The sequence below is a fragment of the Halosimplex yunnanense genome (assembly GCF_054504345.1).
The window spans coordinates 113297-333192 of sequence record NZ_JBTJEL010000032.1; the positions used below are offsets into that span (position 1 = coordinate 113297).

Sequence of the window (219896 nt, forward strand, 5' to 3'; positions counted from 1 at the left end):
CCCGAGGATGCGAGCGTTGAGTCCTTCCTCGTAGTCGCCGTCCTCGTGGTGGTGGTTCGCGTTCCACCCAACCTGTACGAGCCCGAGCGGGACCGTGAATTCGTCCGTTGGCCCAAGTTCGGATCCGTCAGCGGCGATCGTCGTCACGCCTTCCAGGACGTCCTTCGCGTATTCGTTCACCGCTTCGTGGTTGTCCCAGGCGGCGGACTCGTCGAAGTGGACAACGGGGGACTCGGTTTCGTCCCACTCGTCAGTCGGTAGGGCGCCCGGATATCGATCCGGCCCGAGTTCTGTCCGGAGCGGGTTCGCACTGTACTCGTTGAGTGCGTCACGTAACGCTTCCCTGTAGCGCTCGACGGTCTCCTCCTCGTCCTCGGCGAACTCCCGGATTTCCGTCGCGTGATTGCGGAGGCCGTCGAGAACTGCTTCGGGGTGGAACGGCATTACTCCGACACCACCCGCGTCACCTCCCGGTCTTCGTCCTTTTCGAGTTCGATCGTCCGCTCAGTCATCGACTCGAACGTCCGGTCGTGACTGACGACCATAAGCTGGTTGAGCTGATCGAGATCGTCCAGCTGGTTCACGAGATTCTGCTTCTTCTGCTGGTCGAGGTTGGCGGTGGGCTCGTCGAGGAACGCTACACCGACAGAGGCTAACTGTTCGAGGATGGCGAGCCGGACGGACAGGGCCGCAGCCATCTTCTCTCCACCGGAGAGTGTGTCGAAGGGCTTGTTCTGGCCGCGGACGCGAACACGCAGGTTGTACGTCTTGTCCCAGACGAGCGTCTCCGTCGGGTTCCCGCGGAGCTGCTGGAAGATGGCGTTCGCGCGGTCACCGATCTCGCTGGTGATGAGGTCGCGCAGGTCTTCGGCACCCTGCTGGAGGCTGTTCCGCGCCCAGCGAGCGAACTCCTGATCGCGCTCTAACTCGGTGACTCCGTCTTCGAGGTCCTGCTTGCGCTCCTGCTTTTCCTCGAGTTCATGGATCTCTTCCCGAGCCTCTTCGAGGTCGTCCCTCGCGTCGTCGAGTTTCTGCTCTGTCTTGGCGTGTTGCGTGTTCAGCTCACCAAGCTCTTCCTGAACCTCGTTGAGCCGTTCAGCGTCGAACTCGTCCTGAAGCGACTCAACGCGATCCTCGACGTCGTCGCGTTCCGATTTCAGCCCCTCCAACTCCTCCTGTTCGTCTTCGACTTCCTGCCGTCGGTCGGGGAGCTTCGCTGCTTCGTCCTCGTTTTTGACGTACTTCGTGTGGGCGTCCTCTGTCTCGTCTATAACGTCCTTTAGGCGGTCGATTTCGTCATCGAGCCCCTCGTACTCCGCGAGTTCTTCCTGAAGCTCGCGGTACTCGACGCGTTTCTCACCCAGTTCGTTCCGAGTGTCACGGAGTTCCTCTGAGACGTCGTCCGCGCTTTCGACCGTGGCCTTCGCCGTATGGTAGTCATCGACGACGCCTTCGAGGTCATCCAGTTCTGCTTGCTTCTCCGGCAGTGCTGCGACTTCATCTTCAAGTTCTTCCTGCTCGTCTCGGAGCTGTTGTTTCTCCTCACGGAGATCATCAATCGCTCCTTCGACATCGTCGAGTTTGTCTTCCAACCGCGGGATTTGTTCGACCACATCCTTGGCGACCTGTGCGGACTCGATTTTGTCCTCTATCTGCTCGATTTCGTCCTCTAGGTCGGGGAGTTCTTCCTCGGTGATTTCCTCGATACGCCCCTCGTTTCGCTCGATTACCTTCTCGCGGTGATCAGGAGTGACCGGCCGGTCACACGTCGGGCAGGACACTTCCGACTCCACCTCCAAGTCGAGTTCCCGGAGTTCCTGGTTCTGATCGCGGAGATCGTTCTTTTCGTTCTTCAGTGTCTGCTTTCGAGCGAGGAGCTCTTGCCGTTCCTCCTGAAGGTCAGACAGTTGTTCGGCTTCCTCGCGCTGCGCCTCCGCGTCTTCTATCTCCGCTTCGATCCCGTCGGCTTCCTCGTCTAGTTCCTCTATCTCGTCGTCGATTTCCTCGACCCGCTCTTCGATCTCCTCGATACGCTCCTCGTCGTCTTCGAGGTCGCTGATCCGCTCCTCAAGCGATTCGTGCCGCTCTTTCTTGGGTTCCAATTCCTTGACCGTCTCCCGTGCCTCCCGTGCTTCTCGTAAGTCCCCCTTGTGGCGACTGATCTGGTCTTTCAGACGGTCGATTTGGCCCCCGACATCGGAACGCTGATCATTTAGCTGGTTGCGCTCGTCACGTTCCTCCTCGAGTTCGTCGATTCGGTCCTGTGCGTTCTCGTGGCGCTGGTAGTCCCCCTCGACATCCTCAATGATCTCCTTCGCTTCTTTCGCGTCCTCACGTCGTTCCTTCGCCTTTTCGAGAGCATCCCCCTGCGCGGGGATTTTTGTCTCTTCGAGGGACTTCAGGTCCCTCTTGACGTCCCGGAGCCTATCCTTCAGATCTTCCAACTCCTCTTCTTCCTCGTCGAGTTCTTCGATCTCTTCGTTGAGCGACTGGAGTTCCTGCCCCAGTTCTTCGACGGCCTCCTCTTGTTCCTCTACATCGGCCTGCACTTCGGGGAGGTCTTCCAGCTTTGCCTCGAGTCGCGTTATCTTCTCTTCGAGTTCGTCGATTTCGTCCTCGAACTCCTCTTCCAACCCACTCAGCGACTTGTATGCCTCTCGGTACCGTTCGATGTCGAAGAGAGGGTCGAACGTATCGATCCGTTCGGTCTCCGTCTTCGTGAAGTCTGAGAGGAAGTCCGTCTGCGGCACGCCCACGCTTCGCTCCCACGCTTCGGACAGGTCGTCTGGATTGTCGATCCCCAGCTGGTTGCAGATCCAGTCCTTGACGTCGCTGTTGGTATCTAGCCCCAGATTGTCGCCGTTCTCGTCCAGTACGTCGTACTTCGACCGACCTGCCCAGCGTCGGACCGTATACGTCTCCCCAGTGACCCGGTTGGTGAACGTGACTTCAACGTGTCCGGAACTCTCGCCGTCGCGGATCAACCGCTCCTGATTTCGGAAGGGGTGAGTATCGAAGAGTGCGTAGCCAACTGCCTCCTGAATGGTACTTTTCCCCGAGCCATTATCGCCGAGAATAGCCGTCACTCCGTTCCCCAACTCTATCGTCGTCTCCTCGCCGTAGCTCTTGAATTTCTCCAGCGTGACCTGGTCGATACCGATGCTCATTCAGAGTTCACCTCGTTCGTCGCTCCGTCTGCTTCCCCCTGCTCGTCTCTCGCTCCTGGTCCTTCTGGGAAGAGTTCCCGACGCCGCTGCCGGAGGTAGTCCGCAACCTCCCCGACGCTCTGTTCGTCCTCGTTGACTAACCCCTCCACCTGATCTAACGTTTCTGCGACAGACTCTGCCTCGCTGCTGTATCTGGACTCCCCGGCGATAGTCGTGAACACGCGCTCCTGGAGAGCGTCCGTGTTGACGGTCCCGTCCGGATTGAACGCCTCGTCGCGTTCGAGGTCGCCGAGCAGTTCCTGAACCGCCTTCCGCTCCGTGTGATTCGTCGGTTGAACGTACAGTGCGTCGAGTTCCTCTTCGGCGAGGCCAGTGAGGACCTCAACGTCGAATGTGGTGTGGTCGAGTAGGAGCGTGCCTTCGAAGCGAACATTGACTATCGGCTCCCGGCGGTTCCCCCGACCGTCGAGGTGGATGTCGCGTTTACCGACCTCCTCAACTTCCGGCCGTGCGTTTTCCAGTTCGGTCTCGAAGTCAGCACGGAGATCTTCGAACGTGCGATACCCCGAAACGTCGAAGTTTAGCGTGTGGTAGGGGCGGCGCTTGGAGAGGTGATGTTCGGCGACGCCAGAATCCGTCTCATAAATGTAGTACCCGTGGCTGTCGTCCCAGCGTCCTTCTTGAATGTTGAAGGCTTCGAGGCTGCCCGGGTTACGAGCCATCCGCCCGCTCTCGAATTGTTTGTGGATGTGGCCGAGAGCGATGTAATCGACGGGCTCCTCAATGTCCGTAAGGACCGCGCGCGCGACGTTCGCGCCTAAGTCGGGGACTGCGTCGTCAACGCCGAAGTGAGCGAGGAGAATCGTCTGGTCCGGCTCTCCTTCACTATGGTTCACGGCCTGGATGCCCTCCGCGACGTTGGGAAGGTCTCGTTCGATGTACGCGCCCCGATACTGAAGCCCGAAACAGCGGATAACCTTGTCGTCGCGTTCGAGGTCCACGTATCCACCTCCGCCCTGCCGCGGATCGGTCGCGTCGGTCGGCGCGAAGGTCGCTAGTTCGCCGGATAGCTCCGCCGACAGAAGCGTCAGCAGGCCCTTGTTGTTCAGGTACTCCAGCCACGTTAGATCTCGCCTGCGGCTCATGTTTTCGTCGTGATTCCCTGGCGAGACGATAACGGGCTGTTCAACGCCCTCCAACAGTTCTTCGGTCTCCTGAAGCGTCTGCGGACGAATATCCCGAGAGTCAAACAGGTCGCCAGGGATGAGTATCGCGTCGGTGTCCTGCTCGCGGGCCTGCGAGAGGAAATGCTGGAAGCTGAGGCTGGCGTCTGTTTCCCGCTGCTTGAGTCCGTACTGTCGGCGACCGAGGTGGATGTCAGCTGCGTGTGCTAAACGCATTATTTCAGAACTCCTCGGTGGTTGCCGCCACGACGCTCAAACACAGATCTACTACTGACTTAGTCTGCCGCATGTATGCGATAATTATGTCGTATTCTACAGGAGTGTTAAAGGTAGTCACGGCGGAGTGAAAGTAATGTACCGATCGAGTGGTTGCTAGAGAATCCCAACCGTTATGCCCGTTCGCTGCCATCTAAATCTTAGCGAATCGCGTGATGGCGGCGACCCCCTTTCGAAATTCGAACGAAATCAAATTCGCATTCGGCGTCTTCTTTAAGAGGGACGCTGCGCTGTCGGGCGAATGTTAACCGTTCGGAAAACGAATGGGCGCTGCAGGTCTTCGGTGACCCAATATTCGGCACCACTCTGGATCCAAGTTGGGTGTTACTCATCGTTGATGAACTCCCATCGGCGGTCTGCTTTCTCGCGTTCGTTCGCTCGGTCGTAGTGCTTGTCGAGGATCTCTTCAGAACAGTCGAGGCGGTCCGCGACCACCCCACGCGGCACGCCGTCGTTCCGGTACTTCGTCACCCGGCCCTTCCGCACGTCGTGGGTCGAGCGAGCGGACGGGCAGGAACTCATCCCGGTGTGACGGGCGTACTCGCAGGTGTCCGGGTCCTCGTCGTGTGGGCAACCCTCGCCGACCTTACACGGTCGAGTCCACCGGTAGAACGCGTTCCGGATACACGTGGGTGAGAGACGCCCGTGCTCCGTCGTCACGAGCGGGGTCCGGCCGTGGTCGTCGGTGACTTCCACACGTGGGCCGTCGATGTAGTCTTCCAGGACTCGCGCGACGCGCCGGCTGATGCGGTTGTACCGCTCCCCCTGTTCGTTGTTCTTGAGCGGGGTTTCGGTCTCCGGCCGGTGCCGGTACTTCAGCCCGGGCTCGTCGCTGTCGAGATCCACGTCGCCCAGGTCGAGCGCACGGACCGCGCCGAGTCGAGCGCCGGTGTGCCACACCAGGACCCAGATAACGTGGTCCCGACTCGCGTACTCGTAGCTACTCAGATAGTCGAGGATCGGCGGGACGCGTTCGGGCGGGAGCCACGAGTCGGAAACCTGTTCGTTCCGACTCAGGGTCGGTAGCTGGACCTTCTCGAACAGGTCTTCGGGGACAGCCTCGATAGACGCGCACGTCCGCAAGAAGGCCCGGAGAGTCGAGAGGGCCGTGTGGATAGTCCGGGCCGCTATCTCGTCCTCACCACGGGAGTAGCCGCCGTTTCGGCGCCACCGCCGGAACTCGTAGATGTCCCGGCCGGTTACCTCGTCCATCGAGTCGATACCACCCTCTTCTCGGCACCACTCCACCCACGCCCGGAGGTGGCTCCGGTGGCTCGTCTCTGTCCAGTCCGCAGCCGCTTCCTCCAGACTATCCAGATGGAGGTCCACAGCCTCTTCAGGCGGGATCGAAATCAGATCGTCGTCGCTCATGCTTTGTTCTCCCGGTAGTCGAGATCTCGGTCGTAGGGTCCGACGGGCGTCAGCAGCTGCACTTCGTCGCGTGCGTAGAGTTCGTCGGTCCGCTGGTCGAGTAGTTCGTGAAACACTCCATCCACACCCTCAGCGCGGGCGCAGGTCGCACACCAGAAGTGGTGATTGGTGGGCTCCCAGTCGCGGTGGCCGCGGGGACAGGTGAATCGCCAACGATCGTTCTCGTCTTCAATCCGGACGGTCTTCTTCTCGTCAGCCAACATAGCCGAGCGAGACTGAAATTCCGGGAGGCAAAAGGGGTAATCCACGGACGCACAGTGAAAGTGAAAGTAGCGTGATTCGAGCCCCGTCCCGGCAAAATCGGCGATTTCGCCGGTGAAAGTGAAACGGGGTTTCGGGCGGTCCGTCGTGCCACCTGTCTTACGGCGGCGTGCATCTCTGATGGTCATGTGTTCGCTCGAAAGAGCGGCACCCCGGCCGACGGGTAGGGTCGTCGGCCACCGACTCATTCTCGCGGGAACTACGCCCGGCAGCCCGGTGTGACGCTCTTGCTCCGACTGTTGAACCCACCTCACTTAAAGACTAACGTTCGTTAAGCTACAGAGTATTGAATGTCATTCAGCCCGGAGACCTCCGGAGGAACTATGGAATCAACGTGTAACCACCTGCTATGCGACGGCCGAGGGTTTCGTGGATGACTCAAGCTGATGACCGTCTCCTCGAAACCCTCGAAGATTCGGATTTGATGTTATCGCCCCGTATTCTTGCTGTCAACACGGATTATTCTCGTCACTATGTTAGTGAGCGGCTTTCAATACTTTTGCAGGCAGAACTCGTGAAAAGAGTAGACGACGGCCTCTATACCATCACAACTAAAGGAGAACAATATCTTGGGGGAGACCTTACCGCCGAAGAATTGGAAGAACTCGATATCTAATTTCCGTTTTATTTCTGTCTGACGATAGAGAATCCAATTGAAATAATATCGGTTGTATTTCCACTTTCACTCCGCTCTCCTGATATTGAAGTGTTTTCAGAACGTAAATTAGTTCAATAAGAGCACTGACTCTAATATGAGTCCATCTATGTCATCGAACGCAAATACTGAAAGTGGGATTCTCACAGACGAAGATCAGTACAGCGGAAAGATATATTGGTTGAACTTACCTACTGGATACACCTTAGATATTGAAAATTTACGGGACCACCTTGATGGTCGGATTTTTAAGAAAGACATTTCGGAACAATTTGGAGAAGATAGCGGAGTCTTTGTTCCCGATGTATTCAAACAAGACAACGAGATCGTGAGTGTGACTAATATTGAGCGAGCAGAACTAGTTCAGTCAAACGGTTTTGAATTGCTTCTTGGACATATTAGCATTGACAGTAGTAAAACTGTCACCTATCGTGGTGAAGAGATTCTAATGCTTGATAATATAGAGGCAAAGCTATTGATCTTCGAGTTTGATGGGATATTCTATCTGATTATCATGGGTAGTCGCTCTTCGGCCGAATCTGCTGCAGCTGTCTTGAAATCTGAATATGATGAGATCGGCTCAGCAATCAACGGAACGCGAATTATGCCGAATGATCTGCAGGACATCCGTGAAGAGCTAAATGCAGAACTGATGGACACGATCATTTCAGACTACCCAGAGAATACGTTTAGCACCGTTGAGATGCGAGGCGAAGGATTTGAAAATGAGGAAGACTACAAGCGACACCGCAGAAGAGGGCAGCTTAAAAACCACATGTTCCAAACACAAGATCTTGCTTCCGATGATGAGTTAACAATTGGTATGTCTCGTGACTCCTTGGTACGTATCTATTCAAATTCTACAATATCTGTTTACGTCCGCTTATTGACTAATCACGTACTCCCGCGGGTTCACTTGGATGACGAATCTTATCCGTCGCTAACTGCGTATGAGGAAAGCGAATCTGACCACCAGATCTATACGGAGATAGATCAGGACTAACTATGGGTGTATTTCAGTGGGTACTAAGTGCACAAACCTTCGCTGGCTTCCTGATAGCCATCGGTTTGTGGATTGTCGGAAAAATAATTGACCGGATTTTGGATGCCGCCCTCGGCAAGAAACTAATACAGCCGTTTCTGCAGCGGCTGAAATTCCGTGCACAATCTTTCCTAACCCGTATTGACCCTATTGATGCGAGTTTCTATCTTAGCTATAGTCCCAGGGATGAGTATACTGCAATCGAGATCAAAGAGAAACTGAAAGACGTATTAGATGAAGTGCGTGAATCCAGTGGTGAAAGGCTTGATACGGCGAAGATTAAGTGGAATGGGGTAGATGGAGAGACCTCTGTAAAGCATATCGGGTCGTCGTATGAGTATCAAGTAGATATACACTTAGTCACAGAAAAAGACGATGAGATTGAAGATCCTGGGATAGCTCAGGAATCACGGATCGTGAAAAATATAGAGTTCAATATTGGATTCAAATTCTCTTTCCCTGAGTTAGAGTCAGAACTTCCTAATCTGGGGATATTCGCGTCAAGGCTAAAATCCAGTTTAGAGAATGAATTGTTTGGGATTCCTAGCCAGGGCAAGATTATTCTCCATCCTATCGAGAGTGAACTTTCTGTTGATGAGTGGATCAACGAGAAGGGCTTTGAGATTAGTCTTCTATTAGCTGATGGTGACGAAGAGGGGGCCGACAAAACGGAGGTTGAATTCTTCCCAGATCATGTTGAACTCCACCCGCCGTACTACGAAGTTGACTCTGAAGTGATGGAGTATGTCCGATTACTCGTTAGAAACTACTACTTCAGAAAAAGGAGTGCTTCTAATCTCTTGAAACTCAAAGATATCAGGGGTAAATAAGTACACTAAGGTCTAACAGAATAGCAAGTAATCATGTTTGATGTAACTATCAACGCTGGAGACCTCGACCGAGCACTCAGTCCGCTTTCTCACTTAGCGGACTACTGTATTGTTGAAGTGACCGATAGCGGGGTCACAATGCCACTTGCTGATGAACCAAAAGTAGCGTCAACCGTCGTCGAGATCGAGGAATCCGCCTTTGAATCATTCGACGTATCTGATACCGAATTTGGCCTCGATCTGGAGGAAATGGTGAAGATTTTAGATAATACTGATCCGGACGCTAATATTCATTTGCGGTTAGATTTCGAAATCAATGCTCTATACGCATACACAGGAATACAGGAATTCCGAATTGGACTAATCGATAGAGAGCGCATTGACAAAGGACCCCATTCTTTAGAACTTGACTATAGCACTACCGTCGAGATCGGTAAATCAGAGTTTAATGCTGCCGTTTCCGCCGCAGATATGTTTTCAAACCATATCCGTTTCACATCCGAATCTGAAGGCGAGAAACTGGTGATCAAAGCAACAGGTGATACAAATATGACCAGGCGCGTTATTTCAAATGAAGAAGCAGAAAACCTCTCTATTGAGACATTAGATTCGACTTTCGATCTGGAGTATCTGACTTATCTGAATGATTCTCTTCCTCCAGATGAAACGCTTACGTTAAAATTGGAAGAGGACCGCCCGCTCAAAGCGGACTTTGATTTCGCTGACGGAGATGGTCACGTAACATTTACCGTTGCTCCGAGAATCAAGAACGACTGATCCTGTCGATATAGGATGGTGAATAGAAACAGACGATGCCATCCCGAAACCCAGTACATTATCTCTAATTCACCTCTAATCCTCCAGATCGACCGATATCCTTTCTTCAACTGATATCTGGTAAATCCCAGGAATCGAGAGAATTGTTGCGATCTCTTGTTTCTGTTCAATTGTGAGGTCATCCTTCTTCAACAGCTTCTGTATCCGTTTGTCTATCCGCTTGGAGAAATCGGCGGATCTTAAGAGCGCAGTTGTCTTATTACACTCCCAAAACTCGGCGGCCTGCTCGATCGTGTCGGTCCTGTGCCCGTGCTTGCCGTCTTCACGGATTCGCATACCAACCGCTCGTGAACACGAGGCCAAAAAGCAGGTCTGAGCGAGTCACTGGAAGCCCGATTACTGATAAAGCCCGTACTGGCCCACGGCCCACCGCACCCCAGCTCAACCTTTGATGCCCGGGGAGGGCTCCGAATATGCACACGGCCAGATTTCCCTCGTGTGCATATCGCGTCGAGCGTTCTTCTCGACGTGCGACCGGTGGGGGCTTTGTCAATATGGTTGATTCTCGTCAGAAATTCCGGGGGAGATCACTTTCGAGGTCTTCATCCACACCACTGAGTACACCAAGCTGTCTACAAAGTTCTCCTACACCAGGTAGGTGATTGTATTCGTCCTCCTGTACTTCTTCAATTGCCCACTTTACTAACCGGTCGACCTCCTCCTCATACCCGTGGTCGCGAGCCGTCCGGAAAACAGCATTATAGTCACGGATTTTGTTCGGTCCTGGTAACCCATCGAGTGGAATATTCGTCAATATTTCATCAACTGCAGGATCGTTCTCACTCATGATTTGATCATGTCCTTGGCTGTTTTTCAGTCTTCGTACTATCATCTTACAAACTACCTGTCTTTTACTAGACCCTCGCCGAGCGTCGGTCATCCGTCCGTGCGGACGGATGACTGACTCATGTTCGGACAAATCGATATGGAAGACGCTATCGCAGGCACCGTTTTCGCGCTGTCGGCCGCAGTGACGGCTGGCATCGCGACTATCAGCATCATGGGCCACGCGCTCTCCGGGAGCGTCTGGACGCTCGACGGCACTCAGATCACCATCGCGTTCGTCCTCTCGCTGCTGTCGCTGCTGGCCGCCTACGGGACCAACCGCATGGACGACAACAGCCACGAGTTCGACGTCGACACGGACCTGGCGAACCTCGCGACCGGCGAGGCGACCGTCGAGAGCTACGTCATGATCGCGACGGTCATCCTCGTCGTCGGCACCGGCCTGAACATCCTCGGGCTGCGCGACGCCGTCCAGGCCGAACCCATCGTCGGCATCGTTTCGCTGGCCGTCCAGGCAGCTGGCTACTACGTCATTTCGTACCTAGGGTGACAGAGATGGAGCGAACCTTGGGCTATGGGCTCGTCGGGACGATCGGCGTCTCCGGGAGTACCATCGCCTCCGCTATCGTCGGTGACCCGTTCCCCGTCGTCGTCCCCGCCGTGGTCGCGTTCGCGGTCATCGCGCTACACCATCTGCGCCAGCGACAGGCCGACGCCGACGACGTCGAGCAGCCCGACGAGGACGACGACCCGCTCGGGATGCACAGCGAGGGCCGCGCATGATGGGTGGCCGCTCGCGCATCGCGCCGGCCGCGCTCATCGCGCTGCTGCTCGTCTCCTCGGTGGCTGCACCGTTCGCGACCGGGCTCGCAGCGGCCGGGAACGTCTCGAAGACCGTCGACGCATCGAGCGCGGAGTACGTCGCGATGGACGTTTCGGACGTGACTGGCGAGTTTACCGTTCGAATCACCGTCGACCCCGCTCCCGGAGGCGGCGAGCGGCTAGTCCACGAGGACACCTACAACGCGGCGAACCTCGGGACAGACACACCCGCTTATCGGAACTCGAAGGCCTATGACAACGTGACCGTCGAGATCTCGGGAAGCGGCGTCCCGTCGAACGTCACCATCGGCACGGGCGAGGCGTTCCAGCGCGCCGACTGGCGCAACAAGGACGTTCTCACGTCGTCCGGCGGGGACCGCGATTACAGCTGTGGTCATCTCGAACGACTGTCGCAGGCGGCGAACCCTGCGATTGAGATCACCGACTGTAACGCGCTCCCCGGTTCGACCGACGTGGGCAACACGACGAAACTCGACGCGAACGAGGCGAAAATCGAGATTTACCAGTCTGCACAGAACGCGAAAGCGTCGTTCGAGACGGTCGATTCGGTCGTCTCGAACCGTCTCGAAGACAGTGCAACTGTCGCATCAATCAAGGGACGGAACGCCTTCATCAAGGCCCGCAACAACGGAGAGTCGAAGGCGGCCGCGAAGACGGCTGCAAAGGCCGCTGTCGATGATTTCTACTCCACCATGCAACTCAACGTGCGGAGTGCATGGGTCACGCAGGTCAACAACTACCAGTATCTCGATAATCTGGCCGACTCGACTGACGGTGTGTCCGGAGATTTCGTCAGCCAGCCAAACCCCGGATCTACCTCTACCAGCGGCACATGGGGCTCAGAAGTCAGGGGCTACGGGTCCGGCACTGTCGCGTTAGCGAATGAATCGACGGTGAGTATCCCGACTGTCAACATCAAGAGTGGTGAGTACGGCGGCGACATCAGCGAGGGCGCGGACGGGAGCGCGTCGGTCGGCATCACCCACGGCGTGTACATGCCGAATGATGACCAGTACCGTGTTGAAACGCTGAATGTCCAGAGCTACGACGGTGACGCCCCTGATTTGGAAGCGATCAACTTCACTGTCTACGCCTCGATGTGGTCGGCTATCGACCAACAGTCGACCAACGTGAAAGCGGAGATGGGGACGATCGTCGACAACACGTGGTCCGAGCTCGAGGCCGGCGAAATCAACGAGAGCGACCTCGTTGATCCGTACGTGCTGAGTCAGGAGCGCAGCCCCGGCGACGACTTCCAGGGACACGCCGCCGCGACGCTCGCATCTCTCGGCGTCAACAGTCCCGAAGCGCTGGACACGACCGGCCACGTGAACCTCACCCTCGAAGACGGAAGTGAGCTTCAAGGCGTTCTCTATAGCGAAGAGAACCCTGAGAGCGGACAGTTCCAGTCGGGGACGACCTACAATCCGGATAACCTCGCTGGCTCACAATGGCTCGTCACCGAAGACAGCCTGAGAGAGGTGAAATCGAACTTCACGCTCGGCAACGTCACGACGACGGACGGCCAGCAGCGGACCAACTACTCCATCGAGGAGAAACAGTATGAAACGGCGAACGTCCAAGAGTTGCGGTCTCTGTACCAAGACCTGCAAAAAGAACGTGCGGAGATCGAAGCCCGCGAGCAGAACGTCGGTGGTGGCGTCGGCGGCGGCGGCGGACTGCTCGGCGGCGGGAATAGCACGCTCGCGCTCGTCGCCGTAGCGGGTGCGGCAGCGCTCATCCTCGTCAGCCAGAACGGCAACAGGAGGTAACCCGCGAAATGAGATTTTTTGTGCTCTCAGCGCTGGTAGTGCTCGCTCTCGCGACCGGCGCAGTCGCCGCGAGCCCACAGCCCACGGCCCACAACGGTACCGCGACGCCGAACGAAACCGCGACAGTCGCGCCGACGATCTCCGCGACGACCACGCCGACGGCCTCGACGTCGACGCCCACCAAGAGGAGCTCGTCGACGCCGGCGCCGACCCCCACGGCGACGCCGACCGCGACCGGGACGCCCCGGCCGACCGCCGACGACGTCCTCGACGACGTCGACCCGCAGAACGCGACCGTCGACGACGTCCGGACCGTCGCCGAGTGGGTCCGCTCCGAGGGTGCCGAACGCGGCGGCAAGCAGACCGAGCGGGCGCGCGATTGGCTCGCGAACGCGACCGACGACGGGAACATCTCGCTCCCGAACGTCTCGCTCGGCCCGAACGGGACCGTGACACCGACGCCAGAGCCGACCGAACCACCGGCGCCCGACTCCGATGGGAACGCGACTCGCGTCGACGGCGCGACGGAGATCGTCGCCAGCGAGTTCGTCGAGAGCGAGGGCGTCGCCCGCGTCACCGTCCGGTCGGAAATCACGCAGAACATCGTGTTCTCTGACGGCGGATTCCTCGCGAATGGCGGCGGGAAGGGCACCTCTCGCGTCGAGTCGTTCGGTGCCGGCGAGACCTCCACGGTGGAGATTCCGGTCACGAAGGTCAACGGTCGCGCGGCAGTCGTCCTCTCGACGGAGAACACGGCCCTCTACGGCGAGATAGTCAAAGAGGGCGGCGGCGGCCTCGACGTTATCCGCGAACTGTCCGGCCTTCAGGGCGTGATCATCGGCGTCGTCGTCGCGTTCGTCTGGATGGTCATCGCCGGATGGAACGAGCTACGCGGCGAGCGCGGGCGTCCGGAGGTGGCCTGAGATGGCTGACGGACCGGCGCCGACGTTCGACTCGCGCGCGGACCACATCGTCTACCTCATCGGCGAGTTCAAATACCTCGTCACAGGCATGGTACTGGGCGCTATCGGCCTGTTCGCCTACTACCAGCCCGAGATTCCAACGCCGCCGACGTGGGTCGGCGCCGCGCTCATCGCGTGGCTCGTCCTCGGCATCCCGTGCTACCTCGGTGGCGTCGCGATCGCTCGTTGGCTCCGCCGGCGCAACTGGGTCGAAGTCCATCACGTCAACGCCCGCGGGACGAGCGAGAAAGACGTCGAGAAACACTACGTCCCGCCGCAGACGTGGCGCGAGAAAACAGTCGATGGGCCGGACCCGTACCCCATCAACGGCGGCAGCGCGTGGGCCGTCCAAGAATACGAGTATCTCGACGACATCGACGAATTGCGGGTCAAGGGCGTCTGGCTGTCGGGGTTAGAGGATACGCAACTGTTCACCGCGAAGTCGATGATGGTCGATATGCACGGGTGGATGCTCGACCAGATTGAGAAGCTCGCAAACACTCGCGCGACGTGGTCCCGCGGCGTCACCCAGTACGAGCAGCAGACGGTCAACGACTTCGCCGAAGCCCGCGAGCGCGGCGTCACGCTGGAGCAGACCGCCGCTCGCGACGTCTTCGAGGACATGACCGGCGACGAAGACATCCCCAGTCTCGACGCCGATGAGATGCCGAGCATCGACGACTATGCCGGCGCCGGCTCGAAGACAGAGGACGGACTGGACGAGAGAATCGAGAAGGCGAAAAACGACAGACAGCGGATGAACGCCGATGACTGACGACAACGACGTCTATACGCCCGCACAGTACCGCGAGCACGTCGATGGGCATGGGCACAAAGACCCGGTCGCCGACCCCCACACCGGCCACGTCCGCGACCCGCAGCTCTCCCGCTACCTCTCGATTATTCGGATGCATTACGACCCGACCGCAGCCGACCGGCCGGGAGAGATGCCCGGCCAAGCGCAGGACCTCCAGGAACACCGGGACATCGTCAGCATCGAGGCGACCGACGCCGGCCGAAAGGCCCTTCAGAACGGCGATATGCAGACGCTCAAACATCAGACCGGCGACCAGGGCCAGCAGGCCGACATCTCCGGCATCAAGGCCATCGGGAAAATCGACGATCTCGTCTCCGGCCCGGCGCCAGTCATCATCGTCTTGGGCGAGATGGGCGCCGGAAAGACCAACTTCGCTGGACTGCTCGCGCAGCGCCGCGACTCGCTCGTCGACGGCAACCATCTCGTCGCGACGAACATCGCGACTCTCCGCGAGAAAGACCCGTGGATCGACGACTACGGAGAAGCGCGAGACGGCTTCATTCCCAACTATCCGACACTAAAAGAGTGGGTCGAGCACGAGGGCGACCCGCTCAAGAACGAACAGTCCCCGAAGACGTTCATCGGCGACGAGTTTAGCGTCTCCGCCGGCGGGCAGGGCGAACAGGGCTTCGAGGTAGCACAGAAAATGGCGCCGTTAGTCTATCTCATCCGCAAATACGGCGGGGCGCTCATCTACATCGCTCACGGCGAAAAATCGATTCACCCGCTGCTGTGGCGTGTCGGGACCATCGTCAAGAAAGTCTCGAAGAAGAAAGCCATCGTGGCGGATAGCATCAAAGGCGGCCAACTCGCGGATATCCAGTACGAGATCGAGGGCGTCCCGCCGACCGACTGGCGGTACAACGACGACGAAGCGAGCGAGTGGAGTTGGGACCGACCGGGCAGTGACGAAGATGCCGGGATGGACGAAGACAGGGTCAAAACCGTCTCGATGTGGACCATCCGCGAGTGTATGGAAAACCGGGATATGAGCGCTCGCGAAACCGCCCAATTCGTACCGTACAGCCACACTACCTGCTCAAACTGGTTCGACGATTACCAGAAAGGCGGCGAGAAGGCAGAATGGGTTTCACAGGTAGAGGAGGTAATCGCATGACTGCAGCCGAATGTAAACCTGTAAAGCGCAACCGTCCCCCCTATAGTAGTGGCCCACAGCCGGCTCTCGTCCCTGCGGGAGCGAGAGCAACCGATGGGCCGGGCGCGGGGTGGGGGCGGCCCGGTGCATATATAAGACGCGCGACGAGCGCGGGGAGCGCGTGAGATGCCGAGCCATCGAGCGAACCACTATGGGACAATCTGTGAGAAAAAGGCTGTTGATCGCTATGGGTTGGAACTTGACCGTAGCAGCTGGCATGACGCCAGACGATCAGACGGAACTCCGGTTGAAATTAAATCCACTATGAGGACGCATGCAGACGGCCAACCAGGAAACTTCAAATTATATGAGAGGTATCACAGACAACTTCGGAAAGCCAACGGCTGGTATGTATTCGTTGTTTATCGATCTCGGGGCCAAGGCATCACTGTGCTGAAAATGAAGATGCGACATTCGTCGCGGCTTCCACTACTCACATGGCATGGTGGAGGAGGTCATAGAAACACAAAGCAAGCTAAACTAGATATCTGCAAAACATTTTCTTCAACGGGTTAATAATCTAATGATTGGAATACTCAATCAGTTTCTGGTTCATCGATCTCAAGAGCCTCCACGACATCTTGATCTATGTCATCAAAACTCAAATCTGTTTCAACTCTACTGTCCCCATTGAGTGAAATACTATATATAGTACGTTCAGTTTTTGAATCAATAAATTTCACTTGGTAGGTTGCATCACCAATCTCCTGTGGTTCTCCCCCGAATCTTAACACAAATGGGACTTTCTTTAGATCTCCGTCACAATGGATTACTTCATTGTTGAATGAGACTGGATCAGGCAACTCCCATGCAGCGATAGTAAAAGGACCATCATGTTGGATCTCCACTGAAAAACTGTCTAACCAATGGGGTATGTTTAAATATACATCAAACTCTGCATACCCATCTGGTATTGGGTAGCTCCTCATATAGTGATTCTTAGCGGATGAAGAAGGATCTGTTTGCAAGCAGACCATCCCTATCCCACTAAGATAATAATTCGCAGCAAGAAAGGCAGAAAAAATCACAATACCGAAGATTATCAGAACGATCTGAGAGATTCCCTTTATTGAAGTAACCACGGAACCTGTAATAATCCCTAAAGAAGTTATAAATGAGAGAGCTCCCCACTCTGGGCTTCTTAACCAAGTGATTACTGTTGATCGCGATAGGCCCGCCATTGGGATAGTTATGCTCGTCCCTCTTTTGATTGGTTAATTTCCACCAACCTCTTCAAGAAGGCCAACATCACAAAAAGTTTCTCTCCTTTTCCTATATTTCTGTCTGGATGGTCCAAAGATCGAATATGTATTCGGTCCTCAGATATGTCTGACAATATATTATATGCGTAGAACTCAAAGTATCCCATTAAATACGATATCTTCCCATGTTCTGATATATATCTGTCGTATTCGTTTGATTTATCTCTACCAAAAATCCGGACTTCGGAAACATCTTCAGCCCCCTTTATTGCCAGACTACGCGTTTCCTTCAAATCTAGTTGCATCGCATATTTCACAGGGAAATTTTCTAATCTCCGGAATATTCCTGGAGTAAGATTTACTGTCGTTAACCGTAGTTCTTCTAACAACTTATTCTCTAACCTACTCTTTGCCGAGTGTACTTCTTCCATTGAGCCGCGAAAAAGGACGATCTGATCTAAAAAATATATCTCTACTACACTCAAATTTCTCTTACGTACAGTACGTAACTCATCATCAACGTATGCATCCATCTCCTGGTACTCCTCTCGCTGGTATTTAGTACGAATGACTTGGTCGATCTCAGACTGAGGCAAATCAACAACAATATTGTCGTGTTTGATGGATTCAAAATCTGTAAACCCTTCACCTGGATCAGATGGAGAACCATTTTCGAAATGAGTCAATTGTTCGATAATCCAGTGTAAGAATGCATCCTCCCCGATTTCTTCAACTCCCTCCCCAAATTCTGCAATCGCAGGAACAAATGTGTCTTGTTTTACCGAGTTCCCACTCTCGAAGCTCATTAACTCATCCTGCACATACTGAGAGTATAGTAGTTGGGATTAATCGAGGTACCTGTCCTATCATCATACGTGTCTCTGTATTGCTCTATTTATTTCAGAGAACTCTCTGTCAACGGTGGATTTCAGTACTGTGGTATAGAAGATTGCGCGCGGTGTATTTTGGGTCAGTGGCCTTAGCCACACCCCTAAGCCGGAACCAAACCACCCGGGTTGGGTTCTGTTGCGGCGGCGACGCCCAGCTGGCGCTCGCGATATCCATCGAGTACAACCGAGGTTGCGGATTCACAGCTGTGGAGCGCAAATTCAGTTGGGTAGTACCCGAAAAACAAGTGTGAACGACAGTGATGCCTCTACTCGGGCGGGCTGCTACCCGGTGTTCAGGAACCGCCAGGCGTCGCTGATCGAGCCGTCACCGAACCGGACTCGCGCCTCGCGGTATCGTTGCTCGGGCATCCCCGCGTCCTTCCAGACGCGGAACCCCTCGCGGATGGACTCGCCCACGTTGCTCGCGACCGTTCCCTCGAACCGAAGCGTCATCCGAGCCTCGCGGGCGTCATCGACGTCGACACCGTGGCGGGCGGCCCACGCGATGAACGCGCTCATCGTCTCGTTCAGCCCACGCTCGGCCGCTTCCATCGCCTTCGCCGTCGCGTCCACTGCACGTTCGAGACTGTCGCGCGCCTCGTCGACGGCGGCGTGAACCATCTCGGCGACGTACTCCGAGCGCAACGACACCGACGCATACTCGCGTTCGACGAGATCGTCCATCTCCCGGAGCGCCCGCCGGACGGATTCGACGTGCCGGCCGTGAGCGTCCGCGATGTCCGCCGGGGCCACCTGCCCGCCGTCGGTTACCAACGTCTCCATCGCTTCCCACTGCACCGGCGAGAGGCCGTCTGCGAGGTGGCGCACGACCACGCTCTCCTGGGACTGCTCGACCCGCGTTAGGTCAAGCCCGATGGGGTCCGGCCCGCTCTCGTCGACGGCGGGCTCGAAGTACGCATCCGCGACGAATGGCCCATGCCCATCGTTCGGCGCAACGTCCAGTCCGGCGTCGGCCAGCACCGACAGCACGGTCTGGTCAAGCTCTCGCCGCAGCCGGTCGAGATCTCGCCAGCGGACCGTCTCGTCGTTCTCCAGCAGCGACGCTTGGAGCGACGCGCCGACCTTCGGATGAGACAGCGGGTGGTCGTCGGGCATCGACGCCGCTTCGCGGGCGTAGTAGTGTTTCACCTCTTTCGGCAGGGCGTGGTCGGGGAACGCTTCGCGCACCCGGCTGGCGTCGAGCGTCGCTGTGTGGTAGTAGCCGGGTAGGTTCCGGCCACGCTCATCGTCGTCGTTCTGAACGACCTTGCGGTAGCCTGAACGGTCGCTCTCTAAGAGGTGACCCATCGCCGCCAGCGGACCATCGCGAGCGTGTACGGGGCCACTGGCATCCTTGTGAACCCGCGCGTATCGTTCGGCGTCCTGAATGTTCGAGTAGGGGTGGGGGTCCTCGAAGTACCGCGCCGCGATGCCGAGCACGCCGGCTGCGCGGCGGAGAAGCTTCGGGTAGCGCTCGAACGCGATGTTTGACCCCTTCACCCGAACGTTCACACCCTCGCCGAACCCATCGGGGACGGGGATCTCGACGCGCGCCCCGTCGTCTTTCTCGCCTTTCATCCCCGGCCAGCGTGGTGCGACGTGGGCCGTGAAATCCTGCTGTCCGACAGCGTCTTCGGACGGGTGACGGAGAATCCGGATACGGTACTCGCGGATCGTCTCGATGCGGAAGTCCGTCCCCTGCGGCGTCTGACTACCGGGGTGGACGATGTTGCTCTCCTGGTAGGACAGCCGAGCGACCCACCGCTCTCCGTCGGCGTGGAACTCCTCGCGGCGGGACCCGCCGGCCTGCTTGACGGCACTATCCAGCCCGAAGAACGGCGCGAGGCCGTTATCGTTAAACAACAGGTTTGCGTTGAACTCGTGTGGGGCGAGTTCGACTGTTCGCATTTCCCTCACCCCTCGTAACTGGATTCAGCGACGGCGCGCTGGACCCGCGCCTCGCTTTCTGCGACCGATTGCTGACCGCTCCAGTCCCAGCGGATGCGCTCGCCCGCCTCTACGTCGTAGAGGCGAGAGGCAGCGACGAACTCGGTCACGCAAACCCCTCCAGTGAGGACTGGCCGCGATCTCGGTTCTCCCGCGACTGGAACTCGGCGCCACCGACCGCGTTGTCCCAGGCCGCCCGGTGGTCCAGGTAGAGCTTGAAGATGTACTCCCAGCGGGTCCACCCGGCAGGCCGTTGGTAGCGGTAGCAGTACGCCAACGAGTCCGTCGAAGTGATCTCATCGATAATGAACTCGCTGTCGTAACACCGCTTGTCCAGCCCGAACGCGTGCAACTCTACATCGGGGAGTACCTCACGGACGGCGGCGACGATTTCCTCGCAAACTCCGGTGTCGTCACGGCCGCACATCGTGCCGATACCGAGTCGTTCGGTCACCAGCCCGTGGTCACGGAGTTGTTGGGCGTGTCGCCGGTAGTCTGCCGGCTTCCAGCCCTGGACGACGGCCACCGGTTCGGCGGTGATTCCTAGGTCCTCGTGGAGGTTCGCACACTCGATATGCCGGTCGAGCGTCCGCTCTTGCTGTTTCTCGACAGTCCAGTCGTGGAACTCCCGAACGTCGTCCTCGCAGACGTAATCACGCCAGGCGTAGCGGGTGGGCTGTATCTGCCCGATATCGTACAGGTAGGACTCGGTCGACTCGGGATACTCCGCGAGGCCCTGGCCGCCCTTCTCGGGCGGGGCGAACATCGAGTAGGCGCCAGGGTCGATGAACAGGTTGTAGTCTCTCCACCGGGAATCCCGCCCGTTCAGCATGGTCTGGTAGTTGACCATGATCCGCGAGGGTCGCGGCCCTTCCAGCCACCTCTGGGCACGCGCCAGCATCTTCCGCGACGAACCGCTTGCCGCGCCGGCCCAGAACTCTTGGGAGGTAGCCGCCCGGTCTCGGTCGGCGTTCACGCGCTCTCACCTCCGTCGAGACGGCGCCGAGCCCGGCGCAGGAGGTTCCCGACAGTCCCAGGTGACCGACCGGTCTTCCGGGCATACTCGCGCATCCCGTAGCCGTCCTGCTCAACCGCCTCGTACACCTCCCGCTGAGCGTCCGACAGCACCGACAGGTCTTCCTCGTAGTGGAAGAGGGACGACTGGAACGTCACCACCACTCACTCCCGAAACACTCCGGGTTCCCGCACAGGCTGTAGTGGGGGTACGCCGCGACAGGAACGTCCGTGAACTCAGCATCGTCTCGATACTCTGCTTCGACGCACGCCGGCTCGGGCTCGTCGGCGTCGGGGTCCAGCCGGTGCAGGGTGTCGGCGTACTGCGACCGGTTCCGCACGGCCGTCTCGGGGATCTCTTCCCCCTGGTCGACGGCCTGACTCATGCCGCCACCCCTCCCGTCGGAGACGGGGCTTTGCGTCGGGGAATCGCAGGACGGCGGTGGGCCGCAGTTTGTCCCGACCTTGTGTCAGTCTCAGGGGCCGATTCCGAAACGCCAGTATCGGCTAATTCCCGTAATAACAGCGGCGCTACCGGATGAACAGAATTGTATCCGAGTCGGGCGGCAAAGGAATGGGCGCTGCAGGATTTTCCCACCTACAGACTCCGCTCAGCACCACTGAGTGCCAGCCAAGGGGTGCTACCTGTTCGACCATGACACTGGCTGTTAGAACTCCTCCTGATTCCAGGAAAGATACTATGGAATCACTACAACCCAAGCGAGCCGTTGAAATGTACCTTCAGGAGCGTAGTAACGAAGTATCGGAGTGGACGTACTACTCACACCAGAGTAGACTCGGCCACTTTCTGGATTGGTGTGAGCAGAAAGGAGTAGACAACCTGAACGAACTAACAGGGCGGGACATGCATGAATACAAGCTGTGGCGTCGTGAAAGCGGTATCTCGAAGGTTACCGAAAAGACGCAGATGGACACCCTTCGAGTGTTTATTCGCTACTGTGAAAGAATCGAGGCGGTCCAAGAGAACTTGAGTGAAGCTGTCCAGAGTCCAGACCTCGATAAAAATGAGAACGTACGAGACGAGATCTTGGAGGGAGAGCGAGCAATCCGGATATTGGAGCATCTGGAGAAATACGAGTATGCCAGCTTTCGCCACGCTCTCTTTTTGCTCATGTTCAAGTGTGGGATGAGGTTGGGCGGACTCCATTCCCTAGACCTTTCTGACTACGACGAATCGAATATGAGTCTCCACATTAAACACCGACCTGAAACCGAGACTCCGCTGAAGAATAAAGAAGATGGAAGTCGGTTTATCGCTCTCTCAAGCTCTCAGTGTAGGGTTTTATCGGACTATATCGATGAAAACCGGCACGATGTAGAGGATGACTTCGGAAGGAAACCTTTGTTAACTCGTTCTTCAGGACGACCTCACAAGAATACCATCAGGAACTACGTCTACCAGATAACACGCCCGTGCATGATTGGCGACTGCCCGCACGGTCGGGGCGTGGACACCTGCGACGACAATAGCTGGTCAGGAGCGAGTAGCTGTCCCAGCACTGTCTCACCGCACTCTGTTCGGCGTGGCTCAATCACGTATCACCTGTTAGAGGATGTTCCCGATGGAGTGGTGAGTGACCGCATGAATGTGGGACAAGATACTCTCAACAAGCACTACGACAAGCGAAGTCTGGAAGAAAAGATGGAACAGAGGCGAGACCACTTGCAAGGAATTTAGCCGTCATAGGGGCTGGTATACAGCGGTTCACATCAAGGTGCCATAGAACATTTCTCAAGGAAGTTGATTTCAGGACAGGTGAGACCCAATCGCCTGCTCAGTACATTTGCTTATTGATCGACGAGCGTTCTATCAGATTTGAGTGGAGTTCGTAGCATCTTGCTGCATACAGGGTCCGTATCTCGTACGAGGGAATAGTAGCTGTTTCATTGAGAGAGCGGAGGTACCAGTTAGTATCGAGTGAATATTTCTTTCTGTTGCTCGGAAACTGGGTTCACATGGGACCGGTTCGTTAGAGATATCAAAGCCTGCTAGATCTTGGATATCAAGTCCATATGTGACCGGACATGACTATTTACCAATAATTTGATTTATTGTCGTACAAGATTTCAATGTAGTAAGTGTTGGACGATCACACCGCCAACTGGGAATACTCAAAACTCCCAATAGATAGTGATTATCACCTCTCGGTAACTAACGCATTCTTTCTGAAATGGATCGAGAATCTTGGAAACCAATCCAAAGAACTAGCTACAGACATCAAAACAGAGATACAGTCCAGAGATGATTTTAATTGGAAATTTGCCTTTGGGCCAACAGGGATGGACTTATATCAACTTTGTACCTTGACGATCTCCTACTTCGAAATTTGTAGTTATATCATCGTTTCAGATGAACTCAGGTGCTCTCCCCCCTCTGACGATACTAAACGATTGGTTAGGGCAATTTATTCCAGAAAGGGACATGTGCTTGATGACTCGGATGTATACGGTCAGAGACAGCGGAATGCCTACAAGAGATTACAGTCGGATCGAAATCTGAATGCAGGGTTCTATAAATTCGTACTGAGTGAATCTGATATTATTGACAGTAACGAGACAGAAATTCTAAATCGAGTAAACAGCATCCGGGGAGACTTCGTACACAATATCTTCCAAATTTTGGAAATAGAAAATAAAGAAGAAGTTCTTGATTTGGTGGAGGACTGTGAAGTTCTGTTAGAACTCGTAGGTGATCTCCTTCACGAACACGTTGAGTACGACTCCGAGGTTTACGATATCATTGTGAAGGACGACATCAATTTGAGCTAAAAATTGTAACGGTACTGCGTAGTTGAGCACCTCTTCAGCAGGCGTGCAAACATATCTCGGACCAGTGCGAAGCCAACTCTTGGTCAGGAGCTAGTAGCTGTCCTTCTACAGTTATTCCGCATTCGTCCGCCGAGGAGCATTATCTACCACCTGCTCGAAGACGTTCCGAATAATATTGTGAGTGACCGCATGAATGTTGGTACAGAACCGCTCGACCAAACACTACGTTAAACGGAGCTTGGAAGTGAAAATGGAGCAGAGACGAGACCATCTCCAAGGAATATAGGCTACATTTTTTTTAGAACCTCTTCAAACGCAGGAGGGATTGGAAGCTCGTCTTTGTCTTCGGTCTGGATTACTCCTTCCTCAAACTGATGCAGAACGACACGAGTGGCTTGCTTTATATGGCGACAAACGAGATCTTCTCTCAAATCTTCCCCAACATCTGGTTTAGTAAAATCTCCACACCCACATCGAGCATCAACGACAGTCCCTCCGTCCACATACAGTATCGTGAGATAAGTGCCATCAGACCGGAAAAATATAACATCGTCATGTGGCCGGAGAGTCCCCCAGAAATCGAACTGCTCTAACTCTTCTGGGGAAAGGTCTTCCTCAGGAACGAATTCATCGTCAGAACCTGAATTAAATAGTCCTAACATCAGTTTATCCTCCGGACTTCGCTTTCAACTTCAGTCGAAAACTCACTGTAGAAAGTTATGACCGCCTCAGCCGTATGACGACAGAATTGCTCCCTCTCTAGTCCTCTATCGTACACGTCTTCGATGAATTCTGTTTCCGAAGAATCACACTCACATTCGACCTCAGTAACATAGCCAGATCTAGTTCGAAGTACAACAGTGAACACATCGACCTCGAAGATGTGTGTCTGAGTCATTCCCGACCCGCTCCTGGGAAGTCCCAGCGACCACACGACGGACACTTGACCCAATTCTGGACGTTCTGTGGACGGTTATTCCTACAATCTAAGCACAGTTCTGTGTAGCAGTGGTAGCATGAAGCAACAGTCGCTGTACTCTGGCACTTATCACACATCGTAGTAGAAAATACGGCTTGTATTATTGATGAAGCTAATATCATTCTAGCAACACTTTTAGACTGGAAGTTATATTATTTAAATATGCAAGAGAAAACCAATCCAGATAATTGGATTACTTGTCCAAGTTGCAACGAACGAATCTACCTCAGTGAAGAGAACAAGATGGATGCGTATCGCCATGACCAACGTTGTTCCCACTCTATTCTAGACGATTGCCCAGTCACTCAATCTTAGGACAGTGACGACCTTCTCAACCACCTTTCCACTCTATTGAAGAGAGTTCAAGATCGCTTCGCTCCCATCTACTTCATTCGCTCGCTTCGCTCACTCAATAAGGATTGGTGCAACCACCCTCAGAAATATTTTTTTGGAGCTATTCCGATTGTAGTGAGAGGCGCTGTTTATTTGTGTAGATTGGCCCGACCACCTATATCCCGTTATGTTGGACGTTGAGAGGTTTACAAGCCGCTTTTTGAAGAGTGTCCCTAACCTTCCGCAACCCGACCGCACCCTCCTCCGTACCGCCACAGCAACGCATACATACATACATACTATTTCTAGTTAGGTTCATTGCATATTTTAATATGCATATTACGGTATATCTATATGACCGCCAATTTACTAATGGTGGCACAATCTTCGTAATCGGATTGAATGTAATCTGGAGTAGTCCTCTGTTTAGAATCAGCTATTTCAGACGTTTTCCTCATTATTCAGATTTCTACTATTTGCTGCTCCTCATCTCACTCCGATCTTTCTAAAAAATAATTTTCAGAGGTAGTTCTGAATTGGTCAGTCAACATCGTCACTTTCTGTGATTCGTAGATGTTTGTTCTTTCTTTTCCAAAATGGCACAACATATTTATATAAGTATTTATATAGTATATAATATGAGTCAATTAACTGACTTAACTCTCAATCGAGGTAGTACAAAGGATAAGAATGTCAAGATGGACGCTAGCGTGCTTGAGTCTATAGATGCCTGGAAAGATGAGGTGGACAATATGCACGCAAGCAAGCTGGTTGGGGAAGCTCTCTCAGAGATTCTTCTAAACGACCCAATCGCAGAGATGGAGAAGCAGGTCGAGCAAGAACTTGCTGATGAGATTAGTACTGTCCCTGTAGTAAGTTCGAAAGGCCATCTCCCAAATTCTGCTGAGGAGCGAGTATACGATGACCAGTATCTGTCTAGTGGTGAATTCCAGTCCTTAGAAACGCAGGACGACACAGAGTACGATGATGTAGATGCGATTCGTACTAGTTACACAGTTCGTGAAGAGGATGCTGAGGAACTCAGGAAAGTTGTAAACACTCGTCAGCAGTCATACCAAATAAATCGAGCCATCGTCCGGTTGTTGAACATGCCTTTCCGATCCAGACTTCATCGACTCCAGTCTAAACAGCAGCTTCTGAGCCACGTACGTGGGCACGATATAGTTTCGCCTACGGAGTGGATTTACTCACAAATGGAAGCAGATGAAGGTATGTTTGCAGATGTCCTGAGAGGAGCTGAAGCTGAGATAGATGTGAGTGAGATGGAGCCGAAGGAATTTGATAATTTAGACGGTCTCGACCCGTCCAAGCACAACCTCACTCAGGTCAGAAATGGGGAAAAGAAAAAGCATGCTCTGTGGGCTGTGGCTCGTTATAAAGAACTGTCTGACCCTCAGGATATTCGGGATTGTGCTGAGGATGTCTACCCCGGTATGGTCGATGCGACCTATGATTCATATACAGAATACGTTCTCGACAAAATCTATAGTTCGGGCGAAGGCGAGATGGATAACTTCGTTGAGCAAGTTGAGGACGAAATCCGTTCTCGGACGAATCTTAAAAGTGAGACAGGAAATGTTGATGGAGCAAATGCTCTCCAAAACGTCTTAGAACGGGACCGTCCGGGATCTGCCATGGGTATCCTTGCTGAAACCCAGCAAGTCATAGAATGTCTTCATCGGATGGCTGAATATTACAAGACAACTCCAGGCAATACATCTAAGGAACGAAAGCAACTTCGTGACGATATTGCGTTCCTTGCACTGAATCACTTCCACGACGGAGATTGTATGGAAGTTAATGAGATTCCTATTTTCGAGCGTCTTAATGACAATCCTTGGTTTGTAACTCAAATCGCAAAGGAATACAAGAATTTGTTTGAATCCAATGAGAAGTCAGTCGATGGACTACTGATTGAACCGGCTGAAGTGAACCACGAAGAGGCTCAATTGGAGAAAGAGGCTGAGGAAGACTTCGAGGATGAGCTAGCGGAGTATAAAAAAGGAATTGACTCGTCTATCTTGGCCGAATAAAATTAACACTGTATTCCACACCATTTCGTAGCTTTTGTTCAAGAAATCTATTATAATTTTATTCATCTGAAGAATATGCGATTAGATTTATAAATACTCTTCTAAAACATCTTGTTGCTGATGAAGTATGAAATTCAAATAACGGACGAGATCTGGAATCGAGCAGTTCAACGAGCAGCTTCGAGAGAGTTGGGAGAATATGGAGGGAAAGATGTTGGACGGTCTACCACAGAACAAACGAAAGATACAGTAATTGGTTACGTAGCTGAAGAACTTGTTTTTGAACTTCTCTCGGAATTTCCCAAGATTCGTAGAATTGAGATAGTGGATGAAGAAGAAAACACTGAATCAGACATTCGAGTGTATCTTGAAGACGTTGACGAGCCTTTCCTCATTGACGTTAAAGCGAGGAAAATGTGGGAGCAGAAAACACCGTCAGACCCTGATATTCTACATCGAGTAAAGGAAATCAAGCCATTCCTCGGGTCCGATGTTTTCGTACAGGTCCAGTTGTTTCAGGACCAGAATAGCAACATAGAACGGGGCGTCGTCATTGGGTTTGTATCTGCTTCTGACTTCAGGAATGCTGACGAATTTTGGTATGGTTCCGGCTTTAAACTCATCTCGGAATTTTCTGAGCTACGCCCGATGAGAAATCTACTCCAATCCGGTTATGAAGAAATGAGGTACAGAGCTAAGAATGGAAAACGCTGTATGATGGCACAGATGTTGACTTCTGATTTTGCCAATATAGATGTGAGATATATCGATGAACATCATGACCCCTCTCTCTGTGATTGTGATTTAACTGAAGACGAGTACAGAGAATAAAGTGGATTACTCTTCGTCGTACCGTTCCTCTTTGTATTTCTGAAATGAAGGTGGGAGGTCGTCATGCTCCATTATCTCTTCTTCGACTTCCTCCATTTTGTCGAGTACAGCAAATTCGTCGGACAGTAAGTTGTAGCATGCTTCATACCATATTTGGAGCAGTCCAACTGCCTTCAATACGTGACTTTGGTTTTGCTCAAGCTCTCGGATTCGCTCCTGTTGTGCTTGGTTAGCTTGTTCCAACTTCTCGATCCGTTCTTGAAATTCACCAAACTCAGATTGTGAGAGCGTGATTTCATCTACTCCGGTGTCTTCCTTCTCAAGAAGGTCTCGTCCAAATTCTCCTTTCTCGATCTCGGTTCTTCCTTTCTCGGTGAGAACAGCTACCCGCCTTTCTTGGTCGTCGTACTGCTTCTTGACTAGCCCATCATCTACGAGTTTGGGAAACCAATAGTCAATCTGATTTCGGCTATAACCTGTCTCGCTTCGAATCTGGGTGACGTTTGCTACTCCACTATTTACTACGATTGATTGCAGGAATTCTTTCTTTCTTTGCTTATTCACACTCATACTTAAAAATATAAAATATGACACTAAAGGAGTTTCCACCGGGTCCAGTGGGTGCAAGTGGTGCTGGTTTTCAGTGGTAAACCAGTGGATGGAAGTGGGGCTTGGAACTGCTACCGACAATCTTCTTTTGGAAGTACCCGTTCTATTGTGTTTTAGCAGAGCCACAAGTCTACATATGGGTGTTCTTCGTTTGAGCTCAGAACGTGATCTCCAGTAGAGGGCAAAATTCTGATTTCCCGAAACGGCTAACCAGTATTGAGGATTTTCAATGTTCTATCTAATTTTAGCTACATCCTCGACATTATTTCACTTTCACCTTGGTAAATTCCGAGGATTTAATACAAGTGACTATTGAATATTATATGGAAGTTGACTGGTAGGCGCCTTGATGAAGCGGATCAAGGCTGAGAGACCGGATGGCAGAAAACCATGTGGAAATGAAAATATGAGTAGACACATCTCAAGGACTGGAATGTCCATCGAAGAGAGTACAGCAAATCAAATAATCGATGAGCTTGATGAGGAGCGAGTAACCACAATTGAATTCCTGGGTAACAAGTCCAACTGCAACAAAGCAATATCAAGAATTGGCGCACTCAATGATGACTACGCCGTATTGCACTCGACTGTAGAAGGACCTGAGGCCGGTTTGAAACCGGTTTCTGTGATTGCGCCTCCAGAAATTTGTTTCGAAGCCGTTGCTACCTCAATAATTGAAACCGGAGAGACTGCAGGGTTACATAGCGAGGAGGTAACTATCATAATTCAGGATGGGCCACTCGCTGACAATTTCCGACGTGTCATAAAACACGCCCCGTCGGTTAACGTAGAGGGGTAACACCTCAAAGTATCAAATTCACGCACGCACCTGCCTGCCTGCAATTCCGGTAAGTGGTAGAGGGTTGGCAGGTCATAATATTTGATGGAACTGGAATTGGTACTGTCGTATATCTAATTTATGATTTGGAACAAAATTCCTACGCAACTGGGACTGTTCTAGTACTTTCTTTGGGCATAATTCTTAGGTCGAATAAGCTCCTTTGTATATAGCGCCTATTTTCAGGGTATCTCACTAACCACAGCTTTATGTGTTAGGCCTTGAAGAGCTGTTTTATCATCATAATGGCCCGTCACGACACCGATCTCCCATTTGGAGATGCGTTTTCTCCAGCGCAACTCCGCTCGGACGATAACCGGCCAGAGCTTGCTGTCGTTCTGGAGATGGCGAAGGAGTACGAAGGTCAAGAAGACGCATTCGACGAAGCCGTCCGAGAGACATTCTTCCCCGACGATGACGATACGACTCGTGCGAAAAACGTCCGACTAGGAATGAAAGATAGAGGGTACAAAATCACTGATGACGAGTTTTACTTTACTGAACTGGGCGACGAACTCTATGATCTCCGTGACGACCCAGATGCCCTCTATGATCGATTCGCTCAGTACATCTTACGTAACCTCCATGGGCTGAAGGGAATTGAGATCGTCGAGGACCTGGAGGCAGAAGGACGAAAGACAGTCAACGATAACGTCAAAGAGGAATTCAAGAAGCAGTACGACTTCCACATTGATGAAACGAGCAACCATTGGAGTCAGATGCGGGCGTGGATGTCCGAAGCGGGCGTTGTAAATAAAGGAACGCACCGCTACGATATTGACCGCACTCGAATTGAGGAGCTAATCGGGGTCGGTTCGGAGGATATCGTAGATCTTGATGGACACAACGAGCAACAACAGGCATTCCTCCGTGCATTAGCCTTGATTGATCCACCAGGAGAGGTTAAGAGCCGGACAGTCAAACAAATCGCTGAACATGCCTATGGAGTTGACATCAGACAATCTAATATCAGTCGGAGGACGCTTGACCCGTTGGAAGAAGCAGGGTATATCCAATGGGAACACGTCTCAGGGAAGCCAAATTTAATCGAGACAACCGACAAGTTCGACGCAGAGGTTCTGAAGCCCGTTCTTGACGATCTCTCAGAGCGTGTTGGTGTTCCTCGCCATGTCCTCAGGCTTTCGTTCGAAGAAGTAATGGAGGAACTGGATTCGGATTCCACCCACGAAAAAGGTGTTGCACTTGAAACTCTCGCTGTGAAAACAGGGAGGTTGCTGGGGCTCGACTTCGTTGGTTGGAGGGTTCGGGGTCGGAAGACAGGCGGTTCCGAAGTGGACGTAGTGATGGACGAGATCGATACCACGTTCAACCGCTGGCAAATCCAGTGTAAAAACACTAAGAGTCAGTTGGGGTCGAAACAAGTCTCTCGTGAGGTCGGAATTGCCCGAATCATACAGACAAATACTATCCTCATGATCGCCCGAGGAGGCGTCTCGCAGGACGCTAGGCAGTACGCTAATCAAGTAATGCGACACGAGAACCTTGCCATCATGTTTCTCGAAGGCGACGATATCGAGGAGCTTGACGAGAACACCGACCATCTACTCACTGTCTTGAGAGGCGAAGCCCGTAGAATTCACAATATCAAACGACTTGATAGACGAGAAGTGGAACAGGAAGACGAAATGGACCTTATCGACCGAGAAGATGAGGCCTTAGAAGAGTTCCAGGATGAGTTTGATTTCGACCAAGATCAACCGTCACTGGACGACTACACCTCTGATGATGATTCAGAGAATTAGTCGCTGACCGAAGCGAAGTCGCCAAAGTCGGACTGGGAATCGTCTAGACGCTTTCGAATCTCTTCTTCCGTCAGGAACCGGAACTGCGAGGTTTCGAGGTATTTTTGTTCTCTTTCGAACGCCATCCAGTAGCGTCCCTTCTGCTGAGCAATACTACCTGTTAAATTCGATCCGCCGAAGATATCGAGAACCACAGGTTTGTCGAGGTAGCCGTTGTCCCAATCGTCGTAGGGCGGGTTGGGAGTCAGGAAATCGATGAAGAATTCAGGAATCTGGCGAGGGAACCGAGCAGGATGCGATTCAAAGTCGAACTCACGGCACATATTAAGGTAGTGTGTGTTGCTGGCCGTGTTACTGGCTTCGATAAGATTGTCTGGAATCGACCCTTCGTTTTCGTTTGCAAACGCCTCCTCGTCTATGTTGTGCCCTGAACCACGTTCTCCGTCGTTGAATTCGCCCGTCTCGATCAAATCTTTCTGAGAGTCAGAGTATTCCTGAAGGACACGCTGATTATTCGCTTCAGGATGGGGCTGCTCTCCCTCCTCAACAGCTGAGTCTTTGTTGATTTCCGGAGTCAACCACCAAATGTGGGTCATAGCGTCAGTGACCCGAATCTTCCGAACGTTTACCCACTCAATGGGAGATGGAAGTTTGGCAGGATTGTACCAGTAGAAGTCCTGAGCGAGATGCATCTGACCCTCATCTTCATCTACGAGCCGGGTCATTAATTCAAACTGGTAAGTAGAGCGTTCAGGGTATCCTCGTTTGAACGCTCCGCCTATCTCCACGACGAAGCTCCCATGAGGCTGGAGAACCCGACGAACCTCAGGGATAAACTCCATGAACCAATCGTTGTATCCCTCCTGATCCTCGTTTCCGTATTCCTTCTGGTGTTGAAGGGCGAACGGAGGCGAAGTAACGATTAAGTCAATCGAATTATCTGGCAGTTCTTCGAGCAGTTCTCGACTGTCCCCGTGGAATGCCGACCCTCCTTCTGCACTATAGTATGGGTCAGATTCCATAAGTTCCGTAACGGCAGAGTCCTCAGTCATTCTATCACGTGTGGGTGCGCTGGTTGTGAGTTTCATTGGTGGGGGTGTTGATTACTCTGTTGCTCTCTCGGCCCCGGGCTGCTAATCGGCTGACTATATCCATCCTACATCACGTAGTATGGGTACTAAATATTTGCTATCTGAGCTGTTTTTATCGGTCTCGGCCGTGCATTATATTGTATCAGAGGGTGAAATCGAGAATAGTGCCCCGAAGACGGAACGACGAATCGGGACGATATCAGAAAGTCTACTCGGATGATGAGATCCTATCCCTTCTGGAAGGTACTCGACTTTCCACAAGTGAGGTTGCTGAGCAGTTAGAATGTCACCGGACGACGGCTCACGACCGTCTAACTGAACTGAAGGAAGAAGGCAATATCACGTCGAAACAGGTGGGTAATACGCTTATCTGGGAACCTGAAAACGAGAGTTAAGTGGCTGTATTTCTCGGGTATCACTATCTACCCATAAAGACAAGTAAGGGCAAACCACACTGAATTATATGACGGATGAACTGGTCAGTTCTGTCTCAGAATCAAACATCAGCGGAGTCTTAGACCAGAAGGTACTATTTTCAGTTCCAGACTATCAACGGCTGTACTCATGGGGCGAGGACCAGTGGGACGAATTCTGGAGAGATCTCATTGCATTGGATGCGGGAGAGAGTCATTTTCTCGGTTCAATTGTCGTTATAGAACGGGACGGTGGATTCGGGAAATTGGATGAATATGAGTTGGTGGACGGCCAACAGAGGTTAACGACGATTTCTCTGCTTCTGAAAGCTATACAAAATTATTTTGAAAATAACAATGACCCGAATGACATCAGTGGGATGATTCGTTCTGACTACCTCTACGAATCCGATCCAGACAACATAGAACACGTCAAATTGAGTCTGAGCCAGTTCGAGAATAATGACTACAAGAACATCATCGAAGATAATCTCTCCAGTGTTAATGAAGACAGTCAACTACTAACGGCCTACAGATACTTTCAAGACTTCTTAGAGGACCTTGATAGCAACGAGATCAATGATATACGGAAACGGTTAGTCCTGTCAATGAACATGGTAGTAATCCAATGTAGTGGGACTGCATCTGCATTCCGTCTTTTTGAAACGTTGAATGATCGTGGACTAGAACTCTCTGCTGTCGATTTGATGAAAAACTCGCTCCTACAGGTTGCATCGACTAAATTCGGAACTCAACAGTACGAGTCAATCCGTAGCAAGTGGGAAACAGTGCTTGAGAAAGTCGTTTATGAAATCGACAATCCAGACCGATTCTTCAGGCACTACATCATGTCCCGACCTGAACCAGATATCTCAGGAAGTGTCACCTCTCGTCGTCTCTATGAAGAGTTCAACGATATAATCAAGAATAAGCTCCCATCGAATGGAGTTGATCTGATTGACTACGTGGATGGGATGGTAGAAGAAGCCGATCTCTACGTCGGTCTCACCCAGGCGAAGGTGGATGAATTCCAGGGTAGACAACAGCAGAAAATCAATAACCGTCTACAGAATCTAAACGATATCGGGTCATCTCACTCTCGAACACTGCTGCTGAGAGCCTTTGACGAGTTCGATGAGTACGATGACATCTATCAGACCCTAAAGTACATAGAGGTGTTCATGATCCGCTGGAAACTTGCTAACTATCAGAGCGGAACTGGACTTGACAAGATTTTCTCCAATCTTTGTTCTAATGCATTCAGTACTGGTAAACCGCTGCCTCAAGACCCGCTCGATGCAATCAAAGAAAAACTAAGCGAGGAAGCACCGAGCGACGAGGAAGTATATGCTGGTCTCGCTAACGACGACTTCAGCCGAACTGCCCAGACGAAATATATTCTCGATATGATCGAAAGGCACCACTATATGCCAGCAGAAGGCAGTGGTGCGAAATCCTATAACCGGGCCACTGTCGATATCGAACACATTGCTCCCAGAGCGACATTCTCCGCTAAGAAATACAGCCCATGGAGAGATGTACTGGGCGTTGATGAAGACGGGTTCAGCCAATACAAGAACCGGCTAGGAAATCTGACTCTTCTCGAAGATCGTTTAAATGAGACTGCATCAGATAATCCATTCCAGCAGAAAAAGGATCAGTATAAACTCTCAGACTTCGAGATGACCCAAGAGATCCGAGAGAGATACGACATCTGGACTCACAATGAGATAGATGAGCGGTCGAAGGACTTAGCAGAAATCGGAGTCGGTATCTGGGACTTCGAGACGTTTTGACAGTCAAATAAGGTTATTTGAAGAATTGTAGACGGGCAGCTTGTGATGATTGCTGGCTCTGTGGCTGGAGCCTTAGTAATCAGTGTGACTCTTCTGGGCAGGGTTTACGGAGTGTTTCTTGACAGACTGGGAGCGACGGGTGCGATAGTTATATCGACCATGGCCTTGGTTCTCTACGCTCTGATCGTCCTGTCCATCGATATTGGGTAAGAAATACTGAAAGTGGCACTAGTCATCAATGAAACAACCACAATTACGAATTTGGAATGCCTGTCATCGAATTCATCTCATGGGTAGTCGTATGTCGCTATGAATCTGGGACGGGTCGGAGGTCTCTCCATCGAAGAGATTCGATTGTACTGTCATCAATCTCAACGCTAAACAGATACGAGTCACGAGGGTCTTCTGTTACTTGGCCAGCATCATCTTCAAATATGTCCACGATTGTACCGTGTCTTCGATGAAGTCGATCATGATCGGGATCGTCCTTATCCGGAATATCGATTCGAACCCGATCTCCGACTTTAAATCGCTTCATTGGTTGGTTTTATTATTGCTCTACCCATTTAGTTTCGACTCGTCTTGCTCAAAGATGAATCGACCAGATTAATCGACGTTCGAAATAGACTTCGCCACCGTTCTACTCAAACAACAGAACGAGTTTATGAGCACTTCCAGCGACGGTAGAATTTTACAGTATTCATTTTTCGCTTTTTAAGGAAAGATGTAATTGTATGCTATCTACAGTCATTTCTGAAAATAACGGCAGAAAGTACATCAATCAATCGCCTATTTGTCCAGTCGTCGATGTTCGATACAACAGGTGGAGAAGAAGAAACGCATCAGGAAGTGAAAGAATTCATTCGAGAACTCAAGAACGACGCTATTCCCTGGGTTCTTGGACCAACTAAATTCGAGAACTGGGAACAAGTACTCCGAACAAAAGATTATGCGAGTTTCCAACACGATTCTACAATCTGGGTACTCTTCCTGACCTTCGAGTCACACAGATACGTGGTAGAAGTACGAGAGATTCCACCTGAAGAGACTTCTCCGAGGACGGTCTTCGAGGGAGAGTACCAGTCACAGACTGACATTGAACAGAAAGTTCGAGACGTTATGAACGAAATGGAGGCGAAGCTAGAATGAGTGAAAAGATAGCTTCACTCTTCGACTTCTCGGTGAAAATTGCGGATGTAAACCGAGAGATGAGCGAGGTGTGTAGGATCGCCGTAGAATCGTATCATCGTGGAAGTGGAAAATTCATAGAGGAATATAGATACCCACTGTACAGAGCAGCTATAGATGCGTACGAAATGGGGTACAACGACCACGCCGATGATATCTATTCAATCGTAATGGAAGAGACAAGTCTCGACCCAGAACTCCCGCACCCTCGAAATCTGAAATCCTATTGAATCATGACTGAACCACTGAAACCCGACCCAGTACAAGTTGCAAATACGGAACGACAACGACATGCGCTCGCTAAAGCTGAAACTCTCTTAGAAAGCAGTGAGCTAGCACACGAGCGAGAGATAGCACTGTGTTGCCACGAAGTCTATCTTGAAGTTGTGGCACGTAATGGACTGACCGGCATGCTCCAGAAATACAGAGAGGATATATACAAAGCCTCTATTCTTCTTGCAGAGGATGGAGAGAGAATCTACGCTCACTGTTTGTACAAGCTCGTCACGAATCACACAGACCTAACTAGTGATGGTCTCCCACACCCGATCAATTTCGTAGAACGAACTCCATCAGAATGTACCTGACAAAACTCCACAGAAATTAAAGCTAGAAATGGCACAGCTTATTTACACTATATAAATATATTAAATAATATGGAAGAAGTAGAATTCATGTCATGGTACAAATGCATAGGTTGCAAAGAAGATTTCCGACGTTTCCCAGGAGAAAGTTGTCCAGAGTGTGGTGACCCAGTGGAGTACCGTTCAGAAAATCTCCTCTAACACTTGTAACTAGAATAATACTAGTGTTAAACCTTGTTCACTCGTTGGCTTTAGTGAATCAGGAGATGGCGGACGAATCAGTCGTTACATCACAGGTAGCATGTTGGGATGCACTTGCTCTCAGCCACGAATGGAGTATAATACCCATGACTGGAGGGCTAAAACGTCCAGATTCCCTGTATCGGGAACCAATGGAAAGGAAGTGGGCGCTGCAGGATTTGAACCCGCGACAGCTTGGTCCGAAGCCAAGCACTCTGTCCAAACTGAGCTAAGCGCCCTACACACAACCCTACACGAGCGTTCGTGTTTAAACGTCCCGATCCGTCGCGGCGCCGTCCCGCGTCATTTATGGGGCCGTCGGCGAACGGGGGAGACATGCAACGGGCCAGGGGGTTCGTCGAACTGACGCGGCCGGCCAACGCCGTCGCCTCGGGCGCGCTGACGGCGATCGGGGCGTTCGTCGCGAACGCGTCACCCGACCAGCTCCCCGCCGTCGCGGCCGCCGTCGCCGCGACGGTCTTCGCCGTCGCCGGCGGCAACGCGATCAACGATTACTTCGACCGCGACATCGACCAGATCAACGACCCCGAGCGACCGATCCCGAGCGGCAGAGTTTCGGCCCGCGGTGCGCTCGCCGCCAGCGGCGTCCTGTTCGCGCTGGCGACCGGTTGCGCGCTCGTCCTGCCGACGGTTGCGATCGCGATCGCCGCCATCAACCTGCTCCTGTTGATCGCTTATACGGAACTCTTCAAGGGGACGCCCGGGGCCGGTAACGCGCTGGTCGCCTACCTCGGCGGCAGTACCTTCCTGTTCGGAGGGACCGTCGGTAACGTCGAACAGACGGTCGTGCTCGCCCTTCTCGCGGCCGTCGCGACGTTCTCCCGTGAGATCATCAAGGACGTGGAGGACGTGGATGGCGACCGCGAAGAGGGACTGCGCACGCTCCCTGTCGTTGTCGGTGAGCGTCGCGCACTGGCTCTCGCGCTGGCACTCCTAGTCGTCGCCGCCGTAGCAAGCCCGGTCCCGTACCTGCTCGAAACGCTCGGTGTCGCCTATCTCGTGATCGTGGCGCCGGCGGTCGGAGTCATGCTCTACGCAGGCTACGAGGGATTCGGCGACCCCGCGGCCGCGCAGGGACATCTCAAATACGGGATGTTTCTGGCGATACTCTCGTTCGTGGTCGGACGTGCGACGGTCGTGATATCGGTCTGACGGAACCGCTTTCCGACGGCCGCATTATAAAAAAGATTTTAAGAACTGCAGGGACTAATCGATACGTACTGCGGGAACCGGCGGCGGTTCGTCTGTCAACGGTGGTGACTTTCGAAGAAATGTACGACCTCGGATCGACGTTCGGGAACGCGACGCTGGCGCCCGGTTCGAACCTTCTGGTCTCGGGCCCGCCGCTCTCCGGAAAGCGTCGCATGGCGCTCGAAATCCTCGCCCACGGATCCGAGCGCGGCGAGGCCGTCATCGTCGTCACCACTCGCGACAGCGCGAGTCGCATCCTCAACGACTACGAAGCGCTCGTCTCGGACCCCGAATCCGTCGATATCGGCATCGTCGACTGCGTCACCAAACATCAGGGGCGAAGCGCGCGGGACACCGACATCGTCAAGTACGCGTCGTCGCCCGAGGACATGACCGGGATCGGGATCAAGTTCTCGGAGTTCATCGAGGAGTTCCGGACCGAGCGCGGCATCGAGAACGTCCGCGTGCTGGTCGACTCGCTGTCGACGCTGCTCATGTACTCGGACGTCCAGACGGTGTTCCGGTTCATGCACGTCTTTACGAGCCGCATCGACAACGCCGATGCGCTGGGCGTCCACACCATCGAATCGACGGCTCACGAGGAGGAGACGCTGAACACGCTCCGGCAGCTGTTCGACCACGCCGTCACCGTCGACGCCGACGGGGCGCTGTCGACGACCATCCCCGACGCGACGGTCGGCCAGCTCGACGGCTGACGGTCGGCACTCTTTTGATCGTCTCGCTCTAACTGCCGGTCATGCCAGTCGACTCCGACAGCCGACTCCGCGAGATCCTCGCAGCCGATACCATCGCCGTCGTCGGCCTGTCGAGCACGCCCGGCAAGGCCGCGCACGACATCCCGGCGTACATGCGCGAACAGGGGTACGACGTGATCCCGGTCAACCCCTACGCCGACGAGATATTCGGCCGCGAACCGTACGACGCGCTGGCGGACGTCGAGGAGTCGGTCGACCTCGTCGACGTGTTCCGCCCGAGCAACGAGGTGCCCGACATCGTCGACGAGGCGCTCGACCGAGACGACGTCGAGACGGTCTGGCTCCAGCTCGGGATCACGAACGACGAGGCGGGCGAGCGCGTCGAGGCCGCCGGCAAGAACTTCGTCCAGGACCGCTGTCTCAAGGTCGAACACGAGCGACTGCTCGATTGAAACTGGACGGCCGAAATCGCACACGCAAGCAGTCACTACCGCTGTCGTACTCGCGCCCGTCAGGAAAGACGACACCGCAGGATCGATCGCACCTCGATCGATTCTCGAGTCCGCGTCAGGCGCCCGTCTGGGTCACGTCGTCTCCGGTGTCCCCGGAAGCGCCGTCCGAGTCATCCCCGTCGGCGTCGTCGCGCTGGGCGGTCCCCTCACTCTCGGCCTGACTCTCGCTGTCAGTTTCGGGGTCGGCCTCGGGGTCCGGAAGTTGTTCGTCGATGAGTTCGTCGACGTCGATGTCCTGTTGGTCGGCCAGCGCCTCGACGATCACGCGCTGCTCGGCGAGTTCGCGGTCGATCGATTCGATCTGGTCGCTGGTCTTCTCGACCCGTTCCCGGACGTCCTGAACCTGTTCGATGACCTGGTTCAGGCGCTCGTAGAGTTTCTCCGCGATGTCCGCGACGCGGCTGATCTTCTTGGCGGTGTCGCCGAATGGCATGGTCCGCCCTTCGACGCCCCGCGTTGTCGGTTTTTCGACTCGACGGTCGGATGGGCCGGGGAGTCATTTCGAGATCGGCGCGGCGGAACCACCGTCGTTAAAACCGGAGCGGCCGCAGACACGGCCATGAAGCAGACGCGGCTCGCGCCGCTGGTCGGCGTCGTCGGATGCGTGCTCGTGCTCGTGTCGCTGGCCGTCCCGTACGGGCTGGTGCGGACCGCCCCGGCGTCGGCCATCGGGACCTACTACGGGGAGGGCGCGCTGAACCCGCTCGTCGCCGGGATCTTCGCGCTCGTGACGGCCATCGTGCTCGCCGCGGGCCGCGACGAGCGTACCGACCCGCCGCTGGCCGCCGGCGTCGGCATCGCGCTCGGTGGGTTCGTCGTCGTCGTGACCGCGGTCTGGGCCCTGACAGTTCCCCAGCAGGTGGTCTTCGACATGGACGCGCCGGCGTACATCACCTACCACCGCTGGGCGAGCATCGCTGTGTCACTGATCATTCCGGTGGCGAGCGTCTGGTGGTCGCGGACGCTCGGCCTGCTCTGAGGAGGCCGCGATCCCATCTCCACGGCGGACCGCGTGACGGCGCCGACCCGAAAGGCCCTTATGATGGACGGGGGTACGTCTGAGTGGACTAGGCCGGGCAGCTAGGCCCTGCTCGTCACCCGCGATATGGCCTTTAGCGGGGGCCGAACACCGGGCGCGTCCGGTCCGCCGGGCGTGGGCCCCGTGAGCCAACATAGAAGCCTCGTCCTGCGGGGACGGCGGTCCGTGGCTTCGCGTCTGCAGGGACGCGCGGCCGCGGTTGATCGAGGGCACTCCGTGAGGCGCGGAAGCGAGCAGCGGACCCTCGGACACCCGTCGCTCGCAGGGTCGCGGGGTGGAGGAGGCAAACGGGATTCCCCGCGTGCGAACGACCGGGCAATCCCGGGCGTCCGTCCATTCATACGCGACCATCTTTTTCGACGAGGGGTATCCTCGTGCTCTGCGAGCGCTGCGGGTACCCCTCGCCCAAAAACATGGGTGAAAAAGCCGGAATCTCGCTTCGCTCGATTCCGGTGAACCGGCGCCTGCGGCGCCGGATGCGCGACTCTGCAGCCCACACGGTACCGCAACCACTGACGACGTTATCTCCGCCGAGCGCGTAGCTCGTCGTATGCCCACTGTCCGGACCAACGACGTCGAGACGTACTACGAGCGCCGCGGGTCGGGACCGACCATCGTATTTGTCCACGGCGCGATCGTCGACCACTCCCAGTGGGACCCGCAACTCGACGCGCTCGCCGACGACTACGAGACCATCGCCTACGACGTGCGCGGCCACGGTCGGACCGGCGGTTCGCCACGCGGACGCTACTCCGTCGACCTGCTCGCCGACGACCTCGGTGCGTTGCTCGACGCGCTCGATATCGAGCGAGCGGTGCTCTGCGGGCTCTCGATGGGCGGCTGTATCGCGCAGGTCTACGCCGCGCGCCACCCCGACCGGGTGGCCGGGCTGGTGCTGGCCGACACGTTCGGGCCGGAACTGCTCTCCCGGAGCGAGTGGCTCCAGCGCTCGGTGCTGCTCCGGGCGACCGTCCCGCCCGTGCGCCTCTTCGGCTACGAGCGCGTCGAGAAGGCGATGGTCTGGCTGCAGGAGAAGCTCTCCGGAGAGGGCGTCAGCGGCGACTACAAGAACATCGAGCGCATCCGCGCAACCGGCCCGAAGATGGCGACTGACGAGTTCGCGAAGGTCATCGGCGCCGTCGCCGCGTTCCACCGCTCCGAGGTCGACTTCTCTGCGATCACCGTGCCGACGCTCGTCCTCTACGGTGAGCACGAGGCGCCGTTCATGCGCCGGCAGGCGCTGAAACTGGCCGCCGAGATCGACGGGTCGACGCTCGAAGCCGTCCCCGGCGGCGGCCACGCCTCGAACCTCGACAACCCGGAGTTCTTCACGGGTGCAGTTCGGGAATTGCTGGAGCGAGCATATCCAGCGGAAGCGCCCGATCTGACTGGTGGAACCGGAGAGTAGGCGGTCGCGGTGCGGTGGTGGTAGCGGTGGCCGCGAGGCCGTTTCATCGGCCGACCCGGGGAAAGGCTGGTCTGCACCCGGCATCCGGCGCGCAAGCGCCGGTTCACCGGACGCGAGGGAGCGGAGCGACCGAGTCGTCCGGCCCTTTTTCCCCCAAGTTTTTGCGGCGGAGGATTCCCGCAGCGCGCCTCCGGCGCGCGAGGAACTCTCCGCCGGAAAAAGTGGCTAGTCGTCCCCGGTAGTCGGTTCGGCGATGCCCTCGACGTTGTCGAGGTCGATGCCCCCGGAGATGTCCCGCTGGGGGTAGGGGATGTTGATGCCGGCCTCGTCGAAGCGTTCCTTGACGGCGGTGACGTACTCGCCCTGGATGCGGACGAAGTCGGAGCGACTCGGGTTGTCGATCCAGAACCGGGACTGGAGACCGACGTAGGAGTCGGCGAGTTCGGTGAGGCGGACCGAGGGCTCGGGGTCGGCGAGGATACCCTCGTGGTTGTCGGCCTCGTCGAGAATGATCTCGGTGGCCTCGTCGATGTCGTCCTCGTAGCCGATGCCGAAGACGAACTTCATCCGGAGTTGCTCGTTAGCGACCGGGTTCTTGATGACGTCGTCGGTGAGGTTCGAGTTCGGGACCGTCAGCAGTTCGTTGTCGAAGGTGCGGACGCGGGTGACGCGGAGGCTGATGTCCTCGACGACGCCGGCGTAGTCGTCCCACTCGATCCAGTCGCCGATGCGGAACGGCTTGTCGGTGAAAATGAAGACGCCGGAGACGAAGTTCTTGAGCACGTCCTGCATGGCGAACCCGATGGCGAGCGTCGCCGCGGCGCCGATGGTCGCCAGTGCGGTGAGGATATTGCCGTAGCCGGCGAAAGCGAACGCCGCGCCGATGGCGACGAAGACGAGGAGGATGCCGGCGAGCTTCTGCAGCGGCCGGCGAGCGTGCGTGTCGAGGTCGCGGGCGCTGAGCACGCGGTTGATCACGGGCATGACGAGAATCCGGCCCAGCAGATAGATCGCGACGAACGCGACGACGAACGTGATCGCGGAGCCGACGGCGTTGGCCAGCTGGGCGTCGAGGCCGAGCGAGTCCGCGAGGAAGTTCGCGACCGCGCCGGACGGCTCGGCGGGCGACGCCTGCAGGACCGGCCCGACGCCGAGTGCGCCCCTGGTCATCGCTCGAAGACCGCGGTGTGACCGCGGGTGCGCACCACCTCGGCGTTCACCCTATCGGCCAGTTCCGCGGCGAGGTCCTCGGTGGTGGTTCCGCCCCGGGACGCCCGGAGGAACTTCGCCTTGACGAACTCGCTGTTTTGTAGCTGGTCGTTGAGTTCGTCCTCGACGGGGTCGATCCCGTTCTTGCCGACCCAGATGGTCACGTCGAGTTCGTGGAGCCGCTGTGCGCGCGTCGAGTCGCTCATGTCTCTGTACCTTGGAGCGAAGCCGTTCAAAGGTTACGGGTGCTGACGGCGCGATTTCGACGGTGACTCGCGGTCGAGGGGCGGTCAGTCGTAGGGGTACCGGGCCTGTGCGCCGCAGTCGCAGGTGACGACGACGTGGCCGTCCTGCAGGCGGACGCGGGCGTTCCGGCCGGGGCGGAGGTACGCGTCGCAGCGGTCGCATGTGAAGCGGGTGAACTCGCGGGGGAGGCCGAGGCGGTTCCGCTCGGCGATGCGGCGCGCGCGGCGGACGTACTGGCGGGCGCGGTCGTCCCTGCCGGCGCACACGGCCTCCTCGGCGAGTTCTCGCAGGCGGTCGATCCGCTCGCGAGCGACGGTCTCGGTGTCCATCCGAACGTGGATACGTCCCGCCGACCGGCAGGTATACTTTGCGTTCGCCGGCGGCGTCCACGCCGGGAACGAGCCGGCTTCGGGTCGTGCAGTCGAGATGGCAACGCATTAAGCCCCGGTTAGCATACGATGGCTCCATGGAGCTGCCGAGGGTGGCTGCGTTCACGGACACCTACCTGCCGACGCACAACGGCGTCACCTACACCGTCCAGACGTGGCGGGACCGCTGGCACCGTCGCGGCGGCCGCATGGACGTCGTCTACCCCGACGGCGACCACGTGGCCGGCGACGGCGAGTACCCCGTCAGCAGCCTCCCCTTCCCCTTCTACGAGGGCTTTCGAGTCGGCGTCCCCGGCGTCCCGGAGGCCGTCGATAGCGCCGAGGTCGTCCACGCCCACTCGCCGTTCAGTCTCGGCCTCGCCGGGATGCGACTCGCGCGGAAGCACGACCTGCCGATGGTCGCCTCCTATCACACGCCGACCAGCGAGTACGCCGAGTACCTGGCCTTTACCCGCCCGATCGAACGCGCAGTCGAGCGAAGTGCAGAGGAGTACGAGCGCCGCTTCCTCGACCGGACGGACGTGGTCGTCGCGCCCAGCGACCGCACCGCAGAGCACGTCCGCGACACCGTCCGCACCAGGACGACCGTCGAAGTCGTCTCCAACGGCGTGGATACCGACTTCTTCCGCCCGGTCGAGACCGAGCGCTTCCGCGAGCGCCACGACCTCCCGGAGGGTCCGCTCGTCGGGTACACCGGCCGTCACGGCTACGAGAAGAACCTCGAAGCCATCGTCGAGGCCGCAGCGCATCTCGACGTGACGCTCGTGTTCAGCGGCGACGGGCCGGCCCGCGCCGATCTGGAGCGAGCAGCGGCCGAGGCCGACCTCGACGCGCACTTCCTGGGCTGGGTCGACCGCGAGGAACTCCCCTCGTTTTACTCGGCCCTCGACGTGTTCGCGTTCCCTAGTCCCGTCGAGACGCAAGGGATCGCCGCGCTGGAGGCCAACGCCTGTGGCACCCCCGTCGCCGGCGTCGCGAGCGCGGCCCTCGCGGACACAATCGACCAGGGGAAAACCGGATACAAGGCACCGCCGGACGACGTGCCAGCGTTCCGCGACGTGATCGAGCGGACGCTCGCCGAGCGCGACCGGCTCGGCGAGGAGTGTCTCGCCCGCCGCGAGTCGATCAGCGTCGAGCGCTCCGTCGATCGGCTCATCGACGTCTACGAACAGGTGCTGTAGCCGTCACTCCTCCTCTGAGTTCGTCTGGCTCATTCCAGCACCGATAGCGACGCCGATAGCGATCCCCATTCCCATGCCGAGCGCCAGATTGTCGAAGGCCGTGCCGAGTGCGACACCGAGCGCGATCCCGATTGCGATCCCCGCGCCCATGTTCTCCGCGTCGACGTCAGTGCCGTCGGTACTGTCGCCGTCGCTGTCCCCGTCGGTCACATCGGTCCCGGTGTCGTCCGCTGGCCCACCACTCATGGGCGAGTTGACGGTTGCCCGTGGGATAATTGTCGCTGTTCGTCGTGATCAGTCGGGACGAAAAGCGTCGTCCGATCAGGTCGTGTCGGCTTCGGGGTTGTTCTCTCGGCGGTAACTGCCGACCATCTTCCACAGCGTCTTGTCGACGTCGCCGTCCGAACACTCTGTCTCGATCTGTCGGTAGAGCTCTTCCGAGACGGTGATCTGCGGCATCACTCCGCTATTGGAGGCAGATGGTGAAAAGCCTCCTGTGAGTCGGGAACGAGTAAATTTTCGAAGCGAGCGGCTCCTCACCCCTCCGGACGGGGGAACGCCGTGAACACCTTCGACACCACGTCGAAGGGATCGTAGATCGACTGGTGGCACTGGCAGTAGACCGCGTTCTCCGCGCCGTCGACCGTCGCCGACTGCTTGAACCCCGTGGGGACACAGCAGAGGTGAGTGCACTTGTTGAGCCAGGCGATGAACCCATCTTCGGTGCTGGCAGCGAGCCACTCGTCGTCCTCCGCGAGCCGCTCGATCACGGGGCTGCGGATGACCTGAACCGGGAGGGACGCGTCGGTCTCGACCGACCGCCACGTCGCCGCCGCGGGCTTGCCGAGGCCGTCGTCGCCGACGCCGTTGCCCCACTCCCCGTAGTCGGCGAAGTCCTCGACGGCGAGTTTCGTCCCCGCTTCGAGCGAGGACTGCCAGTCGTAGTTCCCCTTCTCGCTCACCCGGAGGTAGTTGTCCGCCTCGCTGTCCGGGGCAACCTTCGGATGGGTCTGGATCCCGCAGTACTGGAACCACTTGCTGGAGTACTCCACGCCGCCGAGGGTCGTTACCGCGGCATCTTCGGCGACCTCCCCCTCGGAGGTCGCTGCGGGCCAGACGCCTTTCAGGTAGCCGTCCTCGACGGTCACCGGGATCTGCGACATCCCCCGGTTGGCAGGGCCGTCCGTGTTCTTGATTACTTTCGCCGTGACGCTCCCGCCGCCGCTCCCGCTCCGGTTCGTCGGGAGTTCCGTCAGTCCGGCGCCCGAGACGCCCAGCGACCCCATCGCGGCGCTCCCGACGATACCCTTGACGAACCGGCGACGGTTCGACGCCGGCGGATACTTGTCTTCGTCCATGTCGTCGGATCCGCCCGCCCCATCCATAAAATATAACATATATTATATGTGATCGCGGACCGCTGCTGGAGAGTTCCACGCCTCGTGGAACGTCACACGACGCGTGAGCGCCGCAGAATCGGACGCGCTGGTGCCGATCGGTGTCCCGAACTGTCATCGGGACCGGACCAATTAAAGGCGCGGCCCCCGAAGTTGTCGGGTATGAAAGGTGATTCCCTGGTCACCTACGTCGCGCGGTCGGAGCTGCGCTCGACCCTGCTCCGGGAAGTCGAGCGGGATCCGCGCCCGACCACCGCCCTCCGCGCGGACCTCGACGTGAGCCAGTCCGGGGTGTACAAGACGCTGGACGAACTCGCCGACCGGGGGCTCGTCCGCCAGTCCGAACGATGGGAGTTGACCGCCCGCGGGCGGCTGGTCGCGGACGAACTCGGGCGCCAGCGCTCCGTCGAGGACCTCCTCGACGACGCGTTCTGGGACGACCACGACGTGTCGGTACTCCCCCGCCGGTTCAGACAGCGCCTCGCCGGACCGGGCGAGTGGGAACTCTACCACAATCCCGCCCGAAACCCCCAGTACCTCGAACGGCTGGCCGTCGAGCTGTTCCGCGAAGCCGACTGGCTCCGCGTCGGCGCGCAGGTGTACTACCCCCGCTTCGCACAGATGGTCGACGAACTCGCCGACAGGGGCGCCCTCGACGCGCAGGTCATCGTCGACGACCGCCTCGTCGACGAGGCCATCGAGCGATACACCGACGGCGAAACCCCGTCCTGCGTCGACGAGCGCGTGGCCGACCTGCCCTTCTCCTTCACGGTCACCGCCGACCTCGTGGTGCTCTCGCTGCCCGGCCGCGACGGTATCTCCGACCTCGACGCCGTCCTCGTCGGATCCGGCGAGGGCGCCGTCGAACTCGGGCGCGATGTCCACGGCTACTACTGGGACCGGGCCGTGCCCGTCGAGGACTACCTCGCCACCGTCTAAGCGGTCTAAAACGTCGTATCAGGCGGTTTCGTCTGTCACGCGCCGGCGTTCGTACTCTCCGACGCGATCCCTGAAGATAGGCGTCGCTGAACGCGGTCAGGCTAGCGCGGAGCCCGCGCGGATTATCGCTTTCTCGCCGAACGCCGGTCCGACGAACTGCAGCCCGACCGGGAGGCCGTCGTCCGTCTCGCCGGCGGGGACGGAGATGGCGGGGACGTTCGCCAGGTTCGCCGGCGTCGTGTTGGCGTCGGCGAGATACATCGTCAGCGGGTCCTCGAGACTCTCGCCCAGTTCCATCGGCGGGACGGGCATTGTCGGCGAGGCCAGCACGTCGGCGCCTTCCAGCGCGTCGTTGATGTCCCGCTTGATCCAGGCGCGAGCGTCCTGGGCCTTCTTGTAGTACTTGTCGTGATACCCCGCCGAGAGGGCGTACGTACCGAGGAGGACGCGCGATTTGACCTCCTCGCCGAAGCCCTCCTCGCGGGCCTTCGCGAACGTCTCGTTCCAGTTGCCGTCGTAACCGCCCGACTGACCGTAGCGGACGCCGTCGAAGCGCGCGAGGTTCGACGAGGCCTCGCTCATCGCGGTGACGTAGTAGGCCTCGACCGCGTAGCGCAGGCACTCCAGATCCACGTCGTGGTAGCTCGCGCCCCGGGATTCCAGTTCATCGATGGCGTCCCAGAAGACCTCCGTGACGCGCTCGTCGGCGCCGTCGAGCAGTTCCATCGGGATGCCGATGTCGAGACCGTCGACGTCGCCGTCCGCGGCGTCGACGTAGTCGTAGGCGCCCTCGCCGCGTTCTTCGGTGGCGTCCCGGGTCGTCGCGTCACGGGGGTCCGGGCCGGCGATGACCTCCAGCAGTTCGGCGGCCTCCTCGACCGTCGGCGCGACGGGGCCGACCTGTTCGAGGGAGTTTGCGTAGGCGACGATCCCGTACCGCGAGACCAGCCCGTAGGTGGGCTTGATGCCGACGACGCCGCAGAACGCGGCGGGCGCGCGGACCGAGCCGCCGGTGTCCGTCCCGAGCGCCATGTCGGCGTCCCCCGCGGCGACCACTGCGGCCGATCCGCCCGAGGAGCCGCCGGGGACGTGTCCCTCGGCGACCGGGTTCTCCGTCGGGCCGAACGCCGACGTCTCGGTGGTCGTCCCCATGCCGAACTCGTCCATGTTGGTCTTGCCGGGGATGGTGGCGCCGGCCGCTTTGATCCGCTCGACGACCGTCGCGTCGAACGGCGGGACGTAGTCGTCGAGCATGGCCGACCCGCAGGTCGTGCGGACGCCCTCGGTGGAGATGTTGTCCTTGACCGCGACGGTCGTCCCGGCGAGCGGGCCGTCGTCGGCGCCGTCGATGCGCTCCGTCGTGATGTAGCCGTTGTAGTCCGTGCTCATGCGTGTCGTCTCCGCGTCGCTCCGCTGTTCTCGCTCGCTCCCGCGCCGTCAGCCGTCACGAGACGTTCGGTCCCTTGAAGTAGCCGTCTTCGGATTCGGGGGCGTTCTGCAGCGCCTCCTCCTGGGAGAGGCACTCGCGGGCCTCGTCGGGACGCATCACGTTCGCGAGTTCCTCCTCTTCGTCGACCTCGGGCACCTCGTCCAGCGTCTCGAAGTACTCGAGGATGTCCGCGAACTTCTCCGTGAAGCGGTCGACCTCCTCGTCGTCGAGGTCGATGCGCGCGAGGTCGGCGACGTGGCGCACCTCCTCGGGGTCGACGACGCTCTCCGTGTCGCTCATGGCCGAGGCGAAGCGTGGCCCGGCGGTAAGGGTTTCGATGCCCCCTGGCGCCGCTTCCACTGCGTCGGTCGCCGCCGACCGAACTCCGTCAAATTTTGCCACCACGTGTCCCCGCTTATCCCCGTTTCATACCATCGATAGATGTGGATAGAGACGGCCTGATGTGGGTATTATTCGCGGTTTCATCCCTCTGTTTTCGGACGCGTTAGCGGGATTGAACCGATAGATTAACTATGGTCGAGAATAGAATTTGGAAGTTAGGGTATTTTTGGAAAAGATTTAAGTCGTTTGGACCGCAACAAATAATCCGGTGAGGCGGTTTTGGCGGGGACACCCCCGCGTAGTTTGCAACCAATGACCGACACCTCAATCAGACGATACACGAGCGAGCGTGAAGAGGAACGCGAGCGAGAGGACGACGAGGAGGAGACGCTCGTCTGTCCGGAATGCGGGGGGAACCTCGCGTCCGACGCGGAGCACGGCGAGACGGTCTGCGAGGAGTGCGGTCTCGTGGTCGAAGAGGATGAGATCGACCCCGGTCCGGAGTGGCGCGCGTTCGACGCCGCCGAGAAAGACGAGAAGTCCCGGGTCGGCGCGCCCACGACGAACATGATGCACGACAAGGGCCTCTCGACGAACATCGGCTGGCAGGACAAGGACGCCTACGGCAACTCCCTGTCCTCCCGTCAGCGCGAGAAGATGCAGCGCCTCCGCACCTGGAACGAGCGCTTCCGCACACGGGACTCCAAGGAGCGCAACCTCAAGCAGGCGCTCGGCGAGATCGACCGCATGGCCTCGGCGCTCGGCCTGCCGGAGAACGTCCGCGAGACCGCCTCGGTGATCTATCGCCGGGCGCTCGACGAGGACCTCCTCCCGGGTCGCTCCATCGAGGGCGTCGCCACGTCGGCGCTGTACGCCGCCGCGCGACAGGCCGGCACGCCGCGCAGCCTCGACGAGATCGCCGCCGTCTCCCGCGTCGGCAAGGACGAGATCGCCCGGACGTACCGCTACGTGGTCCGCGAGCTGAGCCTCGAGATCCAGCCCGCCGACCCCGAGAGCTACGTGCCCCGGTTCGTCTCGGATCTGGACCTCCCCGAGGAGGTCGAGCGCCGCGCCAGACAGCTCCTGAACACGGCCAAAGAGCAGGGCGTCCACTCGGGCAAGTCGCCGGTCGGCCTCGCGGCCGCCGCCGTCTACGCCGCCTCCCTGCTCGCCAACGAGAAGGTCACTCAGAGCGAGGTCAGCGAGGTGGCCAACATCTCCGAGGTCACCATCCGCAACCGGTACCACGAACTCCTCGAAGCCGAAGAGGAGTTCACGGCCCCCTGAGGCCCGTTTTCCGAGTCGCTTTCGCAAGCCCGAAGCCACCGGTGGCCCACCCGCAGGTATGGAGACGACCCGACACTACACCGCGACGGTCTACGTCGTCTGCGACGGCGCCGTCGCGCTCCACGTCCACGACGGCCTCGACAGGTGGCTCCCGCCGGGCGGCCACGTCGACCGCGACGAACTCCCCCACGAGGCCGGCCTCCGCGAGGCCCGCGAGGAGACCGGGCTCGACCCCGAACTGGTCGCCGACGCCGACGACATCGAGTCGCCGACGATCGACCCGCTCCCCAAGCCGGCGCACTTCCAGCTCGCCGACGTGAACGTCCACGGCGACTTCGTCGGCCACCAGCACGTCGACATGGTCTACTATGCCCGCGCCGACAGCCGCGAGATCGACCCCGCCGAGGGCGAACAGCCGGCCGAGGACTGGGAGTGGTTCGAGCCGGCCGACCTCGACGCGTCGGTCGACGGGCTGGACGACGACGTCGCCGAAATCGGGAAACTCGCTATCGACGCGGTAAGCGACTAGAATCGAGCGCGGTCGGCCCGCTTGTGCTGCGCTTTAGCCGGTGACTGTGATTCGCTCCTCGGAGAGCACCGTCTCCGACTCGGTGTGGCGGAGCGTCACTTCGACGGTCTGGCCGGACCGGAGGTCGACCCGGCGCTGTTCGATCCGGACGGCGATCTCGCCGCCGGCGTCGAACTGCGCGCCGCTGCCGTTCGGCGCGGCCGCGACCCCGTCGATACCCGGGCGACCGCGGGTGAAGATGTGGTTCCCGGAGTAATCGTCCTGCGTGAGCCGCTGGGTCGGCAGGCCGTGCAGCCGGGCGCGCTTGTTGTGGTCCGGCAGGTTCACGATCAGGTCGATTTCGGCGAGGGCCACGGTGTCGCCGCTCTCGTGGGCGATCCGGATCCACTGGGCGTCGTCCCCACTCGCGTGGATCGGGTCCGCGCTGGTCGAGAGGATCGGTCCTCCCTCGGACAGCGAATCGCTCGTCTGCATCAACAGGCCGCCAGTGATCGCCATCATCAGGACGGTGAGGCCGAATCCGAGCGCGGCCATCCCCTCTTTGGAGACGGCGCGGTCGGCGGCGCGATGCGTGGGTCCTCTCATCTCCCGGAGTGCTCTCCCTGCCGGTACCGCATCGATCGTCTTAGCTCCTGTTATAAACCAGTCTACAGGATCCCGATGACGGCAACGGGATTTCGACCGTCAGTTCGCCAGCGGATGGCAACCGAGCGAGGCTCGGCGCCGCTCAGATCAGCGATTCGATATACTTCTCGACGTGGTCGTCCATCCGCCGTTTGTACCCTGCCTGCCGGGCCAGCCGGTCGAGTTCCCGCGAGACGAGGCTGCCGTACTGGACCGCCTTCTTCTCCCGGAAGGCGACGGGGTCGGGAACCCACTCGCGGACCGCGAGCCGCAGCGCCCACTTGCGCTCGCCGCGGTCGGTCACGAGCAGCCGACCCGGCAAGGCGAGCGCCGCGGCGACGACCCGGTCGTCCAGTATCGGCGCAACCGGCTCGGTGCCGGCGCCGCGGAGCGTCAGCACGTCGCGTTCGAGCTGGTCGGGGAGTGTGCCGACGACTTCGCGGCGGGCACCCCGGACCGTGTCGGCGGCGACGCGCTCGTCCTCGGGCGCCCGGGCCACCTTCGCGTAGCCGCCGAACAGTTCGTCGGCGCCCTGTCCCACGGCGAGTCGGTCGAACCCGTCCGCGGCCGCCCGTTCGGCCACGAGATAGAGCGGGAGCGCGATGCTCACGTCCATCGCGTTCGTCCGGCCCGTGGCGGCGACGATCTCTGGGATCGCTCGTTCGATGTCCCCGTGGTCGAGTTCGACGACCCGGAGGTCCCGCCCGAGCTTCGCGGCGGCGGTCCGGGCCGCCTCGACGTCGTGGCTCTCCGGGAACCCGGCCACGTACAGCGGCGCGTCGAGCCGGGCGGCCAGCGCGGCCGAGTCGACGCCGCCGGAGAACGCGACCGCGAGGTCCTCCTTGGCGGTATCGTCGATCGCCGACCGCACGGCATCACGGACCTCGCGAACGGCCAGCCGGTCGTCCTCCTCGGGGTCCGCGTCGGGAAGCGACCAGCACCGTTCGTCGCCGGCCGGCGAGCGGGCGTGACCGGCCGGGACTGGGTCGGGGGCCGCGAGATCGGCGGGGTCGAAGCTCCACGCAGTCGGGTCCGCCGACTCGGTGAACACCGGCTGGCGGCCGAGCACGTCCCGGACGACTCGGTCGTCCACCGCGCCCGCGAACCCGCAGGTGCCGGGTAACGGATCGCCGTCCGTCAGCGCGTCGCGGACGGTTTCGAGTTGTACGCCGCGGATGCGGTCGCTCGCTGCGTCGAGCGCTCGCCCGGTAGATCCGGCCGTTCCGGTCATCGGAACAGTCCGTCCAGGGCGAGGCGGACGCGCCGGCGGGTGTTGCCGACGGCCTGTCGGAGGCTCACCGACCACGGCGTTCGGCGCGTCTGGAGCGTGGTTCGCCCGGCGGCGACCGCCCGACAGATCCCCTCCGGGGTGCGGTCGTCGGTGTCGACTAGCGTCACCGCGCGGCCGACCATATCGCTGACGTGGGCGTCGCTGCCGGCGGTGATCGGCATGTCGTAGCGGTCGGCGAACCGGCGAGCCTGCCGATTGGAGTAGCCGGTCACCAGCCGGGAGTTGTACACCTCGACGGCGTCGGCCTCCCGCAGTTCCGCCCTGGAGATGTTGGCGAGGACGCCGCTGCGAAGCTCCTGGAACGGGTGGGGGACGACGGCGATACCCCCTCGCTCGCGGATCTGAGCGATCGTCTCCGCGAAGGACAGGCCCGCGTCGATCTCCCCGTCCACGTTCAGCCCGAGGACGTGGCCCGCGGCGCTGGAGACCTCGATGCCGGGGATGCCCACGAGGCCGTACTCCGGTGCACGTTCGACGAGCGTCGCGTTCGCCGAGACCTCGTCGTGGTCGGTGACGGCCAGCGCGTCCAGCCCCTCCGCGGCCGCGCGTTCGAGCAGCATTTCCACGGAGTCCCGGCCGTCGTACGAGGCGGCCGAGTGCGCGTGGAGTTCGACCGATAGCACAACCGGGAGTTGCCCCGGTATCGGCAAAAGCGCCCCGGTCCGGGCAACCGCCCGCCGCTGTGCCGGGATTCGGATGCGTGGAGGACGCCGACGGCGACCGGCCGGTCTGACTCAACGCTCGAAGACCGGCTTGTTTTAGATACGTCTAATTTTTGAATTAGGTAGAAAGTGATTTACGTTTAGCCAGCACACATCGAATTGAGATCAATGAGCGGAGTTCCCACGGCGCTCGGATCCAGTCGGACCGAGCGCGCCCGTGCAGCCATCGCAAGTAACTGCGCCCGACTGAGGCGCCGCGACCGGGGGCGGTCGGCCGGCCGTCGGAGGTACCGATCGTGAGACTCGACGAACTGCTCGACGTCTTCGTCTTCTCGGTGCGGGACGGGTTCGTCCAGGTCAGTGCGTTCGTCGCGGTAACGGTCCTCGTCTTCAGTTACGTCCAGTACCGGACCGGCGGGCGCATCGTCGAGTACCTCGAGAACAACGAGCGGATGCAGCCGCTGGCCGGGGCGCTGCTGGGGCTGACGCCCGGCTGCGGCGGGGCCATCATCGCGATGCCGCTGTACGTCCGGGGGACGGTCAGTTTCGGGACGGTAGTGGCCGCTCTCGCCGCGACGGCCGGCGACTCCGCGTTCGTCATCCTTGCGCTCGCCCCCGAGGCGGCCGTCTACGCCTACGGAATGGCCTTCGTCGCCGCGGTCCTCTTCGGCTACGCTATCGATCTCTGGGGGTTGGGCGTTGGCCGGGTCGACCGCGCGGTCGACCGGGTCAGCCGCCCCGTTACGGACGGCGGATTCAACACGAGGAACGTCGCCGACGGCGGTCCGAGTATCCCCGAGTACCGCTTCGAAGGGGACCAGTGCTGCCAGACCGAGGCCGAGAGCGGAGGCGTCATGACGACGGTCAGCCACGCCGTCCACGTCCTCTGGTGGGTGCTCGCCGCGGGCGCGCTGGTCGCGGGCGTCGCCTACCTCTTTCGCGGCGCACCCGAGGTGCCGCTGGAAGCCGGGGCCACCTTCGCCGGACTGTTCACGGTCGCCGGTATCCTCGGCACGACCGCCTCGTTTTACCTGCACTTCGTCGGCCGCCGGTTCATCGGCACGGGCCGACCGGGGCGGATCCGCGACGACTTCGCGAGCGCCTACGAGACGTTCCAGCACGCCGCGACCGAGACGAGCATGGTCACGGTCTGGGTCATCGCCGCCTACCTCGTCTACGAGTATGCGGTCGTGCTCTTCGACATTCGAATCGCCGCCATCGCAGCCGCAGTGGGCGTGCTCGCGCCCGTCGGTGGCGCAGTTCTCGGGCTGATCCCGGGCTGTGGCCCCCAGATCGTCTTCGCGCAGGTCTACGCCCAGGGGGGCATCCCCTTCTCGGCACTGACGGCCAACGCCATCAGCCAGGACGGCGACGCGCTGTTCCCCCTGATGGCCATCGACGCGAAAGCGGCCGTCGTCGCCACCGTCTACACGACGATCCCCGCGCTGATAGTCGGCGTGGCCCTCTATCAGTTCTGGCCGTACGCGGACTACGGCTTCGGCGTCCTCTGAGGGGTCCGATAGGACCCCACTCGTGTCGCCATAGTTCGATTCGATATCGCGGATAGAGATTTATCGGCGGCCGACGGGCCGTCAGTCCGCCGCGCCGGGAGAACGAGCTTCGCCGCCGACGCCGCGCTCTTCGGGCGTCAGGTAGCACTGCGGGTCCGGCCCGAACGGGTCGTCGCCGGTCGCGAGGGCTCGCAACCGCGACCCACCGCGGCAGACGTCCTGATACTGGCAGGTCGAACACCGGCCGGTCAGGTAAGATTCGCGCTCGCGGAGCGCCCGCAGGAGCGGGTTGGACTCGTCGGTCCAGATGTCGCCGAACGGCCGGTCGCGGACGTTCCCCAGCGAGTACCCCTGCCAGAACTGCGTGAGGTGGACGTTGCCCTGGTAATCGACGTCAGCGATGCGTTCGCCGGTGGGATCGCCGCCGTTGGCTCGCAGGTACTGGTACACCCGTTCGGCCTGTTCGGCCCCCAGCTCTCGGCGGGTGTACTCGACGAGGTACGCCGCGTCGGCGTAGTTCCCGACCAGCAGGGTCTCGATCTCGTGGCCGCGGTCGTGGTACTCCCGGGTCAGCTCGCAGACCCGCCGGACCGCATCACGGCGTTCCTCTGGGGTGAGGTCTACGTCCTGGATCTCGGCGCCGCGGCCGCCGTAGTCGAGGTGGTAGAAGCAGAACCGGTCGACGCCGTGGTCGGCCAGCAGGTCCACCACGTCTTCGAGGTCGTCGGCGTTGTGCCGGGTGATCGTATAGCGGAGCCCGGTTTTGAGGCCCGCGGCCTGCGAGGCCTCGATCCCCTCCAGCGCGCGCTGGAACGCGCCCTCTTGACCCCGGAAGGCATCGTTGCGCTCGGGCATCCCGTCGACGGAGACGCCGGCGTATTTGAGGCCCGCTTCCCGCAGGTTCGCCGCGCGCTCCTCGGTCAGCAGCGTCCCGTTGGTCGAGAGCACGGGCCGGAGGCCGGCGTCGGCGGCGTGGCCGACGAGTTCGGTCAGGTCGTCGCGGGCCAGCGGTTCGCCCCCGGAGAACAGGACGACGGGCGCGCCGAACTCGGCGAGTTCGTCGAGGAACTGCTTGCCTTCCGCCGTGGTCATCTCCCCGGGCGCCGGCTCGGTCTCGGCGGCCGCGTAGCAGTGGTCGCAGTAGAGGTTGCACTGCTTCGTGCAGTTCCAGACGACGACCGGGCGGCGCTGCTTGCGCTCGCGGATCTGCTCCTTCGAGGACTCGTCGGCCGCGTCGTAGCGGAGCCCGTCGCCCTCTGCGTCGAGGTCGCAGAGGAGTTTGCTGACCGAAATCACGCTCGCTCACCTCTTGACTCGTCAACTCCATGGTCGGTGCGATCCCCGAGCGTGATATCGTTGGCGCCGAATCGGTGGGTCTCGTCCGCCGGACAGAGCCAGAGCGTCTCGGCCGCCCAGCCGAACAGTTGCGCGGCCTGTTCGCGGGCGATTTCGGCCGAAGGGGCGCTGACGCTGCCGGCGTGTTCGAGCGGCTCGCCGGTGCTCTCGCGGACGAACAGCTCCCACTCCCGCGTCACGTCGCCGCGGGGGGCATCGACCGTCGCGTCGAGGGCGGACGCGTCGGTCCCGTGGGCGGAGTTCGGATCGGGGTCGGACATACGCGGTGAGAGGGGTTACCCCTTCTTACCCGCACCCGGGATTTTCACTCGCTGGGAACGGGGTCGTCCGCTTAGGTGATGCGGGCCGAACTCGACGGACGATGACCGAGACTCGTGCGGGAGCGTCGCTCGACGGCCACGGACCGGCGGACAGTCACCGGACGAGCGTCCTCGGCGGGGATTCGCGGGGGTGGCGCTGATGCGGCCGCCCGTCGACACCGCCGAGCGCCCGATGGTGCTCATCTGGGAGGTGACGCAGGCCTGCGAGCTGTCCTGCGACCACTGCCGGGCGGACGCACAGCCGGCTCGCCACCCCGACGAGCTGACGACCGCCGAGGGCAAGCGACTCCTCGACCAGACCGCGAACTTCGGCGACGGCCAACTCGTCGTCCTCTCGGGCGGCGACCCGATGAAGCGGCCGGATCTCGTCGATCTCGTCGACTACGGGACCGATCAGGGACTCACCATCTCCCTGACGCCCAGCGGGACGGAGGAACTCGACGGCGAGGCCATCGAGGCGCTTTCCGACGCCGGCCTCAAGCGGATGGCGCTGAGCCTCGACGGCGCCGACGCCGCCAGTCACGACGCCTTTCGCGGCGAATCGGGGAGTTTCGACGCCACGATGCGGGCGGCGCGACAGGCGCGGGAAGCCGGGATCCCGTTGCAGATCAACACGACCGTCTGCGCCAGCACGGTCGAGGAACTGCCGGCGATCCGCGACCGCGTCGCCGACCTCGGGGCGGTGCTCTGGAGCGTGTTCTTCCTCGTCCCGATCGGTCGCGGCCGCCTGCTCGACCCGATCCCGCCCGAGCGGGCCGAGCGGGTCATGGAGTGGCTCTCCGAGGTGGCCGACGAGGCGCCGTTCGGCCTGAAGACGACCGAGGCCCCGCACTACCGTCGGGTCCGCCGGCAGGCCGCCGCGGATGCGGCCGCGGACGGCGGCACAGGGCCAAGCAAGGCGGAGAACCGCCGCGCGAGCGTCATCGCTGGCGACGGCTTCGCGTTCGTGAGCCACACGGGCGAGGTCTACCCCTCGGGGTTCCTGCCGGAGTCGGCCGGGACGGTACCCGACGACGACGTCGTCGAAGTGTACCGCGAGTCGGACCTGTTCCGGTCGCTCCGGGACCGGGACTCCCTCCAGGGGAAGTGCGGCGCGTGCCCGTTTCGCAACGTCTGCGGCGGCAGTCGCTCTCGGGCGTACGCCCACACCGGCGACCCGCTGGCGAGCGACCCGCTCTGCGGGTACGTCCCGCCGGAGTACGAGGGCCCGCTCCCGTGGGACGACGCCGACGAAGCGGTGCGTGCGGACGGGCGTCCCTGAAGGGGTTTCGCCGAACATGTCCGAAACGTGTGATTTGGGCGAGGCGTCGAGGGGTGCCGATACGGCCGTCTCGCGGCGGTGCGCGGGCGTCGCGTGTCGGTGCGGTTATAACGTTCCTCGGGTTAGTGACGGATAGGAATGGTCCGTGACCCGTTCGCGGACGACGAGGCGCCGGACCTCCAGGACGTCCTGGACGCGCTGGACGACCCGGACTGTCGGGCGATCGTCACGGCGCTGGACGAGCCCATGACGGCCAGCGAGATCTCCGAGGCGAGCGACATCCCCCTGTCGACGACCTACCGGAAGATCGACCGGCTGGAGGAGGCCCAGCTGCTGTTCGAGGGCACCGAGATCCGCCCCGACGGCCAGCACGCCAGCATCTACGAGGTCGACTTCGAGGAAGTCGTCATCGCTTTGACCGACGAGCGCGAGTTCGAAACAGAGATCGCTCGCCAGCCCCGGACGCCGGACCAGCGTCTGGAATCGCTCTGGTCGGAGGTACGCAAGGAAACATGAGCCCACACACGACGCCCGCCACCGCGGTCCTGGTCGCACTGAAAACGATAACGCTGCTGCTCGGTGGCCTGATCACGTATTTCGCGTACAAGGCCTACTCCCGGAGCGGCGCCAGGCCGCTGTGGTATCTCGCGGTGGGGTTCGCCATCGTGACAGCGGGGACGATGATGGCGGGGTTCGTCGATCAGCTCTTGCGGTTCTCGATGGTCGGACCCGATCTGCTCCCGTTCACCGGGAACCGGGGGAGCGCCATGGCGGTCACTGACGTCGCGCTCGTCCTGGAAAGTTCGCTGACTGCCGCCGGGTTCGCCGTCATCGTCTACTCGCTGTACTCGGAGTGAGCTTCTGTTCGGGACCGTTCCCGCAGTCTGAGAACACCTCTTGGGGTATAACCCCGGGTGTCCGGTAGGACGGGACGAGCGTGAGACTCCCGTGTTCGACACCACCTTCGCCCTCGCACTGACGAAAGCGGTTACCCTCTTGCTCGGCGCGCTGCTGACCGGCCTCGCCTGGCGTGCGTACCGCCGGACCGGCGATCCCGCCCTCCGGGCACTGTCGATCGGTATCGGCCTCGTCACCGTCGGCGCCATCCTCGGTGGGACGCTCCACCGGATCGTCCGCATCCACCTCGCTGTCGCCGCCAGCGTCCAGAGCACTTTTACCGCCGGCGGGTTCGCCGTCTTGACCTACTCGCTGTACGCCGGTAGCGACGCCGAGGACGAGACCCGCGATCTGGACGACTCGGCCGCCTGAATCGATTGATTCCGTCCGACAGTACGGTGGCAGGCCGGCACGCCGTTCTTCGGAGTATATCCTATACCGCTATATCGAACTGATCAGTCCTCGTCCATCCACTTCTCGCCCCACTCGTGGATTTCGTCGAAAGCGGCGTGCAGTTCCGCCCCCTTCTGGGTGAGCGAGTAGTAGACGGCGACGGGACTCGCTTCGTCGACGCGGCGGTCGACGTAGCCGTTCTCTTCCAGGTCGTCGAGCACGCGCGAGAGCGTCTGGGAGTTCGCGCCAGTCGCCCGCTTCAGTTCGTTGAACCGCAGTTCGCCCTCCCGGAGGACGTGGATGACCGTCATCCGCCACTGCGACCCGATCTCTTCGAGCGTCCTGACCACCGGGCAGTTCGAGTATCGCGCCTCCAGATCCTCTGATGACATCGGTGTGACTTACTCACTCGTTCGTTCGCTGGCCTATAAGACATCACGCATCAACAGTAGGTGTGATCGTGTGATCGGCGACGGCGAAGGGCTGTCGCGGTTTCACGAGAGTGATCCACCATGAACGTACTCCTACTCGGTGCGAGCGGCCGAATCGGACAGCGCGTGGCGAACGAACTGCTGGACCGGGACCACTCGGTCACCGGCGTCTCCCGGGGCGGCGAGGTCGAGGGCGTCGACGACCCCGCGTTCACAGCGGTCGCGGGCGACGCGACGGATGCCGGCGCGGTGGCGCGACTCGCGGCGGGTCACGACGCCGTCGCGTCGACGCTGGGTCCCGGTGAGGACGAGGACCCGGCGGTGCTCTCGGAGATGATCGAGGCGACCGTCGAGGGGTTGCGCCGCGCCGAGGTCGACCGCCTGGTCTGGACGGGCGGCGCCGGCGGGCTCTCCGTCGGTCCGGACACGCGGCTAGTCGAGACGGATGAGTTCCCCGACGAGTGGGAGCCGCTCGCGCGCGCGGCCATCGACGCCTACGAGCTCCTCGAAGACGCCGACGACCTCGAGTGGACGTACCTCGCGCCCGCGGCGCTGATCGAACCCGGCGAGCGCACCGGCGAGTACCGGACCGCCGAGGGCGAACTCGTCGCCGACGAAGAGGGCGACAGCTACATCTCGATGGAGGACTTCGCGATCGCGCTCGTCGACCGCCTCGAAGAAGGCGACGCGGTCCACACGTACCTCGGCACGGGCTACTGAAAAACGGCCTCGCAGCGATTTTCCGGCGGTCAAGGGGTCGATAAAGGCCGCTCAGTACTCGTAGACGACGGCCTCGTACGGGCGAAGCGTGGCGCCGACCGGCGCGGCCGGCGGGTCGTCGAAGTTAGCGATCGCGACTTCGGCGTCGTCGACTGTGAGGCCGTCCGGGTCGAACGTCGCGGTCTCGCTCGACCAGTTCAGCACGACCAGGCGGCGCTCGTCGCCGAGTTCGCGGGTGAACGCGTAGACCTGGTCGTCGTCGGGGACGAGCAGTTCGTAGTCGCCGTAGACGAGCGCGTCGTCCTCGCGGCGCAGGTCGATCAGCCGGCGGTAGTAGTGATACACCGATTCGGGGTCGTCGACGGCCGCGGCGGCGTTGATCTCGGTGTAGTTGTCGTTGAGTCCGAGCCACGGGTCGCCGTCGGTGAAGCCGGCCGCGGAGCCGTCGCCCCAGTGCATCGGGGTGCGCGCGTGGTCGCGGCTCCGGTAGTTGACGGCCTCGCTGACCTCCTCGAAGGAGTCGACCTCGCCCGCCTCCAGCAGTTCCTCGACGATGCCGACGGTCATCGCGTCGTCGACCTCGTCGAGGCTCTCGAACTCGGTGTTGGTCATTCCGAGTTCCTGCCCCTGGTAGAGGTACGGGGTGCCCCGCATCGTCATGAGGAAGGTTGCGATCAGCTTCGCGGACCGGCGGCGGTAGTCGGCCTCGCCGAATCGGGTGACGATCCGCGGATGGTCGTGGTTGCCCAGGAACAGCGCCTCCCACGCCTCGCGGGCCACCTCGCGCTGGTTGCGCGTCATCAGGTCCTTGAACTCGACGAGGTCCCACTCGCCCCAGTCGTCGCCGGTCCAGTCGCCGCCCTGGTCGACGCCGAGGTGGTCGAAGTGGAAGACCATGTCGAGGCAGTCGCCCCGCTCGATGTACTCGCGGGCGTCGGTCGCGGAGGCGCCGCCCATCTCGCCGGCGGTCATCGCCTCCGCGGGGATCACCGCACCGAGTTCGTCGAGGTACTCGCCCAGCCGTGGACCGAGGGTGTAGTGTTCCGAGCCCAGCGGTCCCGCCTCCTCGGGGTCGCCGTCGGGGTAGGTCTCTGGCTTGGAGAGGTGGCTGATGGCGTCCATGCGGAAGCCGTCGATGCCGCGGTCGAGCCACCAGGTGACGACATCCTGGACGGCCTCGCGGACCGCGGGGTTGCGCCAGTTGAGGTCGGGCTGGTTTTCGTTGAAGACGTGGAGGTACCACGCCTCCCGTTCGTCGTCCCACGCCCACGCCGAGCCGCCGAACAGCGACTCCCAGTTGTTCGGCGGTTCGTCGGGCTCGCCGTCGACCCAGTGGTAGTAGTCGGCGTACTCACCTTCTTCGCGGCGCGAGCGCTGGAACCACTCGTGTTCGTTGGAGGTGTGGTTGACCACCAGATCCATGATGATCTTCATGTCCCGGTCGTGGAGCGCGTCGCGCAGGCGCTCCCAGTCGGCCATGTCGCCGAACTCGTCCATGATCGCGCGGTAGTCGCGGATGTCGTAGCCGTTGTCGTGGTTCGGGGAGTCGTACACCGGGGAGAGCCACACCACGTCGACGCCCAACTGGTCGAGGTAGTCGACCTTCTCGACGATGCCGGGGATGTCGCCGACGCCGTCGCCGTCGCTGTCGTTGAAGCTCCGCGGGTAGATCTGGTAGACGGTGGCCTCCTTCCACCACTCGCGGTCGATTCGACTCTCTGTCGCGGTGTCTGTCTGTGTCATTGGTCTGTCTGGTCGGTCGTCAGGTAGACGCGCGCCTCCCACGGCCCGAGGTCGAGGGCGCGGCCGGGCACGGGCGGCGCGTCGTCGTTCGCGAGCGCGAGTTCGAGTCCGTCGACGGTCACTCCGTCCGGGACCTCGAACGTCGTCGGCTCGTCGTCGAAGTTGAGGGCGACGAGCGCGCGCTGGGGAGCGTCTGTGGAGTGACTGGTCTGCCTGTCACCGTCGAGCGTCCGGGTGTACGCGAACAGCGACGGATGGTCCGGGCGGAGCAGTTCGAAGTCGCCGTAGACGAGGACGTCGCGGTCGCGGAGCGCGATCAGGTCGCGGTAGTAGTGATACACCGAGTCGGGGTCCTCGCGCGCCCGCTCGACGTTGACCTCCGAGTAGTTGGGGTTCGCGTCGATCCACGGCTCGCCGTCGGTGAAGCCGGCGTGGTCGTCGTCGGCCCACTGCATCGGGGTGCGGGCGTTGTCGCGGCACATCGCTTCGACGGCCTCGCGGACGTCCTCGTAAGCCTCGGCGTCCGTCTCGGGGTCGGCGATGGCCGACTCGACGTAGTTGAGCGCTTCCACGTCGCGCAACTGGTCGCGGGATTCGAACGGCGCGTTCGTCATGCCGATCTCCTCGCCCTGGTAGACGAACGGCGTGCCGCCGAGGGTGTGAGTGAGCGTGCCGAGCAGCTTGGCGGACTTGCGGCGGTACTCGTCGTCGTCCCCGAACCGCGACACCATCCGCGGCTGGTCGTGGTTGTTGAGGTAGAGGCTGTTCCAGCCGTCCTCGTCGAGGCCGCGCTGCCACTTCGAGAGGATTTCCTTGAACTCGACGAGGTCGGGCTCGCCGGCGTCCCACTTCGACTCGCCGTGGTCGAAGGTGACGTGCTCGAACTGGAACACCATCGAGAGCCCGTCGCCGTCCGTGCCGACGAACTGCCGCGCGTCCTCGACAGAGGCGCCGGGCGTCTCGCCGACGGTGAGGAGGTGGTCGTCGTCGAGGACCTCGTCGCACATCTCCCCGACGTACTCGTGGACCCGCGGGCCGTTGATGAAGTGTTCCGCGCCGCCGGAGTCGGGGCCGCCGTCGGGGTACCCCTCGGTCTTCGAGATCAGGTTGATGACGTCCATGCGGAAGCCGTCGATGCCTCGATCCAGCCACCACTGCATCATGTCGTAGACGGCCTCGCGCACGTCCGGGTTGGTCCAGTTGAGGTCCGGCTGCTTCTCGTCGAACAGGTGCAGGTACCACGCTTCCCGTCGTTCGTCGTACGACCACGCGGGACCGCCGAAGACCGACTCCCAGTCGTTGGGCAGTTCGTCGGGCTCGCCGTCGACCCAGTGGTAGTAGTCGGCGTACTCGCCCTCCTCGCGACGGGACTTCTGGAACCAATCGTGCTCGTCGGAGGTGTGGTTCACCACCAGATCCATGATCAGGCGGATGTCCCGCTCGTGGAGTTCCTCGCGCAGGCGCTCCCAATCGGCCATGTCGCCGTACTCGTCGGCGATGGCGCGGTAGTCGCTGATGTCGTAGCCGTTGTCGGCCTGCGGGGACTCGTAGGCGGGGTTGAGCCAGACGGCGTCGACGCCGAGGTCGTCGAGGTAGTCGACCCGGTCGATCAGGCCCGGCAGGTCGCCGACGCCGTCGCCGTCGCTGTCGGCGAAGCTCTTGGGGTACACCTGGTAGACGACCGCTTCCTTCCACCACCGGCGCTCGTCGCCGGTGTCCGTCATCGCCGATCACCGCCGATTCGGGCCGCGGATCGGGGGCGTCGATCGGCGGCAGTGATCGAGCGATCCCGTCGCCGTCTTGCGATAGGTTCATCACCGCGAGTCGGTTTGGTGCTCGTCATAGTCGTTCAGGGAAGTCCATCACTGATTCCGCTCGGTTCGTACCGAGAGGAACGACCCACTTAATTCCTACGAGGATTTTGAAGAACTCGTTCAACCAAAATTTTTATTGCATGGTCCTTCATGATCCTACTCGAGCGATGTCTGATAACCAGCAACACGATACGAACGGGACGCCGCTCACGCGGCGCCGAGTGGTACAGGCGCTGGGTGCGGCGGGCGTCTCGGCGGGACTTGCGGGCTGTGGTGGACAGTCGGCAGTGGAAACGGACACGCCGAGTGACGGCGACAGCGGCGACGGCGGCGACGGCGGCGGCAGTGACGGCGGTGACGGCGGCGACGACACGCCCGCCTCGACCGACACGCCGGCGGGCTTCGAGAGCACTTCCAAGGCGACGATCCAGGAACTGGCGTACGTGACGAACCAGGCGCTGCCGGTCCTGCCGATCATGGAGAAGCTGGCCCAGTCGTTCCAGGCGACCGACGACTGGAACGTGCCGTCGGCCGACAGCGAGAAGATGCAGGTGTACTGGCCGACGAGCTGGCTCCCGCGGACCGGCGACTGGACGCTGAAGGAGGGCGCCGACGACGAGCGGCTCACCCTCGCCCAGTGGGCCGTCCCCCGGGACTCGCAGTACAACGTCTGGAACGGGACGAACGACGGGGAGGCGCGCCGGATGATCTTCGACCGGTTCATGCGGTACAACGTCGCCACCCGCGAGTACCACCCCTACGTCATCAGCGACTGGACGGTCGACGGGAAGACGGTCACGCTCTCGGTCCGCGACGGCCAGACCTGGCACGACGGCGAGCCGGTCACCGGGACCGACGTGGCCAACCACATCAAGCTCGATCTGTACAACAGCGCCGGCGGCGGCGGGATCGGCCCGTACGTCGTCCCGGACGGCGACATGAACGCCGTCCCCGAGCGCGTGCAGGCGACCGGCGACAAGACCGTCGAGATCACGCTGGGGCAGGCGGTCAACGAGGACATCCTCCTGTCGCTGCTGGCGCCGACGCGCCTGCGTGCCTACGACAAAGTCTACGGCGACTACGTCGACAGGCTCGACGAGGCCGGCTCCGAGGAGGACCGCTCCTCGGTGCTGGGCGAGCTGACCGACTTCACCGACTCCGAGCCGATCGGGAACGGCCCTTTCCAGTGGGAGGACGCCGACAGCCAGCGGACGCTGGTCACGAAGTACGAGGACCACCCCGACGCGGGCAACATCAACTTCTCCGAGGCGGAGTACCTCTACAAGCCGGAGAACTCCGGGCGCTGGAGCTCGCTCATCAACGGCGAGACCGACGGGTCGGCGACGCTGTTCATGCCCGAGAACCAGACGCGGCGGCTCCCTGAGTACATGCAGACCGCGCTGATCTCCCGCCACTGGGGCATGGGCGTCGTCTTCAACCACGACAAGGCGCCGGTCGACGACGTGCGCGTCCGGAAGGCCATCGCCAACGTCATCAACCGCGAGGACGCCGCGAAGAACTCCGCGGCCGGAACCGGATCGAAGGTCGCCGTCACCTACCCGAGCGGCCTGACCGGGGAGTTCAACGACCAGATCGAGGGCCACTGGCTCGACGGCGTCGCCGAGGAGTTCGACACCTACGGCCGCGCCGAGAAGCGCACCGAGCGGGCCGCGGAACTGCTCCGCGAGGCCGGCTACGAGAAGAGCGACGGCACCTGGCAGAAGGACGGCGAGCCCCTGTCGCTGCCGATCAAGGGTCCCGCCGGTTTCTCGGACTGGGTGTCGGCCGTCGAGACCATCGTCTCCCATCTCCAGGACTTCGGCATCGAGTCCGAGCCCATCATGCAGGACTCGGCGACCTACTGGGGCGGCGACTACATCGAGGGCGACTTCAAACTCGCACTGCAGGGCTGGGCCTCCTACGACCACACCCACCCGTACTTCCACTTCGACTGGATCTACCGGAGCGGCGACGCGACGGACTACTGGAACGTCCCCACGGAGTACGAGGCACCGATCCTGCACGACCAGCTGCGCGACTCCGAGACGATCGCCCCGGACGAGTACATCTCCGATCTGGCGACGCCGGAGGAATGACCACTACCGATCCGGCGGGGGAGCCCGCCGCGCGCCGGTGGCGGTAAGCGCAGCCACCGTACACAAATCAACCCATGAAATACATCGTCAAACGCCTCGGGCAATCGGTCTTCACGGTCTTCGCGGTGATCTCGTTCAGCTTCGGCCTCATCAGGCTCCTGCCGGGCGGCCCGATGGACTACCTGCGCGCCCAGATCATCGAGCAGGGCGGCAGCGACCTCTCCCAGGCGGCGATAAACAGACGCATCGAGGCCCAGTCGGGTATCAACCCGGACGAACCGGTGTACGTCCAGTACGTCGACTACATGGTCGGCCTCGTCCAGGGCGATTTCGGCCAGTCGGTCTGGTACGGCGACCCCGTGTCGAGCATCATCGGGCCCGCGATCCCGTGGACGGTCTTCCTGACAGCCTCGGCGCTGTTCATCGCGTTCACCGTCGGCGTGTCGCTGGGCGCGGTCATGGCCTACAAGGAAGGCTCGAAGTTCGACGTCGGGAGCACCGGCCTCGGGCTCGTGCTCAACTCGACGCCGAGCTACGTGGTCGCGCTGCTGTTCGTCACCTACCTCGGGTACCGCTACCAGCTGTTCCCGACCGGCGGGCGGTACGACTCGGCGCTGGATCCAGCGCTCACCAATCCCGCGTTCCTCGGGAGCGTGCTCTATCACGGGATACTGCCCATCGTCTCGATGTCGGTCGTCGGCTTCGGCGGCTGGGCGCTGTCGATGCGGGGCAACTCCATCCGCGTCCTCGGCGAGGACTACCTCCGGGTCGCCCGCCTGCGCGGGCTCTCGACGCGACGGATCGCCCTGCGGTACGTCGCCCGCAACGCCATCCTGCCGATGTACACCGGCCTGATGATCGCCATCGGGACCGTCTTCGGCGGCGCGGTCATCATCGAGAACATCTTCGCGTACCCGGGCATCGGGTTCTACCTCGTCCGGGCCATCGAGGCGCGGGACTACCCGCTGATGATGGGCGGGTTCATCCTGATCACGGTCGCGATGGTCATCGGCATCACCATCGCCGACCTGACCTACGGCTGGCTCGACCCGCGCGCCAGGGGAGGTGCTTCCCGTGAGTCCTACTGACGACTCGGACGGCGGTCCCGACGACGGCGGCGATCCGACCTTCGACGCCGTCGCGGGCAACGACGACGCCCTCGACGCGGAGTCGCTGGTCGAGACTGACGACGACGGTCGCGCGTCGCGCGCCGTCACCGGCCACGGGCGGTCGGGGCGGGTCGCCGCGGACGGCGGCCGCGTCTCGGAGTTCGAGCAGATGGCCGAAGTGTCGCTGACGGCCCACGAGCGGCGGCGACAGTGGGTCGACGAGAAGCTACTGGCGCCCGCCCGGATCGTCTGGGACGACTGGCGGGCGCGCTTCGGCGTCGTCGTCGTTGCCTTCTACCTGTTCATGGGCATCGTCGGCCCGCGGCTGGTCCCGGAGCCGTCGCCGAACCAGGGCGAGCGCCTGATAGGCGCGTTCCGGTCGCTGGCACACCCCCTCGGCACGACCGCCTCCGGCGTGGACATCCTCTCGCAGGTCGTCTACGCGACGCCCGATATGCTGATCATGATCACCGCCGGCGCGGTGTTCACGGTCGTTCTCGGGACCGTCACCGGCACGCTCGCCGGGTACAAGGGCGGCCGCACGGACAGCGTCATGATGACGCTGACGGACATCATGATGACCATCCCCGGGCTGCCGCTGACGATCGTGCTGGCGGCGGTGCTGCAGATCGAGGGCAACCCGGCGGTCATCGGCGTCCTCATCACGATCAACGCCTGGGCGGGGCTCGCACGCGCGATCCGGTCGCAGGTGCTGACGCTGCGCGACGCCGAGTACGTCGAGGCCTCGCGCATCATGGGCATCGGGACGCCGAAGATCATCGGGAGCGACATCGTCCCGAACCTGATGCCGTACATCACGATGAACTTCGTCCGGCAGGCCCGCGCGGTCATCTTCGGGGCCGTCGGGCTGTACTTCCTCGGCGTCCTGCCCTACAACAGCAACAACTGGGGCGTCATGATGAACGCGGCCGTCAACCGCGCGGGGGCGACGTCCTCGCCGGCCGCGTTCCACTGGCTGCTCGTGCCGATGCTGACGGTCATCTTCCTCGCGCTCGGGCTCACCCTGCTCGCGCAGGGGGCCGACCGCGTGTTCAACCCGCGGGTCCGCGCCCGCCACGCGAAGACCGTCGAAGGCGGCGACGACGAAGACGACGAGGGCGGCACCGGCGGCGCCGGCGGCGCCACCAGTGCGGCCACGGGAGGTATCTGACATGGCGAGCACACGAGACGACACCACGAGTATCGGCGACGGGAGCCGCGACCGCGGCGAGACCGCGACGGCCACCCACGACCCCATCGTCGAGGTCCGCAACGTCAGCGTCACCTACGACCTGCAGGCCCGGGACGCGATGGTCCTCGACGACGTGAGCCTCGATCTCCGCCGCGAGGAGATCCTCGGCTGCGTCGGGGAGTCGGGCTCGGGCAAGTCCATGCTCGCCAACGCGATGATGGACGCCGTCGAGGAGCCCGGGATCACCACCGGAAGCGTCCGGTACTACCCCGAGAAGGACGCCGAACCGGTCGAAGTGCTCGACCTGGAGGGCGACGAACTGCGCGATTTCCGCTGGGAGGAGATCTCGATGGTCTTCCAGGGGGCGCTGTCGTCGTTCAACCCCACGATGACCATCCGCGGGCACTTCGAGGAGACCCTCGACGCCCACGACTACGACGTCGAGGAGGGGATGGAACGGGCTCGCGACCTGCTCGCGGACCTCTATCTCGACCCCGACCGCGTGCTCGACTCCTACGCGCACGAACTCTCCGGCGGGATGAGCCAGCGGGCGCTGATCGCCCTCTCGCTCGTCCTCGAACCGGACGTGCTCCTGATGGACGAGCCGACCGCCGCGCTCGACCTGCTGATGCAGCGGTCGATCCTGAGCCTGCTCGACGACATCAAGGAGAAATACGAGCTGTCGATCCTGTTCATCACGCACGACCTGCCGCTGGTCGCGGGGCTGGCCGACCGGCTGGCCATCCTCTACGCCTTCGAACTGGCGGAGGTCGGACCGAGCGAGCAGATCGTCCGCGACTCGGAGCACCCCTACACGCGGGCGCTGTTGAAGGCGGTGCCCAACCTGAGCGCGCCGCTCTCGACGATGACTCCCATCGAGGGGACGGCGCCGAACCCGGCGCACGTTCCGACGGGCTGTCACTACGCGCCGCGGTGCCCGCTCGCCGACGAGCGGTGCCACGAGGAGAAACCCGACTGGTACGACGCCGGCCCCGACCAGCGCTCGGCGTGTTTCCACCACGAGCGGGCCGACGAGGCCGTGCCGTTCGACGTCGAGGAAGTCACCGCGGAGGTCGAGCAGACCGCGAGCGCGGCCGAGACCGACGAGTCCGGGTTCGAATCCGGCGAGCGCAACGAGTACGGGTTCGACCGCGACGCGACGGGCGCCGAGGGGACGGCCCTCACCGCGCCCGACGAGGAGACCGTCGTCTCGCTCGACGACGTGTCGGTCCACTTCGAGGAGGAGCAGGGACTCATCGAGGGACTGCTGGACGATCCCGACTCCGTCCGGGCGGTCGACGACGTCTCGATCGACATCCCGGAGAACGACGTGCTCGCGCTCGTCGGCGAGTCCGGCTGTGGGAAGACTACCCTCGGGAAGGCAATCATCGGCGTCCAGCGGCCGACCGAGGGCAGCGTCGAGTACCGCGGTCAGGACGTCTGGGACGCCAAGGACGATGTCGGGAGCCCCGACATCGAGTACGGCGACATCCGGCGGGCGTTGCAGATCATCCACCAGGACCCCGGGGCGTCGCTGAACCCCAACCAGAAGGTGGTCACCTCGCTGGAGGCGCCGCTGAAGCGCTGGAACCCGGAGCTGTCCACCGAGGACCGCCGGGCGCGCATCTACGCGCTCCTCGACCGGGTCGGCATGCAGCCGCCGGAGGACTACGCCAACCGCTTCCCCCACCAGCTGTCGGGCGGCGAGCAACAGCGGATCGCGCTCGTGCGCGCCCTGCTGATGAACCCGGACGTGATCCTCGCCGACGAGGCGGTCTCCGCGCTGGACGTGAGCCTGCGCGTCGAGACGATGGACCTGCTGCTCGAACTGCAGGAGCAGTTCGACACCTCCTTCGTCTTCATCTCGCACACGCTGTCCAACGCGCGGTACCTCGCGGAGAAGGCAGACGGCCGCATCGGGATCATGTACCTCGGCGAGATGGTCGAGATCGGCCCGCCCGACGAGGTGCTCAACGACCCGAAACACCCCTACACGAAGGTGCTGCGGTGGGCGACCGCCGACCTCGACCCGAGTTCCCAGGAGATGCGCGACCCGCCCGTCCGGTCGATCGACATCCCGGACCCGGTGAACCCACCGTCCGGCTGTCGGTTCCACACCCGCTGTCCGGAGGCCCGCGAGGTCTGTACCAGCGAGGCGCCGGACCTGGGCGAGGACGAGACGAACGCCGGGGCGCGCGCCGTCGCGTGTCACCGGGCGGACCCCGACCACGAGTACTGGGACAGCCCCACGCTCGAGGGAGTCGACGAGGCGGAGATGCCGACGTTCGGGAACTGAGTCACCAGTTTCTATGCATGGTCCCCCCTCGGTCCCGCGTTCGCTTGCCACGACTCACCGTCCGCTCGAGTGGGCGCCGAGGTCGGGACCATGAAGTACACCGCCGACGATACACACGCACGGAGGACGACCTCGTGACGAACGTCTGGCGCGCCTTTTTCACCGCGAGCGCCGTACTGATCGGGTTTCTGATCCTCTCGATCCCCTTCATCGAGGTGGGGTCGCCGACGTTCGTCGTCTCGGTGGCGAGCTTCGTGATGCTCGCGATAATCTTCCTCACCTCGGCGGCGTTCATCCGCTACGACTGGGACCCCTTCGAGGACGTGTGGTGAATCGAGCGACAGCTCCCGCCGAGCGGCCCGCGCGAGCGACCACGAGCGATCGCATCGGACCGAAACAGCAATAGGTGTCACTAGACGTGAATCCAGATACCAACGGGAGACGATGACGGAACAGCACGACGACCAGACACTGCGGGACGAACTGAGCGTGTTCGGCTTCTCGGACACGGAGATCGACACGTACCTGGCGGTCCTCGCACAGGGCGAGACGACGGTACGGACGGTCTCTGAGGAGGCGGACGTGACCCAGCGGGCGGTGTACAACATCGCCGAGCGGCTGGAAGACCGGAACCTGGTCCGGGTGAACGACCACGCGTCGCCGACGACGATCCGGGCGCGCCCGCCCCAGGAAGCCATCGACTCGCTGTCCGGTCGGCTGGAGTCGATCGCGCCCTCGCTGGAGGAGCGGTTCAACGAGACCCAGCCGCAGGCGCCGGAGATCCAGATCATCAAGTCCCGAGAGACCGCCGTGAAACGGCTCCGGGAGGGCATCTCCGAGGCCGACCACGAGGTGCTCGTCGCCGTCCCCGAACACGCCTTCGAGGACATCGAGTCTGAACTGCGCGCCGCGGTCGACCGGGACGTGCTCGTCTTCCTGCTCATCGGCGGGATCGAGGATCTGGACGGCGACGAGCGGCGACTGGAGGACACCGCGACCATCGTCCGGGCGTGGTCCGAGAGCCTGCCGTTCATGTACGCGGCCGACGACCGGGCGGCGATGATCGGCCACTCCGGCGTCATCTCCGGGACGCACGTCGACGAGGGCGCCGTCACGGTCAAGCAGGACAACCTCGCCGGATCGATCGTCGGGCTCTACCTCGGGGCGTACTGGCCGGCAGCGACCGAACTGCACGTCTGCGAGCCCGATTCGCTGCCGCGGACGTTCGAGTGGTTCCGCCACTCCGTCCTCGAAGCGGTGCTCCACCAGCGCGACGGGACCGAACTCGAGGCGGTCGTGACGACCGACGCCGGCGAGGAGGTCGCCGGCCGAGTCAGCCAGGTCCGGCAGGCGTTCGTCGAACCGGCCACCAACGACTACACGCTGGAGACCAGCCTCTACCTCGAGACGGAGGACGGCGAGGTGAGCGTCGGCGGCCCCGGTTCGTTCATCGAGGAGTACGAGGGCGAACTGGTGACGCTGCGCCGGACCGACGGCTGACCGCCGGTTCGGAGGGGATGGCCGTCGGTGGGGGCCAGCGATTGCCGGTCCGGCGATCGGACTGCTGGGCGAAGATGTTCGGCAGAAGGCTGTGGATCGTCGGCGTGCTATTCTCTCGTATGTCCACGGGACTGAACGTCGATGCCGTCGTCGAGGAGACCGGCGCGCCGGTCGACGCGCCGCGGGAGACGCTCGACGTGCGGAGCCTCGGGCCGCCTAAGCCGCTCGCGAACACGCTCGAACTGCTGCCCGACCTCGACGACGAGACCGTGCTCGTCCAGCTGAACGACCGCGCCCCCCAGCACCTCTACCCGAAGCTCGACGACCGCGGCTACGAGTACGCCACCGTCGAGCGCGACGACGTCACGGTCACGACCATCTGGCGCGCATGACCGGCGCGCCGACGAGCGACTCGGCGGCCGGGGAACCGTCGATGAGCGACCCGGAAGCCGCCGAATCGGCCGATTCCGAACCCGTCGACCCCGACGCCGCCGCAGCCCACATTCGTGACCGTGCGACGGCGATCCGCGACCGGGAGGTCGAAACGGCGCTGGCGAAACTCGACGCGCACGGCGACCTCTCGGCGGAGGACCGGGAGGCCGTCGCGGCACTCGCCGACCGGCTCGTCGCACGGCTGATCGCGGTGCCGGCGGAGGGACTGCAGGCCGCCGCGGCGGAAGAGGGCGGAGATGGGGACAGAAGCGGCCACGCGGCCGCCGAGACGGCACTGGAGTTGTTCGGGTGAGCGTTCTGTTAGATCTGCACCCCGAGTAGACTCAGAATTCAGGCCACGAGAACCACAGGTAGCAAGCCGCGAATAGTAGCCCGACTGCCGTGACGTATTACTTCGGCGGGTAATTGAAGCGTGACTGTGGCAGTCAGAAAATATTTACCAGTTTACAACAAGGTCCGAGACACCGATGGACCGGCGTCACTTTCTGGCTGCGTTCGCTGCCACTGTCGGTGGGGGCTGTCTGTCTACTGAAACGGCGCCCGGTCACGACTCGGAGAATTCACCTACCGAGACGGCGTCTGGACGGCAACCGGACGATCCGCCGTCTGATTCACCGACTGACCGACCATCCGACGAGTCAACATCCGTAACCGGTCCCGGATTGTGGAAATACGAACTCCCGGACCGGTTCGCCCTCACTGCGACCGACGACGAGTTGTACGTCGCGAAGGAGACGAGCCTGGCTTGCCTCTCGCCAGGCGGGGAGAGCAGATGGGCGACCGACGCCGATGCCGGATCGTACGCCGTCGAGGAACCGCACGATCTCAGTGTCGCTGGATCGACGGTCTACTACACGGCACGTGCGTCGACCGGAACCGGCGAACTCGGGGCGTACGATACGGTATCCGGCCAGCAGCGGTGGACGACGACCCTCGGTGAAGTCCCCGAAACGCTGATCGGGGTGACCGAAGACACCGTGTTCGCCAGCCAGAGCTACGACGACCCGGGCGAAGCGCCGGTGTTCGCCTTCGATGCCGCGACGGGCGACGAACGGTGGCGGACGAGGACGGGGATGGATATGGGGTCGACGGTCACAGACGGCCGCTGTCTGGTCTACTCGGTCGTCGACGGGCTCACCGCCCTCGATACTGCGACTGGCGAGGTGCAGTGGGAACAGGTCCCCGGAGACGAGTACGGCGCCCGGTTGCGTGTGATAGACGACACGGTCTGTCTATTTCTGGCCGGGACAGTACACGGCTACGACCTTCAGGACGGGACGCACCGCTGGGAGCAGTCACTGGGAAGCGAAGCGCGGTTCGTCCGGCGTTCGCCATCGAGTGCTACAGCGGCTGCGGACCTCTACATCGCCGACGATCGGGCGAACCTGACGGCGCTTACTGCTGCGACCGGTGAAAAGCAATGGACCGTCGCGACGAACGAGGGTGACACGGGCTACGAGGGCCTGTGTCTCGGGACCGACTCACTCTTCTACCATTCCGGGACCGCGCTCGCCAGCTACGATCTTGTGGACGGAACCCAGCGTTGGACCCACCCGCTCGGGTCCGAGTACGAGATCTGCGGACCGTTCCTCGCCGATGAGACCGTGTTTCTCCTCACGCAAGAGGCAGATGAGGAACCGTCGGTACGAGCGTTCGACGCCGAGACTGGCCAACTGCACTGGCGCAGGCAGCTCAACACAGGAGAGCCGTTCCCACCACGGGTCAGTGGTGTATTCGACGAGTACGCCGTCTTCAGGACCGATACGGGGCTGATAGGGTTCCCACTAACTCCCCCGGCCCCCTAACCGCACGACCACCAGCGCTGGTGGTGCAAAACTCTATCGCCACGAAAACGCCCCTTCGCCCGTCAGCGCTCGGCGAGGACGAGCAGGGCGACGCTGTCCTCGCGGGCCTCCGGGGAGATGTCCTGATCGCCGGAGAACCGGGCGACATCGCCCGCGACCAGCTCGACGGTGTCGTCGCCGAGTGTCATCGTCAGTTCGCCCTCGAGGACGTGGCAGACGATGTCGCGGTCCGGGTGCTGGTGGGGCGGAACGCGGTCGCCGGCGTCCAGCGCGAGACGGACCGTCTTCGGCTCGCCCTCGAAGAGGACGCCGCGGCCGTCGCCGTCCATGTCGGGCAGGTGAACGTGCTCGGTCATACTTTGGGGAGGTCGGCGACGAACTCGTCGGCGTCCCGTCGCTCGACGGCGTAGTTGGCGGCGTCGAAGTCCTCGACCTCGGCCTGGAACTCGTAGAACAGCGGTTTGGGCTCGTGGTCGTTGACGATCCGCAGCGTCTCGCCACTGTCGAGGTCGGCGAAAGCCTCGTGGATCGTCGGGTGGCGCTCCGGCCGCGGCACGTCGCGGATGTCGAGCGTCGTCGCTGGCATACGTCCGAATATAGACCGCCTGCAGCCCTGTCGATTCGTGCGAACATGTTCGTAACGTCCGGCAGCGGCCAACCACGGGCTCGCGTTCGGCGCCAGATTGAGGGGACACGCGGCCGCAGATACGCGAAATGTCGGCGACGCTGTCGCGGTGGTCGCGGTCGCTCGTCGCTGCGGGTGTCTGCTGGCTGGTCGTCTGGCAGGCGGCCGCGGTCGCGGGCATCACCCGCCGAGCGACGGTGACGCTCGGTCTCTTCGGGTTCGTCTTCCACGTCGTCTTCGGGAAGGCCTACTCGCTGGTCCCCTCCTACTTCGACCGGGAGCTGGCGTGGCCGCACGTGCCCGCAGTCCACCTCCCGCTGGCGGTCGTCGGGACCGCGGGACTCGCCGCCGAGCCGGTCGACGGCATGCCGGAGGTCGTCGGTGCGTTCGGCGCGTGGTCATGGGCGCTGGGCGTCGCCGTCTTCCTCGGGGCGCTCGTCTGGACGCTCCGGGACAACCTCACGGGGGCCGAGACGGGCACCGGCGAGCACAACGCTGACCGGCGGCGGATCGACCGCGCCGCGAACCTGTTCGTCCCGGTCGTGCTCGCGTACCTCGCAGTCGGGTCGTGGGAGACGCTCGCGACCACGACGGTCGTCTCGCCGCTTCTCGACGGCTATCCGCCGCGAGCGACGCACCTGCTCGCCGCCGGCGCCGCCGCGCTTCTGGTATTCGCCGTCGGGTTCCGCCTCCTCCCACGGTTCCTGGTCGCCGGGCTGCCCGACTGGGTGCCGTGGGTCGTCCTGCCCGCGGGTGCGCTCGGTCCTGCCTTACTGGCCGCGGGTCTGCCGGCAGGCTCGATCTTCCGGACGGGAGCCGTCGCCGAAGCCGTCGCGGTCGTCGGCTTCGCCGCCGCGTACGCGTACCTCTACCGGTCGAGCGATCGGGAGCGGGTAGGGTTCTACGGCCCGCTCGTCGGGGCTGGATTCGGCGTACTCGCCGTCGGACTCGGACTGTCCTTCGCGTTCGGCCCTATCGATCCCGCCCTCGTCGCGGCGCACTACCGACTGAATCTGCTCGGCTTCCTCGGGCTGACGATGGTCGGCGTCACCTTCCAGTTCTACCCGCCGACAGTCGGGCGATTCCCCGGCGCGGGCGACGACCTCGCGTTGACCGCACTGGCCGGGCTGTCCGGGGGCCTGCTCGTGGAAGTGATCGGTGCGGTCGCGCAGATACCGATCGCGGTTCGCGGCGGGCGCGCGCTGGCGTTGCTCGGGGCTCTCGCGTACGCGTACCTCGTCCTCGGCGTCTTCGTCCAGCGCGCTCGACAGTGACGCTCGCGTGCGGTGATGACGGATCCTTTCGAGACAGCTGCAACGCTTCGGAAGGAGGCACTGATAAAGGGGGCGAACACGTTCCGGCGAAAATCCACGGGGTGGGGGGCCGAACCACTCGCCACATGGCCGACATCGCGACGCTCACGTTGTCCGGACTGACTGCGCTCTTTCTCCTCGGCGTGTTCGTCTGGGTCGCCAGGGTCGAAGACTGGCGGTCGTACACGCCGACCGTCGGCGACGGCGGCGGGGCCGGCGGCCACGGGACGGGCGCGGGCCACGGACACAAACCGAGTGGTATCGTCCGCTGGCTGACCACCGTCGACCACAAGGACATCGGCATCCTCTACGGCACCTTCGCCGTCCTCTCGTTCGCGTGGGGTGGGATCGCCGTCTTGCTGATGCGCCTCGAACTGGTCACGCCGACCTCGAACATCGTCGGTAACAGCCTCTACAACGGCCTGATGACCAGCCACGGGATCACGATGCTGTTCCTGTTCGGGACGCCCGTCCTCGCGGCGTTCTCGAACTACTTCATCCCGCTGCTGATCGGCGCCGACGACATGGCGTTCCCCCGGATCAACGCCATCGCCTTCTGGCTGCTCCCGCCCGGCGCCGTCCTCATCTGGAGCGGATTCTTCCTGCCGAGTCTGGCACCCGCCCAGACCGCGTGGACGATGTACACGCCGCTGTCCATCGAACAGGCGAATCCCGCGGTCGACCTCATGCTGCTCGGCCTGCACCTCACCGGGGTCTCCGCGACGATGGGCGCGATCAACTTCATCGCGACCATCTTCACGGAACGCGACGACGACGTGACCTGGGCGAACCTCGACATCTTCTCGTGGACCGTGCTCACCCAGTCGGGACAGATCCTCTTCGCGTTCCCGCTGCTCGGCAGCGCGATCGTCATGCTCCTGCTCGACCGCAACCTCGGGACATCGTTCTACGTGGTCGGCGAAGGCGGCGGCCCGCTGCTGTGGCAGCACCTGTTCTGGTTCTTCGGTCACCCCGAAGTGTACATCCTCGTCCTCCCGCCGATGGGACTGGTCAGCTACATCCTCCCGAAGTTCACCGGTCGGAAGCTGTTCGGGTTCAAGTTCGTCGTTTACTCGACGCTGGCGCTCGGGGTGCTGAGCTTCGGCGTCTGGGCTCACCACATGTTCGCGACCGGGATGGACCCGCGCCTGCGAGCCGGGTTCATGGCGGTCACCATCTCCATCGCCATCCCGAGCGCGGTGAAGACGTTCAACTGGATGGCGACGATGTGGAACGGTCGGTTGCGCCTGACCACCCCGTTCCTCTTCTGCGTCGGGTTCATCGCGAACTTCATCATCGGCGGGATGACCGGCGTCTTCGAGGCGTCGATCCCCGTCGACCTGCTCCTGCACGACACCTACCACGTCGTCGCACACTTCCACTACGTCATCATGGGCGCCATCGCCTTCGCGGTCTTCGCCGGCATCTACTACTGGTTCCCAATCTACACGGGGCGGATGTACCAGCGCACGCTCGGGAAGTGGCACTTCTGGCTCACGATGGTCGGAACCAACCTCACGTTCTTCCCGATGATCCTGCTCGGCTACGCGGGCATGCCCCGCCGCTACGCGACCTACGACCTCTCCGTTGGGCCGGAGCTGCTGTTCACGCTCCTGCACCGGTCGGCGACCCTCGGCGCCCTCACGCTCGCTGTCGGCCAGATCATCTTCGTCTGGAACCTCGTCCAGTCGTGGCTCGAAGGCCCCCGCGTCGAGGACGGCGACCCGTGGGACCTCAAGGAGACGAACCAGCACGGCCGCGAGTGGGCATGGTTCGAGCGCCAGCAGGAGACCGCGCTCGCGACCGACGGCGGCGAGGAACGCGACGGCGACTCGACGACGCCAGCCGAGAGCGGTGACTGACGACACCTTCTCTATCTCGGTCTGGGTGTGTCGGTTCGGGTCGTAAACTCGATGATCAAATTCGGTGGCGCGCTGTCGAGCGAGGTCTTCGGGAGCCTGCGACCGAAGGCTTGTCAGAGCTTGCTCTGACAGCGGATGAGCGAGCCAACGGCGAGCGAATCGGCTGGGGAGGCGTGTGGCCGTCTGCGGTGCTGTGCGGGGCGGGGCGGACGCGGTTCCTGGTGGACTGAAAGGGCGAGGCGGGCTCGCGTTTATGTAGTCGTCTGAGCGGGCCACTATCCGAAGCGGCCGCAGGCCGCGAGGATATCCCGCTCAGCGACCGCGAGCGCGTCGAGGGCTTTCATCGCCTGCTGTCCGCTGCGGTCGTTGCGTCAGCTAGCGAGCGCGCCGAGGGCGTTCAACGCCCAGCGATTCCCGCGGTCACGGTACTCTCCCGTTTTCGCACGGTTTCCGACCAGAAACGACCGATCGACGGGCAGGACCGAGTTAGCAGATCGTATAGGTTCCCGAGGCCGAGCCGTCTCGGTCGATGCTCAGAAGGACGGTTCCGTAACAGCTGTTGGTCTCGATGTCTATCGTTCCGCTCTCGTTTCTCGCTTCCCACCGGAAATCGAAGGTTTCGACGCCGTCTGGGTCTGATTCGTTCGTGTTGTAGACCTCCCGACGTTCACCGGGTTCGACCGTGTAACTCCGGTTGTGAACGACCTCGCCAGTTGCGTTCCGCACGACAGTAACGTCGAACGTCGCGCTTTCGTTCCCGTAGTTCTCGATGGAGAGAGCGTGATCTGCGGACGGGCGATTCGAGGCGTGCGTCCCGAGACAGCCAGCCGCGAGGACGAGTGTCCCGACGACACAGCAGAGTCTCAGCGTGCGGTCCCGCATAGTTCTGATCTACTGTGATCTCTTTGAATACTTTCTGTCGGCGACGTATATCAAATCGAACGCGACCACTCGCCCCCCGTGTTGATTGCGCTCGCACCCCAAACCCTCCCCATGACCGAAGACAGCGACCGCGCTCGGATGGTCGGAATCAACCACGTCGCCCTCGACGTCGGCGACGCCAGTGAAGCACGGGAGTTCTACGCGTCGATCTTCGACTGCGCGGTTCGCGGCGAAACCGATACCGCCGTCTTCCTCGACATGGGCGACCAGTTCCTCGCGCTCTCGGAGGCCGACGACGCGGGCGAGTCGACCGACGCGCACCGACACTTCGGACTGGTCGTCGACGACCCGGACCTGGTCGAGCGCCGCCTGTCCGAGGCAGACGCCGAGGTGTTCGACACACGCGGCCTCGACTTCGTCGATCCGTGGGGCAACCGGATCCAGGTCGTCGCCTACGAGGATATCCAGTTTACGAAGGCCGACCACGTGCTGGAGGGGATGGGGCTGTCGGATCTGGAGAAGTCCGACGCGGCTATCGAGGAACTTGCCGAGAAGGGAATGTCGCCGGAGTGAGTGGGCGGCAGAACACTCAAATACCGGTTTGGCACTGAAGAAGACATTTACCGTGTCACGTTCGGTTGCGTTTATGGAACTCTATCGGCCGCTATCTCTCCTGGTCGTGCTCGCAGCGCTCGGGGGCTGTCTCGCGGCACCCGGACCGGCCGGCGAGCCGACGGCCGATACGGCGACGGCGACACCGACGCCGACCGACACCGGGACAGTTCCCCCGGGCGAGACCCCGCTGCCCGACTCGCCGACACCCGGTGAGCCGAACCACGGTGAGACCGTCGACTACGCCGACCTGCCCCCCGAGTCCCGGGCGGCCTTCGACGACACCCTCGACGGCACTGTCTCGTTCGTCCCGGATACCCAGTACGTCGACGGCGAGCACACCGTGGACGCGGCGAAACCGTTCCACGACTACGAGTACGTCCGGAAGAACGGGACTCAGTACGCCATCGACCTCTCGATGGACGGCAAACTCTACGTCTCCTACGGCATCGACAGCGAACCGGTTGGAAAAGACGTGAACGCGACGGCCGTCCGCGTCTCGAGCCTGTCGACCGATGTCCGCGACGAGGTGCGCTGGGCCGTCGAGAATGGGTCGCACACCGTCCCGGCGGGCAAATGGGACTCGCTCCCCGGGGAACTCGGTGACGCCGAGTACGTCCGCTACCGGGGGAAGACTTACGACATGAGCTACATGTACGGCGACTACTGGGCGCTCAGGCTGAGCGTCGAACGAGGAGACTGATCGGGCTAGACGACCGCGAAACGTACTATCAACCACAGTAAACGTACGAAAAAGCTATACGATAGATAGACATTCACACGCGCATGGACGACTATCTGTCGCGACCGTCCCTCCGAGTGGTGGTCGTCGGGTTGGTGGCGATGGCCGCGGTCGCCGTGGGGGCGGCGACCATCGCGTCGGCGGTCGATCCCGGTGCGCCGGCCGTTCAGCCGGGGACCGAGGAGTCGCCGGGGACGGACGGCGGCGGGAACGTGGCGCCGAGCACGCCGAGCGACCCCGGCAAGGGGCCGGTGATGCCGGGCGACCCCAGGCCACCGCGCGACCCGATCGAAGCGGGCTGGTGCGTCCAACCGCTGTCGGCGTGGTACGGCGGCGTCCTCTACTTCGGCGCGTTCGCGGCCGCGCTGGTAGCGATCAAGCGTCGGTACTCGCTGGGCGCGACCTTCTTCGGCCTGTACGCGCTCGCACCGCCGGCATTTCTCACGTACTTCCTGTCGACCGACTGCCCGACCTACGGCGGACCGGGCGTCGGCCCCGGCCCGGTCCTGCCGGGAACCGGCGGCGACGGGGGGCTCACCGAGCCGCTGATCCACGCCGTAAACGTCCCGCCAGAGGCGGTACTGGGCGTGTTCGGCGTCGTGCTCGTCGGGACCGCTGCGGTCCTGCTCCGGGCCTCCGGAGGCGAGACGGTCACCGACGTGTCCCGGGAGACCACCGCGGACGAGGGCGACCCGGTCGACCCCCGTGACCTCGCGATCGCCGCCGGTCACGCCGCAGACCGTCTCGAAGCGCGCAACGCCGACGTGGACAACGAAGTCTACCGCGCGTGGTGGGAGATGACGAGTCTGCTCGACGTTGACAACCCCGACAGCGCGACCCCCGGCGAGTTCGCCGAGGCCGCAATCGCCGCCGGGCTGAGCGAAGCCGACGTGACGGAACTCACGCGGCTGTTCGAGGAAGTCCGCTACGGCGAGCGCGACGCCGAGAGCCGCGAGGAACTTGCCGTCTCCGTGTTCCGGAGCGTCGAGGACTCGTACGGCGACAGCGCGTCCCACGGCGGGGAGTCAGGCGGAGGCGACAGCGGAGTCAGCGGCGGGCAGTAACGGCTTGTTTTCGTGAGTTCGGCGTTTCCACGCCGGGCGAACGGGTTCGGCGGAGCCGGCTTCGGGCGGGGATTCGTTGTCGTTCGTATGGGCGAGAGAGCCGCCGAGCTGTCCGCGCTGGCCGATCGACTCCCCGAGCGCGAGGGCGTCCGCGACGCGTGGACGGCGAAGAGTTTCACCGACCGACTGTTCGTCGTGGAGATACCCGAAGCGGGCTCGCTGTCGGAGGACCTCCGGTGGACGCTCCACGAGCACGACCTGCGCGAGGCGAACGAAGTCTACGAGGTCGATGGGGTCGAGGATGCAGACTACGCCGGCGACCTGTCCGACGGCAGACGCTACCGGTTCGTCGACGTCCAGTCGCGCGGTGAAATGCAGTCCTACGTGGTCGAGTGAGGCTCGGAGCGTCTGCGAGTGATTCAAAAAGCGGGCCGATGTCGAGCGAAAAAGTGAGGACCGCGTGAATCAGGCCCGGAGTCGAGGTCGGGGTCGAGGTCGGGGAGCGTCGTGCTGCTGATTCAGCCCTCGTAGCCGGCGTAGTCCATCAGCTGGCTGAAGATGTCGGTGTCCATGGCCTCCTTGTAGACGATGGCGCCGACCATTCCGCCGGGGTAGGAGTTGCCGTTCATGGCGTGGGCGACCTTGTGGCAGTGCATGAGGTAGATGCCGGGGTCGGCGTCGGCCTGGAACTCGACGGTTTTGCGCTCGGCGGGCGCGATGTTGAGCACGTCCTCCTCGTACCGGGCCGCCTCGGGGATGGGCGAACCGTCCTTCTCGACGACCTCGAAGCGGTGGTTGTGGGTGTGCATCGGGTGCATCATGTACCCGTTGTTGGCGAAGTGGATGCGGACGGTGTCGCCCTGCTCGACGATGACCGGGGAGCCGTCCTCGGGGTGGAGCGTGCGGGGGGCGGACTTGCCGTTGATGGTGAACACGTCGGGGTTGCGCTGGCGCGGGCTGTAGTCGACGTCCATCCCGGCCATCTGCTTGTTGAGATCGGAGTCCCAGTCCTTGAGCGTCATGAACAGCTCCTGGTCGGCGGGCTCGTACCCCTTCGGGTCGACGCGGAAGATGCCGTACATCCCCATGTCGATGTGCCGGTGGGTCTGGTAGTGGCAGTGATAGAGGTGCGTGCCGGGGACGTTGGCTGGGATGTCGTAGGTGTGTTTCTCGCCCGGCGGGATGGTGATGCCCGTCGTCGTCGGGACGCCGTCGTTCTCCCAGGTCTTGCGGACGCCGTGGAAGTGGACGGTGTGGGGCCGCTTGCCGTCGGTGTTGTCGAAGGTCACCTCCATGTCCTCGCCCTCGGTCGTCCGCAGGATCGGACCGGGGACGCTGGGGTCGCCGTCGTCGGCCTTGAACCCCCAGACGGCCGGCAGGTCGACGGGGCCGCCCATGGTCTCGCCGGGGTGGACCTCGTGGTAGGCGGGGACGCTGGAGAGGGTGACCTTCCCGCCCTGCTCGTCGACGTTGACGACTTCCGGCGGGGAGGTCGTGGGGAGGTCGGCGGGGTTCGCGGTCTGCGCGGCGGGAGAACCGGTAGATTCGACTTCGGAGACGGTCACGTCGCCGGGGCTCTGGGCGCTCTGCGTGGAACAGCCGGCGAGCGCGAACAGGCCGGTCGTACCGGCGGCCGCTTTGGCGAACTCGCGACGCGACATGTCCGTTCCGGGCGCACCGATGTTGTCGGTCATACTCACTTCGGAGTAGGCAGTGACACCTTATAGGGTGGCGAGGGGATTCCCACGGAGTGAAAACCACCCGCGCTATTGGGGGTCTTTGTGGTATACGTACGCCCGAACGGGTTCGAAACCGCCGGCGGGGGCCGGTCAGCGGCCGAATTGGTTCGTGTGCGGCCGCGATGGGTCGGCTCGTCGGCCAGCGCTTTTGGGGTTGGCCCGCGGACGTTCGGCCATGTACGAGGAGATCCTCTTCCCGACCGACGGCAGCGACGCGGCCGACGCTGCGCTGGAAGTCGCGGTCGCCGTTGCCGACGCCCACGACGCGACGCTTCACGTGCTCTACGTCGCCGACACGAACCAGCCGAGCCTGGCGCGGATCGAAGGGCAGGTCCGGGACGTGCTAGAGGGCGAGGGCCGCGATATCGTCGAGCGGGCGGGCGCCCGCGCCCGGAACGCGGGCGTCGAGACGGTCGAGGAAGTGATACAGGGCGGCCCCTCGCGGACCATCTGCGAGTACGTCGACGACCGCGGGATCGACCTCGTCGTCATGGGCACGCGCGGCGGGCGCGACATCGAGCGGATCGTCCTCGGGAGCGTCACCGAGCGCGTCGTCCGCAACAGCGCCGCGCCGGTCCTCGTCGTGCCGCCCCAGAGCGATAGCGAGTACCCTCCGGAGCGTGTGCTCGTCGGGACCGATGGCAGCGACGGGTCGGAAGCGGCCATCGACGAGGGGATCGACGTCTGCGCGGCGACGGAGGCGGCCCTGCACGTCGTGTCGGTGCTTGAATCCTCGCCGCTGGGATTCGACGTCCGTTCCGAGCAGCTCACACAGGAGCGCGAGCGACGGGACGAACAGGTCCTCGCGGGGGCGCGCGAGCGGGCGGCGGACGTCGGAGTCACCGTCGAGACGGGCATCGAGGAAGGCGACGTGGTCGACGCCCTCAACGAGTACGTCGCCGACCACGGCATCGACCTCGTCGCCGTCGGGACCCACGGCCGGACCGGCATCGACCGGCGCATCCTCGGCAGCGTCACCGAGAACCTGATGCGCTCGGCGTCCGTACCCGTCCTCTCCGTTCGGGCGAACCAGGGGTGAGTATCCGGTCGTTCGCGGCGTTCGTCCCGGTATCGTCCCCGCAGGGGCCGCCCTGCGGGCGCGCATGGAAAGCGATTTAGCCGGCGCGGGGCGACGGACCGGTAATGAGTCTCTCCGACGCCGACCGCGATCTCGTGGTCGAGGAACTGGGGCGGGAGCCGACGCCGGCCGAGGCCGCGCTCTTCGAGAACCTCTGGAGCGAGCACTGCGCGTACCGCTCCTCGCGCCCGCTGCTTGGCGCGTTCGACAGCGAGGGCGACCAGGTCGTCGTCGGCCCGGGCGACGACGCCGCGGTCGTCTCCCTCGATGATGAGACGTACGTCACGCTCGGCATCGAGAGCCACAACCACCCCTCCTACGTCGACCCGTTCGACGGCGCCGCCACGGGCGTCGGAGGCATCGTCCGCGACACGCTCTCGATGGGCGCCTACCCCATCGCGCTCGCCGACTCGCTGTACTTCGGCGACTTCGACCGCGAGCACTCCCGCTATCTCTTCGAGGGCGTCGTCGAGGGTATCTCCCACTACGGCAACTGCATCGGCGTCCCGACGGTCACCGGCTCGACCGCCTTCCACGACGACTACGAGGGCAACCCGCTGGTCAACGTCGCCTGCGTCGGCCTCATCGACGACCCCGACCGACTTGTCACCGCCGAGGCCCAGGAACCGGGGAACAAGCTGATGCTCGTCGGAAACGCGACCGGTCGCGACGGGCTGGGCGGCGCGTCGTTCGCGAGCGAGGACCTCGCCGAGGACGCCGAGACCGAGGACCGACCGGCGGTGCAGGTCGGCGACCCCTACACCGAGAAACTGCTCATCGAGGCTAACGAGCAGCTCATCGACGAGAGCCTGATCCAGTCCGCGCGGGACCTCGGCGCGGCGGGGCTCGGCGGCGCGTCGTCGGAGCTGGTCGCCAAGGGCGGCCTCGGCGCCGAGATCGAACTCGAGCGCGTCCACCAGCGCGAGCCGAACATGAACGCGCTGGAGATCCTCCTCGCCGAGAGCCAGGAGCGGATGTGCTACGAGGTCCGTCCTGAAGACGTCGAGCGCGTCCACGAGATCGCCGACCGCTACGACCTCGGCTCGTCGGTCATCGGCGAGGTCACCGACGGTAACTACGTCTGCACTTTCGAGGGCGAGACCGTGGTCGACGCCGACGCCGAGTTCCTCGGCGAGGGCGCGCCCTTCAACGACCTGCCCGCCGAGGAGCCGGTCGAGCAGGAGCGGGACTTGCCCGAGGGCGTCGACCTCGCGGAGGCGTTCGAGACGGTCGTCGGGAGTCCGAACACCGCCTCGAAGGAGTGGGTCTACCGCCAGTACGACCACGAGGTGCAGGTCCGCAACGCGACGCCTCCGGGCGACGACGCGGCCCTCCTGGCCGTCCGGGAAGCCGAGGCCGGCCTCGCCTTCTCCTCCGGCGCCGACCCCAACTGGACCGACGCCGCGCCCTACGAGGGCGCCCGCGCCGTCGCGCTGGAGAACGCGACGAACGTCGCCGCGAAGGGCGCACGGCCCCACGCCGCGGTCGACTGCCTCAACGGCGGTAACCCGGAGAAGCCCGACGTCTACGGCGGGTTCAAGGGCATCGTCGACGGCCTCGCCGAGATGTGCGAGACGCTCGACGTGCCCGTCGTCGGCGGGAACGTCTCGCTGTACAACGACTCGGTCTCCGGGCCGATCCCCCCGACGCCGACGCTCGCGCTCGTCGGCGTCAAAGACGGCTACGAGGCCCCACCCGCGGCCCTGCAGGGCGAGGGCGAGTTGCTGCTCGTCGGCGCCCGTGCGCTGGAGGGCGACGCGGAGGCACGTCTCGGCGGGTCGGAGTACCTCGCGCAGTTCGGCGGCACCGACCGCTTCCCGGAGTCGCTGGCCAACCCCGACGCATTCGTCGACACGCTGGTCGAGGTGGCGAACGAGGAGACGACGGTCGCCACTCACGACGTGAGCCACGGCGGGCTCGCGGTGACGCTCGCGGAGATGGTGACCGCGGGAGCCGGCGCGAGCGTCGACCTCGACGCGCCGACGAAGGGCTCGCCCGAGGCGCTGCTGTTCGGCGAGCAGGCCGGTCGCGTCGTGATCGAGACGACCGACCCGCGGAGCGTCCGCGAGGCCTTCGACAGCGTGACGCCCGTCTACGACCTCGGGAGCGCAGACGACTCCGGGACGCTCGACGTGGCACTCGACGACGGCTCGCTGTCCTACGACGCCGCCGAAATCGCTGACCTGCGCGACGTGATCGAACGAGAACTGGAGTGAGCGGAGAGCGGTCTTTTCTCGCGGTCGCCGGCTGACTTAGACGAGTACCGGAACGACGGTTACCGCTCCCTCGCCGGCGCCGCCCGAGAGGACGTAGTAGGAGACCAGTTCGATCGCGACGCCGTGAACAGCGTAGACGACGGCTGGCGCCCACACTGAACGGGTGCGCTCCGTGGCGACCGCGGCGGTGGCGACGGCGACGGCGTAGCTGAGCGTCGACGGGCCCGCACCCCCGCTGACGAACGCCGACGCGACCAGCGGGACGACGACGGCGAGTGTGGCGCCGGCGCCAGCGGCGACGAACAGCGCGCGGTCGTCGTCCGGAAGCGGCGTTCGCGCGTCCCAGAGCCGGCCGTATCCGAGCGCAGCGGCCAACACGGCCACGACGGTGAGGACGAGCGCGACGACGAGCCCGACCCAGCGGAGCGCGCCCGGGAGCGGGGCGAGAATCGGCGAGAACGTGGCGGAAGCGACGGCGATCACCCAGTCGGCGCCGAACGCGAGTAGCGCCACCGCACCCGCCGCGGCAGCCGACGAACGGTGACGACGGAGCGCGGTCTGAATGGCGCCGTTGAACAGCAGCGCCGTGCCGACGGCGGTGAGCACCGCAGGGACGACAGTCGACAGCAGGAACGACGAGACGTCGGGCATCGTCCCGTACCGGAACGCCACGCCCAGACTGTCGGGCCACCCGACGAGCGTCGCGCCGGCAGTCACGACCGCGGTGGCCACGGCGACGACGCCGACGGCACCACCGGTCGCGAGCCAGCCGTCGCGAGTCGGCGGGGTCGTCGGGAGGTCGAGGTCGGCGACGCGAGCGTATCCGACCGCGAGGAGCCCCAGCGCGACCGCGTACCCACCCGGCAGGATCACCGGCTCCGCGGAGACGCCCGAGGCGAACCGATCGAGCGCGAGGTGGACGGCGACGAACACGAACGCGGCCGCGGCCAGCCCCGCCTCTACCAGTTCGAAGCCGTCCAATCGGTCCTCGCGGCCGGCCGCGTAAACGGCGTAGACCGCGCCGAGACCGGCGAGGACGACGAGGCTGTATACGGTGATCACCACCAGCGGAATCCCGAGAATTCCGCCCCGCGGGCGGAACGCCGAGGCACTGACGGTGATACCGAGCCTGACGAGGACCAGCCCTGCCAGCAGGGCGGCGAGCGCGACGTACTCGGCGACCGTCGGGCGACCCGACGGCGACGAGCGGTGGAGGGAGTCGCTCATGTTCGGAAGCAGTCAATAGACCGTAATAAGTCTGGGGACAGGCTGTTCGCTGGCGCGCATCCACCCGCTCGGGACGCATCTGGGGAAGAATAGAGGCAGAGACCGTTCGCGTCGCGAACGACCGGAAGATCAGCGCGTCGCGCCGCGATCGGTTACACCAGCACGATGGGCAGGACGAACGCGATGGCGACGCCGACGAGCATGACGGCGAGTCCGATGCCGACGTCTCGGCCGGTGTACTCGCTCTGGGGAGCCGTCGAGCGCAGCGGCGGTTCGCCGGACGGCAGGTCCTTGTTCGTCGGGTCGTAGTCCGGGCGGTCCTCGTGCCCGTGCGCCGCGTCCTCGTGTTCGTCGACCATGCGTCCGGATTCGACCGGGGGGCACCTTAGCGTGTCGGAACGGTTCGAGACGGCGGTGGTCCGCGATCGGAGCGGCCAGTCGGCGCGTCGCGCGCGCTGGTTGTGTTGCCTGCGTTCCCCGGATTGCGTGCGCGCGCCGCGTCCCCGTCGCCGATGGCGCCGACCCGCTCGCCGAACGCCTCCGGCGGGACGACGCGGACGGTCGCGCGCATCTTCGAGTGGGCGACCCCGCAGAACTCCGCGCAGTAGAGCCGATAGTCGCCGGGATCGTGGAGTCGGGTACGGATCAGATTCTGCTGGCCCGGGAACGCGTCCTGTTTCAGTCCCAGTCCGGGGACGTGGACCGAGTGCAACACGTCTCGGGAGGTGATCTCGAAGTAGACGGGCCGGTCCGTCGGCGCGTAGATCACCTCGGCACCCTGGACGGACGCGTTCGCCGCGGGGTACCGGACGTGATACCCGAACTGCTCGGCGATGATCTGGATCTCGACGGCGTTCGCCGGGCGGTCGCGCTCGGGTTCGGGCGTGGCAGCGACGTACGGCGAGGCGAACACCTGATAGGAGGCGACGGCGACGAACAGGAGCACGGCAGCAGTCGCGAGCGTCCAGCCGATCTCGAGTCGCTTGTTCTCCGGGGTCGGGAGCGGCCGATCGGTACCGTGGAAGCGCCAGACGGCGTAGACGAGGAGGACCTCGATCAGCACTGCGAGCGGGACGGCGACCAGCAACAGCCTGCGGTTGAGCGTCAGTATCAGCGCCTCCGTTGCCGAGTCGAACGACTGAGACGGGAAGACCAGCAGCCCCGCGACGACGAGGACGGCGACCCCGACGAGCGCGGCGACGACCAGCCGGACGGCGCTGGAGCCGCCGATCGCTTCGTCGCGTGGGGATTCTGCGGGCTCGTCGGGCGGGGTTTCGGCAGGTTCGTCTGTGTCGTCGGGGCCACCGTTGGCGACGGTCGGTCGTCCACGTCCGACCCGGTCCGCGAGGATGCCCCACTCGCGGGTCCGCTGGCCGGTCTCGCGGAGGTTCCAGACGTCGCCGTCGGTGACGACTGGACCCACCCGGTAGGACTGGACCATGTTGAACAGCCAGAGGACGACGCCGATCCCGATCAGGTACGCGCCGACGGTCGAGAGCTGCTGGCCGAGCGCGAAGGCGTCGGGGTAGGCGGCGTAGCGGCGGGGGAGCCCGTCCATGCCGTTGACGAGCATCGGCATGAAGGCGAGGACCGACCCGACGGTCACGAGGACGGCCTGTATCCGGGCGAGCGTCCGGTTGTACATCCTGCCCGTTATCAGAGGGAACCAGTAGAAGGAGGCCGCGAACATGCTGAAGGGGATGATCCCCATGATGATGAAGTGGAAGTGGCCGACGACGTAGTAGGTGTCGTGGACGAGCATGTCCACGGGGACGGAGGCGAGGAAGACGCCGGTGATCCCACCGACGACGAACAGCGCGAGGCCGCCGAGGCAGAACAGCATCGGGGCCGTGAGTCGAACGCGCCCGTTCCAGACCGTCGCGAGCCAGTTGAACGTCTTCACCGCGCTCGGGACCGCGATCGCGATGGAGACGGCCATGAAACTCGACCGGACGCGCGGGTCCATCCCCGTCGTAAACATGTGGTGTGCCCAGACGCCGAAGCTCAGCACGCCGATGGCCAGCGTCGAGTAGACGACGAACCGGAAGCCGAACAGCTTCCGACCGGCAAACTTCGGGAGGATGTAGCTGACGAGGCCGAAGGCGGGGAGGACGAGGATGTACACTTCGGGGTGGCCGAAGAACCAGAACAGGTGTTGCCAGAGGATCGGCCCGCCGCCGTCGACGGTGAAGAAGGTCGTCCCGACGGTGCGGTCGAGCAGCAGCATGACGGCGGCGCTCCCGAGCACCGGGAAGGCGAAGAGGACGAGCGCCGACTGGGTGAGGATGCTCCAGGAGAACAGATCGAGGTTCGCCCACGACACGTCGTCGCCGCGCGCCGAGACGATGGTCGCGATGAAGTTGATGGCCCCCAGCGTCGTGGCGACGCCGCTGAGGTGTAGCGCGAGCAGGAGCAGGCTCACCTGCTGGTTGGGGATCTGTATCGACAGCGGCGGGTAGAGCGTCCACCCCGTGGCAGGCGGTTCGAGCAGGAGCAGCGGCTCGCTGTACCGGATGACGCCCGACAGCGCGTCGATCGCGGAGGACGGCAGCAGGCCCGCGACGCCGGCGATGGCCTTGCCGATGAGTTCGGTGATGAGCCCCGCGCGCGCAAGTACGAGCGACGGTGGCAACAGCCAGAAGGCGACGGCGTTGATCCGGGGGAACGCCATGTCGTCGGCGTCGATCAGCAGCGGGATGACGTAGTTGGCGATGCCGGCGAACACCGGCGTCGCGAAGAAAAACAGCATCGTGATCCCGTGGGCGGTGAACAGCGCGTTGTACGTGTCGGCGTCCCAGACGGTGATCGCTGGGGTCAAAAGCTCCGAGCGGAGCATCATCGCGTCCATCCCGCCCCAGAGGCCGGCGACAGTCCCGAAGACGAGATAGAGGATCCCGATGTCCCGGTGGTCGACGGTGGTCAGCCACCGCCTGATACCGAGCGGCTTCGCGCGGACCTGCCCGGACTCACCGTCCGTCGCGTTGGGGCCGTCGCTGTCGGGCGATCCGTTGTTCTCGGCTGACCCGCTGTCCTCGGTCGATCCGCCGTCGGCCAGCGGGCGCTCCCCGTCGGATTCGGGTGCGGCGGAGCGGTGGTCGTCGGCGAACGGGTCGGTCCGGCGCCAGGCGACGACGGCGGGGGCGACACACGCCGCGACGACGGCGAGACTGGGCAGGAGTCCGAGCATCTGCTGAAGCGTGGTCGGTCGTCAGTTGCGATCCGGCGCGGAAAAGTATACGTCGGGCACCGACCGGTGGCGTCGCCTTACTGCGCGAGGCGGCGTCTGTAACCCGGACTTACGCGTATTCGTCGGTCAGGCTCGCGAAGACCGCGCCGAGCGTGAACCCGTAGGCGAGGTGGGCGAGGAGCGTGAACACGAGGTAGAGGATCAAAAGCGGGAGCCCGGTGTCGGCCCGACCGACGACGGCGAAGGCGACCCACAGCGGTATCGCGAACGCCATCCCCGCGACCGCGGGGTCCAGTTCGAGCGGGACGTACGGTTTCAGGGCGAGAAAGAGGAGCGGCCAGACGACCGCTCCGACGACCGCGTAGCCGACGAACCCGAGGAAGAGGTTCCCCGGGACCCGGACGAACCGGGCGATGGCGGCGAAGATGCCGATGGCGTAGCGGGCCTCCACCTCGAAGATCGCGAGCGCGACCGACATGACGGCCGTCGCGACGGCGCCGGCGACGAGCGCGGCGAGAGCGCGGTGCATCCGTCGGGTCGTCGGCCAGCGTGCCGAAAAGTATACTCCGGGTACCGCCGCGGCGTCACCGGTACGCTCACGTTGGCCGTCCGCCGGCCCGTCCCGCGAGAGAGCGGATACCTTTTGCCGTTCGCCGCCCGAGTCCCGGTATAGATGGCTCTGACGAAGCGGATCATCCCCTGTATCGACGTCGACCTCGACGACGAGGGGAACGCGGCGGTCTACACCGGGGTGAACTTCGAGGACCTGGCCTACACCGGTGACCCGGTGGAGATGGCCAGAAAGTACAACGAGGCCGGCGCCGACGAGTTCGTCTTCCTCGACATCACGGCCTCCGCGGAGGGCCGCGAGACGATGCTCGACACCGTCTCGCAGGTCGCCGACGAGGTGTTCATCCCGCTGACGGTGGGCGGCGGGATCCGGACCCGCGAGGACGTCAAGGAAACGCTCCGCGCGGGCGCGGACAAGGTGTCCATCAACTCCGGCGCCATCGCGAACCCCGAACTGATCACCGAGGGCGCCCGTTCGTTCGGCAACCAGTGCATCGTCATCAGCGTCGACGCCAAGCGCCGGTTCGACGAACAGGGCGAACACTACGCGCAGGTCGACGGCGAGTCCTGCTGGTTCGAGTGCACGGTCAAGGGCGGCCGCGAGGGCACCGGCCTCGACGTCGTCGAGTGGGCCGAGGAAGCCGAGGAGCGCGGCGCCGGCGAGCTGTTCGTCAACTCTATCGACGCCGACGGGACGAAAGACGGCTACGACATCCCGCTAACGAAGGCGGTCTGCGACGCCGTCTCGACGCCCGTCATCGCCTCCTCTGGCTGTGGTGGCCCCGAGGACGCCTACGAGGTGTTCACCGACGCCGGCGCCGACGCGGCGCTGGCCGCCTCGATCTTCCACTTCGACGAGCACTCCATCGACGAGGTGAAGCGGTACCTGGACGACCGCGACGTGCCCGTCCGCCTGTGAGCGATGAGTGACGGCGAGGGTTCGGGGGACGGCGGGCCGGGCAGCGACGCACCGGGCGGTGACGGGTCGAACGGTTCGTCCTCCGGGTCGGCGAAGTGGCGCTGCGCGTGGTGCGACAAGCCCCACGACCGGAACGACCCGCCCTGTGACAACTGCGGCCATCACAAGTTCGAGAAGGCGGTCGTGCCGGTCGCTCCGGACGACCCCGACCACGAGCGCGAACCGGTGTGGGTCTGTCCCGAGTGCGGGCGCGTCCACCAGAAGAACTCGCCGCCGTGTAGCCGCTGCGGGAACGCCCAGCTGGAGCGGACGATCCCCGACGAGAGCGACTACGCCGAGGAACTGGGCGGCACGTCGTACGTCGACCTGCTGAGCGCCCGCTACGTGGCCGGGCTCGCGGTCGCCCTCGTCGCCGGGACGGTCCTGGTGCTCGGGCTACTCGGCGTAATTACCCTGCCCGGGATGGGTGACGACGTGCCGGGCAGCGCGGATTCGTTCGCTGGCGTCGACCTGAGCGACACCGAGGCCGCCTTCGTCGACGAACTGAACGACCGGCGGGCGAACGCATCGCTCCGGGCGTACGAGCGCAACGAGAACCTCGACGATGCGGCACGGCTCGCAAATCAGCAGCGGGTGCGCGCCGTCGCCGGCGAGGGGACCGATGCCAGCGACGAGCGAGTCCGCGAGGAACTCGACGGCGCCTGCGACGGCGAGGTCGGCGCGCGCATCCAGTTCTGGCGGTCGTACGAGGAGGGCGCTCCGGCGCTCGATTCCCCGGACGCGCTCGCGGCGTCCCTGGTCGACGGGTACGAGCGCGTCGCTGAGGACTTCTACGAGACGGCGAACGGGCTCGTCGGCGTCGACGTCCACGCCGGACCGGACGACCGGGTGTACGTCGCCGTCGTGGCCTGCTGAACGGACCGCGTTTTACCGCATGCGGCGCGCGATCCGGAGCGCGACGGACGTGAGCGTTCCGAGCCCGGGGATCCGTGAGGACAGCGCCGCCGCGACGACGAGCAGGAGACCGCTCTTGGGCCGACCGCGGGCGAACGCTACGGCCGCGTCCACGAGCGTCGAGACGATGCTGAGTTTGCCGAAGGTCTTCGCGTTTCGCGTCGCCATCTGTACCGGAACGAAGGGTGCGCTGGCAAAGTGTGACTACCTTGCCGTCGCAGGGTCGGTGGAGAGGACGGCCCAACAGGGAGTAACGGACCGAGAGAGACGAAGTGACGGGAGACGCAGCTCAGTCCGAGAGGATGGAGACGTCGTTTGACTGCTCGATAGCCGCCGGTTCACCGCGTTCCAGCCGGTCGAGCCGATCCATGATGGTGTGGACCTCGTCGCCGTCGGTACAGGGGGCGACGTGGCGCAGTTCCTCCCCGTCGTACTCTGCGAGGCCCATCACGGGCAGGACCATCGCGGTGTACGGCTCGTCGGTGACGTCGTTGTCGACGGTCTGGCGCTGGTAGAACGACTCCAGCGAGACGTTGTTCGAGAGGGCCCACTGCTTGAACTCGGCGACGCGATTGAGGATGTACTCGCCCTCCTCGGTGCGGGCGCCCGCGGAGTCGCGGGCGATCTGCTTGCCCCAGACGATGACCGAGAAGTCCTCGATCTCGTCCTCGGCGTCGAGTTCCTGCAGGCGCTCGATGACCGCTTCCTGTCGTTCGTGGGCGCCGTCCGGAAGCAGCGACCGGACGTAGAGTTCGATCCGCGGCGTCTGTGTCCCCGTCATCGTACTCGGAGTGGCGTCCCCATGGATGAAAAAACTTCTGCTGATTTTCCCGTATTATCCATGTTTGTGTTTATCACACCGGCCTAACCCGGGTTCTGGTGAACGTTCGTTAATTTCCATTCCGATCCGCTTTCGACTTTCATCTCAGAAGTTGGGTTCGATTAAAGACGTAATATTATTCGACTACTGTCGAAATATGGCGGTGGACCGAGCCGGGGGAGACGGTCCTTCGATGCCGATCTTGTACTAGACGGTGTATTCCGGACGGTAAGGGCGATATAATGGAAACACCGCGGTGTCGAAGCGGAGCCGGGAGGGAGACGGCAGGTCGAACGACGGTCAAGGGATCGGGCAGCCGAGTTCGATCGAGTCGATCGCGCCCAGACGGAGAGAACGCCGCGCGCGGACCTGACTGCCAGTACGGTCCCAATCGCTGGGAACGTGCGCCAAGATTGATAATCTTCGGCATCAAATCTACCAGAATGGGAGATCCAGATGGATATTGTTGATATCGCCACCAGCGAGTACGTGGCCGTCGACGTCGACGAGCGCCTGGGCAAGGTTCGGTCGCGGTTCGAGCGCGAGAACCCGAAGGGCCTGATCGTCACGGACGACGACGAGTACGCCGGGCTGATCACGCAGAAGCAGCTGGTGCAGTCTCACATCGAGGACAACACCAAGGCGAGCGCGATGATGCAGTCGGCCCCCCGCGTCGAGCGCACGGACGACGTGCGCGAGGTCGCCCGCGTCCTCGTCGAGGGTGGGACCAAGGTCGCCCCCGTGTTCGAAGCGGGCGAGCTGTGGGGCATCGTCACCGAGGACGCGATCCTCCACGCGGTCCTCGAGAACCTCGACGCGCTCACCGTCTCGGACATCTACACCGACGACGTGGTCACGGTCAGGGAGGACACCAACGTCGGGCAGGCCATCAACCTGCTCCGCGAGCACGGCATCTCCCGGCTCCCCGTGCTCGACGACGAGGGGCGGCTCAGCGGGATGGTCACCCGCCACGACATCGTCGACATCGTCGTCCGCGACATGGACAAGGCCACGCGCGGCGAGCGCGCCGGCGACATCGAGCGCGTGCTCGACCTGCCCGTCTACGACGAGATGTCCAGCCCGGTGGCGACCACGAGCCTCGACGAGTCCGTCCGCGACGCCGTCGCCCGCATGCTCGAAAACGACTACGCCGGGCTCGTCGTCACCCCCGAAGACGACGACGACACCGTCGCGGGCATCGTCACCAAGACGGACGTACTGCGCGCGCTGACGTTCACCGAGGAGGAGCACATGGACGTGCAGATCACGAACGTCAAACTCCTCGACGCGATCAGCCGCGAGGACGTCCGCCAGCGCATCGAACGGGTCGCGGACAAGTACCAGAAGATGCAGGTCCAGCACTGCCACGTCCGCTTCCACGAACACAAGGAGAAACTCCGCGGCACGCCCCTGATCCGCTGTCAGATCCGCATGCGCACCAACAAGGGTCAGGCCGCCGGCTCCGGCGAGGGCTACGGCGCCGACTCGGCGTTCGGCGTCGCGCTCGACAAGCTCGAACGGAACGTCCTCGAACTCAAAGACGTGCAGGCCGACGAGGAGTACCGCGGCCAGCTCCTCCGCAAACTCGGCGAGCTGTAGACGGCCTTACCGGTCCCGGATCGGCATCCGCCCGCCCCGTTTTCGGCCAGGCGCAGTCGACGTGCGCGCCGGGGCATTCCCGTTCGCCCCGCCGTTACTCGGAGTAGCCTTCCTGAAGGAACGCGCCCTCGGTCTCGTAGACGTTGACGAGCTCCTCGATGAACTCGGCCATCGTCTCGTCGTCCTCGAGGTGGCCCTCGATGCGCTCGGCGAGGTCGTCGTCGATCTCGATGGTCGTGGACATGTGAACCGTGCCTCTAGATAGCACGCCGAACAGCAAGAAGGTGGTGGGGGACGGTCCGGTCGGGACGGATCGCCCGCGGACCACGGGGACGGCAGCCGGTCACTCGGCGGAGTCGGCCTCGCTCGGTCCCGGGACCTCGGTCGGCTGCCGGTCGCGGAATGCCGGCAGGCTCGGGTCCCTGTGGGGGTCCCGTCCGAAGACCGCGCCGCGGAGGTCCTGCTCGTCGAGTTGCGTCTGGAGCGTCCGGTTAAGCCGGTTGATGCTGGTCACGTCCAGCCCGACCAGATCGAGCAGCGTCCGGTAGGCCGGATCGTCTTTGAGCGAATCGAAGCGTTCGTGGAGGGACTCCAGCGAGTCCGGTGGTTGCTCGGCGATCCACTCGCGGTCGTGCAGGCCGAGGATGCGCTGGCGCTCGTCGTCGACGACGTGCTGGATGACGACCAGCGCGACCTTCTGGATGGCGCGCTGGCTGCCGAACGCCGTCAGGTCCAGATCCGTCATGATGCCCAGCGCCCGGTCGCGCTCCCACGGCGTCAGCCCGAGTTTGTTGCAAAAGGCGTGGGTGATGCGGGCCTTCTCCAGACGGTGCATGCGCTCGCCGTGGCCGGCCATCGCCGGGTGCTGCTCGTCGTGCAGCCGCCGCAGGTTCTCGTCGAGGTCCTCGCCCGGCTGTTCCGGGCGGCCGATGAGCGTCGCGCTCGGCGTGGTCACGTCCCAGCGCCTGAACGCCTCGTCCTTGACGGCGTCGAGTCGTCCGAGCGACCCGTCGCCCGGGCGAGCGCTGACCTCGCGCTCCGCCCGCGGATCGACCGGTTCGCCGCTCGTCTGTAGACCGTGGTCGGCCGCGTCGCGTCCCCCGTTCATCTCGTCGGCATTCGTGCTCGCGGCTTTAGAAAGCACCGGCTGGTCGGTCGAGACGACGAAAGAACGCGACGGGTTCCTCTTACTACAGACCGTTGTGACGAGAACGACTTAAAGGAACGCCGATGAGCCGTCCGTGCGGAAACGGTCGCACGTCGGCCCGCCGAACGAGGGCTGTCGCTGGTCGGCAATGGTCTCCCGCAGAACTTCCTCACTACGAACCCTTGTGACGAGAACGACTTAAAGGAATTCGCGGTGGGAGCGCGGTTGACTCAGAGGAGAGAGCTCGGAAACGCATACGCATCGCTCCGGGGTGAGTGATCGACGGAGAACTCCTTCAATATGAACCCTTGTGACGAGAACGACTTAAAGAGGCGAGGTCACTTCGCGGAGAGAGACCGACATCGACAGACACGCACCGCTGGCAAGCCCGATGTCTCGCAGAACTTCCTCACTACGAACCCTTGCGACGAGAACTACTTAAACGAAGCAACGCTGACGAAGCGACGGCGGATCGAACGGATGGGCACGGCTGCCGGGCAGATGACTCCGTAGAACTTCCTCACTATGAGCCCTTGTGACGAGAATGACTTAAAGGAACGTCGTCAGCGGTCGGGGTTCGTGAGGTGATACAGCGGTTCGAACTCCCCCACGTTCCGATCGTCTTCGAGGACCTCCTGCATGACCCGCTTGTGTTCTCGGTCGATGTCGTGGTTGGAATCCTCGTACTGGTCCCAGACGCGGTCGATGTCCTCGGCTTCCATGTAGTAGACCAGATACGGGCCGTCGTCGGTGCGTTCGAGGAAGGCCGACTCGGTCAGCATCCCCTCGTCGCGAAGGGTCTCCTCGGCCTCGTTTCGGCGGTCGCGGACCTCGGCCATCCACTCCTTCAGCCGGTCGACCTTGTCCTCCTGTACCCGCTGTTTGACCATCACGACGTCGGTCATTCTAACTGAACGATACATCTGACGGTCGCTTATCGGTTGGGTGACCCTGGGAAATTGTACCAACCTTCGCCCGTACCGAGCGGACGCCGAGTGAGCGAAACGGTTACCGGAGGCAGAAAGTCGAGGTAAACGGGAGAATCCCGAAGCGGAGGGGCAAGTCCCTACTGGAAGCCGATGCGACCGCCGGAGCGACGCTGCTGGCCCCGGTTGCCGCCGCTCTTGAACTCTTCCTGCATCTGCTCGTAGTAGTCGCGGATGTCGTCGGTGATCGTCGGACGGACGTTGTCGAGCGCCTGGCGGAAGTGGCGCATCTCGACGACTTCCGCGTCGTCGTCCTCGCGGAGCGCCTCGATGGCGGCCTCGCGGCCGATCGATTCGAGGTCGGAGCCGACGTAGCCGTCGGTGATCTCCGCGAGCTCGCGCAGACTCACGTCGGGACTGAGCGGCTGGTCCTCGGTGTGGATGCGGAGGATCTGCTCGCGGCCCTCGGTGTCGGGCTCGCCGATCATGACGAGGCGGTCGAACCGGCCCGAGCGGATGAGCGCCGGGTCGATCATGTCCGGACGGTTGGTCGCGCCGATGACCATCACGTCCTCCATGTCCTCCAGCCCGTCGAGTTCGGTCAGGAGCTGGTTGACGACGCGCTCGGAGACGTTACTACCGACGTCGCCGCCGCGGCCGGGCGCCAGCGAGTCAAGTTCGTCGAAGAAGATCACCGTCGGGGCGACCTGCTTGGCCTTCCGGAACGTCTGGCGGATGGCCTTCTCGGACTCGCCGACCCACTTCGAGAGGAGTTGTGGGCCACGCACGCTGATGAAGTTGGCGTCGGTCTCGTTGGCGACGGCCTTGGCCATCAGCGTCTTCCCGGTGCCCGGCGGCCCGTACAGCAGCACGCCGGAGGGCGGGTCGATGCCCATCCGCTGGAACTTCTCGGGCTTGTTCAGCGGCCATTCGACGGACTCCTGGACCTTGCCCTTGGCCTCTTCGAGGCCGCCGACGTCGTCCCACGAGACCTTCGGCAACTCGACGAGGACCTCGCGCATGGCCGACGGACTCACCTCGTTGAGCGCGCCGCGGAAGTCCTCCCGCTTGATGATCATCCGGTCGATGAGGCTCGGCGGGATGTCCTCCTCGTCGAGGTCGATCTCGGGGAGGTAGCGCCGCAGGGCCTTCATCGCGGCCTCCTTGGTGAGACTCTCGATGTCGGCGCCGACGAAGCCGTGGGTCTCGTCCGCGAGGCGACCGAGGGCCACGTCGTCGCTCAGCGGCATGCCGCGAGTGTGGATCTGGAGGATCTCTTCCCTCCCGATCTCGTCGGGGACGCCGATCTCGATCTCGCGGTCGAACCGGCCCGGGCGACGCAGGGCGGGGTCGACGGAGTCGACGCGGTTGGTGGCGGCGATAACGATGACCTGCCCCCGTGATTCGAGGCCGTCCATCATCGTCAGTAGCTGCGCGACGACGCGGCGCTCGACTTCGCCGGTGACGTCCTCGCGCTTGGGCGCGATAGAGTCGAGTTCGTCGATGAAGATGATAGAGGGGGCTTCCTCGCTGGCGTCCTCGAATATCTCCCGCAACTGCTGCTCGGACTCCCCGTAGTACTTCGAGATGATCTCCGGACCGGCGATAGAGAAGAAACTCGCGGACGTCTCGTTGGCCACGGCCTTGGCGAGGAGGGTCTTCCCAGTGCCGGGCGGGCCGTGGAGCAGGACCCCCTGGGGCGGCTCGATGCCGAGTTTCTTGAAGATCTGGGGGTGTTTCATCGGCAGCTCGACCATCTCGCGGACGCGCTGGATCTCGTTCTGGAGGCCGCCGATGTCCTCGTAGGTGATCCCGCCGCCGGTCTTCTCGAAGCCGGAGATGGGCTCTTCGCGGAGTTCGACCTCGGTGTCCTCGGTGATGAGGCAGACGCCCTCCGGCTCGGTCTCGACGGCGATCAGCGGGATCGCCTGGCCGGGCGAGCGCATGAACGGGTGGTTCGTCGAGGACATCACCGGGACGATGTCGCGCTCGACGACCGGGCGCTTGAGGATCTGTCGTTTCACCATACCTGCGGCGTCGGAGCCGAACTGGACCGATGCCTCCTCGGGGGGCGCGAGGACGAGCTTGTCGGCCTTCTCGGCCTCGGCCTTGCGGATCTCGACGCGCTCGCCGATCCCCACGTCGGCGTTCTGGCGCGTGAATCCGTCGATGCGCACAGTATCGGTGTTCCAGTCCTGTCGGTCCGCACGCCACACCTTCGCGGCCGTCACCTCGCTGCCCTCGATCTCGATGATGTCGCCGGGTGAGAGCTTGAGGTGAAGGAGCGTGTCGGGGTCCAGCCGGGCGATGCCGCGCCCCGAATCGTTCGGGTACGCTTTCGCCACTTCTAGTTGCACTTCGTTCATAGTCGAGTGGGAGTGTGTCTCACTCGGGTACCACCGCGGATATGCTTTTTGCTCCCGGTGGTTTCACTCGGGAATCTGCCCGACTGGACTGGCAACCGCGGCCAACACATCTTTCTCAGATCTCGCGGTTATAACACGTCGGCCCCGAGGACCGACCGGAGATCCGCGGTGGTTACGTCCCCCCGTCGCAGGAGTTCGGGCTCGCCGGCCAGCGAGAGGATAGCGCTGGCTCGGGTCGTCCCTCGCGCGCTTCCCTCGACGATGTAGTCGACGGCGTCGCCGACGTGCTCGCTGGCGAGCGCCACGTCGACCAGCGTGTCGTCGTCGATCGTCCCCGACCGATTGGCCGAGGTCATCGCCAGCGGGCCGTCGACCAGATCGGCGAGTGCCCGCCAGGTCGGATTCTCCAGACACCCGATCGAGACCGTTCCGTCGCGCCGGAGTCGCGGTTCGTCGACGCGGTCCGTGCTCGGGAGTACGAGGTTCAGCGGCCCCGGCCAGAACTCGTCGACGATCCGGTCGACGAGGGCGGGGTCCTCCGGATCGGCGTAGAGTCGCCAGTCGTCGGGATCGCGAACGAACAGCGTGAGCGGCTTGTGTGCAGGCCGATCCTTGATATCGTAAGCCCGCCCCACCGCGTCGGGGTTCCAGGGGGCGAGCGTGAGCCCGAGATTCGTGTCGGTCGGCGCGACGACCACGCCGCCCTCCCGGATGCACTCGGCCGCACGCTCGAGGTTCTCCGCGGTCGATTCCAGGACCGGCGCAGTCATCTGCGGGGGCCGCCCTCCGTTCCCGTCGTCTGCATGGACGGTCCGAGTGGTCGCCGGTTCCTAAACGTAGCGGGACAGCAGCAGTCGTCGACACGGGTGCGGTTTCTCGGCGGACGAGTCACCGGACCGTTTTTGCCGTCGCCGGGAGCGTGTTGTGACATGCGAACCCTCGCGTTCGACGGTCGGATGGGCGCCAGCGGCGACATGCTCCTCGGCGCGCTCGTGGCCGCTGGTGCGGACCCGGCCGTCCTCCGTCCCGTCGAGGACGCCCTCCCGGTCCGCTACGCGGTCGGATCGGTTACGAAAAACGGCATCGGCGCCACGACCGTCGACGTTCGCCACGCGGACGCGAGCGAGGACGGCGACGGACACAGCCACGAGCACAGCGGCCACACACACAGTCACGACCACGGTGGGGACGGGCACGATCACGAGCACACTGGCGACGGACACGACAACGAGCACGGCCATGCGGAAGGTGCGGGCCCGAATCGGACGTACGCGGAAGTGGTCGAACTCGTCGAATCGATGGGGCTGCCCGGAAGCGTCGAGCGCGACGCGCTGGCGGTCTTCGAACTGCTCGGCGAGGCCGAGGCGAGCGTCCACGGCACCGACCTGTCGGAGACGCACTTCCACGAGGTCGGCGCCGACGACGCCATCGCCGACGTGGTCGGGGTCGCACTACTGCTCGACGACCTGGACGTCGAATGGATCGTAACGACACCCCTGTCGGCCGGCGGGGGCGAGGTGTCTATGAGTCACGGCACCTACCCGGTTCCGGCGCCGGCGGTCGTCGAACTCGCGGAGCGGGCCGACTGGTCGTTGCAGGGTGGACCCGTCGAGATGGAATTGCTCACCCCGACCGGCGCGGCGCTGCTCGCCCACTTCGCCGAGGGCGTCTCCGAACTCCCGAATCTGGACGTCACGGCCTCGGGATACGGCGCGGGCGGGTACGACTTCGACCGGTACCCGAACGTGCTCCGCGCCATCGTCGGCCAGACGCAGGGCGGCCTCTCACGGGACGCCATCACCGTGTTGGAGACGAACCTCGACGACGCGACGCCGGAGGTGCTCGGCGGCTTGCAGGAGACCCTCGCCGACGCCGGCGCGCGGGACGTGTCTATCATTCCGGTGACGATGAAGAAGTCGCGGCCGGGCCATCTCGTGAAGGTCGTGGTCAAGCCCGAAGACGCCCAGCGAGTGGCGCACCGGCTCGCCGAGGAGACCGGGACGCTGGGCGTCCGCGAACACGGTGCCGGGCACCGCTGGATGGCCGACCGCGAGATACGACCCGTCGAGATCGAAGTCGAGGGGAGCACCTACGAGGTCGCCGTGAAGCTCGGGATGGACGACGAAGGGGAGGTCTTCGACGTGAGCGCGGAGTACGACGACGCGGCGGCGGTCGCCCGCGAGACGGGGCTGGCGGTCAGAGAGGTCGTCCGCCGAGCCGAGACGGCCGCGAACGAATGACCGAGACCGTCCTCGTCGTCGGCGCGAGCGGCTACCTCGGCCGGTCCGTGGCCGAGCGCCTGCACGAGACCGGCTACCGCGTCGTCGGGACCTACTGTTCGTCCCCGGCGCCGACGGCGAGCGTGGAGTTCGACTTCTGGACGGATTCCGTGACCGCGATCCTCGAGGAACACGACGTCGACATCGTCGTCTACGCCGCCGCGAACGAGTACGGCGGCGACGTCGACACCGGGGAGTCCGACGTAGCCGACCCCTTCGACGAGCGGGCCGAGCGGTTCGCGGCCGCCTGCGCGGACCGTCGGGTCGTCTACGTCTCCAGCGCGGCGGTCTTCGACGGTACCGACCGCCGGTACGTCGAATCGGACCCCCGGTCCCCGCGGGACCAGTACGGCCAGCGGCTCGTCACCTTCGAGGACGCCTTCGACGAGCACTGCCCGGACTCGATCTTCGTCCGGTCGAGCTACCTGTTCGGGTTCTCGCGCGGGCGGCTCGACCACCGACTCGCGCGGACTCGCGAGCACCTCGAACGCGACGAGCCCATCGCGTACTTCACGGACATGTACAAGAGCCCCATCCTCGTGACCGAACTCGCCGACGCCATCCGGGCGCTCGTCGACGGCGACGCGACGGGCGTGCTCCACGCGCCGGCCCCGCGGGTCAGCGTCTACGAGTTCCACTGCGAGGCGATGCGCGCGCTCGGCTACGAGCCCGATCTGGTCGAGCGAGACGCTATCCCGCCGGAGATGGACGTCGCGCCGGACACTTCGCTCTCGTCCGAGCGCTTCGCGTCGCTGGTCGGGTTCGAACCGTCGGCCGTGCGGCCGGCGCTCCGCTCGCAGGTCGACGAGCGGGAGAGGTAAACTCTTCAGTCCCGGTTCTCGCGGTGTTCGGCCAGCGCCTCGGCGATGGTGAGTTCCCCCAGCGCGACGCGGCGGGCGAGCGTCTCGTCGATGGCGCGGTTGGTCTCGCTCTCCTCGCGCGAGCGGTCCTTGATCCGCTGGAGTTCGCCCGTCGTCGGCTCGATCCTCCGTGACTCGACGCGCTCGCCCTCTAGCCGCGCGATGTTGACCGCGGCGAGCACGTCGCCCATCCCTCGCGCGCCGGTGCCGAGGTAGGGCGTCGTCCCCGTCTCGTCGACCAGCTCGACCGGCACGTCTTCGAGGTCGTCGATGATCTTCGCGCCCTGGAGGCGGGCGCCGTCGCCGATCCGGACCAGCGGGTCGACCGCGTCTTCGACCTCCTCGCGAACGACCTCGGCGGCGTCGGCGACCGGCACGTGGAACGTCGCGACGACCATCTCGCCGGAGAGGACGGCGATCCCGGGCCGCTCTCCGGGATCGATGCCCACGATGGTTCGGCCGCTCCCGCCCCGGAGGATGGCGACCACTTCGTCGACGGCGCGGCGCGGGTCGTCGGGGTCAGCGCGGACGACCGGCACGTCGTCCGGGTTCGGCGGGTCTTCGCCCGCGGCGGTGACGACCACGGTCGTTCGCTCGGGCAGCGCGTCGTCGAGTTCGATGGTCGTGAACGTCACGCCCCGGTCGCGCAGCTCGTTGACTACGCCGTGGTAGACTTCGAAGTCCGCGGTCGCGACGACTATCACAGCCGAACTTGGCGGCCCTCGCACCTAAGTGTTCGACTGTTCGCGCCGCCGGCTGCGGGCGGAGTGCGAGCGTTTTTGTCGGGTGACGACCAACGCTCGGCCGTGAGCGAGCGCATCTCGACCGGTTGCGAGGCCATCGACGACCTGCTCGGCGGGGGGCTCGAACGCGGCGCGGTCACGCAGATCTACGGCCCGCCGGCCGCCGGCAAGTCGAACATCGCCCTTTCCGCGGCCGTCGAACTGGCCGCCGCCGGCGACTCCGCGTTGATCGTCGATACCGAAGGCCTCTCGGTCGACCGGATGGAGCAACTGGCCGGCAGCGGCGGCCGCGACGTCGACGACGTGGCCTCGCGGCTCATCGTCACCGAGGCCTACACCTTCGAGGAACAGGAGGAGGCCGTCCGCGACGTCGAGGAGTTCGTCGACGTGGTCGACTTCATCGCGCTCGACAGCGCGACGGGTTTCTACCGGCTCCAGCGCACCGAACAAGAGGAAGGCGAGGCGTTGCGGGCGGTCGGCCGCCAGCTCGCGCATCTGCTCTCGCTGGCCCGGAAACACGACATCGCCGTCGCGTTCACCAACCAGGTCTACACCGACCCCGATTCCGAGCAGGCCCGCGCGCTCGGCGGTCACACGCTGAATCACTGGTCGGCGACGATCGTCCGACTCGACCGCTTCCGCGGCGGTAACCGCCGGGCGACCCTGGAGAAACACCGCGCCAAGCCCGCCGGCGAGACGGCCCAGTTCAAGATCACCGATACCGGGCTAGAAAGCGGCGAACCGCGCTGATACAGTTCGGGTTCTCGACGTGAGTCGGACGCTCCGGTTCGGCCGTGGGTCCCTCGGAGAATTTCGGGAGTCCCCGACCCCGATCACGGACTGGGAGCAGTGGCCCTCATCGCTCCCGCGAATAGAGCGTCACGCCCCTCCTGAATCGGTAGCTGTCCTGCATTCTGGAGGCCCAGACGACCACGCCCGCGATCACCAGCAGCGTCGGATAGAGGAGGGCCATACCGAGAAGATAGACGCCGAAGGGGGAGAGCACCACTCCGGAGGCGATCGCCACAGCGGTCACGAGCCCCGACGTCAGCCGAAATATCTCGATCTGGTACGGCCTGAGCGGGAGTTTCGCGGCTCCCGACTTCGCACCGAGCCCGAAGACGCTGATCACTAGAAACGTCCCGATCGTTCGCGCGACACTGAGGACGTAGTAGCCGGTGTTGAACGCAGTCCAGCCACCAGTCGCCACGGCGAGGAGACAGATAGTGAACCACTGCCAGCGCTTGTACACACGTCCGTCGTGGCCAGCTTGCCGTTTAGTTATCGACTTGATTCAGGCATCTACGGTCCGTTAGAGACCGAATACCCGCTCGCAACTGGTCGATTTCACCGGTCCGACGGTGACGACGGGAGACCGAGCGAGTCTAGAGCAGGTCGACCCGGATCGCACTGGTGGTGCGTCCACGTCTCCGTATCCGGAATCTCGGGCCACTCCCAGACGGGTGGAACCTCTCGAGAGGCCGGAAAGATAGTCTCAGTAGATGAGCGCGTCGTCGTTCTCGACCATGTAGAGGGTCCGGGCGGCGATGTTGACGGCGTGGTCGCCGACGCGTTCCAGATCACGGATAGTGAGCAGCAGGCGCGATACGTCGGCCATCAGCTGTTCGACCTCCCCTTCGCTGGTCTCGTCGTCGACTTCACGTTCGATGAGGTCGCGAACGACGGCCGTGGAGGCGGTTTCACAACGGGTATCGATCTCGTCGTCCTGATCGGAGATGGCGACGCACGCCTCGGGGTCCTCGCGGTCGTACGCCTCCATCGCGGCTTCGACCATCTCGATGACGAGGGTACCGATCTCCTGGATGTCGACGTCGGGGTAGAGGTCCCGTTCCGCCTCGTGAGTGTAATCGCCGAGGTTGGTCGCGAGGTCGGCGATACGTTCGAGGTCGGTGATGATCTTGAACGATGCGGCGATGAAACGCAGGTCCGAGGCGACGGGTTGCTGGAGCGCCAGTAGGTCGATACACTGCTGTTCGAGGTCGAGGTAGAGCTGGTTGACCTCGTCGTCGCCCTCGATGACTTCCCAGGCGAGGTCGTCGTCTTTGGTTTCGAGGGCGTCGAGACCCATGCGGAGTCGTTCGAGGACGACCTCGCTCATGTAGAGGACGTCCTCCCGCAGGGATTCGAGTTTCTCCTGATATCCTTCGCGTGGCATACCCCCAAAAACCGGTGGTAGCGCAATGTAAGTTGCGCCGGCGGCGGTTGTCGCCGGCCGAGCGCTGCAGGCACCGGCCGGAGATCTACCCTATTCGGCGATGGCGTCGAGTAGATCCGTGAGCGTCTCGAGTTCGTAGGTCGGTTCGTCGTCGAGGACGGTATCGGCCCGGTGGGCCCGGCGGAGGAAGGCGCTGTCGACGCCGGCGCGGTGGGCGACCTCGACGTCTTTGGGGCTGTCCCCGACGTAGAGGGCCTCACGGGTCCCGAGCTCGTCGAGCGCGCTGTCGAGGTAGTGGGTCTCGGGTTTGCGCCGACGGGCGCCCGCGACGGTGTGTTCGCGGCCGACGACGTACTCGAAGTGCTCCTCCAGGCCGTAGTGCTCGACGATGAACTCGACGGTGCCGTGCTGGTTGTTGCTGACGACGGCCAGCTGCTGGGAGAGGTCGGCGAGCGCGGTCACGTCGTCGTAGAGCGTTTTGTCGCCGTTCTCGATGGCCTCACGCTGGTGGCGGACGGCCCGCTCCTCCCTCGTGGCCCAGTACTCGGCGAGCGAGAGACCGAGTTCGGCTTCCACCGCCGCGAGGCCGTCGAGGTCGCCGTCGGCGGCGTACCGGACGAGCTCCTCCGGGGGGTCGTCGATCCCGTGGTCTTCGAACGCCCGGCGGGCGATCCGGCGGAGCAGTTCCGTCTCGGTGAGTTCGACCAGGACGCCGTCGTTGTCGAAGACGACCGCTTCGTACGTCGTCACTGTGGACGGGTGTCGGTGCCGGGAGGAGAAATCAGTACTGGTCGGAGCGGTCGAATGCGATCGGACCGTGACCGAGACAGTGGACCCGACCGGGAGACCGAGAACGATTACCCGAACTTGCCGGTGATGTAGTCCTCGACGCGCTGGCTCTCGGGGTTCTCGAAGATGGTCTCGGTGTCGTCGTACTCGACGAGTTCGCCGCCGGTGAGGAACACGGCGGTCTGGTCGGAGATGCGCGCGGCCTGCTGCATGCTGTGGGTGACGACGACGACCGTGTAGTCCTCGGCCAGGTCTTCGATGAGGTCCTCGATCTTCGAGGTAGCGACGGGGTCGAGCGCGGAGGCGGGCTCGTCCATGAGGATGACTTCGGGGTCGACCGCGAGACAGCGGGCGATACACAGCCGCTGTTGCTGGCCGCCGGACAGCCCGAGCGCGTTGTCGTCCAGCCGGTCTTTCACCTCGTCCCACAGCGCTGCCTGCTTGAGCGACCGCTCGACGAGTTCCTCTTCGGCGTCGCGGTCGTCGCGACCGAGGAGGCGGGCGACCAGTCCGGTGTTCAGGTCGCCGTGTTTTCGGGGGCCGTAGGAGATGTTGTCACGGATGGACTTCGGGAAGGGGTTGGGCGCCTGGAACACCATGCCGACGCGCTTGCGGAGTTCGACGAGGTCGACCCCGTCCTGATAGATTTCCTGCCCGTCGAGTTCGACCGAGCCGTCGATGCGGGCGGCGTTGATCCGGTCGTTCATGCGGTTGAGACACCGGAGGAACGTCGACTTGCCACAGCCCGACGGCCCGATCAGCGCGGTGACGCTCTCTTTGGGGATGTCCATTGAGACGCCCTTCAGCGCGTGGTCGTCGCCGTAGTAGACGTCCAGGTCCTCGACGCTCAGTTTCGCCTCCCCGTCGAAGGAGTACTGCGTCCACTCCTCGCGGGTCCGCTCGGCGGTCTCGCCGGCGGTCGTCTGGGTGGTCGCGGCCGCGTCGGTCGCGGCGGTCGGTTCCTCGGTCTCCGTCTGTGTGTAATCGGTCTCGCTCATTGGTCGAGTTTCCTCCTGAAGTAGACGCGCGATGCGATGCCGACGGCGTAGAAGCTCATCACGACGAGCAGCAAGACGAGGGCCGTGCCCCACGCGAAGTCCATGTTCTCACCGACGCCGGTGCCGATGATCGCGTAGAGCTGGTAGGGCAGCGCGCTCGACGACTGGACGAGGTCCAGGTTGGGGAGGGCCACGAACGGGAACGTCGAGGTGAACCGGAAGCTGCCCTGGACGACGTCCACGACCTGTGCGGGCAGGGGGTCGCTCGTCGTGACGAGCAGGATCGGCGCGGTCTCGCCGGCGATGCGACCGACGCCGAGGATGACGCCCGTGATGACGCCCGGCAGCGAGGCCGGGAGGACGACGCTCTTGATGGTCTCCCACTTGGTGACGCCCAGCGCCGCGCTGGCGTCGCGGTACTCGTCGGGCACGCTCTTGAGCGACTCCCGGCTGGTTATCACCACGAGCGGCAGGAGCATGAACCCGAGGACGAACTGGCCGGCGAGGATGGAGCTCCTGTTTCCGAAACGGGGGACGAGGAAAGCCAGGCCGAACAGGCCGTAGACGATGCTCGGCGTGCTCCAGAGGCCGTTCGTCGAAATCTCGACGAGGGAAGTGAACCGGCCCTGCTCGGCGTACTCCGTGAGGAAGACGGCGGCGCCGACACCCAGCGGGACCGCGAAGAGGATGGCCCCGACGACGAGCCAGACGGTGCCGACGATCGCCGGGAGGATGCCGTCGACGCCCGTCCCCGTCAGGCTGTAGCCCTCCATGACGAACGGCCAGTAGAACCAGACGATCGGTCCCTCCACGACGACCCACGTGTCGACCAACGGGGGGTTGAACCAGGTCCACGGCCCCCAGAAGAGGCCGAACTTCACGCCCTCGGTCATCGGTTCCCAGCCGCGGACGACGATGAACCCGACGATCGAGCCGAGCAGCGCGATCATCCCGGCGGCGTTGGTCCCGATGAGCGCGTAGGCGCCCAGCTGTCGGCCCTGCGGACCGAATCCACCGTACACCCGAGCGGTCGTCCAGGCGCCGACGAGCCCGGCGAACAGCCCGATCACCGGGACGCCGACGACACCGGTGACCGTGATCGAGAACCCCTCGGGACTCCATGTCCAGCCGGGTCCGACCAGCCCCGCGAGGACGACGAGCCCCGAGACGAGAACGAACAGTCCGGTCGAGAAGGTGATACCGAGGTCCTCGCGGGCGACCAGCGCGACGCCGCCGGCGAGGGCGCCGGCTAGGAGTGCAACCACCGGCCACGCAGTCGAGAGTCCGAGCGTCTGGGCGCCGACGAGGCCGCCGACTGCGAACCACAGGAGCCCCACGAAGGCGGCCGAGATGAGCCCGCCGGTGTGACCCGGTTCGGTCTCGAACAGCCCGCCGAACGAGGCGGCGCCGAGCGCGACGACGCCGACACCGACGAGGGTCAGGGAGCCTCCCAGTAGCGTCGCGACGGTGAGGTCCCCGACGCTCGCGTCTGCCGGTACGTACTGCGCGACAGCGAGCACGGCGAGGACGAACGACGCGAACGAGAGGGCGACCAGTCCGCCGCTGACGAGTTCGCGGATCGAGGAGTCGCCGGTGACGAGCGCGTCGCGCGACCCCGCGTCCGTTCGGAGGCTCATTGCTCACCCCCGAGCCGGTCGTGCATCCGGCGCTCGATGAGCTGCGAGGCGACGGAGAAACCCATCACCGTGACGAACAGCACGACGCCGGCCGCGAACAGCCCCGACATCTGGAGGCCGCTCGCGGAGCCGTACTGGCTGGCGATGAGGCTCGTCAGCGTGATGGTGCTGCCGAAGACGTCCAGGATCGGTTCGGGGAGCTGGACGACGTTCGCGAGGATGACCGTCGCGGCCATCGTCTCGCCGACCGCCCGGCCGACGCCGAGGATGACGGCCGCCGAGATGCCGGAGAAGGCCGTCGGGAGCGTGACGCTCGTCGTCGTCTGCCAGTCGGTGGCCCCAAGCGCGTGCGCGCCGTCTTTCATCGGCCCCGGGACGGCCGCGATGGCGTCCTCGGCGACCGAGACGACCGTCGGTAGGGCCATCACCCCGATGACGAAGCCGACGATGAAGAGGTTCCCGAGCTGCGGGACGTTCAGTTCGGTCTGGAAGTACGGGCTGAGGATGGTGAGTCCGATGAAGCCGTAGACGATGGAGGGGATACCGGCGAGCATCTCCACGGCGGGTTTCACGACCTCGCGCGCCCACCCGGGCGCGACCTCGCTGATGAACACGGCGCCGGCGATCCCCAGCGGCGCCGCGACCAGCGTCGCGATGACCGTCGTCAGCAGCGTCCCCCACATCATCGGAACGAGCGAGTAGACGTTCCGCGGCGTGCTCCAGAACGGGTCGGAGCCGACGAGGAGGTACAGGCCCATCTCGCGGACCACGGGCAGTGCGTTGAGCACCAGGTAGACGGTGATGAATCCGAGGATGAGGACGGTCGACGTGGTGGTCACGAACAGCAGGAAGCGGGCAGTCTCGCCCTCGTCGACGACGTAGCTGACGGCGACGAACGCGACGAACGCGCCCGCGAGGTACACGGTCAGTCCCGTCGAGAGGAAAAACGAGAGGACGGTCAGCACGAGCAGGACGCTCCCCAGACCACCGATCAGCCAGATGCCGCTGTCGAGGCCGTCGAGGCGCGTCGTGACGCTCATGCGTCTGGCTCCGGTAGCTTCTCGAGCTGCGCGCGCTGGCGCTCGTCGGTCAGTTTCGAGTAGCCTTCCGGTTCGACGAAGTTCTGCTGGCCGAAGTCGCTGAGGATCATCCGGAGGAACGCGGCCTCCTTCTTCGAGGTGCCCTCCCAGGTGTAACAGTGCAGGTCGCGCGAGAGCGGGTAGGACTTCTCCGAGAGGTTCTCGCCCGGTGTGTAGATGGTCCCGTCGAACTCGAGTTCGATGGCCGGCACCGAGTCGTCGGTGAACGCCAGGGCCATGTACGCGATGGCGTTGTTGGAGTTCGAGACCGTGGTCTTGACCTGCTGGTTCTGTCCCTTCCGGACGTCGACGCCGCCCATCGAGGCGTTGGGACCGCCGAGCATGTTCGAGCGGAACGCGGTGTCGGTGCCCGACCCCTCGGACCGCCCGACGGCCTGTATCTCCCTGTCGGGGCCGTCGTAGCTGTCGATCTCTGACCAGTGGGTTATCTCGCCGGTGTAGATTCCCCGGACCTGCTCGGCGGTGAGCTTCGTCACGCCCGCATCGTAGACCTCCGTACTCACGACGATGGGCTGGGCGTCGACCGCGATGACGTGGTTCGTGAATCCCGACAACTCCTCCTCGGAGGCGTCGGGGAACTCGGCTTCGGCCGACGCGCTCGCGTTGCCGATGTCTATTTGCTGGGCCTTGAGCTTCTCCAGGCCGGTTCCCGAGTGACTGAGACCGACGTTCACCTCGAACGGCGGGGTCACGTCCCCGTCGGCCTCGAAGCCGTACTTGCTCGCCCAGTAGTCGGCCAGGCGCTGGTCGGTCTCGATGTCGTACTGGCTCGGTCCCCAGTATTCCCTGTCGGTCGGCAGGTAGTTAGAGGCCCAGTAGGACGCAGCGCGCTGGACCATCGGGAACAGCGTCGACGACCCCCCGGCCTTGAGCTGTTCCAGGTCCGAGCCGCCGCCACCACCCGAGCCGGCCGCCGCTTGTCCCGGCGGCTGGGGACTCGTGCTGATACAGCCACCCAGTGACGCGGCCGCGCCAACCGCGCCTGCCAACAACTGTCGGCGGGTTACAGGTCTATCCCGCATTACCCGAAGAGTGGTCCTAGTTTAACTAAATACTCTACTATTATGGCTATATAGTCGTACATACTCATGCTGATTTCGCCCCCTCGCGACCCAGTCTCAGGCCGCATCCACGACACAACCGACCGGTATCGGCTCGTAGCGCCGCCGAATGTGTGGGATCAGAACTGTCGATTCGGGATCGATCCGTCGACGTGACAGCAGGTGTGGCGCGTGTCGATCGCGACGGTGACGCCTCGGCGGGCGTCAGTCCGGTCCGTCAGTGGAGCACGCCGGAACCCGATCCAGCTATATAGCCGACGAGAGACCGTCACGGCAGCCCGATCGGTGCGGAGATACGGGACGTCTCGGCGTGATCCCTCGCGATATATGTCGCAATGTACTGGTATGTAGTGGTAAATATATAGAAAGGGGTTGATTTATTGGGTCGTACGAGCGACCCGTAGCTATGGAGACGCGAAAGGTGCAGGTGACGGGCGGTTCGACGTACACGGTGTCCCTCCCCAAGGATTGGGCGACGGCGAACGACGTGAGCGCGGGCAGCGTCGTGGAGTTCCACTCCGAGGAAGACATCCTGTTGCTGTCCCCGAAGAGCGAAAACGAACGCGAGGAGGGCTCGATCGACATCGACGGGCTGGAGGGGGATCAGCTGACGCGGGCGGTCATGACGATGTACGTCAGCGGGTTCGACGTCATCAACTTCGAGGCCGCACGAGTCACGGCCGGCCAGCGGCGGACGATCCGCGAAGCCACGCAGGGCCTCGTGGGCCTCGAAGTCATCGAGGAGACCGGCGAGCGGGTCGTCCTGCAGGATCTCCTCGACTCCTCGGAGCTTTCGGTCCACAACGCGATCACGCGGATGCGGCTGGTCTCGATGACGATGCTCTCGGACGCGGTGACCGCGCTGCTGGAAGACGACGACGAGCTGGCCCAGGACGTCATCGAGCGCGACGACGACGTCGACCGGCTCTGGTACATGGTCTCGCGGGTGTTCCGGACGGTGCTTCGCAACCCCGCGGCCGCGACGGAGATCGGCTTCCCCCGGGAGACGGTCTTCGACTACCAGTCGAGCGCCCGCCAGCTCGAACGCATCGCCGACCACGCGACGAAGATCGCGACCATCGCGCTCGAGATCGGGCCGGTCAACGACTCGGTCGCCTCGGCGCTGAGCGAACTGCAGGACGCGGCGGTCACCGTCCCGGAGACGGCGATGGACGCGCTTCTGGAAGACGACCCGGACCGGGCCGTCGAACTCGCGACCGAGGCCCGCGCGGACCTGCCCGACATCGACGACCGCGCGCGTGACGTGGACGACGTCATCCGCGACCTCGACGAGGCGGAACTCGCTCAGTCGCTCGGGCTCGTCGTCGACTCGCTGTCGCGGACCGCCGACTACGGGGGCAACATCGCCGAAAGCGCCCTCCAGAAGGCGGCACCGAGTCCGTAGAACGCTCCGGCGTCTCGAGACGTTTTTCGACCGCAAAAGGGGATGGCGGATTCCCCACCGGGGTGACAGTCCGCAGATGCGGCGTGCGACGGGCGCGACGGTCAGGTGGAGTGCTCGGCGGCGCGCTCGGATGGTGGCGGATGGCGGACCGCCGCACGCCACCGACGACTGGTTGCGCTTCCGTCAAAAGGCTCGCTAAGAGTGGTACTGATCGGTAGCGTCGGCAAGGGAGTCCAGGGGAGCGGTATATAGCCGATAGCCACCGAGCACCGTCCCGGTTCGACGGCCGGAGGTGTGACTATCCGGCGCCGAAAGCGGAGAGAAGTCGCAGTCGTCCGCGGCGTTACTCGACGAGGACGGCGTTGATCTGGCCGTCCTGGCCGGGGCGGGAGGTGACGCGGGCGCGTCCCTCGCTGGTCTGGATGATGGCGCCCTTGGTGACGATGTTCCGTCGGACGTAGTTGGGGTTCGAGGGGTTCTCCTCGACGTCTTCGATCTCCGCGGCGACGACCTCGCCGTCGGCGGCGACGCTCGCGGTGTCGGCGGTGATGGCGCGGATCTTCTCGGTGTTGCCGCGGGCGTCGACGGTCTTGATGCGCGGCTCGCCGACGCGGGTCTCGGTCGGCTGGTCGCCGAGTTCGTGCTTTTTCTTCTTGCGGAAGTTCCGGCGCCGGCCGCCGGTGCGCTTGCGAGTGGAGCGTCCCTGGAACTTCATACGTGTGCAGTGTCACAGCGTGTACTTGAACCTCTCGACTCCGGCCGCTGGCACCGCGGATCCGCGCGTGGGTCGCTGTCAGCGGCGGTCGGTCGTCGGCCGATGACCGGGGCCGCCACCCGGACGGCCGCCGACCGGCAACGTTACGTGCCGGCGCACACCCATCGAGTGACGATGAGTCTGCGTCGCGCCGTCGCCGTCCCGTTCCGCGCCAAGGGCCGCGAGCGCCTCTCGGAGAGCGAGTTCGTCGTCGCGCTCTCGCTGGACCGCGACTGGTTCTCCCCAGAGCAGGCCAAACGGCTGGTCGACGTCGCCGTCACGGAGGGGCTGCTGGACCGGGACGAGGACGACGTCGTCCCGACGTTCGGCCCGCGGGAGGTGTCGGTCCCTGACGGGTTCGTCCCCGAGGACGACGTGTTGCGCCAGCGCTCGAACTTCGAGCGGGCGCTCGACGCGCTCGTCGAGGCCGGCGTCGAGAAGCAGACCGCCGTCGCCGACGTCAACAGCCTGCAGGCCGAACTCGGCGTCACGGTCGAGGCCGCGGCGATCGTCTACGCCCGCCGCGAGGGCGTCGAACTCGGCGACCTGGCCGACCGCGCCGCGAGCGAACTGGGAGGCGAGTGAAATGGTCGAGGACCGCGTCACCGACGGCAAGCGCATTGCACAGTTGCTCTCATCGGAGCTATCGGGCCGCGATCGTGGCCCGCTCGGCGACGTAAGCGTCGTCGACGCCGACCCCGACGCCGAGCCGTCGCCCGAGGGGACCGTCGCCTACGGCGTCGCGTTCCGCGACGACCGCGTGGGGACCGTCCGGATCTATCCCGACGCCGCGACGCTGACGATGGACCGCCGGGCCGACGCCGTCGCGGAGGCCGCCCGCGAAGCGATCGCGGCCTTCGAACGCACGCTCGTAGCGGAGTCGGACCGCGACGCCGGACTGACGCTTCCGGGGGACGGCACCGTTCGCATCGAGTCGGGTGCGGCGGTCAAACGGGCCGTCGACGCGCTCGTCGCGGGACTGACGGCCGAGGAGTAGTTCGGCGGCCGACAGTCCGACCCATGGATAGTTCCCGGTTGGGAAGCGACCTACTTTTGCCGGGTCGGTGGGTACCGTCCCGCAATGACTGGGGACGTGGAGGCGGTGCTGTTCGACCTAGATGACACCCTCTGTACGTACGAGCGGAGCGCCGACGACATCCTCGAGGTCGCCTTCGAGCGGGTGGACGTAACGCCCTTCTTCGACGCCGAGGAGTACATCGAGCGACTGGGCGAGTTCTCCGAGGCCGGGTCCGGAGACGACATCCGCGACACGCGCCGGGCGGCGTTCGGGACCTTCGCCGTCGAGGCGGGCCACGACGAGGCGGTCGGCGGGGAGATCGCCGACATCTACACCGACGAGCGCGACCAGCGCAACGTCGCGTTCCTCGACGGAGCCGAACGCGCCATCGAGGCACTGGCCGAGACGTATCGGATCGGCATGGTGACCAACGGCGATCCGTGGATGCAGTCACAGAAGCTCGCGGCGCTGGGGATCGAGGACCGCTTCGAGGTGATCGTCCACGGGGGCCACGACGCCCCGTACAAGCCCGACCCCGAGCCGTTCCACATCGCGCTCGAGGAGATGGGCGTCGAGCCCGAACGGGCCGTCCACGTTGGCAACTCCCTCGGGTCCGACGTGACCGGCGCACACGCCGCGGGCCTGCGCTCGGTCTGGTTCGCCGACGGCGAACCCGTCGACCCGGAGCCGGAACCCCACCACGTCGTCGAGACGCTCCACGACCTCGTCGAGGAGCCGTGGGCTTGATTCGAGAAGCCTGACGCCAGGGGTATCCGGTCGTCACGCCGGCGATCACGACGAGGTCGTCCCGGACGGCGCCGATTCTGCGGTCCGGCCGTATTGCTCGCCGAGCCACTCGTTCCAGCCGAGCGTTCCGACAGCCCGGTCCGGGCAGGTCGCGTCCCCGTTGCGGAATCCGTGCGCGACAGCACCCGGCAGTGGGACCCGAACGATCGGCCGGCGCAATCCGCGCGCTTCGCGGTAAGCGGTTGCCAGATCGCCGAGCGTCCGGACTTCGGGGCCGCCGACGGGCGCCGCGCGACCGCGAGGGTCACCAGTCGCACAGTCGACGAGCGCGTCAGCCACCTCCCCGGCATCAACCGGTTGTGCGCGAAATCGCGTCGGCAGCGGCCAGACCGGCAGCCGGGCGACTATCCCGAGTAATTCGTCGACGAACTGGTGGAACTGGGTCGCGCGGAGGATCGTTTCGGGCACGGCGCTCGCCTCGACCCGCTCCTCGGCCGCCAGTTTGTGCTGGTAGTACGAATAGGGAATCTCGTCGATCCCGACGATCGAGGGGTAGACGACGTGGTGGACCCCGGTCGATTCGGCGGCGTCGAGCAATCGCTCGGTCCCCCGGACGTCGACCGCCTCGGCGTCGCCCTGCGGCGCCGTCGCGGCGTGGACGACGACCTCGACGTCTTCGACCGCGCGTTCGATCCCCGTCCCGTCCGCGAGGTCCAGTTCGACCCATTCGACCGCAGCGCAGTTGCCGTGGGCGTCATTTGCCTGGTCCGGTGGCGACCGACTCGCCGCCCGGACGGTTTCACCCGCATCCACCAACCGGGTGCGGAGTTCCCGCCCGAGGGTTCCCGTCGCGCCAGTCAGGAGGGTTCGTCCCATGGCCGAACGTAGCGGCCGCTACTCTGTGTCGGATCTGCCGGATCCGCTCGGGGGATTTAAGTTCTGAGCGGGCCGTTCATCCCTCGTGCAACACGTCCGGGTGCGCGTGACGGCCAACGGCCGGGAAGGGGAGATCCACCCGGTGTACGGGATCGTCACGACCGCGCCGTTCGTCGAGTGGGCACTGGCCCTCCAGTGGAACAACGCGGGCGAGGACCTCGGCATCCTCCACTACGTGCGCGGCGACGCCGACGCGTTCGAGGAGGCCATCGCGGACGTGCCGGTGGTCCGCGGCTACGACATCGAACCGGCGGGCGAGGGCTCCTTCTACGCCTACATCAGCGACGACACGACGGCGTCCGTCCGGGAGCTGTTCGGCTCGCTCACCACCGGGACGGTCGTCGTCGTTCCGCCGATCCGCTACAACGAGGACGGCTCGGTGACAATCTCGCTGTTCGGTCCCGACGACGAACTTCAGTCAGCGATCGGCGAGTTGCCCGACCCGATCGAGGTCGCGGTCGAGGAAGTGGGCGGACTGGATTCGGCGGCGCCGGCGGCCGAGGCCGGATTGACCGAGCGCCAGCGCGAGGCCGTCGTCGCCGCGCTCGACCTCGGGTACTACGAGGTCCCACGCGAAGCGAGCCACGAGGTAGTCGCCGACGCGCTGGACTGTGCGCCCAGCACGGCCGCCGAGCACCTGCGGAAGGCCGAGTCGAAGCTCCTACACGGACTCCTGCGCTCGGACCAGTTGTGAACGGCCGGGGCGACGCCGTCGCCTTCCTATGCCGGCACACGACTCTCGGCGCGGGAACTGGAAACACCGGTATGTCCGGTTCGGCATCGATCGAGGGCGTCGAACAGAGCGAGAACTACTACCACGTCCGCTACCGCGACCCCGACGACTTCGACGAGATCCGCACCCCCGACTGGGCGGCGAACGTCGCCGGATCGGTGGTCGACGGCGCGGAAGTCCGCACGGGCGACGAGCACGGCAACGAGAACTGGACCGCCCAGAGCGTACTCATCCCGGTCGACGGCGTCGCCGACGAGAACGAAGCCCGCGACGCCGCCGACCAGATCATCCAGAAGATGGAGTCCTGACGCGGAGCGACGGACTCCCGTACTGTCCCGCGACTGTAGCCGTTCTCCGGTAATCCCCTCGCTTACCTGCGACCATCTCCCGTTCAGGATCGCGATACAGAAGCGCCGCAGCTATTCGAGTCGCCGGTGCGAAAAAGAATGACCGGTCGAGGCGTGACCGTTTATCCGGGGAACAGTGCGCTCTCGGCGGGCGTCTACTGCCAGTTCTGCAGGTCCTGCTGGGTCTGCTGGTCCTGCTGACTCCGCTGGGCGTACATCTGCCCGCCCGACTGACTCTGCTGACCACCCTGTTGGCCCTGCTGGCTCTGCTGGTGCTGCGGCAGGAACTGCCCGGTCTGAGGGTCACGAGGTCGCTGTTCCGCGAGGTCGTGCATACGCTGGCGGAACTGCTGGGAGTGGCGCCGGTCCTGGGCGCCCTGGTCGGCGCCGCGACCCTGCTGACCGGGGAATCCGGCCTGCTGGCCGGCCGGCTGCTGCTGGGCCGGGATGTAGCCCTGCTGCTGGGGCTGCTGGCTCATCTGTTGCTGGGGCTGTTGACTCATCTGCTGCTGGGGCTGCTGCTGACCCAGCTGCTGGGACTGCTGCCCCTGCTGCTGCCGGGGCTGCTGCTGACCTAGCTGCTGGGGCTGTTGACTCATCTGCTGCTGGGGCTGCTGGCCAATCTGCTGCTGGGGCTGCTGACCCAGCTGCTGCTGGGACTGCTGCTGCGGCTGCTGATACTGCTGTGTCTGCTGCCCGCGCTGTGATCCCGTCGGCAGGAACTGCCCGGTCTGAGGGTCACGGGGACGCTGCTCGGCCAGATCGTGCATGCGCTGGCGGAACTGCTGGGAGTGGCGCCGGTCCTGCGGTCCCTGATCGGCACCGCGACCCTGCTGGCCGCCCATCTGCTGGGACGGGATCTGGTTTTGCTGTCCGATCTGCTGGGGCTGTTGCTGGCCCAGTTGCTGTGTCGGCTGCTGGCTGGTCTGTTGCTGGAACTCGTTCTGTCCGAACTGGTTTCGATGACTCATAGTTGGTATTCCTCCGTGCGCGTGCACGAGGGACGCGGCTTCCACCCGTTCCGCGTCTGGCACGCGTCTGTACCTCTGATCGTTCGGGGGGATAGTTACCAGCAGGCTGTTCGACGGGTAACGCAGCGGTACGGATCGGCCCGCACGGGTTGGACGGCCCTTCCGGGAGTACCGATCTGATACCGGCGCCAGTAACTGGGGGCTGTCGCGAGTTCGAACCGCACTCCGTGGTCTGTAACTGTCCCTTGTTGCGGTTAGGGGAAGACCAACGGCTGCGTGCGCAAGTAGTTGCGTGAACGACAGTTCTGTGACGGGCAGGGAGTCAGTCCTCGATGTCGACGTCGGTGACCTTCCCGACGCCCTTCGACTGGCCCTCGCGGAAGACGAACCGTTGTCCCTCCTCGACCATGTAGGGTCGGAACTTGAATCGGACGCGCGTCGTCCCGGAGTCGCCGGGGAGCAGGCGGCCCTCCTCGGGGTAGAAGGCGGCAGCCTCGCTGACGGTTTCGAGGTGGACGACCGGCTCGTAGCCTTCGCCGATGCGGGTCGGGTGGTTGAGCACCATCACCTCGGCCTCGAACTCGCGGACGGGCTCTGGGTCGGCATCGCGGGGGAGCAGGACCATCCCGCGCTCGACGTCGGCCTCGCGGACGCCCTTCAGGGCGATACCGACGATGCGGCCGGCCCGGGCCTTGTCGACGCGGTGGTAGTGCATCTCGATGGATCGGACTTCCACTTCGCGGAAACGCCCGTCCTGCATCGGGCCGAGGAGGAGTTCGTCGCCGGCCTCGACCTGCCCAGAACGGATGGTGCCCGAGGCGACGGCGCCGACGCCGGTGACCTTGTACGAGCGGTCGACGTACATCGTGAACTCGTCGTCCTCGGGGCCGGCGGTCTTGGGCAACCGCTCTAAGATCTCGTCCAGGTCGTCCATGCCGTCCATCGTGACGGCGCTGGTCGCGAGGATGGGGACGACCGTGTCGTCGATCTCCTCGACGGCAGCGCCGACCCCGTGGCGGGCCACCGAGAGCGGGGTCTTCCCGACCTCGCGGAGCAGGCGTTCGACCTCGCGTTCGACCTCGTCGAGGCGCTCCTCGCTGACCATGTCGGATTTCGTGATGACGACGATGGTCGGGAGGTCGGTCGCGAGGAGGATGCCGAGGTGCTCGCGGGTCGTCTTGGTCGGGCCGTCGTCGGCGGCGACGGCGAGCAGGCCGTAGTCGAGCTTCTGGCCGACGAGGCCGCGGATCGTCGTCCGCAGCCAGGGCTCGTGGCCGACGGTGTCCACGAACGAGACGAGGCGGTCGGCCTCCTCGACGACGCGCGCCCGATCGGACTTGCGGTCGGGGTTGTCCATCCGGACCGGGCCGTCGTCGTCGAAGCCGTAGACGCCGTAGGAGAGATCGGCGGAGAGGCCGCGCTCGACCTCGTGGGGCTGGACGTCGAGGTACGAGCGCGTCCCGCCCTCGCCGTCGTCGGGCTGGCCGGTGACCAGCGAGCCGACGAGCGTGGACTTGCCGTGGTCGACGTGGCCGGCCGTCCCGACGACGATGTGTTCGTCGTCTTCGAGGACGGCGCCCTCGCGGACGATGGCGACGCCGACGATGCCCTCTTCGGGCGCGTCGTCGGGGCGCGCCGGGCTCTCGGATCTGGCGCCGCTGTCTTTCAGCTTCGCGCGGCCCTCGGCGTCGACGCCCCACGTTTCCACGTTCTCGATGTGGGCGTCGGCTTCCTCGGCCAGCAGGCTCAGCACGTCCATCGACTCGGTGAACTCGTCGGGCGCGATGCCGGCGATACCGCCGTCGTCGGTCACCCCGACGACGTAGGTCGCCTCGCCGTCGCCCGAGAGGACGCGGTGGCGCAGTTGCGCCGCCAGGCTCTCGCGGCGACCGTCTGCGAGGTGGAGGTCTTTGGTGAGCCGCTCTTTGAACTCGACGCTGCCGCCCTCGCGCTCACCGCGCTCGATGGCGCGTTCGAGGACGGCCCGGTCGGGGCTCATGGGGGTCGGTAACGGGGGACGGTACAAAAGCCTTCTCCGGGTACGCGGCCGATTCACGTCCGTAGCGGACCCGAACCCTCCGTATCCGTCCGTAGCGCTCCCGAGTGTCAGTCAGCCGGAATCCGCCGGTTTCAGTCCGTCACTCGCGTTCATCCACCCCCGCGAGCGGTCACTCCCGGATGCGCTCGACCGCCTCGAGGAACCCCTCGCCGAACTCGCCGTCGACCACGACGTCGGCCGTCTCGCGGGCCGGTTCGTCGGCGTTCGCGACGGCGTACGAGCGGCCGACGGTCTCGAAGGTCGACACGTCGTTGATGGAATCGCCGACCGCGACGAACGCCTCGGGGTCCCGGTCGAGCCGCTCGGCCACGGCTTCGAGCGCGCGGCCCTTGCTCACGTCGGGCGATTTGACGTGGTAGGCGAAGCCGGTGTCGACCACTTCGAGGCCGTGGTCGGCGGCGATGCGCTGGAGCGGCTCCAGCGGGGCCTCTCGACTGACGGCCACCTCGGTCTCCCGCCAGCGATTGACGAGGTCGTGGCCGCCCCAGCCCAGCTCGTGGCCGGCGGCGACGTACTCCTCGACGACGCGCTGGGAGGCCTCGCGGTCGCCGAGGAAGAGGAGGTCGTCGGTCGCGTGGACGAACGCGACGCCGCCGTTCTCGGCGACGACCGTCCGTTCGATCCCGGCGAACTCGCAGAGCGCGACGGGGTAGGGCAGGGCCTTCCCGGTGGCGACGACCACCGGCGCGTCCCACTCGCGGAGCACCGTGAGCGCGGGCGGGTAGACGGCGCGGTTCTCGTCGGTGAGCGTCCCGTCGATGTCGACGGCGAGTGGCGGAGTCACTGTGTCAGCAGTCGGTCGGACCGCGCCAAACGTTTTCGGTCGCGGCGGGTTCGGCGGACTCGTCGGCACTGAGACACACCGCGACGAAACTCACCGGCAGCGAAACCCACCGGCACCGATGCACATTTAGTGCGCGTCGGTGACTGCGACCGTATGTCGTCGGAGTCGCTCACCGTCCACCTGATCGGGGATTCGACCATGGCCGAGAAGGACCCGAGCGTCCGCCCCGAAACGGGCTGGGGAACGCCGTTCGCCGAGTACGTCGACGAGTCGGTGACGGTGAAAAACCACGCTCGAAACGGGCGCAGCACTCGCACGTTCCGGGAACGGGGTCACTGGGACCCGGTGCTCGACGAGTTGGTCGACGGCCAGTACGTGTTCGTCCAGTTCGGTCACAACGACGAGTCCTCGAAGCCGCGGGCCACGAGCGAGGTGGAGTTCGCCGCCCACCTCGAGCGGTACGTCGAGGAGACGCGCGACCGCGGAGCGGAGCCGATTCTCCTCACGCCGATCACGCGTCGGCAGTTCGACGACGAGGGGCAGCCGAAGGAGACCCACCCGTACTCGCCGCGAGCGCGGGAGGTCGCACGGGAGCGTGACGTACCCCTGATCGACGCCGACGAGCGGAGTCGCGCGCTCCTGCGGGACATGGGACCCGAGGCGTCGAAGTCGCTGTTCCTCCACTTCTCGCCGGGCGAGCACGACAACTATCCCGACGGTGAGACCGACAACACCCACTTCAGCAGGGAGGGCGCGCAGCGGATGGCCGAACTGGTCGTCGACGGGCTCGAAGAACTGGACCACGAACTGGCCGCTCACATCGATCGAGACTGACGAACGCGAATCGCGGGTCGAGAACGAGCCCGGACGCGTCGCGAGCGACCTCAGTCGTCGGTCAGCCGCTCGTAGGCGGCGTTGACTTCCTTGAATCGGTCCTCGTCGCCGGAGGCCGCATCGGGGTGGACCTCCTTGACCTTCTCGCGGTAGGCCGCCTTCACCGCCTCGTCGTCGGCGCCCGGGTCTAGTCCGAGAGTGTCGTAGGCCTCGGCAGCGGTCGGGCCGCCGCGCTGGGCGGCCGCCGCGGCCCGCTGTCGACGCTGTTGGCCCTGCTGCGCCCGTCGACGCCGGCGACTTTCCTGGCGGACGCGCTGGCCGGCGGCGGCGCGTGCGCGGCGGCGCGCCCCCTCGTCGCGCGGCGGCTCCCAGTCCTCGCGAGGCCCGGCGCCGAAGCCGCCGCGCTGGCCGCCCGGTTCGGCGCGGCGCTCGACGCTGCGGTAGAGCCGTCGGGCGAACCGCCCGGAGGCGTGGTACCACATGAAGTAGGCGACCGCGCCGAACAGCGCCGCGACGACGAAGAAGCCGAGGTTGTAGACGACCCCGAAGACCGCGAACAGGGCCGCCGTGGCCGCGAAGACGACCGTGAGTCCGGAGACGAGACGAGGGCCGTACACGCTCCGCCCTTGGGTGTCGACCCCCCTAAACGTCTCGGCCGCGGCAGCGCCGTGGGAGCGAACGGCCGCACATTCGCCGATCAGCGGAGGGCGTACAGCGACCCGTCCTCGCCCCCCGCGACGGCCAGGTCGGATCCGACGGCGAGATCCGAGAGGGAGGTCCCGTTCTCGAAGCGCCAGCGGCCGTCGCCGCTCGCCGCGTCGATAGCGAACTTGTACTCCTTCCGCACCTCCGCGTCGTGGTACGAGTCGAGATACAGCGTCCCGTTCGCGACGCCGGCCGCCGAGACTCCGTCCTGCGGCGGATCCGGCGTCCACGTCCACGCCTGCTCGCCCTCCCGGGAGATGGCTGTCACCCGATCAATACCCGTATAGAGCCGGTCGGCGGTCAGGCTCGCGTCGGTCAGCATGCCCGGCCGATCGACCTCCCAGCGGACCGATCCGTCAGCTGTGTCGAGGGCGCCGGTGTGAGCGCCGCCGACGAACAGGTCGCCGTCGCCGGCTGCGGTCGACGTGACCGCCCACGAATCGAAGCGCCACCGCTCCTCGCCGGTCGCCGGATCGAGGCACAGCAGCTCGCTATAGGCGTCGCTCGATTCCGAGCGCTGCGCGTAGACGACGGTCCCGTCGACGGCCGCGAGCGTGGTGTAGAGTTCCTCGCCGGCGCGGTTCCAGCGCTCGTCGCCGTCGTCGCGGTCGAAGACGTACATCCGCCGAGTCGAGGAGACGACGATCGCATCGTCGGTGAGGATCGCCTCCCGCGGGTCGCCGATCTCCGCCGACCACTCGGTGTCACCGCTGTCGAGCGCGAGCGCGTAGAGCGTCTCTCCTGTGTCTTCGAGCGCGTCGTCCGCGGTCGCGACGTAGGCGGTCCCGTCGGCCGCGGCGAGCACCTCGAGCCACCAGGTCCTGGGACTGAACGTCCACCGCTCGCGGCCGGACGCGGCGTCGAGCGCGTGGACGGTGTGTTCGCCCGGGAGATCGTTTGATCCGCTGCGTACCAGCAGGCACCCGTCCGCGACGGTCAGATCGTAGATTGCCGGGGCGAACGAGCGCTTCCACGCCGGTTCGCCGTCCAGCGTATACGCCCGAACTGCGCCCGATCCCGACCCGGCGAAGACCAGCCCGTCGCCGATCACCGGGGTCGTTACCGATTGGTCGAACGTCTGGCGCCACGCGAGCGCGGTACCGTCGGCCGTCGACGTCTCGGTCGCTGTGTCGGCGGGCGAATCCGTCGGCGGTTCGGTCGCCGTCTCGGGTGCATCCGTCGCCGTCGGTGCCGAAGTCGGCGTGGCGGATCCAGTCGACGTCACCGGGCGGCCAGTCGTCGGTGGATCGGTCAGTGATTCGCCCGTGCCGGCGTCACGACTGTCGAGACAGCCGCTCAGCCCGAGTGTCGCCGCGGCGGCTGCGAGGAACCGTCGGCGGGAGGGCGCGGTCATGCGTCAATCGACACCCAACTCCGGCAAGTACCTTGTGTCGGACAGGGGCCGACCCAATCCCTAAACGCGTCGCGACCCAACCGTTCGTATGAGCGTCTCCGGGCTGTGCGAGATCTGCCAGCACCGCGACGTGGATCACACCTGCGACCGCTGCGGCAACCTGGTCTGCGACGTCGACTTCGACGCCGAACTGGGGATCTGCAGCGAGTGCGTCGCCGACGTCCGCGGCGGCGACCCGACGGACCCGGTCGATCCCGGCGAGGACGCCCCCGACGGCGTCGACACCTACGAGTACTGAGCGTCGCTCAGTCGGCGGTCCCCAGCATCAGTTCCGTGTATTCGCCGACTGCTCGCGCGGCGAGGTTCGCCGCGTGAAGCGTGAGGAGGGCCACGACGACGCCGGCGCCGGCCACGCCTACCGCGGCCGGGAGCGTCGAGACGGACCAGACGCCGAGGTTGTAGTAGAACTCGGGGTGGTCGTAGAGGAACGGCGCGAGGACCATCAGTACCGAGGTCGACGCGCCGGCCGACAGCGCCGCGAAGGCGGTGACACCGATGACGAACTTCGAGAGCAGATAGACGACCGCCCGGTAACTTCGCACGTCGGTCACGAGTCGCTTCGCGAACGCCACGGCGGTCTCCTCGCCCGGCCGCGGCGTCTCACAGACGACGTCTCTGCCGAGCAGCCCGCGAGCGAGCCGCGCCTCCAGTTCGGTGAGGTACACCGCGACCCCGAGGACGGCCACGAGGACGGGGACGCCCAGCAGGAGGAACGGGACGAGCGAGATCCCCGTGGCGCCGCCGCCCCACAGGACCGTGAAGTAGAGTATCCCGAGCGGGAACGCGAGCAGCAGGTACGCGATGTTCCTGTACGTCTGCGGATCGACGGTGACTCCGACGAACCGTCGGAGCGCGGAATCGGTCGCTGTCATCACGGGACGACCGACGAGCCCGCGACCCCTATAACGGAACGCACGGTTTCAGCGTCGGCACCGCTGCCCTAGAATTAAATACTGGTGTCCGGACGACCGACGCTCGCGGGATCGCTACCGGAACTGGTTCAGTTGCTTCTTCAGTCGCTTCGCGGCCTGCCCGGCGGCCTCGGCGAACGCTTCGCCCTGGTTCTCCCCGGCGAAGATGATCCCCCGGGAGGAGTTGACGAGGCCGACGCCCTCGGCGAGGCCGTGTTCGACGGCGGCCTCGGCGTCGCCGCCCTGCGCGCCGACGCCGGGGACGAGGAAGGGGAGGTCTGGGACGACCTCACGGATCTCTTCGAGTTCGTCGGGCGCCGTCGCGCCGACGACGAGGCCGACGTTGTCGTTCGCGTTCCACAGGTCGGCGAGCGCGGCGACGCGCTCGTAGAGCGGTTCGCCCGATTCCAGTTCGAGGTCCTGCAGGTCCGCGCCGCCGCGGTTGGAGGTCCGACAGAGGACGAATACGCCCTTCTCGGCCTGCGAGAGGAACGGCTCCAGCGAGTCGCGGCCGAGGTAGGGGTTGACCGTGATGGCGTCGGCACCCATCCCGTCGTCGGAGAGCAGGTCGGCGTACTGGCGGGCGGTGTTGCCGATGTCGGCGCGCTTGGCGTCCAGCAGGACCGGCACGTCCTTGCCGTGAGCGTAGGCGACGGTCTCGCGAAGCGCCTTCCAGCCGTCGGGGTCCTCGTAGAAGGCGGCGTTAGGCTTGAACGCGGCGGCGTGTTCGTGCGTCGCGTCGATGATACGCCGGTTGAACGCCCAGCGGGGCAGGTCGTGGTCCTGCAGGTGGTCGGGGATCCGCGCGGGATCGGGGTCCAGCCCGACCGAAACCACGCTGTCGGCCGTCGCGATGCGGTCGGCCAGCCTGTCGAAGAAGTTCATATCTCCCTCTCAGCGAGTCCGGTAAACAAGGTTGCGACTCCGGGTCGGCGCCCGCCGCGTTAATATATTAGACGTGGCCTCTATCGGCGTGTCCGTCCTCTACTCGATCGATGAGTGTCGTCACCGACGTTCGAGCGGTTCTCGCCACAGGCACCGATCACGACCAGCGACGGGCGGGCGCAGACGGGTCGAGGCGTGACACGCAGGACGCAATTGCGGTGAACGGAGACGCGGAGCGCTGTTCCCGATGATAGATTCTCGTCGGGAATCCCCCCGCAGGCGGCAATTTCCAACCGACGCGAGAGACGGAAGACAGCCTCGCAGAGAAGAATTCGTCGCCCGTCTCGAGCGGCAGGACCGGGAGATCGAGCGGCTGCGGAACACGATCAGGGGCGTCGCGAGAGAGGTCGGCGAGCTCTCGGTAAACGGCCGATGTGAGCAGTGCGGCCGGTCGTACCTGCTGATCACCGACGGCCGGATCTACTGTCCGAACTGCATGGGCGGCCAGACGCTGTAGCGAACACCGGGGCCGGTCGCGAGGTCGTGGCTGGGCTGTCGCCAGGTGCCCAGCGCGGGTCGACGTCGCAGTCGTGACCGATGGGACTCGACGGCGGCAATCGGGGTTTTTGACGCTGTGCGCCCAACGACGGGCATGGCCTGCCCGTACCTCTCCTATCGCGAGTCCGCCGACGGGGCGTCCTTCGACGAGGCGCGCGCCTATTGCGGGGCGGCCGAGCGGTTCGTCCAGCCCATGCGCGCGGACGTCTGCAACGACCGCTTCGAACTCCACCACGCCGAGGACTGCGAGATCTACGTCGAACACGCCAGCGACGATCCCTCGGTGCCGGATCTCGCCGACACGACGGAGGCTGACGAATCGTGAGCTACGAGCGCTTTCTCGCCGGCGAGCCAGTCGTCGTCACCGCGGCGCTGACGGGCGGCATCCACGGGAAGGAAGCGAACCCGAACCTGCCGGAGACGCCCGAGGAGATCGGGAAGGCCGCCGCCGCTGCCGAGGAGGCGGGCGCCGCCATCGTCCACGTCCACGCGCGGACGGACAACGGCGAGCGCGCCTTCTCGACGGAGCGCTTTCAGGCGATCGACGATGCGATCCGCCGCCACGCCGATGACGTGATCATCCAGCACACGACGGGTGCGACACAGGCGCCGACGGGGAAGCGACACCTGTCGCTGCGCACCGACCCGCCGCCGGAGATGGCGTCGCTCGACATGGGACCCCTCAATCGCTACGACCGGCTGACGAGCGAGAACACGATCGCGACCATCGACGCGCTCTACGACGAGATGGCCGACCGCGGGATCAAGCCCGAACTGGAGGTGTTCAACGACGGCCACCTGAACGAGGTCCACGGCCTGCTCGAGCGCCGAGACCTGGACGACCCAGTCTACGCGACGCTCATCTTCGGGCCGGGGACACTCACCCGTCCCCGTCCCCGAAATTTCCTGAACGCCATCGACAACCTGCCGGAGGGCGCGCTGTTCAACACGCTCGGCTTTGGCCGCCATCAGCTGCCGTTCGCGACTCTGGGGGTCCTCTTCGGCGGCAACGTCCGCGTCGGGCTGGAAGACAACGTCTACTACCGCGAGGGCGAACTCGCCGAGAGCAACGCGCAACTGGTCGAGCGGGTCGTCCGCCTCGCCGACGAACTCGGCCGCGAGGTGGCTTCGCCGGCGCAGGCTCGGGAAATTCTCGACCTGTAGTCGCGGCAATGTCGGCGGATCCGTCGACCGGTGACATCGGCGTCATCGGGTGACGCCGACGCCGGCGAGAGACTTTGTAGGTCGATGGCCTACAGGAGCGCATGACGAACGCACGATCCGGACGCCGAGAGGCCGCACGGCGCAGTCGTCGACAGTCGACCGCTGGCACAGTCCCGGAGGTGGCCTGAATGGACGGCCCGCACCAGGGACAGCCCCTCGCGACGGGCGGCACGGCCCTCGACGAGGCCGAGGCCGCGCTGGTCCTCGTCCACGGCCGCGGTGCGACGGCCGAGAGCATCCTGCAGATGGGCCGGCGACTCCACCGCGACGGGCTGGCGCTGCTGGCCCCGCAGGCCGACCGCAACACGTGGTACCCCAACTCCTTCCTCCAGCCCGTCGAGTCGAACGAGCCCGGTCGGTCGTCCGGCCTGCAGGCGATCGAGGACGCCATCGGACGGGCCACCGACAGCGGGATTCCCACCGAGCGGGTGATGGTCCTCGGGTTCTCACAGGGCGCCTGTCTCGGCACCGAATTCGTCGCGCGCAACCCCCGGCGCTACGGCGGCGTCGTCGCCTTCTCCGGCGGGCTCATCGGCGAGACGATCGACCCCGACGAGTTCGAGGGGTCGCTGGAGGGGACGCCCGCGTTCGTCGGCTGCAGCGACGTTGACCCCCACATCCCCGAGGAGCGCGTGCACGTCACGACCGAAGTGCTGGAAGACCTCGGGGCAGACGTCGAGGAGCGGATCTACGAGGGCATGGGCCACGGCGTCAACGACGACGAGATCGAGTACGTCGACGGGATGGTCGCGTCGCTCGTCGAAGACTGAGGAGCGCAGTCGAGTACGGCTTGCTCACGAGCGGAACGCCCGCGGCGGGAACCCCGCCCGGCACCGCGACGGCGGTGTCGTGAGTTTCATTACGGCGAGTCGCAACGTCGTTGATGGATATGTCGGACTCCGACGGGATCGGTGGCCGTCGCCGCTGGATACTGGTCGCCGTCGCCGCGCTGGCAATGGGACTGATCGGCACCTACCAGTTCGTCTGGTCGTCGATCCGGCTCCCGCTGGGGACGCGCCTCGGTGCGAGCGAGACGGCGCTCGGGACCGTCTTCACCGTCTTTCTCGTCTTCCAGGCCGTCTCGCAGTTCCCCGCCGGCTGGGTGCGCGACCGCTGGGGCCCGAGGGTTCCGCTGCTGGTCGGCGCGCCGCTGGTCGCGGTCGGCTACGCGTGGACCGGCGTCGCGGGCTCGCTGCCGGCAGTCTACGCCGCCTACGCGATCGGCGGGATCGGCAGCGGCGTCGTCTACACCGTCGCCGTGAACACGCCCGTGAAGTGGTTCACCGACCGCCGCGGGCTCGCGACCGGCGTCGTCACCACGTCCTACAGCGGGGTCAGCTTCCTGCTCATCCCCGGCGTCCGCCGCGGCGTCGACGGCGCCTTCGAGTCGACGCTGCTCGCGCTCGGCGTGGCGACCGGGGCAGTCGCACTGCTCGGCGCGGCGGTCCTCCGCGACCCGCCGAAACTCGGTGATGTCGAGGAAAATTCGGACGGCGACGGAGACCCGGTCGAGTCGGACGGCGGCGAGGATGCGGCGTCGTCGGACCGCGCCGATGTCGACACCGAATCCGGTTCCGCCGCCGACCGCGTCGAGTACGGCTGGCGCGAAACGATCCGGACGTGGCAGTTCTGGGTGCTCTACGTCGTGTTCGCGATCGTCAACGGCGTCGGGCTGATGCTCATCGGGAAGGTCATCTCCTACGCGGACGCGCTCGCGCTCCCGGCGGCTATCGCCACGGCCAGCGCGTCGGTCGTTGCGGTCGCGGACGCGCTCGGCATCGCCGTCATCGGCGGGCTCTCCGACCGGTTGGGCCGCGAGCGGACCGTGGGTGCCTCCCTGTTCCTCGGCGGGATCGCGCTGGCGGCAACGGTCCCGGTCGGGAGCGCGAACGCGGCGACCGGGTTCGTCGCGCTCGTCGGCGCGGCCGCGCTCTTCCGGAGTCCCCCCTTCTCCATCTTCCCGACGCTCGTGGGCGAGTACTACGGTCAGGCCTACTCCTCGGAGAACTACGCGCTGCTCTACAGCGCGAAGATCTGGGGGAGCATCTTCGGCGGGACGGTCGCGAGCGGGCTCGTCGTCACGCTCGGGTGGACCGACTCGTTCCTGCTGGCCGCCGCTGCGCTCTCGCTCGCCGGCATCGCGACGGCGACGCTCAGTGACCCGAACGCCTGAGAGGAAGAGCCCGTTCGATTCAGAGCGTTTCAGTCGCGAACTTCGTCATGACCTTCTCCTCGGCGCGCTGGAGTCGGTACTGGACGGTCGAGTGGGGCGTGTCGAGCCGCTCCGCGAGGTCGGCGACGGTCGCGTCGCGGGGCGTGCCGTAATAGCCCGCCTCGGCGGCGGCCGCGACGGTCTCGCGCTCCTCGGTCGTCAGGAGACCGCCGGTGTCGAACCCGCCGTTCCAGTTCTGGGGCTCGGAGAGGTGGCTGAGTTCGAGCGCGATGCCGTCGCGCAGGCGGGCGTCGATCCGGTCGTACAGCTCTCCGACGGCGCACCCCTCGGGGACCAGCAGCCGCCAGATGTACTCCGCGCCGGAGCGCTCGGCGTCGATCAGGAGCCCGTCGCCGACGTGGTCGACGGCGAGGTAGGGGATCGAGTGGCAGTGCTGGATCTCCTCCCGGCGGGTGAAGTACACGCGGTGCTCGGGGTTCCTATTCAGGACCTGATACTCCCGCGTCGAGTTGCATCCTTCTACGTCGAGACACTCGTTGCAGACCGACTCGTCGAGGAACCGCGGTTCGACCGCGTCGAGCGCCGACTCGGGGCCGTAGACGTGGTCGACGCGCCACATGGCCCGTTCGTCGGCGAAGCAGGCCGCCGTCTGCGCCCGCAGGTTCGACCGCTCGACGAACTCGTCCATCAGTTCGTCGGCGCCCGCATCGTAAGTGAGAACGAACTCGAACTCTCGCATACTCGCCGATATGTTGGATATAGCTAATGGCTTTCGGTTCCGTCTTCGCGCCGATCCCGGGCCGGCTGCCGCCCCCTCGTTCGGGGCGCCACAGCAGGCGTCCCGATCGACAGTCGGCCGATTCTAACGAATGATACTCGTCGGGTTCAATTTATCACGGATAGACGGATTTTACGAAGTATGTCGTCTCAGACTATCGATGACGCGGAGAACTATACGATCGAGTGGGACCAGGATATCGGCGGAATCGTCTTCACGTGGGACGAGTACGTCTCCGGATCGGCCTTCCGTGGCGGCTGTGAGGCTCTTCTCGACGCTATCAAAGATCGAAACGCCGAGAAGGTCCTGACGGACACGCGCGGTATCAACGCGCACGACGACCAGGACCAGCGCTGGATGCAGACCGACTGGATGCCGCGCGCGCTCGAAGCCGGTCTCGAACACTCGGCTATCGTCCACCCCGACAGCGTCATCTCGGAGATGGACGTCGAGAACATGATCGATGACATGGACGAGGGGTCCTCGGAACCGCTCATGACTTCGGATATGGCCGAAGCGCGCGAGTGGCTGGCCGAACAGTAGTTCGGTCTCCGGCGCGGTCGATTTTCGGTGCTACGTTCGTTCGATCGCTCGATAGCGGCTGCCGTCGCCCTCGCGCGCCGTCAGTCCGAGAACATCGCTCCATCCCAGTAGGCGCCCGGTCCGCTCGCGCCACTCGGCCTCCCAGTCGGTGTGGCGGTCGCGCTCCCATTCGGGGACGTGTCCTCGTAGCGCTGCGAAAGCCTCCTCGTCGGTCAGTGGCCCGTTCGTCCGGAGCGCGTCGAGGAGTTCGCTCGCGCCGAAGACTCGGTCCTCGAACGCCTCGCCGAGGTCAGTGTCGTCGACGTCGACCCGTCGGCGACGGAAGCCGCTCGGCGTCTCCTCGACCAGTTCCAGCGCCTGCAGGAAGGTGAGGTACTCGCGGGCGGCGTCCCGGGAGGGCGCGGTGGTCTCGTCGACCAGCCTGACGCAGCAGTCCTCGACGGTCCCGGGGACGAGCGGCACCGCGCGCTGGGCGCTGGCGAGGAACTCACGGTCGCGGACCGGCGGGACGATCTTGTAGCGCATCTACAGGCCGAAACTCTCCGCGAGCCGCTCGTCGTTCACGTCGCCGACGACGTGAGTGTCCCCGCCGAGCACGTCGATGGTGACCTGCGCCGGCGCGAAGACCGACTCGGGCACCTCGTGGAAGTCCCAGTCGGCGTGGGCGAAGATGTCGGCGAACGGTCGGTCGTACTCCTCGGTCGCGGTCGAGGCCACCTCGTCGAAGCGGTCGAACGGCTCGTCGACGACGACGTGGGCCTGTCCGCCGTAGGCCAAGGCGTCGTTCGTCCGGGCGATGGCCCCCTCCTCGTCGTCGGCAACCGGCGCGACCGGCGCCGAGCCGGACGCCGACAGGACGTCGAGCGGGTCGTAGCCCAGCTCCGAGAGCCGGAAGGTCGCCATCTCCGCGGCGCGAGCGGCGGCCGCGACGCTTCCTGTGAGACTCGCCGTCGAGAAGGCGGGCATGAAGACGCCGCTCTCGGCGACGCTCGCCACCTCGGCGACGTGGTCGATCACGCGCTCGTCGGGGACCTCCTCGGTCTCGACGGCGAGGACGGCGAACTCGAAGTCGTCGCGGTAGCCGACGCGCTGGAACTCGTCTTCCTCGGCGACGAGCGCGCGTGCGGGGCCGCTGCCCAGTCCCTCGAACCCGTCGACGCTGAGTTCCCAGCCCGCCTTCTGCGAGCACAGAAGCGCCATCGCCGGGTGGTCCGTCGAGAGTTCGACGTGGGTCAGCGGCGCGCCGGCGACCTCGTCCATCCCGCTCTGGACGGTCGCCAGCCCGGCGGTCTGTATCTCGGCGAGCATCAGCCCCGCCTCGACGCCGCCGGGCACGTCGACGCCGAAGTCCAGCACGAGCGCCTCGTTGTCCATCTGGTGGACGGCGACGTTCAGCTCGTCGGCGAAGTCGAGCGCTTCGTCGACCAGGTCCGTCGCGGTCCGGTTGAGACTCTCCATACCCGCAGTCCTCACCCGCGGGACTTGCATCTTCGGTTCGACACCGTCTCGGCGAGAGTGCAGCCGCCGGGGGTCACAGCGAGAGCCCCATCGCGAAGGCGACACCGAGTACCGCCAGCAGCGCGCCGCCGATTCGGCCGACCAGCTCCTGCGTCTCGTTCTGTTCGTAGTCGTCGTCGGCGAATCCCAGGTACAGCACGCGCGTCTGGAGTCGCGACATCCGCGTCGGCGCGAGGATCCACGCGATGCCGAGCACTACTGCGACCGCGCCGACGGCGTACCGCCACAGCGCTACCATACTCCGTTCGCGTGCCCCTTCCTTGAAGAACCTCGGGGTGGACGCTACTCCGACCGGTCGCGTCTGGCCTCGCGGCCGAGGTGCTCCTCGACGGCGTCGACCTTCTCGCTGGCGGCCTGCTCGACCGTCCGCTTGTCGTCGACCTTCAGGAACGTGCTGACGCGGTCGGCGTCGACGGCCTCGTGGGCGGCGCCGGCCGCGGCGAACAGCTCCGCGGAGTCGTCGGCCTCGATGATCGTCCCCATCGGCGTCGTCTCGTAGCCCACGTCGAAGTCCTCGAGCGCGGCGACCGCCTTCGCGACCTCTTCGGACATGCTCCCCTCGATGACCGGTGCGACGCTCAGGAACCCGATGACTGTCATGACCGGGGCTACGGCGCCGCTCACCTAATTGTTCGCCCTTGCGACCGCACGACGACCCGGGATCACTTCCAGGGCGCGCCCTCGCGGTCGACGAACCGCTCGCGTTCCTCGACGGCGTCGATGCGCTCGACGTCTTCGGCGTCCAGTTCCACCTCCGCGGCGGCGAGGTTGTCCGCGAGGTGGTCGCGACCGGTGGCCTTCGGGATGGCGACGACGTTCTCGGGGTGGTTGACCCACGCGAGACAGACCTGTGCGGGCGAGACGTCGTGTTTCTCGGCGACGGCCTCGACCTCGGGCAGGTCGAGCGCGTCCCCGCGGCCCAGCGGCGAGTAGGCGACGAGGTAGTAGTCGTGCTCTTGCGCGTGGGCAACGAGGTCCTCGCGGGGGAGCATCGGGTGGCGTTCGACCTGATTGGCGAACAGCGGCACGTCGAGCTCCCCCAGCGCTTCGTCGAGCAACGCCGTGTCGAAGTTCGAGACGCCAACGTGGCGTGTCAGCCCGTCGTCGGCGAGGTCGGCGAACGCCGAGAGGGTCGCTTCGGCGTCGTAGTTGCCGACCGGCCAGTGAACGTAGACCAGATCCAGCGCGTCGACGCCGAGCAGCGACAGGCTCTCCTCGATCCCGTCGTAAACTTCGTCGTACGCCAGTCCCTCGGCCATCGGGTGGAGTTTCGACGCGAGGAACACCTCCTCGCGGGACACGTCTGCCCGCGCGATGCCCTCGCCGACGGCTTCTTCGTTCCCGTAGAACCGCGCGGTGTCGACGTGGCGGTACCCCAGCTCCAGGGCCGTCTCCACCGTCTCCGCGCACTGATCGGGGTCGTCGTTCTCCCACGTCCCGACGCCGATCGGGTCCAGTGGCTCGTCAGGCATGCTCGCAGCCACGACGCCTGCTGCCGTAGTTCTTCGGGCAGGAGAAGCGGGTTCCGAGTCAGTCGCGGGTCGGGACTCAGTCCAGCGAGACGGGTTCGCCGGCCTCCGCGCTCTCGAAGACGGCGTCGAGGACGCGGGCCTGATTCACGCTCTCCTCGCGGTCGACCCGCGGCGTCTCACCCCGTTCGACGCAGTCGGCGAAGTGCTCGACTTCGAGACGGTAGTGGTCAGCCGGATCGAACGTCTCAGTGACCTCACGACCGTCGACGGCGTAGGTCAGGGAGGTCTCGCCGTCGACGTCCACGTCGAAAGTGGGTTCGGCGCGGAGCCAGCCGTCGGTCGTCTCGACGCGGTAGTACTGGGTGAGCGGGGTCTCGAACCCGCTCTGGACGCGGGCGCTCGCGCCGGAGTCGTACTCCAGCACGCCGGCCATCTCCGTGTCGACGCCGCAGTCGCGCCCGTCGTGCGTCCGGGCGTAGACGCGGTCGGGCTCGCCGAGGAACAGCCGGGCGGCGCTGACGGCGTAGGTCCCCACGTCGAGGACCGACCCGCCCTCCAGGTCGGGGTCGAGGCGGATGTCCTCGGCGCCGTCGGGCATCCGGAACGTGAACGTCGACGTGACCGCGCGGACTTCGCCGAGCTCTTCGGAGACGATCTCGGCCGCGCGCTCGGTGAGCGGGTGGAAGCGGTACATGAACGCTTCCATCAGGGTGACGCCGCGCTCCTCGCAGTAGTCGAAGACGGCCTCCGTCTCCGCTGCGCTCCCGGTCAGCGGCTTCTCGCAGAGGACGTCCAGCCCGGCGTCGGCCGCCGCGCGGATCCACTCGGCGTGCAAGCCGTTCGGGAGCGGGATGTACACCGCGTCGAGGCTGTCGTCGTCGAGCATCGCGTCGTACCCCTCGTAGGCGGCGTCGACGCCGAAGCGGTCGGCGACGGCCTCCGCGGCTGTACCGTCGCGCGAGGCGATCGCCGCGACCTCGTGGCCGCTGGATTCGATGCCCGGAACGACCGACTCGACGCCGATGTCCGCAGTGCTGATGATGCCGAATCGCATGCGAACACAGACGTGCGGCACCTAAAAGGGAGATGCGATCGGCGACCGATCGCGATCGTCGGTTCGACGGTCGTTATTCGGCGGGCGGGTCGGGGACCGGTTCCTCGGCGATCGAGCGGTTGTGCAGCGCCTCGCCGGTCGCGCGGTCGAAGACGTGGATCGCGTCGTCGGGGATCCGCGCGGCCACGCGGTCGCCCTCTTCGATCCGGTGCATCCCGTCGGTCGTCGCGACGAGCTGGTTGGTGGCGTCGGCGTCGAAGTCGAGGTAGACCGTGTTCTCGTTGCCCATCGGCTCGACGACGTCGACCGTCGTCTCGAAGTCGTGGCGGCCCGTCGCCTCCCCGACGAGTTCGACCGATTCGGGGCGGACCCCGAGGACGAGTTCACTCACGTCGCCGATGTCGGCGCTGATGTGGTCGGTCAGCGGGTACTCGAAGGCGTCGCCGACGAGCCGGTCGCCCGACCGGTCGACGTCGAAGAAGTTCATCGACGGCTCGCCGATGAACCCGGCCACGAACTGGTTCGCGGGCTCGTGGTAACACTCGAGCGGCGTCGCGACCTGCTGGAGGCGCCCGTCGTTGAGGATGGCGATCCGGTCGCCCATCGTCATCGCCTCGGTCTGGTCGTGGGTGACGTACATCGTCGTCACGCCCAGGTCCTCCTGAATGCGCTGGAGCTCCGTCCGCATCTGCGACCGCAGCTTGGCGTCGAGGTTGCTGAGCGGCTCGTCCATCAGGAACACTTCCGGGTCGCGGACGATGGCGCGGCCGAGCGCCACGCGCTGGCGCTGCCCGCCGGAGAGTTCGCCCGGCTTGCGGTCGAGCAGGTCCTCGATGCCCATCATATCGGCCGCGTCCTCGACGCGCTGGTCGATCTCGGCGTCCGGGAGGTCGGTCGACTCTTCGAGGCCGAACGACATGTTGCCCCGGACGCTCATGTGCGGGTAGAGCGCGTAGGACTGGAACACCATCGCGATGTCGCGGTTCTGCGGCTTGACGTCGTTGAGGACCCGGCCGCCGAGACGGATCTCGCCGTCCGTGACCGATTCGAGGCCGGCGACCATCCGCAGGGTCGTCGACTTCCCACAGCCCGATGGGCCGACGACGACGAGGAACTCGCCGTCGGGGATGTCGATCGAGACGCCGTCGACCGCGACGACCTCGTCGTTGCCGTCCTGGAATACTTTCGTCAGTTCGTCGAGTTCGAGTTGAGCCATGTCATTGCCTCCCGTCTACGGGACGTGTCGTCTTCGGAGTGTCGCTACGGGGTCGCGTGGTCGTGCTGTCGCTGCTGGGCCGTCCGAGCGGGTCCGCGCCGCGGAATCGCTCGCTGGTCACGTCGCCACCCCCTCGGCGAACTCCTCGCCGAAGAAGATGTAGACCGCGAGCGTGGGCAAGGCGGCGAAGAACGCCCCGGCCATCCGGAGCGGGAAGTCCTGCCCCTCCATCGACTGGCCGAGTCCCGCGAGGATCAGCACCACCGGCGCGGCGGGACTGGCCGACGAGGAGACGAGGATCAGCGCGAACAGCAGGTCGTTCCAGATCTGGGTGAACTGGTAGATCAGGACGACCGCGAACATCGGCGTCGACAGCGGCAAGACGATCCGCCGGTAGACGCCGAACATCGACGCGCCGTCCAGCCGTGCCGACTCGATCATCTCCTCGCTCATGTTCCGGTAGTACGACCGGAACAGGACCGTACACATCGGGATCCCGTACGCGATGTGGGTGATCGACAGCTCGATCAGCCCCGCGTAGTCGTCGCTGATCCCGAACGCCCAGAGGAACCCGAGCAGGTCCGAGACGTTGACGACGTTCGACCAGAACTGCGAGAGCGGGACCAGCACCGCCTGGTACGGGATGAAGACCCCGGCGACGAACAGCGCGAGGATCGGTATCTTGTACCGTTCCTTCCAGTTGGCCTGCGTGAGTCCGTAGGCCGCGATGCTACCGAAAAAGGCCGAGATGACGGTGGCCGGGACGGCGTACAGCGCGCTGTTGAACAGCCCGCGGCTCAGCGCGTCGAAGGCCGTCTGCCACTTCTCGGTAGTGAAGAACTCGGGTGGCGGCGGCAGGTACGGCAGCGTCGAACTGACGCCGGTCGGGCTCGTCTTGATCGACGTGACCAGTCCCGACTCGATCGGGACCATGTACACCGCCAGCAGGCCGACGAGCGTGGCGTACAGTGCGACCCGGTAGCCGTCGATGCCGTCGAGTCGCCCGCTGCCGTGGTCGTCGGTCGCTTCGGCGGCTTCGTCCGTTCCGGCACCGGTCGGTGTCTTGCTCATAGGTGACCCCGCTTGTACTCGTAGACGAGGTACGGGCCGATGATCACCAGCGCGAGCAGGAAGAGGATGATCGCGATGGCCGACCCGTACGCCCAGTTGAGATTACCGTATGATTCACGGACCATCTTCGTCGCGAGGATGTCGATACCGTTGGGCGGGCGGTAGCCCGACACCAGCGAGTAGAGGAAGTCGAACGCCTTCAGCGCGAACACCATCAGCACGACCGAGGCGCTGATGGTGGCACCCTTGAGCTGCGGGACGATGACCCGCAGGTACATCTTCAGGGTAGAGGCCCCGTCGACTTGCGCCGCCTCGTAGTGCTCGGTCGGGATCGCCCGCAGCCCGGCGAGGTAGACAACCATCGCGTACCCCGAGAACTGCCACATCAACGCGAGCACCACCGCCCAGAGGACGACCTCGGGGTTCCCGATCCAGTCGATCGGTCCGAGACCGATGGTTCCGATGGCGATGTTGAGGATGCCGTTGTTGACGTTGTACATCCACAGCCAGAACTGCGCCGTCACGACGAACGAGAGGCTCATCGGTAGCAGGTAGATCGTCCGGAACGTGTTCTCGAAACGGATGCCCCGGTCGATCAGGATCGCGAGGCCGAGCCCGACGGCGAGCGTCGCCAGCGTGAACGCGACCGTCAACAGGAACGTGTTCGTCGTCGCGGTGATGACGCCCGAATCCGACAGCGCGCGGGCGTACATCTCGAAGTCCAGGTCGCTGTAGTCGGGCGACCCGAAGTTCGTGAAGTCCGTCAGCGAGATGAGCAGGTTCCAGACGATCGCCCCGTAGACGAACAGCCCGACGAGGAGGAACGGCGGTCCCCAGAACGGAAGCGACTCGACGAAGTCGCTGCCGAAGCGGTCGTCGACTCTGTCGATTAGTCGCCCGACGACGCCGGGCTTGCGTTCTGCGGTGACGCCGCCGTCCGTTCGGACCGCCCGCGACTGGCTGGACTCGCCGGTAGTCGCGCCGTCGGCTCTCGCCTCGCTGTCGGCGCCGCTCCGGCCGTCCACGCCGCTGGTGCCGTCGCTTCCGTCTCCGTCCGACTGACCGCCGGGGCCGTCACGGCGCCCCGGCGAGAGGGGGTTCCACATCCAGCCCCTCCGTCAGTTGGAGACCGCGTCGACGAAGCCGTCGGCCGCGGCCTCGGGGTTGAACGGACCGGAGAACTCGCTCGAGACGACGTCCTCCAGCGACGACTGCGCCTGGTCGGTGACGCCCAGCCCGTGATAGAGGTTCGGCGGCCGCTCCTCGGCGTTGGCGAAGTCCTCCTGTGTCTCCTGGAGGTACGGACCGAACTCGCTCATGTCGACGTCGGTCCGGGTCGGAATCGACCCCTTGAGCTTGTTGAACGCGATCTGGCCCTGCTCGCTGCCGACGTAGCGCAGCCACGTCTTCGACGCCGTCGGCGTGGGGTTGTCCGACGGGTAGAGGAACGAGTCGAAGTGCAGCGAGTACATCCCCTCGGTGCCGGGGAACGTCTTGAAGCCCCAGTCCTCATCGTAGGCGAAGTCGTCGGCGTTCCGGAACGCGCCCGCCGCCCAGTTACCCTGGTGGATGAACGCGGCCTCGCCGCTGATGATGTTGCTGTTCGAAGCCGTCAGGTCCAGCGACGAGGCGTCGTCGCTGATGTAGTTCGACAGGATGGTCTCCATGTTCTCGAACGTCGAGACCACCTTGGCGCGGTCCGGGTCCCCGTTGATGAAGTTCATGTAGGCGTCGTAGCCGTGCTCGCCGAGGAACATCTCGCCGAACAGCTGGACGGTGCCCCACGGACCGGACATGAGGTGCGTGAACGGGATCTTGTCGGTCTCCGTGCTGACGGTGTCGAGCGCGTCGATGAACGCGTCGATGCTGTTCAGCGACGACGGGTCGACGCCCGCCTCCTCGACGACGGAGACGTTGTAGAACAGGCAGTTCAGTCGGTGCGAACCGACCGGAACGCCGCGGTACGAGCCGTTCTGCTTGTGCAGATCCTGAGCCTCCTGGACGTGGCTGTCCTCGAAGCCTTCCTCTTCCCAGACGTCGTCGACGTTGCCGAGGACACCCTGGTACCGTTGCATCCACTTGCCCGGCCAGTTGGCGAACACGCCCGGCGGGTCGTTGTTCTGGAGTCGATTGGCGACAACGGCGTTGAGGTTCGTGTTCGCGCCGCCGCCGACCGGATTCCAGTCGACCTCCGTGTCGGGGTGCCCCTCCTGGAAGGTGTCCCGCAGGTTCTGTCCGGCCTGCTGGCCGTCCCCACCGGTCCATCCGTGGACGACTTCGACGGGGCCGGCAGGGGTTCCGGTGCCGCCGTCGCCACCGTCACCGCCGTCGCCACCGTCGCCGCCGTCGCCCTCTGTCGGGGTTTCGTCGCCGCCGGAACAACCCGCGAGTCCCATCGTTGCAGCGATCCCACCTGCGTAAACGAACTTTCGCCGCGTCAACTGCGAACCGTCACGTGACATAATTCTCGAGAAAATGAGCGGCGTATCCACTTAATTGTTTTTCATTGCTGAATGGGGATCGATCGTGGAGTTCGGTAAAACCGCATTACTGCGTGTGATTATCCGCTAATATCCGTCTAACCGGCCGAATCAGCCGTTCGGATGTGCCGAATTCTCGTTGGGATCGAAATCGGTGCCACTACGTGGACAGGCGGTAAGGTCCCGATACGAATGCGCGCAGAGCAATTCGGCGCTTTCGGCTACCCGCTGACAGGCGCCGAGCGCGAGCGCCCGCTGGTAGCCTGCTGGGTCCTCTGCCTGCTCGCGTTCCTGATCCCGGTGCTCCCGGCAGTAGTAGTCGTCGGCTACCTCGTTCGGGTATTCGAAACGAGTCAGGACGACCGTCCAGCGCCGGATTTCTTCGCCGACCCCATCGACCTCCTCCGCCGAAGCCTCGGCGGCGTCGCCATCGGTGTCGGCTACCTCACCGTGCCGATAGCGGTACTGCTCGTTACCGCCTACGGGGCGCTCTCGGAGGGCCAGACGACCGTTTTCGGGTTCGGCGAGACCGCCATCGTCTACGCGGGCGGGACCGCCGTCTTCTGCCTGTTTCTGGTCGCGTCGTACCTGCTCCCGGTGGCGCTCGCCAGCTACGCCCGGGAGCGGTCGCTCCGCGACGCGTTCGCCCCGTCGTCGCTCAAGCCGAGCGCCGTCCACGCCGCGTACTTCACTCGCTGGATGGGCGGGCTGGTCGCGCTCAGCATGACCGCCTCGGTGGCGAACCTCGCGACGTCGATTCCCCGGGCCGGCCCGGCCATCGCGTCGCTCGTCGTCGCCTACGGGGCGATCCTCAGCTGCCACGCCTGGGGGAACGCAGTCGGCGTCGCCCGCGAGCGCCAGTGACGCGATCCTGACCGCCGCACTCTCGCCACGGCGGCGTTTCTGCGGCCTACCTGCGGCCTGTTTGCGACCTTCTCAAATCGGATATTTAGACCGAAACCTTAAGGCAGAACCTCAGTCGTCGGTAGGGTATGAACGGCTTACCCGACACACCCTCGTACGAAGACGACGAGACGCTGTCGAAGCTCCAGCAGGCGCTGGACGACGCCAGTGGTATCGACATGCGCGCCGCGATCGAGAGCGCCATCGAGGACCGGAAGGCCGAACTCCGACAGAACGCCCGCAGCGTCCAGCACGCGGACTGACGCTTCTCGCGGCGACGCGGATATCACCGACGTAAGCACTGATTATCAGCGCTTTCTCACGGGAGTTGCATCTCGACGAGGGGAACCGACTCGACTCTGGACTGTGTCCGCGATGCAGATACGATCGGACACGTCGCTCGCCGAGTGATTTCGAGAGAAATGCGACGGGGGGGATTTGAACCCCCGTTAGGACCGTGGCAGGGTCCTGTGATACCACTACACCACCGTCGCGCGTTCCGTTCGGCGCCCACCGGTCGACCCGGCGCGCCTCACATCATAATCGACTGGCGGAGAGGGATAAAAGACTTCCGAAACGGCCGGACGATCCGGACTGACTGCCGCGCCGCCTCCCGATTTGTCGGGAGAGATGGGCCGGCGAATTCCCCACTCTCGCGCGCACACGGGGGGCACCACTCTTTTCCGGCCAGCGGCCGCATCGTTCAGACGTCATGCCCGGCGATCCCGTCATGTGTCCCGTCTGCGGATGGACCGGCCAGCCGAACGACCTCGCCGCCGGGGAGGGACGCGGTTCCTGCCCGGTCTGCGACGAGAGCATCCCGTCCGACGACTGAGAGCAGGCGGTCGGCGGCGTACGGAGTGGATCCTGTCGCACCGCGTCCGCAATCATGCGATACGCGGCCGGAAACGAACCGACGAGTTGCGAGTAGATAGCTCGTCGTGAAGCCCGGAGCGTGTGTGAATGGGACGCGTGTGAACGGTTCCCTCCGCGCGCGTGAAGCGCGCTATTTTTAAGGGTGGGATGGAGAAGTATCGCTACAGTCTAGTGGCGCGGCGTGGAAGCGTCACGGCATGACCACTAGCGTGCTCGTGCCGGCATCCCTCACCCGGGAAGCCGAAGACAAACGCGAGGCGACTCGCAAAGTAGGTTACGTGGCCCGCGCGGCCACGGTGTTCCGGGTGGACCGTCTCACGGTCTACGGCGACCCAGAAGGGGTCGAGAAACGAGGTGCCGGGTTCGTCGAAACGGTGCTGCGGTACGCCGCCACACCCCCCTATCTCCGAAAGGAGGTATGGGACAGGCGGGACGAACTGGAGTACGCTGGTGTCCTGCCGGCGCTCCGCGTGCGTTCACAGACCGGCTCCGGTTCGGACGAATCGGGGTCGTTAAGACAGGGAATCGTGACCGAGGTCGGTGCTGATGGACGCGTACGGGTCAATTGCGGACTGCAACACCCAGTCTCCCTCCCCGTCCCCTCCGGAATGGAGGTGGGTGAGGGAGAGCGCGTCTCCGTCAGGGTCTCTTCGCGACGACCGGTTCGGGCGAAGCTCGTCGACGAGCCCGCGGCAGGGTTCGTCGTCGACTCGGCCGAGATCGACGACGCGCTCGCGCGTCCCGATGCCGGGCTGACCATCGCGGCCTCTCGCTACGGCGAGGAGCTGACCGTCACGAAGCTCGACCAGCTGGTCGAACAGCTTCGTGGCGGGGATGGTACCCGCGACGGGAGTGCGAGCGGATCCGACGCATCTGACGCATCCGACGACGAGGCGGCGCCCCTGGGTGACCTGACGGTCGCCTTCGGTGCGCCCGAGCGGGGCCTCCCCGCGATCCTCGGCGAGGACCCGGACACCGTCGCGGCGGAGACAGGCGACGAAAGGTTCGACCTCTGGCTCAATACGGTTCCAGATCAGGGAAGCGAGGTCGTGCGAACGGAAGAAGCGGTGTTCGCCACGCTCGCGCCCCTCAGACTGACGAGGTAAGACAAATGCCAGGTAAGAACAGACCACGCAAAGGCTCGCTGGGCTTCGGCCCGCGTACGCGAGCGGCAAGTGAGACCCCGCGGTTCAACAGTTGGCCCGACGACGACGGCCAGCCGGGTCTCCAGGGCTTCGCCGGCTACAAGGCCGGCATGACCCACGTCGTGCTCATCAACGACGAGCCCGACTCCCCCCGCGAGGGGATGGAGGAGACCGTCCCCGTGACGGTCGTCGAGACGCCGCCGATGCGCGCCGTCGCGCTCCGAGCCTACGAAGACACGCCGTACGGCCAGCGTCCCCTCACGGAAGTGTGGGCCGACGAGTTCCACGGTGAACTCGACCGCGCCCTCGACGTGCCGGAGGACCACGACGCTGACGCCGCAGAGGAACAGATCCGCGAAGCACACGACGCAGGCGACCTCGGAGACGTGCGCGTCATCACGCACACGGTCCCCGAGGAAGTCCCCGGCGTCCCGCGCAAGAAACCCGACGTCATGGAAACCCGAGTCGGCGGTGGCTCCCTGTCCGACCGTCTCGACTTCGGGCTCGACCTCGTCGCCGACGGCGGCGAGCACGCCATGAACGACGTGTTCCGCGCCGGCGAGTACGCCGACGTGGCCGCGGTCACCAAGGGCAAAGGGACGCAGGGTCCCGTCAAGCGATGGGGCGTCCAGAAGCGGAAGGGCAAACACGCCCGCCAGGGCTGGCGCCGACGCATCGGCAACCTCGGCCCGTGGAACCCCTCCCGCGTGCGCTCGACGGTCCCCCAGCAGGGGCAGACCGGCTACCACCAGCGCACGGAACTGAACAAGCGACTCATCGACATCGGCGAGGGGTCCGAGCCGACCGTCGAGGGCGGCTTCGTCAACTACGGCGAGGTCGACGGGCCGTACACGCTCGTCAAGGGCTCGGTACCCGGTCCGGACCAGCGCGTCGTGCGCTTCCGGCCCGCGGTCCGACCCAACGACCAGCCGCGCCTCGACCCCGAGGTCCGGTACGTCTCGACCCAGTCCAACCAGGGCGGTCGCGGGCGCGCCGCGACATCACAGGAGGACTAACGCATGGAAACAACAGTACTCGACCTGAACGGCGACGACGACGGGAGCGTCGAGCTCCCCGAGGTCTTCGAGACGGAGTACCGACCGGACGTCATCCGGCGGGCCGTCCTCGCCGCGCAGGCCAACCGGAAGCAGGACTACGGCAGCGACGACTACGCCGGGCTGCGAACGCCGGCCGAGTCCCAGGGTAGTGGCCGCGGCATGGCCCACGTGCCCCGGGAGAACGGACAGGGGGCGCGCGTCCCCCAGACCGTCGGCGGTCGTCGCGCACATCCGCCGAAAGAGGAGAAGGACCGCGGGCTCGACCTCAACACGAAGGAGAAGAAGCTCGCCGTCCGCTCGGCCGTCGCGGCCACCACGGACGCCGAAGTCGTCGCGGAGCGCGGTCACGCGTTCGACGACGACGTCGACCTGCCGCTGGTCGTCTCCGACGACTTCGAGGACCTGGTCAAGACCCAGGAGGTCGTCGACGTGCTCGAGGACCTCGGCATCGACGCCGACATCGAGCGCGCCGACGAGGCGACGGTTCGCGCCGGCCGCGGGACGACCCGCGGACGCAAGTACCAGCGCGCGAAGTCCGTGCTCTTCGTGACGAGCGAGGAGCCCTCGAAGGCCGCCCGCAACCTCGCGGGCGCCGACGTGACGACCGCGCGCGAGGTCAACGCCGAAGACCTGGCGCCCGGCGGCGACGCCGGTCGTCTCACGGTCTGGACCGAATCGGCCGTCGCGGAGGTGGCCGACCGATGAGCGTCATCAAGTATCCGAACATGACGGAGAAGGCGATGGACGACCTGGACTTCCAGAACAAGCTCCAGTTCGTCGTCGCCGGCGACGCGACGAAGCCGGAGATCGCGGACGCGGTCTCCGAGCAGTTCGACGTCACCGTCGTCGACGTGACGACGCAGGTCCAGCCGGACGGCGAGAAGAAAGCGTACGTCAAACTCTCCGAGGACGACGAGGCCGAAGACGTCGCCTCGCGCATCGGGGTGTTCTAACCATGGGACGACGAATCCAGGGACAACGGCGCGGTCGCGGTACTTCGACGTTCCGTGCGCCGTCGCACCGTTACAAGGCTGAACTGTCGCACCGCACGGTCGAAGACGGCGACGTGATCGCCGGGACGGTCGTGGACATCGAACACGACCCCGCTCGCTCGGCGCCGGTCGCGGCCATCGAGTTCGAGGACGGCGACCAGCGACTCGTCCTCGCGCCCGAGGGCGTCGGCGTCGGCGACCGGATTCAGGTCGGCGTCAGCGCCGAGATCGCACCCGGGAACACGCTCCCGCTCGCGGAGATCCCCGAGGGGATCCCGGTGTGCAACGTCGAGGCCAACCCCGGCGACGGCGGGAAGTTCGCCCGCGCGTCCGGGGTCAACGCCCAGCTGCTCACCCACGACCGCAACGTCGCGGTCGTCAAGCTCCCCTCCGGGGAGATGAAGCGGCTGGACCCGGACTGCCGAGCGACGATCGGCGTGGTGGCCGGCGGTGGCCGCACGGAGAAGCCGATGGTCAAGGCAGGTAACAAGCACCACAAGATGAAAGCGCGCGGCACGAAGTGGCCGCGCGTGCGTGGTGTGGCCATGAACGCGGTCGACCATCCCTTCGGTGGGGGCGGTCGCCAGCACCCCGGCAAACCGAAGTCGGTCTCGCGGGACGCCCCGCCGGGCCGCAAGGTCGGGGACATCTCCTCGCGCCGCACCGGCCGAGGTGGTAACTGATGAGTTCGGAATACCAGATCGGCCACGAAGGTGAGTTCACCTACCGTGGTCACACGCTCGACGAGCTGCAGGACATGGAGCTCGAGGAAGTCGCGGAACTGCTGCCCGCTCGACAGCGGCGAAGTATCACGCGTGGCCTCTCGGTCGAGAAGCAGAAGCTGCTCGAAGAGGCTCGTGAAGCCGGCGAGGAGGAGACGGCCAACGACCCGATCCGGACGCATCTGCGCGACATGCCGATCGTCCCGGAGATGGTCGGGCTGACCTTCGCCGTCTACACCGGACAGAGCTTCGAGCGCGTCAAGGTCGAGCCGGAGATGCTGGGCCACTACCTCGGCGAGTTCCAGCTGACACGGACCTCGGTCGAGCACGGCCAGGCCGGTATCGGGGCCACGCGCTCCTCGAAGTTCGTACCGCTCAAATAATATGGGAATCAGCTACTCAGTCGACGCCGACCCGGAGACCACGGCGAAAGCGATGCTTCGGGAGCGTCAGATGAGCCACAAGCACAGCAAGGCCATCGCCCGCGAGATCAAGGGGAAGACGGCCGGCGACGCCGTCGAGTACCTGCAGGCGGTCATCGACGAGGAGCAGTCGGTGCCGTTCCGCCAGCACAACTCGGGCGTCGGTCATCGAAACGACATCGACGGCTGGGACGCCGGCCGCTACCCGGAGAAGGCCAGCAAGGCCTTCCTCGACCTGCTCGAGAACGCGATCGGTAACGCAGACGAGCAGGGCTTCGAGGGTGAAGCGATGGAGATCATGCACTGCGCCGCCCACAAGGTCGGCGAACAGCAGGGTCGCAAGCCCCGCGCGATGGGTCGTGCGAGCCCCTGGAACACCATGCAGGTCGACGTCGAACTCATCCTCGAGGAGGTCGAGGAATAATGGCCGACGAACAGCAGTTCATCGAGGACGGCCTTCAGCGGACCCAGATCGACGAGTTCTTCGGCGAGGAACTGGGCCGCGCGGGCTACGGCGGCATGGAAGTCGCCAAGACCCCGATGGGCACCCAGATCGTCCTGAAGGCCGAGAAGCCCGGTATGGTCATCGGCAAGGGCGGGAAGAACATCCGCAAGATCACGACGGAACTCGAGGAGCGGTTCGACCTCGAGGACCCGCAGGTCGACGTTCAGGAAGTCGACGAGCCGGATCTGAACGCCCGGATCGTCGCCGACCGCCTGGCCAACGCCCTGGAGCGCGGCTGGTACTTCCGCAAGGCCGGTCACACCACGATCGACCGGATCATGGAAGCCGGCGCGAAGGGCGCCGAGATCGTCCTCTCGGGGAAGGTCACCGGTGCGCGCTCGCGCGTAGAGAAGTTCAACCGCGGGTACATCAAGCACAACGGTGAGCCGGCCGAGGACATCGTCGACCACGGGGTCGGCACCGCGGTCATGAAGCTCGGCACCATCGGCGTGCAGGTGAAGATCATCCCGCCCGAGGCCGAACTCCCCGACGACTTCGAGGTCTACGAGGACATGGAAGTCGAGGACTACGTCGCCGACGTCGAAGACGAGTCCGTCGAGGAGCTCCTCGAGGGCGAACCCGACGAGGACGACGCCGAACCGGTCACCGAAGCGGAGACCGACGACGGCGTCGACGAAGAGGTCGTCGAGGAAGTCGCCGAGGAGGTCGACGAGGTCGAAGACGTCGACGTGCCCGACGACGGGGATGTCGAGGAAGAGCTCGACGACCTCGAGGAGGCCGTCGACGAGGAGCTCGACGAGGACACCGAGGCGGAAGCCGAGGAACTCATGGACGAGATGGAAGACGCCGACGAGGAGTCCGAGGCCGACGCGGCCGACGACGAATCCGACGCCGACGAGGAGGGTGACGACGAATGACCGTCCTCTACACCGAAGAGATCCGTGACATGACGCCCGCCGAGCGAGAGGCGGAACTCGAAGAGCTGGAGACGGAGCTGCTCAACGACCGCGCCGTTCAGGCGGCCGGTGGCGCCCCGGAGAACCCGGGTCGCATCAAGGAGCTCCGCAAGGCCATCGCGCGGATCAAGACGATCCAGCGGGAAGAAGGCGACCTCGAGGAGTCCGAATAATGCCGCTGACACCCGAGACGCTGGCGCGACACGAACTGGTCGGGCTGGAGGCTCGCGTCCGTGCGGGCGCCAACCCCGACCTGCTCGGCATCGAGGGGACGGTCGTCGCGGAGACGACCAAGACCCTCGGTATCGAGCGCGAGGCAGCGGCCTCGCCGGCGCGAGCGGATCGGGTGGCGACAGTCCCCAAGGAGGGGACGACCTTCGAGTTCGACCTCTCGTCGGGAGAGGTCGTGACGGTCGAAGGCCGCAGGCTGGTCGCACGGCCTGCACGACGAACGGAGAAATCTGGTGATAGCAAATGGCGCTAGGATTGAACGTACAAGAACCCGACGCGGCCTGTGACGACGATAACTGCCCGTTCCACGGCACGCTGAGTGTCCGCGGGCAGACGATCGAGGGCACAGTCGCGTCGACTGACATGGACAAGACCGTCGTCGTCGAGCGAGAGTACGACGTGCCGGTGCCGAAATACGACCGCCTCATGAAACGGCGGAGCCGCATTCCGGCCCACGCACCCGAGTGTCTCGGTCTCGCCGAGGGCGACACGGTCACGATCGCGGAGTGTCGACCGCTCTCGAAGACGAAAAGCCACGTCGTGGTTTCCCGCGAGGGAGGTGACGACTGATGGAGGCGATGAAAGCAGACGTCACGCAGGGGCTTGAGAAGGGCTCGCTGATCACGTGTGCGGACAACACGGGCGCACGCGAGCTCAAAGTCATCTCCATCGCCGGCTACTCGGGAGCGAAAAACCGCCATCCGAAGGCGGGTATCGGTGACAAGATCACCGTCTCGGTCACGAAGGGGACCCCGGAGATGCGGCGGCAGGTGCTGGAGGCGGTCGTCGTCCGCCAGCGCAAGCCGATCCGCCGCCCGGACGGGACCCGCGTGAAGTTCGAGGACAACGCGGCGGTCGTCGTCGACGACAACGAGGACCCCCGCGGGACTGAACTGAAAGGCCCGATCGCCCGCGAAGTCGCGGAGCGATTCGGATCAGTTGCGTCCACAGCGACGATGATAGTATGAGCAAGCAACCACGCAAACAGCGAAACGACGACGCTTCCGCGGCGCTGCACGAGCGCCACGCGAAGGTCCGTGCCACGCTCGCGCCCGACCTGCGCGAGGAGTACGGCCAGCGCAACGTGCGCGTCAACGAGGGCGACACCGTCGAGGTGCTGCGCGGCGACTTCGCCGGCGAGACCGGCGAGGTCATCGACGTCGACCTGTCGGAGACGACGGTCCGCGTCGAGGACGTGACGGTCGAGGCGGCCGACGGCGAGGAAGTTCCCCGCCCGGTCGACGCCTCGAACCTGCGCGTCACCGACCTCGACCTCGAGGACGACCTGCGGCAGGAGCGTCTGGAATCCGAGGAGGACAGCGCATGACGAAGCATCAGAAACGACTCTCGGTGCCGAACAGCTGGCCGATCGAACGCAAGACCGAGACGTTCACCGTCAAGGCCGACGCCGGTCCCCACGGTGAGGCGGGGGTTCCCCTGCTCATCGTCCTGCGGGACGTGCTCGGGTACGCGGACACCCGCAAGGAGGCCCGCTACGCCCTCAACCAGGACAGCGTCCTGATCAACGGCAAGGCGGTCTCCGACGAGGAGCGTCCGGTCGGGATGTTCGACATCCTGGCGTTCGTCGAGCGAGAGGAGTACTACCGCGTGTTCCCCGGTCAGGGCGGTCGGCTCGCGCTGACGCCCATCGACGCCGAGGCCGCGGACTCCGCGCTCGGCAAGATCGTGAACAAACAGCACGTCCCCGGCGGCGACGTGCAGTTGACGCTGCACGACGGCCAGACGCTGGTCGTCGACGAGGGCGCCCCCTACGACGGCGGCGACTCCGTAGTCGTCTCCAACGACGACGGCGAGATCGTCGCCCACTTCGAGTACGAAGAGGGCGCGCTGGTCACGGCCGTCGACGGCGCCCACGCCGGCGAGATCGGGACGATCGAGTCCATTCAGGTCACGCCCGGCAGCGCCGACAACAACGTCATCGTCGAGCAGGACGACGGCGAGGGCTTCGAGACGATCGAGAACTACGTCGTCGTCATCGACGAGAACTTCACGGGCGACGACGACGCGGCGCCCGAAGACGCGACCGCGGAGGCCGCGGCCGACGTCGAGGAAGGAGGTGACGCCGAATGAGCTCCGAGAGCGAATCCGGCGGTGACTTCCACGAGATGCGCGAGCCGCGCGTCGAGAAGGTCGTCGTCCACATGGGCGTCGGCGAGGGCGGTCGCGAACTCGCGGACGCCGAGGAGATCCTGGAAGACGTCGCGGGCCAGCAGCCGGTCCGCACGCTGGCCCAGGCGACGGTCGGCGAGTTCGGTCTCCGCCAGGGCGACCCCATCGGTGCGAAGGTCACCCTGCGCGACGAGGACGCCCACGCGTTCCTCGAGACGGCGCTCGATCTGGCCGACCTGAGCCGGTCGCAGTTCGACGACACCGGCAACTTCAGCTTCGGCGTCGAGGAACACACCGACTTCCCGAGCCAGGAGTACGACCCGAACACCGGTATCTACGGCCTGGACGTGACGGTCAACCTGGTCCGGCCGGGCTACCGCGTGTCCAAGCGAGACAAGGCGTCCCGACAGATCCCGTCGAGTCACCGACTCGACGTCGACGACGCGGTCGCGTTCGTCGAGGGGGCGTTCGACGTGGAGGTCAGCGAATGAGCGAGAGCGAAACAGAGCCCGACGAAGAGAAGACCGGCGAGCAGGTTGCAAAGCGGACCGGCCAGCTCGAGTCCTGCCAGCGGTGCGGCCGCGAGCAGGGACTGGTCGGCAAGTACGACATCTGGCTGTGTCGCCAGTGCTTCCGGGAGGTCTCTCGGAGCATGGGATTCAGGAAATATTCATGACAGGAAACGACCCACTCGCCAACGCGCTCTCGGGCATCGACAACGCCGAGAGCGTCGGGCATCTCGACCACGAGGTATCACCCGCCTCGAACGAGATCGGCAGCGTACTCGAGGTCTTCTACGACCGCGGGTACATCGACGGGTTCACCTTCGTCGACGACGGCAAAGCCGGCAAGTTCGAGGTCGAACTGAAAGGATCGATCAACGAATGTGGCCCGGTCCTGCCCCGCTATTCGGCGGGCGCCGACGAGTTCGAGAAGTGGGAGAAGCGATTCCTCCCCGCCCGTGACTACGGGACGCTCGTCGTCACGACCAGCCACGGGATCATGAGCCACTACGAGGCCCGCGAAGCGGGCATCGGTGGCCAGGTCATCGCATACGTATACTGACAATGCCACGCACAGAACTAGAAATTCCAGACGAGGTAAGCGCCGAGATGGACCACCTCGAGCTGACGGTCGAGGGGCCCAACGGGAGCGTGACCCGGCGGCTCTGGTACCCCGACGTTTCGGTCTCGGTCGACGACGGCAGCGTCGTCATCGAGAGCGACGAGGACGACGCCAAGACGACGTCCACGCTGGGGACCTTCGAGAGCCACATCCGGAACATGTTCCACGGCGTGAGCGAGGGCTGGGAGTACGAGATGGAAGTCTTCTACTCCCACTTCCCGATGCAGGTGGAAGTTCAGGGCGGCGAGGTCGTCATCGAGAACTTCCTCGGGGAGCGCGCCCCGCGCCGCACGGAGATCCACGGCGACACGGACGTGGACATCTCCGAGGAGACGATCACGCTGTCCGGTCCCGACGTCGAAGCCGTCGGCCAGACCGCAGCGGACATCGAGCAGCTGACCCGCGTCACGGACAAGGACGTTCGCGTCTTCCAGGACGGGGTCTACATCACACAGAAGCCGACCCGAGGTGACGCCTGATGGCAGACGACAACCAAGACGCCGAGGCCGACTCTACCGAGGAGGCTCAGGACGACGAATTCGAGACGCTCGAGGACATCAGCGGCGTCGGGCCCTCCCGCGCGGAGGACCTCGAGGAGGCCGGCTACGATACGGTCGACGACGTCCGCGGTGCCAGCCAGGAAGAGCTCGCCGACGTGGTGGGCAACGCGCTGGCGGCCCGGATCAAGGCCGACGTCGGCGGCCTCGAAGTCGCCGAGGAGACCGAGGCCGAAGTCGAAGAGGACGAGCCGGCCGAGGCGGAAGCCGAGGAGCCGGACGAAGACGTCGAGACGGAGATGCGGCCGCGCATCGACGTCGACTTCGAGCCGGACCTGGACGAGAACACCGAGCGGCTGCTCAACGAGCGACGCACGACGAGTATGCCGCAGTTCAACCGCCAGGACCACCACAAGAAAAAGCGCGTCTCGACGTCGTGGCGCAAGCCCCGCGGGACGCTCTCGAAGCAGCGGATCGGCATCAAGGGCAAGGGCGACACCGTCCAGGCGGGTTTCCGCACGCCGACGGAAGTTCGCGGCCTGCACCCCTCGGGCTTCGAGGAAGTGCGCGTGCACAACCTCGACGACCTCGAAGACGTGGACGGCGACACGCAGGCCGTCCGCATCGCCTCGAAAGTCGGCGGTCGCAAGCGCGAGCGCATCGAGGACGAGGCCGAGGACCGAGAGATCCGCGTGCTCAACCCCACCTACGAGGAGGTCGAAGTAGATGACTGACCTGAGCGCACAGAAACGCATGGCGGCCGACGTCCTCGACGTCGGCGAGAACAAGATCTGGCTCGACCCCGAGCGACAGGGCGAACTCGCGGACGCGATCACTCGCGACGACATCCGCGAACTCGTCGACGAGGGCGCCATCCGCGCGGAAGCCCCGAAGGGCAACTCGCGCGGTCGCGCCCGCGAGCGCCAGGAGAAGCGCGCCTACGGCCACCAGAAGGGACAGGGCTCCCGGAAGGGGACCGCGGGCGGTCGCGAGAACGAGAAGGAGAAGTGGCAGAGCAAAATCCGCGCACAGCGCGAAAAACTCCGCGAGCTGCGTGACTCGGGCGAGATCTCGAAGTCGCGCTACCGCGAACTCTACGACCGCGCGAGCGGTGGGGAGTTCGACAGCGTCGCGGACATCGAACGAACCTTGGAGGACAACTAATGGCGACAGGACCACGCTACACGGTGCCGATGCGGCGACGCCGCGAGGCCCGAACCGATTACCATCAGAGGTTGCGCCTGCTGAAATCCGGTAAACCGCGCTTGGTCGCTCGCAAGAGCAACAAGCACGTCACGGCGCAGCTGATCACGACTGGGCCGAGCGGCGACGAGACGGTCGCGAGCGCACACTCGAGCGACCTCGCGGACTACGGCTGGGAAGCGCCGACGGGCAACATGCCCGCGGCGTACCTGACCGGCGTCCTCGCGGGACTCCGTGCGGTCGAGGCCGGCCTCGAGGAGGCCGTGCTCGACATCGGCCTCAACACGCCGACGCCGGGTAGCAAAGTATTCGCAGTACAGGAAGGCGCAATCGATGCCGGACTCGAGATCCCCCACAACGACAGCGTCCTCGCGGACTGGTCGCGCACGCGCGGCGAGCACATCGCCGAGTACGCCGAGCAGCTCGACGACGGGCTGTACAGCGGGGACTTCGACGCAACAGACCTACCCGAACACTTCGACGACATGCGAGAACAACTACTGGAGGCGGATGAGCTATGAGTAGCGGCTGGGAGCCGCGCACACGCCTGGGCAAGGCCGTCGCCGAGGGCGAGATCGACTCGATGCAGGACGCCCTCAACTCCGGCCTGCCCCTGAAAGAACCCGAGATCGTCGACCAGCTCGTCCCCGGGCTGGAAGACGAGGTGCTGGACATCAACATGGTCCAGCGGATGACCGACTCCGGCCGCCGCGTGAAGTTCCGTTGCGTGGTCGTCGTCGGCAACCGCGACGGCCTCGTCGGCTACGCGGAAGGCCGCGACGACCAGGTCGGCGGCGCCATCCAGAAGGCCATCGAGGTGGCCAAGCTGAACCTCATCGACGTCTCGCGGGGCTGCGGGTCCTGGGAGTGTGGCTGTGGGCGCCCCCACACCGTCGCGCTCCGCACGACCGGCAAGGCCGGCAGCGTCGAGGTCGAGCTCCAGCCCGCGCCGCGCGGGCTCGGGCTGGCCGGCGGAGAGACCGTCCGCCACGTGCTCGAACTCGCCGGTATCGAGGACATCTGGACGCGCTCGTCCGGGAACACCCGGACGACGGTGAACTTCGCGAAGGCGACGTTCAACGCGCTCCAGAACACCGCCGAGGCACGCGTCCCCCAGGAGACCTGGGAGAAGCGAGAGGTGATCGAGTGATGCAAGCGCTCGTACAGCTTCGCGGCGAGGTCAACATGAACCAGGACGTACAGGACACGCTGGAGATGCTGAACGTCCACAACGTGAACCACGCCACCTTCGTCCCGGAGACGGAGACCTACCGCGGGATGGTCACGAAGGTCAACGACTACGTGGCATACGGCGAGCCCAGCGTCGAGACCGTGGCCCTGCTCATCGAGCGGCGCGGCGAGCCGCTCGAGGGCGAGGCCGACATCGACGACTCGTGGGTCGTCGCCAACACCGACTACATGAGCGTCGAGGAGCTGGCTGAGGCGCTGGTCGACGAGGAGACGACGCTCAAAGAGCAGGGGCTAGCCCCGACGCTGCGCCTGCACCCCCCGCGTGGCGGTCACGACGGGATCAAACACCCGACCAAGGAGGGCGGGGAACTCGGCAAGCACGACTCCGAGTCCATCGACGACCTCCTGGAGGCGATGCGATGACGTCAAAGAAGAAACGACAGCGCGGTTCGCGCACGCACGGCGGCGGCTCCCACAAGAACCGTCGCGGCGCCGGCCATCGGGGCGGGCGCGGCAACGCCGGGAGCCGCAAACACGAGATGCACAATCACGGCCCGTGGGACAAACACGGGTTCAAGCGACCGGACGACGTCCAAGAGGAGGTCGCGGAGGTCGACGTCCGCGAACTCGACGAGGACGCTGCGCTGCTGGCGGCCGAGGGCGTCGCCGAGGAAGACGGCGACGGCTACGCCATCGACGCGCGTGACGTGGCCGAGGACGGCCACGAGGTCGACGTCGTGAAGGTGCTCGGTAGCGGACAGGTCCGCAACGAACTCCACCTCGTCGCGGACGCGTTCTCCGACGCGGCCGAGGAGAAAGTCGAGGACGCCGGCGGCTCGGTCGAGCTGACCGAGGCCGGCGAGGCTCGCGCCGAGCGAACCGACAAGGATACACCTGACGAAGAAGACGACTCATAAACATGGGCTGGAAGGACACCGCCGAACCGGTACTCACCCGCATGCCCTCCGTCCAGCGACCGGACGGGCACGTCCCGTTCAAGCGGAAGCTGGGCTGGACGGCCGGGGTGCTGGTGCTGTACTTTTTCCTGACGAACGTCTTCCTGTTCGGCCTGCAAGGCCAGGGAACTGAAGCATTCGGACGATTCCGTTCGATCCTGGCCGGTGGCCAGGGGACGATCCTGCAACTCGGTATCGGCCCGATCGTCACGGCGAGCATCGTGTTGCAGTTGCTCGGCGGTGCCGACCTGCTCGGCCTGGACACGCAGAACAACCCGCGGGATCAGGTGCTCTACCAGGGACTCCAGAAGTTCCTGGTGCTCGTGATGATCTGCCTGACGGGCCTGCCGATGGTGTTCGCCGGCGGATTCCTGCCGGCCAGCCCCGCGCTCGCCCAGTCGTTCCCCGGCGGGGAGTTCGGCGTCCAGTGCCTGATGTTCGCCCAGATCTTCGTCGGCGGTGTCCTCATCCTCTTCATGGACGAGGTCATCTCCAAGTGGGGCGTCGGCTCCGGGATCGGTCTGTTCATCATCGCCGGCGTCAGCCAGCGGTTGATCGGTGGGCTCGTCTCGACGAGCTTCATCGGCAGCGAGGGGAACATCGGTATCATCCCGACCTGGATACAGATCCTGACCGGCGAACTCGACGTGGGTCCCATCCTCGGGAGCGGGCTCCAGACGCTCGTCTTCGGGGAAGGACAGATTCTCGCGCTGATCACGACCGTGCTGATCTTCGTCACGGTCGTCTACGCGGAGAGCGTCCGGGTCGAGATCCCGCTCTCGAACACGCGCGTGAAGGGCGCCCGCGGTCGCTTCCCCGTGAAGCTCATCTACGCGAGCGTCCTGCCGATGATTCTCGTCCGCGCGCTACAGGCCAACATCCAGTTCCTGGGTCGCATCCTGCGCGCCCAGCTCGGCCAGGGTGGCATGCCCGCGTGGCTCGGCGTCTACCAGCAGAGCCAGGGCGGCGTCGCCAACCCGGTCGGCGGCCTGTTCTACTATCTGGCTCCGGTCCGGAACCCGGCCCAGTGGATGTGGTGGCTCGGTGAGACGTCGAACGCCCCCTGGCAGATCATGCTCCGGGTGGGCGTTGACCTCACCTTCATGGTCGTCGGCGGCGCGGTCTTCGCCATCTTCTGGGTCGAGACCACGGACATGGGCCCGGAGGCGACCGCCGAGCAGATCCACAACTCGGGGATGGAGATCCCCGGCTTCCGCCGGAACACCAGCGTCATCGAGAAAGTGCTCGAACGCTACATCCCGCAGGTGACCATCATCGGCGGCGCCCTGGTCGGCCTGCTGGCCGTCCTCGCCAACATGATGGGTACTATCGGGAACGTCTCCGGGACGGGCCTGCTGCTGACCGTCTCCATCACCTACAAGATCTACGAGGAGATCGCCGAAGAGCAACTCATGGAGATGCACCCCATGATGCGCCAGATGTTCGGTTAGTAACGCCGGCCATCCTCTCTCAATCAGCGGTTACACCATTTTTGCGGACGCGATATCTCGTCGGCGAGTGACGACCAGCGACGTCACTCGACGCCGTACTCGGGCGTCGGCCATCCCCCGCTGTCAGGGTAGGCCCGCCGCCAGATGCCGATGACGACCAGTGCGGGGAAGGGAAACAGGAACACACCAAACAGCAGCGGCTCCAGCGATTCACGTGACGCCAGCGCGATGGCGACATAGCCGAGGGCGACGATCGCAGCGGTGGTGGCGGCCGCGACGGCGTAGCGCCGGTCGAACGGTTCGAGGTCGGTCCGGACGGGGAAGTCGAACGACTCGACGGCCGCGTCGGCTTCGACGAGCGGGCCGATCTGTCGCTCGCACGCGTCGTCGCCCCAGCCAGTCGTGACCTCGAACGTTCTGGTGTCGCGAAGCCGGTCGGCGAGCCGGTCGTCGACGACCGAGACGTCTCGCAACGCCGCGAGCGGGGACGACCACTGCGGTTCGTCAAGCCACGTGTCGTAGGCGACGACGTGCTCGTCGTATCGCCGGTACTCCAGGGGGGCGTACCTGAGGTAGTAGGCCCCGATACGGACGGCAATGGCCCCGAGGCACAGCGTCGATAGGGCCAGACCGGCGGTGAGGACCAGTGATATCGAGGACGGGACCACGAGGGAGAGGAAGAACCAGCCGGTCCCGCCAAAGCTCACGCAGAGCGGCCCGAGTTCAGCGAGCGCCCCGAAGGTCCCGTCGAGGAGGACGGTCCGCCGATCGGTTCGGAACGCGGAGGTCGGGTCGCCATCGGGGACCGCAACGGGGTCGAGTTCGACCGCATCGTCCGGGCCGGCCAGCCAATCCGAGAGGCGGCCACTATCGCTGTGTTCCGCGCGGTAGCCCGAGTACTCGACGTAGAGTTTCCCGAGTACCAGCAGCCCCAGCACGCCGACCCCGCCGACGGCAGCCTCGAGCGCTGGAGCGACGAACAGGAGGAAGCCCAGGAAGAAACCGCGCCGCACCGGCGTCTCGATGACCGCGTACGGCGAGACTTCCTCGTACTCGCGGTGGCCGAAGAACTCCGTCGCCGTCTCGATGACCGCCGCGAGAACGAGTCCCGCAACGCTAGCGAGGACCTCCGGGCGGGCGAGCGTTGCAGTCAGCGGCAGGACCTCCGAGAGGGTGAGTCCGAGAAAGACCGGGAGAAACCACACGGCCATCACGACGCCGACCGTGAACGGAACGTTTCGGGGGTAAATCGGCGGCAGCCGGGATACGACCCGGACGCTTCCGCGCTTGTCGATCAGATCCGACTCGCCGACGCTGACGAACCCGTTGCGCTCGTCGGGCGGGTGACGCTGTGCGAACAGCGTCTCGACGGCCGCCAGCGGTAACGACAGGGCGACTTCCGCGGCGTAGACGACGGACAGCGTCGCGGCGTCCCAGCCGACGGCGACGACGCCGACCAGAGGGACCAGATTTGCTAGCAACACCGGCGCGAAGCCGTCGGGGTGTTCGGTCGGCCGAGTGAGGGAGGGCATGCTCGTCGGTTCCAACCCCTCGTCCGATTCACATAAACGACCCGAACCCTCCACAGGTAGGGTTCTCCGACCCAGCGGTCGGTTCGGCACGACCTGACCGTCACACTGAGCGGACGCCGGCCGCAGGCGCGCTTCGAACGTGTCGGGGACGCGTTCTCGCCGCTCAGCCCCGGCGGCGGCTTCACGTCGTCAGCGACTGCGGACCGACGTCGTCGGGCGAATTCTCGTGGAGTTGCTCGGTGAGTTCGGCGGCCGCGTGGCGGTTCTCGGCGAGTTCGCGGTCGACCGTCGCGGGCCCAAAGAGTGTGTCTTCGTGGCCGAACGGCCCTGACAGACGGCATCGACGTCACCGCATCGCAAACCGTTTTGGCGATTCCGAACGGAGAGCGACGCACGTGCATCTGACGGACGGACAGGCGGCCGACAGTTACCACCTCGGGAGGGGTGCCCGATGAGCACCGCGATCGACATCGTTCAGATCGTCGTCACGATCATGGGTATCGGCGTCGCCGCCCAAGTGCTCGCCGACCGGCTGCAGATCCCGAGCGTCCTCTTCCTGATCGTCGCGGGAGTGCTCGTCGGTCCGGAAGGGTTCGGTCTCATCGATCCCGGGATATTCGGGGACGCACTGCCGGCCATCGTCGGGCTGAGCGTCGCGATCATCGTCTTCGAGGGAGCCTTTCACCTCCACGTGGACCGGTTGCGCGAGGCGCCGCGGGAGACGCTCCGGCTGGTCACCGTCGGGGCGTTCGTCTCGCTGGTCGGCACGGCGACCGCCGTCAGGTTCGTACTCGGCACGTCGTGGAACGTCGCGCTGCTCGTCGGCGCGCTGCTCGTCGCGACGGGACCGACGGTCATCACGCCGATCATGAACGTCGTCCCCGTCCGGGAGCGGGTCGCCACGACGCTGGAGACGGAGGGCGTCGTCAACGACGTGACGGCCGCGATCCTCGCGCTCGTGATGTTCGAGTACGTCCTCCTGGGGTCGAGCGGGCTGCCGACGCTCGTCCAGAAGTTCGCGATACGGCTCGTGCTGGGCGTCGTCGTCGGCTGTCTCGTCGCGGCGATCGTCTGGTACCTGCTCAACCACGTCGAACTCTCCGTGGAGAACGCGCCGCAGAACGCTCGACTCATCGTCCTCATCGCGGCGCTGGGGGCGTACGGGTTTGCGGAGATCGCCGCGGCCGAGACGGGCATCGCTGGCGAACTCGGTTCGGAATCGGGGATCGCCGCGGTCGCGGCCGCCGGGTTCGTCCTCGGGAACGTGTCGCTGCCGTACCGTGACCAGATCGAGCAGTTCAAAGGCGACATCACGCTCATCGTCCTGACGTTCGTCTTCATCGTCCTCGCGTCGCTGCTGACGCTGGAGGACTTCCTCGCGCTCGGTCCCGGCGGGGTCGTCGCCGTCGTCGCCATCGCTGCTGTCGTCCGGCCGGCGCTCGTTCTGCTCTGTACCGTCGGCGGCCGCTTTACCTTCGAGGAGCGGCTCTACATCGCCGCGATCGGCCCGCGCGGGATCATCCCGGCCAGCGTCGCGACGCTGTTCGCGCTCGAACTCCGTCCGCAGAATCCGGAGGCGGCGACAACGCTCGTCGGCGCTGTCTTCCTCGTCATCTTCGCGACCGTGGTGATTGAAGGCGGTCTGGCCCGTCACATCGCGCAAGGGTTGAACGTGATTCCGATGCGAGCGATGGTCGTCGGCGGCGGCCGCGTGGGGCGAGCCCTCGCCGAACGGCTCGAAGACCGCGGCGAGGAGGTCGTGATAGTCGAGTCCGACGAGCGGGCCGTCGAGCGGCTCCGCCGCGACGGCTTCTCGGTCCACCAGGGCGACGGGACCCAGCGCGACGTGCTCGAGAACGCGGGCGCGGGGAACGCCAAGGTCATCGCCGCTGCGACGGCCGACGACGACGTGAACATGCTGATCGGCCAGCTCGCGAAGAACACGTTCGGCGTCGAGACGGTGGTCGCCAGGGTCAACAGCCCCGACAACGTCGCCGCCTTCGAGAACCTCGACATCGAGGCCATCTCCAGCGGCATGTCGATCGCGTGGTCGATGGACAACGTCATCGAACGCCCCGGGATCGCCCGCTGGATGACGGAACTCGACCGTGAGGGCGACGTTCAGGAGGTCGAAGTCACGACCGACGACGTCGCCGGCGAGACGGTCTCCGAACTGCAGGCGCAACTCCCGGACAACTGCCACCTGGCCCTGATCACGCGGGACACGGAGAACCGGCTGCCGGAACCCGACGACCGGATCGAACGCGGCGACCACCTCACGTTCATCGGCCGCAAGGACGCCGTCAGGCGGGCACGCGACTACTGTAACCCCTGATATCCGCCCGCCCTCGCGAACTCGGTCCCAGCTTATTTGTACACACACTTCGATCCGCGTACTATGTCACGGGATATCGATAGACGCAGTTTTCTGAAGCTGACCGGGACCGCGGCGGGCGCTGCCGCGATCGCGGGCTGTTCGGATGACGGCGGGACGCCGACGGACGGCGACGACGGCGCCGAGGACGGCGGTGACGGTGCCGAGGACGGCGGCGACGGCGGTGACGGCGGCGACGGAGCCGCGACGGACACCGCGACGCCGCGTCCGGAACCGGAGACCCGCGAGGGCTACCTCCAGCGGGCCAACCGCGTGCTCCACGACGAGGCGCCGTGGATCTACCTGAACCGCCAGTACTCAGTCTACGGGAAGTCCGCGGACGTGAACTGGGAGGCCCGCCGCGACGAGCGCATCGACGGCTCGGCCATCGAGCCGACGGGCGAGAAGACGTCCGTCCAGATCACCCAGTCTAACATGGACTCGGGACTGGACCCCCACGACCACCGCGAGACGCCGACGGACAACATCGTCCTGCAGGTCTACGAGGGACTGCTCGGCCGCGACCGCGAGGGGAAGGTCGTCAACAAGCTCGCGACCGGCTACGAGCGAGTCGAGGACGGCCGGGTCCGCTTCGAGCTTCGCTCGGGCGTCTCGTTCCACAGCGGTGATTCGCTGACCAAGGAAGACGTCGCCTTCTCGATCAACCGGATCGTCAAGCCGGAAGTCGGCGGGCTGGACAGCCCCCAGTCCGACCAGCTCGCCGGCGTCACCGGCGCGGAGCCGGCCGACGGCGACAGCGCGGTCCTCGTCGACTCCGAGGGGCTCAACCCCATCGTCTTCGCGCTGTTTGCGACCTACGGCGACATCGTGAACAAGTCGTGGATCGAGGACAACGACGCGGCGACGATCAACTCCGAGATGAACGGGACCGGCCCGTTCCAGCTCTCGAACTACGAGCAGGACGTCGAGGTCGTCTACGAGCGCTACGGCGACTACTGGGGCGATCAACCGCCGGCCGAGGAACTGGTCATCACGGCCGCGAGCGAGGCGAGCACGCGCGTCAACCAGTTGCTCAGCGACGAGACGGACGTCATCGTGAACGTCCCGCCACAGAACATCAGTCAGGTGCGCGACGCCGACAACGCGGACATCAGCGCGGTACCGAGCACGCGGATCATCTACAACGCGATGATCTACAACAAGGAGCCGTTCGACTCGGTTCAGTTCCGCAAGGCGATGAACTACGCGGTCGACCTGGAGAGCATCATCGACAACGTCCTCTCCGGGTTCGCCGACCAGACCGCACAGCCGACGCTCGACGGGTTCACAGGCTACAACCCCGACCTCGACCCGTACCCCTACGACCCCGAGGAGGCCCAGCGTCTCGTCGAGGAGAGCGGCTACGCCGGCGCCGAGATCGAACTCCACACGCCGAACGGGCGCTACCTGAAGGACCTCGAGATCGCCCAGGCGGTCGTGAACTACATCGACGAACTGGAGAACGTCTCGGCGTCGGTCAACCAGCGGGACTTCGGGAACCTGACGGACGTCCTGCTCGACGGGGACATCTCGACGGGACCGGCGTTCTACCTCATCGGCTGGGGCAACGCGACCTTCGACGCGAGCCAGACGATCATCCCGCTGCTGACTTCCGACGGCGCGCTGACCTCGCTGGAGAACGAACGAGTGGACGAACTGATGAACCAGGCCCAGAGTATGGGCGGCGGCGGAAGCGGCACCGACAGTTAGATGTCGCTGACGCGGCCAGCGCGGTGGAAGCTGCGGGGGCGATAGCGTGGCGTCGATGGGTCGGTTCCTGCTGAAGCGGGCGCTGCAGGGGCTCGTCGTCGTCTGGGGAGTCGTGACTGTCGTCTTCGTCCTCCGGTACGTCACGCCGGGCAGCCCCGTCGACTTCATCGCGCCGCTGGACGCGAGCCAGGCCACCCGCGAGCGTATCGCCGCGGATCTGGGACTGAACAGGCCGCTGTACGTCCAGTACCTCGACTACGTGGGCCAGCTAGCCACCGGCGACATGGGCTACTCCTACCGGTCGCGGACGGCGGTCGGCCCGCGCGTGTTCGCCAAGGTACCGGCGACGCTCGAGCTCGCGCTCACGGCGACGGTCGTCGCCATCGCGCTGTCGATCCCGCTCGGTGTCCTCAGCGCGACGCGGCGACACAGCTCCGCGGACTACGGCGCGACGCTGTTCTCGCTGCTCGGCATCTCGACGCCGAACTTCTGGCTCGGCGTGATGCTCGTCATCGTCTTCGCCGTGCAGTTCGACCTGTTCCCGACGAGTACGCGCCCGATGGGGCTACTCGACGTGCTGGGCAACCTGCTGGTCGTCGCCGGCCCCCAGCAGGGCTACGCGCTCCCACTGGACGTCTCCGGGTTCCTCACGGATCTGCGGACGTGGCTGCTGTACATCACGCTCCCGGCGATCACGCTGGGGACGTACTTCACGGCGCTCATCACGCGGCTGACTCGCTCGGGGATGCTCGACCAGCTCGGCCAGGGCTACGTCCGGGCGGCCCGCGCGAAGGGACTGCCCGAGACGCTAGTGCGCTACCGCCACGCGCTACGGAACACGCTCATCCCCGTTATCACCGTCGTCGGGCTCCAGCTCGGGACGCTCATCGGCGGGGCCGTCATCACGGAGGCGGTCTTCGACTGGCCGGGCCTCGGGACGCTCGTCATCGACGCCATCGGCAACCGCGACTGGCCGCTCATCCAGGGCTGTCTCGTCGTCATCGGCGCCGGCTTCGTGATCGTGAACATCGTCGTCGACGCGCTGTACGCGACGCTCAACCCGCAGGTGATGGACTGAATGGTACCGAACCCGCTCGAGTGGCTGGTCCGACTGCCTGCGATGGTCCGCTCGTCGGTCTCGCCGCGGACGCTGCGGAACCTCCGGCGGGAGTTCGACCGGAGCTTCCTCGCGAAGCTCGGCCTCGGGCTGGTCGCTGCCGTCCTGGTGGTCGCGGTGTTCGCACCGTTTATCGCCCCGTGGAACCCGACGGACCAGAGCCTCGACAACAAGCAGCAGCCGCCGCTCGGGTTCAGCCGCGCGGAGACCCAGACCGGCCAGGAGATGGTCAACGGGTCGCTGCAGATCACCAACGAGACGGTGCTCGTGAACGCGACGACCGAACACCCGCTCGGGACCGACGGACTCGGCAGAGACATGCTTTCGCGGACGATCTACGGCGCCCGGACCTCCCTGATGGTCGGCCTCCTCGGGACGGTACTGGCGATGGCGCTCGGCGTCCCGACGGGACTGGTCTCGGGCTACTACAGCGGCCGGGTCGACGACGTGCTGATGCGAATCGCGGACGTGAGTCTCGCGTTCCCGTCGCTCGTGCTCGCCATCGCGCTGGTCGGGCTGTGGGGCGAGGCGAGCGTGGCCGTCCCGGATCCGTTCGTCGTGACCGGGATCGCACCGGCGATACGCGGCGCGCTCTCGCTGCCAGGTGGCCTGACCTACCCGGCGGGAATGCCCGAGCAGTTCACGCTCCCGGGGACGGTCATCGTCGTCGTCGGGCTGGTCAACTGGGTGTGGTTCGCCCGCGTCGCCCGCGGCGAGGCGCTGTCGGTCCGCGAGGAGGAGTACGTCACCGCCGCGGAGTCGCTGGGCGCGCCCGACCGCTTCGTCATCCGCAAGCACGTCCTGCCCAACAGCCTCACGCCGATTCTCGTGCTCGCGACCATCCAGGTCGCGGCGATCATCCTGCTGGAGAGCGCCCTATCCTTCCTCGGGTTCTCGGGGACGACGCTCTCGTGGGGCTTCGACATCTCGCAGGGCCGGCAGTACCAGACGACATCGTGGTGGATCGCCGCGATGCCCGGCCTCGCTATCGTCCTCACGGTGATCGGGATCAACCTCGTCGGCGACTGGCTGCGCGACGCACTGGACCCCGGTATCGAGGGCGAAGGAGGTGGCGTGTAGATGGCCCGCGACCTCCTCCGCGTCCGCGACCTGTCGACGCGCTTTTTCACGGAACAGGGACAGGTCAACGCCGTCGAGTCGGTCAGCTTCGACGTGCGCGAGGGCGAGATCCTCGGCATCGTCGGCGAGTCCGGGTCGGGCAAGTCCGTCACCGCGCTGTCGCTCATCGACCTCGTCGAGTCGCCGGGGCGGATCACCGAAGGGGAAGTGTGGTACCGCGATCCCGACCTGGCCGCGGAGTTCCCGGAGGCCGCCGACGGCGACATGGTCGACTTGCGAGAACTCCCCGAGCGCGTCCGGCGAGCGCTTCGCGGGCCGTCGTTCGCGACGATCTTCCAGGACCCGATGAGCAGTTTCAACCCGTCGCTGACGGTCGGCGAGCAGATCGCCGAGGCCGTCGAGGTCCAGCGGCGGGCGCGGTCGAACCCCCGGTCGACGCGCTCGCGGACGCAGGGGTACGGGCTCGGCTCGTACTTCCTCGACGGCATCGTGCCCGGCCGCGACTACACCGAGCCGGAGAGTCACGACCGCGCCGTCGAGTTGCTCGAACAGGTCGGCATCCCGGACCCCGCCGAGCGGGCCGAGCAGTTCCCCCACGAGTTCTCCGGCGGGATGCTCCAGCGGGCGATGATCGCCCAGGCGCTGGCCGGCGAGCCCGACCTGCTCATCGCCGACGAGCCGACGACCGCGCTGGACGTGACCATCCAGGCGCAGATCCTCGAACTGCTCCGGGACATCCAGGCCGAGCGGGACATGAGCGTCCTGCTCATCACCCACGACCTGGGCGTCATCGCGCGGATGAGCGACCGCGTCTGCGTGATGTACGCCGGCGAGGTCGTCGAGCGCGGGACGCTCGAAGACGTCTTCGAGGACGCCGTCCATCCGTACACGCAGGGCCTGATCGGGTCGATCCCGGATCTGGAAGACCCGGCGCCGCGACTGCAACCCATCGAGGGGTCGGTCCCGAGCCTGCTCGATGCGGAGATGGGCGACCGCTGTTACTTCGCGGACCGCTGCCCGAAGGCGATGGAGGCCTGTCTCGACCACCCGCCGGAGTTCGACGCCGGCGGCGCGGAACACGCCGCGCGCTGCGTCCTCGCCGAGCGCGGGTACAGCGAGGCCGCTGCGCTGCCCGAGGGCTTCTTCGACGAGGAGGGAGGTGAGCGCCGTGAGTGACCGCGAGCGCTCCCGTGATGCGTCCGACGGGACCGGAGCCGACCGCCCGCTCGTCGAGGTCGACGGGCTCCGGAAGTACTTCGCCGACGACGACTCGCTGCTCGACCGGTTGCTTGGCAGCGGCGGGCGGAGCGTGAAGGCCGTCGACGGCGTGAGCTTCGCCATCGAGGAGGGCGAGACGCTCGGGCTCGTCGGCGAGTCCGGCTGCGGCAAGTCGACCACCGGAGAGACGCTGCTGGCGCTGCAGGACCCGACCGAGGGGGACGTTCGCTTCGACGGCGAGTCGGTGTTCGGCCGCGACGACCTGACCGAGTTCCGTCGGCGCGCGCAGGTCGTCTTCCAGGACCCCTTCTCCAGCCTCGACCCGCGCCAGACCGCGGGCGCTATCGTCACCGAGCCGCTCGTGATCCACGGGCTGCCCGACACCGATCCCGACGTGCGGACTACGGCCGACGTGACCGTCGAGGGAATCGACCCCGACCGCGTGGAGGTGCGCGTCGACGACGACGTGGACCGCGTGGTCGACCCGGTCGACGGCGTCGCGACGGTCCACGTCAGGGTCCGCCGTCGCGACGGCCGGGTCTCGGCGTCGGTCTCCGAGAACCTGACGGCCGAGGTCGTCGAGGGTGACGACGCGGATAGCGGTCCGATCGTCGTCGAAGTCTCGCAGGGGCGGTCGCTGTCGGAGATCCGCCGGGATCGGGCGAAGGAACTGCTGGAACGGGTCGGGCTCTCGGCCGATCAGGTCGACCGCTACCCCCACGAGTTCTCGGGCGGCCAGCGCCAGCGCATCGGCATCGCCCGCGCGCTCGCGCTCGAACCGGACTTCCTCGTCCTCGACGAACCCGTGAGCGCGCTGGACGTGAGCGTCCAGGCCCAGATACTCAACCTGCTCGAGGACTTGCAGGAGGAACTGGGCCTGTCGTACCTGTTCATCGCCCACGATCTCTCCGTCGTCCGGCACATCTCCGACCGCGTCGCCGTGATGTACCTCGGCGAGATCGTCGAGCGCGGCCCGGTCGACGCCATCTTCGAGGACCCGCAGCACCCCTACACGCAGGCGCTGCTGGACAGCGTGCCGCGGGCGGACACCAGCGAGCAGGGCCGCCGCGTCGACGCGCTGGCCGGCGACGTGCCCTCGCCGCGGGACCCGCCGGCGGGCTGCCGGTTCCACACACGGTGTCCGCACGCCCGGGAGGCCTGCCGCGCTGAAGCACCCGAGGAGTACGAGATCGAGGTACCCGGCCAGCGGGCCGCCTGCTTCCGCCTGCTGGACGACCACCCCTACTGGGACTCGGAACCGATCGACGCCGCTGCCGAACGCACGGCGCGCGACGATTCGGCCAGTGCCAGTGCCGACGACTCGGCGGCCGACGACTGAGCCCGTCACGCCGCCCGGAGCGACACCTTTTCCGCCCGGCCCCACTGAATCGGGGACATGACCGAGGACGAGGAGGCCGCGGGCGGGCCGGCGTTCGCGGGGATGGGCGCGGCGGCCGCCGTCCGCGAGCACTGGGACGACCTCATCGGCGACGTGGAGGCGACGGCGGCGGAGTTCGAGGCGGCCGGGTGGGACGTGCTCGAACTCCACCCCGGCGACGTAACGGCCGTCACCGGCGAGCGATGGGGCTTCGACGTGCTCGTGCCCGACGACGAGTTCGAGCGGTTGCGCGAGTGGGTCGACGCCGGCGAGTTCGGCGAGCACGACGTCTACCGCGTCGAGAGCGGCATCGTCTTTGCGCTCGTCGTCCTCAAGAACGAAGGTGGCGAGCGGGCGGTCTGCTGCCCGCTCTACTACGACGACGCGGCGGTCGAGGGGCTCGGCGAACTCGCCGCGCGCGAGGGTCGCCTCTACACGCACGTCCGGAACCTCGCCGAGGAGTACGTCACGTTCACCCACGAGGAGCCGGCCCTGTTCTTCCCGGACGACGAGGAGTAAGCGCGGTCCGGCGTGGGCGCGCCCGATTCGCATCGCCGGATACCCACCGCTTAAGAGCCTGTCCGACAACGGTCCGGTGAATGGCGAAGCCGGTACTGAAGTGGGCGGGTGGCAAGCGCCAGTTGCTCGACGAACTGTACGCGCGGTTCCCCGACTCCTTCGAGCGCTATCACGAGCCCTTCTTCGGCGGCGGCGCCGTCTTCTTCGATCTCGAACCGGCCGCGGCGACGGTGAACGACACCAATCCCAGACTCGTGAACTTCTACGAGCAGGTCCGCGACCGGCCGGAGGCGCTGATCGAGCGGCTCCGCGAGTTCCGCGACCCCGAGGCCGAACCGGACCCCGAACTGGAATTCGCCGGGGAGACCCGCCGTGGGAAGGCCGTCGAGCAGTACTACTACCAGCAGCGCGCCCGGTTCAACGAGCGCGCCTACGGCGACGGCTGGCCCGGCAGCGACGGCGACCGGCTGGAAGAGGCCGCACTCCTGCTGTATCTCAACCGGACCTGCTACAACGGCCTCTACCGCGAGAACGCCGACGGGGGGTTCAACGTCCCCATCGGCCGCTACGCCGACCCGGACTGGGTACAGGCCGAGCGGATCCGCGCGGCCTCACGGGCGCTTGCAGGGACGGAGGTCCGTAACGGCGACTTCTCGTACGTCCTCGACGTCGCCGAGCGCGGCGATCTGGTCTACTTCGACCCGCCGTACGAGCCGATGAGTCCGACCGCCGACTTCGCGGAGTACAGCGCCGAGGGGTTCGACCGGGAGGACCAGCAGCGGTTGCTCGAGGTGGCGAGCGAGCTGGACGACCGCGGCGTCTCGGTCGTCCTCTCCAACAGCGGCGTGATGTACGAGCGCTACGACGAGGCGGGCTTTCTCGTCGAGCGCGAGGGCGCGACGCGGGCGATAAACAGCGACGCGAGCTCCCGCGGTGAAGTCGACGAGATCGTCGCGACGAACGTCCCGGTCGAGAAGCGACGCGGTCCCGATCAGGCGGCGCTCGACGACTACTGACCGTTTGGTCCGGTCGACGGCCGACCTGATTTGGAGTATTTTCGCGTTTCAGTCCCTGTTCGGCCCGTTCGGGGCAGTCGAACGAGTTCGGAGACTGCCTACGGATCGACCTACGTATATCCGATCCGACGGCACGTGGAGGGTTGAACGGGACAGGCTCGTCGTCGGGTCGGTGGTCTGACGTGACTGGCTGGCTGTTCGAACGACTGGTCGTTCCGACCGCTTCCGCGTCGGACGCCGAGGCGACCGCGGGGACGCTCGCCGCGCACCTCGGCACGGAAGCGGAGATTGTCGCCGTCCACGTCGTCGAGACGGCGGGGTCACCGCCGCCAGAACGCGCCGGTGAACAGCACGAGCACCGGGATGATCTCCAGCCGGCCGATGAGCATCAGGAACGACATCAGCAGCTTCGACGTCCAGGGGAACTCGAGATAGCTTCCGAACGGACCCAGGAAGCCGAAGCCGGGGCCGATGTTCCCGATGGTCGCGATGCTCGCGCTGACCGCTTCGAGCGTCGTCAGTTCCATACCGACGCGGCCGGCGTCCAGCGCGAGGAGCACGGTCGACACGCCGAACAGGAGCAGGTACAGCAGCGTGAACCCGTAGATCGCCTTGATGACCTCCTCGTCGATGACGAACCCGCCCAGCCGGACCGGTTTGACGGCGTTGGGGTGGGCCGTCGTGAACAGCTGGCGGCGGATCGACTTCAGTACGACCAGCCACCTGATGACCTTCACCCCGCCGCCGGTCGACCCGGCGGAGCCGCCGATGAACATCGCGAACAGTAACACCATCTTCGCGGTGTCGTTCCACTCGATGAAGTCGCTCGTCGCGTACCCCGTCGAGTTCAACAGTGAGGCGATCTGGAAGGCCGCCTGTCGGAGCGAGTTCTCCAGCGCGCCCTCGGTCACCCCGCCGAGTTCGAGCGCCGGTGCCGATCCGAGGAACAGCAGGACCCACAGGAGGAGCGTCAATCCGACGTTCGCGCCGATGTACGCCTGAAACTCGCGGTTCTTGAAGAACGAGCCGTACTCGCGCTGGAGCAGGAAGTAAAACAGCGCGAAGTTCGTCCCCGCGACGATCATGAACGGGATCACGAGCCACTGGACCGCCGGCGAGAACGCGGCGATGCTGTTGGCCTCCGGCGAGAACCCGCCGGTCGGCAGCGTCGTGAAGCCGTGGGCGACGGCGTTGTACACGCCCATGTTCTCGGCCAGATGAGTCTGGTTCAGCGCCAACAGCAGGAGGATATACAGGACTGTGAAGCCGAGGTAGAACAGCCACAGCAGGCGAGCGGTCTCGGCGATCCGGGGAGTGAGCCGCTGGAGTTCGGGGCCTGGGGCTTCCGATTCGATCAGTTGGGCGCCGTTGACAGCGACTTCCGGGAAGATGGCGACCATCAGGACGATGATCCCCATCCCGCCGAGCCACTGCGTGAGCTGGCGCCAGATCATGATGGCGTGGGAGTGGTGTTCGACGGAGATCTTTCCCATGACGGTCGCCCCGGTCGTCGTGAACCCGCTCACGCTCTCGAACGTGGCGTTGACTGGGTGGGCGATGGTCCCGGTGGCGCCGAAGAGATACGGGATCGTCCCGACGAGTGGGACGAGGAACCACGAGAGGGTAACGAACAGAAGCGCCTCCCGCGGACCGAGGTCGTCGACCTCGCCGACCTGCTCGAGTGCGAGGCCGAGGCCGACGGTGACACCGATCGAGAGGACGAAGACGCCGACGTCCTCGCCGTAGACGAGGCCCACGATCAGCGGTATCACCATCGTGACGGTGAGATACTTGACGACCGTTCCCGTGAGCGCGACACTCTGCCGCCAGTCGACGCTCACCACGGCGTCTCGCTCCGTTCGCCGACCCGTCGGGGAGTCGATCGACTCTCCGTCCGCTCGTCGGTCCGACGGCGACCGTGCGCACTCGGTCGCGTACAGTCGCGATGCGGCCCTCTCGAGAACACGATTGCTGACGGATGGGACGAAGAGATATCGGATAACTGCTTTGGTCGGATCGACCCCACCGAAGGAAATCCACTTCCCGGTGGGGCAGCAACATCGTGGTATGCATCCGGAGGCACGCGAGTGCGGATCGTGATCGTCGGCGCGGGCGAGGTCGGGTCGACGACCGCGGAGAGCCTCTCCGACGAGCACGAGGTCGTCGTCGTCGACAGAGACCCCGAACGCGTCGAGTCACTGACCTACGACATGGACGTCCTCCCGATCGAGGGCGACGCCTCGGAGATCGAGACGCTCGAAGAGGCCGACGTCGGCGAAGCGGATCTCTTCATCGCCAGCACCGACGACGACGAGACCAACATCATCGCCTGCGGCATCGCCAAGGTCTGCGGCGACGTGTTCACCATCGCGCGGACCAAGAGCCCGAAGTACCTGCGGCCGTGGGAGCGCGACAAGCATGCGTTCGGCGTCGACTTCATGGTGTGTACCGACCTGCTCGCCGCGGAAGCCATCGTCGGCGTGACCGGACTCCCGAGCGCTCAGGACGTCGATACCTTCGCCGACGGACTCGTCCAGATGACCGAGTTCGAGATTCCGGAGGGGAGCCCGGTCGCCGACCAGACGGTCGCGGAGGCCGACCGGTTCGACTCGCTGACGTTCGCCGGCGTGATCCGGGACGGCGAGGTGATCATCCCCCGCGGCCAGACCGTCCTGCGTGCCGGCGACGACGTCATCTCGATCGGGAGTCCCGACAGCATGCGTGAGTTCAGTACGGCCATCGCCCCGGAACAGCACGGGCCGCGGAACATCGTGATCGCCGGCGGCGGCGAAATCGGTTACCAGACGGCACGGTTGCTCGAAGAGGGCGGATTCTCGCCGCGGCTCATCGAGGAGGACGACGAACGCGCCCGCTGGATCGCCGAGCAGCTCCCGAAGACGACCGTCATCAACGGCGACGCCACCGACCAGGACCTGCTCGCCCAGGAGAAGATTGGCGATGCCGACGTCCTGATCTCGGCGCTCCCGACCGACCAGCAGAACCTGCTGGTGACGTTGCTGAGCAGCCGGCTAGGCGCCGAGCGGGCCATCGCAGTGGTCGAGACGGTCGATTTCGTCGACCTGTTCGAGACGGTCGGCGTCGACGTGGCCGTCAGCCCGCGTAACGTCACCGCCGAGGAGATCACCCGGTTCACGCGCGAACGCCGCGCGGAGAACGTCGCCATCATCGAGGCCGACCAGGCGGAAGTCCTCGAATTCGAGGTCGAGGCCGGCAGCATCCTGGTCGACCGGACGATCAGGGAATCGTCGGCTGACTTCCCGGAGCGAGCGGTCATCGGTGCCATCGCTCGCGACGGGACGCACATCACACCCCGCGGTGACACCGTCGTTCAGGAGGGCGACCACGTCGTCGTCTTCGTCGACACCGACTCGTTCACCGAAGTCGCCGACAAGATGTGACGAGCGCGGACAGACCGCGGTACCTTGGGCCAGTCCGGCTTCGAGTACGACCCCGCGACGCAGTCGCCGTCCAGAAAGTCCCCGTGTTACTCTCCCGAGGTGATGCCGTTGTAGACGACGTAGACGGCGAACGAGAGGACGTACAGCCCGACGATGGCGGCAGTCAGCGGCGACCGGCCGCCGACGATCATCGCGAGGACGACCAGCGGGCCAGCAAGCAGGATGCCGTCCAGCACGCGGTCTTCCGCGCCGAATCTGAAGACGAGACGGATCAGCGGGATGTTATCCGGATTCATGGTTAGCGGTAGAAGTTGAAGGTGTCGAGCAGTCCGCGCAGCAGGACTAACACCGGGATGATCTCCAGGCGACCGATCCACATGTTGAACAGGAACATGACCTTCGCGGGGGTGGGCATGTTCGGCCCGGTGATCCCCGACGAGAGGCCGACGTTCCCCTGTGCCGACGTGATCTCGAAGATGGCGTTTTCGAGCGTGAACGACGAGTCGATGGTCAGCAACAGCACGGCGAGACCGACACCGAGGAAGACCATCCAGAGGAAGGCGATGATGGCCGCCTCCTCCAGTTCGCGACTGAGTTCCTCCTCGCCGAGGTGGCGGCCGTTGAATTTGAGAAACCGGACCGCCGTCTCGGGGTAGAACACGCCGCGGATGCGGAACGCGGTCCCCTTGACCAGCGTGATCAGGCGGATGAGCTTGATGCCGCCGACGGTCGACCCCGCCGCCGCGCCGAGAACCATCGCGCCCGACATCGTGAGCTGTGCCGGCGCCGACCAGTCGCCGATGCCCGTCGTCCCGAATCCGGTACAGGAGGCCGCCGAGACGAACTGGAAGAGGCCGTAGCGGATCGTCTGGAACAGCGACGCCGTCGACCCCGTCAGGACGACGCCGTTCGTGACGGCGACGCGGCTGGTCTCGAAAGTCCCGTCCAGCCACAACAGCCCGACCAGCGCGACCGACCCGAGCGAGAAGTAGCCCCAGAGCCAGCGGGTCTGGGGGTCCGTGTAGAGGTTCTTCAGGTCGCCGCGCAGCATGAGGAAGTGGATGGGGAAGGCGATACTCCCCAGGATCATCACGGGGACCATCGCGAAGTCGATGATCGGGTTGTCGTACTCGCCGATGCTGGCGTCCGTGACGCTGAATCCGCCCGTCGAGAGGCCGGTCATAGCGTGGTTGATGGCGTCCCAGGCCGGCATGCCAGCCAACCAGAGGATGCCGATCGCGACGAACGTGAAGAGGATGAAGATCCACCAGATCGTCCGCACCGTCGAGACGATGCTCGGGTGGATCTTCTCCGAGCGGGCCTCGCTCTCGTAGAGGGTCAGCGACCCCGAGCCGGGGCGGGCGAGGATCGCCGTAGTGAGGACGATCACGCCGACGCCGCCGACCCATTCGATGATGGTGCGCCACCACTGGATCGTGTGCGGGAGGGCGCCCTCGTCGTCGGTCATCGTCAGCCCGGTCCCGGTGATCCCCGACATCGACTCGAAGAAGCCGTTCAGGGGATCACGGAACGCGGCGAGGGTCGGCGTGTCCAGCGCGGCGGGGACGGCGAACGGCCCCGGGAACGGATCGACCGCGACCGTCCACGCGACGAGGACGAACGGCAGCGTCCCGAACACGGCCACGAGGAACCATCCCGAAGCCGCGATCATCATTCCGTGGAGCTTACCGATCTCGCCGGCGTCGCTGTAGCGGGCGCTCAGAAAGCGACCGAGCGTCAGGGGGATCAGTCCCGAGACGACGAGCGCCGGGACCGCGAACAGCTCTCCCCAGGCGAGAGAGACGACGATGGAGGCGAACACGACCCCGGAGAGCGCCATGAGGATCCTCCCGAGGTCGCGCGCCAGCGGCTGCAATCGCTGTCTCATTCGTATCGGTGTTGCGTCGGCCGCGTTCTATAATCCGGCGTTCCCGAGGCGACCGGTCTCGGGCGCTCGTCGGCGTGTCGACGCTCCATCGGCATCGCGATCAGTGGTCCTCTCGGTGACCGAAGATGTCGGTGACCTCCGGTGTCGCACCCTCGGCGGAGTAGACGGTCACGAGGTCGTTGGCCTCGATGACCGTGCCACCGCGAGGGGTGATCGGATCGCTGCTCCCCTCGCGCTCGATGGCGACGATGAGGACTTCTTCGGAGAACAGCCCCGAATCGTTGGCCTCCTGAAGGGTTTTGCCGGCGATCGGCGCGTTCTCTTCCACGTCGATTTCGAACACCTCGGCGTGTTCGCCGATCCGCATGTAGTCGACGATAGACGGCCGCTTGACGGCGCGATAGAGGTACTCGGCGATGAGCCGCTGTGGATTCTGCATGACGTTCACCCCGATGCGGTTGAACAGATCCATGTGCTCGGGGCTGTGAACGACCGAGACGATGTTGGGGACCTCGAACTCCTGAGCGAGGAGACAGACCATGATGTTCGTCGCGTCCTGGTCGGTCGTGCTGATCAGGGCGTCGGCGTCCTCGATGCCGGCGTCTTTGAGCGTCTTGTTGTTGGTGGCGTTCGCGTGGAGCACGAGGGCGTCGTACTCCGAGGCGGCCAGCTCCGCGCGCTCCTCGTCGTTCTCTATCACGACGACTTCGTTCCCGCCTCGCGTCGCGATCTCGATGAGGGGGGTACCGATGTCCCCCGCGCCGACGATGACGATATACATCCCTGCGGAGCGGTTCTCTCTGCCCATTAGAAAAGCTATTGTTCTCCGGACGAGTCGACCGTGGCCGCCCGACCGGACTGATACCGGGTCGCCAGAACGCGTATAGCCTTCGGTCTCATAGCGCGGGCTGTGGAGCAGTCGTGGCCACCGCCGCGAGCGGCGACGCTCGCCGCGCTCGTCGTGTTGCTCGTCCTCGCCGGGGCGGCGACGCTCGTCCTGTCGGCGGCGTCGACCGGCGCCGGGACGCCGGGTGCGACCCCCCAGAAGCTCGTCGAGCCGAAACCGGGCGAGAACGTCTTCTGGCCGTACACGAGTCGCCAGCGCTCGCCGGCGGGACGGACGCTCGCGATCAACGTCGTCGTCTACGCGGACGCCGAGACGGTTCGCTTCTACCTCAGCGAGCGGCGCGACGCCACGTGGAACGAGACGGAGGAGGCCTGGCAGGACGTCGATCCGGACGACGGTGACCAGAACGAGGTCGACGCGGCCAACCAGACGGTCGTCGAGTGGGCGGCCGCCCGCGGCGCCAAGCGATACCTGTACGTCCACGACCGGGCGCTCACCGAGGAAGGGCCGAACCGGACGACGCGGCGTCCCTACCGAGCGCTCCCGTTCACCGGCGGTGTGGGCGAGGCCGCCGGCGGCGAGTGGATCGACGAGACCTACCAGTTACACGACGGCCGGTACTTCGCGTCGCGCTATCACTTGCGCGTCTACGAGTCACCCTACGAATCGGACGAGTGGGTGGCCATCCAGGCCCACAGCGACCACTGGGACTGGTTCCGGCTCAGGCACACCGTCCACGACACCGAGGACGCACAGGACTACGTCGAGTCAGAGTTCTGGGACAGGCCGGCCGTCGACGCCGTCTGGCGGATGTACCTCGACAACCCGAAGGGCGTCGGTTCGGACGGCTGGGCGACGGTTGTCGACTTCCGCGGCGTGTCGGACCCGCTGCCCGACGCGAGAACGGCCGGGATCGCCGCCGTCGCGGGGCTGATCGCCGTCGGCTCCGGCCGGCGACGGCGCTCGGTGTTGTCCCTGCTCACCGGCCGAGACGGTGCTGAACGGGATCGCGGTGACGAGACGCCGGTCGGGCTGTCGTTCCTGTCGCGGGCGCGAGTGGCGGCGGCGCTCCGCTCGTGGGACCGGCTGGACCGCCGGCAGGTCGCGCTCCTCGCGTGGACGCTGTCGTACGCGCTGCTGTTCGCGGCGCTGTTCGCGATCTACCTGTCGGTGCGGTTCGGCGGCATCTTCCTCGAAGGGCAGTTCCGGGAGACGTCGCCGAAGGTGATCGCCGCAGCGCTGTACCCCGTGCTCGCGTTCGGCCTCCCTATCGCCGCGTACACCTTCGGTCGCGGGCTCGAACCGGTGCGCTCGTTCGCCGCTGCCGCGCTCGGGATCGGCGCGGCGATCGTCGTCGACTACCAGTTCCTCGGGGTCACGGTCCTCCCGCTCGACGTCGTGTTACACCGGATCGGGATCACGGCGGCGCTCGGGCTCGTCGCCGCGGGATCGGTCCACAGGCAGGCGTCGCTGGAGGCGGTCAACCGGTTCCTCGCCGCCGGCGTCCTGCTGTGGGTGTATCTCCTCTTGGCCCCGCTGGTGGGGTGGCTGTGAGCGGACCGCCTCTCAGATAGTCGGGGTCCCTGACGATAGTTCCCTCAGGCGGTCGCGCACACGGCGACCCAGCCGTCGTTCGTGTCCACGTTCCGGACTGCGAACCCGGCGTCCGAGAACAGATCGGTAACGGTTTCGGCGTCGTAACGCTCGAAGTGGCGTCTGTCGTCGTCGTAGGGGCTCTCGTCGCGACCGTCGTCCCCGTCGGAGCGCTTCAGGGAGACGAGCGCGACGCCGCCGTCGGCGAGGACGCGCTCGAACGCCGCGACGGTCGGCGGGACCTCGGCTTCGGGGACGTGCAGTAGCGACGCACAGGCCCAGAGGCCGTCGAAGGCGTCGTCGGCGAACGGGAGCGCACGCATGTCACCGCGGGCGACCGTACCGTCGGGAACCCGGTCGCGCGCCTGTTCGAGAAAGCGCCGGGTGAGATCGAACGAGACGGCGGCGAACCCCGCTTCGGCGAAGGCTTCCGACTCCCAGCCCGGGCCACAGCCCACGTCGAGCACGCGCGGGCGTTCCCGGTCGGTCTGATCGTCACCGCGGCCGTCACGCTCGTCGACGGCGGTGACGAACTGCTCGACGAGGTCGGCGACTACGGCGCGGTCATCGTGCAGACGTGCGTACTGCTCCGCGACGCGTTCGTAGGTCTCGACCGTGCGGCGGACGCGTTCGTCCATTCGCGGGAGTGCTCGCGGCGACACTGTAAGGATACCGCTGCAAGCGACGTGGGCCGGCCGCCGGGCGCCCAGAACGACACTAAAAAGAGGAGGTGCGTCGAAGCCCGGAGTATGAATCCGAAGATCCTGATTCTCGGTCCGCCCGGTGCGGGGAAAGGCACACAGAGCGAGCGGCTCGCCGAGGAGTTCGGCGTCGAACACGCCGCGACCGGCGACGCGTTCCGCCAGAACAAGGACATGGACATCAGCGACATGGACGTCGAGTACGATACGCCCGGCGAGTACATGGACAAGGGCGAACTCGTGCCCGACGAGGTCGTCGACGCGATGGTCGAGGAACTCATCACCGATCTCGACGGGTTCGTCCTCGACGGCTACCCGCGCAACGAACACCAGGTCGAGGCGCTCGAGGACATGACCGACCTCGACGTCGTCCTCTTCCTCGACGTGCCTCGCGAGGTCCTCGTCGAGCGACTCACCGGCCGTCGCGTCTGTTCCGAGTGCGGCGCCAACTACCACGTCGAGTTCAGCCCGCCCGAGGAGGAGGGCGTCTGCGACAAGTGCGGCGGCGAACTCTACCAGCGCGAGGACGACCAGGAAGAGTCGGTTCGCAACCGCCTGGACGTCTACCAGGAGGACACCGAGCCGGTCCTCGAACACTACGCCGACCACACCGGATACGTCGAGGTCGACGGCGACCAGACGCCGGACGAGGTCTGGGAGGACGTGCGGGCGGCCGTCGAATCGAACGCCTGAATCGCGGTTTTCCGTCCCGATCGGCCGTCCCAGCGAGACGGTCGCCGACGGGGCCAGAGTAAAAACTTGATAACGCAGAAGCTCCGAGGTACGTAGCAATGGCACGGATCGAAGAAAAAGCGGCGTCGCTGGCCGAGGAGAGCCAGTCGATGGCCGACGCCTTGGCGCGCGTGCTCGAAGTCGCCGACGACAAGGGCACCGTTCAGTGGGCTGACGTCAGCGGCGACATCACGAGCGGCGAGTGGGGCCGGCTCATCGAGCAGGGCATCCTCGTCGACGTCGACGGCGAGGGGTTCGTCGTCGACGACCCCGAAGGCGTCCGCCAGGCGCTCGGCGACGACGCGCCGCCCGAGAGCGGCGGGTCGACCGGGAGCGGCTCCTCGGGGCCCAGCGACGCCGGGTCCAGCGATGTCGAATCCGCCTCCACGTCCTCGTCCGACGACGAAGACGGGGGGTGGTCCCGCTGGGACAAGATGGCTGCTCTGGGGACCATCTCCCTGTTCCTCGGGTACTCGCAGGCGCCCATTCGTAACACGGTCGGGGGCGTCCTCGACATCGTCCTCGGCCCGCTGGCCGACGTCCTCCCCTTCTACATCATGATCCTCGTGCTCGCGGTGTTCACGGGGCTCAACTCGACGCTCCTGCAGGGCAAGCTCATGAACATGGACAAGATGGGCGAGTACCAGGAACAGATGCAGGAGATCCAGGAGCGTCGCAAGGCCGCCAAGGAGCGCGGTGACGACGAGGCCCTCGAAGAGATTCAGGAAGAGCAGATGGAGGCCATGGGCGACCAGCTCGGCATGTTCAAAGAGCAGTTCCGCCCGATGGTCTGGATCATGCTCGTCAACATCCCCGTGTTCCTGTGGATCTACTACATGGTCCGCACGGGCGCGATGGTCTCCGGCGAACCGCCGGTGATGGTGCTGCCGATCATCGGCGGCATCGAGAGCTGGAGCAACCGCATCGGGCCGATGTGGGCGTGGATCATCTGGTACTTCGTCTGCTCGATGAGCTTCACCCAGATCGTCCGCAAAGCGCTCAACGTCCAGACGACGCCGAGTTCGTCCTGACGGCCGAGGGCTTCTCCACGGCGGTTTTCGATGCTGCTATCGCTGGTAGCAACCGCAGGCCCACCGACAGCGGCGCCACTCACTTCGAGAAAACCCGTCGGTCAGTCCGGGAACGCGAAACTGGTTCCGCCGCAGTCCGGACACGAGTCGACGCGTTTCGGCACGGGCGAGGAATCGGGTTCGGTGACGAGCACGAACCCGCAGTCGTCGCATTCGATGAAGTGATCCATTGAACCGTTCAGGCTGGAGTAGTTCGGCTATCGAGGTACGTGCGGTGGTGCTGTCGTCGTGTCTGCGAACGCTGGCCGCGAGATGGGGACGTTCGACCGGCGGTATCACCTCCGGATGGAAGATTGCCCAGTGGACACTGGTCGGCTGCGGGTCGGAACACCGACGCCTCCGAGGCGACTGGTCGGCGAGAACTCATCGCCGATGCGTACTGTGAGGACAGGGAAAAACCTAACCATAAGTATAAAAGAGGTTAATTTTCCGAAATTTCGACGGCGATTCGGAGGAGCAACCACAGCGTCGTAGGATGCGGTGGTGGTCAGACGGTCTCGTCCAGACGGAAGCCGGCGAAGGGGATCCGCTCGTGGTGTTTGATCAGGTGTTCGCTTTCGATGTCGAGGCCGGCCTCGTCCAGCTCGAAGGCGAGGTCGGTTATCGCCTCTTTTTCGGTCTCTGCCGCGAGGATGTACACGTTGTTCCGGCCGGTCATGAGAGTGAGAACCTCGACGACTCCGGGTTTCCCCTTCGCCATCTCGGCGAGCTTCTCGCGTCGGCTCACCGGGGCGGAGCAGACGAACATGAAGTAGTGCTGGACGCCGGCGGAGTCGTAGTTGACGTTGACCTGGTACCCCTCGATCACGCCTTCGGCTTCGAGATCGCTGATCCGGTTTCGCACCGTGTTGGCGGTCACGCCGACCGCTTCGGCGATGTCCGTCAGCGAGCGACGAGCGTCCTGCTGGAGGTGATACAGGATCGCCCGATCGACGGCGTCGAGGACGGAGGGATCCATACCGTAGATCGGGCTGGAACGGCCAAAGGCTTTCTCGGACGACGGAGAAACCGGTACGTATCGGACAGCCGGACTTCGCGAAACCGCAATTACATCTCGACAATCGCGGCTGTAACCGGAAGACGATCCGAGCGAGACGGTTACGTACGGAATATCCAGACCGTCTCCCGCCGTCTACTCCGACGCGGCGAGCGGTTTCGAGCCGATATTCGCGGATCCCTGCTCCCGACGGGGCGGGAGTACACTTAAGAGACTTACGGAATAGTGTTCAGTTCACTATGTCATCTCGAGAGGTGCGTCTGGAGAGCACGATCGGCGGATTCACCGCGAGCGGTCGACTGCACACGCTCAGCGTCTGGTTCATCCTCGCGCTCCGTTTGATGATGGGATTGGCGTTCCTGCAGAGCGGGATCGACAAGGTGCTCTCCGGAAGTTTCAGCGCCGCTGGCTACCTCCAGAACGCGCCGCCGGCGAACGGGAGTCCGGTCGCCGATCTGTTCGTCACGATGGGCGAGACGTCGTGGTTCGTGGACTTCGTGAATATCGCCGTCCCGTGGGGCGAGGTTCTCATCGGGCTCGGGCTGATCGTCGGCTGTCTCACCCGGCTGGCCGCCTTCTGGGGCGCGTTCATGATGCTCATGTTCTATCTGGGGAACTGGGACATCGGTCACGGCTACATCAACGGCGACTTCGCGTACATGCTCGTGTTCCTCTCGGTCGCCGCCTTCGGCGCCGGCCGCATCCTCGGGCTCGACGCCTACATCGAACAGTACGAGGTCGGCGGCCAGCCGCTGGTCGAACGCTACCCGTGGACGCGATATCTGCTCGGGTAGCCGGTCAGGGCCACTCGACGCCGTGGAGGGACGTTACCGCCGCTCGGCGAGACTGACGAACGAGCCTTCTCTGGCCGTGATCCACTGGGTGACGAGCTCCGTGTCGGACCCGTCGAGCGGGAAGATCGTACACTCGGCGGGGCCGTCCGAGGGATCGATGATTTCCGCCGTGAGCGTCGGCGCGTCGTCCGCGTCGACGGCCGGGAGCCGCTTCGATCCGTCTTCCGCTGGGGTGTGTTCCATGATTGGCCTCCGGGGAGCTACCGTCACCCGAACGTACGCGGACGCACCATATATGCCCAGCCGGGGCTTCCCAGCCCGTGAGAAGCCCCGAAAGCCGCCGGAAGCGATCGCCGTTCGTTCAACGACCGCGGCCGTTGCCCCTCTCTTCGTCGTCTCGGTCGTCGTCTCTCTCCTTTCCCCGACCCTCGTCTCGGCCCCCGTCTCTGTCTTTGCCTCGGCCCTTCCCGCGACCTGGCGAGCGATTGTTCTCGATCGGGATGTCCTCCTCGCCGTCGAGGCCGTGCCAGACGCCGTTGTCGCCGATGATGTCGGCTCGGCCGCGGTCGTTGTCGACGTACAGGCGGGCGATAGATGCCGGCCCGAGGTCGAGAGTCACCGTGCCGTCGCTGTCGACCTCTTCGACGGTGTGGACGACCGCGTGGTTCGTCGGTTCGTCCCACGAGGTGGGGAACTCGTGGGGCAGCGGGCGCTCCTCGCTGGCGGGTTCCAGTTTGACCACCTCGACGGGCCCGCGGGCGTATCGGTCGCCGAGTTCGACGGTGACCTCGCTCGAGGCGCGCAGGTTCCGGTTGGTCAGGAAGACGGCCAGTTCCTTGCCTCGCTTGTCCTGCATCGCCGCGGCGTCGACGTACGGGACGTCCGACATCGGGTTGATCCGCGGCCCCGTGTCGGGGAGGTCGCGGCTCGCGCCCGACGCACTGACGCCGACCGAGCGCCACTCGGCCCTGGCCTCGAAGACCGCCGAGTACAGTCCGGTCACCGAGCCGTCGGGCCGCAGCGGGTTCGGGTCCGGCGGGTTCTCGTTGGTCTTCACGGGCACCCACGTCTTCAGGGGAACCCACGTCTGGGCCGCCCAGTCGACGCTCTCCTCGCGGATGCAGGCGTTGAGGACGCCCGCTACGTAGGAGGCGCCCGGCATCGTCTCCGGCCCGGGATAGGGGGCTCCCTCCGCGACGGTCGGGAAGATGCCGATCTCGCTGAGATTGACGTAGAAGTCGTCGTAACCCGACTCCGCAGCCAGCTCGCCGAGTTCGCCGAGTTGCTCGCCGAGTTGGGTCGCGGCCATCACGAGCACCTCGTTGTAGTCCCAGTCGTCGGCGTCGTTCTCGCTCTTCCACGTCTCGACCTCGTCTGCACTGTCCAGCCCCCACTGGTAGCGGTGGACGTTCACGCCGTCGAGGGTCTCCAGCGATAGCTCCTCGAACAGCGTCTCGTTCCACGGCGTGTCGTTGTGCTCGGCTTCCGCGGGGTCCCAGCCGCTCGCGATCACGGTGATGTCGCCGTCGACCTCGCGCATCGCTTCGGAGTAGGCCTCGAAGCCGATCCGCTCGTCGGAACCGGTGGCGTACTCCGAGGGGTCCGGCGTGTGGCCGAACTGCCAGTCGCCCCAGACCTCGTTGCCCACGCCCCAGTGCTCGACGTCCCACGGCTCTTCGCGGCCGTGCTCCTCGCGCAGCGCGCCCATCTCGGTGTCGTCGTCGCCGTTGACGTACTCCACCCAGTCGGCGGCGTCCTCGGGGAGTATCTGCCGCTCCGCGGCCCACTCCGGCGGGTTGCCCCACCAGCCGACGGTGATCTCCGGGACCAGATCGGCGACCTCGCAGAGTTCGAGGTACTCGGCGGTACCGAGGAAGTTGGGCTGCATCCCCTGCCAGGCGTGGTTGAACCGCGGCGTGCGCTCCTCCAGCGGGCCGACGCCGTCGCGCCAGTTGTACTGGCTGGTGACGTTCCCGCCCGGCCACTTCAGCCACGTGCCGTTCTGGTCCTCCAGCAGTTCGACCGTCAGGGGGTTGAACTTCCCGTTAACCGCGTCGTCGGCCGCGAGTTCGACGAAGTCGATGTCGAAGTGACCCTCGCCCTCGGCCGTGAACTCGACGGCGTACTGGCCGCAGGGAGTCTGGATGTTCCCGGCCGTTCCGCCGGCGTACTCGTCGCCGCTGGCCTCGTCGAGTTCGAGGGTCGGTTCGTGTCGCTCCCACTCGTCGTCGACTTCAACCTCGGTCTCGGCGAGCACGTCGCCGTCGAGCGTGGTGATCGTCGCTGTCACGGCGTCGACGTCGCCGCGGACCGAAAATTCCAGATCGTACCCGAGCGTCCGGTAGTCGGGGAGGACGATTCGTTGTCTCAGACCACCGGTCGCGTCGGTGTCGTCGACGGAGATCCGCTCGTAGCCGACGGTGCCGTGGGGCGTCTCCCCGCCGGCGACGCGCTCCCCGTCGGTCCGGTGTTCGAAGCTCACGCCCGACCCGTCCACGGGTTCCCACGGGTACGGCAGCGTGTCGTGGCGTTCGACCTCGTAGAACGTGTCGATCTCGGCGCTGAACCAGTAGTCGGGGACCCGCCAGAACGTCGGGTTCATCACGTGGAGCGAGTACACCCCCGGATAGATCGTCGCGTCCCCGTAGTGTTCGTTCAGCCGCCCGAACAGCGTGTCGTGGACTTCCCCCGACCGCTCGTCGGTGTCGACCGTCACCGTGTTCTCGACGGACTCCTCCGACTGTGCTGTCGCAGTGGCGGTCCCCAGTCCCGTCACCGAACCGACGGCGAGCATCGACTGCGCGGCGAGGAACCGTCGCCGGGCCAGCCCACCCGGACTGTTGTCCGCTGTGCCACCTTCGCTCTCAGAATCACGCGTCATCGACAGGACGTAGAAATACACATTCTAAATAATTATCCCAAACATACATGACATCCGTTCGTGAAATGATTCGAACGGATGTCGTGTCGAACTGGGGGCTACCGAACGATCCTGTGTCGGTATTCTACGCACGTGCGATCGGCAGGCGGATCTGCATTGCTCGACGGTGTAGGCGGTCACATGGGAAACGGTCGTTCGTAACGTCTTTTTACCGACCGCCCGCACGTCAGGTATGTTGATAACCGTCTCCGGCCCCGCCGGGAGCGGCAAGACGACTTTCGCCGAGGCGCTCGCCGACGCGCTGGGGTACGACTACGTCAGCGGCGGCGACATCTTCCGGTCGCTAGCCGACGAACGCGGCCATTCGCTCGTCGAGTTCAACAAACTCGCCGAGGAGGACGACCAGGTCGACCGCGACCTCGACCGCCGCCTCCGGGAGATCGCGAGCGAACGCGACGACCTCGTCCTCGAATCCAGGCTGGCCGGCTGGATGGCCGGCGACCACGCCGACCTGAAGTTCTGGCTCGACGCGCCCTTCGAGGTGCGGATCGACCGTATCGCCGACCGCGAGGACAAGACCGTCGACACCGCCCAGCGGGAGACCGAAGAGCGCGCCGAGAGCGAGGCCAGACGCTACCGCGAGTACTACAACATCGACATCGAGGACCGCTCTATCTACGATCTCGTGATCAACACCTCGCGGTGGAGTCCGGAGACGGAAGTCGAGATCGCGCTCTCGGCGGTCGAGTCCTACGACCCGGCCGACGACGAGGGGAAAACGCCTGTCACCTCCGTCGAGTACGATTTCTGATGGCGCTTCGCGGCCCGCCCGACGACCGCTCGGTCGACGATCTCCTCGATTTCGGCGTCGTCAACCTCGACAAGCCGCCGGGTCCTTCGGCCCACCAGGTCGCCGCGTGGGTCCGCGACATGGTCGGCGTCGACCGCGCCGCCCACGCCGGAACCCTCGACCCGAAGGTGACCGGTTGTCTCCCCATGCTCCTGGGCGACGCCACGCGGATGGCCCAGGTCTTCGACGACAGCGTCAAGGAGTACGTCGCCGTTCTCGAACTTCACGGCCCCGCGCCCGCTGATTTCGAAGCGGTCCTCGCCGAGTTCGAGGGCGAAATCTACCAGAAACCCCCCAAGAAGAGCGCGGTCGTCCGGCGCCTGCGCTCGCGGGAGATCTACGACCTCGACGCGCTCGAAGTCGAAGACCGACAGGCCCTGTTGCGGGTCCGCTGCGAGAGCGGGACCTACATTCGAAAGCTCTGTCACGACCTCGGGCTGGCGCTCGGCACCGGCGCGCACATGGGCCACCTCCGCCGAACGGCGACCGGCCCGTTCGACGACACCGCCCTGTCGTCGCTGTACGACCTCGCCGACGCGCTCGCGTGGGCCGACGAGGGAGATAGCGACCCGCTGCGTGAGGTCGTCCAGCCGGCCGAACGCGCCCTCGTCTCCCTGTCGAGCGCGACCATCGCCGAGAGCGCCGCCCGCGAGGTGGCCGAGGGCGCGCCCGTCTACGCGCCCGGGCTGCTGGAGGTCGACGACGTGTTCCGCGGCGATCTGCTCGCGTGCTACACGCCCGACGGTGCTGCGGTCTGTCTGGGCACGCTCGCCGGCGATCCCGAGGCCGATGAGGGCGTGGTAATCGATCTCGAACGGGTGCTGGTCTGACGAGTCGAAAGCGAAGGGCTTAATCAGGGGAGGCACATCTGCCAATACGCGGGACCGTGGGGTAGCGGTATCCTCGGCGCATGGGGTGCGTCGGACCTGAGTTCGAATCTCGGCGGTCCCATCACATTTTCAACGGACCTCATCACGTAGAGGGTAGAACTCTCTGAATCTGCCGTTTCTCACTCCCGAAGTGATAGTCGATGAGTGGTACCGTCGAGTAGTCGAGCGGAGCGCGATGTCGAGGGACGACTGAGCGAAGCGGAAGATATCGGTCTTCTCTCCGATCAGGGCGGGACCCGAAATCGAGGGCAAAAGAAATCCAGCGATGGCGGACGCTGGCCCGGTCAAGGTACAGCCCATCGAGAGTGTCCCCATCTTCACAGTAGTGTAAGAGAAAACAACTCCCGGATTTACTCGGAACCTCACGGGAATCGACCGCACCATCGTGATGGTCGGAAACTATCGAGGCCACACGGGGTGCGAACGATGCAGACGGGGAGACGGGCTTGATCAACGATGACCGCCAGCCAGTCCGACCACTGCCACAGCCGGATACTCTCATCGAATCGTGCGATGGGACTGGTTTCAGTAACCCAATACGATTGCTGAGTTTCGGGTAATTCAGCGATATAAACTTTTAGACGGCCGTTCTACAACCTCTTGAACGCATAATCTCGCGATGAAATAGCCTGATAGGTCTCGCTGAAATGCTGTTGCCAGAAAACTACAGTCTCCCTTTATGGTAAGGGCCAGTAACTTGCGACTTGTATGCAAATCAAGAAACTGCTGCAGGAAGACGACGCAGTGTCGCCGGTCATCGGCGTGATCCTGATGGTCGCGATCACAGTCATCCTCGCGGCCGTCATCGCATCGTTCGTGCTCGGTATGGGGCCGGAGACAAACGCTGCTCCGACCGCAAGCTTTAGCACCGATTACGAAGTCGACTCTACAAATTCAGACTTCGGTCTACTGACTATCAGCCACGATAGTGGTGAAACGATTGAAGCAGGGAATCTATACGTCCGCGGGAGCGGGTTTTTCTCCGACTATTCACCTTCTACGAGTCCCAGCTTCAGTGACTCTGACCACGACATGGACTCGTCGGGTGCGTGGAGTGAAAGTGACGGGGACCAGAACAGCTACGTGTCTGCGTCCGGAGTGTCCTCTGGTAACAGGCTCGTCGTTGCTGTCAAAGGTGACTACGAGATCGATGTTGTGTACCAGTCGCCGGATGGTCAGACTTCATCGACGCTGAAGTCTGCAACCGGTCCTGACGCCTAATCAGCTTCACGGCTTTTCCGTTTTCCAGGCCTCGATAGCTGACAGTTCCTTCACTGTCGGAAGTCACTCGCTCCTGTAGTTCAATTTGTCGACGTTCCAGCAACAGACTCCGTCTCTCTCTATTGCAACTATAGACATTGTGCGTGGCCTGGTGCGTCCAAAGGTATGCACCCATATCTCACGAGTTCCCGCTACCAGCAGTCTTTTTCCACACTTGCCAGAACCCGTCGCCGAATTTAGTCTATGGAACCACCACATGAGCAGTACTGTGGCGTGATGGGGCACCCGCGCGACCGCGAAGGACGTCACAAGCCTACACCGGGACGTACCTGTGACATGCAACCCGACCGTGAGAAACTCTGCATGTAATTATCCAGTAAAGCCTCTCCGAATAACTATCTAGCACCTAAAAACAATCAATGAACATCCAAATTCAGGCCCGAAGATATCTCTACACGGAATTGTACCATTACTAGATATTATAATAGGTCCCAATTTTGCCCCCCTCAGATCTTCTGTAAATAGTGATCCGTCCCTAGAGTTAATCAACTAAATATAGCAATTACAGACTGTTTACAAGCAGTTTGTATCGGTACCTAACTCCACTCGTTCGCCGCTATCTGGTAACTACCTCGCTCGTATTCAGCATTTATTTACACCCAATAGCGGCGCACAGAAAAGTATATACGAGGAAAGTAGGATTGACTGTATTCATGGAGCAGGCAAAGTCGGCGGTCGCGATCTTCGTGGTGATGATCGCGGTCGGCGGCGCCTCGGCGGGGGTGGTCTCCACGGACGGGGACGGCCGCCCGCTGGCGACGGAACTCACATCGGACACGAACGCGTTCGCCGCGGACACCGACGGCGACGGACTGGACGACGGCGAAGAAGCGACACAGGGCACGGACCCGCTCACGTCGGACTCCGACGGTGACGGGATCGACGACGGGCACGAAGTACACCGCTACGGGACGAATCCCGGTTCGATCGACTCCGACGGGGACGGGCTCCCCGACGGGACCGAGATCGACGACCACGGGACCGATCCCGCGGTCGCGGACACGGACGACGACGGCCTCGACGACGGCGAGGAAGTCACCGATCACGACACCGACCCGACCGCGGCCGACTCGGACGGCGACGGGCTGGCCGACGGCGTCGAAGTGAACGAACTGAACTCGAACCCGGCCGCGGCCGACAGCGACGACGACGGGCTGACCGACGAACGGGAGCGCGAACTCGGGACCGACCCGGACAGCGGAGACTCGGACGACGACGGCCTCGACGACGTCGCCGAGGTCGACGAGTACGGGACCGACCCCGCGAGCGCGGACACCGATGGCGACGGCCTCGTGGACGGCGCGGAGGTCGACGCCGGCACCGACTCGACAGTGGGCGACTCCGACGGGGACGGTCTCGTCGATGGGACGGAAGCGAACGACCACGGGACCGACCCCCTCGCCGCCGACACCGACGATGACGGGATAGCCGACGCCGCAGAACTCGACGACTACGGCACCGACCCGGGCGAATCGGACTCCGACGGCGACGGACTGGCCGACGGCGCCGAGATCGACAGCTACGACACCGATCCGGCGGTCGGGGACTCGGACGACGACGGCCTCGCCGACGGCGTCGAAGTGAACGACCGCGAGACCGATCCGATGGCCGCCGACTCCGACGAGGACGGACTGGCCGACGGGACGGAAGTGAACGACCACGGGACCGACCCACTCGCCACTGACACCGATCAGGACGGCCTCGACGACAGGACGGAGGTCGACGCCGGCACCGACCCCGCGGAACCGGACACTGACGGCGACGGTCTCGCCGACGGCGCGGAGATGGACCAGTACGGAACCGATCCCGCCGACGCGAACACCGACGGGGACGGCCTCGACGACCGGCAGGAGATCGAGGAGTTGGACACCGACCCGCTCGACGCCGACACCGACGACGACGGTCTCGCAGACGGCGCGGAGATCGACGCCGGAACCGACCCCACGGTCGCAGACACAGACGAAGACGGACTCGCTGACGGCGCGGAAGTCGACGAGTACGGGACGGACCCGCTGGCGACCGACACCGACGAGGACGGCCTCGCCGACGGTGCAGAGGTCACCGAGTACGGCTCCGACCCCGCCAACGCGGACGTGGACGACGACGGGTTGGCCGACGGTGCCGAGGTCCGGAACGAGACGAACCTGACCGTGGCCGATACGGACGAGGACGGTCTCGCGGACGGGCCGGAAGTCACCGAGTACGGTTCCGACCCGACCGCGACCGACTCCGACGATGACGGTCTCGCGGACGGCGCGGAGGTTCACGAGCACGGCACCGACCCCGCAGCGCTCGATACGGACGGTGACGGACTCGACGACGAGTACGAGATCGGTGAACTCGAGACCGACCCGACGGCCGCGGACACGGACGACGACGGACTGGACGACAAGGCCGAGGCGGTCCAGTACGAAACGGACCCGACGGTCGCGGACTCCGACGACGACGGGCTAGCAGACGGTCGGGAGGTCGCGACGAACGCGGATCCGTTGGTCGCCGACACAGACGGTGATGGAGTCGGCGACGGCCCCGAAGTCAACCAGTACGGTTCCGACCCGACCGTGACCGACACCGACGGCGACGGGCTCTCGGACGCCGAGGAAGTCTCCGACGACCCGGCGATGGCGGAGGCCGACCCCGCGCGGTTCGACGTCTTCGTCGAACTCGACTACATGAGCGGACGGAAGCCGTCCGCGGAGGCGATCGACATGGTCGTCGAGGAGTACGCGAACGCGCCGGTCGACAACCCGGACGGTTCGCGGGGCATCTCGCTGCACGTCGACGTCGACGACGAGATCGCCCGCTCGCCGACGACGAACCTCACCGAGCGCAACGAGATCATGGCCGAGCACATGGACACCAACGGCAAGGGCTACCGGTACGGCGTCTTCGTCGTCGACCCGTACCTGAACGGCCGAGACGTCGCCGGCTTCTCGTCCATCCGGAACAGCAACGGCGCGATGGTCTGCAAGGCGCTCGACCCGCCGCTGTCCCAGGCGAACCACTTCATGCACGAACTCGGTCACTCCGTCGGCCTCGGCCACGGGACCTACGAGGGAGTCGACTCGAGGGAGGTCCCCTACGACGAGTATTCGAGCGTCATGAACTACAACAGCGGCCGCGAGGTGCTCGGCTACTCCGACGGCGACCCCTTCGACGACTGGGGGCACATCCGGGACAACGTCTACACGCCCTCGACTGACGCCATCGACACGAGCGACTGACGAACGGGCGAACGACTTCGACGGAAAATCCTCTTTTCGCGCGCTAACACGCTACGGCGGTAGCGTTATCGGTGAGCCCAGACCGGACCGAGCAGGGCATCGACTCGGCGCGGCGCAGCACAACGCAGGTTCAGGGAGAATCCGATTCGGGGATCTCGAACGGCGAGCGCTCGACGTCGCCGTCGTCGGTCCGTCGGACGGCCGCGAGTTCGTCGGGCGTTTCGACGAGGACGGCCTCCCCGCCGGGTTCCGCGTGGTTCGCGCGGATCACGTTTTCGCAGACGACGTTCCCTTCCCGGACGGGGCGGTCCTGCCGCGTGTGGCCGACGATCTGCGGCGGTGCGTTGCCGGGGAGAAACTGAAAGTCGAGCCACGCGATGCCGGCGCCCGGTCCGCGGCCGATCTCCCCGCCGAGTCCGAGGATCCGCCGATAGTCGTCGACGAGGCGCTGTTGCGTTTCGTCGTCCTCGGAAGCGCCGACGGTCTCGCGGAGTTCGAGCGCGGCGTCGACGAACTGGTCGTTGACGGCCGCGGCCTCGTAGTCGGCGACGTGGCCGGCGTGCGCGTAGGTGAAGTTGTAGCCCTGATAGGCCGCGACAACCTCGCCGCGTTCGACCGCGTTACAGAGTTGCCGTCGATCGGCGTCGGTCTGCTGGCCGGAGAACCACGCGCCCCAGCTGACGAGGTCGCGAAAGAGCACGCCCCACTCGTGGTTGCCGAGGGTCACGCGGACGTGGCCGGGTGGGGCTTCACGGGCGAGGCGTTCGACGAGGTCGATGACGCCCTCGTTGTCGGGGCCGCGGTCGACCAGATCGCCGTTGACGACGAGGACGGAGTCGTCGCCGTCGGCCCAGTGAAGTCGCCCCTCCTCGTCGGCCTCGACAAGCGGCTCGTAGTCCGGGTGGTCGCCGAGGGCAGTGAGCGCGCTGCGGGCGTCGTCGAGATAGCCGTGGATGTCGCTGATGCTGACTATCCGCGGGGAATCGGCGTCGAGTCCTGCCACCCCGTCCCTGGCGTCGGTCGGCACTGCGTCGCTGTCGCCGGCACTGAGATCTATCATGGCCACGCTGTCATCTGGGTTGAACGTTCGTCGAGTAGGACCGTCCGTATCAAAACCGCTTCGGGTCGCTCCGGGGACGGGGGGTCTACCAAGCACAACACTCATATCGCTGGCCTGAAAGAATATCAAACAGATGAAGCGAGTGCGGCAGTTGGCGTCCCGGGCTTACGAGCGACTGCTCGAATGGGAGCTTTCGGGGGCACCGAGCCACGTCGCGGTCATCCAGGACGGGAATCGCCGGTACGCGCGGAACCACGGCGACGATGCCACCGATGGCCACCGCGCCGGCGCCCAGACGACCGAGCAGGTCCTCGAGTGGTGCGAGGAAGTCGGCGTCGACGAGCTGACGCTGTACACGTTCTCCACGGAGAACTTCGACCGCCCCGACGAGCAGAACGAGGCGCTGTTCGACCTGATCTGCGAGAAGCTTCGGGAGTTCGCGGACGCCGACCGCGTCCACGACTCGGAGGTCCGCATCCGCGCCATCGGGGAGACCCAGCGCCTCCCCGACCGGGTTCGCGACGCGATCGACTACGCCGAGCGCCGCACGGCCGACTACGACGAACTCGACCTGAACATCGCCCTCGCGTACGGGGGTCGCGCCGAGTTGCTCTCGGCCGCGCGCGACGTCGCCCGCGAGGTCGGCGAGGGTGAACTCGACACCGAAGACATCGACGTCGCGACGGTCGAGGAGCGCCTCTACCGGGGACCGAGTCGTGACGTCGACCTGATCGTCCGTACCGGCGGCGACGAGCGGACGTCGAACTTCCTGCCGTGGCACGCCAACGGCAACGAAGCGGCCGTCTACTTCTGTACCCCCTACTGGCCGGAGTTCCGGAAGGTCGACTTCCTGCGGTCGATCCGGACCTACGAGCACCGCGAGGAGTCCTGGCGCAAGACCCGCGCCCGTCGCGCGCTGGCGCTCGTCAAAGCGCTGGGCGACGCCGAAGTGAGCGAGGCCCGCCGCGTCCTCCGGCGGTTCAAGGGCGCTCTCCCGAGCGCCGAGCGGGAAGCCCTCGAAGAGGAGACCGATGCCGAGTTCGAACGCCCCGCCGACTGAACGCGAGCGGTCCTCGGTACGTTCGCCGTTGTCCTTCGAATTCTCGCGACTGTCCCGCGACGCTGTTTCAGTTGCCTCCAATCGGCCAGTTCAGTCCGTTCACGTCCCGGGACCGTGCCAATTGCGGGCACGGGACGATACGTTTAAGTCGGGTGCGATGTGACATAGCGTATCATGGCACATTCCGGTTCCGACGCCGACGCGTTCGTGACGCGGGGGAGACGACCGCGGAGCGTCGCTCGGACGAGCCGTCGGCTGGGGCTGGCGTTGCTCGGCGCGGCCGGACCGGCGGTTCTGATGGCTTTCCTCGTCGCGGTGACGCGGGAGGGGACCGCCGGACCGGTGGCCTGGGTCGGCGAAGCGATGTCGACGCCGTTGCTGGGTGGTGAGGGGATCACGTGGGCGTTCCACGTCGCTGCGGTGACGGCGCTGGCCGGGATCTGGATCGTCGGCTTCGCGCTCGTCATCGAGGGATACTTCGGCGTCGAATAGGACGACGGATCGTTTTCCGGAAGCCGGCGGCGACCAGCGCGTGCGTCAGTCGTTCCTGCGGGGATCCGGTGCGCTGTCGGTGACGTCGTCGGTCGTCCCGTCGCCGTCACGAACGTGGAAGCCGCCCTGCTCGGCGCGACCGGTGAGTTCCCGCTGGGGGAAAGGAATCTTGATGCCCTCCTCCTCGAAGGCCGTCTTCACGGCCGAGATGACCGCGGAGACGGCCTTCCACTTGCGCGGCGGGGTCGGGTGGTCGATCCAGAAGCGCATCTCGAGGACGACCGACGAGTCGCCGAACTCCTTGGGGAAGACCTGCGGGGCCGGGGAGTCGACGACTTCGGGGAGGCCGGAGATGGCCTCAACGGCGACCTGCTGGGCGCGCTCGGGGTCGGCCCCGTAGTCGATGCCCACGTCGACGCGGATGCGCAGCAGGCCCTTCTGGCTGCGGTTGGTGATGGGGCGGTCGGCCACGCGGTCGTTGGGGATGATGACGAACTCGCCGTCGAAGTTCTCCAGCCGGGTGTTGAAGATGGTGATGTCGGTGACGATGCCCTCCTGGTCGCCGACCTGCACCCAGTCGCCGATGGTGAACGGGCGGGAGAACATGAGGACGAACCCGGCGATGAGCGACCCGAGCGTCTGGCGGGCGGCGAAGCCGACGACGATGCCGAGGAACCCGGCCCCGACGAGCAGCCCCTCGAGGTTCTGGCCCCACACGCTGAGGACGACGATACCGGCGAACCCGAACAGGACCAGCTGGGAGGTCCGGAGGACGATCTCCTCCTGGTGGTCGGTCATCCAGTCGGTCTGGCGACCGAGGTTCGCGACGGCGTCCGAGAGGAACCGCGTGCCCGCGTAGGCGGCGAAGGCGATCAGGATGCTCGCGACGACGCGCCCGAACATCTCGGCGGGGTCGTTCAGACTGTTGAGTCCCTCGTCGATGTACGCGCCGTGTCCCCAGAGGACGAGCAGCGACAGTCCCCCGCCGACGAGCAGCGAGAGCTGGATGGCGCGCAGGAGGGCACCGCTGACCGCCCACTGGAGCGCCGAATCGCGAGCCCTGACCGCGAGTCGCGGGAGGACGACCCAGCCGACGACGGCCAGTCCCGCGATGAGCAGGACCGTCACACCCAGTCGGTCCCCGAGCGTCTCGAATCCCGCGAGGAACGCACGGACCGACTCGACGGTCGTCGCCTGGAACATACCCTGTCCCAGTGAATCGAGCGGCTTGGGCGTTGTGTTTGTTCAGGCCGCGAGCGAACGGCTCACACGGCGCTCCGCAGCGGCCGAACAGGCCGGTGAACGCGCCTTCCCGGCGAGCCCGGGCGCCAAACCTACTTACGGACCCCGCCTGATGACGTCCTATGGGTGGCTGTCCGTGGGAGTGACAGGTCGGGTCGCACGACTCGCCAATCGGCCGCTCGGGGCGGGCGTGGCGTTCGCAGCGTCGGCGCTGCTGTACACGGTCGCGTACGTCCGGTTCGTCAGTCCGTACGGCCTCTTCGTCGTCTCGGCGTCAGTGCTGGTGGTCTCCGCGACGGTCGCGGCGTTCTGTGCCGGAGCGATCGTCTGGCGCTACCCGCTCTCGTGGACCGCCGAGCGCACGTACCGCGGGCACGCGCTGGCCGGATTCCTCGTCGGAGTCATGACGCTCGTGCTCGCGCCGCCGCTCGCCGTGCTCGGGATGATGTCTCCGCTCGTCACCAACTGGCCACCGGAGGTCTCGCTCATCACGCCACTTCTGATCGCGGGGACGCTGCTTTCGGCTGTCGCCTACGGCATGGTCGGGACGTTCATCGCCCTCGTCGTAACTGCGGGCACGCCAGTCGTCGTCACCACCCTCACCGGCCTCGGACTCGGGTATCTCCGGCGCCGATGCGACGGCCCCTTCGCGTCGACCGACGGCGATCGCGAGGCTGGGGCCTGAGCGCGGCACTGGCGGCCCGCCGACGGCGCGGCGACTCCAGGAGCGCGCCGTGGCCGGCAGCGCGCTTTTCCCCGCGAGACCCGAACTATCGATATGTCCTTCGACGCCCGATGGCGCCGGCTCCGCGAACGCTGCGACTCGCTGGAACCCGACGCGGTGCTGGTCACCCCCGGCGACGAGCGGGTGTTTTCGGTCGACCGGACCGACGACGAGGCGATCTTCGTCGCCGTCCGCGAGGGCGGCCAGCGCACCCTCCGACGAGAGCAGTTCGAGACGCTCGCAGACCGCGTCGAGACCGACCCGCTCGACCTCGACTCGCTCCCGCCCGGCGTCGGACCGTACGTGGCCGTGCTGTCGCTCGCACCCGGATTCGAGGTGGAGAGCGGCCAGTTCGAGGTGGCCGGCGAGGAGGGCGAAACCGGAACGGGCGCGGACGCCGAGTTCGACAGCCCGTTCGTCCGCTCGCGGTGGGACGTGCGCCGGCCGCCCGAGTCCGTCCACGACGACGCCCTGTTGCTCGCCGACTGGCTGGAGCGCCACGACGCGACTGACCTCGGCGGGCTCTCTTCGTCGGACGCGATCGACCTGTACGTCCTCCTCTCGGACGTCCAGCGCGGCGCCGACGACCTCCGGCGGGACGTCGGCGACGAACTCCTCGACTACGTCGGTCCCGAGGGACGCATCAGCGGCCAGTTCGGCACCGTGAGTCGCACGCACCGCAAGCGACGCCGGCTGAAGGACGAGGAAGAGATCTTCGACCACCTCGACGAGGCGGACGTCCCACGAGAGTGGGTGCTCGGCGTCGATCCCGACAAGCTCGACGTGGTCGTCGCCACCACGGAGATCGACGAGGAGGACGTCTACGACGTCCACGATCAGTACTACGTCCAGAAGACCGGCGTCGACTCCGCGGAGAAGCGCACCCGCCTGCGCGGGCTTCGCGACCGGCTGGAGGAACTCGACGACGACGAGGCCGACGAACTCCGCGAGGAGATCGACCACCTCGAGGGGCGCATCGACGACCTGCTCGCCGCGGGGTAATCGATGCTCGTTCTCGGCGACGCCCACGCTTCGGATCCCGACAACCTCCAGCAGTTGCTCGCGGCCTACGAGCGCGCCGACGCCGACCGAGCGCTCCACGTCGGCGACCTCGAACACTACGACCTGCCCGTCCCGACGTGGTTCGTCGCGGGCAACAACGAGGACTTCGACGTGATCGATCGGTTGCGCGGCACCGACCCGCCGGCGGACGCGCGCAACGTCCACCTGCTCGCCAGTCGGCTCGCCGAAGTTTGCGAGTTGACCGTCCTCGGTCTCTCCGGCAACTACGCGCCGACGAGGTACGACTTCGACCGGTCGGAACTCGCCGGCGACCGTCGACGCCACTTCACCCGCGGCGAAGTCGAGCGCGCGATGGAGGTCGGACGCGGCGCGGACGTAGATGTACTGCTCACCCACGAGGCGCCCCACGGCCTCATCAGCTACGGCTACGACCCGGGCAGTGACCCGATCGACGAACTGATCGAGACCGTCGAGCCGTCGCTGTGTCTCGTGGGTCACCACCACCGCCACGCCGAGGCGGCCGTCGGGGAGAGCCGCGTCGTCTCACTGGCGCCGGTCTGGGAGTCATATTACGCCCTCGACCCGGCGACGCTGGCGCTGGAGCGGTTCGAAACGCCGAATGGCGAAGAGTAAGTAAGACCGAGAATATCGACCCGCTCAGACGCCGCGGCCCTGCATCTTCTCTTCCTCGGGCAGGTCGGCGTTGGCGTCGCCCTGCATGCCCTTGCCGATGTTCGAGGAGATTTCGGTGAGCTTCTCGGGGTCGTCCCAGTTGTTGACGGCCTCGACGATTGCGCGGCCCATCGCCTCGGGGTCCTCCGCGCCGAAGATTCCGGAGCCGACGAAGATGCCGTCGCAGCCGTGGTGCATCATCAGCGCCGCGTCGGCCGGCGTCGCGATGCCGCCGGCGGCGAAGTTGACGACCGGCAGTCGGCCCATCTCTGCGGTCTCGTGGACGAGTTCGGCCGGCGCCTCGTGCTCGCGGGCCCACTTCTCGCGTTCCTCGTGGGTCGCTCCCTCGAGCTCGCGGATGGCGCCCTTGATGTTGCGCTGGTGGTGGACGGCCTGGTTCACGTCGCCGGTGCCGGCCTCGCCCTTCGTGCGGATCATCGCCGCGCCCTCGTCGATGCGGCGGAGGGCCTCGCCGAGGTTGCGCGCGCCGCAGACGAACGGGGCGGTGAAGTCGCGCTTGTCGATGTGGTAGCGGTCGTCGGCGGGCGTCAGGACCTCGCTCTCGTCGATCATGTCCGCGCCCGTGGCCTCGAGGATCTGGGCCTCCTTCGTGTGGCCGATGCGGGCCTTGCCCATCACCGGGATGGAGACTTCGTCGATGACCTCGCGGAGCGAGGCGGGGTCGGCCATCCGGGCGACGCCGCCGCGCTTGCGGATGTCGGCCGGGACGGCTTCGAGGTTCATCACCGCGACGGCGCCCACGTCCTCGGCGATGCGGGCCTGCTCGCGGTTCACGACGTCCATGATGACGCCGCCCTTCTGCATCTTCGCGAACCCGCGCTTGACGAGGTCGGTCCCGCGGCGGAGTTCCTCAAGATCCGTTTCGTCGGTCATACCCTCGACTTGGCTGCGGAATCACTTAACGAGTATCGTTCGCCGCCGATAGCGGTCGGCGCGTGCTGGCACCGCCGCGCCCCGTGTGTTAACACTCTTGGTCCGGTCGGTCGTTTGCCGGAGCATGACGGACACGCAGTCGACGGACGGGCCGTTCGCGGCCGAGGTGACGGTCGACGCCGACGACCGGAGCGCCTGGTCGGTCTCCCCGCGGATCTTCGGGGCCTACGTCGAACATTACGGCCGCGAGATCTACCCCGGTATCTACGCCGAACACGCGACGAACAACTCCTTCGAGCCGTGGTGCTTCGACCGGAAGACCGCCGAGCGGAGCCGCCTCGCCTACGACGAGGACGACCTGCCCGAACACGAGGGCATCGCCTACCCGTGGCAACCAATCGGCGACGCCGACTACGAGATGCCTACTGGCGGCGTCCACGGTGGCGACGACGCCCATTTCCAGCGAATCACCGTCTCCGGAGGCGCTGGGGACGACGGCGCCGCAGGCGGCGTCTCCCAGCGCGTCCCCCTGCCGGACTACCGCACAGCCGAGTACGACCTCTCGGTCTCGGTCCGCGGCGAGGGCGTCGACGTCGTCGAGGCGCGACTGACCGACTTCGACGGCGAGGTGCTCACATCCGAGTCGATTCCGGTCACCGGCGAGTGGGTCCGCCACGAGGACCTCCGGCTGGAACTCGCCGGCGAGAGCGACGCTCGCTACCCCGCCGAGGGGTCCGAGGGCAACTTCCGCGACAACTCCGCCCCGCACGGCGAGTACCGGCTCCAGTTCGTCGCCGAGGGGGACGGCCACGTCGACCTCGACTGGGTGATGCTCGTGTCCGGCGACGCCGTCGACGGCAAGTTCAATCCCGAGATGCTGGAGCGGATGGAGGAGTTGGAAATCGAGTCGATCAAGTGGCCGGGCGGGAACTTCGCGAGCCACTACCGCTGGCGCGAGGGCGTCGGTCCGCTCGAAGACCGGCCCGTCAGCGAGGCGCCCGGCTGGAGCGGCCTCGAACCGAACTTCCTCGGGACGGCCGAGTACATCGAACTCTGCCGGAAGCTCGACGTCGAGCCGATGATCACGGTCGGCTGGTGGGAGGATATCGGCCCCCAGGAGGCCGCCGACTGGGTGGAGTACTGCAACGGCGACCCCGAGGAAACGGAGATGGGCGCGCTTCGGGCCGAACACGGCTACGAGGAGCCGTTCGACGTGCAGTACTGGGAGGTTGGCAACGAGGTCTGGGGCGACTGGCAGTTCGGCCACACCTCCGACCCGTGGGAGTTCGCCCGCGGGTCCGACGAGCGAGTGGGTGCCGACGCCTACTACGACGCGATGACCGCCGTCGACCCCGAAATTACGGTGTTCGCGGATCTGCTCGACCCCGGATACACGCGCTTCGAGGCGGACGCCGACGAGTGGGCCGAGGCGCTGTTCACCGAAGTCGGTGATCGCATCGACGGCGTCGACACCCATCACTACAACTTCGGCATCCGCCGGAGTGACGACGACAGTCCCGAGGAGTGGGTCGAGGAGCACGACGCCGAGCGGCTGGATTACCTCGAGACGCTGGTCGCCTACCCGACGCAGTACGAGGAGGAACTGGCCGGCCTCGCCGAGGACGCAGCGGCCCACGGCGTCGACCCGTTCGTCATCAACGTCGGTGAGTGGGGCCTGTACGTCCACGTCGGCGAGGACTGGCCCGACGTCGGGATGGGGACGACCGCGAACGCCGCCTACACCTCGGGGATGTTCGGCGCGTTCGTCCGCCAGGGCGGCGCCGTCCGCCGCGCCTCCCACACCCACATGCCGATCAAGCAGTTCCCCGACACCGGCGGGACGAACGCCACACCGCTTGCCCCCGTCGCGCAGGTCCAGCAACTGTACGCCGAAGTCCTCGCCGACGGCCGGTCGTGGCACGCCCTCGGCGTCGACGTCGGCGGCCCGACGCGGACGCTCCCCGAACTGGGCACCCGGATCCAGCGGATGGAAGGGGTCCCGTACGTGGACGCGACAGCCGTCGTCGACGACGCCGACGAGGAACTGGTGGTCTTCCTGACGAACCGCAACCTCTCCCACGAGGGGACCGTGACCGCCGACCTCGGCGCCGACGCGGCCGGCCGATCGGTCACTGTCGAGGTGCTCGAACCGACCGGAGGCCCCCACGACAGCCAGGAATCCCGGACCGAGCCCGACGCCTATCGGATCGACCGCTCGTCCGAAACCGTGAGCGACGACGGGACGGTCGAAGTCGGCCTCGCTCCTTCGGCCGTGGCGCGGCTGCGAATCGACTGACTCCACGGGGCCGCCGCGACGGATCGGCGGACCGCCGGTCGGGCAGCGCTCGGCCGAGCGCCGGCTGGATCACTACCGTTTTTGCCGGCGGCGGCCGTCCCGTCTGCCATGTCCGCCTCCGACGGGGTCGGCCGGCGCGTCGAGCGCATCGTCGCCCGGTACTTCGACGCCCCGCTGCCCGACGCCGACGGGCTCCCCCGCTACGTCGCGCCGCTGCCCGACTGGCTGGAGGACCTCGGCCTGCGGCTCGCGTGGCCCATCGCGCTCGTCAACCTCGTCGGGACGCTGTTCGGCTTCTGGTACTACGCCGGGCAACCGACCGACCTCGCGCCCCCGCTGCTCGGGGGACAACTCGGCGCCGCGTCGCCCGCCGCCTATCCGCTCATCCCCGACTCGCCCGTGGCGACGATGTTCATCGGCCTCTCGCTGCTCGCCTGGCGACTCGATATCGAGGCCGACCCGCTGCACATGCTGGCCTTCTTCGGCTGCATCAAGCTCGGCCTGTGGACGCCGTACGTCCAGCTCGTCCTCAACGGCTCCGCCGGGATCGCCCCGTGGCTCTACTGGTTCCTCATCTTCAGCCACCTCGCGATGGCCGTCGAGGCGTTCCTGATCCACCGCTACGCGTCGTTCTCGGTCGGCTCGGTCGCCGTCGCGCTCGCGTGGTACGGGTTCAACGACGTGGTCGACTACTTCTGGCCGCTGCTCGATGGCCCCCACCACACCTGGCTTCGGGCCGAACCGTTCGTCGCGCCGGGCGTCCCCGACCACGCTGTCGCCGCACACGACCTGGCGGCCGGCTGGGCCGTCGTGCTCACACTCGTCGCGACGTTCCTCGCGCTCGCGACACGGGTTGAGAAGGTCAAGCGGGGCGCTCGCTGATTTCGAACCTGCTCCAGCCTGTCTGACCGGAACGGAATCCATACGCCGGTGGGCCGGCTACAGCGGGTTGATGACCGATCCCCTCCTCTCGCGCGACGCCGAGGCTGTCACCGGCGAGTTCGTCGAGCGGGTCAACCGGTTCGTGATCCGAGTCGACTTCGGCGACTCGGTCGGGAAAGTCTACCTCGGCGACCCCGGGAAACTCCGGAACGTGCTCGTCCCGGGCAACGAGGTGCTGTGCGAACCCGCGGACGACCCCGACCGGGCGACCGACTACGACGCCATCGCGATCCAGGTCGACGGTCACGCGGGGGACACCGTCCACGTCAGTCTCCGCGCCGCGCTCGCGAACGACCTGTTCGCCGAAGTGCTCGACCGCGGCCACCTGCCCGACTTCGAGTGGGCCGACGAGGTAACCCGGGAACCCTCGCTGCCCGACCACGGCCGGGCTGATTTCAAGCTGGAACGCGCGGACAGCGGCCGGACGGCCTACGTCGAGGTGAAATCGACCACGCACGTCGACGACGGCGTCGCGAAGTTCCCCGACCGCCCCACCGAGCGGGGTCGTCGCCACCTCCGCAGCCTCGAATCGCTCGTCGCGGACGGCGTGGAGGCCCACCTCGTCTTCGTCGTCCAGCGGCCCGACATCCAGCGATGGGAGCCGTTCCGCGAAATTGACCCCGAGTTCGCGGACCTGCTGGCAGAGGTTGTGGAGGCGGGCGTCGACGTTCGCGCGCTCACCACCGAGTTCGACCCGCCGCACTACCACCTGCGGGAGACCGAACTCCCTGTCCAGTTGGACTGAGGGGAGTCAACACGATGATATTTGTCTCGTACCGTCGCTGCTGAATCTGACCGTTCACATCTTCCAAAAAGTACGGTCCTTCTGAGTGGACTGCTGTAGAACGCCCAGAGGGTCTACAGTTAGTTCCCTGTAAGGTGACGCAGTAGCTCTTCAGTCACTGCCTCACGTTCGAGATGCACCCAGTGGGACGCGTTGGAGAACATCCGCAGTTCGGCGTCGGCACACTTCTCGACGCTCTTTTCAGCCATCGACGGAACGAGCCCGACGTCGTCTTCCCCCCAACAGATCAGCGTGGGCTGGGAGACGGTCTCCTGCGATGGACGTCCTGATCGCCGAAACCCGCGATACCAGTTTATCCGCGGTCGAATCCCGGTGTGTCGCCAGGCGGTCTTGTAGCGCTCGATCGTTTCCTCGTCGAAGGTGCCAGGCTTTGAGCTGATCTCGAGCGTGTCGACCATGTTGTCCATGTCGTTGCGCTCCAGGAGCCACTCGGGCAACCGCGGGACCTGATAGAACCAGACGTACCAGCTCCGGGCGATCTGCCGGGGACTCGATGCCACCGTCTCCCAGTACACGTTCGGGTGGGGAACGTTGAAGATCCCGAGACGGTCGACGAGTGAGGGATAGCGAAGTGCGACGTTCCAGGCCACGAACGCCCCGAAGTCGTGCCCGACGACATGAGCCGAGTCCTGACCCTCGCTGTGAATGAGTTCACGAACGTCGGCCGCCAGCTCATCTATCCGATACGGGTCGATTCCGTCCGGTGCCTCACTCAAGTTAACCCCCCGCTGATCCGGAATAACCACACGGAAACCCGCATCAGCGAGCGCTCGGATTTGGTCACGCCACCCGTACCAGAAATCTGGGTGCCCGTGCAGTAAGACGACCACGGGCCTGTCGGAGTCACCCGCGGTCACGACGTGTAACTGAACCCCATTGATGTCTCGGTAGGTCGATTCGACACCGGGCTCGCCAAGCAGCGATGCGTCAGTAGTCTGGGGGGCGTCCGGAACTGCCATCGGTGCTGTTTGTGACTCCGAACAGATTGGGTAGTTGGGCCACATTTTTGAGAGTTTAAAACGAGGGGGTAAGCAACGCGTATGAAATTCGCCCGTGTTCGAGTCAGTCTCGGAGAAAGTCAGGACTCACCCGTCCATTCCGCACTGGCCGACACCCCGGCTTCTGACGTGGTCCGCGTCCGATACGGGGGGTTTAGTGAGGACGGTCCGCGGACCTACGTCTGTTCAGTCACGGGTGATATCTCTGCGCTCGACTCGAGACTCGCGGTGACTGAAGGGATACTCGATCACGCATTCCTGCGTCGCCGGACCGGCTACGCGGTAGTGTACGTAGTCAGTGAGCTGAACGAGTACGAGATCTGGCTGCAGAGAGTTTTCACGGAGCAGTCACTCACGATGATCCCACCGGTCGATGTCGAAGATGGTTCTCGTTTCGTCTTCCGTCTCCTCGGCCAGCCCGAAGACCTGCAGCAGGCCATCGCAAATGCGAGCGAGCAGCTTCCGGTGGACGTCGAACGCATCGGCGACTACAACCAACCCGACGAACGCATCACGGCGTCGCTGACAGACCGCCAGATAGAAGCCGTCGAGCAGGCGCTTGCCAGTGGGTACTACAACATCCCACGCGAAGCAACGACTGAAGACGTCGCAGCAGCGCTCGACTGTGCACCGAGCACTGCGTCTCAACACCTCCGGAAGGCCGAATCTGCCCTCGTGCAAGCAGTTTTCGAGGGGGACATGTTCACGTAGTCCGAGACTTCAATAGAAACGTGAAACGCAGAGCGAGTGGAGATTACCAGGCCGCCAGATCTCAATACCGAGCGAGCGGTCGATTCACTGGGATATAGCTTGATTACACGTTTCCCGTGAAAGCGTGAAACGCGACTTCAGCCGACGATGACGATCGCGTTCTCGGTCTCGATCATCTCGCCCTCACCGGAGTAGGTCCGAGCCTCCTCGATCTCGTACATCTCGCCGTCGAGTTCGACGCCGGCGACCTGCAGTTTGCCGTCGACTTCCTCGAACTCGCCGGCCTCGATGGCGGCGTCGATGTCGCCGACCTCGCTGCCGTACTCCGGCCCGACCAGCGAGTAGTCGAGGTCGACGCCGGTGACCTCGGTGGTGACCTCGGGCGCTTCGTCGAGCGTCTCCAGCGTCTCGACGTGCATCGCCTCGGCGATGGCGTCCTCGAAGCCGGCGACGCCGCCGTAGACCTCGACGCGGTCGAGGTCGGCGTTGAGCGCCAGCCCCGAGTCGGTCTTGTAGCGGCGCAGCGCGGCGATGACCTCCATCGCCCGCTCGCCCGCGTCGAGGTCGGCCTCGTAGCCGCGGGTCTCCGGCCAGTCGGTCGTGTGGACGGAGTCCAGTTCCGCATCCTCGTCCGCGTAGAGGCGCTGCCACAGTTCCTCGGTCACGTGGGGCAGGAACGGCGCGAACAGCTTCAGGAACGCCCGATGGGCGGTGATCAGCGCGTATTCCGTCGACGGATCCCCGCCGTCGCTGAGCCGCTGTTTGGCGATCTCGAGGTAGTCGTCGCAGAACGTGTTCCAGAAGAACGACCGCAGCTCGTTGCGGGCCTTCGAGAACTCGTAGCTCTCGAACTGCTCGGTCAGCGAGGCGACCGCGTCGTCGAGCTCCGCGAGGATCCACCGGTCGACGGCGGCGAGGTCCTCCTCGGCCGGTTCCGTGACCTCGTCGGCGGCGGGAGTGAGCTGGTCGATGAGACGTGAGGCGTTCCAGAGCTTCTGGAGCAGGCGCTCGCCGGCTTCGAGGTCGCCCTCCTTGTAGGGGAAGTCGTCGCCGATGGAGGTGCCAGCGGCCCAGTATCTGGCGGCGTCGACCGGGAAGTTCTCGGTCACCTCCGACGGCGGGATCACGTTGCCCTTCGACTTGGACATGGCCTCGCGGTTCTCGTCGAGAACCATGCCGTTGATCATGACGCTCTCGAATGGGACCTCGCCGGTGTGCTCGTAGCACTTGACGACGGTGTGGAACAGCCAGAAGGAGATGATGTCGTGGCCCTGCGGGCGAAGGTCGAACTGGTACAGTTCGGGCCGCTCCATCGTGAACTCCTCGGCCTCGTCGTCCCAGTCCCAGCCGGCGTTGACCAGCGGCGTCAGCGACGAGGTGGCCCACGTGTCGAAGACGTCCTCCTCGGGACGGAAGTCGCTGCCGCCGCACTCGGGGCAGCTATCGACCGGCGGGTCGTCCCCGAGCGGATCGACGGGGAGGGCGGCCTTCTCGGCCATGATCGTCTCGCCGCAGTCGTCGCAGTACCAGACGGGGATGGGGATGCCCGAGTCGCGCTGGCGGGAGATACACCAGTCCCACTCCAGCCCCTCGATCCAGTGCTGGTAGCGGGTGAACATCTTCTCGGGGTACCACTCCATCTGCTCGCCGGCCTCCAGGTACTCGTCGGTCTTGTCGAGCATCTCGACGTACCACTGCTCGGTGACGAGGTACTCGACCTCGGTCTCGCAGCGCTCGTGAACCTGGACGGTGTGGTCGTGGTCGCGGCTCTCGACGAGGGCGCCGACGTCGTCGAGGTCCTCGATGATGGCCTCGCGGGCCTCCTCGGTGGTCATGCCCTGGTAGTCGCCGGCCAGATCGGTCATCGTGCCCGACTCGTCGATGGCGATCCGCAGCGGCAGGCCGTGGGCCTGGTACCACTCGATGTCGTTCTGGTCGCCGAAGGTACAGCACATGACGATGCCGCTGCCGGTCTCCATGTCGACCCGCTCGTCCTCGATGATCGGGACCTCCTGCCCGAAGATAGGGACCCGGGCCGTCCCGCCGACGAGGTGCTGGTTCTCCTCGTCGTCCGGGTGGACGAAGACGGAGACACAGGCGGGCAGCAACTCGGGGCGCGTCGTCGAGATGGTGAAGACGGCGTCTTCGTCGGCCGGCCCGTCACCGGTCTCGACGAGGTCGAAGTGGATGTCGTTGAACTTCGTGTGCTTGTCCTTGTCCTCCTGTTCGACCTGCGAGATGGCCGTCTCGCAGTCGGGACACCAGATGGTGGGGGCGCGCTGGCGGTACTCCCGGCCCTGCTCGTACAGGTCGATGAAGGAGAGCTGCGAGACCCGCTGGACCGACGGCGAGATGGTCTTGTAGGTGTTGTCCCAGTCGACCGAGACGGCCAGCGACTGGACGTCGTCGGTGAAGGCGTCCTCGTAGTCGGCGCAGACGTCGCGGCACTTCTCCTGGAACTCCCGCCGGGAGTAGTCCTGGTGGCGGATGCCGAGTTCGCGCTCGGTCAGCCGCTCGGAGGCGATGCCGTTGTCGTCGTAGCCGAACGGGAAGTAGACGGCGGGGTCGGCCATCCGGTGGTAGCGGGCGACGAAGTCCTGCAGCGTGAACTGGTAGAGGTGGCCCATGTGGAGGTCGCCCGAGACCGTCGGCGGCGGCGTGTCGATGGAGAAGGCCGTGTCGGCGTCGAGGGCGGCCTCGCGGTCGTAGGCGTAGGTGTCCTCCTCGACCCAGCGGCGCTGCCACTTCGACTCGACCGCGTCGGGATCGTACTCGCCGGGGAGCGAGGCACCCTCGTCGGCAGGTTCGGTCGTCTCAGCGGCCGAGTCCTCGCTGTCGGTACTCATCGGGACCCTCCCGAAGTCGCGGCGGGTCGGCGGTCGGTGGCTGTCGGTCGATACGTGCGGTCGGTCGGTATCGCGGTGTCGTACATCGGTCTGTCTGGTGGATGGTCGGCGAATCAGTGCGAACGCGGTCGAAAATAGGGTGTGTCGGGGCTAGGGCGCCCCTACACGTACGGCGACGGCTACCGAGCGGCGGGGCTCGTTCGTGGCGCGAACGTCGATTCCGGCGAACGGCCCTGTCATCGGTAGAGAGTGGACGAGGCGGGAAAATAACTCTTACGTCATCCCGACGGCCGCTGGCACGGATCGGGTAGCCGTGCCGCCCGCTGTGAGCGACTCAACAGAAGTTCTGCGTGGCGTAGACTTTCGTTTCGCCGTCCACGTCGGCGGTGGCGACGCCGATCCCCTCGTACTCCCAGTACTCCCGGAGGAGGTTATCGCGGTGGCCCTCGGAGTCCATCCACTGGGCGACGATGCCGCGGCCGATCGCGGTCTCGTTGCCGCCGTAGGAGACCGTGCCGTCGTCCGACTCGACGGTGACGTTCGCCCAGGTGTAGGCGATGTTCTCGGCACCAGTGACGTACTCGTTGCCGACGCCAGTGTCGACCCGGCACTGGAACTCGACGCGCTCGTAGCGGTCGGCGCGCGTCTCGCCATCCGGCGAGGTGTGAGCGAAGTAGCCGCTGTCGGCCATGTCGCGGCTGTGGTACCGCGCGGCTGACCGCAGCTTCGGGGCCATCCGGAGCCGGGAGAGGTTCCGACCGGTCCGGATCTCGTTGACGCGGTTGTGGACGGCGTACTCGACCTTCGAGATGTCGAGAGAGGTCTCCACAGTGTCAGTCGGTGAAGTCGACGGCGGCGGGGTCGTCGGCGTCACCTCTATCGGCGGTGGATCGGTCCCTTTCACCCCCGGTTCCCGCTCTTCAGGTGGCGTGCCGGTCTTCTCGTCGAGCAGGCTTATCCCCTCGCCGTCGTTCGGTACGTCGACCTCCCCGGCGTCGCCGTCCCCCGATCCCTCGATCTGCACCGAAAGCTGGACAGGTCCCAGATCGGTGACTGCGACCACGCCAGCGACCGCGACCGCCGCACCCAGCCCCACGAGCAGGAGTTCCTTCGTCGCCATTTACGTGTCACAATGTTATCATTCCGCCCTTCTATACTTTTGCTGTGGTAGATGTGACACGAACGGCCGGGAGGTAGCGAGATCGATCGCTCACCGTTCCAGCGTGTGATGTCGGTTGCTCCGCTCCTCGTCGTGACAGGGGAAAATTAAATACAGGTCGATTGTTCGACGGTACCATGGAATCCAGGCTGGTGGTCGCCGGCGTGGCGGGGTTGGTGTGTGCGGCGGTCCTCTTCTCGGTCGGTGTCGCCGCGGTAGACGGTCAGGGGGCTGGAAGAGACCTCTCTCTCCCCTCCGAAGACGCCGTACTCGTGGACGTGAATCCGGAGGGCGACGACACGGTGACGGTGTTCCTGCCGGTCCGGTCGACCGACGACCCGAAGGCGGTCGCGGGTCGGTTGGCCGACGACGCGTCGATCCCAGTCCACGAGGTATCGGTCCGGACCGTCGACGCGAGGATATCCCAGTACGTAAACGGACAACTCGTCAGCGGCGGCGAACTCTACCGGACCGAGATCCGGACCGACGTCGACACCCGGACGGGACCGTTGAGCGGTGCGGTATCGGCGGACGCGCTGACCGCCGTCGCGCCGACCGACGCATCGACGTTCGTCCTCGACGTGCCGCCGGGAACGGGGATCAGCCAGGGCTCGGTCCGATCGCGGTCGCTCTGGACCGCCCGGTACGAGCTGGCCTCCTCGGACGTGAGCGGGGAGGGATCGATCACCTATCGGTTCCCGGTCAGTACGATCAGTATCCTGGCGGCGCTCCTCGTCGCGTCGTCGCTCGGGACGTACGCGGTTGTCCGGTTCCGCGCGCGCTCGGTCGTCCGGGGCCCCGAATCGCTGATCGACCGGATTAACGCGGTCCGAACGACGAGGGGCAACGCGCTCCTGTTCGGGTCGGTCGCGGCGGCCGCCATCGCGCTGTGGGTGGGCGGGCCGTCGCTCGTGTCGCTGGTCGTCGGGGAATTCCTCCCCGACGTGCCGACGGGCGCGTGGTGGACGGTATCCAAGTGGACGGTCGTGCTGGCCCCGTTCGTCTGTAGCGTCTGGCTCAGTACGTCGCTCGCGACCGAGCCGGTCGTCAGGGATCTCAGCGACGTCCCGTACAATTCGCTCGTGTACCTCGCGGACTGGGGGAAGTCGGCGCTGTACCGCGTCGCCCGCTACTGGGTCGCCGCCGTCGTCCTGCTGACGCTCGCGCCGGCGATTACCGATGTGCCGCTGCTCGGTGGCGTCGTCATCGCGCTGCTGGTGGCGGTCGATCAGTTGCTGCGCCCGTTCGCAATCAGAGCGCTCAACGACACCGGCGCAGTCCCGGGGGAGGTCGGGCGCGAACTGTCGGAGTTCTGCGACCGTCAAGACGTGTCCGTCCGCGGGACCCGGCTGTTAGACACGGGCGACAGCCGACACGTCGAAGCGGTGGTCGCCGGCTTCGCGGGCTACTACTGGGTCTTCCTGACCGACGACGCCGTCGAGGAACTCGACCCTGAGGGGGTCCGGGCGCTCGTCGCCCACGAACTGGGCCACGTCCGCCACCGGCACCTCTACAAGCAGACCCTGTTCACGGTCGGCTACTGGGCGCTCGCGTTCGCGACCGTCGTCTGGGCCTCGCTGGGTCTGTGGGCGTTCGCGGCCGTGGCCTGGCTCCACCGACTCGGACTTCAATGGGTCGCCGGGGGCCAGGAGTACCAGGCCGACGAGCACGCCGCGGCGGCGACCAGCCCCGACGCGCTCGCCGAGGCGCTCGAGCGGGTCAAAACCGTGAACTTCGCGTGGCACAACGGCGGGATCGCCCACGACTACGGCGCCTACCCACCCACCATCGACGACCGGATCGCGCGGCTGCGGGACGGTAGCGAGTCCGGAGAAAATGCGGGCGTCGAGACTCGGTCGGCCGAGCCGTCGGTCGCCGGCGAGTGACCGGGTCGGCGGATCTGCTTCCTTCAGTCGTCGGAGTGCGCGCGGACCCACAGTTCGCCGATGCGGGAGAGTTGCGTCCTGTAGGACTTCCCGTGTTCCTCCTGCTCGATGTAGCCCTTGCCGCCCGGCCCCAGGCGGTCGACGTTGTAGATGACCTTCGAGCGGAAGCTGTCGGTGTACTCCTCGCCGAGCTCGCGGGCGAGTTCCTGAGCGAGTTCGGAGACGGACTCGAACTCGCCGTGTTCGCCGAGGGTGAAGAGAATGAGTTCCTCGAAGGGTTTGACGTTCGAGAAGGAGGCGACGGGGAGTTCGAGGATGTGCTTGCCGTCGAACTCCTTGGCACCGATGGTCGTCCCGCGCTCGTCGAACTCCGAGAGGAGTTCCTCGGCGGCCGAGAGCCGCTCGTCGACGCGCTCGGCCAGTTCGGGGTCGTCGACTTCCCCCTCCAGATCCGAGAGCAGGTCGATACCGCGGTGGAGTTCCTCGGCGAGTTCCGTCTCGAGGTACTTCTCGGGGACGGTGTAGTAGGTGTGGATGCGCTGGCGGTCCTCCTCGCGTTCGACCATGATGGAGTGGGCGGCCGTAGCGAAGGCGAAGGAGACGGTGCGGGGCATCGCGGAGATGTTGACCCAGACGTTGGCGTCGCCCTCGCGGTCGAGTTCAGTGTTGATGAGTGCGAACGCCTGCTCGAAGGCCTCGTCGTAGTCGTAGACGTCCTCGACGACGAACCGTTCGGTCTCGGCGCCGAGCAGGTTCCGGTAGTCCTTCTCGAGTTTCGCCGCGAGGTTCCGCGAGTACTCGACGTTGGCCTCGCTGCCGACCGCGCCCTCCAGCAGGACGACGCGGTCGACGTCGAGTCTGTCGCGCACGAGCGGCGCGATCAGCCGGTCGTAGTCGAATCCGACCGGGACAATGTGGGTCTGCATGGCGACGGCTACCGAGCGAAAGGTTGTAAGGGTTAAGAGTCGGGGAGGCCGTCGACGGAGAACGCCGCCGATTCCGACCGTCGCCACGTTCGCGGCGACTGTCAACCCCGATCCCAGGCCGGCGGTTCCGGCGCGGGGGGGCTCGTCACCGAGTGGTTACTCGCGGCGCGTTGCTGCGAAGGCGAACCCAGCGATCGCCAGCACCACGGTGAGGCCGCCCATGCCCGGGCCGTCCCCGGAAGTCGTGTCCACGTTCGCGTCAGTCACTTCCGCGGGACCGCCCTCCGATTCGGGAGTCGGGGAGGCCGTCGGCGTGTCGGTCGGCGCCGCCGTGGCCGTCGCCGTGGGCGTCGCAGTCTCGGTTGCCGTTGCCGTCGCGGTCGGCGTCGCCGTCGGCGTCGCAGTCGCGGTCGCCGTGGCCGTCTGCGTGTCGGTCGGCGCCGCAGTCTCGTTCGACCCCGCCGTGGCCGTGGGCGTCGACGTGTCGGTCGACGCTGCCGTTTCGGTCGGCGCTGCCGTGGCGGTCGGCGCCGCCGTCGCCGTCTCCTCGGTAATCTCGAAGGAGTCAGTAAGCGTCTGGGCGTTGAGCGTCCCGTAGCTACCGTTCGTCAGTTCGTAGGTCGCGGTGAACTCACCGCTGTTCGGGACGGGGACGTTGGTGATCGTGATCGTGTACGAGTCGGCCTCGGCGAGCGTGAAGTGGCTCGCACCGATCTGGACGCCGTTGCTGCTCTGCCAGTAGACGCCCCAGAACTCGGCGCTGGCTCCGTCTGCCGACACCGAAACCTCGCTCTCGCCACTCTTGATCCGCTCGGCGAGCGCGGTGCCGTTGATCCCGCTCGCGTCGTCGAAACCGATCCACGCGCTTTCGACCTCCACGTCCGAGGAGTTGTCGCTCAGATCCATCGTGAACGTGAAGTCGTTCGTCGTTCCCGCGAGACCCGGACTCACGGTGACGGGTGACCCGTCCTCTTGCTCGTTCGCCTGTGCGCCTACCGTTCCTGCGAGCGCTGCGGCCCCGGCCGAGACTGACACGACTGTCAGCACGGTCAGGAGCAGACACCCCAGTTGCGTATTCCTTGATGCCATCGTTCTCCACTCTCCTGTCGCGATTCCGACCCAGATAGCCGAACGGACGCCCTCTATCACGGGCGCCCGCCGGCGCGGTCGCGATCGCAAACTCCAGTTGCAAGCGGGTTACTCATCGGATAAATACCTTGCCAATCGACAGTGACAGGCGCGTTGCCACGACTGTTCTCGCGGTTCGAACGGACGCTGTGGCGCCGATCGACACGTAGCGACGGGCTCGAAAACGGACCGATACGAGAATCAATAGCGATAGACTACATCTGCCTATCACCGACGTACCGGGTATGCGCCAGTATTTTGTGTAATACCTGTGGCCGTACCCGTATGGGATCGAACGCTGGAGTTATACTATTGATAATCGGTATATTGGTACTTCTCGCCGGATTAGGGATGCCGAGCGAACAGACGGTTACTTCGAGGACGTGTACGGAAGGCAGTTGGGTCGGCGGGGTCTACGTCGAAGGGAACTGCTACGAAGGAGCGGTCTCTTCGCCCAACCCAGCGAAAGGAGCGACGACAGGGTTTGGGTTCATCCTCACTGTGGTTGGTGGTATCGCGGCACTGGCCGGCACCACGGGCGAGAGCCGTCGTTCAGACCGAAACACAGGTGGAATCCCGGACTCGCCGGGGACCGCGTCACCGACATACACGCTCGAAATCACCGGAACGGTTATCGACGCGGAAACCAGCGAGGAGACGACCCTGTCGATGCGGGTCCGATCCGACGACGCGGACCGGGCTGCCGAGACGTTCAAAGAGACCGCGCTCGACGAGGGGCACGTTCTGAAAGGTGACCCGGACGTCGAGGTCGTTTCGGTCGCGGATTCACCGGCATCGAGCGCCGTCAGCGAGGGAGAAGAGACGGACGCGGAGACGAGCTCTCCGCAGTCGGGAACCCCAGTTACCGAGCTCGCCGTCGACCGTCTGGAGACCGTCGACGATCGGATGTGGGACCGGATCGTGAAAGCGGGCGTCGGGGCCTGGATCGCTAGCGTCCTCGTCCCAGGCTGGTTGATCCCGTTCGACGCCGTGTTCGCGCTGGCCCTGTTCGGGACGTGGATCTCGCTGCCCGTCGCGTTGTACATGGACTCTCGGCGGGTCGCGAGAGAGACGGAGTGGCGCCCGAGGGGAGCGGCGATGTCGCTCGTCGCTCTCGTTCCGATCGTCAACGCCGTCGTGGGCAGTGGGTATCTGATCCGCCGCCGGTACGCGCTGGACGGTCGCGAGTTCTCGCTCGAGATTCTCTTCGAAGACTGTAGACGACGGCTCGAAGGGATCGTGTCGGCCCTTTCAGAGCGGCGCTGAAGCGAGGTGCGGTGGTAGCAACCCTCGGTAGCTGTTCCGCGCCGAACCGACGCGTCAGTCCGCCCCCGTCACGTAGAGGGTGGTGTCCTCTTCGAGGGCGTGGCTCGTCAGCGCTGAGAACGTGACCGTCACCACTAGCCCGAGGAGCATGCCGACGACGGCGGCCGACCAGCCGCCCAGGTAGCTCTGTGGAACGGCTTCGACGAAGACGCTCGCGAGGTAGAACAGCTGACTCGCGCCGATTCCGACGTACATCCCCCAGCGGGTCGTCCCTGGCCAGTACAGTGCGACGAGGACCGGCAGCGAGAGCTGGGCGAACCCGCCGAACGCCGTGTCGCCGATATCCAGCAGCGTCGCCGGGCGGAACAGGCTGGCGACGAACGCGAGCGTGGCGAAGACGGCCACGCCGACCCGGCCGAGGAACGCTTCGCGGCGGTCGCTCGCTTCCTCGACCAGCGGGCGGTACACGTCGCGAGTGAAATACGACGAGCCGGACAGCAGCATCGAGTCGCTGGAACTCATCATCGCGGCCATCGCACCCGCCACCACGAGCGCCGCGAACCACGTGGGCGTGTACTCCGCGAGCAACAGCGGGAGGACGTTGTCGTTGCTACCGAGTTCGATCCCCAGCCCCTGCGCCCACGCGCCGAGCATGAACGCGGGGACGAACAGCAGGACGACGAGTACGGGCCACAGCGGGAGCGTGCGCTTGATGACGGCCTTGGACTCCGCGACGAAGAAGCGCTGGTTGACCTGCGGGAACATGGTGACGCCGAAGGCGATGGCGATGGCCCGCGAGAGGACGTATTCGGGGGTGTAGAGGCCGCCGCCGAGCGCGAGGAAGTTCCCGTCGACGTCGCCCAGCGTCGCCGTCGCAGCGTCGACGCCGCCGACAGCGGTCGCGACCCAGGCGAAGGCGGCCCAGACCATCACGAGCATAAAGGCACCCTGGAGCGTGTCCGTCCAGGCGACGCCGCGCATCCCCGAGAGGGCGACGTAGCCGATCATGAACAGCGTGATCCCTCCCGCGCCGGCCCAGTAGGGGACCGCGCCGCCGGTCAGCGCCTCGATCGCGGTACCCGCGCCCTGCTGCTGGAGCATCACGTAGGGAAACAGCCAGAAGATGCTGATCGCCGCAACGAGCACGCGCAGGCCGAGCGACCCGAAGCGGTCGCCGAGCATCTCGCCAAGCGTGACGTAGCCGTTTTCCTTCCCGACGAGCCACTGCTTGTAGCCGAGCACGTACCAGAGGATCCCGAAGATGACGCCGTCCATGAGCCCCATCACGAGGATCCACTCCGGGCCGGCGCTGTAGCTGATGTTCGGCCCGGCGAAGAACGTGAACGCAGACAGCAGCGTCGCGAACGTGGTGAAGAGGAGGACGACCGTTCCGAACGTCCGGGAGGCGAGATAGTAGTCCTCGGCGGTCCGCTCGGTCAGTCGGTACGCGACGACGCCGACGGCCAGCGCCACGAGCATGTAGCCGACGATGATCCCCATCTGCAGGGCCGCCTCAGCCATCGCGGCTCACCCCCTCGACGCCGAGGCCCCACGCGCGCTGCGTGAAGACCCAGAAGACGATGGCCGTCAGGCAGAGCCAGCCGACGTGCCACCAGACCCACACCGGCAGCCCGGCCGCGACGGCGTCGCCGCCCCACATGAACCACGGGACCGCGAGCGCCGCGAGCACTATTCCGACCGCCGACCAGCCGATCAGCCGCGTCCGCTCGTGCATACACCCGTGTCCGACTACACTCCCGTTAACCTTTCGTCGAATGCAATCGAACCGAGGTATCGAAGAGGATTTTTCTTCACAGGTGGCTGGACGCGGGAATCGGTATCTCTCGCGGGTCGGCCGGTGTGGCGAACATGTGTGGCGACGGGGCGCCCGAGGGTGGTGTAATCCGCAGATATTAGAGTGCTCGAGTGACAAGTACGAGGTGGTTCCATGAGACGGTTCATGGACGGACATTCACCATCACAGCGCCCCGAAGGGGGGCAATTCATCAATGTACGATTCAGCGAAATATCTCATTCACGCGGACATCAGGACGAGCGGGGTGGTCGAGCGGAGTGACGTCGTCGGCGCGGTGTTCGGACAGACGGAAGGCTTGCTCGGCGACGAACTCGACTTGCGGGACCTGCAGGAGTCGAGCAAGCTCGGCCGCATCGACGTCGAGATCGAGTCCGAACGCGGCAGTTCCTTCGGCGAGATAACGATCGCCAGCGGCCTCGATCGGGTACAGACGGCGATCCTCGCGGCCGCTCTGGAAAGTATCGAACGGGTCGGGCCCTCCCAGTCGGACGTGGAGGTTCGCGACATCGAAGACGTGCGCTCGGCCAAGCGCCGGCAGGTCGTCGAGCGCGCGAAGGAACTCCTCGCGGAGTTCGACGCGACGACCATGTCCAGCGAGGACCTGGTCGAGGAGGTCCGCCGGAGCGTCCGCGTCGAGGACATCTCCGAGTTCGCGGGCATGCCCGCCGGTCCCCGCGTCGAGGACAGCGACGCCATCATCGTCGTCGAGGGCCGCGCGGACGTCCTGACGCTCCTCAAGTACGGCATCAAAAACGCCATCGCGGTCGAGGGGACCGACGTGCCCGACGCCGTCGCGGAGCTGACCTCCGACCGGACGGTGACGGCCTTCCTCGACGGCGACCGCGGGGGCGACCTCATCCTGAAGGAGCTCGCGCAGGTCGGCGACATCGACTACGTCGCGCTCGCGCCGACCGACCGGTCGGTCGAGGACCTCACGCGCGGCGAGCTGATGAGCGCGCTCCGCGACAAGGTGCCCTTCGAGACCGTCTCGGCCGCCGACGCCGAGACGGGGGAACAGCACGGTCTGGCCGCCACCGACGGGAGCGCCCAGCCGTCCCCACCCGACGGTAGTTCGGACACCCTCGACCCGGAGTCGGCGGTCGAACCCGACAGTCTCGAAGTCGACGAGCCCGACGGCACCAGCGACGCTCCCGACGGCTCGTCGAACACCGGCGGATCCGTCGACGGCGAGACAGCCGCGGAGTCGGCCGCCGACAGCGTAGCCGACCAATCAGCCGCCACGAGTTCGGCGACGGACGCCGACGCGGTCGCGGAGACCGATACGGTAGCGGAAACCGACGGGATCGCGAACACCGAAGCCGAGCCGGCCGGATCAGCGACCGAGGCGGACGTGGAGGCAGCGTCCGCGGACAAAGCGTCCACCCCGGGCACGCTCGCCAGCCACGTCGAGGCAGTGATCGACGGCGATACTGGAACCGTGCGGCTGCTCGACGCGTCGTACGAGACGATCACCGAAGGGCCGGTCGAAGACGCGTTCGACCTGCTGGAGACAACAGACCAGGTGCCGTCGTCGGTCGTCCTCGACGGCGAACTCCCCCAGCGCGTCCTCGACGTCGCCGCCCAGCGCGGGATCGATCTGGTGGTCTGCCGCGCGGAGGGCGAGTACGTCAAGCAGCCGGTCAACGTCCGGGTTCTCACCGCCGACGAGGTCTGAGAACCGGATTTCAGTTTCAGCCGTCGATCTCTCGGACGAGCAGCACGCCGTCGCCGCTCTCGTAGTGGTCGGGGAGCCGGTCTCGCCGTTCGAAGCCGCGCTCGCGGTAGAACTCGCGGGCGCGCTCGTCGACTTCCCGGACGGTGACGCGCAGTTCTTCGAGGCCTGACTCCCCGAGCCGTTCGACCAGTTCGTCGACCAGCACCGAGCCGTGGCCGCGACCCTGCGCGTCGGGCGCGACGGCCAGTTCGGCGAGGTAGCCGGCCTCGTCGTCACCGTCGGTCACTGCGAGGGCGTACCCGACCGGCGTCGCCGGGCCGTCGTTCGTCGCAGGTGCGTCGTGCTCGTCGGCGGAGTCGGTTGCGACGAGCAAGACCGGGGGTCCGTCGACGGCGACGGCGAGCAGTTCTTCCCAGGGCTCGGCGAGCACGGCCGTCTGGATGGCTCGGAGCGCCGGCAGGTCGGGGCGTCGCCCGGTTCGGACGGCGGTCATAGGACGACGGGGCCGACGACGACGGCCGCCAGCCCCGCGGCGACGCCCGCGGCGAGCGTCGCGAAGAAGTTGACCCCCTCGTTTTCGAGGAAGACGCCCTCGACCGTCGCGCCCAGCAGGCTGTCGACGGTCATCCCGACGACGCCGCCGAAGACGACGATGCCGGCGCCCTGCGGGTCGACCGTCTCGAAGACGCCGAGCGAGATGGCGGCGATGAGGACGGCGCCGGCGAGGCCGGCGACTTCCCCCTGCCACGTGACCGCGCCGTCGGTCCCGGGCTCGACGCGCTCGAAGGTCGTGATCAGCCGCGGGTCGTCGAAGACGCCGCCGATCTCGCTGGAGAGGGTGTCGCTCATCGCCGCGGCGATCGACCCGGCGAACGCGAACAGGAACAGCTCCGGCTGGAGCCCCGTCAGCGTCGGGCTGGCCGACCACCCGAGGACGGCGAACAGCCCGACCAGCGAGTTCGCGAGGACGTTCCCGCTGCCGCGGGCGCCCTCGTTCTCCTCGGCGATGCCGCGGGCCTCCTTCTCCGCGTAGCGGAACTTCGAGGAGAGCCCGCCGACGCCGAAGAAGGTCACCAGCAGGAGGAACCAGCCGACGTCGCCGAGGACGATCGTCTGCAGGCAGAGGAAGACGCCGGTGATCATTCCCGGGAGCGAGGCGGTATCCAGCGCGTAGGCCAGCGCCCCGAGCAGGATGGCGACGGCCAGCGCGGCGGCGACGCCCGAGGTGTCGACCGACAGCGGCAGGTCGGCGAACAGCCAGAGGAGCAGGCCGATGGAGACCATGACCAGCGGGTCGTCGCGCTCGAAGAGGACGGCCCGCAGGAGCGCGCCGAGCAACGCGCCGCTCGCCGCGAGGAACGCGACCAGCGGCCAGTGGACCGTGCTGTCGATCAGCGCCGCCGCGGCGTACTGCCCGGCGGCGCCGGCGGCGAATCCCGCGGCGACGAACCCGACGGTGGCGAGGATGGGCTCGTCGCGCAGCGAGCGAACGAGGTGGCCGCCGAGGTTGCCCCACGACAGCAGGAGGACGGTCCCGACGAAGACGGGCAGCGGCATCGCGAACCGGACCGCGAGGAGGGCGAGCGCGGCGGCCGCGAGGGCGAAGCCGGCGAGGCCGTAGAGCCGGCCGTCGCGGCGGTCGCCAGGTCGGGCGAACAGTTCGAAGACCGGCCCCTCGTCGACGACGTAGAGCGCGAGCGCGGCGACGAGGAGGAACGGCCCGGGCGCGGCGACGGTCGCCAGCGCCCGACTCGTGTTGCTGGCGATCGGTGGGACGGCCAGCGCCAGCGTCCCGACGAGGGCGAACGCGCCAGCCCGCCGGACTGTGGGTGTCACGCTACTGTCGGTATCCCGCGGAGAGCTACTTACCGTTTCCGAACCGTCTCGCCCGTGCCGTCGACGTGACACGTTGCTGGCCGGCCGCATCCGTCAGTCGACTGTCCAATGGTTCGCCTCCCGGCTGCCGTCCCCGAGCGTGAGATTTAGGGTGTATCCGGCGGAACAGGGCCTGTGGTCCTCTACGATCGATATCTCGCCCTCCGCCTTCGCCACAGCGACGCGGACCTCCCCGAGACCGTGGCCGTCATCGTCACCGAGCGCGACCTCCTCGAGCCCGACGCCTATCAGACGCTCGAACGGTTCTTCGAGTGGGCCGTCGAGTTCGGCGTCGACCGGATCGCCGTCTACGTGAGCGTCCTCGACCCCGAAGTCGTCGGGACGATCCGCGAGGAACTCGTCAACGTGCGGGCGCCCCTGGAACTCGCCGTCCGCGGTCCCGACGACGAGGAACAGGCCGACGCGCCGATCGTCGTCAGCATCGGCCTCGGCGGGAAACACGAGTTCGCGACCGCCGTCCAGGGCCTCGCCGAGGAGGTCGAGGCGGACGAGCTGTCCCCCGAGGAGATCGACGAGACCGCTATCGAGCGGGAACTGGTCTTCCCCGTCCAGCCGGATCTCGTCATCAAGACCGGCGCCGAGCGCCTCTCGGATTTCATGATCTGGCAGTCGGTCTACTCGGAGCTGTACTTCACCGACGTCAACTGGCGGGACTTCCGCCGTCGTGATTACCTCCGGGCGCTGCGGGATTATCAGAACAGGCAGCGGCGTTTTGGCCGGTAGGCCAAAGCTCGCGAATCTTGGATTCGCGGCGGTTCGGACGCTGAACGGTTTGCAGCGTCCGAACGCCGACGGACTCGTCTGTCGGAAGTTCGGGCAGTAGGCCGAAGCACGCGAATCTTCGATTCGCGGGGTCGGAGCACAGGGCCGTCTACGGGCTCGGCTACGGCGAGTATCCTTCTAGCTTGAACGTCACGAAGTGATTCTCGATGCGGGTTCCGCGCTCCTCCTGGTGGGAATCGGCGACGTCGAGGGCATCGTGGACCGTGCCGTCGACGGTCGCTTCGAACTCGCAGTCGGTACAGACGAGTTCGTACGTCCGGTCCGCCGCGGAGTCTGCTTCTGACGTCATCGCCGGGATTATGGCCATGATTCGGTCGTTTCGGCGGTCCCGTCGGTGTTCGACGCGCTGACCGTTCCGTCGGCCCCGACGACCACGTTGCACCCGGCGTAGGTGAACTCGACGCGTTCCTGCGACCCGTCGGCCCCGTCTCGGTCGCGCTCGAAGAGTGCGGCTGCGACGTTCGAGTCGATCGCGTCGTATAGCGGTTCGAGCGAGAGCGGAGCGGTGTCGGTCGCCGCAGCGACAGTCGATACGACGGCTTCGCCGACTGTCTCTTTTCGTGTCCGATCCTCGACTGCGACACTGTGCGTCATTACGGGATACATTCGGCTCGCCCCGCAAAGCGCGAGCGGCTCATTTCATAACGAGGGCGGCGCCATCCGGGCATCAATTTAGCCGATCGAACGCTGCTCCGAACTGAGGGCCGACTGGGACTTCTCGGCGTTCGCGTCCCTCGATTAGCCGTCGACGGCTGCTTCCGCGAATAGGAGGTCGAGAAGCTTGCACTGTGCCGTCCGGAGCTGTTCCGTGACCGTCGGCTGGGAGACGTCCAGCACGTCGGCGACGTCACCGCCCGTGCTCCGCCGCGGCGACGCGAAGTAGCCGCTGTAGTACGCGGTCTCGAGGACTTCCAGCTGGCGGTCGGTCAGCGAGCGTTCGAGCGCGGCGGCCAGCCCCTCACGCGTCTGGACCGGCCGCTCGCGCTCGCGGCGTGCGAGGAACTCCACGTCGTCGTACTGGGCCTGGATCCGCTCGATGAACCCGCGCACGTCGGTACCCGAGGGGACGTCGACTTTCAGATCGAGCGCGCCCTCGGACACCGTCAGCCGCCGCACGGACGCCCCCTGTTCGACGAGCGAGAGCGCGACCGTTCGCCCGGAGACGACCGATTCGACGAGCGGGCCGTCGTCGCCGGTCACGAGCACCTCGTGGGACTCGACGCTCACCGACCGATCGAGGACGTCGTCGACGGCGTCGGGCGACGCGTTGTGCGCGACGAAGAAGAGGCGACCGCGGCCCTCCGACAACGGAATCGCGCCCTCGTAGGTGATCTCGCTCTCGAACTGCCGGGCGAGTCGGGCGAGGAAGCTCGCCGACTCGTCGTGGAGCCGGAACTCGAGTTCGATCGCGGTGTCGGAAAGCAGCGACTGCTTCGTGTCGACGCCGTCGATCGCGTTGGCGATCGTCTCCCCGAGTTCCGCGAACACCGACCGCTCCATCTCCTCGAACACGTCGGGCCGGCCCGCGTAGACCGACAGCGCCCCGTAGGTGACATCGCCGTACTGCAGCGGGACGCTGATGACCGACTGGAACTCCCGGGAGAACGCCTCCTTGCGCCACTGGCCGCCGCGGAGCTTCTCGGCGACGTTCGCGACGACGGTGATGTCGCCGGTCTGGACGGCCGACGCCGCCGGGATCGGGTCGCCCGTCTCGGCCGCTCGCGGCAGCTCGATCGCGTCCAGGTATCCCCTGTCGACGCCGTTCCAGGCCTCCGGCGTGAGGCCGCCCTCGACGTCGCTCGGCGTGCCGATCCAGGCGAACCGGAAGCGGTCGCTCTTGGTCAGTTGCTCGCAGACGACGCGCTGGATCTCCTCGCGGGTCGACGCCTGGACGAGCCCCTGGTCGATCTCGCGGATGATCGTGTTGATCTGGTTGAGCCGCTGGAGTCGCTGGTTCTGTTCCTGCAGCAGTTCGTCGCGTTCGCGGAGGTTCGCCTGACTCTCCACGCGATCGAAGGCCGCCTCGGCCGTCGCCGCGACGAGTTCGACGAGGTTCCGCGTGTCGGCGTCGACGGTCTCCTGCTCGGCGACGGCGACCGCGAGCACCCCGTGGTCGCCCAGCGGGAGCAACATCGTCTGTTGCTGGTCGAGGCCCGTCGCCGGGATCGC

At 65.0% G+C, this 219896-nt stretch carries 232 protein-coding genes, 3 tRNA genes and 1 other RNA gene (2 of these 236 running past the window's edge); 131 read left to right on the forward strand and 105 right to left on the reverse strand.

The features are described 5' to 3' along the window. From AB2U09_RS07460 to AB2U09_RS07480, 5 genes are all read right to left on the reverse strand, one after another. Positions 1-444, reverse strand: partial view of a DNA double-strand break repair nuclease NurA gene (locus tag AB2U09_RS07460; protein ID WP_459192077.1) — the beginning only. 789 nt of this gene lie to the left of the window's left edge; the window shows 444 of its 1233 coding nt (coding positions 1-444); the start codon lies at positions 442-444; the stop codon falls past the left edge of the window. Then, entirely contained in the window at positions 444-3167 is a 2724-nt protein-coding gene (locus tag AB2U09_RS07465; RefSeq protein WP_459192078.1) for an AAA family ATPase, read from the reverse strand. The genes AB2U09_RS07460 and AB2U09_RS07465 overlap by 1 nt, the downstream gene beginning before the upstream one ends. After that, positions 3164-4567 (reverse strand): metallophosphoesterase family protein, encoded by a 1404-nt coding sequence (locus AB2U09_RS07470; RefSeq protein WP_459192079.1) that lies wholly within the window; start codon positions 4565-4567, stop codon positions 3164-3166. Before AB2U09_RS07470 ends, AB2U09_RS07465 begins: the two co-directional genes overlap by 4 nt. A 384-nt stretch (positions 4568-4951) precedes the next feature. Continuing rightward, the gene (locus tag AB2U09_RS07475; protein WP_459192080.1) at positions 4952-5998 is read right to left on the reverse strand and encodes a tyrosine-type recombinase/integrase; all 1047 of its coding nucleotides are present in this window, start codon (positions 5996-5998) and stop codon (positions 4952-4954) included. Continuing rightward, positions 5995-6261: a hypothetical protein gene (locus AB2U09_RS07480; protein ID WP_459192081.1), complete on the reverse strand. Its 267-nt coding sequence runs from the start codon at positions 6259-6261 to the stop codon at positions 5995-5997. Before AB2U09_RS07480 ends, AB2U09_RS07475 begins: the two co-directional genes overlap by 4 nt. 407 nt (positions 6262-6668) lie before the next feature. On the opposite strand from AB2U09_RS07480, the gene AB2U09_RS07485 reads away from it, so the two are divergent. The 4 genes from AB2U09_RS07485 (at position 6669) to AB2U09_RS07500 (ending at position 9623) form a co-directional block, all read left to right on the forward strand. Continuing rightward, complete coding sequence (locus AB2U09_RS07485; RefSeq protein ID WP_510172075.1) at positions 6669-6935, forward strand: winged helix-turn-helix domain-containing protein; 267 nt, start codon at positions 6669-6671, stop codon at positions 6933-6935. 136 nt (positions 6936-7071) lie between these two features. Beyond that, positions 7072-7977: a hypothetical protein gene (locus AB2U09_RS07490; RefSeq protein WP_459192083.1), complete on the forward strand. Its 906-nt coding sequence runs from the start codon at positions 7072-7074 to the stop codon at positions 7975-7977. Between the two features lie 2 nt (positions 7978-7979). Continuing rightward, positions 7980-8846 (forward strand): hypothetical protein, encoded by an 867-nt coding sequence (locus AB2U09_RS07495; protein WP_459192084.1) that lies wholly within the window; start codon positions 7980-7982, stop codon positions 8844-8846. A gap of 33 nt (positions 8847-8879) precedes the next feature. Then, on the forward strand, positions 8880-9623 hold the full coding sequence (locus AB2U09_RS07500) for a hypothetical protein (protein WP_459192085.1): 744 nt from the start codon (positions 8880-8882) through the stop codon (positions 9621-9623). A gap of 75 nt (positions 9624-9698) precedes the next feature. Here AB2U09_RS07500 and AB2U09_RS07505 read toward each other — a convergent pair whose 3' ends face one another. Both AB2U09_RS07505 and AB2U09_RS07510 read right to left on the reverse strand, forming a co-directional pair. Then, positions 9699-9959: a DUF7692 domain-containing protein gene (locus AB2U09_RS07505; protein WP_459192086.1), complete on the reverse strand. Its 261-nt coding sequence runs from the start codon at positions 9957-9959 to the stop codon at positions 9699-9701. Between the two features lie 232 nt (positions 9960-10191). Continuing rightward, the gene (locus AB2U09_RS07510) at positions 10192-10470 is read right to left on the reverse strand and encodes a hypothetical protein (protein ID WP_459192087.1); all 279 of its coding nucleotides are present in this window, start codon (positions 10468-10470) and stop codon (positions 10192-10194) included. A 138-nt stretch (positions 10471-10608) separates the two neighbouring features. On the opposite strand from AB2U09_RS07510, the gene AB2U09_RS07515 reads away from it, so the two are divergent. The 7 genes from AB2U09_RS07515 (at position 10609) to AB2U09_RS07545 (ending at position 16535) form a co-directional block, all read left to right on the forward strand. Further along, a complete protein-coding gene (locus AB2U09_RS07515) occupies positions 10609-11019 on the forward strand; it encodes a DUF8023 family protein (RefSeq protein WP_459192088.1) in 411 nt (136 codons plus the stop codon). A 5-nt stretch (positions 11020-11024) separates the two neighbouring features. Continuing rightward, positions 11025-11252 carry a hypothetical protein gene (locus tag AB2U09_RS07520; protein ID WP_459192089.1) on the forward strand — a complete coding sequence of 76 codons (228 nt, stop codon included), beginning with the start codon at positions 11025-11027 and terminating at the stop codon, positions 11250-11252. Then, positions 11249-13084 (forward strand): Env/VP5 family phage fusion protein, encoded by a 1836-nt coding sequence (locus AB2U09_RS07525; RefSeq protein WP_459192090.1) that lies wholly within the window; start codon positions 11249-11251, stop codon positions 13082-13084. Before AB2U09_RS07520 ends, AB2U09_RS07525 begins: the two co-directional genes overlap by 4 nt. Before the next feature lie 8 nt (positions 13085-13092). After that, positions 13093-14007, forward strand: coding sequence for a DUF8063 family protein (locus AB2U09_RS07530; protein ID WP_459192091.1), 915 nt, complete (start codon positions 13093-13095; stop codon positions 14005-14007). A 1-nt stretch (position 14008) separates the two neighbouring features. Beyond that, positions 14009-14821: a hypothetical protein gene (locus AB2U09_RS07535; protein ID WP_459192092.1), complete on the forward strand. Its 813-nt coding sequence runs from the start codon at positions 14009-14011 to the stop codon at positions 14819-14821. After that, positions 14814-15980: a hypothetical protein gene (locus AB2U09_RS07540; protein ID WP_459192093.1), complete on the forward strand. Its 1167-nt coding sequence runs from the start codon at positions 14814-14816 to the stop codon at positions 15978-15980. The genes AB2U09_RS07535 and AB2U09_RS07540 overlap by 8 nt, the downstream gene beginning before the upstream one ends. A 165-nt stretch (positions 15981-16145) precedes the next feature. Continuing rightward, entirely contained in the window at positions 16146-16535 is a 390-nt protein-coding gene (locus AB2U09_RS07545) for a PD-(D/E)XK family putative nuclease (protein ID WP_459192094.1), read from the forward strand. 20 nt (positions 16536-16555) lie between these two features. On the opposite strand, the gene AB2U09_RS07550 is transcribed toward AB2U09_RS07545, so the two are convergent. The 7 genes from AB2U09_RS07550 to AB2U09_RS07580 form a co-directional block, all read right to left on the reverse strand. Beyond that, entirely contained in the window at positions 16556-17200 is a 645-nt protein-coding gene (locus AB2U09_RS07550; protein WP_459192095.1) for a hypothetical protein, read from the reverse strand. A gap of 8 nt (positions 17201-17208) precedes the next feature. After that, positions 17209-18027, reverse strand: coding sequence for a hypothetical protein (locus tag AB2U09_RS07555; protein WP_459192096.1), 819 nt, complete (start codon positions 18025-18027; stop codon positions 17209-17211). A 366-nt stretch (positions 18028-18393) separates the two neighbouring features. Further along, the gene (locus AB2U09_RS07560) at positions 18394-20019 is read right to left on the reverse strand and encodes a DUF7845 domain-containing protein (RefSeq protein WP_459192097.1); all 1626 of its coding nucleotides are present in this window, start codon (positions 20017-20019) and stop codon (positions 18394-18396) included. 5 nt (positions 20020-20024) lie between these two features. After that, a complete protein-coding gene (locus AB2U09_RS07565; RefSeq protein ID WP_459192098.1) occupies positions 20025-20168 on the reverse strand; it encodes a hypothetical protein in 144 nt (47 codons plus the stop codon). Next, positions 20165-21034 (reverse strand): deazapurine DNA modification protein DpdA family protein, encoded by an 870-nt coding sequence (locus tag AB2U09_RS07570; protein ID WP_459192099.1) that lies wholly within the window; start codon positions 21032-21034, stop codon positions 20165-20167. Before AB2U09_RS07570 ends, AB2U09_RS07565 begins: the two co-directional genes overlap by 4 nt. Next, positions 21031-21231, reverse strand: a complete 201-nt coding sequence (locus tag AB2U09_RS07575; protein ID WP_459192100.1) for a sigma factor-like helix-turn-helix DNA-binding protein — start codon at positions 21229-21231, stop codon at positions 21031-21033. Before AB2U09_RS07575 ends, AB2U09_RS07570 begins: the two co-directional genes overlap by 4 nt. Next, positions 21228-21458 (reverse strand): hypothetical protein, encoded by a 231-nt coding sequence (locus tag AB2U09_RS07580; RefSeq protein ID WP_459192101.1) that lies wholly within the window; start codon positions 21456-21458, stop codon positions 21228-21230. The genes AB2U09_RS07575 and AB2U09_RS07580 overlap by 4 nt, the downstream gene beginning before the upstream one ends. Before the next feature lie 269 nt (positions 21459-21727). On the opposite strand from AB2U09_RS07580, the gene AB2U09_RS07585 reads away from it, so the two are divergent. Both AB2U09_RS07585 and AB2U09_RS07590 read left to right on the forward strand, forming a co-directional pair. Next, the gene (locus AB2U09_RS07585; protein WP_459192102.1) at positions 21728-22771 is read left to right on the forward strand and encodes a tyrosine-type recombinase/integrase; all 1044 of its coding nucleotides are present in this window, start codon (positions 21728-21730) and stop codon (positions 22769-22771) included. A 401-nt stretch (positions 22772-23172) separates the two neighbouring features. Beyond that, positions 23173-23862, forward strand: a complete 690-nt coding sequence (locus AB2U09_RS07590; RefSeq protein ID WP_459192103.1) for a hypothetical protein — start codon at positions 23173-23175, stop codon at positions 23860-23862. 287 nt (positions 23863-24149) lie between these two features. Here the strand turns inward: AB2U09_RS07590 and AB2U09_RS07595 are convergent, their stop codons facing one another. Next, the gene (locus tag AB2U09_RS07595) at positions 24150-24524 is read right to left on the reverse strand and encodes a hypothetical protein (RefSeq protein ID WP_459192104.1); all 375 of its coding nucleotides are present in this window, start codon (positions 24522-24524) and stop codon (positions 24150-24152) included. Between the two features lie 1288 nt (positions 24525-25812). Between AB2U09_RS07595 and AB2U09_RS07600 the strand changes: the two genes are divergently transcribed. Both AB2U09_RS07600 and AB2U09_RS07605 read left to right on the forward strand, forming a co-directional pair. Beyond that, positions 25813-27228, forward strand: a complete 1416-nt coding sequence (locus AB2U09_RS07600; RefSeq protein ID WP_459192105.1) for a hypothetical protein — start codon at positions 25813-25815, stop codon at positions 27226-27228. A 120-nt stretch (positions 27229-27348) separates the two neighbouring features. Then, on the forward strand, positions 27349-28059 hold the full coding sequence (locus AB2U09_RS07605; protein WP_459192106.1) for a hypothetical protein: 711 nt from the start codon (positions 27349-27351) through the stop codon (positions 28057-28059). A gap of 6 nt (positions 28060-28065) precedes the next feature. On the opposite strand, the gene AB2U09_RS07610 is transcribed toward AB2U09_RS07605, so the two are convergent. Continuing rightward, on the reverse strand, positions 28066-28629 hold the full coding sequence (locus tag AB2U09_RS07610) for a hypothetical protein (RefSeq protein WP_459192107.1): 564 nt from the start codon (positions 28627-28629) through the stop codon (positions 28066-28068). A 388-nt stretch (positions 28630-29017) separates the two neighbouring features. Between AB2U09_RS07610 and AB2U09_RS07615 the strand changes: the two genes are divergently transcribed. Both AB2U09_RS07615 and AB2U09_RS07620 read left to right on the forward strand, forming a co-directional pair. Beyond that, positions 29018-29467 carry a hypothetical protein gene (locus AB2U09_RS07615; protein WP_459192108.1) on the forward strand — a complete coding sequence of 150 codons (450 nt, stop codon included), beginning with the start codon at positions 29018-29020 and terminating at the stop codon, positions 29465-29467. 284 nt (positions 29468-29751) lie between these two features. Then, the gene (locus AB2U09_RS07620; protein ID WP_459192109.1) at positions 29752-31269 is read left to right on the forward strand and encodes a restriction endonuclease; all 1518 of its coding nucleotides are present in this window, start codon (positions 29752-29754) and stop codon (positions 31267-31269) included. Here the strand turns inward: AB2U09_RS07620 and AB2U09_RS07625 are convergent. After that, positions 31266-32321: a DNA-methyltransferase gene (locus AB2U09_RS07625; protein WP_459192110.1), complete on the reverse strand. Its 1056-nt coding sequence runs from the start codon at positions 32319-32321 to the stop codon at positions 31266-31268. The genes AB2U09_RS07620 and AB2U09_RS07625 overlap by 4 nt on opposite strands. Before the next feature lie 502 nt (positions 32322-32823). Here AB2U09_RS07625 and AB2U09_RS07630 point away from each other — a divergent pair. Continuing rightward, the gene (locus tag AB2U09_RS07630) at positions 32824-34569 is read left to right on the forward strand and encodes a DUF262 domain-containing protein (protein WP_459192111.1); all 1746 of its coding nucleotides are present in this window, start codon (positions 32824-32826) and stop codon (positions 34567-34569) included. Between the two features lie 307 nt (positions 34570-34876). Here the strand turns inward: AB2U09_RS07630 and AB2U09_RS23250 are convergent, their stop codons facing one another. Next, positions 34877-35107, reverse strand: coding sequence for a DUF8139 family protein (locus AB2U09_RS23250; protein WP_510172076.1), 231 nt, complete (start codon positions 35105-35107; stop codon positions 34877-34879). A gap of 269 nt (positions 35108-35376) precedes the next feature. On the opposite strand from AB2U09_RS23250, the gene AB2U09_RS07635 reads away from it, so the two are divergent. Then, a complete protein-coding gene (locus tag AB2U09_RS07635) occupies positions 35377-35718 on the forward strand; it encodes a hypothetical protein (protein ID WP_459192112.1) in 342 nt (113 codons plus the stop codon). Next, a complete protein-coding gene (locus AB2U09_RS07640) occupies positions 35715-35987 on the forward strand; it encodes a hypothetical protein (protein WP_459192113.1) in 273 nt (90 codons plus the stop codon). Before AB2U09_RS07635 ends, AB2U09_RS07640 begins: the two co-directional genes overlap by 4 nt. A 758-nt stretch (positions 35988-36745) precedes the next feature. On the opposite strand, the gene AB2U09_RS07645 is transcribed toward AB2U09_RS07640, so the two are convergent. Continuing rightward, a tRNA-Arg gene (locus AB2U09_RS07645) sits at positions 36746-36820 on the reverse strand. 97 nt (positions 36821-36917) lie between these two features. Between AB2U09_RS07645 and AB2U09_RS07650 the strand changes: the two genes are divergently transcribed. The 3 genes from AB2U09_RS07650 to AB2U09_RS07660 all read left to right on the forward strand — a co-directional run bounded on the left by AB2U09_RS07650 (position 36918) and on the right by AB2U09_RS07660 (position 38961). Further along, positions 36918-37754 (forward strand): geranylgeranylglycerol-phosphate geranylgeranyltransferase, encoded by an 837-nt coding sequence (locus AB2U09_RS07650; RefSeq protein ID WP_459192114.1) that lies wholly within the window; start codon positions 36918-36920, stop codon positions 37752-37754. A gap of 119 nt (positions 37755-37873) precedes the next feature. Continuing rightward, complete coding sequence (locus AB2U09_RS07655; RefSeq protein ID WP_459192325.1) at positions 37874-38509, forward strand: RAD55 family ATPase; 636 nt, start codon at positions 37874-37876, stop codon at positions 38507-38509. Positions 38510-38550: 41 nt separating this feature from the next. After that, positions 38551-38961 carry a CoA-binding protein gene (locus tag AB2U09_RS07660; protein ID WP_459192115.1) on the forward strand — a complete coding sequence of 137 codons (411 nt, stop codon included), beginning with the start codon at positions 38551-38553 and terminating at the stop codon, positions 38959-38961. Between the two features lie 115 nt (positions 38962-39076). Here the strand turns inward: AB2U09_RS07660 and AB2U09_RS07665 are convergent, their stop codons facing one another. Then, positions 39077-39454, reverse strand: coding sequence for a DUF5798 family protein (locus AB2U09_RS07665; protein ID WP_459192116.1), 378 nt, complete (start codon positions 39452-39454; stop codon positions 39077-39079). 126 nt (positions 39455-39580) lie between these two features. On the opposite strand from AB2U09_RS07665, the gene AB2U09_RS07670 reads away from it, so the two are divergent. From AB2U09_RS07670 to AB2U09_RS07680, 3 genes are all read left to right on the forward strand, one after another. Beyond that, a complete protein-coding gene (locus AB2U09_RS07670; RefSeq protein WP_459192117.1) occupies positions 39581-40000 on the forward strand; it encodes a DUF7548 family protein in 420 nt (139 codons plus the stop codon). Between the two features lie 81 nt (positions 40001-40081). Further along, an RNA gene (gene ffs, locus AB2U09_RS07675) (signal recognition particle sRNA) lies at positions 40082-40399 on the forward strand. Positions 40400-40610: 211 nt separating this feature from the next. After that, positions 40611-41468: an alpha/beta fold hydrolase gene (locus AB2U09_RS07680; protein WP_459192118.1), complete on the forward strand. Its 858-nt coding sequence runs from the start codon at positions 40611-40613 to the stop codon at positions 41466-41468. A 225-nt stretch (positions 41469-41693) separates the two neighbouring features. On the opposite strand, the gene AB2U09_RS07685 is transcribed toward AB2U09_RS07680, so the two are convergent. The 3 genes from AB2U09_RS07685 to AB2U09_RS07695 form a co-directional block, all read right to left on the reverse strand. Then, positions 41694-42638 (reverse strand): mechanosensitive ion channel family protein, encoded by a 945-nt coding sequence (locus AB2U09_RS07685; protein WP_459192119.1) that lies wholly within the window; start codon positions 42636-42638, stop codon positions 41694-41696. Further along, the gene (locus AB2U09_RS07690) at positions 42635-42883 is read right to left on the reverse strand and encodes a YhbY family RNA-binding protein (RefSeq protein WP_459192120.1); all 249 of its coding nucleotides are present in this window, start codon (positions 42881-42883) and stop codon (positions 42635-42637) included. Before AB2U09_RS07690 ends, AB2U09_RS07685 begins: the two co-directional genes overlap by 4 nt. An 84-nt stretch (positions 42884-42967) precedes the next feature. Next, positions 42968-43252: a ribonuclease P protein component 4 gene (locus AB2U09_RS07695; protein ID WP_459192121.1), complete on the reverse strand. Its 285-nt coding sequence runs from the start codon at positions 43250-43252 to the stop codon at positions 42968-42970. A 137-nt stretch (positions 43253-43389) separates the two neighbouring features. Between AB2U09_RS07695 and AB2U09_RS07700 the strand changes: the two genes are divergently transcribed. Continuing rightward, the gene (locus AB2U09_RS07700; RefSeq protein ID WP_459192122.1) at positions 43390-44493 is read left to right on the forward strand and encodes a glycosyltransferase; all 1104 of its coding nucleotides are present in this window, start codon (positions 43390-43392) and stop codon (positions 44491-44493) included. 3 nt (positions 44494-44496) lie between these two features. Here AB2U09_RS07700 and AB2U09_RS07705 read toward each other — a convergent pair whose 3' ends face one another. The 3 genes from AB2U09_RS07705 to AB2U09_RS07715 form a co-directional block, all read right to left on the reverse strand. Beyond that, positions 44497-44739, reverse strand: coding sequence for a glycine zipper domain-containing protein (locus AB2U09_RS07705; protein WP_459192123.1), 243 nt, complete (start codon positions 44737-44739; stop codon positions 44497-44499). Positions 44740-44814: 75 nt separating this feature from the next. Further along, a complete protein-coding gene (locus tag AB2U09_RS07710; RefSeq protein ID WP_459192124.1) occupies positions 44815-44952 on the reverse strand; it encodes a DUF8556 family small protein in 138 nt (45 codons plus the stop codon). 77 nt (positions 44953-45029) lie between these two features. Further along, positions 45030-45851: a QcrA and Rieske domain-containing protein gene (locus AB2U09_RS07715; RefSeq protein WP_459192125.1), complete on the reverse strand. Its 822-nt coding sequence runs from the start codon at positions 45849-45851 to the stop codon at positions 45030-45032. Positions 45852-46052: 201 nt separating this feature from the next. On the opposite strand from AB2U09_RS07715, the gene AB2U09_RS07720 reads away from it, so the two are divergent. After that, a complete protein-coding gene (locus AB2U09_RS07720; RefSeq protein ID WP_459192126.1) occupies positions 46053-46829 on the forward strand; it encodes a helix-turn-helix transcriptional regulator in 777 nt (258 codons plus the stop codon). Positions 46830-46925: 96 nt separating this feature from the next. Here AB2U09_RS07720 and gatA read toward each other — a convergent pair whose 3' ends face one another. Next, complete coding sequence (gene gatA / locus AB2U09_RS07725; RefSeq protein WP_459192127.1) at positions 46926-48218, reverse strand: Asp-tRNA(Asn)/Glu-tRNA(Gln) amidotransferase subunit GatA; 1293 nt, start codon at positions 48216-48218, stop codon at positions 46926-46928. Between the two features lie 55 nt (positions 48219-48273). Beyond that, positions 48274-48558: an Asp-tRNA(Asn)/Glu-tRNA(Gln) amidotransferase subunit GatC gene (gatC, locus tag AB2U09_RS07730; RefSeq protein ID WP_459192128.1), complete on the reverse strand. Its 285-nt coding sequence runs from the start codon at positions 48556-48558 to the stop codon at positions 48274-48276. A 354-nt stretch (positions 48559-48912) separates the two neighbouring features. On the opposite strand from gatC, the gene AB2U09_RS07735 reads away from it, so the two are divergent. Beyond that, positions 48913-49887: a transcription initiation factor IIB gene (locus AB2U09_RS07735; protein WP_459192129.1), complete on the forward strand. Its 975-nt coding sequence runs from the start codon at positions 48913-48915 to the stop codon at positions 49885-49887. A 58-nt stretch (positions 49888-49945) separates the two neighbouring features. After that, positions 49946-50416: an NUDIX hydrolase gene (locus AB2U09_RS07740; protein ID WP_459192130.1), complete on the forward strand. Its 471-nt coding sequence runs from the start codon at positions 49946-49948 to the stop codon at positions 50414-50416. Between the two features lie 33 nt (positions 50417-50449). Here AB2U09_RS07740 and AB2U09_RS07745 read toward each other — a convergent pair whose 3' ends face one another. The 3 genes from AB2U09_RS07745 to AB2U09_RS07755 form a co-directional block, all read right to left on the reverse strand. Further along, positions 50450-51001, reverse strand: coding sequence for a hypothetical protein (locus AB2U09_RS07745; protein ID WP_459192131.1), 552 nt, complete (start codon positions 50999-51001; stop codon positions 50450-50452). 142 nt (positions 51002-51143) lie between these two features. Then, the gene (locus AB2U09_RS07750; protein WP_459192326.1) at positions 51144-52217 is read right to left on the reverse strand and encodes an asparagine synthase C-terminal domain-containing protein; all 1074 of its coding nucleotides are present in this window, start codon (positions 52215-52217) and stop codon (positions 51144-51146) included. A 50-nt stretch (positions 52218-52267) separates the two neighbouring features. Beyond that, positions 52268-52954: a CehA/McbA family metallohydrolase gene (locus AB2U09_RS07755; RefSeq protein WP_459192132.1), complete on the reverse strand. Its 687-nt coding sequence runs from the start codon at positions 52952-52954 to the stop codon at positions 52268-52270. Between the two features lie 335 nt (positions 52955-53289). On the opposite strand from AB2U09_RS07755, the gene AB2U09_RS07760 reads away from it, so the two are divergent. Beyond that, positions 53290-54504 carry a putative manganese transporter gene (locus AB2U09_RS07760; protein ID WP_459192133.1) on the forward strand — a complete coding sequence of 405 codons (1215 nt, stop codon included), beginning with the start codon at positions 53290-53292 and terminating at the stop codon, positions 54502-54504. A gap of 81 nt (positions 54505-54585) precedes the next feature. Here AB2U09_RS07760 and AB2U09_RS07765 read toward each other — a convergent pair whose 3' ends face one another. After that, positions 54586-55800 (reverse strand): TIGR04347 family pseudo-SAM/SPASM protein, encoded by a 1215-nt coding sequence (locus AB2U09_RS07765; protein ID WP_459192134.1) that lies wholly within the window; start codon positions 55798-55800, stop codon positions 54586-54588. Beyond that, positions 55797-56120: an Htur_1727 family rSAM-partnered candidate RiPP gene (locus tag AB2U09_RS07770; RefSeq protein ID WP_459192135.1), complete on the reverse strand. Its 324-nt coding sequence runs from the start codon at positions 56118-56120 to the stop codon at positions 55797-55799. The genes AB2U09_RS07765 and AB2U09_RS07770 overlap by 4 nt, the downstream gene beginning before the upstream one ends. Before the next feature lie 199 nt (positions 56121-56319). Here AB2U09_RS07770 and AB2U09_RS07775 point away from each other — a divergent pair, with 199 nt between their 5' ends. The 4 genes from AB2U09_RS07775 (at position 56320) to AB2U09_RS07790 (ending at position 58710) form a co-directional block, all read left to right on the forward strand. Continuing rightward, complete coding sequence (locus AB2U09_RS07775; protein ID WP_459192136.1) at positions 56320-57441, forward strand: TIGR04053 family radical SAM/SPASM domain-containing protein; 1122 nt, start codon at positions 56320-56322, stop codon at positions 57439-57441. Between the two features lie 138 nt (positions 57442-57579). After that, positions 57580-57957 (forward strand): helix-turn-helix domain-containing protein, encoded by a 378-nt coding sequence (locus AB2U09_RS07780; RefSeq protein ID WP_459192137.1) that lies wholly within the window; start codon positions 57580-57582, stop codon positions 57955-57957. Further along, entirely contained in the window at positions 57954-58298 is a 345-nt protein-coding gene (locus AB2U09_RS07785) for a DUF7521 family protein (protein ID WP_459192138.1), read from the forward strand. Before AB2U09_RS07780 ends, AB2U09_RS07785 begins: the two co-directional genes overlap by 4 nt. 91 nt (positions 58299-58389) lie before the next feature. Continuing rightward, positions 58390-58710 (forward strand): DUF7521 family protein, encoded by a 321-nt coding sequence (locus tag AB2U09_RS07790; protein WP_459192139.1) that lies wholly within the window; start codon positions 58390-58392, stop codon positions 58708-58710. A gap of 83 nt (positions 58711-58793) precedes the next feature. Here AB2U09_RS07790 and AB2U09_RS07795 read toward each other — a convergent pair whose 3' ends face one another. Next, a complete protein-coding gene (locus AB2U09_RS07795; protein ID WP_459192140.1) occupies positions 58794-59123 on the reverse strand; it encodes a winged helix-turn-helix transcriptional regulator in 330 nt (109 codons plus the stop codon). A 120-nt stretch (positions 59124-59243) separates the two neighbouring features. Here AB2U09_RS07795 and AB2U09_RS07800 point away from each other — a divergent pair, with 120 nt between their 5' ends. Further along, positions 59244-59882: an NAD(P)-dependent oxidoreductase gene (locus AB2U09_RS07800; RefSeq protein WP_459192141.1), complete on the forward strand. Its 639-nt coding sequence runs from the start codon at positions 59244-59246 to the stop codon at positions 59880-59882. Positions 59883-59933: 51 nt separating this feature from the next. Here AB2U09_RS07800 and AB2U09_RS07805 read toward each other — a convergent pair whose 3' ends face one another. Together AB2U09_RS07805 and AB2U09_RS07810 are read right to left on the reverse strand one after the other, a co-directional pair. Further along, positions 59934-61625, reverse strand: coding sequence for a glycoside hydrolase family 13 protein (locus AB2U09_RS07805; RefSeq protein ID WP_459192142.1), 1692 nt, complete (start codon positions 61623-61625; stop codon positions 59934-59936). Then, a complete protein-coding gene (locus AB2U09_RS07810; protein WP_459192143.1) occupies positions 61622-63349 on the reverse strand; it encodes a glycoside hydrolase family 13 protein in 1728 nt (575 codons plus the stop codon). The genes AB2U09_RS07805 and AB2U09_RS07810 overlap by 4 nt, the downstream gene beginning before the upstream one ends. 257 nt (positions 63350-63606) lie before the next feature. Between AB2U09_RS07810 and AB2U09_RS07815 the strand changes: the two genes are divergently transcribed. The 9 genes from AB2U09_RS07815 (at position 63607) to AB2U09_RS07855 (ending at position 73890) form a co-directional block, all read left to right on the forward strand. Further along, entirely contained in the window at positions 63607-65535 is a 1929-nt protein-coding gene (locus tag AB2U09_RS07815) for an ABC transporter substrate-binding protein (protein WP_459192144.1), read from the forward strand. 74 nt (positions 65536-65609) lie between these two features. Next, positions 65610-66623: an ABC transporter permease gene (locus tag AB2U09_RS07820; RefSeq protein ID WP_459192145.1), complete on the forward strand. Its 1014-nt coding sequence runs from the start codon at positions 65610-65612 to the stop codon at positions 66621-66623. After that, a complete protein-coding gene (locus AB2U09_RS07825; RefSeq protein WP_459192146.1) occupies positions 66610-67815 on the forward strand; it encodes an ABC transporter permease in 1206 nt (401 codons plus the stop codon). The genes AB2U09_RS07820 and AB2U09_RS07825 overlap by 14 nt, the downstream gene beginning before the upstream one ends. Before the next feature lies 1 nt (position 67816). Beyond that, positions 67817-70132 carry an ABC transporter ATP-binding protein gene (locus AB2U09_RS07830; protein WP_459192147.1) on the forward strand — a complete coding sequence of 772 codons (2316 nt, stop codon included), beginning with the start codon at positions 67817-67819 and terminating at the stop codon, positions 70130-70132. 134 nt (positions 70133-70266) lie between these two features. Further along, positions 70267-70464: a hypothetical protein gene (locus AB2U09_RS07835; RefSeq protein ID WP_459192148.1), complete on the forward strand. Its 198-nt coding sequence runs from the start codon at positions 70267-70269 to the stop codon at positions 70462-70464. Positions 70465-70576: 112 nt separating this feature from the next. After that, the gene (locus tag AB2U09_RS07840) at positions 70577-71632 is read left to right on the forward strand and encodes a TrmB family transcriptional regulator (protein WP_459192149.1); all 1056 of its coding nucleotides are present in this window, start codon (positions 70577-70579) and stop codon (positions 71630-71632) included. Between the two features lie 119 nt (positions 71633-71751). Further along, positions 71752-72024 carry a DUF2249 domain-containing protein gene (locus AB2U09_RS07845; protein ID WP_459192150.1) on the forward strand — a complete coding sequence of 91 codons (273 nt, stop codon included), beginning with the start codon at positions 71752-71754 and terminating at the stop codon, positions 72022-72024. Positions 72025-72065: 41 nt separating this feature from the next. Next, positions 72066-72377, forward strand: coding sequence for a glutamyl-tRNA reductase (locus tag AB2U09_RS07850; RefSeq protein ID WP_459192151.1), 312 nt, complete (start codon positions 72066-72068; stop codon positions 72375-72377). A gap of 370 nt (positions 72378-72747) precedes the next feature. After that, positions 72748-73890, forward strand: a complete 1143-nt coding sequence (locus AB2U09_RS07855) for a PQQ-like beta-propeller repeat protein (protein WP_459192152.1) — start codon at positions 72748-72750, stop codon at positions 73888-73890. 62 nt (positions 73891-73952) lie between these two features. Here AB2U09_RS07855 and AB2U09_RS07860 read toward each other — a convergent pair whose 3' ends face one another. Both AB2U09_RS07860 and AB2U09_RS07865 read right to left on the reverse strand, forming a co-directional pair. Beyond that, the gene (locus AB2U09_RS07860) at positions 73953-74246 is read right to left on the reverse strand and encodes a cupin domain-containing protein (RefSeq protein WP_459192153.1); all 294 of its coding nucleotides are present in this window, start codon (positions 74244-74246) and stop codon (positions 73953-73955) included. Next, positions 74243-74476, reverse strand: coding sequence for a DUF2249 domain-containing protein (locus AB2U09_RS07865; RefSeq protein ID WP_459192154.1), 234 nt, complete (start codon positions 74474-74476; stop codon positions 74243-74245). The genes AB2U09_RS07860 and AB2U09_RS07865 overlap by 4 nt, the downstream gene beginning before the upstream one ends. 128 nt (positions 74477-74604) lie before the next feature. Here AB2U09_RS07865 and AB2U09_RS07870 point away from each other — a divergent pair, with 128 nt between their 5' ends. Then, positions 74605-75789 (forward strand): hypothetical protein, encoded by a 1185-nt coding sequence (locus AB2U09_RS07870; RefSeq protein WP_459192155.1) that lies wholly within the window; start codon positions 74605-74607, stop codon positions 75787-75789. A 125-nt stretch (positions 75790-75914) separates the two neighbouring features. Continuing rightward, positions 75915-77690: a cbb3-type cytochrome c oxidase subunit I gene (locus tag AB2U09_RS07875; protein ID WP_459192156.1), complete on the forward strand. Its 1776-nt coding sequence runs from the start codon at positions 75915-75917 to the stop codon at positions 77688-77690. A 486-nt stretch (positions 77691-78176) separates the two neighbouring features. On the opposite strand, the gene AB2U09_RS07880 is transcribed toward AB2U09_RS07875, so the two are convergent. Continuing rightward, the gene (locus tag AB2U09_RS07880) at positions 78177-78572 is read right to left on the reverse strand and encodes a hypothetical protein (protein WP_459192157.1); all 396 of its coding nucleotides are present in this window, start codon (positions 78570-78572) and stop codon (positions 78177-78179) included. A gap of 111 nt (positions 78573-78683) precedes the next feature. Here AB2U09_RS07880 and AB2U09_RS07885 point away from each other — a divergent pair, with 111 nt between their 5' ends. The 4 genes from AB2U09_RS07885 (at position 78684) to AB2U09_RS07900 (ending at position 81386) form a co-directional block, all read left to right on the forward strand. Further along, the gene (locus AB2U09_RS07885) at positions 78684-79145 is read left to right on the forward strand and encodes a VOC family protein (protein WP_459192158.1); all 462 of its coding nucleotides are present in this window, start codon (positions 78684-78686) and stop codon (positions 79143-79145) included. 73 nt (positions 79146-79218) lie between these two features. After that, positions 79219-79887 (forward strand): DUF7979 domain-containing protein, encoded by a 669-nt coding sequence (locus AB2U09_RS07890; protein ID WP_459192159.1) that lies wholly within the window; start codon positions 79219-79221, stop codon positions 79885-79887. Positions 79888-79970: 83 nt separating this feature from the next. Then, positions 79971-80990: a DUF4129 domain-containing protein gene (locus AB2U09_RS07895; RefSeq protein WP_459192160.1), complete on the forward strand. Its 1020-nt coding sequence runs from the start codon at positions 79971-79973 to the stop codon at positions 80988-80990. An 87-nt stretch (positions 80991-81077) separates the two neighbouring features. Further along, positions 81078-81386, forward strand: a complete 309-nt coding sequence (locus AB2U09_RS07900) for a hypothetical protein (RefSeq protein WP_459192161.1) — start codon at positions 81078-81080, stop codon at positions 81384-81386. A 122-nt stretch (positions 81387-81508) separates the two neighbouring features. Here the strand turns inward: AB2U09_RS07900 and AB2U09_RS07905 are convergent, their stop codons facing one another. Then, positions 81509-82684: a multicopper oxidase domain-containing protein gene (locus AB2U09_RS07905; protein ID WP_459192162.1), complete on the reverse strand. Its 1176-nt coding sequence runs from the start codon at positions 82682-82684 to the stop codon at positions 81509-81511. Between the two features lie 220 nt (positions 82685-82904). Here AB2U09_RS07905 and AB2U09_RS07910 point away from each other — a divergent pair, with 220 nt between their 5' ends. Together AB2U09_RS07910 and purL are read left to right on the forward strand one after the other, a co-directional pair. Beyond that, positions 82905-83768, forward strand: coding sequence for a universal stress protein (locus AB2U09_RS07910; RefSeq protein ID WP_459192163.1), 864 nt, complete (start codon positions 82905-82907; stop codon positions 83766-83768). Positions 83769-83872: 104 nt separating this feature from the next. Then, positions 83873-86023: a phosphoribosylformylglycinamidine synthase subunit PurL gene (purL, locus tag AB2U09_RS07915; RefSeq protein ID WP_459192164.1), complete on the forward strand. Its 2151-nt coding sequence runs from the start codon at positions 83873-83875 to the stop codon at positions 86021-86023. A 36-nt stretch (positions 86024-86059) separates the two neighbouring features. Here purL and AB2U09_RS07920 read toward each other — a convergent pair whose 3' ends face one another. The 4 genes from AB2U09_RS07920 to AB2U09_RS07935 all read right to left on the reverse strand — a co-directional run bounded on the left by AB2U09_RS07920 (position 86060) and on the right by AB2U09_RS07935 (position 90966). Further along, a complete protein-coding gene (locus AB2U09_RS07920; protein WP_459192165.1) occupies positions 86060-87250 on the reverse strand; it encodes a hypothetical protein in 1191 nt (396 codons plus the stop codon). A gap of 152 nt (positions 87251-87402) precedes the next feature. Beyond that, entirely contained in the window at positions 87403-87609 is a 207-nt protein-coding gene (locus AB2U09_RS07925) for a DUF7550 family protein (RefSeq protein WP_459192166.1), read from the reverse strand. A gap of 26 nt (positions 87610-87635) precedes the next feature. Continuing rightward, on the reverse strand, positions 87636-90437 hold the full coding sequence (gene coxB, locus AB2U09_RS07930) for a cytochrome c oxidase subunit II (protein WP_459192167.1): 2802 nt from the start codon (positions 90435-90437) through the stop codon (positions 87636-87638). Between the two features lie 109 nt (positions 90438-90546). Further along, on the reverse strand, positions 90547-90966 hold the full coding sequence (locus tag AB2U09_RS07935) for a DUF6789 family protein (RefSeq protein ID WP_459192168.1): 420 nt from the start codon (positions 90964-90966) through the stop codon (positions 90547-90549). A 144-nt stretch (positions 90967-91110) separates the two neighbouring features. Between AB2U09_RS07935 and hisF the strand changes: the two genes are divergently transcribed. Further along, positions 91111-91926 (forward strand): imidazole glycerol phosphate synthase subunit HisF, encoded by an 816-nt coding sequence (gene hisF / locus AB2U09_RS07940; protein WP_459192169.1) that lies wholly within the window; start codon positions 91111-91113, stop codon positions 91924-91926. A 3-nt stretch (positions 91927-91929) separates the two neighbouring features. Further along, a complete protein-coding gene (locus AB2U09_RS07945; RefSeq protein WP_459192170.1) occupies positions 91930-92841 on the forward strand; it encodes a hypothetical protein in 912 nt (303 codons plus the stop codon). A 12-nt stretch (positions 92842-92853) separates the two neighbouring features. Here AB2U09_RS07945 and AB2U09_RS07950 read toward each other — a convergent pair whose 3' ends face one another. Both AB2U09_RS07950 and AB2U09_RS07955 read right to left on the reverse strand, forming a co-directional pair. Then, positions 92854-93048 (reverse strand): hypothetical protein, encoded by a 195-nt coding sequence (locus tag AB2U09_RS07950; protein WP_459192171.1) that lies wholly within the window; start codon positions 93046-93048, stop codon positions 92854-92856. 121 nt (positions 93049-93169) lie between these two features. Then, positions 93170-93661: an HTH domain-containing protein gene (locus AB2U09_RS07955; RefSeq protein WP_459192172.1), complete on the reverse strand. Its 492-nt coding sequence runs from the start codon at positions 93659-93661 to the stop codon at positions 93170-93172. A 495-nt stretch (positions 93662-94156) separates the two neighbouring features. Here AB2U09_RS07955 and AB2U09_RS07960 point away from each other — a divergent pair, with 495 nt between their 5' ends. Next, positions 94157-95299 carry a CBS domain-containing protein gene (locus tag AB2U09_RS07960; RefSeq protein ID WP_459192173.1) on the forward strand — a complete coding sequence of 381 codons (1143 nt, stop codon included), beginning with the start codon at positions 94157-94159 and terminating at the stop codon, positions 95297-95299. Positions 95300-95393: 94 nt separating this feature from the next. Here AB2U09_RS07960 and AB2U09_RS07965 read toward each other — a convergent pair whose 3' ends face one another. The 5 genes from AB2U09_RS07965 to AB2U09_RS07985 form a co-directional block, all read right to left on the reverse strand. Continuing rightward, positions 95394-95543: a DUF7557 family protein gene (locus AB2U09_RS07965; protein WP_459192174.1), complete on the reverse strand. Its 150-nt coding sequence runs from the start codon at positions 95541-95543 to the stop codon at positions 95394-95396. Positions 95544-95642: 99 nt separating this feature from the next. Beyond that, positions 95643-96407: a DNA-directed RNA polymerase subunit epsilon gene (locus tag AB2U09_RS07970; RefSeq protein ID WP_459192175.1), complete on the reverse strand. Its 765-nt coding sequence runs from the start codon at positions 96405-96407 to the stop codon at positions 95643-95645. Between the two features lie 602 nt (positions 96408-97009). Then, positions 97010-97351: a DUF6176 family protein gene (locus tag AB2U09_RS07975; protein WP_459192176.1), complete on the reverse strand. Its 342-nt coding sequence runs from the start codon at positions 97349-97351 to the stop codon at positions 97010-97012. A 161-nt stretch (positions 97352-97512) separates the two neighbouring features. After that, a complete protein-coding gene (locus AB2U09_RS07980; protein WP_459192177.1) occupies positions 97513-99738 on the reverse strand; it encodes a CDC48 family AAA ATPase in 2226 nt (741 codons plus the stop codon). Positions 99739-99866: 128 nt separating this feature from the next. Then, entirely contained in the window at positions 99867-100508 is a 642-nt protein-coding gene (locus AB2U09_RS07985) for an L-threonylcarbamoyladenylate synthase (RefSeq protein WP_459192178.1), read from the reverse strand. A 159-nt stretch (positions 100509-100667) separates the two neighbouring features. Here AB2U09_RS07985 and larC point away from each other — a divergent pair, with 159 nt between their 5' ends. Both larC and AB2U09_RS07995 read left to right on the forward strand, forming a co-directional pair. After that, positions 100668-101978, forward strand: coding sequence for a nickel pincer cofactor biosynthesis protein LarC (gene larC / locus AB2U09_RS07990; RefSeq protein ID WP_459192179.1), 1311 nt, complete (start codon positions 100668-100670; stop codon positions 101976-101978). Further along, the gene (locus AB2U09_RS07995; RefSeq protein ID WP_459192180.1) at positions 101975-102838 is read left to right on the forward strand and encodes an SDR family oxidoreductase; all 864 of its coding nucleotides are present in this window, start codon (positions 101975-101977) and stop codon (positions 102836-102838) included. The genes larC and AB2U09_RS07995 overlap by 4 nt, the downstream gene beginning before the upstream one ends. A 5-nt stretch (positions 102839-102843) precedes the next feature. On the opposite strand, the gene AB2U09_RS08000 is transcribed toward AB2U09_RS07995, so the two are convergent. Then, the gene (locus tag AB2U09_RS08000) at positions 102844-103581 is read right to left on the reverse strand and encodes a hypothetical protein (RefSeq protein WP_459192181.1); all 738 of its coding nucleotides are present in this window, start codon (positions 103579-103581) and stop codon (positions 102844-102846) included. A 75-nt stretch (positions 103582-103656) separates the two neighbouring features. Here AB2U09_RS08000 and radB point away from each other — a divergent pair, with 75 nt between their 5' ends. Then, positions 103657-104370 carry a DNA repair and recombination protein RadB gene (gene radB, locus AB2U09_RS08005; RefSeq protein ID WP_459192182.1) on the forward strand — a complete coding sequence of 238 codons (714 nt, stop codon included), beginning with the start codon at positions 103657-103659 and terminating at the stop codon, positions 104368-104370. 106 nt (positions 104371-104476) lie between these two features. Here radB and AB2U09_RS08010 read toward each other — a convergent pair whose 3' ends face one another. The 7 genes from AB2U09_RS08010 to AB2U09_RS08040 all read right to left on the reverse strand — a co-directional run bounded on the left by AB2U09_RS08010 (position 104477) and on the right by AB2U09_RS08040 (position 111342). Then, positions 104477-104872: a hypothetical protein gene (locus AB2U09_RS08010; RefSeq protein WP_459192183.1), complete on the reverse strand. Its 396-nt coding sequence runs from the start codon at positions 104870-104872 to the stop codon at positions 104477-104479. A gap of 243 nt (positions 104873-105115) precedes the next feature. Next, positions 105116-105796, reverse strand: a complete 681-nt coding sequence (phoU, locus tag AB2U09_RS08015; protein WP_459192184.1) for a phosphate signaling complex protein PhoU — start codon at positions 105794-105796, stop codon at positions 105116-105118. A 90-nt stretch (positions 105797-105886) separates the two neighbouring features. Further along, positions 105887-106546, reverse strand: coding sequence for an HAD family hydrolase (locus AB2U09_RS08020; RefSeq protein WP_459192185.1), 660 nt, complete (start codon positions 106544-106546; stop codon positions 105887-105889). Between the two features lie 107 nt (positions 106547-106653). After that, positions 106654-107583 (reverse strand): phosphate ABC transporter ATP-binding protein PstB, encoded by a 930-nt coding sequence (pstB, locus tag AB2U09_RS08025; RefSeq protein ID WP_459192186.1) that lies wholly within the window; start codon positions 107581-107583, stop codon positions 106654-106656. Further along, positions 107580-109220, reverse strand: a complete 1641-nt coding sequence (pstA, locus tag AB2U09_RS08030) for a phosphate ABC transporter permease PstA (RefSeq protein ID WP_459192187.1) — start codon at positions 109218-109220, stop codon at positions 107580-107582. Before pstA ends, pstB begins: the two co-directional genes overlap by 4 nt. Further along, positions 109217-110260, reverse strand: a complete 1044-nt coding sequence (gene pstC, locus AB2U09_RS08035; protein WP_459192188.1) for a phosphate ABC transporter permease subunit PstC — start codon at positions 110258-110260, stop codon at positions 109217-109219. Before pstC ends, pstA begins: the two co-directional genes overlap by 4 nt. Beyond that, the gene (locus tag AB2U09_RS08040) at positions 110257-111342 is read right to left on the reverse strand and encodes a PstS family phosphate ABC transporter substrate-binding protein (protein ID WP_459192189.1); all 1086 of its coding nucleotides are present in this window, start codon (positions 111340-111342) and stop codon (positions 110257-110259) included. The genes pstC and AB2U09_RS08040 overlap by 4 nt, the downstream gene beginning before the upstream one ends. Positions 111343-111787: 445 nt before the next feature. Here AB2U09_RS08040 and AB2U09_RS08045 point away from each other — a divergent pair, with 445 nt between their 5' ends. Continuing rightward, positions 111788-112786 (forward strand): PhoU domain-containing protein, encoded by a 999-nt coding sequence (locus tag AB2U09_RS08045; protein ID WP_459192190.1) that lies wholly within the window; start codon positions 111788-111790, stop codon positions 112784-112786. Positions 112787-113129: 343 nt separating this feature from the next. Here the strand turns inward: AB2U09_RS08045 and AB2U09_RS08050 are convergent, their stop codons facing one another. Further along, positions 113130-113501, reverse strand: coding sequence for a 30S ribosomal protein S8e (locus AB2U09_RS08050; RefSeq protein ID WP_459192191.1), 372 nt, complete (start codon positions 113499-113501; stop codon positions 113130-113132). Between the two features lie 174 nt (positions 113502-113675). Here AB2U09_RS08050 and AB2U09_RS08055 point away from each other — a divergent pair, with 174 nt between their 5' ends. The 3 genes from AB2U09_RS08055 to AB2U09_RS08065 all read left to right on the forward strand — a co-directional run bounded on the left by AB2U09_RS08055 (position 113676) and on the right by AB2U09_RS08065 (position 115305). Then, the gene (locus tag AB2U09_RS08055) at positions 113676-114125 is read left to right on the forward strand and encodes a DUF2240 family protein (protein WP_459192192.1); all 450 of its coding nucleotides are present in this window, start codon (positions 113676-113678) and stop codon (positions 114123-114125) included. Between the two features lies 1 nt (position 114126). Further along, complete coding sequence (locus tag AB2U09_RS08060) at positions 114127-114537, forward strand: DUF7993 family protein (RefSeq protein WP_459192193.1); 411 nt, start codon at positions 114127-114129, stop codon at positions 114535-114537. 84 nt (positions 114538-114621) lie between these two features. Then, the gene (locus AB2U09_RS08065; RefSeq protein ID WP_459192194.1) at positions 114622-115305 is read left to right on the forward strand and encodes an HAD family hydrolase; all 684 of its coding nucleotides are present in this window, start codon (positions 114622-114624) and stop codon (positions 115303-115305) included. Positions 115306-115350: 45 nt separating this feature from the next. Here AB2U09_RS08065 and AB2U09_RS08070 read toward each other — a convergent pair whose 3' ends face one another. Beyond that, on the reverse strand, positions 115351-116181 hold the full coding sequence (locus tag AB2U09_RS08070) for an SDR family oxidoreductase (protein WP_459192195.1): 831 nt from the start codon (positions 116179-116181) through the stop codon (positions 115351-115353). Between the two features lie 85 nt (positions 116182-116266). On the opposite strand from AB2U09_RS08070, the gene AB2U09_RS08075 reads away from it, so the two are divergent. Together AB2U09_RS08075 and AB2U09_RS08080 are read left to right on the forward strand one after the other, a co-directional pair. Continuing rightward, positions 116267-116935, forward strand: a complete 669-nt coding sequence (locus tag AB2U09_RS08075) for a helix-turn-helix domain-containing protein (protein ID WP_459192196.1) — start codon at positions 116267-116269, stop codon at positions 116933-116935. 71 nt (positions 116936-117006) lie between these two features. Continuing rightward, entirely contained in the window at positions 117007-117282 is a 276-nt protein-coding gene (locus AB2U09_RS08080) for a hypothetical protein (protein WP_459192197.1), read from the forward strand. A gap of 194 nt (positions 117283-117476) precedes the next feature. On the opposite strand, the gene AB2U09_RS08085 is transcribed toward AB2U09_RS08080, so the two are convergent. The 3 genes from AB2U09_RS08085 to AB2U09_RS08095 all read right to left on the reverse strand — a co-directional run bounded on the left by AB2U09_RS08085 (position 117477) and on the right by AB2U09_RS08095 (position 121135). Beyond that, a complete protein-coding gene (locus tag AB2U09_RS08085) occupies positions 117477-118292 on the reverse strand; it encodes a hypothetical protein (RefSeq protein WP_459192198.1) in 816 nt (271 codons plus the stop codon). 322 nt (positions 118293-118614) lie between these two features. Next, the gene (locus AB2U09_RS08090; RefSeq protein WP_459192199.1) at positions 118615-120291 is read right to left on the reverse strand and encodes a GTPBP1 family GTP-binding protein; all 1677 of its coding nucleotides are present in this window, start codon (positions 120289-120291) and stop codon (positions 118615-118617) included. Between the two features lie 169 nt (positions 120292-120460). Next, complete coding sequence (locus tag AB2U09_RS08095; protein WP_459192200.1) at positions 120461-121135, reverse strand: phosphoglycolate phosphatase; 675 nt, start codon at positions 121133-121135, stop codon at positions 120461-120463. Positions 121136-121288: 153 nt separating this feature from the next. Here AB2U09_RS08095 and AB2U09_RS08100 point away from each other — a divergent pair, with 153 nt between their 5' ends. Further along, positions 121289-121969, forward strand: a complete 681-nt coding sequence (locus tag AB2U09_RS08100; RefSeq protein WP_459192201.1) for a rhamnogalacturonan acetylesterase — start codon at positions 121289-121291, stop codon at positions 121967-121969. A gap of 50 nt (positions 121970-122019) precedes the next feature. On the opposite strand, the gene AB2U09_RS08105 is transcribed toward AB2U09_RS08100, so the two are convergent. After that, positions 122020-122586 (reverse strand): J domain-containing protein, encoded by a 567-nt coding sequence (locus AB2U09_RS08105; RefSeq protein ID WP_459192202.1) that lies wholly within the window; start codon positions 122584-122586, stop codon positions 122020-122022. 80 nt (positions 122587-122666) lie between these two features. Further along, positions 122667-124028: an outer membrane protein assembly factor BamB family protein gene (locus tag AB2U09_RS08110; protein WP_459192203.1), complete on the reverse strand. Its 1362-nt coding sequence runs from the start codon at positions 124026-124028 to the stop codon at positions 122667-122669. An 88-nt stretch (positions 124029-124116) separates the two neighbouring features. Between AB2U09_RS08110 and AB2U09_RS08115 the strand changes: the two genes are divergently transcribed. Further along, the gene (locus AB2U09_RS08115; RefSeq protein ID WP_459192204.1) at positions 124117-124326 is read left to right on the forward strand and encodes a hypothetical protein; all 210 of its coding nucleotides are present in this window, start codon (positions 124117-124119) and stop codon (positions 124324-124326) included. A gap of 7 nt (positions 124327-124333) precedes the next feature. On the opposite strand, the gene AB2U09_RS08120 is transcribed toward AB2U09_RS08115, so the two are convergent. Continuing rightward, positions 124334-124960 carry a sensor domain-containing protein gene (locus tag AB2U09_RS08120; protein ID WP_459192205.1) on the reverse strand — a complete coding sequence of 209 codons (627 nt, stop codon included), beginning with the start codon at positions 124958-124960 and terminating at the stop codon, positions 124334-124336. 114 nt (positions 124961-125074) lie between these two features. Continuing rightward, on the reverse strand, positions 125075-125884 hold the full coding sequence (pyrF, locus tag AB2U09_RS08125) for an orotidine-5'-phosphate decarboxylase (protein ID WP_459192206.1): 810 nt from the start codon (positions 125882-125884) through the stop codon (positions 125075-125077). A gap of 652 nt (positions 125885-126536) precedes the next feature. On the opposite strand from pyrF, the gene AB2U09_RS08130 reads away from it, so the two are divergent. The 4 genes from AB2U09_RS08130 (at position 126537) to AB2U09_RS08145 (ending at position 129839) form a co-directional block, all read left to right on the forward strand. Then, the gene (locus AB2U09_RS08130; protein ID WP_459192207.1) at positions 126537-126767 is read left to right on the forward strand and encodes a hypothetical protein; all 231 of its coding nucleotides are present in this window, start codon (positions 126537-126539) and stop codon (positions 126765-126767) included. Then, a complete protein-coding gene (locus AB2U09_RS08135) occupies positions 126764-127606 on the forward strand; it encodes a beta-keto acid cleavage family enzyme (RefSeq protein WP_459192208.1) in 843 nt (280 codons plus the stop codon). Before AB2U09_RS08130 ends, AB2U09_RS08135 begins: the two co-directional genes overlap by 4 nt. Positions 127607-127794: 188 nt before the next feature. Continuing rightward, positions 127795-128436, forward strand: a complete 642-nt coding sequence (locus AB2U09_RS08140; protein ID WP_459192209.1) for an alpha/beta hydrolase — start codon at positions 127795-127797, stop codon at positions 128434-128436. 119 nt (positions 128437-128555) lie between these two features. After that, positions 128556-129839, forward strand: a complete 1284-nt coding sequence (locus AB2U09_RS08145) for an OFA family MFS transporter (RefSeq protein WP_459192210.1) — start codon at positions 128556-128558, stop codon at positions 129837-129839. A gap of 19 nt (positions 129840-129858) precedes the next feature. Here AB2U09_RS08145 and AB2U09_RS08150 read toward each other — a convergent pair whose 3' ends face one another. After that, positions 129859-130578 (reverse strand): helix-turn-helix domain-containing protein, encoded by a 720-nt coding sequence (locus AB2U09_RS08150; protein ID WP_459192211.1) that lies wholly within the window; start codon positions 130576-130578, stop codon positions 129859-129861. Between the two features lie 180 nt (positions 130579-130758). Between AB2U09_RS08150 and AB2U09_RS08155 the strand changes: the two genes are divergently transcribed. Then, a complete protein-coding gene (locus AB2U09_RS08155) occupies positions 130759-131160 on the forward strand; it encodes a hypothetical protein (protein WP_459192212.1) in 402 nt (133 codons plus the stop codon). Positions 131161-131190: 30 nt separating this feature from the next. Here AB2U09_RS08155 and AB2U09_RS08160 read toward each other — a convergent pair whose 3' ends face one another. The 10 genes from AB2U09_RS08160 to AB2U09_RS08205 form a co-directional block, all read right to left on the reverse strand. Further along, positions 131191-131685 (reverse strand): double winged helix-containing putative transcriptional regulator, encoded by a 495-nt coding sequence (locus AB2U09_RS08160; protein ID WP_459192213.1) that lies wholly within the window; start codon positions 131683-131685, stop codon positions 131191-131193. Beyond that, the gene (mch, locus tag AB2U09_RS08165; protein ID WP_459192214.1) at positions 131686-132618 is read right to left on the reverse strand and encodes a methenyltetrahydromethanopterin cyclohydrolase; all 933 of its coding nucleotides are present in this window, start codon (positions 132616-132618) and stop codon (positions 131686-131688) included. Positions 132619-132691: 73 nt separating this feature from the next. Then, the gene (locus AB2U09_RS08170) at positions 132692-132916 is read right to left on the reverse strand and encodes a DUF6199 family natural product biosynthesis protein (protein WP_459192215.1); all 225 of its coding nucleotides are present in this window, start codon (positions 132914-132916) and stop codon (positions 132692-132694) included. Positions 132917-132960: 44 nt separating this feature from the next. Next, positions 132961-133278: an MTH1187 family thiamine-binding protein gene (locus AB2U09_RS08175; protein WP_459192216.1), complete on the reverse strand. Its 318-nt coding sequence runs from the start codon at positions 133276-133278 to the stop codon at positions 132961-132963. A 62-nt stretch (positions 133279-133340) separates the two neighbouring features. Continuing rightward, positions 133341-134150, reverse strand: a complete 810-nt coding sequence (locus AB2U09_RS08180; RefSeq protein ID WP_459192217.1) for an aldo/keto reductase — start codon at positions 134148-134150, stop codon at positions 133341-133343. A 76-nt stretch (positions 134151-134226) separates the two neighbouring features. After that, positions 134227-135204: a Gfo/Idh/MocA family protein gene (locus AB2U09_RS08185; RefSeq protein WP_459192218.1), complete on the reverse strand. Its 978-nt coding sequence runs from the start codon at positions 135202-135204 to the stop codon at positions 134227-134229. Positions 135205-135277: 73 nt separating this feature from the next. Beyond that, positions 135278-136420 carry an ABC transporter ATP-binding protein gene (locus AB2U09_RS08190; RefSeq protein ID WP_459192219.1) on the reverse strand — a complete coding sequence of 381 codons (1143 nt, stop codon included), beginning with the start codon at positions 136418-136420 and terminating at the stop codon, positions 135278-135280. 117 nt (positions 136421-136537) lie between these two features. Next, the gene (locus AB2U09_RS08195) at positions 136538-137491 is read right to left on the reverse strand and encodes a carbohydrate ABC transporter permease (protein WP_459192220.1); all 954 of its coding nucleotides are present in this window, start codon (positions 137489-137491) and stop codon (positions 136538-136540) included. Beyond that, on the reverse strand, positions 137488-138597 hold the full coding sequence (locus AB2U09_RS08200) for a carbohydrate ABC transporter permease (protein WP_459192221.1): 1110 nt from the start codon (positions 138595-138597) through the stop codon (positions 137488-137490). The genes AB2U09_RS08195 and AB2U09_RS08200 overlap by 4 nt, the downstream gene beginning before the upstream one ends. A gap of 12 nt (positions 138598-138609) precedes the next feature. Continuing rightward, complete coding sequence (locus tag AB2U09_RS08205; protein WP_459192222.1) at positions 138610-139953, reverse strand: ABC transporter substrate-binding protein; 1344 nt, start codon at positions 139951-139953, stop codon at positions 138610-138612. 210 nt (positions 139954-140163) lie between these two features. On the opposite strand from AB2U09_RS08205, the gene AB2U09_RS08210 reads away from it, so the two are divergent. Next, positions 140164-140835 carry a DUF4013 domain-containing protein gene (locus AB2U09_RS08210; protein ID WP_459192223.1) on the forward strand — a complete coding sequence of 224 codons (672 nt, stop codon included), beginning with the start codon at positions 140164-140166 and terminating at the stop codon, positions 140833-140835. A 128-nt stretch (positions 140836-140963) separates the two neighbouring features. Beyond that, a complete protein-coding gene (locus AB2U09_RS08215) occupies positions 140964-141137 on the forward strand; it encodes a hypothetical protein (RefSeq protein WP_459192224.1) in 174 nt (57 codons plus the stop codon). A 160-nt stretch (positions 141138-141297) separates the two neighbouring features. Here AB2U09_RS08215 and AB2U09_RS08220 read toward each other — a convergent pair. Further along, positions 141298-141368 (reverse strand) — tRNA-Gly (locus AB2U09_RS08220). A 218-nt stretch (positions 141369-141586) separates the two neighbouring features. On the opposite strand from AB2U09_RS08220, the gene AB2U09_RS08225 reads away from it, so the two are divergent. From AB2U09_RS08225 to secY, 26 genes are all read left to right on the forward strand, one after another. Then, entirely contained in the window at positions 141587-141709 is a 123-nt protein-coding gene (locus AB2U09_RS08225) for a hypothetical protein (protein WP_459192225.1), read from the forward strand. A gap of 238 nt (positions 141710-141947) precedes the next feature. Continuing rightward, positions 141948-142856, forward strand: coding sequence for a putative RNA uridine N3 methyltransferase (locus AB2U09_RS08230; protein ID WP_459192226.1), 909 nt, complete (start codon positions 141948-141950; stop codon positions 142854-142856). Between the two features lie 5 nt (positions 142857-142861). Continuing rightward, positions 142862-143911, forward strand: a complete 1050-nt coding sequence (gene rpl3p, locus AB2U09_RS08235) for a 50S ribosomal protein L3 (protein WP_459192227.1) — start codon at positions 142862-142864, stop codon at positions 143909-143911. Positions 143912-143914: 3 nt separating this feature from the next. Beyond that, complete coding sequence (rpl4p, locus tag AB2U09_RS08240; protein WP_459192228.1) at positions 143915-144658, forward strand: 50S ribosomal protein L4; 744 nt, start codon at positions 143915-143917, stop codon at positions 144656-144658. Then, positions 144655-144906: a 50S ribosomal protein L23 gene (locus tag AB2U09_RS08245; protein WP_459192229.1), complete on the forward strand. Its 252-nt coding sequence runs from the start codon at positions 144655-144657 to the stop codon at positions 144904-144906. Before rpl4p ends, AB2U09_RS08245 begins: the two co-directional genes overlap by 4 nt. 2 nt (positions 144907-144908) lie before the next feature. Further along, positions 144909-145628, forward strand: coding sequence for a 50S ribosomal protein L2 (locus tag AB2U09_RS08250; RefSeq protein ID WP_459192230.1), 720 nt, complete (start codon positions 144909-144911; stop codon positions 145626-145628). Further along, entirely contained in the window at positions 145628-146050 is a 423-nt protein-coding gene (locus AB2U09_RS08255; protein WP_459192231.1) for a 30S ribosomal protein S19, read from the forward strand. Before AB2U09_RS08250 ends, AB2U09_RS08255 begins: the two co-directional genes overlap by 1 nt. Before the next feature lies 1 nt (position 146051). Beyond that, positions 146052-146513, forward strand: coding sequence for a 50S ribosomal protein L22 (locus AB2U09_RS08260; RefSeq protein ID WP_459192232.1), 462 nt, complete (start codon positions 146052-146054; stop codon positions 146511-146513). After that, entirely contained in the window at positions 146513-147472 is a 960-nt protein-coding gene (locus AB2U09_RS08265; RefSeq protein ID WP_459192233.1) for a 30S ribosomal protein S3, read from the forward strand. Before AB2U09_RS08260 ends, AB2U09_RS08265 begins: the two co-directional genes overlap by 1 nt. Beyond that, on the forward strand, positions 147469-147684 hold the full coding sequence (gene rpmC, locus AB2U09_RS08270) for a 50S ribosomal protein L29 (protein WP_459192234.1): 216 nt from the start codon (positions 147469-147471) through the stop codon (positions 147682-147684). Before AB2U09_RS08265 ends, rpmC begins: the two co-directional genes overlap by 4 nt. After that, complete coding sequence (locus AB2U09_RS08275; RefSeq protein ID WP_459192235.1) at positions 147684-147995, forward strand: ribonuclease P protein component 1; 312 nt, start codon at positions 147684-147686, stop codon at positions 147993-147995. Before rpmC ends, AB2U09_RS08275 begins: the two co-directional genes overlap by 1 nt. After that, positions 147986-148312, forward strand: coding sequence for a 30S ribosomal protein S17 (locus AB2U09_RS08280; RefSeq protein WP_459192236.1), 327 nt, complete (start codon positions 147986-147988; stop codon positions 148310-148312). Before AB2U09_RS08275 ends, AB2U09_RS08280 begins: the two co-directional genes overlap by 10 nt. Then, positions 148312-148710, forward strand: a complete 399-nt coding sequence (locus AB2U09_RS08285) for a 50S ribosomal protein L14 (RefSeq protein ID WP_459192237.1) — start codon at positions 148312-148314, stop codon at positions 148708-148710. The genes AB2U09_RS08280 and AB2U09_RS08285 overlap by 1 nt, the downstream gene beginning before the upstream one ends. Next, entirely contained in the window at positions 148707-149069 is a 363-nt protein-coding gene (gene rplX, locus AB2U09_RS08290) for a 50S ribosomal protein L24 (protein ID WP_459192238.1), read from the forward strand. Before AB2U09_RS08285 ends, rplX begins: the two co-directional genes overlap by 4 nt. Then, positions 149066-149833 (forward strand): 30S ribosomal protein S4e, encoded by a 768-nt coding sequence (locus AB2U09_RS08295; protein WP_459192239.1) that lies wholly within the window; start codon positions 149066-149068, stop codon positions 149831-149833. Before rplX ends, AB2U09_RS08295 begins: the two co-directional genes overlap by 4 nt. Further along, the gene (locus AB2U09_RS08300) at positions 149830-150363 is read left to right on the forward strand and encodes a 50S ribosomal protein L5 (RefSeq protein ID WP_459192240.1); all 534 of its coding nucleotides are present in this window, start codon (positions 149830-149832) and stop codon (positions 150361-150363) included. Before AB2U09_RS08295 ends, AB2U09_RS08300 begins: the two co-directional genes overlap by 4 nt. Next, a complete protein-coding gene (locus AB2U09_RS08305; protein WP_459192241.1) occupies positions 150360-150548 on the forward strand; it encodes a 30S ribosomal protein S14 in 189 nt (62 codons plus the stop codon). Before AB2U09_RS08300 ends, AB2U09_RS08305 begins: the two co-directional genes overlap by 4 nt. Then, positions 150545-150937: a 30S ribosomal protein S8 gene (locus tag AB2U09_RS08310; protein ID WP_459192242.1), complete on the forward strand. Its 393-nt coding sequence runs from the start codon at positions 150545-150547 to the stop codon at positions 150935-150937. The genes AB2U09_RS08305 and AB2U09_RS08310 overlap by 4 nt, the downstream gene beginning before the upstream one ends. A 2-nt stretch (positions 150938-150939) precedes the next feature. Beyond that, entirely contained in the window at positions 150940-151476 is a 537-nt protein-coding gene (locus AB2U09_RS08315; RefSeq protein WP_459192243.1) for a 50S ribosomal protein L6, read from the forward strand. Then, positions 151476-152228 carry a 50S ribosomal protein L32e gene (locus AB2U09_RS08320; RefSeq protein ID WP_459192244.1) on the forward strand — a complete coding sequence of 251 codons (753 nt, stop codon included), beginning with the start codon at positions 151476-151478 and terminating at the stop codon, positions 152226-152228. Before AB2U09_RS08315 ends, AB2U09_RS08320 begins: the two co-directional genes overlap by 1 nt. Further along, positions 152221-152658 (forward strand): 50S ribosomal protein L19e, encoded by a 438-nt coding sequence (locus tag AB2U09_RS08325; RefSeq protein WP_459192245.1) that lies wholly within the window; start codon positions 152221-152223, stop codon positions 152656-152658. Before AB2U09_RS08320 ends, AB2U09_RS08325 begins: the two co-directional genes overlap by 8 nt. Further along, entirely contained in the window at positions 152658-153218 is a 561-nt protein-coding gene (locus AB2U09_RS08330; protein WP_459192246.1) for a 50S ribosomal protein L18, read from the forward strand. Before AB2U09_RS08325 ends, AB2U09_RS08330 begins: the two co-directional genes overlap by 1 nt. Continuing rightward, positions 153215-153847, forward strand: coding sequence for a 30S ribosomal protein S5 (locus AB2U09_RS08335; protein ID WP_459192247.1), 633 nt, complete (start codon positions 153215-153217; stop codon positions 153845-153847). Before AB2U09_RS08330 ends, AB2U09_RS08335 begins: the two co-directional genes overlap by 4 nt. Next, positions 153847-154311 (forward strand): 50S ribosomal protein L30, encoded by a 465-nt coding sequence (gene rpmD, locus AB2U09_RS08340; protein WP_459192248.1) that lies wholly within the window; start codon positions 153847-153849, stop codon positions 154309-154311. Before AB2U09_RS08335 ends, rpmD begins: the two co-directional genes overlap by 1 nt. Next, positions 154308-154805, forward strand: coding sequence for an uL15m family ribosomal protein (locus tag AB2U09_RS08345; protein ID WP_459192249.1), 498 nt, complete (start codon positions 154308-154310; stop codon positions 154803-154805). The genes rpmD and AB2U09_RS08345 overlap by 4 nt, the downstream gene beginning before the upstream one ends. Before the next feature lie 2 nt (positions 154806-154807). After that, a complete protein-coding gene (secY, locus tag AB2U09_RS08350; protein WP_459192250.1) occupies positions 154808-156295 on the forward strand; it encodes a preprotein translocase subunit SecY in 1488 nt (495 codons plus the stop codon). Between the two features lie 83 nt (positions 156296-156378). Here the strand turns inward: secY and AB2U09_RS08355 are convergent, their stop codons facing one another. Beyond that, complete coding sequence (locus AB2U09_RS08355) at positions 156379-157827, reverse strand: DUF6498-containing protein (protein WP_459192251.1); 1449 nt, start codon at positions 157825-157827, stop codon at positions 156379-156381. 451 nt (positions 157828-158278) lie between these two features. Between AB2U09_RS08355 and AB2U09_RS08360 the strand changes: the two genes are divergently transcribed. The 8 genes from AB2U09_RS08360 (at position 158279) to AB2U09_RS08395 (ending at position 168239) form a co-directional block, all read left to right on the forward strand. Beyond that, complete coding sequence (locus AB2U09_RS08360; RefSeq protein WP_459192252.1) at positions 158279-160162, forward strand: cation:proton antiporter domain-containing protein; 1884 nt, start codon at positions 158279-158281, stop codon at positions 160160-160162. A gap of 63 nt (positions 160163-160225) precedes the next feature. After that, entirely contained in the window at positions 160226-161911 is a 1686-nt protein-coding gene (locus tag AB2U09_RS08365; protein WP_459192253.1) for an ABC transporter substrate-binding protein, read from the forward strand. A gap of 55 nt (positions 161912-161966) precedes the next feature. Continuing rightward, positions 161967-162989, forward strand: coding sequence for an ABC transporter permease (locus AB2U09_RS08370; RefSeq protein ID WP_459192254.1), 1023 nt, complete (start codon positions 161967-161969; stop codon positions 162987-162989). Continuing rightward, positions 162990-164108, forward strand: a complete 1119-nt coding sequence (locus AB2U09_RS08375; protein WP_459192255.1) for an ABC transporter permease — start codon at positions 162990-162992, stop codon at positions 164106-164108. It begins immediately after the preceding gene. Then, positions 164109-165284: an ABC transporter ATP-binding protein gene (locus AB2U09_RS08380; RefSeq protein ID WP_459192256.1), complete on the forward strand. Its 1176-nt coding sequence runs from the start codon at positions 164109-164111 to the stop codon at positions 165282-165284. It begins immediately after the preceding gene. After that, positions 165277-166665: an ABC transporter ATP-binding protein gene (locus tag AB2U09_RS08385; RefSeq protein WP_459192257.1), complete on the forward strand. Its 1389-nt coding sequence runs from the start codon at positions 165277-165279 to the stop codon at positions 166663-166665. Before AB2U09_RS08380 ends, AB2U09_RS08385 begins: the two co-directional genes overlap by 8 nt. 57 nt (positions 166666-166722) lie before the next feature. After that, complete coding sequence (locus AB2U09_RS08390; protein ID WP_459192258.1) at positions 166723-167223, forward strand: DUF7529 family protein; 501 nt, start codon at positions 166723-166725, stop codon at positions 167221-167223. An 80-nt stretch (positions 167224-167303) separates the two neighbouring features. Beyond that, positions 167304-168239 carry a DNA adenine methylase gene (locus tag AB2U09_RS08395; RefSeq protein ID WP_459192259.1) on the forward strand — a complete coding sequence of 312 codons (936 nt, stop codon included), beginning with the start codon at positions 167304-167306 and terminating at the stop codon, positions 168237-168239. Between the two features lie 320 nt (positions 168240-168559). On the opposite strand, the gene AB2U09_RS08400 is transcribed toward AB2U09_RS08395, so the two are convergent. Next, positions 168560-170083 carry a TrkH family potassium uptake protein gene (locus tag AB2U09_RS08400; RefSeq protein WP_459192260.1) on the reverse strand — a complete coding sequence of 508 codons (1524 nt, stop codon included), beginning with the start codon at positions 170081-170083 and terminating at the stop codon, positions 168560-168562. Between the two features lie 243 nt (positions 170084-170326). Between AB2U09_RS08400 and trkA the strand changes: the two genes are divergently transcribed. After that, positions 170327-171658 (forward strand): Trk system potassium transporter TrkA, encoded by a 1332-nt coding sequence (trkA, locus tag AB2U09_RS08405; protein ID WP_459192261.1) that lies wholly within the window; start codon positions 170327-170329, stop codon positions 171656-171658. A gap of 86 nt (positions 171659-171744) precedes the next feature. On the opposite strand, the gene AB2U09_RS08410 is transcribed toward trkA, so the two are convergent. The 3 genes from AB2U09_RS08410 to AB2U09_RS08420 all read right to left on the reverse strand — a co-directional run bounded on the left by AB2U09_RS08410 (position 171745) and on the right by AB2U09_RS08420 (position 174327). Then, the gene (locus AB2U09_RS08410; RefSeq protein ID WP_459192262.1) at positions 171745-171954 is read right to left on the reverse strand and encodes a hypothetical protein; all 210 of its coding nucleotides are present in this window, start codon (positions 171952-171954) and stop codon (positions 171745-171747) included. Between the two features lie 2 nt (positions 171955-171956). Continuing rightward, positions 171957-173546, reverse strand: a complete 1590-nt coding sequence (locus AB2U09_RS08415) for a TrkH family potassium uptake protein (RefSeq protein WP_459192263.1) — start codon at positions 173544-173546, stop codon at positions 171957-171959. A 100-nt stretch (positions 173547-173646) separates the two neighbouring features. Further along, entirely contained in the window at positions 173647-174327 is a 681-nt protein-coding gene (locus AB2U09_RS08420) for a potassium channel family protein (RefSeq protein WP_459192327.1), read from the reverse strand. Positions 174328-174456: 129 nt separating this feature from the next. On the opposite strand from AB2U09_RS08420, the gene AB2U09_RS08425 reads away from it, so the two are divergent. Then, on the forward strand, positions 174457-175947 hold the full coding sequence (locus AB2U09_RS08425) for a hypothetical protein (RefSeq protein ID WP_459192264.1): 1491 nt from the start codon (positions 174457-174459) through the stop codon (positions 175945-175947). A gap of 44 nt (positions 175948-175991) precedes the next feature. Here AB2U09_RS08425 and AB2U09_RS08430 read toward each other — a convergent pair whose 3' ends face one another. Then, positions 175992-176624 carry a class I SAM-dependent methyltransferase gene (locus tag AB2U09_RS08430; RefSeq protein ID WP_459192265.1) on the reverse strand — a complete coding sequence of 211 codons (633 nt, stop codon included), beginning with the start codon at positions 176622-176624 and terminating at the stop codon, positions 175992-175994. Positions 176625-176735: 111 nt separating this feature from the next. Between AB2U09_RS08430 and AB2U09_RS08435 the strand changes: the two genes are divergently transcribed. Continuing rightward, on the forward strand, positions 176736-177380 hold the full coding sequence (locus AB2U09_RS08435; RefSeq protein ID WP_459192266.1) for an adenylate kinase: 645 nt from the start codon (positions 176736-176738) through the stop codon (positions 177378-177380). Between the two features lie 98 nt (positions 177381-177478). Continuing rightward, entirely contained in the window at positions 177479-178450 is a 972-nt protein-coding gene (locus tag AB2U09_RS08440) for a DUF106 domain-containing protein (protein WP_459192267.1), read from the forward strand. 101 nt (positions 178451-178551) lie between these two features. On the opposite strand, the gene AB2U09_RS08445 is transcribed toward AB2U09_RS08440, so the two are convergent. Beyond that, positions 178552-178680 carry a hypothetical protein gene (locus AB2U09_RS08445; RefSeq protein WP_459192268.1) on the reverse strand — a complete coding sequence of 43 codons (129 nt, stop codon included), beginning with the start codon at positions 178678-178680 and terminating at the stop codon, positions 178552-178554. Positions 178681-178997: 317 nt separating this feature from the next. Next, a complete protein-coding gene (locus AB2U09_RS08450; RefSeq protein ID WP_459192269.1) occupies positions 178998-179468 on the reverse strand; it encodes an Lrp/AsnC family transcriptional regulator in 471 nt (156 codons plus the stop codon). 278 nt (positions 179469-179746) lie between these two features. On the opposite strand from AB2U09_RS08450, the gene AB2U09_RS08455 reads away from it, so the two are divergent. Continuing rightward, positions 179747-180301, forward strand: coding sequence for a DoxX family protein (locus AB2U09_RS08455; RefSeq protein ID WP_459192270.1), 555 nt, complete (start codon positions 179747-179749; stop codon positions 180299-180301). Between the two features lie 33 nt (positions 180302-180334). On the opposite strand, the gene AB2U09_RS08460 is transcribed toward AB2U09_RS08455, so the two are convergent. Together AB2U09_RS08460 and AB2U09_RS08465 are read right to left on the reverse strand one after the other, a co-directional pair. Continuing rightward, positions 180335-180544 (reverse strand): DUF7511 domain-containing protein, encoded by a 210-nt coding sequence (locus AB2U09_RS08460; protein ID WP_459192271.1) that lies wholly within the window; start codon positions 180542-180544, stop codon positions 180335-180337. 118 nt (positions 180545-180662) lie between these two features. Next, entirely contained in the window at positions 180663-183182 is a 2520-nt protein-coding gene (locus tag AB2U09_RS08465; RefSeq protein ID WP_459192272.1) for an alpha-L-arabinofuranosidase family protein, read from the reverse strand. Between the two features lie 232 nt (positions 183183-183414). Between AB2U09_RS08465 and cmk the strand changes: the two genes are divergently transcribed. From cmk to AB2U09_RS08490, 5 genes are all read left to right on the forward strand, one after another. Next, complete coding sequence (gene cmk, locus AB2U09_RS08470; protein ID WP_459192273.1) at positions 183415-183993, forward strand: (d)CMP kinase; 579 nt, start codon at positions 183415-183417, stop codon at positions 183991-183993. Then, on the forward strand, positions 183993-184862 hold the full coding sequence (locus tag AB2U09_RS08475; protein ID WP_459192274.1) for an RNA-guided pseudouridylation complex pseudouridine synthase subunit Cbf5: 870 nt from the start codon (positions 183993-183995) through the stop codon (positions 184860-184862). Before cmk ends, AB2U09_RS08475 begins: the two co-directional genes overlap by 1 nt. A gap of 50 nt (positions 184863-184912) precedes the next feature. Further along, positions 184913-184983: transfer RNA gene (locus AB2U09_RS08480), tRNA-Pro, on the forward strand. A gap of 647 nt (positions 184984-185630) precedes the next feature. Next, the gene (locus AB2U09_RS08485; RefSeq protein WP_459192275.1) at positions 185631-186143 is read left to right on the forward strand and encodes a type IV pilin domain-containing protein; all 513 of its coding nucleotides are present in this window, start codon (positions 185631-185633) and stop codon (positions 186141-186143) included. A gap of 713 nt (positions 186144-186856) precedes the next feature. Beyond that, positions 186857-189427: a hypothetical protein gene (locus AB2U09_RS08490; protein ID WP_459192276.1), complete on the forward strand. Its 2571-nt coding sequence runs from the start codon at positions 186857-186859 to the stop codon at positions 189425-189427. Between the two features lie 130 nt (positions 189428-189557). Here AB2U09_RS08490 and AB2U09_RS08495 read toward each other — a convergent pair whose 3' ends face one another. Further along, complete coding sequence (locus AB2U09_RS08495; protein WP_459192277.1) at positions 189558-190487, reverse strand: metallophosphoesterase; 930 nt, start codon at positions 190485-190487, stop codon at positions 189558-189560. A 133-nt stretch (positions 190488-190620) separates the two neighbouring features. On the opposite strand from AB2U09_RS08495, the gene uppS reads away from it, so the two are divergent. Together uppS and AB2U09_RS08505 are read left to right on the forward strand one after the other, a co-directional pair. Continuing rightward, the gene (gene uppS / locus AB2U09_RS08500; protein ID WP_459192278.1) at positions 190621-191547 is read left to right on the forward strand and encodes a polyprenyl diphosphate synthase; all 927 of its coding nucleotides are present in this window, start codon (positions 190621-190623) and stop codon (positions 191545-191547) included. Between the two features lie 174 nt (positions 191548-191721). Then, on the forward strand, positions 191722-192039 hold the full coding sequence (locus AB2U09_RS08505) for a hypothetical protein (protein ID WP_459192279.1): 318 nt from the start codon (positions 191722-191724) through the stop codon (positions 192037-192039). A 45-nt stretch (positions 192040-192084) separates the two neighbouring features. Here the strand turns inward: AB2U09_RS08505 and AB2U09_RS08510 are convergent, their stop codons facing one another. Continuing rightward, entirely contained in the window at positions 192085-193242 is a 1158-nt protein-coding gene (locus tag AB2U09_RS08510; RefSeq protein ID WP_459192280.1) for a mechanosensitive ion channel family protein, read from the reverse strand. Between the two features lie 151 nt (positions 193243-193393). Between AB2U09_RS08510 and AB2U09_RS08515 the strand changes: the two genes are divergently transcribed. From AB2U09_RS08515 to AB2U09_RS08525, 3 genes are all read left to right on the forward strand, one after another. Further along, positions 193394-193966, forward strand: coding sequence for a hypothetical protein (locus tag AB2U09_RS08515; RefSeq protein ID WP_459192281.1), 573 nt, complete (start codon positions 193394-193396; stop codon positions 193964-193966). 93 nt (positions 193967-194059) lie between these two features. Then, positions 194060-195007: a DUF7983 family protein gene (locus AB2U09_RS08520; RefSeq protein WP_459192282.1), complete on the forward strand. Its 948-nt coding sequence runs from the start codon at positions 194060-194062 to the stop codon at positions 195005-195007. 3 nt (positions 195008-195010) lie between these two features. Beyond that, positions 195011-195661 carry a metallophosphoesterase family protein gene (locus AB2U09_RS08525; protein ID WP_459192283.1) on the forward strand — a complete coding sequence of 217 codons (651 nt, stop codon included), beginning with the start codon at positions 195011-195013 and terminating at the stop codon, positions 195659-195661. Positions 195662-195685: 24 nt separating this feature from the next. Here AB2U09_RS08525 and pdxS read toward each other — a convergent pair whose 3' ends face one another. Then, positions 195686-196594, reverse strand: coding sequence for a pyridoxal 5'-phosphate synthase lyase subunit PdxS (pdxS, locus tag AB2U09_RS08530; RefSeq protein WP_459192284.1), 909 nt, complete (start codon positions 196592-196594; stop codon positions 195686-195688). Between the two features lie 124 nt (positions 196595-196718). Here pdxS and AB2U09_RS08535 point away from each other — a divergent pair, with 124 nt between their 5' ends. The 3 genes from AB2U09_RS08535 to sfsA all read left to right on the forward strand — a co-directional run bounded on the left by AB2U09_RS08535 (position 196719) and on the right by sfsA (position 200577). Further along, on the forward strand, positions 196719-198890 hold the full coding sequence (locus tag AB2U09_RS08535) for an alpha-L-arabinofuranosidase family protein (protein WP_459192285.1): 2172 nt from the start codon (positions 196719-196721) through the stop codon (positions 198888-198890). 108 nt (positions 198891-198998) lie between these two features. Continuing rightward, a complete protein-coding gene (locus AB2U09_RS08540) occupies positions 198999-199772 on the forward strand; it encodes a DUF1405 domain-containing protein (RefSeq protein WP_459192286.1) in 774 nt (257 codons plus the stop codon). Between the two features lie 70 nt (positions 199773-199842). Then, positions 199843-200577, forward strand: coding sequence for a DNA/RNA nuclease SfsA (gene sfsA / locus AB2U09_RS08545; protein ID WP_459192287.1), 735 nt, complete (start codon positions 199843-199845; stop codon positions 200575-200577). A 119-nt stretch (positions 200578-200696) separates the two neighbouring features. Here sfsA and AB2U09_RS08550 read toward each other — a convergent pair whose 3' ends face one another. Further along, entirely contained in the window at positions 200697-201596 is a 900-nt protein-coding gene (locus AB2U09_RS08550; protein WP_459192288.1) for an alpha/beta fold hydrolase, read from the reverse strand. Between the two features lie 81 nt (positions 201597-201677). Here AB2U09_RS08550 and AB2U09_RS08555 point away from each other — a divergent pair, with 81 nt between their 5' ends. Further along, positions 201678-202346: a helix-turn-helix domain-containing protein gene (locus tag AB2U09_RS08555; protein ID WP_459192289.1), complete on the forward strand. Its 669-nt coding sequence runs from the start codon at positions 201678-201680 to the stop codon at positions 202344-202346. Between the two features lie 137 nt (positions 202347-202483). On the opposite strand, the gene AB2U09_RS08560 is transcribed toward AB2U09_RS08555, so the two are convergent. Beyond that, positions 202484-205192, reverse strand: coding sequence for a valine--tRNA ligase (locus AB2U09_RS08560; RefSeq protein ID WP_459192290.1), 2709 nt, complete (start codon positions 205190-205192; stop codon positions 202484-202486). A gap of 334 nt (positions 205193-205526) precedes the next feature. After that, positions 205527-206312 (reverse strand): CAP domain-containing protein, encoded by a 786-nt coding sequence (locus tag AB2U09_RS08565; RefSeq protein ID WP_459192291.1) that lies wholly within the window; start codon positions 206310-206312, stop codon positions 205527-205529. Positions 206313-206488: 176 nt separating this feature from the next. Here AB2U09_RS08565 and AB2U09_RS08570 point away from each other — a divergent pair, with 176 nt between their 5' ends. Beyond that, the gene (locus tag AB2U09_RS08570) at positions 206489-208237 is read left to right on the forward strand and encodes a M48 family metalloprotease (protein ID WP_459192292.1); all 1749 of its coding nucleotides are present in this window, start codon (positions 206489-206491) and stop codon (positions 208235-208237) included. Between the two features lie 23 nt (positions 208238-208260). On the opposite strand, the gene AB2U09_RS08575 is transcribed toward AB2U09_RS08570, so the two are convergent. Both AB2U09_RS08575 and AB2U09_RS08580 read right to left on the reverse strand, forming a co-directional pair. Then, positions 208261-209163, reverse strand: coding sequence for an HFX_2341 family transcriptional regulator (locus AB2U09_RS08575; protein ID WP_459192293.1), 903 nt, complete (start codon positions 209161-209163; stop codon positions 208261-208263). 156 nt (positions 209164-209319) lie between these two features. Further along, a complete protein-coding gene (locus AB2U09_RS08580; protein WP_459192294.1) occupies positions 209320-210252 on the reverse strand; it encodes a hypothetical protein in 933 nt (310 codons plus the stop codon). 141 nt (positions 210253-210393) lie between these two features. Here AB2U09_RS08580 and AB2U09_RS08585 point away from each other — a divergent pair, with 141 nt between their 5' ends. Continuing rightward, positions 210394-211557 carry a hypothetical protein gene (locus AB2U09_RS08585; RefSeq protein WP_459192295.1) on the forward strand — a complete coding sequence of 388 codons (1164 nt, stop codon included), beginning with the start codon at positions 210394-210396 and terminating at the stop codon, positions 211555-211557. A 54-nt stretch (positions 211558-211611) separates the two neighbouring features. Here AB2U09_RS08585 and AB2U09_RS08590 read toward each other — a convergent pair whose 3' ends face one another. Together AB2U09_RS08590 and AB2U09_RS08595 are read right to left on the reverse strand one after the other, a co-directional pair. Further along, complete coding sequence (locus AB2U09_RS08590) at positions 211612-213078, reverse strand: sodium:solute symporter family protein (RefSeq protein WP_459192296.1); 1467 nt, start codon at positions 213076-213078, stop codon at positions 211612-211614. Continuing rightward, positions 213071-213292: a DUF3311 domain-containing protein gene (locus AB2U09_RS08595; protein WP_459192297.1), complete on the reverse strand. Its 222-nt coding sequence runs from the start codon at positions 213290-213292 to the stop codon at positions 213071-213073. Before AB2U09_RS08595 ends, AB2U09_RS08590 begins: the two co-directional genes overlap by 8 nt. Positions 213293-213566: 274 nt before the next feature. On the opposite strand from AB2U09_RS08595, the gene dnaG reads away from it, so the two are divergent. Beyond that, positions 213567-215048, forward strand: a complete 1482-nt coding sequence (gene dnaG / locus AB2U09_RS08600) for a DNA primase DnaG (protein ID WP_459192298.1) — start codon at positions 213567-213569, stop codon at positions 215046-215048. 16 nt (positions 215049-215064) lie between these two features. Here dnaG and AB2U09_RS08605 read toward each other — a convergent pair whose 3' ends face one another. Next, the gene (locus AB2U09_RS08605; protein WP_459192299.1) at positions 215065-215541 is read right to left on the reverse strand and encodes a GNAT family N-acetyltransferase; all 477 of its coding nucleotides are present in this window, start codon (positions 215539-215541) and stop codon (positions 215065-215067) included. After that, positions 215538-216884: a DUF92 domain-containing protein gene (locus AB2U09_RS08610; protein ID WP_459192300.1), complete on the reverse strand. Its 1347-nt coding sequence runs from the start codon at positions 216882-216884 to the stop codon at positions 215538-215540. The genes AB2U09_RS08605 and AB2U09_RS08610 overlap by 4 nt, the downstream gene beginning before the upstream one ends. 174 nt (positions 216885-217058) lie before the next feature. Between AB2U09_RS08610 and AB2U09_RS08615 the strand changes: the two genes are divergently transcribed. Next, positions 217059-217667 carry an undecaprenyl diphosphate synthase family protein gene (locus tag AB2U09_RS08615; RefSeq protein WP_459192301.1) on the forward strand — a complete coding sequence of 203 codons (609 nt, stop codon included), beginning with the start codon at positions 217059-217061 and terminating at the stop codon, positions 217665-217667. A gap of 160 nt (positions 217668-217827) precedes the next feature. On the opposite strand, the gene AB2U09_RS08620 is transcribed toward AB2U09_RS08615, so the two are convergent. The 3 genes from AB2U09_RS08620 to AB2U09_RS08630 form a co-directional block, all read right to left on the reverse strand. After that, complete coding sequence (locus AB2U09_RS08620; protein ID WP_459192302.1) at positions 217828-218016, reverse strand: hypothetical protein; 189 nt, start codon at positions 218014-218016, stop codon at positions 217828-217830. Between the two features lie 8 nt (positions 218017-218024). Continuing rightward, positions 218025-218321 (reverse strand): HalOD1 output domain-containing protein, encoded by a 297-nt coding sequence (locus AB2U09_RS08625; RefSeq protein ID WP_459192303.1) that lies wholly within the window; start codon positions 218319-218321, stop codon positions 218025-218027. Positions 218322-218465: 144 nt separating this feature from the next. Beyond that, positions 218466-219896: the 3' portion of a PAS domain S-box protein gene (locus AB2U09_RS08630; protein ID WP_459192304.1), read on the reverse strand. It continues 1857 nt past the right edge of the window; only the last 1431 of its 3288 coding nucleotides appear in the window; its start codon lies beyond the right edge, outside the window; its stop codon occupies positions 218466-218468.

What these genes read in the sequence shown, in the direction of transcription:
- larC (WP_459192179.1), top strand. Translation starts at nt 100,668, where the DNA reads ATGCGAACCCTCGCGTTCGACGGTCGGATGGGCGCCAGCGGCGACATG.
- AB2U09_RS07720 (WP_459192126.1), top strand. Translation starts at nt 46,053, where the DNA reads ATGAAAGGTGATTCCCTGGTCACCTACGTCGCGCGGTCGGAGCTGCGC.
- AB2U09_RS07850 (WP_459192151.1), top strand. Translation starts at nt 72,066, where the DNA reads ATGAGCGACCCGGAAGCCGCCGAATCGGCCGATTCCGAACCCGTCGAC.
- AB2U09_RS07955 (WP_459192172.1), bottom strand. Translation starts at nt 93,661, where the DNA reads ATGACGGGGACACAGACGCCGCGGATCGAACTCTACGTCCGGTCGCTG.
- AB2U09_RS08465 (WP_459192272.1), bottom strand. Translation starts at nt 183,182, where the DNA reads ATGACGCGTGATTCTGAGAGCGAAGGTGGCACAGCGGACAACAGTCCG.
- AB2U09_RS08295 (WP_459192239.1), top strand. Translation starts at nt 149,066, where the DNA reads ATGACGAAGCATCAGAAACGACTCTCGGTGCCGAACAGCTGGCCGATC.
- gatC (WP_459192128.1), bottom strand. Translation starts at nt 48,558, where the DNA reads ATGAGCGACACGGAGAGCGTCGTCGACCCCGAGGAGGTGCGCCACGTC.
- rpmC (WP_459192234.1), top strand. Translation starts at nt 147,469, where the DNA reads ATGACCGTCCTCTACACCGAAGAGATCCGTGACATGACGCCCGCCGAG.
- rpl4p (WP_459192228.1), top strand. Translation starts at nt 143,915, where the DNA reads ATGGAAACAACAGTACTCGACCTGAACGGCGACGACGACGGGAGCGTC.
- AB2U09_RS08255 (WP_459192231.1), top strand. Translation starts at nt 145,628, where the DNA reads ATGAGTTCGGAATACCAGATCGGCCACGAAGGTGAGTTCACCTACCGT.
- AB2U09_RS07700 (WP_459192122.1), top strand. Translation starts at nt 43,390, where the DNA reads ATGGAGCTGCCGAGGGTGGCTGCGTTCACGGACACCTACCTGCCGACG.
- AB2U09_RS08605 (WP_459192299.1), bottom strand. Translation starts at nt 215,541, where the DNA reads ATGACCGCCGTCCGAACCGGGCGACGCCCCGACCTGCCGGCGCTCCGA.
- AB2U09_RS07905 (WP_459192162.1), bottom strand. Translation starts at nt 82,684, where the DNA reads ATGACCGACAACATCGGTGCGCCCGGAACGGACATGTCGCGTCGCGAG.
- AB2U09_RS07775 (WP_459192136.1), top strand. Translation starts at nt 56,320, where the DNA reads ATGCGGCCGCCCGTCGACACCGCCGAGCGCCCGATGGTGCTCATCTGG.
- AB2U09_RS07780 (WP_459192137.1), top strand. Translation starts at nt 57,580, where the DNA reads ATGGTCCGTGACCCGTTCGCGGACGACGAGGCGCCGGACCTCCAGGAC.
- AB2U09_RS08120 (WP_459192205.1), bottom strand. Translation starts at nt 124,960, where the DNA reads ATGACAGCGACCGATTCCGCGCTCCGACGGTTCGTCGGAGTCACCGTC.
- AB2U09_RS07920 (WP_459192165.1), bottom strand. Translation starts at nt 87,250, where the DNA reads ATGAGCGACTCCCTCCACCGCTCGTCGCCGTCGGGTCGCCCGACGGTC.
- AB2U09_RS07485 (WP_510172075.1), top strand. Translation starts at nt 6,669, where the DNA reads ATGCGACGGCCGAGGGTTTCGTGGATGACTCAAGCTGATGACCGTCTC.
- AB2U09_RS07945 (WP_459192170.1), top strand. Translation starts at nt 91,930, where the DNA reads ATGAGTGACGGCGAGGGTTCGGGGGACGGCGGGCCGGGCAGCGACGCA.
- AB2U09_RS07715 (WP_459192125.1), bottom strand. Translation starts at nt 45,851, where the DNA reads ATGGACGAAGACAAGTATCCGCCGGCGTCGAACCGTCGCCGGTTCGTC.
- AB2U09_RS07690 (WP_459192120.1), bottom strand. Translation starts at nt 42,883, where the DNA reads ATGAGCGACTCGACGCGCGCACAGCGGCTCCACGAACTCGACGTGACC.
- AB2U09_RS08330 (WP_459192246.1), top strand. Translation starts at nt 152,658, where the DNA reads ATGGCGACAGGACCACGCTACACGGTGCCGATGCGGCGACGCCGCGAG.
- AB2U09_RS08175 (WP_459192216.1), bottom strand. Translation starts at nt 133,278, where the DNA reads ATGACAGTCATCGGGTTCCTGAGCGTCGCACCGGTCATCGAGGGGAGC.
- sfsA (WP_459192287.1), top strand. Translation starts at nt 199,843, where the DNA reads ATGACCGATCCCCTCCTCTCGCGCGACGCCGAGGCTGTCACCGGCGAG.
- uppS (WP_459192278.1), top strand. Translation starts at nt 190,621, where the DNA reads ATGAAGCGAGTGCGGCAGTTGGCGTCCCGGGCTTACGAGCGACTGCTC.
- AB2U09_RS08155 (WP_459192212.1), top strand. Translation starts at nt 130,759, where the DNA reads ATGTCGTCTCAGACTATCGATGACGCGGAGAACTATACGATCGAGTGG.
- AB2U09_RS07710 (WP_459192124.1), bottom strand. Translation starts at nt 44,952, where the DNA reads ATGCCGCAGATCACCGTCTCGGAAGAGCTCTACCGACAGATCGAGACA.
- AB2U09_RS07880 (WP_459192157.1), bottom strand. Translation starts at nt 78,572, where the DNA reads ATGCGGGACCGCACGCTGAGACTCTGCTGTGTCGTCGGGACACTCGTC.
- AB2U09_RS08055 (WP_459192192.1), top strand. Translation starts at nt 113,676, where the DNA reads ATGAGTCTGCGTCGCGCCGTCGCCGTCCCGTTCCGCGCCAAGGGCCGC.
- AB2U09_RS07845 (WP_459192150.1), top strand. Translation starts at nt 71,752, where the DNA reads ATGTCCACGGGACTGAACGTCGATGCCGTCGTCGAGGAGACCGGCGCG.
- purL (WP_459192164.1), top strand. Translation starts at nt 83,873, where the DNA reads ATGAGTCTCTCCGACGCCGACCGCGATCTCGTGGTCGAGGAACTGGGG.
- AB2U09_RS07630 (WP_459192111.1), top strand. Translation starts at nt 32,824, where the DNA reads ATGACGGATGAACTGGTCAGTTCTGTCTCAGAATCAAACATCAGCGGA.
- AB2U09_RS07540 (WP_459192093.1), top strand. Translation starts at nt 14,814, where the DNA reads ATGACTGACGACAACGACGTCTATACGCCCGCACAGTACCGCGAGCAC.
- coxB (WP_459192167.1), bottom strand. Translation starts at nt 90,437, where the DNA reads ATGCTCGGACTCCTGCCCAGTCTCGCCGTCGTCGCGGCGTGTGTCGCC.
- AB2U09_RS08190 (WP_459192219.1), bottom strand. Translation starts at nt 136,420, where the DNA reads ATGGCTCAACTCGAACTCGACGAACTGACGAAAGTATTCCAGGACGGC.
- AB2U09_RS07925 (WP_459192166.1), bottom strand. Translation starts at nt 87,609, where the DNA reads ATGGTCGACGAACACGAGGACGCGGCGCACGGGCACGAGGACCGCCCG.
- AB2U09_RS08325 (WP_459192245.1), top strand. Translation starts at nt 152,221, where the DNA reads ATGACTGACCTGAGCGCACAGAAACGCATGGCGGCCGACGTCCTCGAC.
- AB2U09_RS08515 (WP_459192281.1), top strand. Translation starts at nt 193,394, where the DNA reads ATGACGTCCTATGGGTGGCTGTCCGTGGGAGTGACAGGTCGGGTCGCA.
- AB2U09_RS07555 (WP_459192096.1), bottom strand. Translation starts at nt 18,027, where the DNA reads ATGAGCTTCGAGAGTGGGAACTCGGTAAAACAAGACACATTTGTTCCT.
- AB2U09_RS08160 (WP_459192213.1), bottom strand. Translation starts at nt 131,685, where the DNA reads ATGCGCTACAAGATCGTCCCGCCGGTCCGCGACCGTGAGTTCCTCGCC.
- AB2U09_RS08100 (WP_459192201.1), top strand. Translation starts at nt 121,289, where the DNA reads ATGTCGTCGGAGTCGCTCACCGTCCACCTGATCGGGGATTCGACCATG.
- AB2U09_RS07805 (WP_459192142.1), bottom strand. Translation starts at nt 61,625, where the DNA reads ATGACACAGACAGACACCGCGACAGAGAGTCGAATCGACCGCGAGTGG.
- AB2U09_RS08540 (WP_459192286.1), top strand. Translation starts at nt 198,999, where the DNA reads ATGTCCGCCTCCGACGGGGTCGGCCGGCGCGTCGAGCGCATCGTCGCC.
- AB2U09_RS08115 (WP_459192204.1), top strand. Translation starts at nt 124,117, where the DNA reads ATGAGCGTCTCCGGGCTGTGCGAGATCTGCCAGCACCGCGACGTGGAT.
- AB2U09_RS07670 (WP_459192117.1), top strand. Translation starts at nt 39,581, where the DNA reads ATGAAGCAGACGCGGCTCGCGCCGCTGGTCGGCGTCGTCGGATGCGTG.
- AB2U09_RS07640 (WP_459192113.1), top strand. Translation starts at nt 35,715, where the DNA reads ATGAGTGAAAAGATAGCTTCACTCTTCGACTTCTCGGTGAAAATTGCG.
- AB2U09_RS07975 (WP_459192176.1), bottom strand. Translation starts at nt 97,351, where the DNA reads ATGACCGACGTCGTGATGGTCAAACAGCGGGTACAGGAGGACAAGGTC.
- AB2U09_RS08200 (WP_459192221.1), bottom strand. Translation starts at nt 138,597, where the DNA reads ATGTGGAACCCCCTCTCGCCGGGGCGCCGTGACGGCCCCGGCGGTCAG.
- AB2U09_RS07610 (WP_459192107.1), bottom strand. Translation starts at nt 28,629, where the DNA reads ATGAGTGTGAATAAGCAAAGAAAGAAAGAATTCCTGCAATCAATCGTA.
- pyrF (WP_459192206.1), bottom strand. Translation starts at nt 125,884, where the DNA reads ATGAACTTCTTCGACAGGCTGGCCGACCGCATCGCGACGGCCGACAGC.
- AB2U09_RS08525 (WP_459192283.1), top strand. Translation starts at nt 195,011, where the DNA reads ATGCTCGTTCTCGGCGACGCCCACGCTTCGGATCCCGACAACCTCCAG.
- AB2U09_RS08360 (WP_459192252.1), top strand. Translation starts at nt 158,279, where the DNA reads ATGAGCACCGCGATCGACATCGTTCAGATCGTCGTCACGATCATGGGT.
- AB2U09_RS08435 (WP_459192266.1), top strand. Translation starts at nt 176,736, where the DNA reads ATGAATCCGAAGATCCTGATTCTCGGTCCGCCCGGTGCGGGGAAAGGC.
- AB2U09_RS08080 (WP_459192197.1), top strand. Translation starts at nt 117,007, where the DNA reads ATGTCCGGTTCGGCATCGATCGAGGGCGTCGAACAGAGCGAGAACTAC.
- AB2U09_RS07665 (WP_459192116.1), bottom strand. Translation starts at nt 39,454, where the DNA reads ATGCCATTCGGCGACACCGCCAAGAAGATCAGCCGCGTCGCGGACATC.
- AB2U09_RS08110 (WP_459192203.1), bottom strand. Translation starts at nt 124,028, where the DNA reads ATGACCGCGCCCTCCCGCCGACGGTTCCTCGCAGCCGCCGCGGCGACA.
- AB2U09_RS07650 (WP_459192114.1), top strand. Translation starts at nt 36,918, where the DNA reads ATGCAACGGGCCAGGGGGTTCGTCGAACTGACGCGGCCGGCCAACGCC.
- AB2U09_RS07935 (WP_459192168.1), bottom strand. Translation starts at nt 90,966, where the DNA reads ATGCACCGCGCTCTCGCCGCGCTCGTCGCCGGCGCCGTCGCGACGGCC.
- AB2U09_RS08510 (WP_459192280.1), bottom strand. Translation starts at nt 193,242, where the DNA reads ATGTTCCAGGCGACGACCGTCGAGTCGGTCCGTGCGTTCCTCGCGGGA.
- AB2U09_RS08550 (WP_459192288.1), bottom strand. Translation starts at nt 201,596, where the DNA reads ATGGCAGTTCCGGACGCCCCCCAGACTACTGACGCATCGCTGCTTGGC.
- AB2U09_RS08485 (WP_459192275.1), top strand. Translation starts at nt 185,631, where the DNA reads ATGCAAATCAAGAAACTGCTGCAGGAAGACGACGCAGTGTCGCCGGTC.
- AB2U09_RS07615 (WP_459192108.1), top strand. Translation starts at nt 29,018, where the DNA reads ATGAAGCGGATCAAGGCTGAGAGACCGGATGGCAGAAAACCATGTGGA.
- AB2U09_RS07490 (WP_459192083.1), top strand. Translation starts at nt 7,072, where the DNA reads ATGAGTCCATCTATGTCATCGAACGCAAATACTGAAAGTGGGATTCTC.
- AB2U09_RS08375 (WP_459192255.1), top strand. Translation starts at nt 162,990, where the DNA reads ATGGTACCGAACCCGCTCGAGTGGCTGGTCCGACTGCCTGCGATGGTC.
- AB2U09_RS08090 (WP_459192199.1), bottom strand. Translation starts at nt 120,291, where the DNA reads ATGAGCCCCGACCGGGCCGTCCTCGAACGCGCCATCGAGCGCGGTGAG.
- AB2U09_RS08275 (WP_459192235.1), top strand. Translation starts at nt 147,684, where the DNA reads ATGCCGCTGACACCCGAGACGCTGGCGCGACACGAACTGGTCGGGCTG.
- secY (WP_459192250.1), top strand. Translation starts at nt 154,808, where the DNA reads ATGGGCTGGAAGGACACCGCCGAACCGGTACTCACCCGCATGCCCTCC.
- AB2U09_RS07580 (WP_459192101.1), bottom strand. Translation starts at nt 21,458, where the DNA reads ATGAGTCAGGCCGTCGACCAGGGGGAAGAGATCCCCGAGACGGCCGTG.
- AB2U09_RS08060 (WP_459192193.1), top strand. Translation starts at nt 114,127, where the DNA reads ATGGTCGAGGACCGCGTCACCGACGGCAAGCGCATTGCACAGTTGCTC.
- AB2U09_RS08260 (WP_459192232.1), top strand. Translation starts at nt 146,052, where the DNA reads ATGGGAATCAGCTACTCAGTCGACGCCGACCCGGAGACCACGGCGAAA.
- AB2U09_RS08625 (WP_459192303.1), bottom strand. Translation starts at nt 218,321, where the DNA reads ATGACGCACAGTGTCGCAGTCGAGGATCGGACACGAAAAGAGACAGTC.
- AB2U09_RS07705 (WP_459192123.1), bottom strand. Translation starts at nt 44,739, where the DNA reads ATGAGTGGTGGGCCAGCGGACGACACCGGGACCGATGTGACCGACGGG.
- pstB (WP_459192186.1), bottom strand. Translation starts at nt 107,583, where the DNA reads ATGAGCGAGACCGATTACACACAGACGGAGACCGAGGAACCGACCGCC.
- AB2U09_RS08185 (WP_459192218.1), bottom strand. Translation starts at nt 135,204, where the DNA reads ATGCGATTCGGCATCATCAGCACTGCGGACATCGGCGTCGAGTCGGTC.
- AB2U09_RS07820 (WP_459192145.1), top strand. Translation starts at nt 65,610, where the DNA reads ATGAAATACATCGTCAAACGCCTCGGGCAATCGGTCTTCACGGTCTTC.
- AB2U09_RS08210 (WP_459192223.1), top strand. Translation starts at nt 140,164, where the DNA reads ATGCGCGCAGAGCAATTCGGCGCTTTCGGCTACCCGCTGACAGGCGCC.
- AB2U09_RS08475 (WP_459192274.1), top strand. Translation starts at nt 183,993, where the DNA reads ATGGCGCTTCGCGGCCCGCCCGACGACCGCTCGGTCGACGATCTCCTC.
- AB2U09_RS23250 (WP_510172076.1), bottom strand. Translation starts at nt 35,107, where the DNA reads ATGAAGCGATTTAAAGTCGGAGATCGGGTTCGAATCGATATTCCGGAT.
- AB2U09_RS08335 (WP_459192247.1), top strand. Translation starts at nt 153,215, where the DNA reads ATGAGTAGCGGCTGGGAGCCGCGCACACGCCTGGGCAAGGCCGTCGCC.
- hisF (WP_459192169.1), top strand. Translation starts at nt 91,111, where the DNA reads ATGGCTCTGACGAAGCGGATCATCCCCTGTATCGACGTCGACCTCGAC.
- AB2U09_RS08575 (WP_459192293.1), bottom strand. Translation starts at nt 209,163, where the DNA reads ATGCAGACCCACATTGTCCCGGTCGGATTCGACTACGACCGGCTGATC.
- AB2U09_RS08365 (WP_459192253.1), top strand. Translation starts at nt 160,226, where the DNA reads ATGTCACGGGATATCGATAGACGCAGTTTTCTGAAGCTGACCGGGACC.
- AB2U09_RS08130 (WP_459192207.1), top strand. Translation starts at nt 126,537, where the DNA reads ATGGCCTGCCCGTACCTCTCCTATCGCGAGTCCGCCGACGGGGCGTCC.
- AB2U09_RS07795 (WP_459192140.1), bottom strand. Translation starts at nt 59,123, where the DNA reads ATGTCATCAGAGGATCTGGAGGCGCGATACTCGAACTGCCCGGTGGTC.
- AB2U09_RS08535 (WP_459192285.1), top strand. Translation starts at nt 196,719, where the DNA reads ATGACGGACACGCAGTCGACGGACGGGCCGTTCGCGGCCGAGGTGACG.
- AB2U09_RS07500 (WP_459192085.1), top strand. Translation starts at nt 8,880, where the DNA reads ATGTTTGATGTAACTATCAACGCTGGAGACCTCGACCGAGCACTCAGT.
- AB2U09_RS08070 (WP_459192195.1), bottom strand. Translation starts at nt 116,181, where the DNA reads ATGGGACGAACCCTCCTGACTGGCGCGACGGGAACCCTCGGGCGGGAA.
- AB2U09_RS08195 (WP_459192220.1), bottom strand. Translation starts at nt 137,491, where the DNA reads ATGAGCAAGACACCGACCGGTGCCGGAACGGACGAAGCCGCCGAAGCG.
- AB2U09_RS08315 (WP_459192243.1), top strand. Translation starts at nt 150,940, where the DNA reads ATGCCACGCACAGAACTAGAAATTCCAGACGAGGTAAGCGCCGAGATG.
- AB2U09_RS08140 (WP_459192209.1), top strand. Translation starts at nt 127,795, where the DNA reads ATGGACGGCCCGCACCAGGGACAGCCCCTCGCGACGGGCGGCACGGCC.
- AB2U09_RS07465 (WP_459192078.1), bottom strand. Translation starts at nt 3,167, where the DNA reads ATGAGCATCGGTATCGACCAGGTCACGCTGGAGAAATTCAAGAGCTAC.
- AB2U09_RS07740 (WP_459192130.1), top strand. Translation starts at nt 49,946, where the DNA reads ATGGAGACGACCCGACACTACACCGCGACGGTCTACGTCGTCTGCGAC.
- AB2U09_RS07875 (WP_459192156.1), top strand. Translation starts at nt 75,915, where the DNA reads ATGGCCGACATCGCGACGCTCACGTTGTCCGGACTGACTGCGCTCTTT.
- phoU (WP_459192184.1), bottom strand. Translation starts at nt 105,796, where the DNA reads ATGCCACGCGAAGGATATCAGGAGAAACTCGAATCCCTGCGGGAGGAC.
- AB2U09_RS07830 (WP_459192147.1), top strand. Translation starts at nt 67,817, where the DNA reads ATGGCGAGCACACGAGACGACACCACGAGTATCGGCGACGGGAGCCGC.
- AB2U09_RS08430 (WP_459192265.1), bottom strand. Translation starts at nt 176,624, where the DNA reads ATGGACGAACGCGTCCGCCGCACGGTCGAGACCTACGAACGCGTCGCG.
- AB2U09_RS07840 (WP_459192149.1), top strand. Translation starts at nt 70,577, where the DNA reads ATGACGGAACAGCACGACGACCAGACACTGCGGGACGAACTGAGCGTG.
- AB2U09_RS07745 (WP_459192131.1), bottom strand. Translation starts at nt 51,001, where the DNA reads ATGAGAGGACCCACGCATCGCGCCGCCGACCGCGCCGTCTCCAAAGAG.
- AB2U09_RS07495 (WP_459192084.1), top strand. Translation starts at nt 7,980, where the DNA reads ATGGGTGTATTTCAGTGGGTACTAAGTGCACAAACCTTCGCTGGCTTC.
- AB2U09_RS08420 (WP_459192327.1), bottom strand. Translation starts at nt 174,327, where the DNA reads ATGTATATCGTCATCGTCGGCGCGGGGGACATCGGTACCCCCCTCATC.
- AB2U09_RS08410 (WP_459192262.1), bottom strand. Translation starts at nt 171,954, where the DNA reads ATGAATCCGGATAACATCCCGCTGATCCGTCTCGTCTTCAGATTCGGC.
- AB2U09_RS07985 (WP_459192178.1), bottom strand. Translation starts at nt 100,508, where the DNA reads ATGACTGCGCCGGTCCTGGAATCGACCGCGGAGAACCTCGAGCGTGCG.
- AB2U09_RS07480 (WP_459192081.1), bottom strand. Translation starts at nt 6,261, where the DNA reads ATGTTGGCTGACGAGAAGAAGACCGTCCGGATTGAAGACGAGAACGAT.
- AB2U09_RS07870 (WP_459192155.1), top strand. Translation starts at nt 74,605, where the DNA reads ATGTCGGCGACGCTGTCGCGGTGGTCGCGGTCGCTCGTCGCTGCGGGT.
- AB2U09_RS08265 (WP_459192233.1), top strand. Translation starts at nt 146,513, where the DNA reads ATGGCCGACGAACAGCAGTTCATCGAGGACGGCCTTCAGCGGACCCAG.
- AB2U09_RS08250 (WP_459192230.1), top strand. Translation starts at nt 144,909, where the DNA reads ATGGGACGACGAATCCAGGGACAACGGCGCGGTCGCGGTACTTCGACG.
- cmk (WP_459192273.1), top strand. Translation starts at nt 183,415, where the DNA reads ATGTTGATAACCGTCTCCGGCCCCGCCGGGAGCGGCAAGACGACTTTC.
- AB2U09_RS07655 (WP_459192325.1), top strand. Translation starts at nt 37,874, where the DNA reads ATGTACGACCTCGGATCGACGTTCGGGAACGCGACGCTGGCGCCCGGT.
- AB2U09_RS07635 (WP_459192112.1), top strand. Translation starts at nt 35,377, where the DNA reads ATGTTCGATACAACAGGTGGAGAAGAAGAAACGCATCAGGAAGTGAAA.
- AB2U09_RS07530 (WP_459192091.1), top strand. Translation starts at nt 13,093, where the DNA reads ATGAGATTTTTTGTGCTCTCAGCGCTGGTAGTGCTCGCTCTCGCGACC.
- AB2U09_RS08230 (WP_459192226.1), top strand. Translation starts at nt 141,948, where the DNA reads ATGACCACTAGCGTGCTCGTGCCGGCATCCCTCACCCGGGAAGCCGAA.
- AB2U09_RS07695 (WP_459192121.1), bottom strand. Translation starts at nt 43,252, where the DNA reads ATGGACACCGAGACCGTCGCTCGCGAGCGGATCGACCGCCTGCGAGAA.
- AB2U09_RS07560 (WP_459192097.1), bottom strand. Translation starts at nt 20,019, where the DNA reads ATGCGAACAGTCGAACTCGCCCCACACGAGTTCAACGCAAACCTGTTG.
- AB2U09_RS08620 (WP_459192302.1), bottom strand. Translation starts at nt 218,016, where the DNA reads ATGACGTCAGAAGCAGACTCCGCGGCGGACCGGACGTACGAACTCGTC.
- AB2U09_RS08580 (WP_459192294.1), bottom strand. Translation starts at nt 210,252, where the DNA reads ATGGCATCAAGGAATACGCAACTGGGGTGTCTGCTCCTGACCGTGCTG.
- AB2U09_RS08215 (WP_459192224.1), top strand. Translation starts at nt 140,964, where the DNA reads ATGAACGGCTTACCCGACACACCCTCGTACGAAGACGACGAGACGCTG.
- AB2U09_RS07910 (WP_459192163.1), top strand. Translation starts at nt 82,905, where the DNA reads ATGTACGAGGAGATCCTCTTCCCGACCGACGGCAGCGACGCGGCCGAC.
- AB2U09_RS07525 (WP_459192090.1), top strand. Translation starts at nt 11,249, where the DNA reads ATGATGGGTGGCCGCTCGCGCATCGCGCCGGCCGCGCTCATCGCGCTG.
- AB2U09_RS08440 (WP_459192267.1), top strand. Translation starts at nt 177,479, where the DNA reads ATGGCACGGATCGAAGAAAAAGCGGCGTCGCTGGCCGAGGAGAGCCAG.
- AB2U09_RS08205 (WP_459192222.1), bottom strand. Translation starts at nt 139,953, where the DNA reads ATGTCACGTGACGGTTCGCAGTTGACGCGGCGAAAGTTCGTTTACGCA.
- AB2U09_RS07585 (WP_459192102.1), top strand. Translation starts at nt 21,728, where the DNA reads ATGACACTGGCTGTTAGAACTCCTCCTGATTCCAGGAAAGATACTATG.
- AB2U09_RS07550 (WP_459192095.1), bottom strand. Translation starts at nt 17,200, where the DNA reads ATGGCGGGCCTATCGCGATCAACAGTAATCACTTGGTTAAGAAGCCCA.
- AB2U09_RS08395 (WP_459192259.1), top strand. Translation starts at nt 167,304, where the DNA reads ATGGCGAAGCCGGTACTGAAGTGGGCGGGTGGCAAGCGCCAGTTGCTC.
- AB2U09_RS07785 (WP_459192138.1), top strand. Translation starts at nt 57,954, where the DNA reads ATGAGCCCACACACGACGCCCGCCACCGCGGTCCTGGTCGCACTGAAA.
- AB2U09_RS07865 (WP_459192154.1), bottom strand. Translation starts at nt 74,476, where the DNA reads ATGCCAGCGACGACGCTCGACATCCGCGACGTGCCGCGGCCGGAGCGC.
- AB2U09_RS08345 (WP_459192249.1), top strand. Translation starts at nt 154,308, where the DNA reads ATGACGTCAAAGAAGAAACGACAGCGCGGTTCGCGCACGCACGGCGGC.
- AB2U09_RS08390 (WP_459192258.1), top strand. Translation starts at nt 166,723, where the DNA reads ATGACCGAGGACGAGGAGGCCGCGGGCGGGCCGGCGTTCGCGGGGATG.
- AB2U09_RS07815 (WP_459192144.1), top strand. Translation starts at nt 63,607, where the DNA reads ATGTCTGATAACCAGCAACACGATACGAACGGGACGCCGCTCACGCGG.
- AB2U09_RS07960 (WP_459192173.1), top strand. Translation starts at nt 94,157, where the DNA reads ATGGATATTGTTGATATCGCCACCAGCGAGTACGTGGCCGTCGACGTC.
- AB2U09_RS07890 (WP_459192159.1), top strand. Translation starts at nt 79,219, where the DNA reads ATGGAACTCTATCGGCCGCTATCTCTCCTGGTCGTGCTCGCAGCGCTC.
- AB2U09_RS07950 (WP_459192171.1), bottom strand. Translation starts at nt 93,048, where the DNA reads ATGGCGACGCGAAACGCGAAGACCTTCGGCAAACTCAGCATCGTCTCG.
- AB2U09_RS08150 (WP_459192211.1), bottom strand. Translation starts at nt 130,578, where the DNA reads ATGCGAGAGTTCGAGTTCGTTCTCACTTACGATGCGGGCGCCGACGAA.
- AB2U09_RS08380 (WP_459192256.1), top strand. Translation starts at nt 164,109, where the DNA reads ATGGCCCGCGACCTCCTCCGCGTCCGCGACCTGTCGACGCGCTTTTTC.
- AB2U09_RS07860 (WP_459192153.1), bottom strand. Translation starts at nt 74,246, where the DNA reads ATGACCGAGCACGTTCACCTGCCCGACATGGACGGCGACGGCCGCGGC.
- AB2U09_RS07505 (WP_459192086.1), bottom strand. Translation starts at nt 9,959, where the DNA reads ATGCGAATCCGTGAAGACGGCAAGCACGGGCACAGGACCGACACGATC.
- AB2U09_RS08415 (WP_459192263.1), bottom strand. Translation starts at nt 173,546, where the DNA reads ATGAGACAGCGATTGCAGCCGCTGGCGCGCGACCTCGGGAGGATCCTC.
- AB2U09_RS08445 (WP_459192268.1), bottom strand. Translation starts at nt 178,680, where the DNA reads ATGGATCACTTCATCGAATGCGACGACTGCGGGTTCGTGCTCGTCACC.
- AB2U09_RS07515 (WP_459192088.1), top strand. Translation starts at nt 10,609, where the DNA reads ATGGAAGACGCTATCGCAGGCACCGTTTTCGCGCTGTCGGCCGCAGTG.
- AB2U09_RS07545 (WP_459192094.1), top strand. Translation starts at nt 16,146, where the DNA reads ATGCCGAGCCATCGAGCGAACCACTATGGGACAATCTGTGAGAAAAAG.
- mch (WP_459192214.1), bottom strand. Translation starts at nt 132,618, where the DNA reads ATGGAGAGTCTCAACCGGACCGCGACGGACCTGGTCGACGAAGCGCTC.
- AB2U09_RS07680 (WP_459192118.1), top strand. Translation starts at nt 40,611, where the DNA reads ATGCCCACTGTCCGGACCAACGACGTCGAGACGTACTACGAGCGCCGC.
- AB2U09_RS08040 (WP_459192189.1), bottom strand. Translation starts at nt 111,342, where the DNA reads ATGCGGGATAGACCTGTAACCCGCCGACAGTTGTTGGCAGGCGCGGTT.
- AB2U09_RS07735 (WP_459192129.1), top strand. Translation starts at nt 48,913, where the DNA reads ATGACCGACACCTCAATCAGACGATACACGAGCGAGCGTGAAGAGGAA.
- AB2U09_RS08305 (WP_459192241.1), top strand. Translation starts at nt 150,360, where the DNA reads ATGAGCGAGAGCGAAACAGAGCCCGACGAAGAGAAGACCGGCGAGCAG.
- AB2U09_RS07970 (WP_459192175.1), bottom strand. Translation starts at nt 96,407, where the DNA reads ATGAACGGGGGACGCGACGCGGCCGACCACGGTCTACAGACGAGCGGC.
- AB2U09_RS07770 (WP_459192135.1), bottom strand. Translation starts at nt 56,120, where the DNA reads ATGTCCGACCCCGATCCGAACTCCGCCCACGGGACCGACGCGTCCGCC.
- AB2U09_RS07900 (WP_459192161.1), top strand. Translation starts at nt 81,078, where the DNA reads ATGGGCGAGAGAGCCGCCGAGCTGTCCGCGCTGGCCGATCGACTCCCC.
- AB2U09_RS08180 (WP_459192217.1), bottom strand. Translation starts at nt 134,150, where the DNA reads ATGCCTGACGAGCCACTGGACCCGATCGGCGTCGGGACGTGGGAGAAC.
- AB2U09_RS08285 (WP_459192237.1), top strand. Translation starts at nt 148,312, where the DNA reads ATGGAGGCGATGAAAGCAGACGTCACGCAGGGGCTTGAGAAGGGCTCG.
- AB2U09_RS08570 (WP_459192292.1), top strand. Translation starts at nt 206,489, where the DNA reads ATGGAATCCAGGCTGGTGGTCGCCGGCGTGGCGGGGTTGGTGTGTGCG.
- AB2U09_RS08520 (WP_459192282.1), top strand. Translation starts at nt 194,060, where the DNA reads ATGTCCTTCGACGCCCGATGGCGCCGGCTCCGCGAACGCTGCGACTCG.
- AB2U09_RS07980 (WP_459192177.1), bottom strand. Translation starts at nt 99,738, where the DNA reads ATGAACGAAGTGCAACTAGAAGTGGCGAAAGCGTACCCGAACGATTCG.
- AB2U09_RS08565 (WP_459192291.1), bottom strand. Translation starts at nt 206,312, where the DNA reads ATGGCGACGAAGGAACTCCTGCTCGTGGGGCTGGGTGCGGCGGTCGCG.
- AB2U09_RS07965 (WP_459192174.1), bottom strand. Translation starts at nt 95,543, where the DNA reads ATGTCCACGACCATCGAGATCGACGACGACCTCGCCGAGCGCATCGAG.
- AB2U09_RS07595 (WP_459192104.1), bottom strand. Translation starts at nt 24,524, where the DNA reads ATGTTAGGACTATTTAATTCAGGTTCTGACGATGAATTCGTTCCTGAG.
- AB2U09_RS08490 (WP_459192276.1), top strand. Translation starts at nt 186,857, where the DNA reads ATGGAGCAGGCAAAGTCGGCGGTCGCGATCTTCGTGGTGATGATCGCG.
- AB2U09_RS07605 (WP_459192106.1), top strand. Translation starts at nt 27,349, where the DNA reads ATGAAGTATGAAATTCAAATAACGGACGAGATCTGGAATCGAGCAGTT.
- AB2U09_RS07625 (WP_459192110.1), bottom strand. Translation starts at nt 32,321, where the DNA reads ATGACTGAGGACTCTGCCGTTACGGAACTTATGGAATCTGACCCATAC.
- AB2U09_RS08495 (WP_459192277.1), bottom strand. Translation starts at nt 190,487, where the DNA reads ATGATAGATCTCAGTGCCGGCGACAGCGACGCAGTGCCGACCGACGCC.
- AB2U09_RS08555 (WP_459192289.1), top strand. Translation starts at nt 201,678, where the DNA reads ATGAAATTCGCCCGTGTTCGAGTCAGTCTCGGAGAAAGTCAGGACTCA.
- AB2U09_RS08050 (WP_459192191.1), bottom strand. Translation starts at nt 113,501, where the DNA reads ATGAAGTTCCAGGGACGCTCCACTCGCAAGCGCACCGGCGGCCGGCGC.
- AB2U09_RS07895 (WP_459192160.1), top strand. Translation starts at nt 79,971, where the DNA reads ATGGACGACTATCTGTCGCGACCGTCCCTCCGAGTGGTGGTCGTCGGG.
- AB2U09_RS08590 (WP_459192296.1), bottom strand. Translation starts at nt 213,078, where the DNA reads ATGGCTGAGGCGGCCCTGCAGATGGGGATCATCGTCGGCTACATGCTC.
- AB2U09_RS08045 (WP_459192190.1), top strand. Translation starts at nt 111,788, where the DNA reads ATGGAGACGCGAAAGGTGCAGGTGACGGGCGGTTCGACGTACACGGTG.
- AB2U09_RS07470 (WP_459192079.1), bottom strand. Translation starts at nt 4,567, where the DNA reads ATGCGTTTAGCACACGCAGCTGACATCCACCTCGGTCGCCGACAGTAC.
- AB2U09_RS07475 (WP_459192080.1), bottom strand. Translation starts at nt 5,998, where the DNA reads ATGAGCGACGACGATCTGATTTCGATCCCGCCTGAAGAGGCTGTGGAC.
- AB2U09_RS07600 (WP_459192105.1), top strand. Translation starts at nt 25,813, where the DNA reads ATGAGTCAATTAACTGACTTAACTCTCAATCGAGGTAGTACAAAGGAT.
- AB2U09_RS07510 (WP_459192087.1), bottom strand. Translation starts at nt 10,470, where the DNA reads ATGAGTGAGAACGATCCTGCAGTTGATGAAATATTGACGAATATTCCA.
- AB2U09_RS07520 (WP_459192089.1), top strand. Translation starts at nt 11,025, where the DNA reads ATGGAGCGAACCTTGGGCTATGGGCTCGTCGGGACGATCGGCGTCTCC.
- AB2U09_RS08370 (WP_459192254.1), top strand. Translation starts at nt 161,967, where the DNA reads ATGGGTCGGTTCCTGCTGAAGCGGGCGCTGCAGGGGCTCGTCGTCGTC.
- dnaG (WP_459192298.1), top strand. Translation starts at nt 213,567, where the DNA reads ATGTACGATTCAGCGAAATATCTCATTCACGCGGACATCAGGACGAGC.
- AB2U09_RS08085 (WP_459192198.1), bottom strand. Translation starts at nt 118,292, where the DNA reads ATGAGTCATCGAAACCAGTTCGGACAGAACGAGTTCCAGCAACAGACC.
- AB2U09_RS08455 (WP_459192270.1), top strand. Translation starts at nt 179,747, where the DNA reads ATGTCATCTCGAGAGGTGCGTCTGGAGAGCACGATCGGCGGATTCACC.
- AB2U09_RS08245 (WP_459192229.1), top strand. Translation starts at nt 144,655, where the DNA reads ATGAGCGTCATCAAGTATCCGAACATGACGGAGAAGGCGATGGACGAC.
- AB2U09_RS07800 (WP_459192141.1), top strand. Translation starts at nt 59,244, where the DNA reads ATGAACGTACTCCTACTCGGTGCGAGCGGCCGAATCGGACAGCGCGTG.
- AB2U09_RS07620 (WP_459192109.1), top strand. Translation starts at nt 29,752, where the DNA reads ATGGCCCGTCACGACACCGATCTCCCATTTGGAGATGCGTTTTCTCCA.
- AB2U09_RS08280 (WP_459192236.1), top strand. Translation starts at nt 147,986, where the DNA reads ATGGCGCTAGGATTGAACGTACAAGAACCCGACGCGGCCTGTGACGAC.
- AB2U09_RS07885 (WP_459192158.1), top strand. Translation starts at nt 78,684, where the DNA reads ATGACCGAAGACAGCGACCGCGCTCGGATGGTCGGAATCAACCACGTC.
- AB2U09_RS08300 (WP_459192240.1), top strand. Translation starts at nt 149,830, where the DNA reads ATGAGCTCCGAGAGCGAATCCGGCGGTGACTTCCACGAGATGCGCGAG.
- pstA (WP_459192187.1), bottom strand. Translation starts at nt 109,220, where the DNA reads ATGAGCCTCCGAACGGACGCGGGGTCGCGCGACGCGCTCGTCACCGGC.
- AB2U09_RS08560 (WP_459192290.1), bottom strand. Translation starts at nt 205,192, where the DNA reads ATGAGTACCGACAGCGAGGACTCGGCCGCTGAGACGACCGAACCTGCC.
- AB2U09_RS07535 (WP_459192092.1), top strand. Translation starts at nt 14,009, where the DNA reads ATGGCTGACGGACCGGCGCCGACGTTCGACTCGCGCGCGGACCACATC.
- rpmD (WP_459192248.1), top strand. Translation starts at nt 153,847, where the DNA reads ATGCAAGCGCTCGTACAGCTTCGCGGCGAGGTCAACATGAACCAGGAC.
- AB2U09_RS08505 (WP_459192279.1), top strand. Translation starts at nt 191,722, where the DNA reads ATGGCACATTCCGGTTCCGACGCCGACGCGTTCGTGACGCGGGGGAGA.
- AB2U09_RS07810 (WP_459192143.1), bottom strand. Translation starts at nt 63,349, where the DNA reads ATGACGGACACCGGCGACGAGCGCCGGTGGTGGAAGGAAGCGGTCGTC.
- AB2U09_RS08460 (WP_459192271.1), bottom strand. Translation starts at nt 180,544, where the DNA reads ATGGAACACACCCCAGCGGAAGACGGATCGAAGCGGCTCCCGGCCGTC.
- AB2U09_RS08355 (WP_459192251.1), bottom strand. Translation starts at nt 157,827, where the DNA reads ATGCCCTCCCTCACTCGGCCGACCGAACACCCCGACGGCTTCGCGCCG.
- AB2U09_RS08310 (WP_459192242.1), top strand. Translation starts at nt 150,545, where the DNA reads ATGACAGGAAACGACCCACTCGCCAACGCGCTCTCGGGCATCGACAAC.
- AB2U09_RS08225 (WP_459192225.1), top strand. Translation starts at nt 141,587, where the DNA reads ATGCCCGGCGATCCCGTCATGTGTCCCGTCTGCGGATGGACCGGCCAG.
- AB2U09_RS08065 (WP_459192194.1), top strand. Translation starts at nt 114,622, where the DNA reads ATGACTGGGGACGTGGAGGCGGTGCTGTTCGACCTAGATGACACCCTC.
- gatA (WP_459192127.1), bottom strand. Translation starts at nt 48,218, where the DNA reads ATGAGCACGGACTACAACGGCTACATCACGACGGAGCGCATCGACGGC.
- AB2U09_RS08320 (WP_459192244.1), top strand. Translation starts at nt 151,476, where the DNA reads ATGGCAGACGACAACCAAGACGCCGAGGCCGACTCTACCGAGGAGGCT.
- AB2U09_RS07685 (WP_459192119.1), bottom strand. Translation starts at nt 42,638, where the DNA reads ATGACCAGGGGCGCACTCGGCGTCGGGCCGGTCCTGCAGGCGTCGCCC.
- AB2U09_RS08595 (WP_459192297.1), bottom strand. Translation starts at nt 213,292, where the DNA reads ATGCACGAGCGGACGCGGCTGATCGGCTGGTCGGCGGTCGGAATAGTG.
- pdxS (WP_459192284.1), bottom strand. Translation starts at nt 196,594, where the DNA reads ATGACCGACGAAACGGATCTTGAGGAACTCCGCCGCGGGACCGACCTC.
- AB2U09_RS07660 (WP_459192115.1), top strand. Translation starts at nt 38,551, where the DNA reads ATGCCAGTCGACTCCGACAGCCGACTCCGCGAGATCCTCGCAGCCGAT.
- rplX (WP_459192238.1), top strand. Translation starts at nt 148,707, where the DNA reads ATGAGCAAGCAACCACGCAAACAGCGAAACGACGACGCTTCCGCGGCG.
- rpl3p (WP_459192227.1), top strand. Translation starts at nt 142,862, where the DNA reads ATGCCAGGTAAGAACAGACCACGCAAAGGCTCGCTGGGCTTCGGCCCG.
- AB2U09_RS07995 (WP_459192180.1), top strand. Translation starts at nt 101,975, where the DNA reads ATGACCGAGACCGTCCTCGTCGTCGGCGCGAGCGGCTACCTCGGCCGG.
- AB2U09_RS08170 (WP_459192215.1), bottom strand. Translation starts at nt 132,916, where the DNA reads ATGGTAGCGCTGTGGCGGTACGCCGTCGGCGCGGTCGCAGTAGTGCTC.
- AB2U09_RS08145 (WP_459192210.1), top strand. Translation starts at nt 128,556, where the DNA reads ATGTCGGACTCCGACGGGATCGGTGGCCGTCGCCGCTGGATACTGGTC.
- pstC (WP_459192188.1), bottom strand. Translation starts at nt 110,260, where the DNA reads ATGAGCGTCACGACGCGCCTCGACGGCCTCGACAGCGGCATCTGGCTG.
- AB2U09_RS08450 (WP_459192269.1), bottom strand. Translation starts at nt 179,468, where the DNA reads ATGGATCCCTCCGTCCTCGACGCCGTCGATCGGGCGATCCTGTATCAC.